The sequence below is a fragment of the Sodalis ligni genome (genome assembly GCF_016865525.2).
GTDB lineage: Bacteria > Pseudomonadota > Gammaproteobacteria > Enterobacterales > Enterobacteriaceae > Acerihabitans > Acerihabitans ligni.
Genome location: NZ_CP075169.1, coordinates 4,611,261 through 4,841,946 on the forward strand (window position 1 = coordinate 4,611,261; position 230,686 = coordinate 4,841,946).

Sequence of the window (230,686 nt, forward strand, 5' to 3'; positions counted from 1 at the left end):
GTTTATTACCGGCTCGCTGGATTCCCCCACCGGCCTGCAGCGCCTGGCCGGTTATAAAGCGGCCCTCGAGGGGCGCCGGATCCCGTTAAACAACGATCGCATCTACCAGGGCAAATGGACTCCCGCCAGCGGCGCCGCGGCGGTGCACAGCCTGCTCGACAAACGGGTGTCCTTCAGCGCAATGGTGGCCAGCAACGATGATATGGCCATCGGTGCGCTAAAAGCGCTGAGCGATGCCGGTATCGACGTACCCCACCAGGTCTCCTTGCTGGGCTTTGACGATATCCCTATGGCGCCCTACTGCCGGCCGTCGCTTTCAAGCGTACGGATTCCGGTATCCGAAATGATCGCGGCCATCGTTGATAAACTTGTCGACATACTGGATGGCGGGGAGATCAACAAACGCCAAACCTTCATCGCGGAGTTGATGATTCGTGATTCCGTGGCGAAAGGGCCCTGGGCGGACAGATAGGGAGTGGGATACTCGATAGGGTCAGTGCGTGGTGGCGGCACAAACATGATCCGGCAGGGTTCAGGGCAAGCGGGCAATGGACATCCCCCCTTCATGTGACGGCTAAATCAACAGGCACGGCCCTCCGTGGCGCTGCGCCTGCTTAATTTCCATTATTTGCGCCGTCCGTCAACACAATCGCTTATCATATCTTCAATTTGACTGCAGGCGATGCCGCTCCTCATCAGTCAGTTGCACCGTGGGGTCGGAGACGACGTCTTGCCCCACCCCCACCAATTGCACCGGACTCGCCGGATCGTAATTGACCGCATTGGCTGCCCGGTCCCCGGACGACCGCGGCGAAGCGCTTGCGCTCACGCCGGCAGTGCTTGTCGCAAGCCCCTCATCACCGTAACCGAGAATTTCCACGCTGATAATCGATGGCTGGTTGCGCTGTGCTTGCCGTGATATCTGTTCCGCCGCCTGCACCGCGCCGCTGGCCGCCTGGCTGGCGGCGGTCAGCGCGCCGATATTCACCGTGGCCGGCGCCGGCAGGCCCACCGCCTTACCGGCCACATCCACGTTGGCGGCGTTGAGCACCTGCAGCGCGGTAATATTGAGATTGCCGGACACCCGGATGCCCGCAGCCCCGGCGTCCCCCGTACCGCGCGGCGCTATCAGGTTGGCATCGCCCGCCGGCACCCCCGGCAGCGATTGCAGAGTGGCGATGCCGGCGCCGGAGACCACGCCCTTGATATCAACGGTACAATAGAAGGTGATATCGCAGGCATAAAGCGGCGGCGGCGCCGATACCGAGGTTTTGGCTCCCTTGCCGGCGTCCAGATTGCCGTTGGAGCTCCACATCAGGATACCGCCTCCCTGTTCGGTCATCACGCGGCTTTGCGCCACCAGCACGTCGGTGTCGGTAAATGTGGCGATGTTGCCGCTCTCCAGCGTCAGTATCCCTTCGCTGGACGGATTGGTGGCCGGGCTGGCCACCGAGCTGCCCACCAGGATACGTCCGCCCGGCCCGAACACATCAATATTACCGCCCTGCTGCGTCTGCAACGTCGAACCGCGCATATCGAAATCGCCGGTGGAGACCAGTTGGTTGGCGCCGTTGCTGCCCCCGGTCAGGTTGTTGGCGGTGTAACCTGAAGCGGCCGGGAACAGCGTATTGATGGCCTGATAGCCGGCGGCATAGGAGTGGTAGGCCGGGCTGTCGGGGTCGTTGTAGTCGATGCCGGTCTGGTTGAGGATATCAATGAACACCTGCTCCACCAGCTGCTGTTGCCGGTTGGCCGGCAACGTCTGGAACGCGGCCCAGGCCTGCCCGGCCGTTTGCGGGGCGTTTTGCGGTTCGCCGGCGGCAGCGTCATATTGCGCCATGAAGGCGAGCAGCGCCTCCTGGCCGGAGGGCGTGGCTTGCGCGCCGGCGGGATCGATATAATCATGGATAAACGCCCCTTGGTCGATACCCGGTCCGACGCCGAACAGCACGCTTACCGATGCGCCGCCATCGGGCAAATTGGGATTACCGTAGTCGTAGGCTGCCGGGTTGGCCTTCTGGACCGACAGGCCTAACGGCAATCCGAGCGGATCGGCGTTGGCGTCAACGGCGTTGCCGAGGGTGCGGATACCGCTCTGGGGCGATCCGGCGATCCGCTGGGTTTGCAGGTCAAAATCGCGGCCGGCCTCCACCTGCAACGTGCCCGGACCCGCCAGTTCAATGGCAGCCGGCTGGCCGTTGCCCAGAATGTTATAACGGATATCCCGGCCGGCGATGATGCTGCTAATGTCGTTGGCGTTAAAGTTTTCACCGTAGAACGGCAGGTCCAGGATATCCTGGGCGGCATAGATCTGCGCCGGGGCATTGGGGATAAGGCTAATCTGTCCCGTCGTGGCGCCCGCGCCTCCCCCTGCCGGGTAGCCGGAGACCTCACCGTCCGCCACGCTGCCGGTGAGGGAGTAGATAAGCACCGAGGCGGTGGCATCGTCCTGCGCCAGGGCCGGGTCGCGCACCTGCGCCGGCGCCAGTTGGGAGATATCCCCCTGTTCCGGATCGGTCGCGGTGGGCAGAATGCCGTCCCCCACCGTCTCGTCCAGTTTGCCCAGCGACGTGCCGGAGATATCCCCGGTGAACGCCGGCAATTGATAGGTCGTTCCGCCGTAAGGTCCCTGTTCGCTAAGCATCGGAATGGCCAGGTCGACGGACTGGTCGGCGACGATAGTCAGCGAGCCGCTGGCTGAAGGGTAGAGTCCGCCGCCGTGCTGGATATCGATGCCGCCGTCCAGCGCCGCCAGGTTGAGGGAGGCCGGCAGCAGCAGGCTGATGACGGTCGCGGCGCCCGAGCCGCTCGGCCGTCCCAGATTGAAAATCCCTTGTTCCGCCAGCAGGGAGTTGAACGTCAGTTCCCCGGCGGTGGACTGAATGGACACGCCGCTGTCCGGGCCCATCGTGGTAAAATAAGGGCCGTACCTGACCGGAGCAGTGTCATAGAACGATTGGTACGAACTGACGGGCGAACTGCCGATATAGGTGGGGTCGAATACGCCGCCGATATCCGCCGACTGCCGCGCCTCGACGTCGATAGCGCCGTATTGCAGCGCCAGCAGGGTCGGCACCGGGTAAGAACCGGTGCTGTCGGTGAAGCTGAAGTCCGGGGCGATGGCCCCGCCGGCCCGGATTGAGCCGGCGCCCCGGCCGACATAAAAATCGCCGCTGTAGATACTGCCCTCCGCGGTGACGGACAGGTCGCCGCCGCCGGTGACATGCAGGGCGTTCGCGCTGTCAATATAGCCGGTGGTGGGGGTGGATACCGCCAGGTCGTGAATATCGCCGCCGGCGCTGATGCTGACGTTGCCGCCGATGCTCATTACCCCCTGATCGAAGCTGCCGAAATTCACGTACCACGCCACGCCCGGGTTTTTCGGGTCGCTCAGCAGCCAGGGGCCCCAGAACTGGCCGAGGAAGCTGCCCGGACTGTTGCTTACGCCGGAGGGCAGTCCGGCGCTGTCCGCGCCGCCGAGGGCCAGGGTATCGGTGACGCCCTCGATGCCGATAATATTACCGCCCGCCTGGATGCGGATATCGCCGCCTTCGGTCGGGTTCACCTCCGAGGTCATAACCGTGCTGACCCCGGACTGGGGGGATTGCCGCCCTGAGGAGTGAAGGCACCCTGGCCAAGGGCTAGGGAACTGCCGTTGTCGGCGACCGCTTGCGCCGGCGCGCCGGCGGTATAGACCACGCCGGGGGCCAGCGGGTCCAGCAGTTCGAAATCATCCGCCGCGGCGATATCAATGGAGCCGGTGCCGGTACGCAGAGTGGTGGGCGCCACGATCACGGCATCGGTGGCGTTAATATGATTCAGCACGGTATGGCCGTCCATCAACACGCTGCCGGCCCCTGGCGCCGTTACAGCCAGCGGATTGGCGCTGCCGCCGGCGGCGCCGGCGACAATGCGGTAGGACGCGCTCTGTCCGCTCATCAATGCGGCGAACTGCACCGGCAACGGATCGGCGGAGGTGCCCATATTCGACGGCGCATTGGCGTTTGGCGCCACGCTCGCCCCGGACCCGCCCCCCATAATAAAGGTCGGCGCCGTGGGGGCGAACATATAGGGCGTGTACACCGTATTCCAATCGATCAGGTAATTGATGTCGTTAAGCAAATAAGCGTAATCCGCGGCGACATAATTTTCATATTGCGAGGTTTGTAGCGCCGGCGCCGGCGGCGGCGGCGTTCCGGCGGTCTGGATATTATCCAGGTTGAACTGACCGGTCAGCCAACCGGTATAGGCCGACAGGTAATTCTGATAATCCGCCGCATAGCTCGGATCCGACGCGGCCGGCGGCGTGGGTTCCGGCACCGGAACGGAGGGTGCAGCAAGGGGAATGAAGGTGCCGTAACCCTGGAACTCGCCGATCAGGGCGCCCCAGAACGAATAGAGCTGGTTCACGTAGTCATTGTAATCCTGGTAGTACTCGCTGCTGCCATTAGGTTGTGGCGCCGCCAGGGCGATGTTGGGATCCACCGGTCCGATCAATTCCGATGTCCCGTTATAAAATGTTATTTCAGTCAGAGAACTGAGATCCCCCTGCCCGCCGGCAATCGCGGCATAATTGGTCTCTGCGCCCTGATAGGTCGGCGGTCCGCCCGTTGCCCCGGTGGGCAGGCTAACGTCCGCGGTTTGGAAGAAGCCATCGCTGATGGAGGCGTCCAACTTGACATTCCCCGCCGCCCGCAGGGTGATAATCGGGGCAACCACACCCTGGTAGCGGTAGGCCAGGGTCTGGCTGCCGTCCGGGTTCAACACGCCGGCCCCCAGATCCCAGTTGGTGAGCACGCTGATGTCGCCGCCGTTGACGCCGCGTTGGGCCGTGCCGGGATTCACCAGGTCGATCTCGGGGCGGGCGGTAACGTTGGCGATACCGTTAAAAATGCCCGCCAGCTGGAAGCCCGGCTGCTGGACAAAGGCCGGCAGGCTGCCGGCGTCGGGACGCGCCGGGTCCGCCGTTCGGATCAAAACCGCCATAGAATATGCCATGGGCGGCGTTGGCCTCGGTGGGGGCGAAGTAGTCGTTGGCCAGGTAATAGGCCAGGCTGTTGCCGGTGCCGTCCTGGTTCACCAGCGTGGCGCCGTCCCAGGTGGCGACCGGATTGCCCTTGATATCGGTGAAGGCGCCCGCCGTCAGCGTACCGTGGGCGCCATACCAGCCCGCCGGGTCGACGATGCCGTCAAAGTGCTGGTTGGGATTGGCGCTTTGATCGGCGGTGCTCCACACCCCATAGGCGTCCAACTGTACCGCGCCCCCCGAGACACTGGCGCCGGAGGCGATGTTGATATTGACGTTGGCGCCCTGGGCATTCTCGCGGTCCAGGATCGGTGCCCGGAAGGTAACAGTCCCGCCGGCGGCGTCGATAACCGCCGCCGGGCCCACGGTAATGACGCCGGACGCCGACGGATCCACGTTCTCGTAGCCGTAGACCGCGTTCAGCGAGGTGGTGCTGCCGGTGCCGGTGGTGCCGATGTTGATAAGTCCCCCGGCCTTCGGACTGTTGGGGGAGCCGGCGGCGGTCAGGACGCCTTCAATGTCCACGCCTTTTGCGCCATAGAGTTCAATCTCGCCGGCGGCGCTGGCGGTGCCGTGGGCATTGATGGCGCCGGTGACATCGACGTTGCCGCCGTCGGCGGTCAAGCTGATATGGGAAGCGGCCAATGTCCGGCTCAGGGACAGATCGCCCTGGGCCGCGTCAACGGTAATCACCCCGCTGACGCCGGCATCGGTCAGGACCTGGACCAGGCTGTCAAGGTCCACTGCCGCCGCGCTGTTGAGCGCGAAGGTACCGCCGGCGCCGGTAGGCGCGCTGGCCCCCAGCAGGGTGCCGCCGAAGCTCACCGACGTGCCGCCGCCGGTGGAGATGGCCAGCGTGCCGCCGTCGCCGCCGCCCGCCGCGCCGGCGAAATCCGTCACCGATCCGGCCTGCAAATCCACCGTACCCTTCGCCGCCGTCAAATCAATGATGCCGGCGGCGGCATATTCCGTGGTGGCGCCGAATTGTTTGGCGACGCCATGGGCAATCAGTTGGCCGGTGCCGGTGAGAGTGACATCGCCGGCGCCGGCGTCCAGGGCAATATTGCCGCCCTGGGCCTGAACCGGCACCGCCACCGTCACCGCGCCCCCTTGCAGGGTGATGGCGCCCCCCAGCGCATCCGACGCCGTCACCGCGCCGCCGGTGGGCAATACGTTCAAGGCCCCGGTGGTGGTCAGGGTTTGATTTGATTCGCTGTCCGCTATCAACGTCGGCGTTTGCAGCGTGACCGGCAGCGCGCCGAAGTCCATGCTGCCGGCGCCCCGGCCGAAAATGGCTTGCTGCGCCGTCAAGACGGCGTTGCCGAAGCCGCTGATGGACTTGGCCCCGTCGGCGAAGATCAACTCGTTGGTATCGAGCGCCAAGGAACCCGAACCGGCGGACAGCGTCGGCGCCGCGCCCCCCAGTTCGTTATCCAGGGTCAGCGTCGGCGCGCTGATGCTCACCGTACCGCCGTTACCGGACAGGCTGCCGCCCCCCAGGGTCAGCGTGCTGTCGGTTCCCGACATATCAAAGGTCACATCCCCCAGGAACGCGATGGCGCCGTAGCTTTGCAAATCGAGGGCCTGCGCTTGTTCGAGCTCCGCCAGGATGCCGGCGTCAATCACCATCCCGGAGGCCGGGACGGCGGCGCCGGCACCGAGCACGCTGATACCGCTGCTGCGGGCGGTGATGTTGTTGCCGGATAATTCCGCTCCCGATTGGACTGTGACATCGCCGGTGGACACCAGGGTCAGCCCATTGCCGCCCCGGACCTGCGCACCGGACTGGATGACCGCGCCGGTGACGCCGCCGGTCCCCGACATGGACGGCAAATCGATGTGATAAACCGGATTGGCGGTATTGAGATTGTCGGTAACGTCGATGCCGCCGGGACTGACCTGGGCCGTATTGGGCAATTGCACCCGGACCGGGCTGCCGTCGGACACCCGGATCATACTGCCCAGATCGGCGTCCAGGGCGGTATAATAGCTTGCCAGTAGCGTAGCCAGGCTGCTGATATTTTGCACCAGCGACGTGGCAGGCAGGATAGGCAGCGACGATTGGGTACCGCCCAACAGCAGCGTCGCCGGCTCGGCGCCGTCGACATCTCCTTGCGCCTCCACCACGCTGCCGCTTTGCATCACCACCTGTCCGGTGTCGGCGATGGGCGTCATGATTGAGGCGGTATTCCCTTCATCATCAAGCTGAACCGTGGTGGACTGGAACTGCGGCGCCGCCACCAGCATGATCTCCGGCGCGGCCAGGGGATCGGTGGCATCGTTGGCGACGATCACCCCGTTGGCGGTGGGGGTTATCACCGTGCCCGCCGAGGTGATCGCCCGGGTGCCGCCGATAAGCAGGCTGGGGGCCTCCAACGCATCCAGCTGTGCGGCGCCTATCTCAAGATAGGTCTTGCTGGTGGGCAAGGCCACCGGGTTGCCGCCGCTGGAATAGGTAATGCTGTCCATCGCCGATGAGGTAAAGGTGACCGGGGCCGGATTCCCCGCCAGGTCGCCGAACATCTGCCCGGAGGTGACCTGGTAGGCGCCGGGTCCCATGGCGATGGCCAGGGTGGTGCTGCCCTGCAGGGACAATGGACCGGAGAGCAGGTCCGACGCCGCCAGGGCGGTAATGGTGGTGCCGATGGCGAGCTGATAGGTTGCGCTGCCGCCGGCCGTGGCGGCCCCCAGCGTGACGGCGGCGGCATCATAGCCGCCCAGATAAAGCGAGCCTCCCGCGCCGATGGCCGACGCGCTGCTGCCTACCGCACCGGTGGTCCAGACGAACTTCTGGTTGTCCGCCGTTCCCTGGACGGTTTGCCCCGCGCCGTAGGCGGTAGTGGTATACATCCCGCCGGATAACGGCGCCGGCTTGCCGTTGACGGTGAACGGCGCGGCGGAAGACACCGTAATGGCGGCGCCGCCGCTGCCGCTGGCGTGCTGTAGGCCATCGAATCGGTGGCGCTCGGCAGGGTCACCGCCGTCGACGACGATGGCGGCAGGGTCAGGTTTTGATAATAATACAGGCTGATGGAATCCACCCCCGTGCTCTTGACCACGATGCTGGTGGGACCGGTGTAGTACGTCGAGAGAGAATCGCCGGCAGGAAGGGTAATGGATTGATTGTTGAGGGTGAAAACGCCGCCGGCCGGGATCATCTGCGCCGCTGTGGCCCCGTTGGGCACCACCAGGGTGCCGGCGCCGGCGATGGTGAAAATATCGTCGCCGGCCACGCCGTCGGAGAAGCTGACCGTCACGCCGCTGGCCACCATATTGGACACGCTCGGCCCGCTGAAATCCAAGGCGCCGGTGGACAGCGAACTGGTGCCCGAGCCGCTGTCGATAATCTTCAGGTATTGCGAGCTGATATCCACCTGGCCGCCGAAGCCGCCCGGCCCGGGCCTGCCCCTGAGCTGTCCGTCGATGATCAAGCCGCTGGTGGCCGCCAGCACCAGCCGGCCGGCGTCATCGGGCACATAAGGCATCGCCAGGTTGTTCAATGCCGCATAACGGGGAAAGAAACCGTTGGCGCTGGTGGCGGTATATTGCGAATAACGCTGCCACACCGGGGCCGATTGCACCAAAAATTGCGACACCGTGGCGCTGTGGGCGCCCGTGAAGCCATTGCTCAGATAGCCGTTCATCGCCAGCGTGCCGTCGGGCATGGCCAGGGGCTGACTCGACAGCGGATTGGTTACGCCGGAGTTCATCACCACGCGGAAGGCGCCGGGCAAGGTGGCGTATTTGGCCGGCAGAAGGGTGTAATAGCCGGCCGCCAGGCCCGGTCCGCCGGCCAGGTAAATCTGCTGGCCCGGCGTCATGCCCGCTTGCGACAGCGTAGCGTCATAGGGCGCTATCCTGCTGCCGTAACCCGGCAGGATGGCATAAATCTGCCGCGCATCCGGGTAGAGCGGCACCTGCGCGCCGGCGGTGGAGTTGGCGTAGCTGGTGTTGTATTGCGACAGCACGTCGCGGGAACCGCCGGTGCCCGGCGTCCACTCCTGCGCCTGCAAATCGCCGCCGCCGCTGATATCCACCACCGCGCCGGCATTAAACGCAATGGAGGCCCCGTCGATATTGACCACTCCCTGGGGCGCTTGAGTCAGGGGGTCGGTGGTGGTGGTCTGAACCGGGGTAGTGTTGGGCACCGTCGCCCCCTGCCAGGTGGGGTTATTGACCGCCGGATTGTAGACCCAGGTAGTCTGATCGAGGGTCTCGCCATAAGGAATCGTCCCGCCGCCGGCCGATACCGAGGTAATGCTGCCCGCCCCCAGGGTCACCGACTGGGTGCCACGCAGCGGCTGGTTGAACGAAAGGCCGGAGATGCCAAGTGTGGCGTTGGCGGGCATCCCCAGCAGGATGGTGCCGAACGGCGCCTGCAGGTTGCCGTTCTGGACGACGTTGGTGGCCGAAATCGCCAGTTCCCCTCCCGCCGACAGCGGCGCGTCGGCGGGAGGGGTAACGCCGGCGGGATAACCGAAGGTGATGGTGGTGGGCGCGCTGGTGGCGGTGACGGGGTTGGCGTCCAGCACAAAGGCGGTGTCGGTGGCCGGATAGATCTCGGCCGCGTTCAGGCTCAGGTTGCCCTCGGTCAACAGCGCCCCGGTCAGAGGATCGCCGGTAATAAAGATCTGGGACGGCAGCAGGCGGATATCGCCGCGGCTGTTGAACGTGGCCTGGCTGACCTGCTCGAACTGGAAGAAGGCCGACAGGTCAATCTGGTCGGCGTTCAGCGTCAGGGCGGCATCCTTGAAATTGACGGCGAAGGGAAAGAGCTGTGGGAACCCGCCGCTGTTGGCGCTGGTGCCGTTGATGGCGATATAGGGCGCGTTCACCGTCAGCGCGGTGCCGGCGTCCGGGGCGCTGGTATTGCCGCCCGACGAGAAGGCGGTGGAACTGATGGCCATGATCGCCGGCGTATTGAAGGCCACCGAATCCCCCAGCGTCAGCGCCACCTGGCCCGCATAGGCCACGGCGCCGCCTGATTCGTTGAGATTCAGGCTAGCGAAGCCCGACCCGTCCAGGCTGTCGGCGCCGAACAACAGGAAACCGGCGGTAAGTTTGGGATCAACCGGTTGATCGGCGGAACCCTGCTTGACGGCGGGTATATAGGTAGACAGGTCGATGGCCGCCCCCAACTGCCGCAAGGCCTGTGCCGTGTCCTCCACCAGCTCCAGGTAGGAATTCACATAGCCGCCGGGCATGGTTCCCGTCAGGCTCAACGTGCCGCCTTCGGCCTGCGGCCCGCCGCCCTGGCCTGTCAGGGTGCCTTCCACCAGCAGCGCCGTCGCGGCCTGGATAGTGATCTGTCCGGCGTCGCTCCATACCGGCTGGCGCTCCAGCGCCATCTGCCCGGCGTTCAGCGCGCCGCCCGGCACCTGACGCGCCACATCGAAGGCGCCGGACGCGCCCGACACATTGATGACGGCGCCCGGCGCCATCAGAATGGCGCTATTCAGATCGCTCAGGCTGACAGTGCCGCCCGGAAAAAGGGTGCCGGTTACCGGAATAATCAGGCCGTCGGAGGTGTGCACCGGCGTCGCCAGCGGGTTAATCACCTCAGTGCCGGACACGTCCAGCAGGCTATGGGGACCGAGATAGAGCGGCCCCATCTCGGTGGTGGAGCCGTTTGGCGCGTTCATCGACAGCGAAATCGATCCGCCGGGGGCCCGGAGGGTACCCAGGACCGTAGTGGCCATGTCCGAACTGATGGAAATGGCGGCGCCCGGATCCCCCAGGATCTGCGCCCCGTCCCCGACGATGGCCGAGCCGTCGGCCGACGTGGTCGGCAGCGGATCGCTCTTGGCTTCCAGGCCCGCGATGACCGTCAGGTTGGTGGGACTGCGCTGGGCCATGGCCAGCAGACCCGCCGTGGCGAAATCGGCGGGATGGGCGCCTGAGGGCGCGCCCTGCAGCGCCGGCGCCGGCAGCAGGTTCTCATGTTGCAGCACCACGGTGGCGCCGGCCGGAGTGATGGCCGAATCGGCGGTATTGAGCACAAAGCCGCCAAAGCCCAGGTCGCCCCAGCGGCCGGCGTCAAAATAATAGGCGCCCGAAGCCGCGGCCTGGGCGGGGTCGCCGCCGATTTGCATCGCGGCCTGCTGCAGCGTCAGCACGCCGCCCCCGCCAAGGCCCAGGGCATCGATTGTCCCGTCCAGCGTCAGCATACCGGGCTCCAACGGCGGCAGGCCGCTGTTGGGGGGCGCCATTAGGCCCGCATAACCCTCCAGGGTCAGATTACCGCCCGCCCCCAGCGGCGCGCCGTTGCCGCCGGTTTCCAACAGGCCTTTTGCCGACACGTGACCGCCGCCGGCCAGATTCAGCAGGCTGCCGGCGGCCAGGGTAATGTTGCCGCTGAGATCGGCGCCATCCGCGCCCGCCATGCCGCCGTAGGGGTTGGGATTGCTGATGCCGACGTTTGCCAGCAGGGAGATGGAGCCGCCGTTAATGGGCAGCGCCGGCGACATCTCCCCCGCCGTCAGGTACAGGTCATTGATAAAATAGCCGCTGACGTCCAGCACCGCGCCGGAGCCGAGGGTGATATCCCCCGGCACGGGGCTGGAGGACAGATCGGTGCCGACAGTCGGCGTCGGCGAGCTGGTAACGGTGATGGACCCGCCGCGGGCGGTCAGGACGCCGTTAATGGCGGCCGTACTGCCTTTTAGGGCGATGGCGCCCAGCGGCTGCACCGTCAGCGAGGCGCCGGCATCCTCGGTAATAGGCTGGAATGACGTGCCCAAGCCGCCGCCGGCGGTCAGCGAGATATTTTTGAAATCCGCGCCATCCAGGGTCCGGCTGTTGAAGACATTGGTGGTATAGGGGCTGTCGTCGGCGGCCAGCAGCGGTGCATCCGGCGTGAAATCCGCAGGCAGGGCCAAGGCGGCCAGCGCCGCAGCGGACAGTCTGTCGGCATCGCCAATCTCGATGGGCAGAATACCTGAAAAGTTAAAGGTCCCGTTGGCGGGCAGCACATCGCCGGCGGTTTGCCGCTGTCCGGCGACGGCGTCGGCCAGCAGGGTGGATTGCAATACCGCCCCACCGCTGTCGGCCACTGCCGTTCCGCCCACGCCGTCATCGGCGCTGTACACGTCGATGTTAAGCACGCCGGCGTTGCCGCCCTGCAGATAGCCGTTCACGTACATGCCGCGATCGATCAAGGGATTGTCGTACAGGCTCGACACCCCCCAGCGCGCGTGATCCTGGGTGTACTGGCCGGCGATGCCGACAAAGACATCGTTCGGGTCGGCGCTGCCGATGGACTCCAGCTCGCCGTACTGATTCACCAGCCGGGTGGTCTTGACCATGCCGCCCTGGAAATTCAGGTAGCCGCCGTCGAGATTGAGGGTGGAGCCGGGGGCGCCAATCACTTCATTACCGCCCAGGTAGATGGCGCCGCCGTTCACCAGCAGTTGGCCGATGGAGCGCTGCACCAGATTGGCATAGCCGGCCAGATTGGCCAGGGGCGATCCCACCCAGGACTCGCCGGTCTCAGCGTTGACGCCGGTGTCGCCCATATCCACGGTGACCAGCATATTGTACAGCACACCGTCCTGCTGCAACGGGTCGTCCGCCAGTTCGTTACCGGACAGCCGCACCGTCAACAGATTATCCTGCACCGTCAGCGGCACATCGGGCAAGCCGGACACATCCAACGTGGCGCCGCTTTCCAGCAGCAGGCGTCCGGCCCCCGGCAACGCCGGCACGGCGGCGCGCGGGTCCGTCAGCACCAGGGTGCTTGCCGACAGCGCCTGTCCCGGGGCATACACCAGCGAACCCCCTTTAAAGTCCACCGTCTGGCCGATGACCTCAATCACCCCAAACCCTTGGGTCGGCAGCGGCGCGGTGAAGCCTGTCCCGTTGGGCAGCGTCTGGAACGGCGCCAGCGAAGTGCTGTCGCTGGACAGCGTTACGCCGTTGCCGTCCGGCAGAATCGACGTCACCGCCTGGGGGCCGAAGCTGACCGCGCCGGTATAGAAGTTTTGCATCGATTCATCCGCCGGGTTTCGGCTGCCGGCATTGACCCCCACTTCATACTGGCTGCCGATCTCGATGGAACCGGGCTGCGCCACGCTAGTGGTGGCCTCCACCACGCCGTTTTGCGCGATGGCGCCCCCCAGCAGGGTGATATTGCCGCGCGGCGTGTAAATCAGGCCGTTGTTGGTGAGCGCGCCCACCGGGGTAATGTCGTTACCGTCCGTATCCTCCAGCTTGCCGTAGTTGGCAAAGCGCAGATTGGTGGTGGAGTTGTCATTGGTGCCCTGAGGTTTTGAGCCATTCAACGCATAAAGGCTGCTGTAGTTGTAATCGTAAGAGACGCCGATGCCCGCCACCAGCGCCACCTGCCCCCCCGGCGCGGTAATGGCGGCGTTATTGGTGATATTCGGGGCCGCTATCAGCGCCAGGCCCTGGGACCCGACCGTGATGGCCGCGCCGGGAGCGAGGGTAATATCGCCTGAGCCGGGAGCGTTGGTGGTCAGCAGAATGGAATCGGTGGCGACGTTGGCGGGATTCAAATCGCCGATGCCGCCGTTCAGGAAACGGGTATTGCTGGCGCTTAAATCGTTGCTGTACAGGTTCATGGCGGAAGCAATGAGCGAATGCACATTCACCTGGCTGGCCCCGCCGAAGATAATGCCGTTACGGTTGAGCACGTACACCGAGCCTTGGGCATTGATGCTGCCCAGTATCTGGCTCGGCCTGCCGCTGGGGTCATTGATACGGTTCAATACCACCCAATCGTTGCTGCCGTTGCTTTGGGTGCCGCCGGACTGGTCAAAGTCCAGGGTGGTATGCTTGCCGATATTAAAGCTCTGCCAGGAGAGGATGGATTTGGCGGCGGTCTGCTTCACCACCACGGTGACCTGGCCGCTGCCGTCCACCGACTGGGTGGGGTTCCGCGCATTCAGCCAGCTTTGGGTCAGGGGCTGGCTATCCTTCACCAGGCCGCCGGCGGCCAATCCGTCGGGCACCGTGTCCGGCGCATTCGGTGCCGCCCTGCGCGCAGCGGCCTGGGCTGCCTGCTGCGCAGCGATGGCGGAAGCGGCCTGATTAAAAGACGCCAGGGAACGCTGTAATTGAGGATTAAGCTGTTGCTGCTGGGCCAGGGTCGGCATGCCCGACAGATTTCCGCTCCGAGATGCTTCGGCGGTGGCGGCACGGGTGGCGCCTTTGACGGCGAACCAGTCGCCGCTGAACGGACGCGGGGCGGCCTGGGCGGCATTCGCCACTGTTCCGGCAACCAGAATCAAGGCGATAGCTTGTACGATTGGCGACAGCCTGAAATGCTGCTGCGGCGATACTGTCATCTGGCGCTTCAGGCCTGTGTGCCCGCGTAAACTCATGCGAATTTCCCCAAGTTGAGTCGATGCCGAATCAGCCGCCACCTCAGTGGCTAACTCTGTCTATCAAGTTCCGTTTGCTCCTTGACGGCTTAGAGCAAATCAAAAATTCGATGACCTAAGACGGATGTCGACGTCCGTTTACCTCAACTTTATTGTGTTAAATTTTTATGTCAGGGCCATGAGGGGAGACGCCGCAGGGGAAAGTCCTGCGGGTAGTAATTGCGGGGAACGGGAACGAAACACGGCAAGGACCCGGCACCGCGGGCAGGCCGGGACACCCGCCGTCAGCTTAAAAACAATAGCCCCCCCGGCAGCTCACGGGCATGGAGGTTGAAGGTAAGCTGAAGCTGGGACAGCGCAAGATCCAAAGACGTCACGGAAAAACGCCCGCTCACCAGGCGGTTGCCCGCGGCGCCGTTAAGCAACACCACCCGCCCGGAACGGTAACGGTTGATCTCCGTAATGGCGTCCGTCAGGCGGATTTCATGAAACAGCAGCTCACCTTTGCGCCAAGCGTTAACACTCTCGACATCCACACCGTTCACGTCGCTGATGGCGGTGGCGCTATATACAGCCTGCTGCCGGGCCTGCAGCGTTCGCAACCCGGCGGGATGCGCCACCTGCACAACGCCTTCAATACAGGCTACCCGGACCTTGCCATCCAGATACCTCATCTCGAACTGTCCGGCATTCACCGTACAGCGTCCGGTTCCGGCGCTTACGGCAAAAGCGCCCCCCTTCCCGGCGACGTTGATCGCCGCCTCGCCGGACACCAGCTCCAGGCCGACGATATTTTCGTTCAGGGTTTGTTTACGCAGCCGCGTCTGGGTATTGAGGATAACCTGAACGCTCTGGGTCACATCAACGGTTTTCTGCTCACCGGTAGCGGTCTGGTAATCCGCATTCCATCCCTCCAGCACCGACCCGAGGTCAAAAGGCGAGCGGACTACCGCAATGCCCGCCAGCGCGGCCATACCCACCGCGGCGCCGATAAATACCCGCCGTCCCTTATCAGGCCCCGCCATCTTTTTGTGATGATAAGCGGCAACCTCAGGCCGGGTATGCAACAGCTCCCCAACCGCCGATTTCAGCACATCCCAACGCTGCTTAGCCTCGTCGAAAGCAGCCTGGTGGGACTCGCTCATGGCCAGCCAACGCCGGAACGCCTGGTAATCCCAAGACTTTATCTCATCTGAAGAGAGCAAGCGTACCCAGTGGCGAGCCTGTTTTTGCAGCTCGTCGGCAGAATCAGCGTTATCGTTGTCGGTTAATTTCATGATATTAATTTAGGCGGCCTTTGAAGACGAAAACGTACGTTTCACTTATTTGGAATCAAGAGTCCTGAAACTACTCAACCTGAAGAAAAAGTGCCTATTGGCCTAGACGAATGACGACGCCTTAATCCCGCACCTTTTTGTTTTTTCAGCATATGGTTATCACAATAGTCATGCGCCCGTTTCAGTTCATATTCGACCATCCGCAACGAGATGCCAAAACGCTCCGCGACTTCTTTTCTTGGCAGGTCCTCCCAGCGCACCATGATCAATATCTCACGACAGCGCCGGGGCAAGCCATCAAGTGCCTCCAACAGCGATGTCAACTCCACCTCATCTTCAAACTGTTTAGCGGGTCCCGGCGCATGATCGGACAGATCCATCACGGACGAAACATCATCATACGACAATGTCCTGCCCTGACGCCGCTGTATATCCACCGCGATATTTACCGCCATGCGTACCAGGTACGCGCGGGGACTCTTAATCGGACTCAATCCTTCCCGGCTTTGCAGGCGCAGCCAGGTATCCTGCAACGCTTCGCCGGCCAAATCATCATTACCCAGCACACGGACCAGACTGTGCTTGATATGGTCATAACGTTTGGTTAGATAATCCAGCAAGATGGGCAATACATCATCAGACATGGCTAATCTCTTATCTCAGTGTGGCAGCGCAGCCCGCGGTTCGGTAAAATAGCCACGGTCAGGGGTTGTTGTAACATCTGCCGCGGGGGTGTCTGATTAAGCTTTATGTGGTTCAGGGTAGCCGGCAGAAGGCGATCGCGCTGGTCGTCACCGGTAGATCCCAAGAGCTGCACATTCCATATCTCCCCCTCCACATCCACTCGAAAACGCAATAAAGCGCGATAGTTGCCCGGAACCGTACGATTATCGCCGCACAACGCCGCCAGCACCCGCGCCTGCAGCAGCGCCGGAAATCCGCTGGTGCGCCATGAATCTATTTTGTGTTTTTGACCGCGGACGACATCATCGGGAGCGCGTTTGAGCACAAATACCGCTTTACTGCCTTGCCCTACGGTTTGAGCCATCAAACCTGTGCGGGTCAACAACACATCCAATGCCGCCTGCGGCGTATAGCGCCCCCGGACTTCGGTTGAAAATCGTCCCGCGACGATTTCACTGCTGAAGAGCGTTGGAACTAGGGAAATCGCGGCATACCGATCCAGGGCCGTCTCCAGCGGCAGGGCGGGATGAGGAAATCAAGGGTTTGTCTTCCTGGCGAGACAGGCCCTGCGGCCCCATCGCCTATCGGCGAGATATGGCGATCGGTTGCGGCAAAACCCGGCGCTGCCAGGCCGATCAACATCCAGTACAGCAGCCCGCAATGATTCATTCCTATGCTGCACCAGAACACATCATGAAAAGTCCTCACGCCTATAACGAATACAAACGATGCCGCAGTCAGGACAACTTGATATAGACAAGGAAATAGTTGTTAAAACAATTCGCTAGTACAGCAGTCGTTTTATTCTTTCGCAACATAGCATGGCTTTATGACGCTCGTGTTACGAATAACGGCCTTGAAAGGGTGCGAGCTGAACGGGGAATGGAGATGAATTAACGTTTTCATATTGCTATTGATGGTTTTAAAAATAGATTTATTACTTACCGATGCATAAAGCAATCTTGCAGCGCTTATAAAAAGTGCGGAGATAAAGCGTTGCAGCGCCAGCGCCTTACCACCGCTCGCCATCAGCAACGCCGGGGAGCCGTTACCATGGCTTAATCGGCCTTGCCGCCGAAATGCTACACATCCTATGCCTCGGGATTCCAATAATATCGATCTCTATATGCCGCGTCGTTGCTTTATTTTTAACGCTGTCTTCACGGCGGCATTTTCTGTTAAAAACCAGACAGTTTATAAAAGGGCGTTTTTGACAGGTGCCATTCATTATCCAGTGAAAGGGGGCCGCCGGTTTTGGGCAGCATAAAGGGCAGCGTTACCATAAAGAAGTAAAAAGGCACTTCCCAGCCGCCGCCCGGAATCATCCAGGTATAACCCACGCCGAAATGTTCGCCCATCAGTTCGGCCATCACCAGGTAAACCGCTGCGGCAAAGGCGCCAAACCGGGATAGAATACCCAGGCCCAGGGTAATGGCGGCAGTGAACTCAACCAGACCGCCGAGGATAATCATATTGACGGCAAACTGATCGCTGAGAACCGAGCCGAATGTGTGCGGGCCCACCACGGTTTTGAAAAAGCCCACCAGGCCGGCGTCATGCCGCGACACAAACAATTTTTCAGTGCAATGGGTAAGCCAGTTAAAACCGATAAACATCCGGATAAAAGAAAGGGCAATCCCTTGCGGACCATATTTCTTTATCCCGTCGATCACAATAACAATCAGCTGCAATAAAAGTGGAATAAAGGTAATGGCGGTCACCCAGCCAACCCGCAGCCAATCATGCTGGCCGGCATTTCTGACCACAATGACGGTAAAAAACGTGGTAAAAAGAAAGCTGACGACGGTGTTTTTACGCGACACCAGCGCAGACAAAGGGATTAATAATGAAAAGCACAGCATGTTAGTGGTAGACCAAATACCGTCAAATCTGGACAGGTAGCTCAGTACCGAAATAAACGCTGCACAACCGGTCAAAAAAGTTAATATATAAATTTTATTTTTCATCATTGTGGCTCTATTTTAATTACCATGGCTGCTGAATATTCCGCAGGACAGCTTTCCTATTGACTTATGCTGTTTATTTACTGAGTACGTGACACGCGCAGATTAATAGCGGCCTTGGCGGTAGCATGCTTATTGATGAAATAACCTGTCAACGGTGCGGTTGAATCCCCCGGCGCCTCCAGCTTGGCGGTATCCAGCGCATAAAGGGTATAGGTATAGGTATGAACTTCCCCGACGGGAGGACAAGGTCCGAGATAACTTTTTTTGCCGGTATCATTGGCTTTGGTGATAGCGCCCCCCGGCAGCGTATTTCCCTTCAAATCTGTGGTTTTTGCAGGGATATCAGCGACGACCCAATGCCAGAAACCACTGCCGGTATGAGCATCCTGATCGTAAAGCGTCACAGCAAAACTTTTTGTTCCCGCCGGTACATTATTCCAGCTCAGCGTCGGCCTGATGTTGCCACCGGTACAGCCAAAATCATTAGCCAGAAATTTGGACTGTATGTTTTCATTATCATGAACGTCGGTACTGGTCAGGGTAAATTCAGCGGCATAGCTGGCACTGGTAGAAAACAAAAATAAGAAAAACGCCCAACCTTGGCTTTTGATAAATTTAAAATGTCGCATATTCATCTCTCGTTAATTAAGAGCTAAAATTTTTAAATGACAATAAAAACTTCCGATACTGTCGTTGATATGCTTATGTTCGGAAAAAAGTGTAAGGCGTTTTTTCTGCGATGATAATTCATGATTAACGAAATGACTCTTCATCTTCTTCGAATAATAAGACCATGGCCAGCCCGGCTAAATAGGTGTGCCTATTAACGCTCCACTTTTGTTTGTCCATGTCCGTTTCCAGGAAATGGGGATGCTGCTTTCATAAACTGGGCCACATTTCTTAATAATTGCCACATGTATCGGCATTGATGATTGCGTGTCACCGTTTCATGAAGCGCCAGCCATAATAACTCTATCCGGTTTACCCAAGGTGAGTAAATAGGTTGATAAATAATGATAAATTTTGGATTTTCAGCCAGCCAATCCAGCGTTTTTTGGCTCTTATGAATGACGTAATTATCAACGATTAGCGTGATAGTTTTCGCGCTGCGGTAGGTACTTTTCAGGTGGCCCAGCATCTGGATAAATAAATCCGAGTTTTTGCCTATGGCACTGACATAATCTACTCGCCCGGTTCCCGCGTGTAACGCCCCAGCCAGGTAATGTTTTTCGTTTTTACCCGGTGTCGGGATCCGCTTTTGGTGTCCTTTACATTGCCAGTCAGCGCCGATTTTTGGATTAAGATCAATGTCCACTTCACCCTCATAAAGACCAGGTGGTCCGCGCAGTTCTTGGTCAACGCCTCTTCAATTGCAGCCATTTTTCTTCTTTATGCGGATCCCTGATGTGCAGTGTCGGGGCAGACCTACGCCAGACCAGGCCGGCTTTCGGCAACCATTTACGCAGCGTTGCAGGATGGAGCGTAGAGTTGAATAGCTTATTGATTTCAATAGATAACAGTTCAGTACTCCAGCGTGAACGAAGATAACCAAAGTCTTGCGGGGAACGTTGAACCAGCAGGTTTAGCATGCGCATTATAGCTTCAACAGGCCAGCACTTTTGGCGTCCAGGCGGGAGACTTTTAACCCTCGACACCAAATAAAGTAAACCAGTTGATCCATCGACCTACCGATGAGCGCGCGGCACAAAGGCGACGGGCGACATCGGTAACTGAGTCGCCCTGATGCAGCATAAGCATGGCCATCAGCCGCCGGGCGTGATTTTTATCGCGCGTTTTATGTATCTCTTTTTGCATCTGGCGTCGTTCATTTCGGGGTATAAATGCTATGATCGGCATAACTCGTCCGGTTGGGTGAAAAGTTCTTTCTGGCGATTGATCAGATCGCTCAAACCGGATTGAGTTCCCTTCGGTGATCTACAATTTGGCACACCTATTTAGACACCATTACGCATTTTCCAGCCAGTCGATAAAAAATGTACTGAACGTGGAAACCTGCAGCGGCTGAAAACGGCGCTGCGGGTAGACAAATTGCAAACCGACCTGCTTTTTATCATTGCGGTTAAAGCCGATAAACGTATCGGCAAACAACACCTGCAAACGCCCTTGTTCAACGTCGCGTTTCACGTCCCACCAGGATTTACTGGCAATACCCGCTCCCGCCAGCACCCACTGGCGCAGCAGCGCGCCGTCATTAAATACCGTGACAGGCTGAACGCGCAGCGTTTTGATTTCCCCTTGTGTCTCGAAACGCCATTCGTTGAATAACGTGCCGCGACATTCCATCACCAGGCAGCGCTGCTGATGCAAATCTTCGGGCCTCTGCGGCATACCGCGTTTTTCCAGATAGCCAGGGGAAGCAACCAGTACCCGATGGTTGGGCTTGATAAGCCGCATGACCAGATTACTGTCAGGCAGATTGCCGAAACGGATGCTCATGTCCAGCCGATGCGTGATTAAATCCACCACATCTTCACATAAATACACCGAGCTTTTCACCTGCGGATACTGCACTGAGAAGGCCAGCAGGGCGGGTGAAAGATATTGGCGGCCAAAGTCAGACGGCGCGGAAATGCGCAGCGTACCGCTCAGCACACCCTCTTTCTGCGTCAGCGTCTCCTCCGCCCGATTCATCTCTTCCAATACGCGAAGGGCGGAATGATAAAACTCCTCACCCGCGCGGGTCAACGCAATGGATCGGGTTGATCGATTGAACAGCCTGGTCTGATAACGCTCTTCCAGCGCTTTCAGCCGTGCGGTCATCGTGGCCGGAGAAAGGTTCATCCGTCTGCCGGCCGCGGCGAGCCCACCGGCATCCACCACCTCAACCAGTAACGCCATGTCTTCAATTTTGCCCATATTCTTCCGTATTATTGAATATAAAATCCTGTTTACCGGGCATTATGAAACCGTGGATGAGGGGATGAAGTCAATTCGAGACGTATCACTTGCGGAAAAAAAGGAGCGGTAGATGCAACATAACCAAGAGGGTGTGAGGCGAAAGGGGACGTTGCCGGCTGATTGGCATAAACCGGGGAGGTATCACTATCTCCCCGGTTTATGTTTGGCTCGGGAATTTACAGCGGACGCTGCTGAGCCACTACCGGGCGGGGCTGGGTACGACGGCCCACCATTCCCATCACGCCGGCCAGAACGGCTTCCACCAGCAGCATGAAGAAGGTGAACCAGCTGGCCTTGGCCGTCGCGGCAGCCGCTTTATCACTGGCTTCCCGCGCTTTTTGTTCCGCCTGCTGTTTTAGCTGTTCATATTGCGCACGGGCCTGCTGATAGCTTTTTTCAATTTGATCGACGGTCTGATCGGCTTCCTGATCGCTCTTGCCGGTGCGCGCCTTGATGATATTTTTCAACGCATCGCGATCGGCGGCCTGGAAAGTATCCTGATTACGCTGGATCAGGCCTTGAATAAAATTAGCCACATCGGTATCCGCGGTCTGGGGGTGATTGGCAGTATCAGATGCCTGATTTTGAGCATTGTTGGCTTCACCCTGCGCTTTATTTTGCAGATTCTCCGGTTGCAGTTCCGATTTACCCGTCTGACGTAATGTGGTTTCAATTTCATTCTGTAAACTGTCGAGATTAATATTATTTTCTCCCAGTTTATCTTTAACCATTTGAGTGACCGGCGGCGCGGCGGCGGAAATACCTTTGCCGACGATTTGCAGCCCCGATCCCACCACACTCATTGCGCCGCTCATGGCGCTGTTGACCACCACAATCAGGAACCAAGCGCAAATCAAGGTATTCACGCCGAACATTAACAGCCCGTGGAGCGCCCCTTCGCGCTGAGCCAGGCGTCCGCTGAAGTAAGCACCCGCGGCTATGGCGATCAGCATACTGGCGCCGGTCCAAATGGCGGCGCCGGTTCCTAAGCCCTCAAGGGGATTCTGTTCTTTCAACGGATCAATGGTGCTGGCACCGACGGCGGTACCCAATATAGCCAACAGTAAATAGACCACCATTGAAATAATGACACCAGCGAAAACAGCGCTCCACGAAATACGTTTGAGCGGAACGCCATTTACCGGCTCAACCAATGTATCGTTGTAATGTCCAGGTGCAGTGGTTGAATTTTCGATCATGTTGAAATCTCCATTTATCGCCAGACTTGTTATTGTCGGATCGCAGTTGCGTGAAGGTAAATTACTGCGACTCATGGCTAACGACAGCATTTAATCAATCCATAACATTAGCCATATTAATATTAGTCATAGAACGGAAAATGTACCAAAAAATCTTTACCGGGCATCATTGCGATAAAAAAGAGGATAAAAAGTAATATTAATCATTGTCATTGATGAGAAAGTGAATCCGCCGCGGCTCTCGCCAACACCTTGGCATTCAGGTAATAACTCTATTCATATTAGCCCTGCTGATAATCCTGGCATGTTGGCACACCGGTCATAGAAAAACGGCGGTCCGGGTTGATTTTTCCCCTGCCGCGAATGTATTCAATAATTATATATTTAGTTTTTATACGATTAAGCTAGCCTTTTCATCTAGCCTTAAAAGTACCGCCAGGAGCAAATATCCTGATACGGTGACCCTTTGTATCATCTCGTTAACGTGACGAACCGCTGCGGCGGTTTTATATTGCCGGATAACTTGTTACATTCGAAATTATATCTATACTAATTATATAGCGCTTGAGGTTGGCTCTGAGAGCGCTATTTCTACAAACTCCGTCCGAGCTCCTACCTTGGGCGGTTTTTTCTGCCTGACTCGGCGCAATCGTCTTTACATTAAAGAATAGTTGGAAAACGACCGATAAATCAGTATGACCTACTGACTTGCCGGGTGATTTAATGGACAACAAAACCGACCATGAGCTCAAGCGCAAAGCCTGGCTTGCCGTGTTCTTGATTTCTGCCGCATTCTGGCTTGCCGTCGGGCTTATCCTCTTTCGCTTCCTGGCTAAGCATAACGCATAAGAAATAGTGACGTTCGGTTGGGCAATGTTATTGTTTGGATCAGGACGCGGGGCGAACGAAGGTCTCAACCTGGTCAGTGCGATCGGTATATAATATGCCGTCCAGATGATCAATTTCATGCTGAATAATTCGCGCATGAAAGTCGCTTGCCCGCCCTTGCACTGCCTGCCCATTGATATCCTGCGCCGTATAGGCGATGTGGCGCCAGCGCTCAACGTAGCCGCGTTGTCCTGGAATGCTCAGGCAACCCTCCCAGCCTTCGGCTTTATCATTGCCTACCGGAGTGATCTGCGGATTAATCAGCGCCGTCAAGGGGACCGGCTCAATGAGCTCACCGTCGCGTTCCAGAGCCTGCGCCACTTCCAACACAATCACGCGCTGCGATATACCCAGCTGCGGCGCCGCCAATCCGACGCCTTTTTCCTCTCGCATGACCCGCGCCATATTATCCACAAGCTCCCGCAGCTCCGCCCCGAAGGCAGAGATAGGCTGTGACTTAGCCCGCAGCGCGGGGTCCGGCACATAAATCAAAGTATATTCAGTCACTTATTTTTCCTTCTACAATAGGCCGCCCCGTTTTTTTATCCTTCCATGGCCTGGATTTATTGTCAATTAGTACAATTGGCAAATATTAACTATCCTTATTCTTGTGAATAATAAAAAGAGGAATAGTTATGTCAGATATTACAAAACCAAATGATGAAGCATTCGATGATTTGGCTAACTCTGCGAAGTACAAAGCTGAAGGTCTCGCCGGCGCCGCCCAGAAAAAATTCGGCGAGGCGGTGGATTCTCCTGACCAACAAGCAAAAGGTGCGGCACGGCAGGCTACGGCAAAGGTCTCCGAAGTCTTTAACGATGCGGTCACAGGGGCCCGTGACCAGGTCCGTGAATATCCGCTCGTAGGGCTTGCCGCAATCGGTACCATCGGTCTCCTGCTGGGTTTTATACTGGGCCGGAAATAACTTCCCGGGGCGTTTGCCCGCCCCTTTCCCCCTCTTTACCTCCTTATCGCATCGATTGTCGGATGGCGCCATTCACCCCAATGTGGTACACACTGTTGAAAGCTCAAGCCTGCCGCCGGCTCCGATGGCGATAGGGAGACGACAATGCGGGATCCCATCGTTTTTGGCGAGTGCTGCATCAAAAACGCATATACAACGAATTCACTTTTGGCCGTCTCAGAATGAAACAAGAAGTATTGGCGGGGATATCAGTGGCCGGCCTCTTGCTGCCCTCGGCCATCGCTTATGCGGCTATTGCCGGCCTGTCGCCGGACCACGCGATCGTCGCCACCATTGTCGGTCTTGGCATCTATGCCCTGCTGGGACGAAGCCGATTCGCCATGGTCGCGCCCACCTCATCATCGGCGGCCATTCTGGCAGCGCTGATCATTTCAATGCAACGGCAGGTGCCCCAGGGCGCTCTGGTGGCCGATGCGGCAATCCTCGGGGCCGGATTATGCTTTCTGGTTGCCGGCGCCTTGCGTGCCGGCGCCTTGGCGAGTTTTATCTCGCGCCCGGTGCTGAGCGGCTTTTCTTTTGGGATTGCATTGACCATTACCATCAAGCAGATCCCCGCTATCGCCGGCGTTACGCTGCCACCAAACGGAGACAGCGGCATCCTGCCGTTGATCTGGCATTTAACCGAAGCCTTGCCGCAATTCCATATCGCGTCGGTGGCGCTGGGGGTTTCGGCGTTGCTCAGTCTGGCGGTTTTGCGCCGATGGCGTGGCTTCCCGGCCTCGGCGCTGGTGCTTGCCGCCGGCGTGCTGCTATCGGCGCTGGTGGACCTGCCGGCATACCGTGTGGGTTTGGTGGGAGCCATCGCCATCGCGATGCCCGGACTCTCCTGGCCCGCGCTTTCCCTTGATGACTGGTCACGAATTATTGAACTCTCGGTGCCGCTGTTTCTGATTCTTTTCGCCGAGTCCTGGGGGTCAATTCGCGGCCTTGCGCTGCTGCACGGCGACAAGGTCGTCGCCAACCGCGAGCTGGTTGCACTGGGCTTCGCCAACGCTGTCGCCGGGCTGCTGCACGGCATGCCGGTAGGGGCGGGTTTTTCCGCATCTTCCGCGGCGGAATCCGCCGGGGCGCGGACCCGCTATGCCGGCCTCGCAGCCATGATAGTATTGATCATTCTCAGCCTGTGGGGCCGCTCCCTGGTGGCGCTGGTGCCGGCGCCTGTGCTGGCATCCGTCGTTATCGCATCCTTGTTTCACGCGCTCAATCCGGGGCCTGTGCTGCGGCTTTGGCACATTCGGCGCGACGAAATCGTGGCGACGGCCGCCGCCCTGGCCGTGATTGGGTTTGGCGTGCTCGACGGCATGATGATTGCGGTTGGCTTATCCTTACTGGCCCTGCTGCAACGGTTCTCCGCCGCACGGATTGCCCGCCTTGGGAGAATTCCCGGCACCCATGATTTTGTCGATTTGGCCAGAAACCAGAAAACCGAGACAGACCCGAGGATTTTGATGGTGCGGCCCATGGAGCCGCTGTTCTTTGCCAACGCGGAACGGGTGCTGGCGGTGGTGGCCGATTGGGCCGAGGCGGATTCGGCCATCCGGGTGGTCATTCTTTCACTTGAAGAAAGTCCGGATTTTGACAGCACGGCAATGGATGCCTTGCTTGAATGCCAGGTGCGTTTGGCGAAAACCAGGCGCACGCTTCTACTGGCGCGGGTAAAGGATGATCTTCGCGACCTGTTTCGCGTAGCCGGTCCCCATTGGCTGGCAAGCGACGATTGCTGTTTCTGGAGCGTGTCGGATGCGTTTAAAGCGGCGTTAAAGAGACCGTAGTACAGAAAGTGTTGACTAATCTGGGGTGGTCCAAAAACGGCAAGTCATGTAACAATTCAGCAATATCTTGATTATACTCTCTCTTTATGTGAACCGTCGTTGAGGAAGTGATGCATCGTATCGTATTGTTATTGTCATCTTTGTTTCTAGCCGGCGCGGTTTTTGCCGGCCCGGTCTTGGCTAATCCAATTTCACCTCTATCGTCGGCCTTGAATGAGCGCATGCTCATAATGAAAGATGTAGCAGGTTACAAGGCAGAACACCATTTACCGGTTGAAGATTTAGTCAGGGAACAAAAAGTTGTCGCTTTGGCACAGGAAGAAGCGAGGGACACAGGTCTGGATCCACAGTCTGTGGTGCCGTTTATACAGGCACAGATGGATGTTGCAAAGGCTATTCAATACCGTTACCTTGCTGATTGGTTATCCAGCCCTGAGCAGAACTGGCGACCTAAAAACCTTGATGATGTCAGGAAGGCGATTTCTGACCATGACAAGGTGATACTGAATTCGATCGGCCAGCGATTACTTGTCGGTCGTTTTAGCGAACAGGATAAGTCGGAAATTTTTGGCTTATTGAATGCGCCTAATTTAAGCGATGCAGACAAGTCTCACCTGGTTAACGCATTGTCCCTGATCAAGCGTGGAACATAGAAAACACTGCCTTTCCATCCGGCAATGTGCCCATCGGTGCGCGGCCACAACAAGGGAGTGTCCACGATTCCAGGGGCAGTCAGGGCACATAAACTCTTACCAGGATATCTTTTAAGGTTAAATCACCTATGCTTCGCTCCGCATTTTTCATTCGCCTTATCAGCATCATTACTCTTTTGCATGTGTATATCGGCGTGCGGCTCATTTCTGATCTGCCGGTGGGCGCCCCGTTCAAATGGCTGGGAGGACTGCTGCTGGTTGTGTCCGTTTTTCTGATCCCGCTGGGCATGGCCGCGCGCACTATCAAAAAACAGCCGCTGTCGGACCTGCTGGCTTGGATAGGCTATCTCGCCATAGGCTTGTTCTCGTCGCTGCTGGTGCTGACCGTATTGCGCGATATCCTGCTGCTGTTGCTTTACGTCGTGAACCGCCTGCGGGGCATAGCTTCAACCCCTTACGATTTCATCTCCGTGAGCGCGCTCTGCGTGCCGGCGCTGGCCGTACTGCTCACGTTGCTGGGCGTCTATTACGCGCGCCGAAATGCGCCGGTGAAGATTATCGATGTCCCTATCCCGGGACTGGCGGCGGCGCTGCATGGCTTCAAGATTGTGCAAATCACCGACATCCATATCGGCCCCACCATCAAACGCGGCTATGTGGAGAAAATCGTCGCCACGGTGAACGGGCTCAAGGCGGATCTGATTGCCGTCACCGGCGATGTGGTCGACGGCACGGTGCCCCGGCTGGCGGCGGATGCGCAGCCCCTCGGCGCGCTATCGGCCAGGCACGGCACCTTCTTCGTTACCGGAAATCATGAATATTATTCCGGCGCGGATGAATGGATCGTTGAGTTTCGCCGCCTAGGCTTCCGGGTGTTGATGAACGAGCATGTGGTGGTGAACCACGACGGCGCGCATGCTGTCATTGCCGGCGTAACGGATTACAACGCGGGCAACGTAGACCCAGCGCACATGAGCTCCCCGGCGAAAGCCATACAAGGCGCCCCGAGGGACATCCCGTTCCGGCTGCTGCTGGCCCATCAGCCGCGCAGCGCGGCCGCCGCATCGGAGGCAGGCTTTACGCTGCAATTATCCGGCCACACCCACGGCGGCCAGTTCCTGCCGTGGATGTTCTTCATTCGGTTTCAGCAGCCGTTTGTGCACGGGCTGGGCAAACTCAACGATCTTTGGGTATACACCAGCCGCGGCACGGGCTACTGGGGGCCGCCGGTACGGCTGGCCGCGCCGTCTGAAGTCACGCTTTTGCGTCTGGTGGCGGATCAACCCGCGGTTTAACCGCAATGGCCGCAACGCCGGACGTTGCGCTTCTTGACAAAGTGCCCTGCCGGGGCAAGCTGCCAGATCGACTCCGGGTACGTTTGTCAGCAGTCTGAACGGCCGGCGACGCCGGACGTTCGCCATACCCCACGGCCGCGTCGTCTCACAAGCAGCCTGTCGATATATTCATGCCTTTACAGGGTCGGGCTTTTGCGCGCCCGCGCCACGATCTGCGTCGGGTTGACGAAGCGCAGCGCCACAATCAGCCAGATAAGCGAACTCACGGTGTAGATAACGGCCATGGCGTCAATGGATTGTCCGGCCCTCACCCCGGCGGCGAAAACGGAATAATAAAGTGATACCACCAGCGTCTGGCTGCTGGGGCCGGCGGTGAGGAAGGTCAGTTCAAACATGGAGATAGTCCTCACCAGGGACAGCAGGGTTGCCGCCAGGATCCCTGGCAACAGCATGGGAATCAGCACATGAATGAACAGCTTGCCCGTATTGGCGCCGAAGACATGGGCCGCCGCCTCGATGCGCGGATCGATCTGCTCGATAAACGGTATCATCAGCACCACGACAAAAGGAACGGTGGGCACGAGATTGGCCAGGATAACGCCATTCATGGTGCCCGCCAGACCCAGGCGATAGAGTAAGGTGGCGAGGGGAATGCCGAAGGTGATGGGCGGCACCAGCAGCGGCAACAGGAACAGCGCCATCACCAGCGATTTGCCGGGGAAGTTCCGCCGTGCCAGCCCGTAGGCGGCGGGCACGCCGATCAGCGCCGACAGCACAACCACCGTGCCGACGATCTGGAACGTCGTCACCAGCACGTCCCCCAGCTGAAACTCCCGCCAGGCGGAAAAGTACCAGCGGAACGTGAAGCCGGCCGGGAGCCAGGTGCCGAACCAACGGGTGCCGAATGAGTTCACCACCACGGTGGCGATAAGCGCCAGCAGATTAAGGATGAAAAAGGCCACAAAGGCCCAGATGGCAATCTTCCACAGCCTGTCCAGGGTAGTTTCCAGGTTCATAGCAGCTTTTCCAGGTTCATGGTTTATCCCTTGCCCCCACCCGCGGGCCCTTTATAAAACAGGCTGCGCGCCGTGAGAATGATGCCGACGATAACAAATTGGACGACAGCCATGATCATGGCGATAGCCGATGCGAAGGAGTAGTCGTACTGCTCGAACGCCGCCTGCGCGGCCGCAATGGAGATCACCCGCGTCTCCCCCGCCGGCGCCCCCAGGATAACGGCGGAGGGGAAGACCGAAAATGCATCCACAAAAGACAGGCAGAAGATAACCGCCAGGCCGGGCAGGATAAGCGGCAGGATCACATGCCGGAAACGCTGGCGCGCCCGGGCGCCGAGGGTGGCGGCGGCCTGCTCCAGGGCCGGGTCGATACCGGAAATCATCGACAGGGCCAGCAGGAAGGTGAAGGGGAAGCCGGTGATGATCAGGGACAGGAAGACACCGGTATAGTTGTGGACCAGGCGCACCGGATGATCGATAAGTCCCACGGTGACCAGCACCCGGTTAAACCAGCCCTGCGGCCCAAGGTAGTTCAGCAGGCCGTCGGCCACCAGCACGGTGCCGAGGGTGATGGGAATCACCAGAATGGTGGTCAGCACCCGCTGATGGCGCATCAGCCGCACCCGCATGGCGATGGGCACCGACAGCGCCACGTTCACCAGCGTGACGGGGAATGCGAGCTGCAGGGTCAGCCAGATCGTCTGATAAATATAGGGATCGGAAAAAAATTTGGCGTAGTTGGCATACCATTGCCCGCTCTTGGGCATAAAGGAATGCACCAGTCCATAGAGAAACGGATAGATAAAAAGCAGCAGCAGGAACAGCGCCGCCGGCAAAATCAGCAGCGTCACGCCGTCAAAACCATAGTCCGCCAGCCTGCGGCTTCGCTGGGTGTACAGGGTTTCAGCGCCGGCCGGCTTCATTGCACGTTCTCCCGCGGGTAAACCAGCACACGATCGGCGGGCGCCCCCAAGCGCACCGTCGCACCCGGGGCCATAGCGTCACGCGCCCGGAAAAAGACCTCGTATCCGTCAGCGGTCCGGCCGGATCCGAGAAAATTCTCGCCGGAATACTCCATTCCGGTCACGGTCGCGCCGATAGCACCCTCCGGCATCGGAACCAGGTCGGAAGGACGAATGGCGGCCACCACCTCTCCCGCGTTCGTGGCGTCCATCCCCCGGCCCCATAGGGTTGCGCCCGAAAGTGACATTTCTACGTCATCCCCCAGCTTGCGCAGGATCCGCGCGGGCAGCGCGTTGCGAAATCCCATGAACTCCGCCACATCAAGATGGGCCGGCCGATTGTAGAGATCGTGCGGCGTACCGATCTGGCGCACGCCGCCATCGCGCAACACGACGATCCGGTCGGCGAGGGACAGGGCCTCGTCCTGATCGTGCGTCACGTAAATGGTGGCGGAACCCAGCAAACGGTGTATACGGCGGATTTCGCCGCGCATTTCGAGCCGCAGCTTGGCATCCAGGTTTGAAAGGGGCTCGTCCATAAGCACCAGCGGCGGCTCCACCGCGATGGCGCGCGCAATGGCCACGCGCTGCTGCTGCCCGCCGGAGAGCTGGGCCGGCAATTTATCGGCCTGCTGCGCCAGCCTGACCACGTTCAGGGATTCCTCCACCTTAAGATCCATTTTGGCTTTCGCCACTCCCTGCATTTGCAGGCCGAAGCCCACGTTGCGCCGGACAGTCATGTGCGGGAACAGCGCATAGTTCTGAAACACCATGCCAAAGCCGCGGTCCTCCGGCTTGAGCATGTCGATACGGCGATCATCGAGCCAAATGCCGCCCCCGCTCAGGGACAACAGGCCCGCCAGACAATTCAGGGCGGTGGATTTACCGCAGCCCGACGGACCGAGCAGCGCAATGAACTCCCCGCGTTTTACCGTCAGCGTCACGTCCCGCAGCGCATTATGGCTGCCGAAGGCGCGGCTGATATGCTCCAGGCGCAGTTCGCGAAAATCCCGTGATGTTATTGCCATTGTTCACTGCCTCAGCCTGAGTTCGGTATCAAAAGAGCGGGCCGCAGCCAGGCCCGCCATCTTCCGCCTATTCCCTATTTCTGCATCTTTGCCGCGCCAATGTCGCGATCCCACTTATCGAACATGGCCACCAGTTGCTTGGCGTCCAGGGGCGGCTCGGTGGGGTTGTTGGCGATAAGCCCGGCGTATTCAGGCCGCCCGAAGGTCTTGATCGTCTCCTGGCTGTCGGCCGGAGCCATATCCAGGGTGACGCCCTTGATGGACGGACCGGGATACATATAGCCGTGATCGTACATAAAGGCCTGTTGTTCGGGTTTCAGGATAAAGGCCATTAATTGCAGCACTACATCCAGTTTTTCTTTCGCGATCCCCTTGGGTATGGCCATGTAATTGGCATCCCCCACCCAATGGAATCCCTTCAGGGTGCCGACCTTATACTCCGCCGGCACGATGCCCAAATAGCGGGGATTGATGTCCCAACCTCCCGTGGAGGCGATGATATCGCGGGTGCCCTCGGCCAGCTCCTTCATGGTTGCCGTGGTGCCGCCGGGGTAGTATTCAATGCAGCCGTCAAGCTGCTTGAGATAGGCCCAGGTCTTGTCCCAGCCGTGGACCGGATCCAGGGGGTCCTTGTCTTTGAGCAAATAGGGCAGACCCATCACAAAGGTCCTGCCCGGGCCGGAATTGGACGGCCGGGCATACATGAATTTACCGGGATTGGCCTTGCACCAGGACAGCAGTTTTTCCGCCGTGTCCGGCATATTCTTCACCCGATCCGGCGCGTATTCCAGTAGCGGGCCGGACGGCGTCCAATCCACCACAAACGCTTGTCCACGCGCCATTTTCTGCATCAGGTAGGCACCAGGGAGATAGAGCTGCTCCATGTTCGGAAACATGCTCTGGTATTGTGGCAGAATTTGCATCCACAACCCTTGCCCCATCCCGGCGGCAAGGGCATCGTTGCCGGTAAGGACAAAGTCGATGTCCACCCGTCCGGCATCCTGCTGCGCCTTCAGCTTGCCGGCCAGTTCGGGAGCCGTGGCCTGCGTGAAGACAAAGTTCTTCACCAGTTCGGGATGCTCGGCCTTGAATTTATCGAACGCGGGCTGGCTTATCTGCAGGTCGCCGGCCACATCGATAACGTTAATGGTAACGGGTTCCGCGAAAGCCTGAAACGAACCGGCGAGAGACGAGAGAACCACGGTAGCCGCCAGTGCGGCCAGACGGCAAAGGGCAATGCTGCTTTTTTTCACGACTCCACTCCTTTAATCAGTGTTAACTCAGGTTCTTCGTTTCCCAGGGTTAGCGGGTCAGCCGGCTTGCCGCGGGACCATCAAGGAACAGTTGACAATTATCATGCTGCTGCAAAATGGATGCGGGACATGCATTGGTCACCGGCCCCTCCACAACGCCGCGCACCGCCTCGGCCTTGCGTTCGTCCGGCACCGTGAGGATCACCACCTTGCTGGCCATAATGCGTTGCACCGTCATTGAGATGGCCCGCAGGGGAACCTCCTCAAGGGTGGCGAACCAGCCCTCGCCAAACTGCTGCCGGCGACAGCGTTCATCCAGATCCACCACCTTATAAGCCACCGTGGAGGTGAAATCAGCCGGCGGGTCGTTGAAGGCGAGATGGCCGTTCTCGCCGATGCCGGCGAACATGACATCGATGGGATGTTTATCCAGCAGGTCGCCGATGCGCTGCAGTTCTTCCTCCACATCCGCCGCATCGCCCCGGATAAAGTGAAAAGCCCCAAGCGTCGGCAGCCTGGAGACAAAACGCTCCTGGAGATAGCGGAGAAAGCTGGCGGGATGCGTTTGTGGCATACCGATATATTCATCAAGATGGAAGGCAGTGACCCGGGACCAGTCAATCTCCTCGTGCCCGATAAGCGCCTCGATCATTTCAAACTGACTGGCGCCGGTGGCCAAGACAATGTTCGCCCTGCCGCTTTTCCCGATGGCCGCGACGATTGCCGCCGCTCCGGCCGATGCAGCCGCGCCGGCGGTTTGTACCTTGGCGGCAAATTTATGAATTTTAATCATTCGCTCCTCTTCGGGCAGGACTGGCTGTATGAATTTTAAACCAAGGTACAATCGAGGAGAAAAAGCGTCAATGGTAAAATTACTCGTTATAGATACGTTTTTCTTATCATAGCCAGTAAATTTACATGCAGTTGTGTATAGCCTTCTTATGCTATAGCGATCTTAAATTTCATTAACGGTCTGAGGGTTAACGGGAGAATACCGGCGTATCAATGGGATGACGGATTATAACACTCACTGTGCAGTACAGCTTTACTGCAATGGAGGGAATAACTTTAGCTTAAGTTTGCGTTTGCAATTTACTTTCACGCTAAGTAATCTTTCTCAAAACGCAATCTTCCCGCATATCATTACCTATCGGGAAAAACGGCAATACAGGACCCAGAGCCATGACAAAAACGCGTAAGTCTAAACACGGCGGTCCCGGCCTTCGTGAAATCGCTGCCGAGGCAAACGTCAGTATCGCCACGGTGTCACGGGTGTTGAACGGCAATGCCCGCGTCGACCCGGCTATGCGCAAACAGGTTTTGGACGCGGCTGACAGGCTCAATATCGACACCCAGCAGTCGCCCAAGTCCGGCGCCCTGGTCTTTCTTCTCAGCAACCGGACAATGTTGCCGCCTTTCCACGCCTGTATCCTGGCGGGCGCCGAATCCTATTGCGCCGCCCATGGCTGGGATCTGTTTTTCGTATCCCTGGCTTATCCCCCTAATGCCACCCCACGAGAGCTGCACCTGCCCAAGCTGTTGCAACGCCGCGAGATGGTGCGCGGCGTCATACTGGCGGGCAATCCCTCGCCGAATCTCATCGAATTGCTGGAGCAAAAGAACATCAGTTATGTGGTGCTCGGCAGCAACATTCTCGGTGAATTTCCCACCCTGAAGAATGACGTGGTCTTCTCCGATGAGATGCGCGGCGGCGAAGACGTGACCCGTTATCTCATCGGTCTGGGCCATAGGGATATCTGGTTTGTCGGCAATACCCGCCTGCCCTGGTTTGCCCGCTATCACGAAGGATATTGCCGGGTTATGGAAGAGGCATCGCTCAACCCCAGGCTGAGCAGTATCGATTCGGAAGATGACACCGAAATCGGCTATCTGGGCACCAAATACCTGCTCTCCACCGGCGAACCCGTATCTGCCATTTTCGCCGGCAACGACTCCACCGCCTGTGGCGTCTATAAGGGGCTGCGGGAACAGGGCCTGCGCATCCCGGAAAACATCAGCGTGGTGGGCTGCAACGATACGGTGGGCGATTTGCTCTACCCGAGCCTGACCACCATCCGTGAGTTCCCCGAGCAGATGGGACGCCACATGACGGAGCTGCTGTTAGAGCGCATCGCCAATCCCGAACTGGAATCCCGCCGGCTGATGATGCCGACCCAGTTCGTCAGGCGTGACTCCTGCGCTCCGGTGGCGGGGGGAGAGACACACAGCGCAGATGACAGTGATTCGGCTTTCAGCGCCATATCACAGCAGTGACCCACGGCAAAAATGAGTACGTCCGGTTTGCCGGACGCTTATATCGAATAGATTAAGCGCACTGCTGATTTGACTCACTGAATAAGACTCCATGGAATAAATCATCAAAATCATCCATTTAGTTTATCAATAAGACTTTCATTCATCATGGATATACTTCCCGTGATCGAAAAGCGAAGTTGGTATACTCTCTATTTAATCAAATCCCATTATATTTAACGGGTTACTTAACTTAGAGAAAGGACATTATGGATATCAATAATTGCACAAATAGCAACACTGCATCAGGCCAAGAAAGCGCCATCATCAGCCACAACAGTAATTTACCCAAAAGATTTGAATTGCTTATTAACAATTTAGAATCCGTCAACAATCGCACCGACAAGGCCGGCATCAAAGATTTTATTCATTTTTCAAAATATAATCTTGAAAAATAAATTCTTCCCTCATGAGCGTCAGTAATCCGCAAGAGGTCCTAGAGTTAATACAACAGGCCTCTCGTCCGTGCCTGATTATTAAGGATGAAATTGAATTAGGTGGTGGCAGTATGTCCTATATCCTTCAAGAAGAAGGTAAATTAGAGGATTCATTGAAATCGCTGAAGGATCGATTACAGATTGATATCGGCATCCAGACCCTGAAGAAGCGCCTTTATCCACTGAAGAAAAAGTGATAAGAGAGGCTCTGCGTATTGGCAAGCAAATTGAAGAAAAATCCCGGAGACTACAAAGCGCATTGAAGAAGAGACTAAGCGTTCATTGAATAAAGTAGAAAAAGAAACCAATCGGTTAGGTAAACGTATTGGTAAACATTTTCGTTAAAAATGAAATTGCATTGAAAATATAAAAGCCAAATCGTTACATCCATTTATTGTTCATTTTTAGCTAGGAGTTTTAATATGCCAAGCTTTTGAATTGATAGTGATATTGGTTTATGTAAGTTGGGCTGTCCTATGCGGTAGTCCAAAAGACTCCATGTGTGTCCGGTTAAGTGAATGAACACGCTTATGGATGACATTAATCTTTTGCCAGACAATATGAATATCACATCAAAAATTTAAAATCATGTGTGAAAAATTTAAACCCGCGAATGGGGACTTATCATTTTTAAAAATGAATTACCGGGAATTGCAAAGAATTTTGATAGATCGAGCAATCTTCATGAAAAATCATAAACAAAGCGCAAAACAACCTTGCTTTCAGAATGAACCAGTGAATACACTCTTCTTGCCGTTACCCGTATGAAAGCCATGTCGGAATGCCGTTTTAACTTTTCATAAAATTTTTAGGAGTTGCACCATGCTTAAGAAATTTATATTGTCCATTACTTTCCTAGGCTTCATAATTATTACCTATCTTCCTAAAAGTCAAATTACTTCTTTATTGGGATGGACTCTCCCGCTTCTATGGGCTCTGGTAGTTTGTTTGAATACTTTTTCCCCAATCTTCATAAAAGTTATCTCGGGTGCCTTCATACCATAAAGGCTGGAAAGAATTGTCAAAGGGTTGTTTTCTGTAAGCACGGGATTGATCGCGCTGGGTGCTGGTATCTTCTTTTATACTCGCCATTTTATGGACTTCAGCGCGGGTTGGATAAGTTTGTCATTCATTGGCATAGCGCTTTACAACGCGGCGTTGGTCCAAATAAATACGGCATGTAAAAGCATGATAAATTGGTGAATCCTCTGGCTGTTGTATTGTACGGTAACGGTCAACTAGCCTGTTAGAGGGTTATCAATATACGATGCCTCCCGTTGATTGTCTTCCAGCCAGAGAACTCCATTGAATGCGAAATCTTCAATTTTCGCCATGTACGCTTTCTTTTGCGCACTAGCGCGCAGTTTTACATTTCACGGAAGCTTACTGTAGCGACGCACAGTGGCATTGTAGATGCGTTGGAACACACGCCAATGCTTAAGGAAATGTTCGATTTGGCACGATCGGCGAGGAATTTCTATTGAGACTTCCCTGAATCCGGTTTTGCCCTGTTTTATTCCTCAGTATGAAAATAAAGACTGATAGTTGAATTTTACCAACAGGAGAGTTGATATGTTGCCAGACGTTAAAAAGGTTAATAACATTAACAAACGACAATATCAGGGAAGTAAAATTGCCGCCATTCAGGCTTTAGCCGAATCGGCTGACCCCGAGCCTGAGATTTTAGAACGCCTTTGCTTCTTTCCAATGACGTTGTAAAGAAGTGAAAGTTGCTGCCACCTTAGCGTTAGGCAGAATCAACCGATTGCTGTAACCCCGCCTCTTTCTCTTTGCGGTACGATTCGGCAAGAATAGAAATATAATGCCTGACTTTTGCCGGCGACCGAAGCGATGTACGTTATCGGATAATTGCATCATACAGGCCGGGCAGCCGGTGGTAATAGTATCCGCGTCAGTGTGGTTGACATCGTTGATTTTTCTTTCAGCGATGGCCACCGAGGTTTTAAAATGCGTTAGCACGTAGGAACCGCCGCTGCCGCAGCAAGCGTCAGCCCTGGCCATTTCCTTGAATATCACCCCCGGTATATTTTTCAGTATCTGCCTGGGTTCACGGGAAACCTTCATCACTTTTTTCAGGTGGCAGGGATCATGATAGGTCAGGACGGCATTCACCTGGCCTCGGGGGATGCGATAGCCGGTGACATCAGTCAGCAGCGTTGATATATCATAGGTACGGCTGCGCCAAAATTCCGCCCTTGGCCCATACACCGGATCTTGCCTGAATATTTCCGGATAATCGTGTTGCCAGGCCCCCCCGCAGGAACCGCAGCCGGTAACGATATAATCAACGCCGCTGTTGTCCATCGCGTCAATATTTTTTCTGCCAAGCCGGCGAATGGATTCTATATCGCCATGGACCAACACGGGCACGCCGCAACATCCCTGATCCCGGGGAATCACCACTGCTATGTTATTTTCCTGCAAAACCGACACCAGATCTTCACCCACCTCGGGGTACAAATAATTAAACGAACACCCGGTAAAAAAAGCCACCCTGGCAACAGGATTTTCCACCGGGAGGACATCAGGCAGGCGATCCCGCAGGGGCTTTTTGGCTAACGCCGGCAGCCGCCGGTTTTGGTCAAAGCCCGCCGATTTTCCCAGCAACGCCAGCGAAGCGCGGGGGGCGATGGCCTGTTGCCCGGCCTGGCGAAATAACAAGCCGCTGAGCCGCGCGCCGGTTTTCATGCCCAGATCAAATACCCCCTGATGTTCCAGGGTGCTGAATATCGCCTTTTTGACCCAGGGCAGTCCCTTCTCCCGCACCACGGCACACCGCAGCGCCAGAATGATTCGGCCAAAATCAACCTTGGTGGGACAATTTTGCATACAGGACTTACACACCAGGCAGTTGAACAGCATATCGACGACGTCTTGATCATCAATCTGCAAATTGCCGGCCATGACGGCTTCAGCAACGCCTATCTTGCCCCGCGCCACGCCGGATTCGGTTTTAGTGGTTTTATAAACCGGGCAAACGGCCATGCAGAAACCACAGTGCATACACTTATCCAGTTCACTCTGGATTGCCGTCAGGTCGTCGTATACGGTCCGGACCGGGATTGACTTTTCAACGGGAAACATGAGTCTTCTCTTCCCTGGGAATGAGCTTGCCGGGATTTAACATATGGGTGGGATCCAGGGCATTTTTAATGGCTTGCATGAGTTCGAGACCAGAGTCACCAATCTCATTGCCTAAGAAACGCATCTTGGCGATGCCTATGCCGTGTTCCCCCGATAAGGTGCCGCCTAATTTCAGGGCGGTGGCAAAGATCTCCTCGACGGCCTGATGCACCCGGGACATCTCGTCAGCATTATATTTATCGGCGAGGATGGTGGGATGCAGATTCCCGTCGCCGGCATGGCCAAAGGTGCCGAGCACCAGCCGGTACTTGCGCCCGATCTCCGCCAGCGCAAGCAGCATGTCGGTGACACGACTGCGCGGCACGGTGGCGTCTTCCAATACCACCGTATTGTTAAGTGACGCCAGCGCCGGCAATGCCGCCCGTCGGGCGGACCAGAGGTTGTCGCGCTCTTCATCTGAATTGGCGATATGCAAGCTACCGTGGTTTTCTTCGACAATCCGTATCACCGCGTCGGCTTCTTGCGCCACCACCAGTTCGGCCATGCCATCAACCTCAATCAATAGCAGCGCCGCGGCGTCCGTGGGCAGTCCGACATGGGCAAAATCCTCCACCGTTCGGATGGTCATGTTATCCATAATTTCCAGGGTGGCGGGAATAACCTGCGCCTTGATAATATCGGAAACCGTTTTACCGGCGTCTTCCATGATATTGAAGGCGGCCAGCATCGCTTTATGAAATTTCGGCTCGGGGAGTAATTTGCAGGTTATTTCCACAATGATGCCCAACGTGCCTTCAGAACCAACAAAGAGGCTGGAAAAATCATAAGCAGTGACGTTTTTCACCGTTTTACCGCCAAAACGCACGCTGTTGCCATTGGCCAGGACGACTTCCATGCCCATGACATAATGTTTGGTGACGCCATATTTCAAGCCGCGCAGTCCCCCCGAGTTTTCCGCCACCGAGCCCCCCATGGTGGCGGTGGTGACGGTGCCCGGATCGGGGGGATACATCAGCCCAAAGGGCGCAATGGCATTGTTAAGATCCTGGATGACAACGCCGGGCTGTACGGTGGCGGTAAGATTCTCCGCATCGATTTCCAGAATTTGATCCATTTTTTGCAACGACAGGACTATCCCATGGTCAAGAGGAATGGTTCCGCCGCTCAAATTGGTTCCTGCGCCGCGCGGGTAGATGGCAATACTTTTCCAGGCGGCCAATTGCACCACCTTTCGCACTTGCGCCGTGCTGGTAGGCATGACAATCACTTCAGGCATGGCATGGGGCACATCGGCAGTGGCATCATAGCTATACGTCGTCAAATTAACGCTGCCAATCAATACATTATCTTTCCCTACAATAGCTTGGAGTTGGTTAATGATAATTTCGTCCAACATACATCAATCCATTAGCGCTTCGAATTTCAGGGTTGAAAGATTGTTGGCCGATTCACTGTTTGCGAATGTGATCGGTAACGCTAAATACAATGAAAAGAAAAAAGAGGGGGCCGATGGAACTGAAATACCTAATTGTGCCTTAAGCGTTTTTAACGAAAAGTGGTTAAATCACAATAAATCAGTCTTAATAACAACATAAACCCGTCAACTTACTGCCGCGAGATTTTAATGCCCAATCAGCGTTATGCTGCCATCGACCAGGGAACCACAGGTACGCGAGTCATTGTTTTTTCAGAAGACGGCACGCACCATTCCCCTGCCGCAATCGCCCATAAACAAATTACCCCCGATTCCGGCTGGGTCGAACATGATCCAATGGAGATCCTGGGCAATATCCGTCTGTGCCTCAGCGATTGTAACGTGGTGGATGCCATCGGCCTCGCGCACCAGGGCGAGAGCATCGTGGCATGGGATGCCCAAAGTGGTTTACCGTTATACAATGCCATTGTCTGGCAGGATCAGCGTACTGAATCGGTCATCCGACAGTTGAAAGAGGATGGCGCGGAAGCGATGGTTCGTGAGAAAACAGGGCTGCCTTTAGATACCTACTTTTCTGCCAGTAAGATGGGCTGGATTATGCGTAATGTGCCGGACGCGAAAAAACTCGCCCGTAATGGGCGGTTGCGTCTTGGGACAATGGATGCTTTTTTCCTGTTTCATCTTTGCGGCACGCACGCAACGGATTACAACTCCGCTTCCCGGACCTCGCTGTTTAATATCAGAACCCTGCAGTGGGATGACGCGCTTTGCCGGCTGTTTGGCGTTCCCATCGAAGCCCTGCCCGCCGTTAAAGATAATATCGGGTATTTTGGTGATGTGACGCTGGCGGGAAAGACCGTCCCTCTCACGGCTTGTATTGTTGATCAATTTGCCGGTACCTATGGACATGGCTGCCGCTCTCCCGGACAGATGAAAATCACCTTCGGTACCGGCGCCTTTTTGCAGTCGATCACCGGTAATGCAGTGCCCGATGCGGCAAATTCAGGGCTATTACCTACGTTATGCTGGAAGCTGCCGGGAGAAGAGCCGGTGTATGGTTTGGATGGCGGCGTATATAACGCAGCCTCGGCAATTAACTGGGCGCGGAAAATCGGCCTGTTCACCGATATTGAAGATTTTTCTGACTTTCCAAATCAGCCTGCCATCGCTCGCGGTTTAGCGTTTGTACCTGCTTTGTCCGGCCTTGGCTGCCCATACTGGGATCGTTCTGCCGCAGGGCTGTGGGCCGGGCTCTCCCTGGAAACCGAGCGCAAAGACATGCTTCAATCGATTCTTGAAGGGATTGCCATCCGCTCAGCGGAAGTGATTAATGCCATGGACAAGGTGCAGCCGATAGGGGATAGCATCACGGTTGACGGCGGGCTCTCATCGAACCGGTATTTTAAGCAATTCCTTTCTGACCTGATTCAAAAACACATTGTTTCACCCGTTAACCGCGAAATGACGGCGCAAGGCGTGGCATTGCTCGCGCAAAAAGGCTTGGGAAATCATGACGCGTTCAAGATAAACGGTAATCATGAGGTCATCACACCGCAACGTAATGATTTACAACCTTTTTATACTCGCTATTTGGACATCATTTCCCGCTCCCGCAATTTACGCGCTTAACATGAAGGACAAGGGATATACCCGTAAAACTTCCCGCTGCGGGTTTTATGGTCACAAGGTTGGCTTTCCCGCAGCTCGCCGTTTTTAGGGTATATATCTGCTCATTTTTCCGGCACAGGTTCACTCAATTGAAATGGACAGCGTGCTGTCTGAGGTCAAGTGAGTAATATTGATATTTTTCAGCAGGATCCGGCGCTCCGGCATGCAGCGATGACGCCGGCGGTACAGCTCCCGTTGCCCGTCGCGTACCACAACCTCACCGCTGACGGGCCGCGAAACCCTGATGTTCAGCGTCGCCGTTTTATCTTCGCCGCCCAGACGGATGACGGCCGGGGCCGACATTCGGATAATATCCTGATGTTCAATGGGCAACACCGGATTATCCGTGTGTGTCGGCTGCTCTTCCTGCAGAGCCAGGGCCACGGCTTTGCCTACTTGCAAGCCTTCCTGATAGCATTGGTCGCCCATATCTGCCGGATGCGTCATATTCCCTACCGCATAAAAGTCGCGATCAGAACAGCAACCATGCTGATCAAAAAGAGGACGGCCGGTTTTTTTATCATGCTGCAAATGACTTTTAAGAATCAGGGTATATTCCCCAACGAATTTGCCGGTGAAAATGACGCTGTCGCAGTCCAGCCTTAATGTTTTGCCGTGCTTATCGGTAATGTCCATACCCTCAACACGTTCACTGCCACAGATATGACTGACCCGAGTGTTAAAATGAACGGGCACTCTCAGTAAATGGGCCAATAACGTACTGAGGCGAAAGGCAACAGGACGGGGATGCTCATCCACTAACGCCACAGGCTTGATACCTGCGCGGTATAAGGTCCAAAGCGCAGAAAAACTGACCAGTTCGCTGCCAACGATGACCGAGCGGTTTCCTGGTTTGAGCTTACGCAAATAGATAAACTGCTGTAATGCACCGGCCGTCAGCACCCCTTGCGGACGAAGACCGCTTATCAGTCGCGCATGTCGCGGCGTTTCACGTACGCCCGTCGCGATAATCACTCTCTTTGCCTGAAGCGTTTCTAAACCGTTATCCGACGAAATATCAACGAAACCCCCGGGCCGGATACTGATAACCGTGGTGTCGGTTCGCAGGGGAATCTCCTTGACCGGCTGCAGAATCTTCTTTATCCAGGTATTCCCTTTCATTGGCCGAAAATAGGTCAGGAGTCCGAACGTGGGATGTTGGCAATGCCGCGGCACCCCGCCCGCCTGGCTCTCACGCTCAATCAACAGCAAATCTTGGACACCCGCGTCCTTTAATGCTCTGGCAGCGGCCAACCCCGCCGGGCCGGCACCGATAATAATCACCTTGTAGTTTTTTTTCATTCTATATGTCCAACGACCAGCGAGTTATACAAACGGTTCCCAGCTATCTCGGCCACATGATTACTACAGAAAAACCCATTACATCGTCCCATCATGACGCGCGTTCGGCGACGAAGTCCCCCGATACATTCAGGAGGAATATCAGAGTCAAATGCCGCCTCTATCTCCCTGCGGGTAACCAGTTCGCAGTGGCAGACAATCCCACCGTTGCCCGGGCAGGCGTAATCCCTTGGCTGGTATTCGGACAGCATAGGCATGGTGGGCCAGAAAAGTTGCCCTGGGGATCCAACGCAAACAAAGGCGCAAAATTCTGCCTATAGAGGGATTCAATATGGGCGGCAATCCCCAGTGCGGAAGTCAGCCCGGTAGAACGAATCCCACCCGCGGTAATCCACTGTTTTTCAGGATAATCGAGTATGCGATATTCTTTCTTTTCGGTAGCGGGACGTAAACCGGCGTAGGTCGCCGTTACGCTATAATCCGCCAGGCTGGGCAGCAGCCGGCAACCTTTCTCCATCAGCTCTTTTAGCTTTTCTTCATCGACTTCAGCTTTATCGCGATCGGTTTGTTCTTCCGCCGTCGGCCCCAGAATAAGATTGCCAAAGATGGTCTTTGACAATAAAACCCCTTTCGTGATTGCGGTGGGGACCGGCAAAATGATCGCTGTGATTTTTTCCGCGGCGGGCTTGTCGTAAACCAAAAACTGACCTTTACGCGGACGGATTTCAAATTCAGGTTCGCGCCACATTGCATCAACATGGTCGCCATGATTGCCCGCGCAGTTGATTACCAGCCGCGCGTTGAATGTGCCCTTCTCCGTTTCCAAAGTCCACTGGCCGTCGTTAAAACCGGCATGTCTGACCCCACAGTTGAAATGATACCGGCCACCGTGTTTGACGCCTTGTACCAGGTAAGCCAATGGCGTGCTCCAGGGATCAATAACACTTTCGCCGGGAACAATGACCCCGCCCATTGCGCCGGGTGAAAGGTGGGGTTCACGTTGATATATTTCTTGGCTATCAATCTGCCTAACATCCATTACCCCGTTCTGATGCGCCACCTTCACAATTCCGGCTAAAGCCGCAAACTGTTCGTCATTCCAGGCAATCACTATCGCTCCCGTTTCCAGCAGCGGCAGGTTCATTTTCTGATGGATAGCAAGGTATTCCCGGTAGCCGGCCTGCATGCAGGCTAGCTCCAGGCTGTCCGGCGGAGCATCAAATCCGGTATGCAGCAAAGCGCTGTTGGCCTTGCTGGCGCCGGAGAGAATATCCCCGCCTTTTTCCAGCAGCACCGCTCTGGCCCCCATTAGACAAAAGCGCCGGAATACAGCACATCCCACCACGCCTCCACCGATAACAATCACGTCTGCGGAACTGTTTGATTGTGTCATGACTTTATTTCCACCTTCACTTAACACGCTAAAACAAACTTCGACAATCCATGGCATTTTGTAAACAAAACGATCAGAAAATGCGTCACACCCCTGACCGTTTGAATGGCCGGGAAGATAAGTGAGTGCTAAAAACCTACGCCAGCAATTGACCAAAATCAATATGAAAAATGACCGTTCGGTCATAAGGCGTGAATAAATCCACACAAACAGCATATTCATCTACTCGCCAGTCTCAACCCGGATTAAAAGCACTTTCCGAATGTTTAATGAACAAATTATTGCATTTATTTGTCACATTACTGCAAAAGAAATTGACCGTTCGGTAACTAATATATTACTGTTCGGTCGTATTAATTGATTCCCGGGCGTGCCAATTGCCATGTAAAATCAGGCTTTTGACTGCAAACTTAGGTGTTAGGAGTGAAAAGGAATAGTTGAAAATGTTAAAACAAAGACATTGGTAGTGAGTGCTTTGCTTGTTGCCTTAGCCTCTGCGATAGCACCTGCGAGCTTTGCAGCAGATAAAAAAACACCGGTGGTCGGCATTGTGGCCATAGACCTGCAAAACTCGTTTTTTGTCCGTATGCGTCAAGCAGGCGATGAAGCGGCAAAAGACTACGGCGTTAAAACTATTTGGCAAGGTTCCGAAGGCAGCCTGGAAAAAGAGATTTCCAACATTGAGAACTTCGTGAACCAAGGCGTTGACGTGATTCTCGTCGATCCGTTGGATCGCGCTGCGATTGCGGCGGCGGTACAAAAAGCAAAAGCAAAAAATATTCCCGTCATTGCCATGGGCAATAAAGTGGACGGGAATTGGAATTACAATACGCTTTATCCCGATTACTCCAATATGAGCACCGTTGCCCGTGCATTGGGCAATAAACTTGAAGGCAAGGGAGAGGTCGCGTTGTTAATCGGCGGAAAAGGCAACTATGTTTCCGATACCCGCGAGAAAGCCTTCCGCGATGTCATGAGCAAAGAGTTCCCCGGTATTAAACTGGTGGGCGTCGAAGCGACGAACTGGGACAGTTCCCGCTCCTCTGATGCCGTACAAACCTGGCTCTCTACCTATCCTGACCTTAAGGGAATCGGCTGCTTCGCTGATTCCATTTGCGTAGCGGCAAAAGCGGTTGTTGATGCCAACGGACGCAAAATCGCGTTTGCCAGTTATGAGGGGGATCCTGAGATGTTCCCTTATGTGGCGGACGGTTCCAATGTCATTGATGTGCTGAACGGAGCTTACCGTGTAGGGTACTGGAATATCGCGGTTGCAGCGCGCATTGCCAAAGGCGCCAAATATGATACTGATCTTCATATGCCGACCTATTTTGTGACATCCGATAAAACGGCGGCTGAGCTTAAAGCGAAGGGGATGAATTTCCCTTATATCACTCCAGCCAAAGCAGAAGTCGTCGCTAAGGATTACCGGAACGAGATGTCGCCGTCCAAGCCGGACTCGGCGATGACCGTAGCCGCTCAGTAAGCACTGCCTGTTAGCCCGGCGCTGCGGCCCGGGCTTTGGGAGTAAAATCATGTCGGAAAACAGCGTGAACGTGGCAATGAAGTCGAAAGAAAAACGTAAAACCATTAAGCAGGAAATGGTGCTGTTCGCCATTATTCTTTTTTCCGTCGCTGTATTCGGCGTTGCGACGCCTGACTACCTCTCCCCGGCCAATTTGCTGAATATCGGGCAACAGACCGCCGTTATCGCTACGGTGGCATATGCCATGACTGCCGTGATCATCTGCAAGGGTATCGATATTTCTGTCGGCAGCGTCCTTGCCGCCAGCGGAATTTTGGCGGCATTGGTTATGCAATCCACGGGAATGCCGGGTTGGATGGCAATCATTGCCGTGGTTCTGATTGGGGCGGTATTCGGCCTTTTGAACGGTGTGTTGATTAGCTATATCAATATCAGTCCTTTCGTGACGACGTTGGCCGTGTATGCCTTTGCGCGCGGGGTCGCACTCAGCTTTTCCGGCTCTCAATCCATCTCTATTGATTCCCCCCTCTATCTTTGGTTTGGCAGTACAGATATAGCGGGGGTGCCCGTTAGCCTGGTCGTTGCCGTGGTGCTGGCATTATTGTGGCTATTCCTGCTTAACCGCACAATATTCGGCCGCTGGCTATATGCAACCGGCGGCAACGAAGACGCGGCCAAGGCCTCATTGATTCCGGTACGCAAGGTACGTACATTAATTTATGTTCTGGCCGGGGCGAGTGCCGGTTTGGGGGCATTGCTGACAACCGGACGCGTCGGATCAGCGCAACCACTGGCGGGTATCGGACTGGAATTCTCCGCAATTACCGCGGCTATTATCGGTGGCGCCCGTCTGGCCGGCGGGAAAGGGTCGATCCTCGGCACTGCGCTGGGCGCCTTGCTGCTAGGCGTTGTGAATACCGGACTCTCTTTTCTCCAGGTGTCCCAGCAAGTTAACTATTTTTTCACCGGCGGCTTCGTGCTGATCGCCGTTTTGTTGAGCCAGCGAGAGACTTTCCATGGCTGGAAAGTGAGCAAACTGTTGGACCGCGGTACCCGTAGCCACTTTCCGCGCGTCGAGCCGGAAACCGGCCAGCGCGTACTGGAGCTCAAAGGGATCTCAAAAATTTTCCCCGGGGTAAAGGCGCTCTCTGAGGTATCCATGAACCTTCGCAGCGGCGAGGTGGTTGCCCTGGTAGGCGAAAACGGCGCCGGTAAATCCACATTGGTTAAAGTGCTCTCGGGCATTCATCAACCCGAAGAGGGGAGCCTGTGGCTGGATGGGCAGCACGTCATACTGGCTTCGCCCGCCGACAGCCGGCGGGCAGGAATCTCGATTATTCATCAACATTTCAGTCTTATTCCGGAGCTCAGCGTAGCGGAAAATCTCGCATTGGCTCAAGCTCATCTTCCTAAGCGTTTTGGCGTGGCGCTTAACCGCAAGTTAATGCGCAACCGTGCAAAAATGCTGATTGATGAGCTACAGCTGGGCATCAGCCCGGACGCTAAAGTGGCCAACCTCACCATCGGCCAGTGTCAAATGGTTGAAGTGGCAAAAGCCATGATGGCTGATGCGTGGTTGATTGTGATGGATGAACCCACCAGTGCCCTGACCAACCCGGAGCGTGACCAGCTTTACCTGCTTATTGAGCGTTTAATCAAGCGCAACTGCAGCGTGCTTTATATCTCCCACAAGATGCAGGAAATTTACACGCTGGCCAGCCGGGCGGTGGTATTACGCGATGGTAAACATGCAGGAGAAGCCGCAATCCCTGCCACCAGCGAATCAGCCCTGATCAATATGATGGTAGGACGGGATATCGGCAACGTCTTTCCCTGGAGCAAGGCCGAGCTTGGTGAATCACTGCTCCAGGTCACTAATCTCTCAGCCGGCGGCTTATTGCTGGATATCAATCTGGAAGTAAAACAAGGGGAGTTGGTTGCCTTGACCGGTTTGATGGGGAGCGGGCGGACCGAATTACTGCGATGCATCTCCGGGCAGGAGATGTTTAATCACGGAACAGTCTCTCTTCAGGGAAAAGAATTGTTGTCAGGCAATGCGTGGATGGCCAGCCGGCTGGGCGTTGCGTATGTACCTGAAGATCGCCATAAAGAAGGGTTTATCAGCACCATGTCTCTGGAGGATAACATTGCCCTGCGCTGGATCTGGCATAACAGCCGTGCGGGGATCCTGGCGAGAAGCAATATCGCGGAACTGGCAAAAAGCATGATCGCCAAGTTGGGCGTTCGTCCGGCCAACCCCGAGACCCTGGCGGGTAGCCTCTCGGGGGGCAACCAGCAAAAAATCGTGATTGGTAAATGGCTGGCGACCGCACCTCATCTGCTGCTGCTTGATGAGCCGACAAATGGCGTCGATGTCGGAGCAAAATTCGAAATTCACAGCCTTATTGCCGGGTTAAAACAGCAGGGAATGGGAATATTGATGGTTTCAAGTGAATTGCCTGAAGCGCTTGGCGTCGCGGACAGAATTGTGGTTTTAAGCGCAGGACGCATTGCCGGACAGCTGCCACGCGGCGCGACGGAAGAACAAGTCATGAAATTGGCGTTTAAATATGTCTAATCCCGGGGGTCAAACCATGATCAACCAACGTTCACTGCTCAGATGGGGATTGGATTTCGCCCCCCTGCTTTTGCTGGCGTTGCTGTTAGTGATATTTGGCGGCGTCGACAGCCGGATAGTTTCTGTTAACAACCTGAATATTATCGTGTTACAGGCTACCTCGGTTGCTTTATTGGGGCTGGCAATGTTCTGGATCCTGTTAGTGGGTGAAATTGATTTGTCCGCGGGTAACCTGGTGTCATTCAGCGCCGTCACCATGGGTACGTTATTGTCCTCGGGATATGGATTAGTGCCGTCTTTGGCCGTCGGACTGTTTTCTTGTCTCTTTTTCGGGCTTATAAACGGATTGATGGTAGCTATCCTTAAACTGCCCTCATTTATCGCTACGCTGGTGACTACGCTTATCCTGCAAGGCGCAACGCTGATGGTGGCAAAGACCGGCACTATCCTGGTATTGAATCCTTTGCTTCGCCGTTTTGGTGCCTTTACGTCCGCTTATATTCTCCCGCCCACCGTGCTGTTTGTTATCATCATCGCAGCACTGTGCTGGTGGCTGGCGAAACGAACGGCCTTTGGCTTGAAAACCTATGCCATAGGCTCGTCAGCCGAGCGCGCAGTACTGGCGGGAATTTCGGTGCGGGGGCAAAAAGTGTGTGTTTTCCTGGTCTCATCGATACTTGTTTTCTTCACGGCGACAGTGGTTATCGCGCGAATTCCGGTTGTGAACCCAAATGTCGGCGGCATCAGTCTCTTACTGGACGCCATAGCCGCGGCGGTAATAGGCGGGACAAGCCTTTTCGGCGGCCGGGGCATGGTGGCCGGGGTAATATGCGGCGCATTGATAATCAGCCTTTAACCGCCGCACTACGTATTCTGGGAATAGATCCGTCAAGCCTCGACTTATACAAGGGGCTGATAATCATCTGTATTCTTCTCCTCGATCAAGGCCTGAGCCTGATTCGCCAAAAAAGGAAACAGGCAGTGTGACGCAAGACCAGAGCGCCGGCATGATATAACATTCATTAATGAGCCAATCGCCCCATTGATCATCCATTTTATCAATCAAGGCCCGCTGGCCTGATTGACATTTTTTATACCATGCGTACTCTCTTTGCCGTTCAGTCAGAGTGAATAACGCTATGTAACCATGCGGGTTTCTCTTTCAACGTGGAGATGAAGGGTGATGCGACCAGAGCAAAGGCGCTTGGCGATAATAGAACTACTTAGTGAACATCATAAACTCACCGTGGACTTTTTGGCTGAGCATTTGAGTGCTTCAAAGGAAACCATCCGGCGCGATCTGACCGATCTGGCAAACATAGGGCAACTTCGCAAATTCCATGGCGGGGCGGCAATACTGGATAATACGCTCCAGGAAGGCGAGTTCAGCGCGCGCCTGAGTGAAAACGCACAGGAAAAACGCGCAATTGCCCTCGCGGCAACCTCGTTATTTCACAAAAATGATTCAATATTCATTGATACCGGGACAACGACCCTTGCGTTCGCCCGTGAATTGGCGGTCAATGCCAAGGAATTGACGATTATCACCAACTCGGTTTCTATTACGCAAGTACTGGCGCGAAGCAGCGGAAACCATAAAGTGTACTTGATTGGCGGCCAATACCGTGAGGATGCGGCGGAAAATCTTGGCCCGCTTGCCGTGGCGCAAATTTCCATGTTTCATGTGTCGGATGCCGTGATTACCGTGGGGGCTATGGATGAAAATGGCGTCATGGACTATGACCTGGAAGAAGCCGAGATCGCGCGTGCGATGATCGCTCAGGCAAAACAGGTTACGGTACTGGCCGATCACAGCAAAATAGGCCGCTCGGCCCTGTTCACACTCTGTTCATTGAAAGATATCCATCGGTTGGTCACGGACCGTTTGCCGGGTAAAGCGTTCTATAATGCGCTGCAAGATGCCGGCATCGAATGTATTGTTTCTGCAGAAGGGATGAGACTCAGCAATGCAATCGATTAAAGGTAATCCGCGGATTGACCGCGGCGGCCTGCCGGAAATTGCCAAATTCAAGCGGGGAAGATGACGCAGATGGCAGACCGCCGGTAAGGGGCAGTCTGTCGGGGGCAGAAGGCTATTAAAGTGGGGCAGTGAAGGCGACTTCCCATTGCGGATTGGTGATATCCGCCCAGGGGTACATGCTGTCTTTTGGCAGCCTGGTGAAGGGCAGACTTTTCAAATCAGAACTGGCAGCGCCGGGCGTCTGTGCTTCGCAAATGGTACCGGCCAGTTTTTCGTAAGCTCCTCTGAAGGACGTTGAAGCCTTTACAACCACCAAATCATACAGCGTTGGTTCAATACCATGCGCGCGGTAGAGTTGAGGATCGCCGTTACCCGCCATCCATTCACACACCAGAACATCAAGGTTGCCGATTCTTAGCACCGCTGAGCGGCCTATGCGTTGGACCACCCCTCTTCCAGCCGGACCTTCCTGTCGGAATACGCCATCGTGCAGCGATTTAACACGAGCCTGACGGGTAACAGACATTGAACGGGGATCGCGGGATGCGCCGATAATGAATTCAGCCTCCCCGCCCACACCGACCTGATGAGCTTTCAACGCTGCGTCAGGTGCGTTCACGACGACAGCTGAGCGCAAACCGGCTCCATATTGGAGTATTTCAGTGGCAACTGCCATGTTGTCCCCGGTTGCACCGGCGTTGCAGGAGTCAGCCGAATCAACAAGGATGACCGGTTTTGCTGTATCTGCTTTGAGCGCTCGTTCAATGACTTCTTTTACAGAGGTCAGCTTAATACGGAAATCATGGCGTTTTGAGTAGAGCAAGCTTGCAAGTTCCTTGGCGTATTTCTCAGCTTGCTCTCGGTTGTCAGCAACCACAACGACAGAGGAATTGGCTTTAGGAATATCAAGCCAGGGTTGCATTTGATAGAAAGAAAAATCAATGAGCCGGCCCTCAGCCACCAGCTTCCTGCCGTAGTCAATAATCTCCTTGAATGCTCCTTTTAGGGTGTTATAGGCCGCGGCAGGAGCTATCATCGGAACAGGCACCCAGGCCGTAACCGGCTTTCTTTTGCCGGAGATGGCATCCAGCGCCAGCGCGGCTGTGCGGTACCCCGTCTCGACATAATCAACGTGAGGATATGTCAGATATGCCAGTATGATGTTGGTATTGCTGATTAACGTGTCAGAAATATAAGCATGGAGATCGGACGAAACGGCAATGACCGTTTTATCTCCCACAATCACCCTGATTCGCCGGGTGATTTCTCCTTCCGGGTCATCATATTCCGTTGTCATTAACGCACCATGATACGATATGAGACCGCCGTCTAGAGGTAATCTTTCTTTAATCTGGGGGATATTTTTTGACAGGTAATGACCCATGACGGACTTTTCAGCTACCCCGCCGCTCTGGCAGGCCATCACCGTTCCGCATACCACTTCAGCAAGCGGGGCTTTCTCATTCAACGCTTTGAAGAAGCCGCCGATTGCACATTGTTGGCCTTCAAACTCCTTTCGCACCCGCTCTCCTTCGTATTCTCCCGTCTGTCTCCAGAATTCGAGGGAAGAAAGGACAGGATTGAAAGAGTTACTCTCCTGACGAAATTCGGTAATAAGGATCTTCATTAATACTCTCCGTTTAAGTCACGGTGGATGTCTTTAAGCGCTGAATGAATTTTCATATATACCCGGTAGTTGTTGTCGTAGACGTCCTTGTTGCCAGGATTGGGAATGAACTCTTTTTGGATGGCCACCTTGTCTGCCATTGTATTCAGATCATTGAGCCAGCCCAGCCCCATTGCCGCGCAGTAGTAGGCACCAATCGTTCCTGTATAGCGGGGAGCTTCCGGGATTTGCACCTTAATTTGAAGAATGTCAGCAAGCATCTGCATCCAGACATCATTTACCGCACCGCCACCCACAACGCGGATATGATTCTGCAGGCGACCGGACAGTCCATGAAGCCGCTCAAGGTTGTGGCGATGCGTAAAGCAGATGCTCTCCATCATGGCTCTGGCCATATGACGCCGGTCATGATTGATGGAAAGGTTCAGGAAAAAACCTTTGGCGTTTTGGGAGAACGGAGCAAGCTCACCGTTCAGCCAGTGCGCGGCGATGACACCTTCGCTACCAGGCGCTATTTGACCGGCTTCTTTGCTAATGAGGTTATAGATGTCCGATTCAAGTATGGTACGTTCGACCCTGTAAACCTGATTGGCCAGCCAGTCCAGCGCCAGGCAACCGGTCTGCAGTGCATAAACAGCCCCTTGCGTTTCACGATCGATTGAGAAATATAATGGCGCGTCCAGATCAGAACGTTTACCGATGATGCTGACCAGCCAGGATGATGTCCCAAAATAGAGATGGACATCATCCAGCTGAGAGCGCCCTACCCCCCACGTAATCGCCACAAGGTCACCAAAACCGCCGAAGACAGGCACATCACCGCGCAGGCCCAGTTCGTCGGCAGCGGCTGCCGTCAGCACTCCTATCGTCTCCTGTGCTTTGCGGGAGAGTGGAAATTTATCCAGATCATCCATGAGATCGGCAGCCCTGAGGACCTGCTGATAATAGTCGTTCAGCTCAGGATTATCTGAACGGATAAAATCATCTGAAGGCTCGGTGAAAAGGTTGCCGGTAGCTTTGTATTTGAAATAGGTATTCAACCCGACAATATGGTTCGACTGTTGCCAGATCTCCGGCTGGTTTTCTTTTAACCACATGAGCCGCGGCCAGTATTCCTGACCTGTCCCGACGAATGTCCCCGCTGATTTATTCAGGCGTTCTGCCTGGACAACTGCCCGACTGTCCATCCAGATGATACTGTCGCGCAGAACTTCTCCCTGATTATTCAGACAGATAATGTTTTTCCATGGCGCGACGAATACCACGCCATGAACATCATCCCTTGCTACTGAGCTTTTGCGCATCACCACCCGACTGGTTTCACAAATATGCTTCCAAATAACCTCAGGATCCTGTTCTGCCCAGCCGTTTTCAGGTTGTTTTATCGGATAGCTTGCCCCGCCTTCGGCAACCACTTTTCCCCACTCATCAATCAACGCAGTTTTAAGTGACGAGGTACCGATATCAAAAGTCATGATGTGCTTAGGCATTATGGCCTCCTGTCGTTACCGCGATTTCCTGATGCTGGGTAATGCGGACTCGCCATTGTTACCTCCTGCCAGTAAGAGATGTATTGTTTTTGTTGTTTACATGTGTTTATTGATATAAAAAACACAATATCAACATAAATATCACAATAACTGACAGATACGCGTTGGCACTCATAGGTTTTTGTGATGACACAGCACATATCTTTCACAAAAGGAAAGATTTTGGCCAAAGCCACATAATAGCCACACTTCCCCTATTCTTCCGTGTCAGGAATCTGCTATTTTCAAGCCATTCAATAGTTCAACTATCGGTGCGTTCAGGCACCGGTGTCATGTATTTCTCACAGGTTATAGCTATGCAGGCGGGACACTGATGGATTATTCAAACGGCGCGGAAAGAAGGAATATCATACTCGATAAGCTCGCAGAGCATGGACAGGTATTCGTTAACGATCTCGCCGAGTTTTTGATGTTTCCCAGGAGACCATCAGGCGCGATTTCAACAAACTCGAAGAGCTGCGCTACATCAAGAAAGTACATGGAGGCGCTGTCAGCGCCCAGTTTGGCTTCGAGCTGGAATTTAAAGAACGCTCAAAACTCGCTGAGGATGAAAAGAAAGCCATCGCTATCAAAGCGGCTCGGATGATCAAGCCTGGAGACTCATTACTTATCGACTTTGGTACGACAACGCTTGAATTTGCCCGCCAGATAGTTTCCATCAATGGCCTGACCGTGATTACCAATTCACCCATCATCGCGAATCTTTTCATGAGAACAGCACCACTAATCTGATCCTTATCGGTGGACAATTCGGCACATCCAAAATGGAATGTATAGGTTCCATTGCGCTGCAGTCTATAAGCAGTTTTTATGCTGATTATGCAGTAATTGGAGCCGGCGCTGTCAGTCCGGACGCGGGAATTATGGACCAGAATCTGGATGAAGCGGCCATTGCCCGCCAGATGATTAAGCAAAGCAATCAAACCATCGTTCTGGCTGATGGGCATAAATTGAACAATCGGGCCACATCGCTAGTGGCCGGTTGGAAAGAAGTATCTTGGCTGTTTACTTCCGATCCTGATCAGAAAATAAAAAATCTCGTTTTTCCTAAAGATCTAAAAGTAGTCATTGCCTGACCGTCATCATTTCAGCTTTAAAGCCCGATTCATCGGGCTGAATGGGTAAACATACGGTCCAGGAGCCACGCTTTTGACCGGTCGCCAGCAACGCGAACATAAAGATCATGCTGCCAAAAGCGCCTTCGCGACATTTTCATCGCAGATCAGCACATGACAAAGCCCGGCACGGATGGCGGCCAGAATAATAGCGTATTTATGGGTCCCGCCCGCGGCCAGCACCAGCTGTCCGGTTTTTTTCAAATCCTCAATCGAGGGATTGATCACTTTTTGCGCTAAAGGGTGCTTTACTTTTTTTCCCTGGACATCCAGATAGTGACCGCAAATATCTCCCACAGCGCCCGCTTCAATCAGCGAAAGGCGTGATGGCTCGTCAATGACGCCATATTCCAGAGCTTTGGATTGTTCAGAGAGATCGATAGCGCTCAGGAGCGCCATGTCCAGTTGGCCTGCCATGGAAAGCACCGACCTCACCGGCTCACTGGCCACCAGGGCGTCACGTAGCGTTTCAGAGGAAGCGAACATCGGTGCGGTAACATAAAAACATTTTGCATTGAGCGCCCGCGCGACAGACGCGGCGTTGTCATAAGGGTTGATTCTGGTGCTTTCAGCCAGGCCTCCGCAAAGCAGCACAACGCGATCGCCCCCTTCCGGTCGTGGCAAAAAGTTCTGGGCAGCCGTATGAATGGTGCCTCCCCAGCTTATGCCGAGCGTGCCTGATGGCGGCAGATTTTCAGAGATATATTGCCCTGCCGCCGAGCCGACCATCGCCCTGACATCATCACCTTCGATTGGCGTCGGGACGACGATAACCCGGCCGAGACCAAATTTTGCGGTAAGGGCGTTTTCCAGATCGATGCGCACAGCAACGGCCTGGGGCAAAATGATCTGCACAAACCCTGACGTTCTCGCTTCACCCAGGATTCGGTTGACCTTTTTACGGGTGATATTCAGGTGGCGCGCAATCACATCCTGAGTCTGACCCTCTTTGAAGTAGTGCCAGCAGATCCGCGCAATCAACGCGTTTTCATCCTGAGCGCTTTTACTTTCTTCCAAAATTTTTTCCCTGATAATCATAGTATTGTCTCTAATATGGAAAGTATAGCACATTTGTTCCCGTTAATTCACAAATGTGTCATTCATGAATGGTAGATTCACCACCATCAAGATTTTCATAAGAGAGAATACCCATGCCAGAATGCAATAATATTTACAGCGATAAAAAAACCGTCACTGTTAATGGCCGTGAATATCAGTGGCCCGTTCAATCGACTGTGGTGGTTTGTTTCGATGGATGCGATCCCCAATACATCGACGCCGCGAGCCAGGCCGGTCTGATACCGAATCTGGACAAAATGCGTGGCAGCGGCTTTGCCGGTAAGGCATTGGCCAGCATGCCGACCTTCACCAATCCCAATAACGTCTCCATCGTGTGCGGCGTATCGCCGAATGTGCATGGCGTCTCCGGCAACTTCTATTTTGACCGCGAAACGGGCAAAGACGTCATGATGGTTGACTCCTCCCCGGTGCGGGCGCCAACGCTGCTTTCGGCATTCTCCCGTGCGGGCGCAAAGGTTGTTGCGATCACGGCGAAAGATAAACTGCGCAAGGCGCTGGGCAAGGACCTGGATGGCATTGCTTTCTCTGCTGAAAAAGCCAACGACGCCACCGAAGCAGAGAACGGCATAGGCAATGTCGAAGCGCTTGTTGGCCGAAGCGCGCCAGACCAGTACTCAGCCGATCTTTCACTCTTCGTGCTGGATGCGGGCATCACATTGCTGGAAACCACCCGGCCGGACATCTGCTACCTGTCGCTATCCGATTATGTACAGCACAAACATGCGCCCAACGATCCTCAAGCACTCGAATTTATGGTGGCCGTCGACCAGCGTCTGGGAAAAATGCTGTCGCTTGGCGCGCGGTTAGGCATCGTTGCCGATCATGGCATGAGTGATATGGCTGATGCCGGGGGCAATCCGCGTATTGTTTACCTTTCAGATCTGCTGGACGAAGCATTCGGGGCAGGAAAATGCCGGGTGATCTGCCCGATTACCGACCCGTTCGTTCGCCACCACGGTGCGCTGGGCGGGTTTATCCGCATTCATCTCATGGCCCCGGATATCGCCATCCATGACGTGCTGAATTTTGTCCGCAATATCCCCGGTGTCGCACTGGCGCTGCCACGGGATGAAGCCTGCCTGATGTTCGAAGTGGCCGACGATCGTGAAGGCGACATCGCGGTTGTTGCGATTAAAGGAGTGGCTCTGGGAGCCGGCAAAGCCGACCACGATCTGTCGCAACTTTCCGGTGCTCGTCTGCGCTCCCATGGCAGCCTCACCGAACAGGTCGTTCCTTTTATTACCTCAATCCCGGTGAAAGCCGATCCGACGCACCGGCTGCGCAACTTTGACATCTTCTTCGCACTACTGAACGAGGCTATCTGATGCGCCGCGCCATAGTTGTCATTCTTGACGGTTTACGTCGGGATTTGATCGGTGAGGAAAATACGCCTCATCTGTATGCATTTGCCCGCCGTGCCGAGCAGTTCTCCGCTCACCGTACCGTGTTCCCGAGCTGCACCCGAGTGGTATCGGCCAGCATCGCTACCGGCTGCCGGCCGGCCCGTCATGGGATGGCGGGAAATACCATGGTGCTGACAGAAAATGGCCGTCTGGTCCGCCATGATGCGGGTAAACCGGATTTTCTCCAGCACAAGCGCAACGTCACCGGCCGCTCTTTGCATGTTCCGACGATGGCGGAACACCTCGCGGACGAGGGCGGCGTGGTGATTTTCAGTAATGTCTCGCCGGGGGCGGCCTATGCCCACGATCCGGATGGATTTGGCCATGTCTACCATCGCGCGGGGTCATTTGGCCCCGGTCGCCAGCCCGTTCCTCCGCTTGACGAGCTCAACATTGCGCTGGACACCGAGGGCGAAAGCGTGATGACCGACAGGTTTATTACACGGGTGGTTAGCGCCCATGATTGTCCGTCCGTGGGCGTTCTCTGGATGGGCGAACCCGACGCGTCCCAGCACAATCTGCCATTAGGATCACCCGAACATCTGGCCATCCTTCGCAGCGCGGACAGTCACGCGGGGCGGGTGATTGCCGCCGTTGAGGCCATGGCCGATCGACAAGACATTTTGCTGCTGGTCGGCTCGGATCACGGTCACCAAATCGTGGATGGGGTCATTAATGTTGAAGCTGAGCTGGTCAGCGCGGGTCTGAAAAACAGCATGGAATCGGATGATGTGGTTGTGGCGTCGAACGGAACCTCGGTACTGATTTACCTGCATCCCGACGTGTCCGGCAGGAAGTCAGAGATTGAGATCTTCCTGCGCGATCGCGCCTGGGCAGGCCAGGTGTTCTCGCGCTGTGAGTTTGCGTCGGCGGGTATCCCCCTTGAGGCAGGCCCGGAATTCGCCGTTTCCATGCTCAGCACCGACGAAACAAATGACTACGGCGTGGCCGGAAAAGGGTTCACGGCCCGACGCGCGGGGGATAAAGCAGATATCCTCGGTGCCGGGCAGCATGGCGGTATGGGCACTTATGAACAGATGCCGTTCCTGATGGCTGCGGGACAGGGTTTTACCCCGGATAGCGTGCGCACATCACCCAGTTGCGTGATTGATATTGCTCCCACCATTTTCACCCACCTGGGTAAACCGCTGCCGTCATTTGATGGCCAGGCCCTGCAACACGAAAGTCGTGAGGAGTAAAAATGGCGAGCGTCAACATTCGTCAGATCGGTAAAGCCTATGGAGAAACCACCGTGCTCAAAGGCGTCTCGCTGGATATCCGCGACGGTGAGTTTCTGACATTAATCGGTCCTTCCGGCTGCGGAAAATCGACACTGTTGCGCATCCTGGCGGGTCTGGAAGCGCAGGACAGCGGCAGTATTGAACTGGATGGAGAGAACATTGATGCGCGCCGCCCAAGCGGACGTGATGTCGCGATGGTTTTCCAGTCTTATGCGCTTTATCCCCATTTCACGGTGTTTGACAATATAGCCCTGCCGCTGAGGATGCAGCGACTGAGTCGTATTCAGCGCCTGCCGGTGCTGGGTTACCTGCTGCCGGCACGAAAAAGCATAGAGCGTGCTATCGCCGGTGAAGTGAACCAGGTCGCGAAGATGCTGAATATCGACCCTCTTTTGCAGCGTAAACCGGGGCAGTTATCGGGTGGACAGCGCCAGCGCGTGGCACTGGGCCGCGCTATGGTTCGTCGTCCCAAAATATTCCTGATGGATGAACCGCTTTCCAACCTTGATGCGAAACTGCGCGTGCAAATGCGCGCTGAGATTGTGGCGTTGCATCGCCGCCTTGGCGTGACGTTTGTCTATGTAACGCACGATCAGGCTGAAGCGATGACCATGTCCGACCGCGTTGCCGTCATGGTCGGCGGCGATGTCCTGCAAATAGCGCCGCCGGAAGAGCTGTATCGTAATCCGGCTGAAATCCGGGTTGCTGAACTGATTGGCAGCCCGAAGATTAATATTCTGGCCGTTGACGCTATGCCGGGAGCCGCAAGGTACGGCTTTGCCTGCGCACACCGCATTGGCTTTCGACCTGAATCAGCGTCCATTGTAACCAGCGGAACCGGCGTGCTGGAAGGCGTGGTCAGCAATGTTGAGAACTTCGGTGCGGATATTTTCATTCATGTCGATATCAACGGCGCGGGCAGGATTATCGTGCGACGTGACCCGCATTCGCCTCGCCTCTCGCCGGGTAACGCCGTGGGCATCATGCTCGATCCGCGCCAGATCCTGGTTTTTGATACCGATGGCAAGCGGCTGACGGAAAAGGAGCGGATCGCGGTATGAGCGAATTACACGTTGTGACAGCCAGGGCAAACCGGCAGGCACCGAAAAAGTCGCTGGTGCAGGCTCAGCGGCACTTCGCTTATCTGTCGGTATTTCCCGCCGCCTTGTTACTGATTGTGCTGCTGTTCGTTCCGGCGCTGGTGGTGATAGTCGTCTCACTGACCGACTGGCAGTTTGGTACATCGGCGCTCCGGTTTATTGGCCTGGAAAATTTCAACACACTATTCTCCGACCCGGTGTTCTGGACGGCGCTGAAAAATACGTTGCTGTATGTGGCCATCGTAGTACCGGGAACCTTGATTCTGGGCCTGACCGTCGCGCTGTTAATCGAGTCCAGCCCCAGCCTGCGCGGCTTTTATCGTGCGATTCACTTTCTTCCGGTGATGTCGACGATGTCGGCAATGGCCATCGTCTGGGGGTCAATGCTTCATCCCACCATTGGCCTGGTGAATCGCGTGTTGTCGGTATTCGGTATTACCGGCCCTAACTGGTTACGAGATGAAGATACGGCTCTGCTGGTGATTGCCGTTATTGGCATCTGGCAAAACTTTGGCTTCGCCATGGTGCTGTTTGTTTCCGGACTGAAGTCTATTCCAGAGGATCTCTATCACGCCGCCGCCATTGATGGGGCCGACGGCATTGTCGATAGGCTTCGTACCGTCACCCTTCCTATGCTCGGACCCGTGATGATCTTCGTCAGCATAATGACCGCATGCCGGGCTTTTGAAGTGTTCGACAGCGTCAGTGTTCTCACTCAGGGCGGACCGAATTATGCCTCGGAAGTCCTGCTGCACCGGCTCTATACCGAAAGTTTTGACTACCTGAGAACCGGCTACGGCGCGGCGCTTACCGTGGTTTATCTGCTGATTGTTGTCTGTCTCACTCTCGGCCAGTCGAAAATCCTTGAGCGGCGGGTACATTACTTCATGATTAAATTTTCCTCATTGTCTCTTTCGCCGAAGCTGGTGTTGCGGCATGTGATTCTGCTGTGTACCGCCTTGTTTACCCTGCTCCCCTTTATCTGGATGGTGAGCCTGTCCCTGAAGCCTCAGCAGGAGATTTTCGCGGACGATTTCCATTTGTGGCCAACGCACTTTTTCGGACTTGAGAACTACCGTGCGGCGTTGACTTCTGTACCGATGTTGCGGTTTCTCGCCAATGGCGTCTTTGTCTGCGCGGTGATTTTCCTGATCCAGCTTATCGTGTGCGTGCCCTGCGCTTATGCGCTGGCAAAACTGCGATTTCGCGGCCGGGATACCCTGTTTTCCGCCGTGCTGGTTGGTTTACTGGTGCCGCCGCAGGCCCTGGCGATCCCTCACTTTTTAATGCTGTATGTGTTTGGCATCCTCAATACCTATGCATCGCTGATTCTGCCGTGGATGATTTCGGCCTTCGGCATCTTTTTGCTGCGTCAGTTCTTTCGCAAAATCCCCGAAGAGATTCTTCAGGCTGCGCGACTGGATGGCCTGAGCGAGTTCTCCATTATCTGGCGCATTATCATGCCAATGAGCACGCCGGCAATCGCCTCATTCGGCATTTTTTCGTTAGTTGCGCACTGGAACGATCTGTTCTGGCCCATGATCGCGGTTCGCGACCAGGCAATCTCGACACCGGCATTGGGCATCTTATTATTCCGGGATGATGAATCCGGTCAGTCACTGGGACCACTGATGGCGGGGGCGGTAATTATTGTTATTCCGTTGATTTTCGTTTTCCTTGCAGCACAGCGTCGTTTTATTGATGGCATGACAACATCGGCAAATAAATAAGCTTTTATTTTAATGACTCCAGGAGAATACCATGTCTTTACAGGCTTCAGTGTGCAGCCGCATTTTATCCGGCGCGATTATTTTGTCTGGCATTACGGCAGCCCATGCAGACGATAAAATAACGCTTGATGTGCTGTATACCACCCCGGGGACGTTCAATTCCCTACAGAAGGAATTAGCAAAACGCTTTACCGAGACGCATCCTGATATTGAAATAAAGTTTCGTAATCCGGTAAAAGGATATGAAGAAGCTGCGCAGGAAATTTTGCGCGGGCAAATCACCCATAGCATGCCGGATGTTGCTTTCAACGGAATCAACCAAATCGGATTGTTTGTTGACCGTGGTATTGGGGCGCCTCTGGATACATACATCAAGAAAGAGGGTGGCCTGGATAAATTAGGTTATTACCCGACGCTGGCTAAGCTTGGGACCTGGAAAGGCAAGCAATACGGTTTGCCTTTTGCGGTTTCCACACCGGTTCTTTACGTCAATACCGATCTGGTAAAAGCGGCGGGCGGCAATCCAGATCGGTTACCGGGCACCTGGCCTGACTTGATCAAACTCGGTAAAGCGATTGAGAGCCACTCGAAATCGCCGGTAACAGGCCTTTATTACCAGTGGGAGCAGACCGGCAACTGGCTGTTTCAGACGCTGATAACCAGTAAAGGCGGACACATGCTGCAACCTGATAGCTGCAAAATCGGCTTTAACGGTGATGCGGGTAAATGGGCGCTGCAAACGCTTGAGTCGTTTGGAAAGTCAGGCATGCCTAACCTGGCGCTCGGACAGGCTCGCCAGTCATTTGTTTCGGGTACGATAGGCATCATGGCGGATTCAACGTCCTATGTCGCCGCCGCTGAAAAGCAGATCAACGGAACGTTCGGCTTTAAAACGATGCCCTTCCCGCTGGCCGCTGCGCAAGGTCGGTTACCGGCGGGCGGAAACGTTGCCATGGTGCTTTCTACCGATACCAAACGTCAGGCCGCGGCATGGGAGTATGTTAAATTCGTCACCGGTCCTGAAGGCCAGACCGCAATGGCCAACCTGACAGGTTATATGCCCGGAAACAAAATAGCCGTTGAGAAAGCAGACCTGCTCGGCAACTTTTACGCGTCCCATCCGAACCATACCACCAGCCTGAAGCAGGTGCCGGTATTAGGCGAATGGGCATCGTTCCCGGGTGAAAACTCGCTAAAAATAATTGAAGTGATTAAAGACCACACCGAAGCGTTAGTGACGGCTCGAGACAATGCGGCTGATACCATGCCAAAACTGGTTCAGGATGTTAATGCCCTGATGCCTGCTGAGTGTAGGTAACAGCGATATTCCGCCAGAAATGCCCCTGGCGGAATTCATTAAGCTCAAGCGCGCCCTATACCGTAGCCTTTGCAACCTGCCAAACACATCAGCAGCGGCAGCCAGAGAATCGACTGTTTACTCGATATAAGGACCAAGGATGACGTCATTGCCCCTTATTGCCTCCTCAAGGGAGTCGACCTTGAAGGCGACATGGGTATAGTCTTCAAAAGTGGCTGCAACGGAGAATCCGGTGTGAATCGGTGCCACTGTATTTTGAAGTTACCCGGATCATCAGCGGTAAACATTCCGGCTATTTCACTAAAATGGCCTTCGTGTTTTCATTCAAGATGATGACAGGCCGAACATTTGTCTGAAAGCGCGGCTATCCTCACCATCAAGACAGTGATAACGCGGCGGACGGTAGCTAACCTCAAAAAAATAGCCTTCAAGGCTCGACGTTGATATCGGCAATGCGCCCCGCGGCACGCCGCATGATCGCGGGCGACTGGCCAAAGGCCCTGATAAAGGCGCGGCGCATTCTGTCTGAATCGCCAAATCCCGTTTGCTGAGCAATAGCGCTAATGGAATGGGTACTGTCTTCCATTAGATTCCGTGCGGCCTCCAACCGGATATTTTCCACCGCCTTCGCCGGCGATTGGCCGGTTTCAGTCTGAAATGTACGGCTGAATTGCCGGGGGCTGAGATTGGCCACTGCCGCCAGCTCCTCCACACCCAGGCGATTGCCCAAATTACGGCGAACGTAGGTGATCACTTTCTGCAATCGATCCGACTTGGGTTCCAGCTCAAGCAGGGTGGAATATTGCGCTTGCCCTCCGCTCCGGCGATGGTACATAACAAAGTGACGGGCGATGGCACGGGCCGTCTCGATACCGAAGTCGTCCTCAATCAACGCAAGCGCAAGATCAAGACCCGCCGTGCTTCCCGCACATGTCCAGATAGAACCGTCCACGATAAAAATTCGATTTTCCTCGACATGGACCAATGGGAAGCGCTCCTGGAGCTTTCTGGCGATTTTCCAATGCGTGGTCACCCTGAGACCATCCAGCAGACCGGCGGCGGCCAGCGCGAAGGTACCGGTGCACACGCCGGCGATTCTTCTGCTTCTCTGGCGTGCGGTACGCAGGAACTCAATCACCGCAGAGTCCGGCTGCACCGCGCCGCCACCCACCACCAGCAGGTCGAAATAGTCGTCGGAAAAGGGTTCCGTCTCCACCCACACGCCGACCGGGCCTCGCAACAGACCGCCTCGTTCGGACATCATCCGGGTCTCATACAGCTTCTCGCCCGCCAGTTGATTGGCGATATCGAAGGCACCCGCCACTGCGAGCTGTAATGGTGTGAACCCCGGATACAAAACAAAACCGACTTTCTGAACAGCCATCTCACGCTCCCGTTGTCTTAAAACGACGGAATTATGACATTTATGCCGCCTGTTATTAAAGCCATACTTTTTGAAAATATCAAAAGGTTTACGTCATGAATCCAACCAAGGCTTTTCCTCCCCCGCTGCATGGCGGCCAGCTGATCCTCGCCTCTATCGCGGTAGCGCTCGCAACGTTCATGACCGTGCTCGACTCGTCCATTGCCAATGTGGCCATTCCGAACATTTCGGGCAACCTTGGCGTATCGGTGGACGAAGGCACCTGGGTCATCACGGTGTTCGCCGCGGCGAATGCGGTATCCATCCCGCTCACCGGATGGCTCACGCAGCGTATCGGTCAGGTCAAGCTGTTCGTTGGCGCGATCTTATTGTTTATCGTGGCGTCGTGGCTGTGCGGTATTTCTCCCACCATGCCGGTGCTCCTCACCGCGCGCATCCTGCAGGGCGTTATGGCCGGCCCGCTGATTCCGCTGTCGCAGGCGATTTTGCTGGGTTCGTATCCCAAACACAAGTCCGCGATGGCGATTTCCCTCTGGGGGATGACGGCCACCGTGGGCCCCATCGCCGGCCCCTTGCTGGGGGGCTGGATCACGGACAGCTACAGCTGGTCGTGGATTTTCTTCATCAACATTCCCATCGGACTCTTCGCGGCGGGCGTCACCTGGATAATCTACCGAGACCGCGAAACGGCCACCAGAAAGCTGCCAATCGATGTGGTGGGTCTCAGCCTGCTGATAACCTGGGTCGCCTCGTTGCAGGTTGTGCTTGATAAAGGCAAAGATCTGGATTGGTTTTCATCGCCCCTTATCGTTGCCCTTGGCATTACCGCCCTGGTGAGCTTCGCATTCTTCATGGTATGGGAGTTGACCGAGGAGCATCCGATTATCGATCTCAGGCTGTTCGGACAGCGCAACTTCCTTGGCGGCACTATCGCTATCTCGGTGGGTTATGGGGTGTTCTTCGGCAATCTTGTGTTGCTGCCGCAGTGGATGCAGGAATACCTCAACTACCGTTCCGTTGATGCGGGATTGGTGACCGCGCCGCTCGGCTTTTTCGCCGTCATCATGGCGCCGATCATGGGCCGCGTGTTGCCGCGCACCGACGCCCGCACCATTGCCACGCTCGGCTTTATCGGCTTTGCGTTCGTATTCCTGATGCGCTCGCAATATATTACCGAAATCGACACCTGGCATCTGGTCTTGCCCACGCTTTTGCAAGGCATCCCGATGCCGATGTTTTTCCTGGCGCTGACGTCAGTCATTCTGTCCGGCCAACCGGCCGATCGATTACCCGCCGCGGCGGGACTCTCCAACTTCGCGCGGGTGTTTTGCGGCGCGGTCGGCACGTCGCTGGCCGGCAACGAGTGGAACAACCGCACTGTCCTGCATCACGCCCGCCTCACCGAGCAGGCGAGCATTTACAATCCGGTATTCAATCAGCAGATCGATGCGCTCAAAGCGCTGCTGCATTCAGATACCCAGTCAGCCCAAACGCTGTTCGATTCCACGCTCAGCGCCCAAGCCGCCATGTTAGGGCTAAACGATATCTTTTATCTCTCGGCCGGTATCTTCATCCTGATCATTCCCCTGGTCTGGATCACGCGACCGACCAAGAGAAACCAAGCAGTTTCGATCAACGACGCGCATGCCTGAAATCTGTTGCGGCGTTTTCGTCTGGAAATGAGAACCAACGCGGTTTGGGGAGTTAAACCGACACCGGATTCACCAGCGGCAGCAAGTAGTGATGTAAGTTGATACTTGATTTTTATACACTGGTTCTCCCGCCTTGGGCGTTATTCGCTGGCAGTCAATGCAGGACTTTAAGCCGCTCTCCGCAACGGCTTCTTAGTCTGTCTTATTGACGAGAAATATCACCGTCACGGGGACCGTCCGGTGGCGTTATGGCATCGCCGACGGTATTAATGCGCTTTTTTTCGAGATCGTGATGAATATTTTGCCTTTTTCCTATCTGGTCATCTGCAATAACCGCGGCAAAATAAGCAATAAGCATCGTGTCGGTCAGGGTGCCTCTATACGCTTCCCAACCCAACACCGCGGTGACGGCGATGAAGCCAAGGCCTTTCATCCATTTGCTTAAAGAGGGCTGTCCGTCGCCCGTGCTATTGAATACGTCGAGGATTGGCATTATAGCAGCACCTTGCAGGCGGTTTGATACCGGGCCTGCCTATCGTTGAGACCGTTAGTTCCACCGTTGATACGTTTCGTTAATCCCAGCATGTCCTTGAGATCGGCGAATGCATTGCAGTCATTGGCATCCCAGAACCACCCAGCGGATTGAGCAGCGTTCACGTCTTCGAGGAGTAAGTCAGGGTCGGCAACCAGGTCCAGGTGGAGTTTTTGACCGCAGGCAAGGTAATTATCATGAAAGGTGACCTGTTTGAGCCCCCGGCCACGATAGCGCCAGCCATCGCCGGCCAACTGGTTACCGTAGCGGCCACCGTAAACGATATTTGCGATTGCCATCTGCCGCTCGGGAGATAAAGCCGGCTCCCCTTCCTTACGACCGAGCTGTTCACGCTGCGCGGCGGTTAATCTGTTGCCAAATATCGATAATCCGACGACAGAATAATTAAAAGATTCGGATAGCCTGGTAAATCCGGCTGACTCCGTTCCAATTTGAGCAATGAATGCCGCTTGGCGTAAGCCCGTATCGATACCGAACTTATTCATGGTGTCAGTTAAGGGTATAAACCAACGGGCGGCAAGGGAAGGGGTAATGTTAGCCGCAAAACGAAAATCATCTTGATTCATTGTTATCCCCCTCCACATCGTGCTTAGCCATTTCGGCGGTTCCGGGCGGCTTTTATTTTTGTGCGAAACTCTTTACCTGAATAAATATCAGTGCCGGCAAGCCAAAGGCAATCGCAATAAATAGCATCAGTGCAGCAATTAGCAGCGGGTCGATGAATAGTGCGGGGAATATAGTCGTGAAACCCGTGACGGTGAAGGGGACTTGTGCCGGCAATCCGGCCCGATTGATTTAAATGTTTAAATAAAGCGCGCCCCGGTCTGCGGTCTGCAGCCAGGGTTTATACCGGCGGCAAAAGGAAAATGCCGCTTTCATTTCCCGCGCTTCTTCTCCCGGACTGCGGTCAAAGAAACGCCGAAACTCGCGATTAAATTGCGAAGGGCTTTCATAACCCACCCTGAACGCCGCCGAAGCAGCCGTCATATTATCGCGAATCATCAATAAACGCGCCTGATTCAGGCGTACGGACTTGATGTATTGCAAAGGCGACGTGCCGGTCACCACTTTAAAATGTTTATGGAAAGCGGGCACGCTCAGGCCGGCGTCGCTTGCCAGGATATCAATAGGCAAAGGCTGCGGGTAATCCAGATGAATGCGCTGCAACACTCTGGCGATGTTGGCAAAATGCCCCTGATTGACCAGCGCCGCCCTTATCGCGCCGCCGCGCTCCCCCACCAACGCTCGATAATACAGCTCACGCACCAGCTGCGGACCGATGACCTTTGCCTCTTGCGGCGAGGACAGCGCCCGCAGCAGGCGTAATGTCGTATCCGCCAGCGGGGCATCAAGGGGCGTTGAGATGATTCCTTCGGGTGCGGCGTTAGGCGGAGAATCCGGGGTGTCCAGCAACATCACCAGTTCCGATAACACCGTTCTGTCCAGCGAAACCGTCACCGCAAGCAAAGGTTCCTGCGGGCTGGCTTCCGTTTCGGTGGAAAACGGCAGCGGCACCGAAAGCACCAGATAATGCTGCTTGTCGTAAAAATATACCTTGTCCGCCAGGTAGCCGCGCTTATGGCCCTGGCAGACAATCACAATGCTCGGTTCATAGATCACCGGCGTGCGGCCCAGGGGGCGGTTGGAGCGCATGAAACGCACATCCTCCAGCAATGAGCGGGTATAGCCCTCGTTCGGGGCGAGGTCGCCAATCAGTGACACCATCTCATCGAACATCCGGCATCTCCTCTCTTTATTGCCAGTTACAATCAAGCAATCGCATTGCCGTTTATCCCCTGGAAAGTGAATCCTTTGAATAGAAACAGGCAATCATAGGATAAGAATACGCCTATTTTACCTGCCCCGCTCTGTTTAGCATGGTGGCGTTAACGAGATTTTCATTTTTCAGCCTGTTTCAGAGGAGATAAGACATGAGCAATAAAACCTGGCTGATTACCGGCGCGGCTCGCGGCATTGGTTTATCGCTGGCGCGTCAGGTACTGGCGCGTGGTGATGCGGTTGCCGCCACCTCGCGCACCATGGAGAGTTTGCGCCAGGCGCTGGGGGCGGATAGCGACCGCTTCCTCGCCCTTGAGGTTGATCTGGTGTCCGAGCCTGGCGTGCAGGCCGCTATCGAAAAAGTCATCGGAGTATTCGGCAGCATAGACGTGGTGGTGAATAATGCGGGTTACGGTCAGCAAGGTACGATTGAAGCCCTGACGGATGCGGAACTACGCCGTAATTTCGACGTCAATGTGTTCGCGCCGCTGCATGTGCTTCGCCACGCATTGCCGCAGTTACGCAAGCAGCGCAGCGGACACATCTTCAACGTGGCGTCTATCGTGGGGTTTCAGGGCGGCTATGCGGGCTGGGGCAGTTATGTCGCCACCAAGTTCGCGCTGGCCGGGCTGACCGAAACCCTGGCGGCGGAAGTGGCTGAACTGGGTATCAAAGCGACAGTTGTGTATCCCGGCCCGGTGCGCACCGGATTCCTGTCACGGGAAAGCCTGGTGGTGGCTCAGCACGCCATTGCCGACTACGCCGCCGCCCAGGCATCGCTGGAATTGCACCTGAACGGGCTGGATGGCAAGCAGGCGGGCGACCCGGAAAAACTGGCGTTGCTCATCATACAAGCGGCCGGTGCGGCGCAACCGCCTGTTCACCTGTTCGCGGGTCAGATAGCCAATGAGCTGGCCGAGGAGAAACTAAAGGCCGTCAGCGGGGATCTGGCGGCCTGGAAGAGCGCTTCGCAAGCCACGGATTTCACCGAATGATGGCCGGAATCATTATCGGAGGCTCAGACTGCCGACACACATACCCTGAGTCAATAAGGTGAGGCAGGCACTTTATCCGCTAACTCAGCCGGCGCCGTAAGGCGCCGGCTCATTACTTCCATGGAAGAGATGTATATTGGCGCAATGTGCGCTGATGCAGCAGCAACGATTGCCGCTAAATCATCATAAATGTCGTAATGGGTTCTCGTCATTATTTATCTGACTATCAAATTCCATCATTGTTAATTGATACCAGCATATCTTGATTGGAGGGTTGAATGATTTTTCCTGTTGCTATTGACATGGAACAATACTCACTGAGCGTTCGAAATTAAACGAATGAGATGTCATTAAAGAAGGAATAGGTAAAGCATGAATAAATATATAACCAACAATAACCAAACAATTAAATCCAAAAATAACTCCGTTAATGCTAGTTGTGTTTAGTGTTTCTCCTTTGCGAATATCCCTATAGTCACTCAAGAAGGCCAAAACGCATCAGCAAGGCACAAAAAAAAGGCCGCTGCGATGGTTGCCATCCAGAAATAAATACTGTAAATCAAAATAATATCCACAACGGCAGCAAGTCAATAATTAAATGTATCGAAAATTAATTATTATAGAATCGATTATTATCCCATTATCTAGCGTTAAATATCCGTTTATTACCCTCCCTCTTCAGACTATTTGTTTAAGCATTTTGAACGTCCCTATGATTAATTACTTATAGCGGTTTATTTTTGATTAGACATGCTTCTGGAAATGGTTAGGTCATTCCGTCAAATAAAATAAATAGCACATAAAATTTTCACTTTCATCAATTAATCTAGGGAAAGAATATGCCTATCAAGCCGATACACTCAACCGGGAAGACCACATACCAAGGAAATGGTAGATCAATCACTCAGACTCCTTATGGGCCAATCAGTCATTTAACGGGGCATCCAATGCTGGATTGGGAGGCCCAAGTCCGCGAGCCGTAGGAAAATTAAATACATCATTAAGGAATCTCAATAACAATCTTCAGCAATCTAATCAAAAATTCGTGACCAAATAGCTGACCTACAAAAAAAACAGGCCGAGCAACAAAAAAAACAAAACGAAGAAACCAACCGAAGAATGGAACAGGCCAGGGCGGAACAGCAAAAAAAATTTGCTGACATGAAAGCTAAAACGCAAGCCGACGTTCAAGAAGCCAACGCCAGAATGAGGGCGGAAGAAGCAGCAAGACAGCAGGAAAACATGCAACGTCAGGCCCAGGAAGAGGCAAGACTTCGAGAACAAGAAGAAGCAAAAAATCGGGAAGTGGAGCAACAAAAATTAGCGCAAGAAGCGGCAGCGGCAAGAGAGCGGGAGGAAGCCCAAAGGAAAGCGGATGAGGCCGCCGAAGCCAAGCGACGGGCAAATGAGGCCATTGAAGCGCAGAGAAAAGCCGATGATGCGGCCAAAGTGGCCAAAGAGCTCATTGCTGCGGGGCAATTGAATCAAGAAAACATTCAGACCTATGAGGCTCTTCCCAGCCCGAGCCAAGCAGCAGCTATGGCTGCCGCAGCAGGTCTGGCCTCTACGGCGCCCGCTGCTGAAGGTTTATTGGCGAGAATTACGGCTGCCCTGGCTGAACTGGGCGGGATTGCCTCATCTTCAAAAGCGGGCCCGCACGCCGCCATCATTATTGCTGGGCTTTATCCCAAGGAGGCGGGAGTGGGAAGCGATAATGTGTCCGGCGAAAAACATTTCGTCAAGGCGCTACCGGCCGCAATGCTCAACATGCCATCAGAAGAGCGTTTACGCCAAGCTGCTTTGGAACAGAACACCATCGATGTCCCCATCAGAGGCCGTCTGGTTTTAACAAACAGCCAGATAGCCATTGAACTGATTAGGACTGAACAACCCACGCCCGTTCGCGTCGTTACAGGCATACCTGACGGTAAAGGTAATTATCAATGCACTCTGCCTGGTAAGGAAGATTCACCGGCCAGAACCATTTTAGTGACGCCTGCGAACGCGCCTGGCAGCGAAGGCCTGGGGGCCATAATCACGCCTGAGATTGGCCCAAAGCCTGTTACCCATACCGGTAATAATGCACAGCCTGTTACTTTACCTAAAGTGACGACTTTGCCAGGTTTTGATGGCGATCTGATTGTGGTTCCGCCGCTTGAAACCGCTGATAAGCCGATCTATGTTATGCTAAGCGGCAGGAAAGAAAGCTACCGACCTAATCAAGGCGCTGTGAGCAATATGGGTGAGTTTTTAAACAAACCGGGTTTGGCGAGCACGCGAAGAATAATTCACAAAACCAGCAAAATCTATCAGGGGCAAACTGTTTATGTAGTAACTAATGATGTTAATGATTATCTCACCAAAGGAAGGCAGTTCTACTTGGATGCTAAACATAACAACCATATCGAAGTATTCGATAAAATAATAAAATTAACTGCGTTCTAGATTTGGATGGTAGCATTAATAAGACTAAGACAGATAAAGCAATTGCTGAAGGAAGGATATTACCAAAATGAAAGAGAGCAATATTTTTTCAAGACTGAAGATGAGATTCATTGGAATTTTACAAGATGCATATTCAAACAATGAAAAAGATTTGTCTTTTGATTATAATGCTGATCTCGATAAAAGATTTGAAAACAACATGGCTAAGCTTCAAGATGCAGTTATTTTGTTAGATAAAGCCGAAGATGCTGACGATAAAGTTGCTGCAAAAGTTGCTTTGGTTTACATTAGGGTATACGCAATGAATTTATCTAACTTTTTTGAGGATTTTAAAGATGATGCTGATTTGTTACGCAGCTCATCAATTTGGCCCGATATACCCGAAAATTACGAGCTTCCAGAACACTACAATTTCCCACATAAATGATGTTTGTATCCCGGCTTCGGCCGGGTATTTCTCAAATTTGCGGCACGTTTCGCATTGAAGCGTACGTGATTGGGCGCGTAAGTTGAGATTTATAATTGACCATTGCGTGCATTAGTCGCGGTCAAATTTAACACAAATCCATGGAAGGTTCTGTGTTAAAGTTTCCGATATGGGCTTCGAAACCAACCATACAACAGAGTGAGTTTTTAAGCAAACCGGGTTTGGTGATCACGCGAAGAATAATTCACAAAAAACCAGCAAAATCTATCAGGGGCAAATTGTTTATAAAGCTAACGATGATATTAGCCAAGACCTCCGAAAGGGCGACCAGTTTTATCTGGATGCAAAGCATAAAAATCATTTAGAAGTTTTCAATATGAATGGTAAATTTAAACATGTGCTGAATTTGGATGGCAGCATCAATTCAGACAATACAACTAAAGCTAACGGCGAAGGTAGGACGTTAAAATGATAGAAAATACATTATTTGGTGAGATGGTAATTGATTATAAAGCTATATATGTGTCATTCTTTTTTTGGGATATATTAATAGGATGACACAGAATTATTATGGTTTAATATCCACTGTCACGCTTTTAAAGCGCTCGTAAGTTTCATTATCCGGTGCGGGCGGTATATCAGCACTTCGGAAAGCCTTTAAAGCAGCGTCACACAGCGGTTTATAACCTTCCGCCTGCATTTCATCTCCAATCACACCCTCTTTAGACATTGTGAGATGTATGTTACATTCTTTACCCTTAAAATCTCTTTCAATAAAAAACTTTTTTTCAAAGGCCGATTGCATATCGCGCACATAATCATATGCTTTGTCATCCACAGGCGCAGAAACGACACGAGGTAATGGGCTTGGTAAATTTGTCGTGGTAGTACTGCATGCAGAGGTAAATAATACGCTCAGTAAGCAATGGGTAAAATTTCTTTTCATCCATTTTAATTCCATTCAGGATCATCATGATGATTGCATTCATCAATGCAACGGCGCGCTTTACCAAAACAGTAAAATATTATATTTTTCTGATAAAATCAAGCTTTACTAACAACTCATTTGAACGTTGTTTTAATTCCGTTAAACCACTACAAATATTTTATCACCACCAAAAATCAATTTACACAGACGAAGAACCTGTGTGTATTATTAAAATGTGAAAATGTTGTTCTGTTGGGTTATTTATTTTCTCTTTGCAGATGGATTTCCTTCATTACACTGATAAAGTATCCAGTATAAAACCGGTCACTTTAGTTCTTTTCCGGTTTATATGTGAAGTTAGTATCGTATTAAACAGTATTAGCGCGACGTTAAGGCGTTGAAGCGCCCTACCGCCGCTCACCATCAGCAACTATCAGGAGTAGTCACCATGGCTAAAAAGCATATTAAGTCAGAACCCCGCTCATCCCAAGCAAAAGTTGAAACCCGTTATTATACTGTTAGCTACGTCCCAAATGGCGGTATGCCCAATGCTGCGCCGGCATTGATGCTAAAAGGCCGCTGGCTGCATCAGTGTGGTTTTACCACCGGCAAGAAGGTGACCGTGACGGTGAAAAACGGGCAATTGATCATTGATACTGAATTGCTGGTGTAAACAAATAAGCGATTAAGCAATTCACGGGATTGATTATTAGCTGGCATATGCGTGAAGTGTACACAGGCATTACCGATAATTAATCCCTGCATATTTTGATTGGAAGTTTATAATTTCGCCTGTAGCAATTGGCAGGAGTGATACTCATTTAGTGTTGGAAATTAACGAATCAGATGTCATACAAGAAGGGAATAGGTAAAGCATGGATAAATGTCTCACCAACCATAATCAAACAATTGAGCTTACAACTAATTCAGTCAATGCTGGCTGTGTTTATAGCTTCTCCTTGAGAATATTCCCATAGTCACTCAAGAAGGTCAGAAGCGTATCAGAGAAGCCGCTAAAAAGGCCGCTGCCATGGTTACTATCCTGAAATAAAGTTCTGTAAATAAAAATTATCCACAGGTTGATCATGATCGACAAACGGTTGTCGCCAAATTAAACGCTTTAGGAATGAGCCGATAATTGCGCATAAAAGAGCAGGTTTTCCTTGATGATTATGGAATGAGGCGGAAAAATTCGTCTACGATCATCGTGTCCATCACAGCTATATTTTGTTGCAGGTAATGAAGTGTACGCCGTCATCGTTGGGAGCATAGTTGATGAGCAAACGTTTAGCGGCATCGGCTACGAAATGCCGGAAGGCATTCCTTTTCCAGTAAGCGGCATGGCTGAAGTCTATTTTGATGTCTATGATGGCATGGACTTCCTGGCCGACTTTCGTCATGTGCGATTTGAAGGCCTCGGAAGCGCTGTCGTTCTGCAGACCGTTTCGCTGGCACTCATCGCCCATTTTGAAACATTTAACATCGGTGGATGTGTCTTTCAGGCTGCGGCCGGTGGTGATGTTGATATCGGTAGACGGGTCACTCTGGAAGAGATCTATGACTATATGCTTGGGTTAAAAAGTGAACCACGTTATAATGTACGAACGGGATTGCCAAAGAAAGCACCGCGACCGCTGATACCAGATGAACTATGCGCGTACAAAACTATTACTAAGGGGAGAGCCTGCTATGTCGTCCTACAATAAGCACAATCGTTCCACGCTCCTCACCCACGCCAATGACGAGAAAAAAGTTATGCAGGCATTGATTACCGCTGAGTTGAACGCTCACGCGATCAATCCAGAGGCACATCTAAACGAACTCAAAGCAGGTTTGGCTACCAGCAAAAAGCATTCTTCTGCCACTTTACTGCGTAGAAAGCTAAAAGGTGGCCTTGTTCGTGAGCTTCACGAAATTAAAGCAGATTGATTAAGTGAAGGCTGCAAATGCGGCCTATTACATTCCATCGACAGCCCTTTTTGCTAAAGTTCACACCTAACGCGGCTTTTAACATTAATTATAAATTGAGGTCAATACATGAAATGACTTTGATATTTTTACGAGCGGCATAAAATCGATGTCGTAGTCATCTAACGGAAAACCGATAATTCCAATGTGTGCTTTAAAAGGGAATTTCTTTTTAAAAGATTTACCTTCTTTCTCAGTTCATCAGCAGCAGTATCATTTAAAGCATCTAATGCAGATTGCATCTCCTGCCCGGCTTTGAGAAAACATCTTATCGTCGGTAAATAGCCCAAGGCAACATCTAACAACAGAAAATTGTTTATTTCAGTAAGCAAGAAATAATTGCTCTCGATTTTAATTTTTATAGCATGCATTTAAAACTTCCCTATCGCCGTAAAATGTAAACAACTTGTTTACAGCACCATGTTATAAAATGCTAAATATGCGCCAACATAATTTTTTTGGCGTTGATAATGATTGGGAATCGATTGAAGCGGGCGCGGCTGGCTGCCGGGCTTTCGCAAACTAAGCTGGGATTAGCAGCGGGCATTGAGCCTGATAGCGCTCAACAGCGTGTATCACAGTATGAAAGCGGGCGTTCAATCCCCCAATTCCAGCTTGCTTGCCGGTTTGCGGACGTGCTGAATGTACCCGACTGCTATTTTTATATCCGGAGCGAAGATTTTGCTGAAAAAGTGCTAGACCTTTACCTTAGCGAAAAGTGAAATCAATGATTTCAATGATATGAATGTATGCAGTAGCACCCCTTACGTAGACAAAGGTTCATTCTGCAAACACACCATCCCGATCCTGACGGCATGCACATGCTGCGGGCTTTCTTATGCCTGGCGATACCTATGGGCGTTCAAATTTTATGCACTCAGGCACGCCATACTGCACGCGTATCAGGACTATGCCAAAGCGGGATGGCTGTGGAGGCTTGTTTATGATTTACTTTTGGAACTGCTGGTAAATGCTTTCCGTAGCATATCAGGGAGACCAAAATTGACACCGGAATTACAACGCCGATTAAAAGAGGCCACTGAAGAACAGTTAAGAAAGCTGGTTGAGGCCGCGTACGGTATTAATACTGACGTCGATCAGCGGATAGAGAGCATTTTGCTCGGCAGCGATCTACACGCGCTTGCGCATCAGCTGAAAGACCGTATTAATTCCATTGCCCGCAGCGATCGCTATATCGATTATCAGCAGGCCGCTGAATTCAGCCGGACGTTGAATATCTTGGTTGAGGATATTGCCCGATTGATTGAGGCTGCGCCCAGACAGGCATTTGAGTTGATCGACAGCTTTATGTCTATCCACGAACGCATTTACGAACGGGTCGATGATTCCGGCGGCGATATCGGCGGCAGCTATAGCCAGGCATTAGAGGTCTGGCTGAAGGCGGCACGTTGCTGGCGGGGAAGCGGCGATTGTCCGCTGGATTTGACAGCTGTATTGACGGCACGCCATAACGACAACGGTTACGCCGTGTGGGATGATGTCATCGCCAAAAGCGGTGACCTGTTAACAAAAGATGAGTTGATGCAATTATCCGGACGTTTTGAAAATGTATATCACCAGGCACAGGCGGCTCCATCTGATCGAGATTATAATTCTGGGACTGCCAAGGCCGCGCTGGGTATTGCGGCGGTGGCTAAAGCCTTGGGTGATGTCAACATGTTCGAGCGTTATATACTCATGCGTTCGCCAAAGCCAAATGAATTACAAAAACAAAGCATCATCAACTTTTGTCTGAGCGTAAATGATGGCGAATCCGCGTTGAAATGGCTGCAGGGAACATGGGATAAGCGTTTTGCATCTGAAAGGTTAAGCTTACTGGACGCGACTTATACACTGCTGGGCCGTCATCACGAACTGCTGGCACTGCGGCGCGAAGCCTATCAACGATCCCCCGATCACTGGCGCCTCAAGGCATTGTTGGAAATATTGCCGGAAAATGAAAAACCGGGAGTGGAAGCACAGGCAATTATAAACGCCTTGAAAATCTCTCATCTTCAAGTACGTATCGATACGCTGATCGCCTGTCATGGGATAACAGAAGCAAAAGAGCAGCTTCTCAAGCATATTGCGCAACTGAACGTTTTTTACGGCACGCTGCTTGATTGGGCAGAGGTATTCCATCAGGCACAAGAACACCTGGCCGAGGCGGCGTGCTATCGGTTGCTTATCGAGGACATTCTTGCGTCCGGGCGCAGCAAAGCCTATCACCACGCGGAAGATTACTATCGACAGCTGGCCCGGCTGGATGCAGAGATAGAACGGTATGATCCCCTGCCCTCTTGGCAGGAGTATCAGGTTAAGCTTCGGCAACAGCACGGACGGAAAAAGTCTTTTTGGCAGCGAGCAGTATAAAAAAGCAGGCAGGGCCTTAAGCTCTTACTTTTGGAGATTTGAATGTTATATCCAGTTGCTATTGATAAAGGCAAATCATCTATTGGCGTTCGTGTGCCTGATATTCCTGGATGTTTTTCGGGTGGTAATGATTTTAATGATGCTATTGAAAGCGTTCGCGAAGCCATCGAGGCACATATTGAACTGTTACTCGAGGATGGAGAGCCTGTGCCGCAAGCAACCAGTATTGATAACTACCTGGCTGACTTGGAGTATGAAGGGGTTATCTGGGCGGTAGTCGATGTGGATTTGACCCGTTTAATGGGCAAATCCGAGAAAATAAATGTCACACTGCCATCATTACTGATTCGTCGCATCGATCAGTTTGTTGCCAACCATCCGGAATACGGAAGCCGTTCAGGTTTTCTTTCACAGATCGCAGTGGATAAGATTGTGTCCATGCCGAAGCTGTAACTTATATCAGCAATGCCGACAACTTTGGCTGTGAGGGCTTATTTATGTTTTACTTGTAAAACTGCTGGTAAAAGCTTTCCGGATTATATCAGGGGGAACAAAATTGACACCGGAATTAAAACGCCGCTTAAAAGAGGCTACTGAAGAACAGTTAAAAATGCTGGTGGAGGCCACGTACGGTATTAATACTGACGTCGATCAGCGGATAAAGAGCTTTTTACTCGGCAGCGATCCACAAGCGCTAGCGCATCAGCTGCAAGACCGTATCCATTCCATTGCCCGCAGTAAGCGCTATATCGATTATCATGAGGCCGCTGAATTCAGCCGGACGCTGGATATCCTGGTTGAGGATATTGCCCGGTTGATTGAGGCTGCGCCCAAACAGGCATTTGAGTTGATCAACAGTTTTATGTCTATCCACGAACGTATTTACCAACGGGTGGATGATTCCGGCGGCGATATCGGCGGCAGCTATACCCAGGCATTAGAGGTCTGGCTGAAGGCGGCACATTATTGGCGGGAAAGCGGTGACTGTCCGTTGGACTGGACAGCTGAATTGATGGCACGCCATAGCGGCGATAGTTACATCGTTTGGGATGGGTTAATCGCCAAAAGCGGAGCACTGTTAACTAAAGATGAATTGCTGCAATTATCCGGGCGTTTTGAAAATGCATTCAAGCAGGCGCAGGCCGCGCCCTCGAAACGAGGTTTCAACTTTGGGGCGATCAAGGCCGCGCTAGGTATCAAAGCAGTGGCGCAAGCCCTGAGGGATGCCAATATGCTCGCGCGTTCTGTATTAATCAGTTCGCCAAGACCAGATGAATTGCAAAAACAAAGCATTGTCGAGTTTTGTCTGAAAGTAAATGATGGCGAATCCGCGTTGAAGTGGCTACAGGAAACATGGGACACGTGTTTTGAGCCTGAAAGGCTGAGATTACTGGACGCTACCTATACGCTGCTTGGCCGTCATCAGGAACTGCTGGAACTGCGGCGTGAAGCCTACCGACTGTCCCCCGATCATTTGCGCCTTAAGGCATTGCTGAAAATATTGCCGGAAAATGAAAAACCGGCAATTGAAGCACAGGCTATGATAAACGCCTTGAAAATACCTCATCTTCAATTACGTATCGATACGCTGATCGCCTGTCATGGGATAACAGAAGCAAAAGAGCAGCTTCTCACGCATTTTGCGCAATTGAACGTTTTTTACGGCACGTTGCTTGATTGGGCAGAGGTATTCCATCAGGCACAAGAACCTCTGGCCGAGGCGGCGTGTTATCGGTTGCTTATCGAGGACATTCTTGCGTCCGGGCGCAGCAAAACCTATCACCACGCGGAAGATTACTATCGACAGCTGGCCCGGCTGGATACAGATATAGAACAGTATGATCCCCTGCCCTCTTGGCAGGAGTATCAGGTTACACTGCGGCAGCAGCACGGGCGGAAAAGTCTTTTGGCAGCGGCTAAATTAAACAGCCTTACCATTTGATGATTTCGTTAATTGTGATTGTTGATTTCAAAGAACAGAATGGGGAGCTGCAGAAATATGCCGTTATATTCGTTTCAATATCATCGCTTATAAATTTACCTTAACAAGGATCACCACGTCATGGTGAAAGATATATCATTGTTATTATGCTGAGTTATTTATTTTATTTTTTTGGTGGATTTTTCCTCACCTCACTGATAAAGTATCCAGTATAATCCTAGTTATTTAATTCAAACAAATCAGCGCTTACGTATTGATATTAACAACATCCGCAAAGCATCTGATTCTTAATAGGGTTATAAACGAAGTCAGTACTACATTAACGCGACGATAAGGCGTTGAAGCGCCCTACCGCCGCTCACCATCAGCAACTAAGAGAGTAGTTACCATGGCTAAAAAGCATATTAAGTCAGAACCGCGTACATCCCAAGCAAAAGTTGATACCCGTTATTATACTGTTAGCTACGTTCCAAATGGCGGTATGCCCAATGCTGCGCCGGCATTGATGCTAAAAGGCCGTTGGCTGCATCAGTGCGGTTTTACCACCGGCAAGAAGGTGACCGTGACGGTAAAAAACGGGCAGCTGATCATTGATACGGAATTGCTGGTGTAAATAAATAAGCAATGAGGTAATGAGCAGGGTTAATAATTAATGAGCAATGGTGGAATGTGAGTGCCAGAGCATCATCGATAATTAACCCTGCAATGTTCATTCCAACAAAAACAGCGAGATTAAAGCCGCCCGTTTAACGACCGTAGCGTTACCGGCTGTAAAATTCCTTCCCGCAACAGTACCGCTGAAAAAGAATGCGTTTGCTCATATATACCCTAAATAATTCGAGTTGCAGGAAGGCGACGACGCAGCGAATCCCCAGGAGCTTACTCAAGTAAGTGACTGGGGTGAGCGAGGAAAGTCAACGCACCTGCAACTTGAAGTATGACGGGTATAGCACCAGATCATTCATTAACAACCTTATACACGGTACGTCAAAAAATAATTAAGACACACTGATAGCAGGGAATCTCGCGATGGGCATGAATACCTCTTTACCGGGAAGGCTTCGTAACACAACACTACCTCTGAGCCAAAGCCTAATGCCGCTGTTTGAAGCGGTGGTCAATTCCATCCATGCTATCGCTGAAGTCAGCGACGCCCCGGCTTACGGAAAAATTGTTATCGACATCCTCCGTGTGCCGCAAACTTCATTGGCGTTCAGTGGCAGCCAATCCAAACGCGGATCGACGCCTCAAGAGCCGATATTCGGTTTCAAAATTTATGATAACGGCGCCGGGTTTCACGCGCGCAATATGTTGTCCTTCGAAACATTAGACAGTGACTATAAGGTGGGGCGAGGTTGCCGAGGTGTCGGGCGTTTGCTGTGGCTGAAAGCCTTTGAAGCCGTCGAGGTGAACAGTCATTATCGGGACGATACCGGTGTAATGAAGCAGGAACCTTTTCATTTACCGCAGCACAGGGTGTTTTGGGTTTGACGATAACGGATGCGCCACAGGATGCTACCTTGCAAACCTGCGTCCATCTTTCAGGCTTTGAAAAAATACCGTGAAACCTCGCCAAAACGGCCCAAACGATTGCAAACAGCCTTTTGAACATTGTCTCTGGTATTTTGTTCGTGCTGGGGCGCCCCGCTATTACTGTTCGGGATGACGGTGAAAGTATCTTTTGGATGATGTCTATCAGGAATATATACTTTCAGCGTCTAACAAAGAAACGATCTCTATAAAACGACAAAATTTGAGCTGACACATCTCAAGCTAAAAGCCAGCCTAGCCAAACCGCCATTTATCGCCTGGTGTGCCGCAAGCAGAGTTGTAAAGAAGAAAATATAGCAGGTAAATTACCGGGCTTGCATGGCAAAATTAAGGACAAATACGGTGATTTCGTTTACGCATGCTACGTTACCTCTTCTTTCCTTGACATTCATGCCAGACCGGAGCGTGTCGAATTTGACATTCAGGAATTCACAGATGACCTATTCTCTGAAACGGAAATCACTATGTCCGATATTCGCAATGCTGTTATCACTTCTGCTATGCGATACCTGAATGAGTATCTTAAGGTGTCGCAGGCGGCAGGACGGGCCAGAATTGAACGGTTTGTCTCTCAGCGAGCACCACGTTATCGCCCCATACTAAAGCGTATGGATGAAACAAAATTGACCATTCCTCCCGAGATTTCCGACAAGGATCTGGATTTACTGCTCCATAAGCAGCTTGCTGAATTGGAAAACGACATATTATCTGAAGGACAGGAGGTGATGAATTTCGGTAAAAGCGAATCGCCCGATCGGTACAAAGCTCGCCTATCCAGCTATCTAGAAAAGGTGGATGATATCAAAAAATCCCAATCTGGCCGATTATGTTTTCCATCGAAAAGTGGTTCTCAATATTTTGGAAAAAGCGATTCAACGTGGACCCGATGGGAAATACATCAAAGAAGAGCTGGTCCATGAATTAATCATGCCGTTGCGTAAAACGTCGGAAGAGGTTCATCTTGATAGCTGCAACCTCTGGCTCATCGATGAGCGACTGGCTTTTCATGATTTCCTGGCCTCTGACAAAACACTTTGCTCTATGCCGATTACCCAGTGCCTGGAGAACAAAAAACCCGATATTTGTGCGCTGAATGTTTACGATGAGCCCATCCTTTTCTCCGAGGGCCAGCAGGTGCCACTGGCCTCCATCGTGATTATTGAGATCAAACGACCCATGCGCAACGATGCCGCAGCCGGCGACGATAAAGATCCTGTCGAGCAAGCACTCGGTTACCTCGAACGCATACGTGCAGGTGGCGCCCGAACAGCCAAGGGCCGCCCTATTCCTAACTCTGAAGACATTCCCGGTTTTTGTTACTCCATCTGCGACCTGACCCCGTCAGTGATAAGGCGATGCAAGACATTAGGGCTAACCGCAACCAGTGACCACCTGGGTTATTTTGGCTACAACCCCAATTTTAAAGCCTATATAGAGGTGATTTCTTTCGATAGGCTGCTCAATGCTGCGCGGGAACGTAACCGGGCGTTTTTCGATAAGTTAGGACTACCTACAGCTTGATAAAAAAAATTAATTTACTTTTATCTGATGCGCCAACGTAATAATACCATGTCACATATCCATTAGATCGCGCACAAACCAAATATACAGTGGATATAATAAAATGATAATGCCTACACCACGCTCGTCAGTTGAGCGGGAAAGAACTCCTGGTGACACCGGATCAGGTATGAATGCTTGGTATTTTAGTGTTAACAAAGGGGGTGTTCACTCGCTTACACTATTCCAGTTTTTCCCTTTCTTACCCGATTCAGGACAATACAAAAACACTAGGGAATTTTTTCAATATCCCTACCCCATCATCGTCCATGCGATTATAAGAGGAAGCTTAAGTATTATTGATATAAGCTTATTTTATCTCTTGGCCTGTCTATCAGCGTGTTACGATTCATTACCCCTAAAATTTCAAGGCACACTCCCGGATTAGTTCGCCATCGGTTTTGATAATTCCGAACAACCCAGGATATACTTTAACTGCTTGATTTAAGTAATCAACACCATCAGATAACCCCTCTAGCACAGAGAATTTTTGCCGCATTAATAGCTATTATTTTATTCAACCTATCATTTTTGATCCGATTTTTATAGCAATAGAAATACTATTCATTGCACCGTCAAGATTTTTGACTTGTATTGAGCATAAGCTCTTTGATTCCATAAATTAGCGTCTTTTGGGGCGTTTTTGGTAGCTGAAATATAATCATTAGCAGCTTTACGAAATCTTTCTTTTCAATATTTTGAGCGCCATTATTGCTGTAATCAGTTGCCTGATTTCTTGGATTATCGTTGATGTCTTTTGTGGAGGTAGCCCAATGCAATAATTTCTAACTTTTTCATAACCTCAGTTTCGTTTTCAGGGTAGGGAATTGAACCTCTGCATATTGTTCTATTACTTTTAATGACTTAGGGCCCTCTTTTGACATTGTTCAAAAGCGTCCTTATAAAATCCAGCTCAATTTTTTCATAGATGCATCATGTTCTAACTTTTTCAAGAATAGCTCATTATTCTGAAGAGATAAATTTTTTCGGAAACCCGTTGGTCAAAAGTTATTCTTTCATTAGTCTGAGAGAAATTTAGGATAAGAGTAACAATGCTAACAGCCAATACTGCCAAGGGCATTAAAATCTTAGAAAAGAATTCAACAACTCCTGTTTTTCCTTATTATCGGTACTTTCAGGCATTATATTCCCCAGTAGTAGTAATTTTCAGTAATAATCCGGCAAAGTAAAACCCTAACTCAAAATTCGTGAACAATCCCTCATTTTCGAGTTCAGAAGCTTTCAAAGACACAGATCGTTTTATGGTTAATATACTCTTGAGGGAAAAAATTCACCACAAAATATATAGGTCAACAGAACCATCAGAGCGGCACCCAACATCAATGACCTAAAATATTAATTTCGAAAAACAACCTATCCAAGAAAGTCTAAAATGACAGCGGTTAACTCTTTAACTTTACGTTAAGGATTTATAATAAAAATTATTAACTACTCTAGCTTTGTTGACCTTACCCAATAATATTTGCTCTAATCAAAGCAAAAAATGCGGCATTATGAAGACCTCATGTTGCAGGTGACGATACTGGTTAAAAAGTCCCGCTATAAGTTTACTGGCTGAGCAATATACGGCATCTTAGTCGGGTAGGAAGGCCCAGACAACACCACTGAGCACAGAGACTAACGATAACAATGCAAGACTATACCGCTATCGCCTGAGCGCCGCCTCTGACTGAGAGGAAAACGCGAGTCAATAACTCATTGAAGAATCAAAATATCCCTGTTTCCGTTATGGCCTGGAGGGCTAACAATACCCATCGTTTCCATTTGTTCAATAAGTTGGGCTGCGCGGTTATATCCGATACGAAATTGGCGCTGCACGCCAGAAACAGAGGCTGATCGTTTTCAGCAACGAAAAGAACGGCCTGGTCAAACAATGGGTCCAGCTCATTTTCTGGCTCAGATGTGCTATGGCTGGTGCTCGGAATAATCCCTCAATGTAACAGGGTTTTGCTGTGTTTCTCCAGGCATCAGCGGTTTTATTAATTTCCCGAGCATCCGCGTAAGCACCCTGAATACGTGCTGGCGTCGCCGAATCTGCAGAAAGGAACAAAAGATCGCCTGCACCAAAGAGTGACTCAGCACCCTCGTGATCCAAAATTAACCGGGAATCAGATTTAGTTGAAACCTTGAGCGCAATACGGGCCGGGATGTTTGATTTGATCCGACTGGTAATGACATTGGGTAAAGGTGTTCTGGTTGTCAGAATCAGGTGAATACCGACAGCATGTCCTTGCCTGGTGAGTGTGACGATCATCTCTTCGTTTGGCTCATCGCATGCCAAGATATCAGCGTAATCTTCCACCAGAAATACAAGATGCGGTAAAGAGCAGAGAAAAGGTTGTTCCCTACCCGGCTCAGGTATCCAGTAGGGATCTGGAATCGGTCGACCGGAGGACTCTGAATCAGTTATTTGCCGGTTATAGGCGTCCAGGTTTCGCGAACCCAGCGCCTGAAATAACTTGTAACGCCGTTCCATTTCGGCGATAAGCCAGCGAAGTCCTCTCCCGGCATCTTCGGGCGCGGTAATCACCGGTGTGAGCAAATGTGGGATATCATGGTATGGGGCCAACTCAAGCTGATTGGTATCGACCAGGATTAATCGAACATCGTCTGGTGATGATTTGAGCAACAAACTGATAATTATGGCATGCATCAGCAGTGATTTACCCGAATTTGCGGTTCCCACGACCAACAAATGAGGCATGCGATTTAAATCGATCGCAACAGGCTGGCCTGAGCTATCGACTCCAATCATCAGAGTCAACGGTGATGGTGACTCAGCGAAGGCGCTGGAGTTCAAAATGCTTTCAAGAGAGACAATTTGTCTTACGTTATTTGTTATCAGTAACCCAGCAAACGATGTACCTGGAATACTATCCAGCACCTGGATGCCCCTTACCGCGAGAGCGCGAATGAGCTCAGGGATCAGTGCTGTAATTTTCGATATTCGAACCCCAGGTTCCAGTGTCAGACGAAAAAGCGTGAATACGGGACCAGGGGAATAGGTTGATACATTTGCAGCGATGAAATACGCAGCAAGGCAGGACTCAATTGCCTGAGCCATTTGTTCCAACTCCATATCGTTCCAAGATGGCTCAGTATTTGCCCTGAAGTAACGCACCGAAGTCATGTTCAGTTTTCGTCCTTAGAATATTGATGCGGGTACTGTATCACTCGCTTCAATTTTTGCATTTGTTTAGTTTCACAAAGTGTCGTTCCAGAGTACATATCTATTAAGAAAAATTAATAAGTTACGCCATTTTCACACCGTTTGCGGGAGTGCACCGATTTTCGCCACCCTCGCTCCTTCTCCCATTATAACCAACGGAGAAAAAACGATGACAACCAAATACAGTATCCTCGACGATAGATTTGTGGACATGGCTTTTATCACTCAGCTTACCGGTTTGACGAACAAATGATTTTACAAGCTGATTCAGGACGGTGCATTCCCGAAGCCTATCAAGCTGGGTCGAAGCTCACCCTGGTTGTAAAACGAAGTGAAAGCCTGGTTACAGCAGCGTATAACGCATTCCCGACGTTAATACTCTACATAACCCCCGCTAGCCACATTCTTCCCCTTGATCTGAATACACCCCGCTATACCTATCGCGCCAAATTGCCCTTGCCAGGACGTACTCCCCTGCGCGCTATATAGCGTTGAGGACTACCCCACTATGTACGCAAAATCTTTCATTGCTCATGGCACTCAGAAACTGGGGAAGCATATGTTGGTGGAAAAGAATTTTTGGCGACAACTCATCTTATATTAAAGTTATTCCTTCAGACGAAGTACCCACGAAAAATAATCCGCTAAGTGAACCTCCCGTTTCTTTGCTTGATGCTCTAAAATATTCATGGTCGGGGTAACTGTAGGTATCATCGAGTCAGCCAATGCAGGTAATAGGTCCATGTTGGTCCATCCTTCCCATTTGACTTCTCAACATCAAGAATTTTATGGCTGGGTAAGGAATATTTTTGACGAATGGAAACGCTGTCTAAATTTACCCGACGATGATTTTGACAAATTAGAATTATTAGAAGAGTTTCAAATATCATATGAAGATTTAAAAAACCATCGACACCGAAATACCTAGATTTAGCGAGCTAGCAAAATCCTTTAGCATAGCGTTTATAAATACGCAGGTACTTGAAGTTAATGCACGCCGTGGCGGGAAAACACCTGAAATTGATTGGCAACAAAATTATGGATGGATTATTGTTGGTGGGGTCGCTGTTGATCGTGGCTTTACTGTTGAAGGATTAACGGTAACTTATATGCCTAGAGATGTGGGTGTTGGTAATGCGGATACAATCCAACAAAGAGCAAGATTCTTCGGTTATAAAAAACTATTTAGGTTATTGTAGAGTTTATCTCGAACAAGGAACTTTAAACGCATTTCAAAGCTATGTAACTCATGAAGAAGATATAAGAGGACAATTGATACATATCCAAAAGAGAAGCTTCCGCTGAACTATTGGAAGCGGGCATTTTAATGGATAATAACCTTAAGCCATGTCGAAATAGCGTTCTCGAATTTGATTATATGCATGAAACTTTCTCCGATAAATGGATTTCTCAGCGTGTTGTATTGGCTTCCAATGAAGTTATTGAATATAATAGAAATATCATAAACGAATTTGTTAAAAATTTAGATTTTTCAGAAAATATAGGCCACGTTCAGAGAACTGAAATACAAAAGCATGAAGTTTGTAATAATGTATCTCTTCGCGATATAATGGAAAAAGTTTTAATTAATATTAGAATAACAGGTAATACAGATTCTCAAAGGAATACCGCTCTATTGCTTAATATTAAAAATGTTTAGAATCTAACAATGATGAAGTATGTAATATTTATAAAATGAGCCCTAAAGAGAAAAGAGAACGTAGTGTCAATAATAACGGCGAAATTGCCAATCTGTTTCAAGGTGAATATCCTGTAAATGGTATTCGCGGTGAGATATATCCAGGAGACAGAAATATTGGAAAGGGCGAAAATATCACAATTCAAATACGTTCGATAAATATTCTGCTTGAAGGCAGTGTTATAGCCAAAGATGTAACTATTCTTGCTATATGGATGCCAAGTAGATTAGCAAAACAATTATAGTGCAGGAAGAGCAGTTTTAATTATTGATAGGGGAAGATTCCCCTTTTCATCTAATTGAACTAAATCTCTAAATAGCCTTGCAAAATAGTAGATCACTCGAAGGGAACTCAGTCCGATTTATGCGATCTGATCAATCGCCAAAATCACAAATCACCCACCGGACTGAGCGATGCCGATCATAGCATTTATACCTGATGAAGAACGATATCTGATGAGAAAAGAGGCCCAGCACACTCGTGATAAAAATCGCGCTCGCCGATTGATGGCGATGCTCATGTTGCACCAGGGAATGACCGTTACCGAGGTCGCCAAAATACTGTGTGCGGCTCGTTCTTCCGTAGGACGTTGGATTAATTTATTTACTTTATATGGAGTGAGTGGGTTAAAAAGTCTCAAGCCCGGTCGTGAGCCGCAGTGGCCTGTTGCTGATATATTGCCCATTCTGCCGCTTCTTGTACAACTTTCACCGCAAGATTTTGGTTGGCTGCGTTCTCGCTGGAGTACCGAACTTTTGGCCCGGGTTGTTAATCGGCTTTTCAACATCACGCTTCATCCCGCCACGTTATACCGCTACCTCAGACAGGCGGACCTTGTCTGGCGCAGAGCCGCGCCGACGCTGAAAATAAATGACCCCACTATGAGGAAAAACAAGCGGCTATCGAACAAGCCCTCGCACAAAACTCCATTGATAATCCGGTGTTTTATCAAGATGAAGTGGATATCGATTTAAACCCGAAAATCGGCTCGGACTGGTGTTTGAAAGGAAGGCAAAAGCGCATCGTCACGCCGGGGATGAACCAGAAGCATTACCTGGAGGGCGCGCTGCATGCCGGGACGGGACAAGTCCATTATGCCAGCGGCAGCAGTAAGAATTCAGACTTGTTTATCAATCTATTAAAGGTATTGAAAAGGACCTACCGGCGGGCCAAGACGATAACGTTAATCGTTGATAACTATGTCATTCATAAAAGCCGGAAGGTAAAAAGGGCTGGCAAACAACAAAAATTCAGGTTGATTTTTGCCTACCTATTCTCCGTGGTTGAACCTGATAGAGCGGCTCTGGTTATCATTGCATGAAACGGTAACGCGTAATAATCAATGCCGATATATGTGGCAATTGCTGAACCGGGTTGCTCAGTTTATGGAAGCCGCATCACCGTTTCCGGGTAACCAGCACGGACTGGCGAAAGTGGAGCGATAATATGCAAAGCTATTTAGTACTTTCCGATGGGGTAACATTTATTCTGACACTAGGGGATATCGCGGCGGGTTACTGGCAGCTGAGCCAGCTGTTGGTGGACTTCAGTACCGGGCATGCGGATGGCAGTAACCAGAAACAACTGTTCTAGCTGTCAAAACGACCTTACTGATCTTGGATGACAGGGGACTGGACAAGTTATCGGCGTGCCAATCATCGGATCTGCTGGAAGTGATGGAAGATCGCTATGGCAATGGCAGCACGGCGATCGTCAGCCAATTGCCAGTGAGCGAATGGTACAAAATGATCAGCAATTCTACGGTAGCCGACGCCCTGATGGACTGGCTAATGTACAGTGGGCATCTGATAGAACTTAAGGGGAATTGATGCAAAAGTGACGCAAACCAATCATATAGAGTAAACAAAGAAGAGAAAAAGCGCGGTCGAAATTACCGTAATACGCAATCAGATTAGTCATTCATATCACATTGCGCGATTTTTGGGTACACATGAGTAGTTTTATATGATTTAATAAATACACTAAAATTGAACGAAGTGTATATAAAATAACCAATTTTTCACTTGGCTTGATTATACCCTAGGTGTACTGTGTATGCATACAGTACTACTTATGAGGTTTTATCATGAATAAATTTGCTAGGATCCTTTTAACAGCAAGTTCAATTGCTCCGGTATGTGTGACTTTAATGTTTATCGGTTATGTTAAACATGCTCACTGGCTCATTTACTCATCTTTAATTGTCTGTTTGTTTAGTTGGTTCTCATGCGTGTTTTTCATTCATTTTGCCAAAAAACATAATAGTATTAAATAAAAATATTGACTCAATTTCACCTGCAAATAAAGAAGTTACTAATTACTTTCTTAGCTATTTATTCCCTCTTTTAGGTACTGATGCCATTTCCTCAGACTGGAAATATGCTCTTTTCTTTTATGCCTCACTTCTATTTTACATTAGTTTTTCGGAAAATTATAGTTTCAACCCTCTCTTGTCAATCTTAGGATTTAAATTTTATGAAGCAGAAGATAATACAGGCGTTGGATTTGTTCTTATCTCAAAAGAGATAATTTTGATGTCAAAGGTAAAGATTTCGCTGTAATTCAGTTAACCGACTACACGTATTTGCATGTTAAAGGTGATAATATGCCGCTTTTCGCCATTATGGATAATACAGCATCCAATCGGATTTTAAGAATTGATACAGATAAACAAACAGATGTAAAAATTATAAAAATTTTTCAAGATCAATATTCTCTTTTGAATCTCATCATAATACAATTTTACCGTTTTATGCTGGATACACCCTACATATAGTGAGTGTTTTTGATTGATCCTTTTCCTGATGCCGCCCTTTTAGAAGATGCCTTAAAACGGAGCACTGCAATTCCCGTTTGGGTACCAAATAAGGATCCGATCGATAAAATCAAAGGATTATTTGTTGGAGTTCAATATCCAAGTAACACATCTAATATAGCCATACAGGTATTCACTAAAGCTCAAATTCTAGATTTTTCTAAATCTTTATGGATGAGCAACAATGTTTTACAATGGCGTCATCAATTGGATTTAATATAAGTGATAAGCTTGTTGCTACAATTCAATCAAAAAATAAAATTCAAAAGTTTCTTAAGGTTAAGAGGGATATTTGATATGGACCCTTATTTCAAAGAAGCGACAGATCAAGATTTAGATATTTTTATCAACAGTAAAAGCTTTGATGTACCCTCAGGATTTGAGCTCATTCCAATAGCAGATACTGTAATACGCACTAAAATTGCTCTAATTAGCAAGTCAGGAATACTTGACAACCATACCATAAAAGAATTAAAATTGCTGCTAAAAAGTAAATTTCAATTTAAAACCATCATTGATGGTGGAATTGAAAAATAGCTCTACCTGATACTAAGAAAGAAATTAAAACACTTTTGACCTTTCTAGATGAAGATATTTTCGTAGCGGAAATTAGTAAGAAAAGATTTCGGTCCAACTCCAAAGACCAATTTAAAATTGTCTCACCTTACTAAATTAGCAAGGTGAGCTATTTTATACATCCATTTCAATTTCTGCGTTTAGAGCGGATAAATAGCCGAAAATAAATCCTTCTGAAGATTGTAATTTCTTACGTATAGTTCCTTCATAACACCACCATTTTCTTGCTATAGATATCAATAGTATAGCATAGACGCAGTGCATAATAAGGAATTCATAATCACTAGGACTATAAGTTGTAATACATCCAACACAACCTTCTACAATAAGACCATCTTCGTCACAGCACTGATTTTGGCTTCGATGAAAGGGAATAAGACCTTTGAATCCAGCAGCAATATGCGGCCAGGCTGTCTAAATATTATTGCTCCCGGCGCATGATCCTCATCGTTCTACGATAGTTCGATTATCCCGCATCGCTTTCACAGGCTGGCACGCCGGCCTAAAGCGAGCAGGGATCGAAAATTTCCGATTCAATGACTTGCGACACACTTATGCCAGTTGGCTGATTCAATCCGGGATCCCCTTATCATTGTTGCAGGAAATGGCGGATGTGAGTCAATTGAATCGGTGCGCCGTTAAACGCACCTTGCCCCTAACCATCTGACTGAGCACGCAAAACAGATAGATTTGATTATGGGGAATTACGGCACGAATTCGACACGCGAGCTTAAGAAGGTTGTGGGTGCTGGTGATAAGTGATTGATTTCACTGGTGCCGATAATAGGAGTCGAACCTACGACCTTCGCATTACGAATGCGCTGCTCTACCAACTGAGCTATATCGGCATGATAAGGCTGTCATGCGGGGGCAAATCACGGGGGGACACGTTATGCAAAAGCGCTTGAAGAGTCAATAGGCGCGCGTCCGTATGCTGATAAAAAGAGCAGATTGCTAATAAAAATCAACCAATCAACATCCGCTATCATTAACCAGACAACTTTTTGTTCTTCTTTTTACAGCCAAGAGGTGGTTAATGAAGTTACAAGGCGTACACCATACCGCGCTGGCGGTGGCTGATATGGCAACGATGACGGCGTTTTACCGCGATACCCTCGGTATGCAGGGTCATCCCACCAAACACAACTGGCTGGGCACCGGCCACGGCTTTTCCCTGCATCTGATGCCCACCGCCAAGCCGCTGGCACCCAGAGATTCCTCCCGTCATATCGCCTTTCAGGTGGAGAATCTCAACGATTGTTGCCGCCATCTGCTGGAGAAAGGCCTGCGACCTTATCAAATGTCCCTTTCCATGGAGGTGTTCTGGCTGACGGATAGCGAAGGTCCGCTGGACCAGGGCATCGGTACGATTTTCCTGGAAGATCCGGAAGGCAATACATTAGAGTTTGTGGAACGGCATCGAGGACTTTTTGCTGAGTATGATGACGGGCTGGATTGATCTGGCAAATCACGTTTCAGACTTGAATACTGCTAGGGAAAAATAAGCATGGCCGCCAAAATGCGGCGGCCATGAAGTAAATTAAGATTATGCAGAGCAAAGAGTCCATCAAAACAAGGGGTCCTAGTAGTCACAGAAGCCCAGACCATCACCCCCGCACCAGATTATCCCCGTACCCAATCCACTTATAGGTAGTGAGCGCTTCCAAACCCATGGGCCCTCGGGCATGCAACTTCTGGGTGCTGACCGCCACTTCTGCCCCCAGGCCGAACTGGCCGCCGTCGGTGAAGCGGGTGCTGGCGTTGACATACACCGCCGAGGAGTCCACTTCCCGCACAAAGCGTTCCGCCGCGCTGAGGGATTGGGTGAGGATGGCGTCGGAGTGCTGGGTGCCGTAAATGCGGATATGTTCCACCGCCTGGTCGAAGCCGGTGACCACCCGGACGTTCAGGTCAAGGGAAAGCCATTCGTCGTGGTAATTCGCTTCTTCCACCGCCACGCAGGTGGCGGGGCCGTCCGCCAGATAGGGCATGGCCCGTTCATCGGCGTGCAGCCGTACGCCCACAGAATGCATATGGCGGCTCAGGGCGGCCAGGAACTCCGGAGCAATGCCTTGGTGTACCAAGAGGGTTTCAAGGGAATTACAGGCGCTGGGACGCTGTATTTTGGCGTTCTCGATGACCTTCAGCGCCTGGGTGAAGTCGATGGTCTCGTCGGCATAGATATGGCAGACGCCGATGCCGCCGGTAATCACCGGGATGGTGGACTGTTCGCGGCAGAGTTTATGCAGCGCCGCGCCGCCGCGGGGGATCAGCATGTCCACATACTGGTCCAGGCGCAGCAGTTCGGCCACCAGGGCGCGATCGGGGTTGTCGATGGCCTGTACCGCTTCTTTCGGCAGGTTGCAGGCGGCAAGGGCATCCTGGATGACGCTGACGGTGGCGGTATTGGTGCGGTGAGTCTCTTTGCCGCCGCGCAGGATAACCGCGTTGCCGGTTTTCAGGCACAGGGACGCTACGTCCACCGTGACGTTGGGGCGCGCTTCGTAGATAACCCCCACTACCCCCAGCGGCACCCGGCGGCGTTCGAGCTTCAGGCCGTTATCCAGCAAACGCCCGTCAATCACCTGCCCCACCGGATCGGTAAGCAGAGCGACCTGGCGTACGTCTTGGGCAATGGCCGACAGCCGGGCGGGGGTGAGCAGCAAACGATCCAGCAGCGCTTCGCTCAGGCCGTTTTGCCGAGCATCGGCCATGTCCAGGGCATTGGCACGGAGGATAGTCTCGCTTTGCGCGTCCAGCCGGTCGGCGATGGCCAGCAATGCCCGGTTCTTTTCAGCGCTGCTGAGCACTGAAATTTGCCAGGAGGCCTGTTTGGCGGCCCTACCCATTTGCTCGAGCATGAAAACTCCTTAATAAATAATCATATCGTCGCGATGGATCACCACCGGGCCGTATTCGTAGCCGAGGATGTCGCTTATCTGCTGGGAGTGATGGCCGGCAATCATGCGCAGGGCGTCGCTGTTGTAGCGGCTGACGCCGTGGGCGATGTCCTTGCCGTTCAGCCCGCGGATGCGCACCACCACGCCACGGGAGAAATCCCCCGCCACCGCTTTGATGCCTTTGGGCAGCAGCGAGCTGCCCCGCTCCAGTATGGCGGTGAGCGCGCCGTCGTCGACGGTAATGTCCCCCGCCGGCGGCGGCCCGAACAGCCAGCGTTTGCGGGACTCCAGCGGCATCTCCTGGGCATGGAAGCGGGTGCCCACCGGCAGGTCCGCCATCATGTCGCCGATAACGCCGGGCCGGTTGCCGGCGGCGATCACTACGTCCACTCCGGCCCGGCTGGCCACTTCGGCCGCCTGTATTTTGGTGGCCATGCCGCCGGTGCCAAGGCCGGATACGCTGTCGCCGGCCACGCCGCGCAGGGCGTCGTTGATGACTTTGACTTCGGCAATCAGCTCCGCGTCTGGATGGTTGCGGGGATCGGCGGTATACAGGCCTGCGATGTCGGTGAGCAGCAGCAGCTTGTTGGCATCCGCCAATATCGCCACCAGGGCCGAAAGGTTGTCGTTGTCCCCCACCTTGATTTCAGCGGTGGCCACCGCGTCGTTTTCATTGATAACCGGGACGATGCGGTTGTCCAGCAGCGCGCGCAGGGTGTCGCGGGCGTTGAGGAAACGTTCGCGGTCTTCCATATCGGCGCGGGTGAGCAGCATCTGTCCGATATGGATGCCGTAAATGGAAAATAATTGTTCCCATAGCTGAATCAGGCTGCTTTGGCCGACGGCGGCCAGTAATTGCTTGGAGGCGATGGTGGCCGGCAGTTCCGGGTAGCCCAGATGTTCACGACCGGCGGCGATGGCCCCCGAGGTGACAATCACGATGCGGTGCCCGGCGCCGTGCAGCTGGGCGCACTGGCGCACCAGCTCGACGATATGGGCGCGGTTGAGCCGGCGCGATCCGCCGGTGAGTACGCTGGTGCCCAGTTTCACAACCAAGGTCTGGCTGCCATCCATAATTTTTATACCGTTATAAATTTTGAAATGCCTTGCCTGTCTTTTTTAAAAAAAAGAAAAAGCGCTATGCCGGTCAGCATAACGCGATTTGCGATAAAAAGCAGGCCCGGCGTGCTGTCAGGAAGACAGGCTGAAGGGATGGTCTTTAAAGGAATCCGCCGGTTCCAGCGTCATGTCCAATGAGACGATGTAGGCGCGCAGGCGGGTGTGAAACTGCCGCAGCGAGCTTTCCAATTTCTCCAACACTTCCTGCTCTTTGATTTTTTTCTCGCTCCAGTGGCCCTCTTTGTCGAACAGGCCCAAATGGTAGGTGTAGGTGTAGCGTTTTTCTTTGGCGTTCAGATCTATCCACCAGCCATAGAACTCCCGCTTTTCAGGCGACGGCTGCATGTTGATGCATACCGCCAGGCAATCAAAGAAAAAATGATCGTCGCTGCATTGCCCTTCCCGAATGTAGGGACCGAGCGCGGTGAATCCTTTCATTAATCTGCTTTTGGGATGTCCACTGACTAAAGCCATGCTTTCTAACCTCTAATACCGCGAAAAAAATAACCGTCTTCTCTATTTAGCAAACTAATAGAATTAATCAACTTAGAATTTTCAGTTTTTTTTCAGCCAATCGCGAATATTCAGCAAAGCATGATGAAAATTTTGATAGACCGGCGCCGATTTCACCGTTAAAAGCGTGCCGGATGACGAGGAGGAAACAATTAATGTCGCCTCTTCCTTCGGGCTGAAGGGATCGTTTTCCCAATAGCCCGCCAGCATGGGAGTCGGGCATCTGCGGCCCAGCAATCCCTGGGTTTTCAGGGAATAGCGGCTGAGCTCGACTTTCAGCGCCGAGTCCGAGACGTTGGCCATGCCGATGCGGCTGGCCAGGACATCCATATACATGCCCGGCACGCGGTCTTGCCGGGCGGGGTCGGTGAGCAGCGCGTGCACCACCGGGCCAAGACAGGCCACTCCGCTCAGGCGCTGGGATTCCAGGTAGGCCAGGCGCACGGCAATATTGGCGCCGAACCGGAAGCCGAAGGCGGTAACGCGCCGCGAGTCTATCCAGGGGATGTTCGCCATGGATTTCAGCACCTGTTGATGGAGAAAGCTGGAATCCTGGCTCAGTTTCCACTTGGAGGAAAAACCGATGGAGGGCATGTCGATGGTGAGCATCGCCATGCCCGCCGGGGCGAAGTAGTCGTGAAACAGGCGATAGGTGTCGTTTTGCAGCATATCCAGCCCGCCGCACACCAGCACTGTGGGAAAAGGGCCTTTGCCTTCGGACGGCAGGTGTAAGAAGCCGGTCAGGGTGCCGCCGCCGATGGGGAAGGTCAGGGCCTTGAGCTGATAGCTGAGCCGGCTCGCCGCTTCTTCCCAGGCGCGGTTGGCGAGGGTTTCCGCCTGCTCCGCCAGTTGATCCCCAGGCAGATGGGGATAGGCGGCGATGCTGTAGAAATTGGCCGCCTTGAGCCATTGCTCGCCGGACACCTCCGGCTGCGGTTCATCCATGGCCTTCTGCTGCCATGTCATGCCTTGGTGTGACCACTCATAAATCCAGTTGCCGGGGCGATAGCCGATGACGGTATCCAGCAGGCGGTCATCGGTGCGTTCGGCCTTGCTGGCGGCGATACGGGCCAGCGTCTCCTCGATTTCCCAGGCATCCAGGCCGCGCCAAATCCACAACAGGCGGTTGATCATGCGATACCAGTTGCCGGGATTGGCTCCGTCCAGAGGGGCGAGCATCGGCTTTTGGCCGGAGGGGTGGCGGGCGCGCGTCACCAGCGTGGAGGTTTCGGGAAGTTTAAAGGAAGGTTTAAACAGTATCTCGCTCAGATTCCTACTGCTCATTGAGCTGTATTCTCCATTACGCCAAGCCGTTAAGCCATAACAATAAGCCCTGACGCTAAGCCATGCCCATCATGCAGCTAAGCCATGCCGATACGCCAGGTTATTGAATTCTGTCCCGCGCTGACGGGAGGATGCCTGCCAGATTACTCATTTAGCGTCCAAAAAACAAACGCCCGTCATGAGCGGGCGTGAGGATACGGCATATTGGCGGTTTGCCGCACCGGGGGGTGGCGGACAAGCCGGCAGCGGCCCGAGGAAAGGAAAAGCGATAAATCGCCATGGGACGCATTAAGCCGCAATAAGCATCGGGCGGCGCGAAATACGTAAAGAACCCTTATTTTTCGCTCAGCGGCGGAACAAAGGCCACTGCCATGTCCCAGGGCTGTTCGATCCAGGTATCCTGGGGAATATCCACCACATAGTCATCCACCAGCGGCCGGCCGGCGGGTTTGGCGAAGATGGTGACGAAATGGGCTTTGGGATACATGTCGCGGATGGCTTTGGCGGTGCCGCCGGTATCCACCAGATCGTCGATGACGATAAAGCCTTCGCCATCGCCCTCGGCGCGTTTGAGCACGGTCATCGCGCGCTGGTGCTGGTGGTCATAGCTGGAGATGCACACCGTATCCACGTGGCGGATATTTAATTCACGCGCCAGGATGGAAGCGGGAACCAGACCGCCGCGGCTTACCGCGATAATGCCTTTCCACTGCGATGACGGAAGCAGGCGCTGGGCCAGTTTCCGAGCCTGAAGTTGCAACATGTCCCAGGTTACGACGTATTTTTCGCTCATAAATGCTGTCCCAGCCGGATCGGTTCGGCTTAAAAGTACCAGGGGAAAAAAGGTTGCGCGAGATTATAGAGACGCAACCGACGAAATACCAGTGCTACCACCCTTTTTAACCGCAGTTTCACCGCCCGTTACGGTAAAGTGGTATTCTTGAGCCATCTTTGGTGACCCTGCGGCCGGCTGCGCGCCACACTGACTCCCCGGCCCGGGTCTTTTGTCGTTACAGGAGTTTTTATCGTGTCTGAACTGACTCAACTTTCGCCACAGCCCCTATGGCAAATTTTTGACAAAATCTGTTCCATTCCGCATCCCTCATATCATGAAGATGCCCTGGCAGGCCATATAATCCGCTGGGCCCAGGAAAAAGGATTGTTTGCGGAACGGGATCAGGCCGGCAATGTGCTGCTGCGCAAGCCGGCGACCCCCGGTTATGAAAAGCGCCGTCCGGTGGTGTTGCAGGCACATCTGGACATGGTACCGCAAAAAAACAGCGATACCGTGCACGACTTCACTCGCGACCCGATCCAGCCCTATATCGACGGCGATTGGGTAAAAGCCCGCGGCACCACCCTTGGCGCGGACAACGGCATCGGCATGGCCTCGGCATTGGCGGTTCTGGCGGATGACAGCGTGCAGCACGGCCCGCTGGAAGTGCTGCTCACCATGACCGAAGAAACCGGCATGGAGGGCGCCTTCGGTCTGCAGCCGAACTGGCTGCAGGCTGAAATCCTCATTAACACCGATTCCGAGGAAGAGGGCGAAGTCTACATGGGCTGCGCCGGCGGGGTGGATTTCAAAACCGTGCTGCCGCTGGAACGTGAAGCGGTGCCCGCCGGCTACCAGGTTGTCAAGCTCACCCTCAAAGGGCTGAAGGGCGGCCACTCTGGCGTCGATATTCATCTGGGACAGGGCAATGCCAACAAACTGCTGGCCCGCTTTCTGTTCCAGCACGCCAAAAAACTGGATCTCCGCGTACTTGATGTTACCGGCGGCACCCTGCGCAACGCCATACCCCGTGAAGCCTTCGCCACCCTGGCCCTGCCGCAGGAGAATACCGAAAGCCTCAATTCGCTGGCGCAACAGTACCTGGCGGTTATCCAAACGGAGCTGGCGGCCAAGGAAAAGAAACTGGCGATTTCAGTGGAACCGGTGCAATCCGAACTGCAGGCTTTGACCAAAGCCTGCGGCGACAAATTTATCGCCCTGCTGAACGCCACCCCCAACGGCGTGATCCGCATGAGCGACGACGTAAAAGGCGTGGTAGAAACCTCCCTGAACGTCGGCGTGGTGTCCCTGGACGAAAAGACCGCCACCATCCGCTGCCTTATTCGCTCCCTCATCGACAGCGGCAAAGAGAACGTAGTGGAATCCCTGACCGCATTGGGCCAGCTGGCGGGCGCGGAATGCATTGCCAAAGGCAGCTACCCGGGCTGGAAGCCGGACGCCACCTCACCGGTGATGCATCTGGTACGCGAAACCTACCAGAAGCTGTTCAACAAAACGCCGAACATCCAGGTGATCCACGCCGGTCTGGAATGCGGGCTGTTCAAAAAGCCCTACCCTAACATGGACATGGTCTCCATCGGGCCAACCATCACCGGACCGCACTCCCCGGACGAGCAGGTGCATATCAAAAGCGTCGGCCAGTACTGGACCTTATTGACCGCACTGCTTAGGGCCATCCCGGAAAAAGCCTAAACATCAGGGCCCATGGCTCGTTAAGCTCGCTTACACGAATCGTGCAACGGACGTGTTAAAGGGAGACCGTGCCAATGGGGTCGAATCGGGCGTGGTTTTCCCGCCCGACCGAGCGCCCCATGGCACGGTAAGCCCGCTTACACGAATCGCGCAACGGACGTGTTAAAGGGAGACCGTGCCAATGGGGTCGAATCGGGCGTGGTTTTCCCGCCCGACCGAGCGCCCCATGGCACGGTAAGCCCGCTTACACCGAATCGCGCAACGGACGTGTTAAAGGGAGACCGTGCCAATGGGGTCGAATCGGGCGTGGTTTTCCCGCCCGACCGAGCGCCCCATGGCACGGTAAGCCCGCTTACACGAATCGCGCAACGGGCGTGTTAAAGGGAGACCGTGCCAATGGGGTCGAATCGGGCGTGGTTTTCCCGCCCGACCGAGCGCCCCATGGCACGGTAAGCCCGCTTACACCAATCGCGCAACGGACGTGTTAAAGGGAGACCGTGCCAATGGGGTCGAATCGGGCGTGGTTTTCCCGCCCGACCGAGCACCCCATGGCATGGTAGGCCCGCTTACACCAATCGTGCAACGAGCCGCCCAGCAGGGGTTGGGGGAGCGCAGCTCCCCCCTCACAAAAACAAATCATCTTCCCAGTTAAATATCAGCTGCCGCTCAATCTGCGGGTCCAGCAGCGTCACATGCAGCCCCACCAGCCGCACCCCCCGTTCGCCGCGCCGCTGATCCCACGCCTGGCGGGCGATCTCCATCAAATCCACTTTGTTCAGTACCGGCCACACGTGCTCCTGGGTGGTTTGCTGGAAATCGGCGAATTTGAGCTTGATGCCCTGCCGGGCGATGTGCAGATCCGGTCGCACCCGCTCCAACCGGCGCTCAAGCTCCGGGTACAGCGCCTCGATAATCTGTGCGCACGCCGCCCAATCATCAATATCAACCTCAAGGGTGCGCTCCACCCCCACCGATTTACGCATCCGATCGGAGGTCACCTCCCGCTCATCGATACCCAAAGAACGCTCCCAGATCACCCGGCCGAATTTGCCAAACTGCCTGAGCAGCGCCGCCAGATCATAACGCTGTATATCGCCGCAGGTATTAAGGCCCATATCAGCCAGTTTTTTCGCCGTGACTTTGCCCACGCCGGGTATTTTCCCCAAGGGCAACGACTGCAAAAAGGAGGCGACCTGTTCAGGCCTGATAACGTACAGCCCGTCGGGCTTGTTCAAATCGGAGGCGATTTTGGCCAGAAACTTAACCGGCGCCACGCCGGCGGAGGCGGTGAGCCGCAACTCGCGGGCGATGTCGGCGCGGACGGCCTGGGCCATCAGGGTGGCCGAACCGTTGTGATACGCGCTGTCGGTCACATCCAGATAGGCTTCGTCCAGCGACAGCGGCTCGATTAACGGCGTATAACGGCTAAAGATTTCACGGATATGCGCCGATGCTTCTTTATAGGCATTGATGCGCCCCGGCAGCAGTTTAAGATGGGGGCAAAGCTTCATGGCCATGGCGGTGGACATCGCGCTGTGCACGCCGAATACCCGGGCCGGATAGTTGGCGGTGCTGATGACCCCCCGCTTGTCCGCCCTGCCGCCGATGGCGATGGGGATATCGCGCAGGCTCGGATCGTCGCGCATTTCCACTGCCGCGAAGAAGCAATCCATGTCGACATGTATGATTTTGCGCATTTGCCCCCCTTTTAACTGTATGAGTATACAGTAAGTACGCGAATATATACAAAACGTATCTTGATAAAAGTTCGGGCAGTGATATCGTGTCGCTGATTATCTTAAATGTATTATCGTTTTACAGGGTTTGCCGGCAATGATTATTGCAGGTTTGTTATTTATTTTGACTACGCAGGAATGATAATGAGCAAAATCGCACTGCTGTTTGCGATGTTGTTTTGTATACCGGCATTTACATCTGTCAGTTATGCCAGTGAGCAGGCGCAAGTTATTTCAAATGAATTGAAAGCCCAATTACTCGGCTCACCGGTATTTATTCAAATCTTCAAAGAAGAACGAACCCTTGAGCTCTACGCCAAGATAGGCCCGGAGTACCGCTTGATAGGCAGCTACGGCATTTGCAACTTCTCCGGCGGGCTGGGCCCGAAACGGGTGGAAGGCGATTTTAAAAGTCCGGAAGGTTTTTATACTATCGACAGCCGCAATCTGCAGCCCAACAGCCATTATTACCGGGCCATCAATATCGGTTTCCCCAATGCCTACGATCAATCCCGCGGCTATTCCGGCGCCATGCTGATGATTCATGGCGATTGTCGTTCCATCGGCTGTTACGCCATGACCGACAGTTATATTGCTGAAATATACCGCTATGTGGATGCGGCATTACGAAATGGCCAGGATGCGATAAAGATTCATATTTATCCGTTCCGTATGACGCCGGCAAATATGCAGCGTCACCGTTATTCCACCTATTATTCTTTCTGGCAACAGCTGCAGCCCGGCTACGCTTTCTTTGCCGAACATCATCAGCCGGCGGCGGTGGCGGTGGTCAACGGCCAGTATGTGATAGGCACACCGATGCAAATGACCCGCGCGCCCGTGGCGTCACAGCTCGCGCTCACCCAGCCGAAATAATACGCTCTCCCCTGGCGCAACCTTGTGCCAGGTTTCATTCCCCGTCAGCGGTTGGGTGGCGATGACCGTCACCACATCGTCTGGCGTGGTCTGCTGCTGGAAATCAATCTCCACATCCTGATCGATAAGGGTGGCTTTGCCGAACGGCGCCCGCCGGGTGATCCAGTAAAGTTCGCTGGAACAATATCCCATAACGAAACGGCCGTCGGACAGCAGCATATTGAAGATGCCTTTTTGCCGCAGCTCGCCCGCCAGGCTATCGATATAACGGAACACCGACGGCCAATGGCCGGGGGTGTGGGGATAGCGTTCCGCCAGCCGGGCCAGCAGCCAGCAAAACGCATACTCGCTGTCGGTCTGCCCTACCGGCCGATAGGGGCTGGTGTCCAGTTGACGGTATCCCCGCAGCTGGCCGTTGTGGGCAAAAGTCCAATTCCGTCCCCAGAGTTCTCGGGTAAAAGGGTGAGTGTTTTCCAGCGCCACCCGGCCGCGATTGGCCTGGCGGATATGAGAAACCACCGCGCAGGATTTGATGGGATACTCCTGCACCAGCCGGGCGATGGGCGAGCTGATGCTCGGCAACGGATCCTTGAAGGTCCGGCAGCCCAGCCCCTCGTAGAACGTGATGCCCCATCCGTCCTTATGCGGTCCGGTGCGGCCGCCCCGCTGCATTAACCCGGTAAAGCTGAAGCAAATGTCCGTCGGCACATTGGCACTCATCCCGAGCAGTTCACACATGACCCTCTCCTGTTCCGCGCCATCCCGATGGCGGCACGACCTTACCCGGCCGCCATCCCGATTCCGTTACCGCAATACGCTGCTGCCCTCATCCCGATGCCGGAGCGAGGTCACGCCGCCGCATCCATGCCGATGTCGGCGCTGCATTACACCGCCGCAGCCATCTCTTTTTCAATAAGCTGGATCAGAATATGAATCGACTTGATATGGATCTCCTGGATACGATCGGCGTAGCCAAAATGGGGCACGCGAATTTCCACATCGGCGGTGCCGGCCATTTTGCCGCCGTCTTTGCCGGTAAGGGTAATCACTTTCATGCCTTTGGCCCGGGCGGCGTCGACGGCGCGGATGATATTGGCCGAATTGCCGGAGGTGGAGATGCCCAGCAGCACATCGCCCTTATTGCCCAGCGCTTCGATATAACGGGAAAAGACAAAATCATACCCGTAATCGTTGCTGACGCAGGATAAATGGCTGACGTCCGAAATGGCGATGGCCGGATAAGCCGGGCGGTTATCGCGATAGCGGCCGGTAAGCTCCTCGGCGAAATGCATGGCGTCGCAATGGGAACCGCCGTTGCCGCAGGACAGCACTTTGCCGCCGGCTTTAAAGGAATCGGCGATAAGCCTGGCCGCATCCTCAATAGATTGAATATTTTTTTCGTCTTTCAGAAAGTTAGCCAGCGTCAGCGCGGCTTCGTTCAGTTCGCTACGAATCAAATCCTGATACATAAGTCCCTCGGTATAGGCTCGCAAATTCAGAAAATCTTCGGTAAACAGTTTACCGGATTGGCGAAACCGCGAGAAGCGAAGATGGTCCGGGACAATCGAGTAATAGCAGGAAAATCATTATTTGTGAGCCAGATTATCATCACGGGGAAACAGCGTGGAACAATCAGTGCGGGATCGGTGCGGGTAACATGGGATGGATTGCGGTCGAGGTAAGGGGTGCCATGGGACATTCCGCGGCCGGTAAAGCGCGTACCAGGCGAATAGCCCGCTGTCGATAAAGCGCATACCAAGGAGGGGGTCCGCGGTCGATACAGGACATACCAAGCGGATGACGCGCTGCCGGGCTAAGCGGTTGCCAAGAAACAACCACGCGCCGGCAGCGGAACGGGGGTTATTTTACCAGGGCTTCGGTGGAGATAGTTATCACCACGGCATCGCTCACCATGGGGACATATTTATCCAAACCGAATTCCGAGCGTTTGATAGTAGTGGTGGCGTTAAAGCCCACCGCCTGTTTTTTCTCCATCGGATGCTGGCCTATCTTGTTCAGCACCGCATTCAAAATCACCGGCTTGGTAATGTCCTTGATTTTCAGGTCGCCATACACTTTATATTTGTGGGCGCCTTCGCTGATGATTTTTGTGCTGTGGAAGGTGGCCTGGGGATAGGTGGCCTGATCGAAATAATCCTTGCCCTTAAACTCTTCCGTCAGCTTTTGCACATGGGTATCGACGCTGTCGATAGGGATAGTCACGTCCACTTTTGTCTGGGTGATGTGCTTGTCGTCCAGCACGATATTGCCGGTAACATTAGAAAAATCAGCGGTGGGATTGGAAAAGCCGAAATGGTTCCAGGAAAACACCACCGACGTATGAGCGGGATCCATGACAAAGTCTGCGTTTCAGCCCGGGCAAAACCGGACAGCGCGCCAAAGGCGATAACCACCGGGACGGCGATTTTTTACATTAATCTTCGGGATCATAGAGTTCTCATGGGGAAAAAGTTAACAGAATGTCGTGCGTGTTATGATGGCGTTAAAGGAAAAGGAATAATAGACCATATATTTGTATGAGTATTTCAAATGTTTTGATTAACTTATTGAATGATTCCCTTAAGAATTAATCCCACTGGCATTGGAAACAAACTCGGTTAAGTCTTAGCCTAATCAGGCTGACTGAACGAGCTACATTCACTCTAACCGCCTCTCTCTTTGGCTGAAATAACCTTTATTCCCTCCGCTATTCCTTTTCGCCGCCATAAAAATTCTTCGCCGGGCTTATGTTTCGATGTTTGGCGTTTAGCCGTTTACCCATCTAAACGTCCCGATTGTCAATTGTACCCAGCGTGTTATATTGGACTCAAAACCGGCTTCTAAGAGTGGTCGTTAGCCATGAGCAGCACATCCTTCACACCTGAAAGCAAACTTCCGTCGTTGGGCACCACTATTTTTACCCAAATGAGCGCCCTGGCCCAGCAGCATCAAGCCATTAACCTGTCACAGGGTTTCCCGGATTTCTCCGGTCCCGGCTATTTGAAAAAAAGGCTGGCGTACCACGTCGAACAAGGCGCCAACCAATATGCGCCGATGACCGGCGCCGTGGCGCTGCGGGCCGCCATCGCCGATAAAACCGAACAGATTTACGGCTGGCGTCCCGATGCGGACACCGAGATTACCGTCACCGCCGGCGCCACCGAAGCGCTGTTCGCCGCCGTCAGCGCGCTGGTTCGCGCCGGCGATGAGGTCATCTGTTTCGACCCGAGCTACGACAGCTATGCCCCGGCGGTAACCCTGGCGGGCGGCGTCACACGCCACATCGCCCTGCAGCCGCCGTCGTTTCGCGTCGACTGGGAGGTCTTTCGCAATCAATTAACCGATAAAACCCGCCTGGTTATCCTGAACACCCCGCATAATCCTTCCGCCACCGTCTGGCAGCCGGAAGATTTCGTACAGCTGTGGCAGGCCATCGCCGAGCGTGAAATTTACGTGCTCAGCGATGAAGTCTATGAACATATCTGCTTCGCCCCCGGCGGCCATGCCGGCGTGCTGGCCCATCCGCAGCTGCGCCAGCGGGCCATTGCCGTCTCGTCGTTCGGCAAGACCTATCATATGACCGGCTGGAAAATCGGCTACTGCATCGCGCCGCCGGTGCTCAGCGCCGAAGTGCGCAAAATCCACCAATACCTCACCTTTGCGGTGAACACGCCGGCCCAGCTGGCCATCGCCGATATGCTGAACGCCGAACCGCAGCACTGGCAGCAGTTGCCCGACTTCTATCGCGAACGGCGCGATCATCTTACCAACGCATTGGCGCCGAGCCGGTTCAAGGTGCTGCCGTGCCAGGGCACTTACTTCCTGCTGGCGGACTACAGCGCCATATCAGACATGGACGACGTGGCGTTCAGCAAATGGCTGACGGTGGAAGTGGGCGTCGCCGCCATTCCCCTGTCGGTCTTTTGCGCCGATCCTTTCCCGCACAAGCTCATCCGGCTGTGCTTTGCCAAACAGGATGCCACTCTTGACGCCGCCGCGGAGCGCTTATGTCAACTCTGAAAATCACGGTACTGCAACAGCCATTAGCCTGGATGGACGGCGAGGCCAATCTGGCCCATTTCGACGGCCTGCTGGCCACTACCGCCGGACGCGATCTGATAATCCTGCCGGAAATGTTCACCACCGGCTTCGCCATGGAAGCGGCCAATAACGCCCTGCCCCAGGGGCGGGTAGTGGAATGGCTGCATAAGTGGGCGGCATACGCCAAGGCAATGGTGGCCGGCAGCGCCGCCATCAGCACTCCGGACGGCGCGGTAAACCGCTTTTTGCTGGTGGAACCCTCGGGCCAGGTCCATGTCTATGACAAACGGCATCTGTTCCGCATGGCCGAAGAACATCAATATTATCAGGCCGGGCAAAAACGGCTGGTGGTAGAGTGGCGCGGCTGGCGGATCCTGCCCCAGGTATGCTATGACCTGCGCTTCCCGGTATGGTCCCGCAACCGGCAGGACTACGACTTGGCGCTCTATGTCGCCAACTGGCCCGCCCCCCGCGCCGGCCACTGGCAAACCCTGCTGGCGGCCCGCGCCATTGAAAACCAGGCCTACGTGGCCGGCTGCAACCGGGTCGGCACCGACGGCAACGGCCATCACTACAGCGGCGACAGCATGATTATCGACCCGTCCGGCAACATACTGGCGCAGGGTAAACCGCATCAGCCGGCGTGCCTGGAAGCCGAACTATCGCTGGATATCCTGCAACAATACCGCAAGGCGTTCCCCGCCTGGCTGGACGCCGATAATTTTCAATTGGATGCCTAGCCGGCGTCATGCGGCACGGTAAGTCCGCGTTCACCGACGCTGAACCAGGCGTGTTAAAGGGAAACCGCGCCAATGGGGTCGAAGCGGGCGTGGTTTTACCGCCCGCCCGAGCGCTCCATGGCACGGTAAGCCCACTATCACCAAACGTGCAACGAGCCTGTTAAAGGGAGACCGCGCCAATCAGATGTCAGCTCCCCCGATACGTCGACCACCCATACGGGCTCACCAGCAGCGGCAAATGCAGATGCTCATCCCCCTCGGCCAGATAAAAATCAATCACGGCACAGCCATACAGCGTAGAACGGCCGCCGGCGGCAAAATACGCCCCCACCCCGGCGCTCAAGCGATAATGCCCCGGCGGCACGCCCTCAGGCGTCAACCCGTTCAAACGCCCATCGGCGCCGGTGGTGCCGCCGGACAGCCTGACCCAATCGCCATCCCGCTGCAACTCCAGCGCCATCTCCATTCCCGTCGCCGGTTTACCCAGCGAGGTATCCAGCACATGCGAAGTAATGATGCCCATCATAAAACTCCCTGCCGTAAGCGTAAGAGCGCAATCTCCCGCAGTTGATTCGCCGTCTCCCGCTGTTCTTGTTCGACGCTGTTATGCAGCCGCTGCCGCAAACAGGCCAGGATCTCCTCGCCGCTGCGCCCGGCGGCGCGAATCAGGAATATCCGGCCGAATTTAGCCTCGTAGAACCGATTGCCTTCCCTTAACGCCCGTTTCAGTTGCTCATCGCCATCGGTAAACACCGGTTGCTCGCGGCGGGAATATTCGGCGGCGGCGTCGTTATGCTCCCGTGACTCCCCGATGCGCGGATGCTGCATCAACGCCTCATCCACCTGTTCCGCTCCCCACCGCCGGGCGGTTTCATCGGCAAAGGCCAGCAGCTCATCCAGGCCCCTAAAAGGCCGGGCGGCGATGATGGCATCACCCCAGGAGCGCACGGCGGCGCATGCAAGCAACATAGATTTCAAAAGCGCCGCGTCCGCACCATTAAATTCATCAAGCGTCATAAAACAGTCACCCAGGATTTAGCCGCCTTTAAGTGTAAACCGATATCGCCCGTGGCGTCTCTCAGGCTGAGAAGCGCCTCAAAGATCAGCCCGCCTTCAGGCTCGCGCCGATATCCCCCACGGTGCTCGCCAGGGCGCTGACGGCATCAAAATAGGCCCGCAGCGCGACGGCCACGTCCGCTTCCGCCACCAGCTCATCGGGATGATGGCTGACACCCCGGCGGCAGCGGATAAATAGCATCCCCACCGGCCAGCACTCCGCCAACGCAATGGCGTCATGGCCGGCGCCGCTGGGCAAACGCGGGCTGCTGCCCTGTATGCGGCACAGGCTCTCCGCCAGTTTAGCCTGCAGTATGGCATCACAAGGGGTGGCGCCGATATGATAAAACTCTTCCGCGCTAAAGCCGATACCGCGCCGGGAAGCGATGGTGCCGGCCAGGCCGAGCAGCGCGGTAACCAGCCCCTGCAGTTCCTCGCTGTCCGGGCCGCGCACATCCAGCGTCAGTTTCACCTCGCCGGGAATCACGTTCACCGCTCCCGGCAGGCATTGCAAGGTGCCGACGGTGGCCACCATTTGCGGTCCGCGGGCAACGGTGAGATCGTCGATTTGCGCAATCCAGCGCGCGGCGGCGCTCAGCGCGTCTTTACGCAGCGGCATCGGTACCGTGCCGGCATGGCCCGCCACGCCGGCGAACCGGCAATTAAGACGCCGGGCGCCATTGATGGCGGTCACCACTCCCAGCGCCGTTCCCGCCTGCTCCAGGCAGGGACCTTGCTCGATATGCAATTCCAGATAGGCGGCGAAGGCCTTTGCATCCCGCTTGGCCCGGAGGATAAGGGCAGGATCCAGACCGGCCCGGGTCATGGCCTGCGCCACGTCGATACCTTCCTCGTCTTTACGCCCCAGCCAGTCCGGCGGCCAGGTGCCCGTGATCCCCCGGCTGCCCAGCAGGGCTATGCCGAAGCGCGTGCCCTCTTCATCGGCAAACCCGATCACCTCGATGGCCCGGGGCAGGCGCAGTTGCCGCTGATGAAGAAAGTGCACCAGCTCAATGGCGGTCAGCACCCCCAGCATACCGTCATAGCGCCCGGCATTACGCACCGTGTCCAGATGCGATCCCAGCAGGATGGCGGGCAAATCCTCTTGCTGCCCTTCGTAGCGCCCGCAGATATTGCCCACGCTGTCCTGCCAGACCCGCATGCCCGCCGAGCGCATCCATTCACCTACCTGCTTGTTTGCCAACAGATGCTCCCGCGACAGGTAGGTTCGGGTCAGCTGGCCCGGCGTTTCGCTGATGGCGGCCAAAATATCGCAGCGCGCCATGACCCGCCGGGCGGCGTCGGCGGCGAAGGGCTCGGGCATACCATAATCGGTCATGATGGCTGCCCCCTCCGGTAATGATCCCAGGCCGCCAGCAGGCCGGCCCCCCGTGGACCGGCAAAGCCCAGACGATGCAGCACTCCTACCAGGGCGCTAAGGGTTTGCATCACGCAATCCTTGCGCGCGTTATAGCCCATGGTGCCGATACGCCAGATTTTCCCTTTCAGCGGCCCGAACGAGGTGCCGATTTCAATGGCGAAATCATTCAGCATCATCTGCCGCACCTGTTCGCCGTCAAGGCCGGTGGGGATAACCACCCCCAGCACATTATTCATTTTATGGCGCCTGTCGCCGAAGACCTCGAGCCCCATGGCGTCGATACCCGCCAGCATCGCCCCGCCGTGCAGTTTGTGGCGTTCTATGGCCGCATCAAGGCCTTCCTCCAGCAACAGCCGGGCGCATTCGCGGGCGGCGAACAGCATGCTGGTGGCTTCGGTATGGTGATTTAAGCGTTCCGGTCCCCAGTAATCCATGATCATGCCGAGGTCGAAATAGTTGGAATAAATCATCTCATCGTCGCCATCCCGATGCTCGGCGGTGCGAATCCCCTCCTCTACGCATTTACGGCTGCGGATGACTGCTTCGCAGCGGGCGCTGAGGGTGACCGGGGCGCTGCCGGAGGGACCGCCCAGGCATTTCTGCAAACCGGCGGAAACCGCATCCAGGCCCCAGGCATCGCTTTCCAGGGCATTCCCCCCGAGGGATGCGGTGGCGTCGGTGTAAAACAGCGCATCGTAACGGCGGCAGATTTCCCCCAGCTGTTCCAGGGGTTGCAGCATGGTGGTTGAAGTATCCCCCTGCACGGTAAGCAGCACCCGCGGACGTACTCGTTTCACCGCGTCTTCAATCTGGTCGGGGCTGAACACCTCGCCCCAGGGAGCCTCGATGATATGGACCTCGGCGCGGCAGCGCCGGGCAATTTCGCACAGCAGATGGCCGAACCGGCCGAATACCGGCACCAGGACTTTGTCACCGGGGCGGATTACCGACAGCAGCACCGCTTCGATACCGGCGCGTGACGTGCCGTCCACCAGCAGCGTCCAGGGGTTTTCGGTCTTGAACACCCCACGGTACAGCGCCATCACTTCATTCATATAACCGGTCATGGCGGGATCGTATTGTTCCACCAGTTGGCTGGCCATCGCCCGCAGCACCCGCGGATCGGCGTTAATCGGACCCGGCCCCATCAGCAGACGGGAGGGAGGATTGATTTGATCGTACTTTGCGTTATCCAACATGAGTTATCCTTTGATACCACCATTCGTTTTCGTTAGATGACCGATAATCTTCGGATTGCCGCAGGTCGGGCCACGCATCGCCGGGGACCAACATAGAGGAGATGGTCAGGCATTCCCGGTGCCGCGCATCGGGACAATGATCAGGCATCTCCTAAACCGCGCACCGAGGCGATAAACTGTTTCAGCTCCGCCGTTTGCGGCCTGGCGAACAATTGACGGCTTTGCCCCTGCTCCCACACTTTGCCCTGGTGCATAAACACCACCCGATCCCCCACTTCCCGGGCGAAATTCATTTCATGGGTCACAAGTATCAGGGTCATGCCTTCGGCGGCCAATTTCTCCAGCACCTTCAGCACTTCTCCCACCAGCTCGGGATCCAGCGCCGAGGTAATCTCATCGCACAGCAGCACCTTGGGGTCCATCGCCAGCGCGCGGGCAATGGCTACCCTCTGCTGCTGGCCGCCGGACAGGCTCGAGGGATAATAATCCAAACGGTCTCCCAACCCGACCTTATTCAGCATCAGCTCGGCCAGTTCGCGGCATTCCGCCGCTTTTTTCCCCAGCACCCGGCGCGGCGCCAGCATGACATTTTGCAGCGCGGTCATGTGCGGGAACAGATTAAAACTCTGGAAAACCATGCCCACCGAGCGGCTTATTTCCCGTGCTTGTGAATCGCGGTTGGTGACCGTCATGCCCCCCAGCTTGATGCTGCCTTCCTGGTAGCCTTCCAGGCCGTTGATGCAGCGCAGCAGGGTGCTTTTGCCGGAGCCGCTGCGGCCGATGATGGAGACCACCTCCCCCTGGTCGATATCCAGATCGATGCCTTTTAGCACGTGGTTTTGGCCGTAATATTTCTGCACCTGATTAATGGTTATCAGCGGCATGAAGCTTTCTCTCCAGATAGTGGCTGAAGCGGGACAGGGGGTAACACATAATGAAATACCCCAGCGCCACCAGCCCGAAGACTTTAAAGGGCTGGAAGGTGACATTGGACAGCATGGTTCCCGCTTTGGTGAGCTCGACAAAACCGATGATGGAGGCCAGGGCGGTGCCTTTAATGACCTGCACCGAAAAACCCACCGTCGGCGCGATGGCGATGCGCACGGCCTGGGGCGCCATCACCCGCAGCAGGGTCTGGCCGAAGCTCAGGCCCAGACAGCGTGACGCCTCCCATTGTCCTTTAGGCAGGGCGTCGATACTGCCGCCCCAGATATCCACCAGGAACGCGCTGGTGAACAGCGTCAGGGCCAGCGCCGCCGCCAGCCAGGGGCTGACGTCAATGCCGAACAGCGCCAGGCCGAAGAAGGCCAGGAACAGCTGCATCAGCAGCGGCGTGCCCTGAAACAGGTTTGAGTAGGCGCGGATAGCCTGTTTCAGCCAGCGCCGGCGCGACAGGCGCATCAGCATCAGCGGCAACGTTACCAGTCCGCCGCCGACAAAGGCCACCAGGGACAGTAATAAGGTCCAGCGCGCGGCCAGCAGCAGGTTGCGCACGATATCCCAGTCGGTGAACGAGGTCATGACATCCCTCCGCCGAATATCAGGCGGCCGGCCCGCAGCAGAACCTGCCGCATCAGCAGCGACAGCGCCAGATAGATAAGCGTCACCACCAGGTAAACCTCAAAACTCAGGAAGGTGCGCGACTGGATAAGGCTGCCGGCAAAGGTCAGCTCTTCATATGAAACCTGGGAAACCACCGAGGAACCGAGCATCACAATCACACATTGGCTCACCAGGGAGGGATAGATGCGTCCCAACGACGGCGGCAGAACCACCCGCAGAAAAACCTGCCCGCGGGACAGGCCCAGCACCCGGCCTGCTTCCCACTGGCCTTTCGGCGTCACCTGGATGCCGGCGCGGATGATTTCGGTACTGTAGGCGCCAAGGTTCACCAGCATCGCCAGCAGCGCCGCCTCGCCGGCGGTCAGCTTCAATCCCAGCGCCGGCAGGCCGAAGACGATAAAAAACAGTTGCACCACAAAAGGCGTATTGCGGATAAGTTCCACATAAAGGCCCCATACCCGGCCCGGCAGAGCATACCGGCTGCTGCGTACGGCCGCTCCGCAGATGCCGATGGCGATGCCGCCCACGGTGGCGACGGCAGCCAGCATGATGGTCACCCACAGACCGGACAGCAGTTGTGGCAGGTAGGGCCAAAGCGCCGGGAAATTGAGCTGATAGGTCATGGGAGTGGCATCCTCAGGCGCCCAAATCCGCCGGCAGCGGCGCTTTCATCCATTTTTCGGACAGGCTGTTCAGGGTATTGTCCTTTAGCGCTTCGGTGATAAGCGCGTTAACCTTCTCCTTCAGCGCCGGTTCATCCTTGCGCAGGCCGATAAAGCAGGGGGAATCCTTCAGCATGAATTTCGGCACCGGCGCTTTGGCGGGGTTCTGGCGGGCAATGGCGCTCACCACCAGATTGCCGGTGGCCACATACTGCACCTGGCCGGACATATAGGCCGACAGCGTGGTGTTATTATCTTCGTAACGTTTGATCTGCGCATCTTTCGGCGCCAGGTCGGTCAGCACCATATCCTCCACCGCGCCGCGGGTCACCGCTATGGTTTTGCCGCTAAGCTCGGCCGGCGCTTTGAGCCCATCGTCCTTCGGCCCGAATACGCCGAGGAAAAACGGGGCGTAGGCCCGGCTGAAATCGATGGTTTTTTCACGTTCGGCGTTTTTGCCCAAACTGGATATCACCAGATCCACCTTATCCGTTTGCAGGTAAGGCACCCGATTGGCGCTGGTCACCGGCACCAGTTGCAGTTTGAGCTTCATCTTGTCGGCCAGATAATGCGCCATATCGATATCGTAGCCCTCGGCCTGCATGTCTGTGCCGATGGAACCAAAAGGCGGGAAATCCTGCGGGATGGCAACGCGCAATACCCCGCGCTGCTGGATTTGCTGCCACTGATCGGCCATGGCCGCGCCGGCTTGGGTCAGCAACAGGACCGCGCCCGCCAGGGCAATAAGCTGTTTTCTGATGGTCATTCTCGGTTTCCCAGGTGAAATGATGAAACTAATGATTCTACAATCAGTCAGTCTGCAACTAATGTGCCAAATGAAGCCGGAAATTTTCCCCGCGCACGGGCACGGCGTAACTTATTGTTAAACGCGGTCAGTCGGGGTATTCGGGGGTTTTCGCGGGCTGAGGATGTGCTTTTTCAGCGAAGGCCGTATGCACCGCCAGTGGGCAAACGCACCACTCCAGCGCGCCGTTTTATTACGTGCGGCGCTGCTCAAGCTCTTCCAGGGAGCCGTACCAGTCCGCAATGTTATGGATGCGCTGCCGCCCCTGGGCCAGGGTGTCGTGCAACAGCGCATTGCTGATTAAATTCACCAGGCTCATGGCCGACGAATAGGAATCAAACGCCGATACGCTGTCCAGCGGCGTGGCCAAATGCCAACGCGCCAGCGGGATCAGGGCCTGCGCCTGGGGCTCGCTTATCAGCAGCACCGGCACATTATTGTGTTGAAGTTTTGCCAAGAACGGGCGGATTTGCGGGGTACGCCGGCGAAACGCCACCACCACCACCATATCATCGCCGGTGAGATCAATGACCTCTTCCGCCAGGGTTTGTCCCGGCTGGGGCAGCAGGTTAACCTGACTGCGCACTTGCAACAGCTGCTGACGCAGGTGCATCGCCACCGGATAACTGTTGCGCAACCCCACCAGGCACAGTCGCCGGGCGTGGCTCATGGCCTGGATCACCGCGGAAAACTGCGGGCCGTCCATTTGGTTGACCCAGTGGGTCAGATTAGCCATTTCCTGTTTGTAATGCCGCTCCAGCAGCGTATTGCCCAGCACCGCGTCGCGGCGATCCGCCAAGGGCATGCCGCTTTGGCGCAGCGTGCGCAGCTCATCGCGGACCTGGCGGTAACTCTCATATCCCAAACGCCGGAACAGTCTGCTTACCGTCGCCTTGGACACCCCGCTCAGCCTCGCCAGTTCGGCGCTGTTATAGCTGGTCATATCGTCAAAATGATCGGCAATGAACCCGGCTATGCGCTGTTCCTGCGGCGACAAACGGGCATAAGCGTCACGCAGCCGCTCATCAAAAGGCGTCATGTTCCCTGGTTCCCTGTTACTTTCGTTTCAACCTACCCTAGCATATACCCTCCATCTTTCAAGTTGCAGCTGTGCTGGCTGTGACTCGAAAGCTATTGGGTATCGCGTGCCTTATGTCACCTATGTCAATAGCGGTCCGCACGTTGGAACGCCTCTTGCTTAACTCACCTTATCCATCCTTGGCGACAGGACCATGCCCCCGATGAACCACAGTAATATCGCGCCGATGGGAATGGCGGTGACGCCCCATCATCTGGCCAGTGAAAGCGCCCTTTCCATTCTGCGCGCCGGCGGTAACGCCATCGACGCCATGGTTGCCGCAGCCGCCACCATCTCGGTGGTCTACCCGCATATGACCGGGCTTGGCGGCGATGGTTTTTGGCTGATCGTGCCACCGCAGGGGGATCCCGTTGCTATCGACGCCGGCGGACCGGCGGGTTCCCTTGCCGCCATGTCACTGTATGACGGGCTGGAGGCTATCCCCCATCGCGGCCCGAAATCGGCCCTGACCGTTGCCGGGACGGTGGCGGGATGGGCGGAGGCGCTGACGCTGTCCCGGGAAATGGGCAATCCGTCGCTGCCGCTTTCGCAACTGCTGGGGGATGCCATTCGTTATGCCGCCGACGGTATGCCGGTGTCATTATCCCAAGCACGGGCATCCGCGGAAAAATTCGATGAGCTGGCGAAGCAGGCAAGCTTTGCCCGGCAGTTTCTGCCTCAAGGCAAGCCCCCCGACGCCGGCAGCCGGCTTATTCAGCCGCAATTGGCGGATACCCTCACCCGCCTGACGGTGGAAGGACTGAACAGCTTTTATCGCGGACCGCTGGCGGCTGATATGGCCCAAGAGATGGCCCTGCTGGGCATGCCCGTCACCGCCGACGATTTAGCGGCGTTTCATGCCCGGCTAAGCATCCCGCTGCGTTTGTCGCACAGCATGGGAGAACTGTTTAATCTGGCGCCCCCCACCCAGGGTTTGGTATCCCTGATGATCCTGGGGCTGACGGATCGTCTCCCCTGGGCCAATGAGTCGGAAAGCCACTGCATTCACGCCATTGTCGAGGCCACCAAACTGGCTTTTGCCACGCGGGACAACTGTATAACCGATCCGGGCCATATGACGCTGGATGCCCAAAGCCTGCTGGCGGCGCCGGTGCTGGACAGGCTGTCGGAACGGATAAACAGCGGGCAGGCGGCCCCCTGGGGCAGTGTCCTGTCGCCGGGGGATACGGTTTGGATGGGCATCATTGACAGCAGCGGGCTGGCGGTATCCTTTATCCAAAGCCTTTACCATGAGTTCGGCAGCGGCGTGCTGCTGCCGAAAAGCGGCGTACTGTGGCAAAACCGCGGCGCGTCCTTCAGCCTGGACCCGGCGCATTTGCGGGCCCTGGCCCCTGGCAAATATCCTTTTCATACCCTGAATCCCGCCGCGGCGAAGCTTCATGACGGACGAACGATGATTTACGGTTCCATGGGCGGCGACGGCCAGCCGCAAACCCAGGCGGCGCTGTTTACCCGCCATGTAATGCAAGGAATGCCGCTGCAGCGGGCCATCAGCGCGCCGCGCTGGCTGCTGGGGCGCACCTGGGGACAGGCCACGGATACGCTGAAACTGGAGGGGCGTTTCTCCGCCGCGACGGTGGCGTCCTTGCGCGCCCTTGGCCACCAGGTGGAGATGCTGCCGGAATTCAGCGAAGCGGTAGGCCACGCGGGAGCGGTTATCCGCCATAACAACGGCATGCTGGAAGGGGCGTTTGATCCCCGCAGCAACGGCAGCGCCGCCGGTTTTTGAACGCGCTATGCAAAACAGTCAGAAATCTATCGAAATTGACGTTCAGTGCTTGCCGGAAAACGCCAATACGGGCATTCTGGCGCAGCCCTTTTTACATAGGCGGTCAGATATTATTTTAAACGGATAGTATTTAAACGACCCAGCAAGAGTGCACGCCGCATGAAAAGTGAATTTATCGATCGCCCCGCGATACTGGCGGAAGTCAACGCCGCCTTTTACCGCTACGAACAGGCGCTTATCACCAACGATGTCGCCGTACTGGATGAATTGTTCTGGCACGACCCGCGCACTATCCGCTACGGCGCCGGCGAAAATCTTTACGGTATCGAGGCTATCCAGGCCTTTCGGGCAACGCGGCCGGCCAACGGGCTGGACCGGGTATTGCAAAATACCGTCATCACCACGTTTGGCGACGATATGGCGGTGGCAAATACCGAATTTACCCGCCCAAGCACCGACCGTATCGGCCGACAAACCCAGACCTGGGTAAAACTGGCCTGCGGCTGGCGCATTGTCGCCGCTCATATCAGCCTGATGGGATAACCCGGCGCGCGGGTTTATTCATGCTCCGGCCGCGGCGGCTTAAAAGGGTGATGGGAAATCCAATGCTCGGCGATATCCTGCCGGCGGCAAACCCATACCCGCTCATGCTGCTGGATGTAATCCAGAAACCGCTGCAGCGCCCGAAAGCGTCCTGGCCGCCCGAGGATGCGGCAGTGCATGCCCACCGACATCATTTTCGGCGAGGTCTCCCCTTCGTCGTACAAAACGTCAAAGCTGTCCTTGAGATAGGAATAGAACTGATCGCCGCTGTTGAACCCCTGGGGCGTAGCAAAACGCATATCATTCGTTTCCAGGGTGTAGGGAATGATAAGATGCGGCTTAACGGATCCGTCCGTGCAGGCTACCTGAGTCCAGAAAGGCAGGTCGTCGCCGAAATAATCACTGTCATAGAGAAACCCGCCGTGCTCCACCACCAGCCGCCGGGTATTGGGGCTATCGCGACCGGTGTACCATCCCAGGGGGATCTTGCCAAATAGATCGGTCAGCGCGTCCACCGCCTGATGCATATGCTGGCGTTCGGTTTTGGCGTCCATACCCTGATAGTGCAGCCAGCGCCAGCCGTGGCTCACCACATCGTATTTCGCCTGTTTGACGGCCTCCACCACCGGCGGATTGCGAGCCAGGGCCATCGCCACGCCAAAGAGGGTCAGCGGCAGGCCGCGGCGCTGAAATTCCTGATGAATACGCCAAAAGCCGGCACGGGAACCATACTCATACAATGATTCCATAGACATATGGCGCTCCGAATAGCTGGCTGCGCCGATGATGTCGGAGAGAAACTGCTCGGAGCCGGTATCGCCGTGCAGTACGCTGTTTTCCGAACCCTCTTCATAATTCAGGACAAACTGGACGGCAATGCGGGCGTTGCCGGGCCAAGCGGCATCAGGCGGTTTCCCGGCATAACCGATAAGATCGCGAGGATAGTTCTTATTGAAGGAAAAGCTCTTCTTTTCGGTGGTTTCAGTCATGGGCTGTTCCTTTTTGAGCGCTGATATTTCAGTTTAGTCCCTTAAAATACCCGGAAAGTTCTTTTTGAACGGGAAAATCAAGATCCCCCTGTTTACTGGTGGACAATTTCATACCGTGCAGCGACTCTATCAATTTCACCGCCGCGCTCACGCCGTCAATCACCGGCATCTCAAGTTCAGCGGACAGTTCCAGGGCTAAATCCGCCATGCCGGCGCAGCCCAGCACGATGGCCCCCACGCCGTCTTCCCGTTTGGCGTTCAGGCATTGTTCACGCACTTTACGCCGGGCCAGGCCGGAACCGTCCTCCAGGGACAGCACCGGCAAATCGATGGCGCGCAGCCTGGCGCAGTGCCGCTCAAATCCATATTGCTGCAGCAAATGGCGCGCGATGATCAGGGTGCGCGGCAGGGTAGTCACCACCGTAAAGCGGGTGGCCACCAGCATCGCCATATGCATCGCCGCTTCGGCGATGCCGATAACCGGCGCCGATGCCAGTTCACGCGCCGCCAGCAGCCCCGGGTCGCCGAAACAGGCGATAACATGGCCGTCTACCCCTTGCTCACGCCCTTCCTTAATCCGCTGCAGCACGCCAATGGCGGCGATGGCTTCGTCAAAGTGACCCTCGATGGAGGGGGCCCCCTCCTCGGGACACACCGCAAAGATGTCCGTGCCCGGCGCGGCCACGTCACGGGCCGCCGTAAGTATCCGTTCGGTCATGGAAAGGCTGGTGTTGGGATTGATTAATTGTATACAGCACGACGTCATACCGATTCTCCCTTGGCGGCGATACCGAACAGGCGGGCGAAGTCCGGCGCGGTTTCACCGCTGCGTTCAAACCGCAAATTTGCCAGAATTTCGTCGAAATGGCGCTTCATCCGCTCCGCCAATGCCCCGGAGCGGCCGCTTTTCAACAGGTCAAGCAGCTCCTGATGATCGTGGCAACGGCAACCCTGCTGCCAGGGAGCGCCATAAGCGGAAATCACCAGCGACGAGCGCAGCGTAAGCTGCGATACCATCTGGGTCAGGACATCATTGCCGGAGATGGCCTGCAGCTGCACGTGGAACAGGGCCGACAGGCGTATTGCCGTCGCGCCGTCCCGGGCCTCATGAGCCTGTTGCTCCTCATCCATGATGGTCTTGAGGGCAGTGATATGCGCCGCTTCGCATCGTTCCACCACCGCCGGCAGATTCGCGCACTCCAGCATGCAGCGGGTGGCGAGCACATTGCGGGCTTCATCCACGCCGGGCGTCGCCACCTGCGCACCGCGTTTGGGCGTAAGCGTAATCAATTGCACCGCCCCGAGGCGCTGCAGCACTTTTCTGATGCCGGTGCGGCTCACGCCGAACACCGCAGCCAGCGACTCTTCCGGCAATTTGCTGCCCGGCGGCAGTTGGTGCTCAACAATGGCTTTAACGATTGCATGGTAGATTTCATCGTCTTTATCTTGCGAAAAAATGACGGTTTTTAGCCCGTACCAACTGGACATGCCACACTCCTGTATACGTACCGATAGATTATCGTATACGTAAAATAATTATTTTGTATACAAGCTTTTCAACACTTGGCCTGAATCCTGCAAAACCTTCCCCTGTCGATAGCTATCATCTTCCATTCACGGGTGAGTATTCAGAGGAGCAGTTTCCATGCCAAACAGTAACAGTATGACCCCGAAAACCGGATCCATCGATCACAGCCATTACAGTCCCAGGCTCACAAATGATGATCTCGCTCCTACCCGTCAACAAAACTGGAGCTGGTACAATATATTTTCTTTCTGGATGTCCGATGTGCATAGCATGGGCGGTTACGTGGTGGCGGCCAGCTTCTTCACTCTGGGTCTGGCCAGCTGGCAAGTGTTAATCTGTCTGCTCTGCGGGATTTGCATTGTGCAGATCTGCGCCAATCTGGTGGCGAAACCGAGCCAGATGGCGGGTGTGCCCTATGCGGTTATTTGCCGCCAGGCGTTCGGCGTCTTCGGCGCCAATATCCCGGCGGTCATCCGTGGGCTCATCGCCTTTGCCTGGTACGGCATCCAAACCTTCCTGGCGGCCAACGCCCTGATGCTGGTGCTGTTGAAATTCTTCCCCGCCCTGACGCCGTTGACGCAAAGCCGCTGGCTGGGCCTCTCCTCCCTGGGCTGGATGTGCTTCGGCCTGATGTGGTTTTTACAGGCGATGGTGTTCTGGCACGGCATGTCGGCCATCAAGCGTTTTATCGATTTTGCCGGTCCGGCGGTGTATGTGGTCATGCTGGCCCTGGCCGGTTGGATCCTCTATCAAACCGGTCTGAGCAATATTTCCTTTACTCTCAGCAGCAAGTCGCTGTCCAACGGCCAGCAGGCCTGGCAAATGGTGACCGCCATTGCGTTGGTTGTTTCCTATTTTTCAGGGCCGCTGCTGAATTTCGGCGACTTCTCCCGCTACGGTAAAAGCATGGACGAAATCCGCCGGGGCAACCGCTGGGGGCTGCCGTTCAACTTTTTACTGTTTTCCATCGTGACCGTGGTCATTGTGTCCGGAACCCAGAGCCTGTTCGGGCAAATGATCACCGACCCCATTGAAACCGTCAGCCGGGTCGGCAGCAGCGTGGCGGTGGCCCTGGGCCTGCTCACCATGATCATCGCCACCATCGGTATCAATATCGTGGCCAATTTTGTCTCGCCGGCCTTCGACTTTTCCAACTGCGCCCCGCAAAAAATCAGCTTTCGCACCGGCGGCATGATAGCGGCCATAGGTTCGGTGCTGTTGACGCCCTGGAATCTGTTCCAGTCCCCGGAATTGATTCACTACACCCTGGATGTGCTGGGGGCTTTTATCGGTCCGCTGTTCGGTATCCTGGTGGCGGATTTTTATCTTATCAAGCGAGGTAAAATCTCGGTGGACGACCTGTTTAACGCCACGCCCGGCGGGCGCTACTGGTATCGGAACGGATTTAATCCGAAAGCGATAATGGCATTGGTGCCGGCGGTGGTTATCGGCCTGGCCATCAGCTTCACGCCGAGCCTGCATCAGGTGGCGAATTTCAGCTGGTTTATCGGCGTATTCCTGGGGGGCGGCTGCTACCGCTACCTGGCCCGCCGCGAACGGGTCGCCGACACCGCCGTGCATTACGCAGGCATGGTTTCAGCGCCGAAGGAGTAGGCGTTCAGGACCTGCCCAGCCATTTGCCGCATAGCCGGCAGGCGCATACCGAGCCCGCCACGCCCAGAATAATCGGCACCAGAAAATCATGGTCGATGCGGGTGAATTCGGTGATAAGCACAATGGCCGTCAGCGGCATGCTCATGGAGGCGCCAAGGAACGCGGCGGCGCCGATAACGGCATAGGCGCCGACCGGCACGCCGGGCCATATCAAGCTCCACAGGCCACCCAGCACCACCGCCAGCAGAGCCCCATTGGAGAGTCCGGGGGTTAACAATCCGCCCTCGGCACCGACCCGGATGCTGCTGGCGGTAATAGCTACCTTAATGACCAAAAGCACCGCCGCCGCGCTCATGGTCACCTCGCTGGCAAATCCCAGCTGTGCCGCGCTTTTGCCGTTTCCCAGCAGCGCCGGCAACCAGACGGCCAATACGCCAATGATGGCAAAATTCACAAACGACAGCACCGGCAGCTGGTTATTGCGGACCACGCGTTTGCGGGCCGCCGCGGTCAAGCGGACAAAACCGTAGGCCGCCAGCCCGAACAGCGGCCCAGTGACCACCGCCCAGGGGATAAGGGGCAGGGTCAGCGGGAAATGGTCTACTATATACGACGGTTCGGCGCCCAGTCCCAGCCAGGCAACGGACGCGGCGATAGCGGAAGAAGCCAGAGCAGCAATGGCGGTCTGCCAGTTGAACGTTTGCAATAAAACTTCCAATACAAACACCCCGCCCCCCAGCGGCACGTTGTACACCGCCGCCAGACCGGCCCCCGCGCCGCAGGCCACCACCAGGCGCCGCTGTTCATGGCTCAGGCGGGCGTAATGGGATAGCCAGCCGCCCAGCAAGGCTCCTGCCTCCCGTGGCGCCACCTCCCGTCCCAGGGGCGAGCCCAATGCAACGGTAACGATCTGCAGGAGAATATGCGACAGCGTGGCGGCCGGCGGCATCAGCGGCGCCCCGGCGCTGATGGCCTGCTTGATGCTCACCAGCTTGCGGCCATAGCGATACACCAGCCACCAGCCGATGCCGGCCACCAGGCCGCACAGGCATAGAACAGCGACCCGGCGCTGTGGGGAAGACGCGCTGACGCCGGTCAGAAAACTCTCCGGACTGATAATGCTGTCTAGGCTATAGCCATAAGCCATATGCTGGACGGTATGCAGCAGCAGCGCAAGGAACATGCCCGCTACACCGGCGCCGACGCCGGTCAGTATGATGATAAAGGCCAACATACCCGCCGACGCGTTGCCGGGATGAGGTGTTAGGGACATCTGATCTCCTGATATACCCGTCATACTTCAAGTTGCAGGTTCGTTGGCAATACTCGACCCACCCTGGGCCTCGCCCCTGACGGGGCCGCGACAAGTCGCGTTCAAATCTGTTCCAGACAGATTTGTCGCTGTGTTGCCGCCTTCCTGCAACTCGAATTATTTAGTGTATATAACGTTACCGGCAGAATGATGGCACAACGGCTTATATTCGGAAATAGCTTTTAAAGCAGTATGTTGTGAGATTGGTTTCAGCACGTTTCAACGGGGAGCTGAACAAATTCCAGCCGCCGCGCTCAACGGGTCCCGTAGGTATGGACAGATCGAGTAGGAGGCGGGATTACTCCCGCCGTCCTCTCACACCACCGTACGTACGGTTCCGTATACGGCGGTTCATTTACAACACTGGAACTGCCTGTGCAACTCCAGCAGCGATAACTGACCTGCACGATCGAAGAGTTTCTTCGGCAGCGCTTGGTTCATATGACTTGCCCCCGCGTTCCACCAGGGTCCGCGCTGGTTCGTCGCCGATATCCACGCCCTTTCTTCGCTCAGGCCGCCTTTCATCAGCATCCTTGCCCGTTTGTATGGCCTTTTCCAATGCCGCCACAGCAGACAACGCAGCTTACGGCGGACCCAGCCGTCCAGTTCTTCCAGTATCCCTTTGACTTCGGTCAGCCGGAAGTAACTTATCCAACCTCGCAGCACCGGAGCAAGCCCGTCGATAACCGCTTTCAGCGCTTTTGAACTGTTTCCCGTCGTCAGGCTGCGGATTTTCTCCTTCAGCCTGGACACGCTGCTCGCCGCTATCTTCAGTTTTGCCTGCTTGTGCCACGTCAGGCTATATCCCAGGAACTTGCGCTCCCAGGGCCTGGCCACCGCGCTTTTATCTCGGTTCACCGTCAACCGCAGGTGCTTTTCCAGATACCGGCTTATCGAGTTCATCGCCTGTTCTCCCGCCTTGCGGCTGCTCACGTAGATATTACAGTCATCCGCATAACGGCAGAACCGGTGGCCCCTGCGCTCCAGTTCACGGTCAAGGTCGGTCAGCAGCAGGTTGGAGAGCAACGGCGATAACGGGCTGCCTTGCGGCATCCCTTCCCGCCGTTTTGTCACCACTTTGCCGCTGACCATGTCCGCTTCCAGATAACGCCTGATGAGCCTGAGCAGTCTGACGTCTTTGATTTTGCGGCTTAGCCTCGACATCATGATGTCGTGGTTAACCCGGTCAAAGAACTTCTCCAGATCCATGTCCACCACCCAGCGCCGGCCGCCTTGCACGTAGGCTTGTGCTTGTCGCACCGCCTGCCACGCATTGCGGCCCGGTCTGAAGCCGTAGCTGGATTCGGAGAACTCAGGTTCATAATAGGGGGTAAGGTGTTGCTGGATGGCCTGCTGGATAAGCCGGTCCACCACCGTGGGGATACCCAGGACCCTGACTCCGCCGTTAGGCTTGGGCAGTTCGACCCGGCGTATCGCCTGCGGCAGGTAGCTTCCGTCCAGCAGGGCCGCTTTCACCGTCGGCCAGTGCCATTTCAGCCAGTCTTTAAGTTCGCCGACGCCCAGATTATCGACCCTGCTGCGCCTTTATTCTCAAGAACCCGCTGATAGGCCAGCATCAGGTTGCCGCGTGTTATCACCGCCTCGATTGACAACGGTTGTTCCGCTTTCGTTTGCTCAGCTTTCGCCGTGGGTATTTCAGCACCCGTGTCAGGCCCTTGCGAATACTGTTCGCTTCCTCCTGTCCGGGCCGCAGTGTCCTGCGCTTGTGCCTCATCAATACCCATCGAGATAACCTGTCCTAATCACGGTTGTAAATGTTCGGCCCTTCACGATACCGGTTTTGCACCGCTACTATGGCCTCGGCTGACTTCTGTACATTCATCCCGTCGCCTCTCGACGCCCGGTAGCACCAAGGCAGACGTACAGACCTCCCGGGGTAATTCGCGCGACCTTCATGCTTATACCTGTCGACTCTACGTAACAGCGTTCCGTGCAAGTATCGGGCTTTGACGATATGTGCCGCCTTACCCCGCTGTCACGCCTAAGTCGCTTCCTGTTCGTCAGGCCAGCATTTTGCCTTCGGCTTCCTTCAGATCCCGCCTCGCGGTGGGCACCCTTGCCGTTCGGCTAGCACTTCCCCTTGCCGGGTGTGCAAAGGACTTTCACCTCCAAGTCGCCCCTTGACCACCACGGTCCAGGGACAGCGCCCGTCAAGGCGCTACGCGCCATGCCCGGCGCACACAAAAAAAACGGGCCACGGCATAACCGTGGCCCATCTTGAATCTTGTTGGCGGTGCGGACGGGACTCGAACCCGCGACCCCCGGCGTGACAGGCCGGTATTCTAACCGACTGAACTACCGCACCGCACTTGTGCTTTGTCGGGAAAGCGAGGCGAATAGTACGGTCAGCGCCGGATGCCGTCAATGCTTTTTACGCCGGCCGACATCGTTTGGCGATAATTTCAACATAACGCTGTTTTTCCAGCCGTATGAAAAAAATCTAATGGGTTTGGGACTCTTCCTCCGGGCGCCACAGGCAGCTGCCGCCTTTCTTTTTCACCAGATCCAGGCGATGCTCATGGGCGGCCAATTCCTCCTCGCTGGCATATATCACCCGCAGCGCCGACTGGGAGCGCTGCACGCGCTGGATATGCTCGCCGCCGTCCGCATTGGTCCGCCCGCTCTCCCCTTCCATGGAAAAACGCATCGCGGTTTGGCCGCCGGTCATGGCCAGATAGACATCCGCCAAAATTTCGGAGTCCAGCAGCGCGCCGTGCAGCGTGCGCTTGGAGTTGTCTATGAGATAGCGATCGCACAGCGCATCGAGGCTGTTCCGTTTGCCGGGGAAAAGCTTTCGGGCCAGCACCAGGCTGTCGGTGACCGTACAAAAGGTTTCAGTCTTGCCGATACCGCGATTGAGCTTGCCGAACTCGTAATCCATAAAGCCGATATCGAACGGCGCATTATGGATAACCAGCTCACCGCCCCGGATGAACTCCATAAACTCATCGGCGACGTCGGCGAACGTGGGTTTATCCGCCAGAAACTCATCGCTGATACCGTGGATGTTATAGGCCTCGGGGTCAACCAGCCGATCCGGTTTCAGATAAACGTGAAAATGCCGGCCGGTCAGGCGGCGGTTAATCACTTCAACCGCGCCGATTTCAATAATGCGATGGCCTTCGTAATGTACCCCCAGCTTGTTCATACCGGTGGTTTCGGTATCAAGAACAATCTGCCGCGTAATTCCAGTGCCCGTAGCGCTCATTTATGTCAGACTTGGTTTTTTTAACAGACAGGTAGTCTACCAGATATGCAGAAGCAGGTAGAAATTTTCACCGATGGTTCTTGCCTCGGTAATCCCGGCCCGGGGGGCTACGGGGCGATTTTACGCTATAAAGACTATGAAAAGACCTTCAGCGCCGGCTACCGGCTTACCACCAATAACCGCATGGAGCTTATGGCGGCGATTGTGGCGCTGGAAGCGCTGAAGGGCCCCTGCGAAGTGGTCATCAGCACCGACAGCCAGTACGTGCGCCAAGGCATTACCCAATGGATTCATAACTGGAAAAAACGCGGCTGGCAAACGGCGGAGAAAAAACCGGTGAAAAACGTCGACCTGTGGCAGCGGCTGGATTTAGCCATACAGACTCACGTGCTGCGCTGGGATTGGGTCAAGGGCCATGCCGGCCATCCCGAAAACGAGCGTTGCGATGAGCTGGCCCGCAGCGCCGCGCTAAATCCCGCCTTCGAGGATATCGGCTACCGGGCGCAAGCCTAGAGCCGGCGGCAACTAACTGCTGCGGCTGGCGGCCCCTACCGTACGGCGCAGGGAGGCCGCCAGCGATTTGCTTTTCAACGGGTTAAGCGTTAACGGAAAGGTGCGTTTTCGAGCGACTATCACGCTCAGGCAGCCGATGGCGGGCAGATGTTCGCTCAGCAGACGTCCGCCGCGCCGGCGCCAGGGGAGCACCTGAAAACGTGAACGGTGCAGAACCTCAAAATTAAGCACGCTCAGCCAGTCCATCAGCCGCATCTGGGTATACATCCGGCTCCGGTACGGCTGGCGACTTTGCAGAATCGGGCAGATTTTGCCCAGACCCAGCAGACTCACCGGATTAAATGTGGTAATAATCAACCAGCCGTCATCGATTAATACCCGATCCACCTCCCTGAGCAGACGATGCGGATCCGAGGTATAAGACAGCGTATGCGCCAACAGGCAGGCATCGGTGGATTTATTCGCAAAGGGCAGCTGATAGGGATCCGCCACCACGTGCAGCGTTCCCCCTTCAACGCCCACATTCACCTGGTGCGATACCGCGCAGCTTTCAGTGTCCAGCTCGGCGCTTAACGCACCGATCTTCAATAAATGAAACCCAAACAATTTCGGCCACCAGGGCTGCAGACTGGCCTCTAAAGCCCGGCGATAGTTATCTCCATATGGGAGGTCATCCCATGAGGTTGGCGCGACAATAGGCTGCGTAATTTGCGCTGGTTTCATGTTTGACTATCTTCTAGATACCTTAAGAAAAATAAACAGAGGTTAACGATGAATCTTATCAGTATTCCCGCGTTCCAGGATAATTACATTTGGCTTTTGTATAATAACCAGCAGGAAAGCATCATTGTCGACCCCGGCGAAGCCGCACCGGCGGTGGCTGCCCTCACTGAACGCCGGCTTACCCTTAAAGGAATATTATTAACCCATCATCATCAGGATCACGTAGGCGGCGTGGCCGATCTGGTCGCCCGCTATCACGTCCCGGTATACGGCCCGCAGGAAACAGCCAGTAAGGGTGCCGACCATATCGTCGGCGAGGGAGACCGGGTAAATCTGCTGGATCTGGACTTTCAGATACTGGCTTTCCCGGGCCACACGCTAGGACATATCGGATTTTACAGCGCCCCGTACCTGTTTTGCGGCGACACGGTCTTTTCCGCCGGTTGCGGCCGTCTTTTTGAAGGCACTCCCCGGCAAATGTATGAGTCATTTCAGAAAGTTAAGCGACTTCCGCCGGATACGCTCATCTGCGCCGCCCATGAGTATACCCTGGCTAATCTTGCCTTTGCCCGTTCGATTCTTCCCGAAGATGAGCCGATCGCCGCTTATGAACGTGAAATTAGGCAGTTACGGTCAAAAAACCAAGCAAGCTTGCCCTCCACACTGCAAATTGAGGAAAAAATTAACCTTTTCTTACGTTGTCATGACATTGATTTACAAAGGAAGTTAGACCCACATCACACCCTGGATGAAGAATGGCGTATTTTTGCGTTATTACGTGAGAAGAAGGATCATTTCTAAAGGTTTTAGTTGTATTGTCGGGATGTTCAAAGTATTATTGCTTGTCTTTTAAGCAACTATTGACATACACGATGAAGACTCATGCGATATTAATCGCCTCGGTCTTGCTAGTGGGTTGCCAGACGTCCAGGCAGGACGATAACGCACCCGAACAGCATGCACAGAGTGTTTCTTCGGCAGGTCAAGGTGAAGCAGGAAAGTACACAGATGAGCGAGCGGCCTCGGCGCGATGGCTGGATAATTCAAGTCTCGCGCAACCCGATCTGTGGAACTTCATTAGCGACGAGCTGAAGATGCAGGTACCGGAAAACGCCCGGATCCGCGAACAAAAAAAGCGTTATTTACATAACAAGAGCTATCTCCACGATGTAACATTACGGGCAGAGCCGTACATGTACTGGATAGTCGAGCAGATAAAGCAACGCAAAATGCCGATGGAACTAGTACTGCTACCCATAGTGGAGAGCGCTTTTGACCCCAAGGCAACATCCGCCTCTAAAGCGGCTGGCCTTTGGCAGATTGTGCCTACTACAGGAAGGAATTATGGTTTAAAGCAAAACCAGTGGTATGACGGACGTCGCGATGTTGTCGCGTCTACAACCGCCGCGTTGGATATGATGCAACGCCTGAACCGCATGTTTGACGGCGATTGGTTATTAACCATTGCTGCTTATAACAGTGGTGAAGGGCGTATCATGCAAGCGATCAAATCCAATAAAGCCAGGGGCAAACCCACTGACTTTTGGTCTTTATCCTTGCCGCGCGAGACAACAATCTACGTTCCTAAAATGCTTGCCCTGAGCGCTATTATTAAGAATAGCAAACAATATGGCGTTGTGTTGCCGAAAGGTGATGACGATCGTGCGCTGGCTCGGGTTGAAGTGGGCCAGCAAATAGAATTGACGCAAGCGGCAGAAATGTCCGGGTTATCTTTAACCAAGTTAAAAAGCTATAACACCGGCTATAAACTTAACGTTACCGCGCCGAACGGTCCGCATTACCTGATGCTGCCCAAAGCCCACGCTTCGCAGTTCAGGGACTCGTTGGCGGTAGGCGATATTGCCGCGGTGCAATCCACCCAGCTTGCGGATAACAAAGCCGTAGGCGGTGCGAAAGCTCAATACAGGGTCCGCTCCGGCGATACCTTGTCGAGCATAGCCAAGCGTCTGGATGTTAAAACCGCTGATTTGCTTAAATGGAATAATTTACGCAGCAGCAGCAATCTCAAGATCGGCCAGACGCTACAGGTGGCCAGCAATACCGGTATCGGCGGCAATGGCGGCAGCATCACCTATCAGGTGCGTAAAGGTGATTCATTGGCCAGTATTGCCAGGCGGCATGGGGTGGATATAAAAGATGTGATGCGTTGGAACAATGCGCTGGACAGTGCCAGCACGTTACAACCCGGTCTTAAATTGACCCTGTTCGTAAACGGTAAAGCCACGGATTCCTGAAGGGTGTCCATATCAGGTGCCGAACTGGTTCAGATATAAAGCGCCGATATAAAAAAACAAGCAATTCGTTGCTTGTTTTTTTTGTCTTCAGAAAAGGCAGCCTGCCGCCATCTCGCCGTTAGCGCGGTTTTATTCCGACAATCTGCTGTTGGGGTACCGAGGAATCCTTTCGCTTATGGGGCTCAAATTCAACCAGCAGCGGATTATGATCAGAAGCCTGCGTCACCAGCACCGATGCTTCGGTTACTTTTAGCTCCCGATAGAAGACAAAATCCAACGGCCGACCGAACGCGCGTCGCCGCTGGTCGTCTAGAAATCTCACCTCCTGGGAGCATCATGCGATCGGCAAAGCGATAAAACGCCAGAAAGCGCTGCCGGCCCCCCGCGTTAAAATCGCCCGCCATAATCACCGGTCCCTGGTGATTAAGTATCTGCTCGCCGATGGGTCCGAGCTGTTTACTGTAAACATCCACCCCAGACTGAAATTCACCGCATGGATATTCACCACCATCATCAACTGCCCATCGAACAAGGGGTAGACCGTCACCAGGGCGGATTTCGCCAAACGCAGCAGCGGTTCGCGCTCACGCAATGGGCAACAATACACCGGATGGGCTGCCGACAGCGTCATTACGCCCGATGGATGCTGCGGAAACACCAGCGCCGGCACCTGATCGGCAGCCATGTAGTTTGACGTGGCAAATCTGATGAGTTCCGGGGTGGTTTGCGCTTCTTGCAGCAACATCAGCTGGGCATCCTTGCCGAAACCCTTGAGCACTGAAAGCCAATCCGCACGCTGCTGCTTGAAGATATTCCATACCATCACCCGTAACAGCTTGGAACCCGGCAGCGGTTCCCCCGGGGGAAGCGCTTGGCCAAGACGACTAAAGGCAAGTGGAGGGAAAATACGCTCAACTGGCTGGCCCGCAACATACCTGACTGAATATGTTTTTTTTGGCACGGTTACCGCCTATCAACTGTTTCTTTCGCGCCTGTGAAGAATAATTGGGTCATCTGCATAGCTGTTTTTTTACCCACAGACTATTATCCAGCTACTGAACTTTATAAGGCGTTTACCGGCTAATTTCAACGTTAACCTGAAAACTTAAGAATAACTTTATAGAGTGTACCATAGAATGGGTTGCGGCGGGCCCGAAGCGTTAAATAGTTGTTGTATCATCGCCATAAGCCAGGTGATGCACACCTATAGCAATTTTGTCCCTAACCGGTCATTGAGTGGGTCCCATCCCATTGGGCCGGCTATTTTCCCGCGATGACCGGTGGTGAATGAGACACATTTTCTTAAGAAAATAAGTCTCAGGTTTAACGGCTCTTCTTCCTGTTTTCCGCTTACTGGCTATACTTTGGTTCAGTATATTTTAAAAAATCCTACTTATATTGTCACTTAAACCATAAGTAAATATATATTTTCCTATTTCGTTCTCACCCGAAAATTGTATTAAATGAATATTTATAACTTTCGTATAATCTATCATAGCGTGTTGAATAGCGACTTTATGACAAAAGAAAACGTATCATCAGCCCATTAAACCGGCTGTTTCTGACCAAGGAAAATGACTATGATTCTAGAAGAAAATATAGGTTCAGTCCGTTTGATTACTTTAAATAATTTTTCTAAATATAATATTATCAATGAGGATCTCGAGATTGCCATTATCAAGGCGCTCATGGCCGCCGAGCATGACGAGGCTGTCAAATCATTGGTGGTATACGGTGGCGAAAACCGCTCTTTTTCAGCTGGGGGCAACTATAACGAGATTAAAAAACTAAGAGGAGAAGCCGCTGAACGCTGGGTTGACAGGCTGGTTGAGCTTTACCGCACGGTATTGGAGGTGAACAAGCCCACAGTGGCCGCAGTGGATGGCTATGCCATCGGTATAGGCTTCCAGTTCGCCATGATGTTTGACCGGCGTATCATGTCGGCAGACGCCTGTTTCGTCATGCCGGAACTTAAGCAAGGCATCTACTGTTCGTTAGGCGCGGCTATTTTGCATTTCACACATGGCTACGCCACTATGCAAGAGATCATTTATCGCTGTGGCGAAATGAATGCGCGACGCTGTCTGGACTATCGCCTTATCAATCAAATCACCGAGCGTGAATTGCTGGTGAGTGCCGCTATCGGCCATGCAAATTTATTAGCGGCATACCCAAGAGCTGTATTCAGCCATACCAAGCGCGCCATGAACAAACCCTTTATCCAGACGCTTGAGCGATCGGGGCAGGAATCAAAATTATTGCAAAAAATTTTTCGCTTCCCATGCCAATAAGCATGGCACACAGAAATCCAGCCTGAATTTAACGTAAATATTAAACTAAAGATCCATAGCCTTTGCTATGTATGGCAATGCGATCTCGCTTTATCAAACAAGACTATTGCTGTCTTGTATCGATATCATCAGATTACCGATGAGATAGGCCCATCAAGAAAATCTACCCTATACCACAGCAACACTTTTTATGATAAAACTGAACCGCAGATCCCGATAAACAAAGTCTCAGATCCTGTATAATATCGCCTACACATTATCTAAATTCATAACAAAACAGCGGTTTTATCTTCTACTCAAAGCGTTAAACAATTATTTATATTATATGAAACCACTATCTTCTTTCTACAAATCTAAGCACTGATTATCACACTATAATTTGAAAATACACCATATCAATAATTATTATAGCGCACAGCCAGAATATTTTAATATTTTGTTGTGAGTCGGGTTAGTTTTATCTTGATAAACTTGAACCGAATGCCGGTCAGGTAAAATTATAGGTTTGCCGCGAAGGCCATTGATAGTAAAGGATAAACGCCTCACCCAAACCAATCGTCTTCACTTTTAACTGGATGGATAATGCTGAAAGGATATATACAGGCACTATTAATTTATACAATTTTCATTGCAGTCAGGGTTGATTATTTATTATCCGCGTCTCTAATCGGTAATTATTTAGTAGAGGAATGCCGATGAAAAATAGCTTTCTGGCGGGATTACTGCTTTTCCCCTTCCCTATTTACGCCGCTCCCTTGATCCCGGTGGACTTAACCCCGGGCGCCAATATCATTGACATCAATAACGATGGTTGTGATGATTATATTATGCTGGGGCAATTCGACAATAATACCGCATATCCCAATCGCGGCATGAGTTTTTTTATCCGCAAGCCTGACGGAGGGTTTAGTATCGTCCCGGTGGCAAATAATGATTATTTTATCTGGTTTGACTACTGGTTATCCGCATCGGCCATCGCCATTGCCGATACGCGGCTTTATCGCGCCGGTTCACACTACTATCTGGTGAGCGCCCATAAGACCGGCGACGACCTGTCGGATACGCAACCGGTTTCATTCAGTGTCTACCAGCTTAGCGAAACGCACAACGATCCCGGCATGCCGCTGTACAGCTGGCAGGTGATGAAAACATTTTCCAGCTCGCAGCCCTATTTATCCGTGGAACAGGCATTTTCGGAAATCGATCGAATCAGCCTACCCCCCTGAGGCGCAATTTGATTATCCTGCAGGAGGCGGTCTTTTGATCGCTGTCCTCTCACAGCAATGTACGCACCGTTTAGCATCAGGGAGTGCGCCACAGTGAGACCGTGTCCATCAAGACGCTCTCGCCATGCTTGGCATAATTGAGTAGGAGGCGGTTTCACAACCGCCGTCCTCTCACACCACCGTACATACGGTTCCGTATACGGCGGTTCATTTACAACACTGGAACTGCCTGTGCAACTCCAGCAGTGATATCAGACCTGCGCGTTCGAAGACTTTCTTCGTCAACGTTTGATTCATATGACTTGCCCCCGCGTTCCACCAGGGTCCGCGCTGGTTCGTCGCCGATATCCACGCCCTTTCTTCGCTCAGGCCGCCTCTCATCAGCATCCTTGCTCTTGCGTACGGCCTTTTCCAATGCCGCCACATCAGGCAACGCAGTTTACGGCGTATCCAGCTATCCAACTCTTCCAGTATCCCTTTGACTTCGGTCAGCCGGAAGTAACTTATCCATCCCCGCAGCACCGGCGCAAGACCGCTGATCACCGCTTTCAGCGCTTTTGAACAGTTTCCCGTCGTCAGGCTGCGGATTTTATCCTTCAGTCTGACCACGCTGCTCGCGGCTATTTTCAGTCTGGCCTGCCTGTGCCATGTCAGGCTATATCCCAGGAACTTGCGTTCCCAGGGCCTGGCCACCGCGCTTTTTCCTCGATTCACCGTCAACCGGAGATGCTTTTCCAGATACCGGCTTATCGAGTTCATCGCCTGTTCCCCCGCTCGTCGGCTGCTCACGTATATATTACAGTCATCTGCATAACGGCAGAACCGGTGCCCCCTGCGCTCCAGTTCACGGTCCAGGTCGGTCAACAGCAGGTTGGAGAGCAACGGCGATAACGGGCTGCCTTGCGGCATCCCTTCCCGCCGTTTTATTACCGCCTTGCCGCTGACCATGTCCGCTTCCAAATAGCGCCTGATGAGCTTGAGCAATCTTACGTCCTTGATCTTACGGCTCAACCTCGACACCATGATGTCGTGATTTACCCGATCAAAGAACTTCTCCAGGTCCATATCCACCACCCAGCGCCGGCCGCCTTGCACGTAGGCTTGTGCTTGGCGCACCGCCTGCCAGGCATTGCGGCCCGGTCTGAAGCCGTAGCTGGATTCGGAGAACTCAGGTTCATAAATAGGGGGTAAGGTGTTGCTGAATAGCCTGCTGGATAAGCCGGTCCACCACCGTGGGAATACCCAGGACCCTGACTCCGCCGTTAAGCTTGGGCAGTTCGACCCGGCGTATCGCCTGCGGCAGGTAGCTTCCGTCCAGCAGGGCCGCTTTCACCGTCGGCCAGTGCCGTTTCAGCCAGTCTTTAAGTTCGCCGACGCCCAGGTTATCTACCCCTGCCGCGCCTTTGTTCTCCAGGACCCGCTGATAGGCCAGCATCAGGTTGCTACGTGTTATCACCGCTTCGATTGACAAGGGTTGTTCCGCTTTCGTTTGCCCAGATTTCGCCGTGCGTGTTTCAGCACCCATGGCAGGCTCCGGCGAATACTGTTCGCTCCTTCCTGTCCGGGCCGCAGTACTCTGCGCTTGTGCCTCATCAATACCCATCGAGATAACCTGTCCTAATTGTCGCTACCGATGTAATTATGACCCACCTACCAATGTAAATCTGACCCACCTGGGGTAACAATGGCAGCTTTAAGAAGCTGCCCATGCTGACATTGGAGTTACGAGTGGAGATCGCAGTTCTTTTACGTCAGGGCATGTCTATACGCGGCATTGCTCGCCAGCTTTCCTGTTCCCGGCAGACCGTCCGCCGCTATATCCGTATGCAGGAGTCCCCGGCCAAGGCCAGCTACAAGGCCAGGGCGCCGAGGCCCGGCAAGCTTGACCCGTATAAGCCTTATATTCTTGAACGTGTGTACGCCGCCAGACCGCATTGGATACCTGGCAGCGTCATGCTCAGTGAGATACAACTTCGGGGATATTCCGGTGGCTACAGCATGCTTACCGCCTTTTTGCTCAACCTCAAGCAACAACCGGCTGACCCGGTGGTCCGTTTTGAGACCCAGCCCGGCGAACAGATGCAGGTTGATTTCACCGTGATAAGACAAGGCCGTCACCCGTTGTTGGCTTTTGTCGCCACCCTTGGCTGGAGCAGGGCAACCTTTGTACGTTTCTACGCCTGCCAGGATACCGCCGCTTGGTGTGATGGCATCGAGCAGGCGCTGTGCGCCTTTGGCGGTACACCGCAGCACCTTCTTTTTGATAACGCGAAGACCATTATCCTTGAACGCGATGTCTATGGCGTTGGCCGCCATCGGTGGAACCCGCCGCTACTGGCGCTCGCGGAGAAGTACGGTTTTACGCCCCGCGTGTGCCGGCCTTATCGCGCGAAGACCAAGGGTAAAGTTGAGCGATTCAACCACTATTTGAAGACCAGTTTTGTCGTTCCCCTGGCGACCACGTTTAAGCAGGCCGGTTTAGTCCTTGACGTGGATTCTGCCAACAGCCGTATCGGGCCATGGCTTACCACCGTCGCCAACGCCCGCAAGCATGGCACCACCGGCATTCCCCCCGAGCAGCGGCTACAGCAGGAGATTGACGTGCTGCTCCGTTGCCGCGCGAAGGCACAGAGGTACCGTTATCGGTTGATAACCGCCGGGTTTTGCCCCGTGAGAGTTTTCAACATCCGCTGTCGGTCTATCAGTCGCTGCTGGAGGTGAGGTCATGAGCCTTCAGCATCAGCGGATCAGCGAACTGTGCGAGTACTTTAAGCTTGACCGCATCGCCGCCGAGTGGCCTGGATTGGCACAGAAGACGCTGGATGATACCGGAACGTTCGGCGATTTTCTGGAGCAGTTGCTTCGCCTGGAGAATGACAGCCGCAACGAGCGGCGGCGCCAGACGCTGCTGCGCCTGTCGGGTTTGCCTGCGGTCAAGACGCTGGAGCAGTTTGACTTCAAGTTTGCCAGCGGCGCACCACGGGCACAGCTGCAGGAACTGGCTGGATTGGCGTTTATCGAAAGACAGGAGAACATCGTATTACTCGGGCCTTCCGGCGTTGGCAAGAGCCATTTGGCCTGCGCGTTGGCACATAAAGTCGCGATGGCCGGACTCAGCGTACGCTTCATTACGGCGGCGGATATGATGTTGCAACTGGTCGCCGCTCACCGTCAGGGCGATTTAAAAGGCTATTTAGGCCGGTGTGTCACCAAGCCCCGATTATTGGTGATCGACGAAGTGGGTTATCTGCCGTTCGGTAAAGAAGAAGCCAATTTATTCTTCCAGGTCGTGGCCCGCCGTTATGAAACAGGCAGCGTGATATTGACGAGTAACCTGCCGTTTACGCAGTGGTCTGGGACGTTTGGCGATGATGAGACGCTGACAGCGGCGATGTTGGATCGACTGCTGCACCATGCGCATATCGTCCAAATAACCGGCCAAAGCTATCGATTAAAAGACAAGCTCAAAAGTGGTCAGCTAAGGAAACCAACGCTGGCTGAACCACAACGATAATTCGTGGGGGGGTGGGTAACTTTTACTTTGGCATGGTGGGTCACAATTCAATCGGTATTGACACCTAATCACGGTTGTACATGTTCAGCCCTTCGCGATGCCGGTTTTGCACTGCTACTACGGCCTCGGCTGACTTCTGCACGTTCATCCCGTCGCCTCTCGGCGCGCGGTAGCACCAAGGCAAACGTGCAGATCTCCCGGGGTAATTCGCGCGACCTTCCTGCTTATACCTGTCGACTTTACGTTACAGCGTTCTGTGCAAGTATCGGGCTTTGACGATATAGGCGTAAGCGTAAAGCCAGCGCCGTCTGTTATATGGGCCCCAGGATGGGTAGGTTAGAGCTCCGTCTCATTTAGAAAGAGCTCTATTCATGGATAATCTCGCGAACTGGCGTAACGATCCCCGTAACGTCTATTCCAATGAATTTAAACTGCGCATGGTTGAATTGGCATCCCAGCCTGGTGCCAATGTTTCCCAAATCGCCCGCGAGAATAGCGTTGGCAGTAACCTTATCTTTAAATGGTTACGACTTTGGCAGCAGGAAGGTCGTATATCCCGGCGCCTGCCGGCCACGGTGACGTCGCCATCAAAACCGGCGTTATTGCCGGTTGAAGTGATACCCGAGTTGCCGACATCGGACACCGCTGTTGATAAAACCCGGCATTCCCGAGCAACATTACCCGCAGCAGTCAGCGCTCCATCCTGTTGTATCGAGTTCCGGTCCGGCAAAATGACGCTGGAAAATCTCTCCCCGGAACTGTTGACGGTTGTGCTTCGGGAACTGACCGGGAGTGCCCGAGGATGATCCCACTCCCCTCTGGAACCCAAATCTGGCTGGTTGCCGGCGTGACCGACATGCGAAAGTCCTTTAATGGTCTCGGTGAACAGATACAGCAGGCTCTCAATGAGAACCCTTTTTGCGGCCACCTGTTCATCTTCCGTGGCCGCCGTGGCGACATGGTGAAAATCCTTTGGGCGGATGCGGACGGTCTGTGTCTGTTCATTAAACGTCTGGAGCAGGGTCAGTTCGTCTGGCCGACGGTTCGCGACGGCAAAATCACGCTCACCCGGTCTCAACTGGCTATGCTACTGGACAAGCTGGACTGGCGCCAGCCTAAAACGACACGCCTTAACTCACTGACAATGTTGTAAAAAAATCACTGCTGCATTATAAAGGGGGGCATGAGTCAGGACTATCTCGCCCGTATCGCTGAACTGGAACGGCAGCTTCACCAAAAAGACCAGCAACTCAGTCTCGTTGAGGAGACTGAGGCCTTCCTGCGCCAGGCGCTGACGCGGGCGGAGGAAAAGGTAGAAGAGGAAGAACGTAAAAACGAACGCCTGCGCGCGCAGTTGGATAAGTTGCGTCGGATGCTGTTCGGTGCCTCCTCGGAAAAGCTGCTGCGTGAGGTTGACAACGCACAAACGGCACTCGAGCAGAGTGAACAGGACAGCGACCGGCGCACCGGCCGGGTGGATGACCCGCAGGTTCCCCGCCAGTTGCGTCACTCCCGGCACCGTCGCCCGCTTCCTGAATCTCTTCCCCGTGAGATAAACCGTCTGGAGCCCACAGAAATCTGTTGCCCGGAATGTGGCGGTCGGCTGGACTACCTGGGTGAAACGAGCGCGGAGCAGCTTGAGCTGATACGCAGCGCCCTGAAAGTTATCCGTACCGTCCGGGTGAAAAAAGCCTGTGTGAAGTGCGACTGTATCGTTGAAGCTCCAGCGCCAACGCGCCCCATCGATCGGGGCATCGCCGGTGCCGGTCTGCTGGCCCGCGTGCTGACCTCGAAGTATGCCGAGCATGTGCCGCTGTATCGCCAGACGGAAATCCTGGCGCGTCACGGTGTGGACCTGAGCCGGGCGCTGCTCGCGAACTGGGTGGATGCGTGCTGCCGTCTGATGGCGCCGCTGGAAGAAGCCCTTTACCACTACGTCATGGCCACCGGCAAACTTCATACCGATGACACGCCGGTGCCGGTACTGGCGCCAGGCAAGAAAAAGACCAAAACCGGTCGTCTATGGACCTACGTCCGGGATGATCGTAATGCCGGTTCATCAGATCCGCCGGCGGTCTGGTTCGCCTACTCGCCGGACCGGCAGGAAAACATCCCAAGCATCATCTTCGTGACTTCTATGGCGTGCTGCAGGCGGATGCGTATACCGGCTATGACCCGTTGTTCAGCGATGAACGCGAAGGCGGCCCACTCAAGGAAGCGGCCTGCTGGGCTCATGCCCGGAGAAAAATCCACGACGTGTATATCCGAACGAAAAGTGCGGGCACGGCGGAGGAAGCGCTGGTGCGTATCCGTGAACTGTATATCATCGAAGCCGAAATCCGGGGACTTGCGGCAGAGGAGCGACTGAAGGCACGGCAGGCGCGCAGCAAGCCGTTGCTGGTCTCACTGCATGACTGGATACAAGAAAAGATGCTGACGCTGTCGAAAAAATCGCGGCTGGGCGAGGCCTTCGGTTACGCGTTGAATCAATGGGATGCCTTGTGTTATTACTGCGAAGACGGTCTGGTGGAAATAGACAACAATGCGGCAGAGCGCACCCTGAGAGCCGTCACCCTGGGCAGAAAGAACTACCTCTTCTTCGGTTCAGATCATGGTGGCGACAGGGGTGCGATGCTGTATAGCCTGATCGGCACGTGCAAACTCAACGGCATCGATCCTGAAGCGTATCTGCGTCATGTCCTCAGCGTTCTGGCAGACTGGCCGATAAACCGGGTGGCAGAACTCCTACCCTGGAATGTGGATCTTACTGCGGAATAACAGTCAATACGGCGCTGGATATACGCTTACATATAGGCCGCCTTACCCCGCTGTAACGCCTGAGCCGCTTCCCGTTCGTCAGGCCAGCATTTTGCCTTCAGCTTCCTTCAGATCCCGCCTCGCGGTGGGCACCCTTGCCGTTCGGCTAGCACTTCCCCTTGCCGGGTGTGCAGAGGACTTACACCTCCAAGTCGCCCCTTGACCACCACGGTCAAGAGACAGCGCCCGTCAAGGCGCTACGCGCCATGCCCGGCGCACCCAAAAAAAACCCCGAACAGATGTTCGGGGCTTCTTATTGCAGTGGCGGTGCGGACGGGACTCGAACCCGCGACCCCCGGCGTGACAGGCCGGTATTCTAACCGACTGAACTACCGCACCACGATTCGGTACTACACCCAAACTTAACATTTGCGGGGTCAACGCATGTCATAAAACCGTTTGTGGTGCTTCACCAACGCCTCTCGTTACACTCGAGGTATCGGCCTTAATGGATGCCTGGCAGTTCCCTACTCTCGCATGGGGAGACCCCACACTACCATCGGCGCTACGGCGTTTCACTGCTGAGTTCGGCATGGGGTCAGGTGGGACCACCGCGCTAGTGCCGCCAGGCAAATTCGTTATCCAACCGTCATCTTTCAACGATGACCATTGGCCTTTATCCGGAACTTCGCTGAAAATTCTCTCATCGCCCTTGCGGACAACGCTCTCATCGCCCAAACACCTTAGGTGTTGTAAGGTTAAGTCTCACGGGTCATTAGTATCGGTTAGCTCAACGCATCGCTGCGCTTACACACCCGACCTATCAACGTCATCGTCTTTAACGTCCCTTCAGGTGGCCTAAAGCCACAGGGAAGACTCATCTCGAGGCAAGTTTCCCGCTTAGATGCTTTCAGCGGTTATCTCTTCCGCACGTAGCTACCGGGCAATGCCATTGGCATGACAACCCGAACACCAGTGGTGCGTCCACTCCGGTCCTCTCGTACTAGGAGCAGCCCCTCTCAATCTTCCAACGCCCACGGCAGATAGGGACCGAACTGTCTCACGACGTTCTAAACCCAGCTCGCGTACCACTTTAAATGGCGAACAGCCATACCCTTGGGACCTACTTCAGCCCCAGGATGTGATGAGCCGACATCGAGGTGCCAAACACCGCCGTCGATATGAACTCTTGGGCGGTATCAGCCTGTTATCCCCGGAGTACCTTTTATCCGTTGAGCGATGGCCCTTCCATTCAGAACCACCGGATCACTAAGACCTGCTGCACCTGCTCGAGCCGTCACTCTCGCAGTCAAGCTAGCTTATGCCTTTGCACTAACCTCACGATGTCCGACCGTGATTAGCTAACCTTCGTGCTCCTCCGTTACTCTTTAGGAGGAGACCGCCCCAGTCAAACTACCCACCAGACACTGTCCTCGACCCCGATTAGGGGCCGGAGTTAGAACATCAAACATTAAAGGGTGGTATTTCAAGGTTGGCTCCATAAGGACTGGCGTCCCTACTTCACTGCCTCCCACCTATCCTACACATCAAGGCTCAATGTTCAGTGTCAAGCTATAGTAAAGGTTCACGGGGTCTTTCCGTCTTGCCGCGGGTACACTGCATCTTCACAGCGAGTTCAATTTCACTGAGTCTCGGGTGGAGACAGCCTGGCCATCATTACGCCATTCGTGCAGGTCGGAACTTACCCGACAAGGAATTTCGCTACCTTAGGACCGTTATAGTTACGGCCGCCGTTTACCGGGGCTTCGATCAAGAGCTTCTCCTTGCGGATAACCCCATCAATTAACCTTCCGGCACCGGGCAGGCGTCACACCGTATACGTCCACTTTCGTGTTTGCACAGTGCTGTGTTTTAATAAACAGTTGCAGCCAGCTGGTATCTGCGACTGGCTTCAGCTCGGGGAGCAAGTCCTCCACCTAATGCCAGCGTGCCTTCTCCCGAAGTTACGGCACCATTTTGCCTAGTTCCTTCACCCGAGTTCTCTCAAGCGCCTCGGTATTCTCTACCTGACCACCTGTGTCGGTTTGGGGTACGATTCGATGTGACCTGGTGCTTAGAGGCTTTTCCTGGAAGCGTAGCATCAACCCCTTCACCACCGTAGTGGCTCGTCATCACGCCTCAGTGTTGATAAGAGAACGGATTTTCCTGTCCTCTCCACCTGCACGCTTGAACCGGGACAACCGTCGCCCGGCCGGTCTAGCTTTCTCCGTCCCCCCTTCGCAGTCACACCCAGTACAGGAATATTAACCTGTTTCCCATCGACTACGCCTTTCGGCCTCGCCTTAGGGTCGACTCACCCTGCTCCGATTAACGTTGAACAGGAACCCTTGGTCTTCCGGCGAGCGGGCTTTTCACCCGCTTTATCGTTACTTATGTCAGCATTCGCACTTCTGATACCTCCAGCAACCCTCACAGGCCACCTTCTCAGGCTTACAGAACGCTCCCTACCCAACAATACCCGAAGGTATCGCTGCCGCGGCTTCGGTGCATGGTTTAGCCCGTTACATCTTCCGCGCAGGCCGACTCGACCAGTGAGCTATTACGCTTTCTTTAAATGATGGCTGCTTCTAAGCCAACATCCTGGCTGTCTATGCCTTCCCACATCGTTTCCCACTTAACCATGACTTTGGGACCTTAGCCGGCGGTCTGGGTTGTTTTCTTCACGACGGACGTTAGCACCCGCCGTGTGTCTCCCGTGATAACATTCTTCGGTATTCGCAGTTTGCATCGGGTTGGTAATCCGGGGTGGACCCTAGCCGAAACAGTGCTCTACCCCGAAGATGAATTCACGAGGCGCTACCTAAATAGCTTTCGGGAGAACCAGCTATCTCCCGGTTTGATTGGCCTTTCACCCCAGCCACAAGTCATCCGCTAATTTTTCAACATTAGTCGGTTCGGTCCTCCAGTTAGTGTTACCCAACCTTCAACCTGCCCATGGCTAGATCACCGGGTTTCGGGTCTATACCCTGCAACTGTGCGCCCAGTTAAGACTCGGTTTCCCTACGGCTCCCCTATGCGGTTAACCTTGCTACAGAATATAAGTCGCTGACCCATTATACAAAAGGTACGCAGTCACCCCGATTTCTCAAGGCTCCCACTGCTTGTACGTACACGGTTTCAGGTTCTGTTTCACTCCCCTCGCCGGGGTTCTTTTCGCCTTTCCCTCACGGTACTGGTTCACTATCGGTCAGTCAGGAGTATTTAGCCTTGGAGGATGGTCCCCCCATCTTCAGACAGGATATCACGTGTCCCGCCCTACTCATCGAACCCACAACCTCTGCACCTTCGGATACGGGGCTATCACCCTCTGTCGCCGGACTTTCCAGACCGTTCTCCTGATGCAAAAGCTGATGGTGGTTCTGGGCTGTTCCCCGTTCGCTCGCCGCTACTGGGGGAATCTCGGTTGATTTCTTTTCCTCGGGGTACTGAGATGTTTCAGTTCCCCCGGTTCGCCTCATTGCGCTATGGATTCACGCAATGATAGTGCAACGAATTGCACTGGGTTTCCCCATTCGGACATCGCCGGCTAATAACGCTTCATATCAGCTTACCGACGCTTTTCGCAGATTAGCACGTCCTTCATCGCCTCTGACTGCCTAGGCATCCACCGTGTACGCTTAGTCACTTAACCTCACAACCCTAAAGTGTTTGTTCTGTCCGACCGGCTGCACGACTACATGGCCGCGTTGCTTCGGTACTCGAAATCCTCATGGACATACAGTCCACTCCGGTTTCTCCGTGCCGGGCGCCTTGCCCTGCAGTCGTTCGCTCAGTCTTGCTTCGGCGCGGCCTGTTACGAACATCGCCAGCGTTGGACAGAGGCTGTTATCGACATAACAGCATTCTAGGTTTGCTTGCTTTGAGAGACTCGCATACTGATTTTGCTCAGCATGTTTTTTCAAATTTTCAGCTTGTTCCGGATTGTTAAAGAGCAGTATTTCGCAGCATACTTAACACGCGTTCACCCGCAGGCGTCGCCATATCAGTGTGCTCTGAAATAATTAAAGAAAAACCAGACAATCTCTCATTTCGCGGCGCGAAATGGTGGAGCTAAGGGATCGAACCGCTGACCCCTGCGTGCAAAGCAGGTGCTCTCCCAGCTGAGCTATAGCCCCAAGTCGTTTCTCACCTTTTAGTAACGAATTGCTTTTTTCAACGCCGAAAGCCGCGCATCAATAATGAATACGAAGCCTTTTCTTTTGAGAGAATTCAACTCGATAGCCCATTCGTTTCCAGGCAAGGCGTGGGGTCACGAAGTTTATAATAATAAACGAGTGGCGCCGCAACGCAGCATGGGAAGGAATGGTAGGCCTGAGTGGACTCGAACCACCGACCTCACCCTTATCAGGGGTGCGCTCTAACCACCTGAGCTACAAGCCTATAGAAGGTTTTTCTTGCTCAATACTGTTATCAGACAATCTGTGTGGACACGTCACTCGACGCGTATCTTTCGGTAAGGAGGTGATCCAACCGCAGGTTCCCCTACGGTTACCTTGTTACGACTTCACCCCAGTCATGAATCACAAAGTGGTAAGCGCCCTCCCGAAGGTTAAGCTACCTACTTCTTTTGCAACCCACTCCCATGGTGTGACGGGCGGTGTGTACAAGGCCCGGGAACGTATTCACCGTGGCATTCTGATCCACGATTACTAGCGATTCCGACTTCATGGAGTCGAGTTGCAGACTCCAATCCGGACTACGACGCACTTTGTGAGGTCCGCTGGCTCTCGCGAGTTCGCTTCTCTTTGTATGCGCCATTGTAGCACGTGTGTAGCCCTACTCGTAAGGGCCATGATGACTTGACGTCATCCCCACCTTCCTCCGGTTTGTCACCGGCAGTCTCCTTTGAGTTCCCACCATTACGTGCTGGCAACAAAGGATAAGGGTTGCGCTCGTTGCGGGACTTAACCCAACATTTCACAACACGAGCTGACGACAGCCATGCAGCACCTGTCTCACAGTTCCCGAAGGCACATTCGCATCTCTGCAAATTCCTGTGGATGTCAAGAGTAGGTAAGGTTCTTCGCGTTGCATCGAATTAAACCACATGCTCCACCGCTTGTGCGGGCCCCCGTCAATTCATTTGAGTTTTAACCTTGCGGCCGTACTCCCCAGGCGGTCGATTTAACGCGTTAGCTCCGAAAGCCACGGCTCAAGGCCACAACCTTCAAATCGACATCGTTTACAGCGTGGACTACTGGGGTTTCTAATCCTGTTTGCTCCCCACGCTTTCGCACCTCAGTGTCAGTATCAGTCCAGGTGGTCGCCTTCGCCACTGGTGTTCCTTCCTATATCTACGCATTTCACCGCTACACAGGAAATTCCACCACCCTCTACCATACTCTAGCTTGCCAGTTTTGGATGCAGTTCCCAGGTTGAGCCCGGGGATTTCACATCCAACTTAACAAACCACCTACGCGCGCTTTACGCCCAGTAATTCCGATTAACGCTTGCACCCTCTGTATTACCGCGGCTGCTGGCACGGAGTTAGCCGGTGCTTCTTCTGCGGGTAACGTCAATGATTGAATCTATTCAACCCAACCCCTTCCTCCCCGCTGAAAGTGCTTTACAACCCGAAGGCCTTCTTCACACACGCGGCATGGCTGCATCAGGCTTGCGCCCATTGTGCAATATTCCCCACTGCTGCCTCCCGTAGGAGTCTGGACCGTGTCTCAGTTCCAGTGTGGCTGGTCATCCTCTCAGACCAGCTAGGATCGTCGCCTAGGTGGGCCGTTACCCCACCTACTAGCTAATCCCATCTGGGTTCATCCGATGGTGTGAGGCCCTAAGGTCCCCACTTTGGTCTTGCGACGTTATGCGGTATTAGCTACCGTTTCCAGTAGTTATCCCCTCCATCGGGCAGATCCCCAGACATTACTCACCCGTCCGCCGCTCGCCGGCAAAGTAGCAGCTACTTTCCGCTGCCGCTCGACTTGCATGTGTTAGGCCTGCCGCCAGCGTTCAATCTGAGCCATGATCAAACTCTTCAATTAAAAGCTTGATGCTCAAAGAATCTACTGTTTCATTCATTACTGAATTAACTGGTAAACACTCTAAGACTTGTATTGTTGTGTTTCGATACGGTCTTGTGAGTGCCCACACAGATTGTCTGATAAATTGTTAAAGAGCATGGCCGGGGAGGTCTAAATCTCACCTGGCGCGGGTTGCGTATATTACGTTTTCCCGCTGAAGAGTCAAGCTTTTATTTGTTTTAACAAAGCGCTTTTCCCTTCCCGACCCGGTCCGTCGCAGCGGTTAATCCCGGTCAGTGGAGGCGCATTATAGGGACTTCCCGAGGCGAGACAAGCACTATTTTCAAAATAAAGTTTAGTTGCTCATTATTAAACCGGATAGTTTCTCGGTAACGCTCTAAAGCAGCCGGGGATGCTTTCACGGCAGCGCTTATTGGCGTTTATCCTTATCCCGATAAAAAAGCCTCGGGGTTAAACCCCCGGGGCTTTTGAAGGCATCAAGCCGGCGCAATGATAAAAGCCGGCGGACGTTTTATTGCACGGCGACGATATGGCCGTCTTTTACATCCATGGTGATAGGCTTGCCGGGTATCAGCTTGCCGGACAGCATCTGCTGCGCCAGCGGGTTTTCAATTTCCTGTTGGATAGCCCGCTTCAGCGGCCGTGCGCCGTAAACCGGATCGAACCCGGTCTGGCCCAGCAATTCCAAGGCCGCGGGCGTCAGCGTCATGCTATAGCCGCGATCGTCCAGGCGTTTGTACAGCCGCTGCAGCTGAATCTGCGCAATGAGGGTGATATGTTCCCGCGCCAGCGGATGGAATACCACCACCTCATCAACCCGGTTGATAAACTCCGGCCGGAAATGATGACTGACCACGCCCAGCACCATTTCTTTCATTTCCTGGTAATTCATTTGGCCGAAGCGTTCCTGGATAACATCCGAGCCCAGGTTGGAGGTCATGATGACCACGGTATTACGGAAATCCACCGTTCGGCCTTGTCCGTCGGTAAGGCGTCCGTCATCCAATACCTGCAGCAGGATATTGAAGACATCCGGGTGCGCCTTTTCAATTTCGTCCAGCAGGATCACCGAATAGGGACGCCGGCGAACGGCTTCCGTCAGATAGCCGCCCTCTTCGTAGCCGACATATCCCGGAGGCGCGCCCACTAAACGGGACACCGAATGTTTTTCCATAAACTCGGACATGTCGATACGCACCATGGCGTCATCGCTGTTGAAAAGGAACGTGGCCAGCGCCTTGCATAACTCCGTCTTGCCGACGCCGGTGGGGCCGAGGAACATGAACGACCCGATGGGCCGATTGGGATCCGCCAGGCCGGCGCGGCTGCGCCTGATGGCATTGGCAACGGCTTCCACCGCTTCGTTCTGGCCGATGACCCGCTGATGGAGTTCTTCTTCCATCCGCACCAGTTTATCCCGCTCGCTTTCCAGCATGCGCGATACCGGTATGCCGGTCCAGCGCGCCAGCACTTCGGCTATTTCAGCGTCGGTGACGCGGTTACGCAGCAGGCGCATGGTTTTACCCTCGGCCTGGGATGCCGCCGCCAGCTGCTTTTCCAGTTCCGGAATTTTGCCGTACTGCAATTCGGACATGCGCGCCAAATCCCCGACCCGCCGGGCCTGTTCAATGGATATCTTCGCCTGTTCAAGTTCGGCCTTCAGATTTTGCGTGCCGGATAGCGAGGCTTTTTCCGCTTTCCACTCTTCTTCAAGTTCGGAATACTCCCGCTCTTTTTGCGACAGCTCCTCGTTGAGCATTTCCAGCCGTTTAATACTGGCATCGTCTGATTCTTTCTTCAGCGCCTGCTGCTCCAGCTTTAACTGGATGATGCGCCGTTCCAGCCTGTCCAGCGGCTCCGGCTTGGAATCTATCTGGATACGGATGCTGGAAGCCGCCTCGTCAATCAGGTCGATGGCTTTATCTGGCAACTGCCGATCCGAAATATACCGGTGCGACAGCGTCGCCGCGGCGACGATGGCCGGGTCGGTTATTTGCACATGGTGATGCAGTTCATAACGCTCTTTCAGGCCGCGCAGAATGGCGATGGTATCTTCCACGCTGGGCTCGGCGACAAATACCTTCTGGAACCGCCGTTCCAGCGCGGCATCCTTTTCGATGTACTGACGGTATTCGTTCAGGGTGGTAGCGCCGACGCAATGCAGCTCACCGCGCGCCAGGGCGGGTTTGAGCATATTGCCGGCATCCATCGCGCCGTCGGCTTTGCCGGCGCCCACCATGGTATGCAGTTCGTCGATAAACAGGATGATATGCCCTTCCTGCTTGGACAGATCGTTAAGCACGCCTTTCAGCCGCTCTTCGAATTCGCCGCGATATTTGGCGCCGGCCACCAGCGAACCCATATCCAGCGACAAAACCCGGCTGTGCTTCATCCCTTCCGGGACCTCGCCGTTCACGATACGCTGCGCCAGGCCCTCGACGATGGCGGTTTTACCTACGCCGGGTTCGCCTATCAATACCGGATTGTTTTTGGTGCGCCGCTGCAATACCTGGATGGTGCGGCGGATTTCCTCGTCACGGCCGATGACCGGGTCGAGTTTGCCCTGCTCCGCCCGCTCGGTGAGATCGATGGTGTATTTCTTCAATGCCTGCCGCTGATCCTCGGCGCCCTGATCGTTCACGTTGTCTCCGCTGCGCATTTGTTCGATGGCCTGGGTGATTTTTTCCGGCGTGGCGCCGGCTGATTTCAGCAAATCCGCCAGCGTGCCGCGGGACTCGAGGGCCGCCGGCACGAACAGTTCGGAGGCGATGAAAGTGTCTGAGCGTTTTTGCGCCAGCTTGTCGCACAGATTCAACACCCTGACCAGATCGGCGGAGGGCTGGACGTCGCCGCCGGTGCCCTCAACCTGGGGCAGCCGTTCAATCGCCTGCTCAATGGCGGTGCGCAGCGGCACGGGATTGACGCCGGCGGATTGCAGCAGCGGACGTACCGTGCCGCCTTCCTGGTTGAGCAGCGCCTGCATGACGTGTAAAGGTTCGATGAATTGATTGTCGCGCCCAAGCGCAAGGGACTGGGCATCGGCGAGGGCAAGCTGGAATTTATTGGTAAGACGATCCAGACGCATAACTCCTCCCATATTGGTCAAAATTGCTACTGGAGATTAAATAAGGTCGTTTATTTAAAATTCAAGGATATTTCGCCAAACATTGGGAAAATCTTTGTTATCCACCATGGATCGTCTTGGTAAGAGAGATTATATCAGCCAGACCAAACTTGCCATACGTCCGGTGATTCCATCGCGCCGATAGGAGAAAAATGTTGATGCTTCGAACACAGTGCAGTGGTCGCCGCCGGAAATCTGGCCGATACCGGCGCCCGATAACCGCAAACGGGCCAGGTGGTAGATATCGGCAAGGTATTTTTCGCCATGGGGAACAAATGCCTCGCCGGCTTGCGGATCTTGTGAAACGAACGCTTCGCGGACTTCAGGACCGACTTCAAATGACCGCGGACCGATGGCCGGTCCCAGCCAGGCCATGATATCGGCGGGATCCGACTGAAAACGGGCCAGCGTTTGCTCGAGAATACCGGCGCATAATCCGCGCCAGCCGGCATGGGCCGCCGCCACCTCGATGCCTGCGCGATCGCAAAACAGTACCGGCAGGCAATCGGCGGTCATGACGGCGCAAACCTGACCGACGGCGCGCGTGTAGGCGGCATCGGCCCGCGGCGGCGCGGCGGCGTTGCCGCAGCTTTCGTTGATGACCGCCACATCGGTGCCATGTACCTGCTCCAGCCAGTTCGGCGAGGCGGGCAACTGTGCCATTACCTCCAGGCGCCGGCGGTTTTGCGCTACCGCCGCCGGGCTGTCCCCCACATGCAGACCGAGGTTCAGCGAGGCATAGGGCGCCGGGCTGATACCCCCCGGACGCGTAGTGGAATAAGCCCGTACGTTGGCCGGAGCGGGCCAGTGGGGAATCAGCAGGGAATCCATGGTTAATCCATCTGATCCGCGAAGGTTTCGCTATCCGCCTTCATGACGGCGATTAATTCCACCATATCCTGCGGCAGCGGGGCGAACCATTCCATTTCAATGCCGGTGACGGGATGGTACAGCCGCAGCCTGGTGGCATGCAGCGCTTGGCGATCAAAGCCGCGCAGCATATTCACAAACTCTTCCGAGGCGCCTTTAGGGGGACGGGGGCGGCCGCCATAGAGCGGATCCCCAACCAGCGGATGGTTGATAAAGGCCATATGAACGCGTATCTGGTGGGTACGTCCGGTTTCCAGCCGCAGCCGCAGCCGGGTATGGGCGCGGAAATGCTCCATGATGCGGTAATGGGGTCACCGCCGGTTTGCCCATGGGATGCACCGCCATATGGGTACGCTTGGTGGGATGGCGGGAAATGGGCTGCTCCACCGTGCCGCCGGCGGTCATGGTCCCCATGGCCACCGCTTCGTATTCACGGGTGATTTCCCGCGCCTGCAATGATTCCACCAGCCGGGTTTGCGCCGGTACGGTTTTTGCCACCACCATCAGACCGGTGGTATCTTTATCCAGCCGATGTACGATACCGGCCCTGGGCACTTCGGCAATGGCGGGATAATAATGCAGCAGCGCATTCAGAATGGTACCGTCGGCATTGCCCGCTCCCGGATGCACCACCAGATCCCGGGGTTTATTTATCACCAGGATATCGTCGTCTTCATACACGATATTCAGCGCGATATCCTGCGCCGCCCAGCGGGTCTCTTCCTCGATAATCGCGTCGATTTCAATGGCTTCGCCGCCAAGAACCTTTTCTTTGGGCGTAGCGGTCACGTTTCCGTTCACCCGGACCCGGCTGTCGAGGATCCAGATTTTTATACGGGAGCGAGAATAATCAGGGAACAATTCGGCCAAAGCCTGATCTAACCGTTGCCCAAGTTGTGATTCATTCACCATCGCGGTGAGGAGTTGTTGTTGTGCCATATGCAGCTTCTTCGTTATCGTTGGGTTTTCACGGCAATGCCGTTTAGAATTATGCTATTGTAGCTGGTCTCATTCGGGAGCTTAACGGACAGTCTCCCGGAATAACACTCTGAGGATAAGCAAAACGTCATGATGCGTATGAAATATCTGGTGGCAGCAGCCACATTGAGCCTGATGCTGGTCGGTTGCTCCAGTTCCAAGGATGCCGTTCCTGATAATCCGCCCTCCGAGCTGTACAGCACCGCACAACAGAGATTACAGGACGGCGACTATAAAGGAGCCATCAAAGAACTGGAAGCACTGGATAACCGTTATCCCTTCGGTCCTTACGCGCAGCAGGTTCAGCTTGATTTGATTTATGCCTATTACAAATCGGCGGATCTCACGTTGGCCCAGGCCTCCATCGATCGCTTCCTGCGTCTGAACCCGACACATCCGAACGTCGATTACGTCCTGTATATGCGTGGTCTGACGGATATGGCGCTGGATGACAGCATGATTCAAGGGTTCTTCGGCATCGATCGTTCCGACCGCGATCCGGAACATGCCCGTGCGGCTTTCCGGGACTTCACCCAATTGATTCGCGGCTATCCTAGCAGCCAGTATGCCACGGATGCCAATAAACGTCTGGTTTATCTTAAAGACCGGCTCGCCAACTACGAGCTGGCGGTGGTGCGTTTTTACACCCGTCGCGGCGCCTATGTGGCGGTTGTCAACCGGGTCGAGCAGATGATGGTTGATTTCCCTGATACCCAGGCAACCCATCAAGCATTGCCGTTAATGCAAAACGCCTATGAAGAGCTGCGACTGCCCGGCCAGGCTGACAAGGTAGCGAAGATTATCCAGGCCAATCCCGCCTGAACCTCGCCTATATGAAGGTAAAACGGCAGCCAAGGCTGCCGTTTTCGTTTGTCGCCATGCGCCGGCCACAAGAATCCATCTGAATCATCTTATCGATAATGACCGATCCGCCGGCAACTCTCAAGCCCCATTGTCCTTTTCTGAGACCGGTTCACAAAACCCTTAGCCTCTGTTGAACCGCCGATAAAAAGTGATCTTTATCACACTTTTTGCCCTTCGAGAGGGTATGCTGGCATTACGTAGACGGGAAAACACAGAGAGGCAGTGATATGATTATCAATATTACCAGCAAACAAATGGAAATCACCCCGGCCATTCGTCAACATGTGGAAGAACGTCTGGCAAAGCTCGCCAAGTGGCAGACGCAATTGATAAACCCTCATATAATCCTCTCAAAACAACCGCAGGGATTTGTGGCTGACGCCACATTGAACACGCCAAACGGTCCGCTTGTAGCCAGCGCCGGTAACTTGGATATGTATGCCGCCATTAATGAGCTGATAACCAAGCTGGAACGGCAGCTCAATAAAGTGCAGCATAAAGGCGAAGCCCGCCGCGCCACCGAATGCGTCAAGATCAACAACAACCTGGCGGTTTTCTAACCGATAGGGGCGGCCCGGGAGGATTTCTCCCGCCGCATAACGGTTCATACCCCACAACGCGCCGTAACGGCGCGTTTTATATTGACAGAATGAAAAGCCAGCGGTTACTGTAAACACTCCAAAAGATCACTAAGCCGATACTATGCACATGACCCCGTTTTTCTTCGCCTTCTTTTTTACCTTCCCCTGAACGGGAGGCAGCTCGTCATGTGAGAAAGAATGCGAAGACGAACAAAAAGCCTCCTGACAACAGGGGGCTTTTTTTATTACGGCGTGAAAGGTAACCAAACATATGAGTGACAACCCATTATTAGCGCTACGGGAGCGCATCAGCGCGCTGGATTTGAAACTATTGTCGCTGCTGGCGGAAAGACGCGAGCTGGCGCTGGAGGTCGCGCGCAACAAATTGACCACTCACCGGCCCATTCGCGATAAAAGCCGTGAGAGCGATATGCTCGGACATTTGGTGGAAGAAGGCAAAAAACGCAATCTCGACGGGTTTTATGTCACGCGCCTGTTCCAGCTGATTATCGAGGATTCGGTGCTGACGCAGCAGGCATTGTTGCAATCGAATTTGAATCAGACCATTGAACGCTCGGCGCGCATTGCCTTTCTCGGACCGAAGGGCTCCTACTCCCATTTGGCCGCGCGGCAATACGGAGCGCGTTATTTCGATCAGGTGGTAGAGTGCGGCTGCCTGAAATTCACCGACATTGTGCAGATGGTGGAAACCGGTCAGGCCGACTACGGGGTGCTGCCCATTGAAAACAGCAGTTCCGGTTCAATCAACGATGTTTACGATCTGTTGCAGCACACCAATTTGTCATTGGTGGGGGAACTGACCAATCCTATCGATCACTGCATGCTGGTGGCCGGCGAGAGCACCCTGGAGCAAATCGAGGTGGTGTACAGCCATCCGCAGCCCTTCCAGCAGTGCAGTCAATTTATCGCCCGCCATCCGCAGTGGAAAATTGAATATTGCGAAAGCACCGCCGCTGCCATGGAAAAAGTGGCGGCGCTGAATTCACCCAAAGCGGCCGCCCTTGGCAGCGGTCCCGGCGGAGCGTTGTACGGTTTGCAGGTGCTGGAGCAGAATCTGGCCAATCAGCAGCAGAACTTCACGCGTTTTATTATTCTCGCCCGTAAAGCCATCGAGGTTTCGGAGCAGGTGCCGGCTAAAACCACCTTGATTATGGCCACCGGCCAGCAATCCGGCGCGCTGGTGGAAGCGTTGCTGGTGCTGCGTGATCACGGCATCGTGATGACCCGCCTTGAATCACGCCCCATTAACGGCAACCCTCGGGAAGAGATGTTTTATATCGATGTGCAGGCTAACCTGCGCGATGGGGCGATGCAAAAAGCCCTGACGGAATTACTGGCCATTACCCGTTCCCTTAAAGTTCTGGGCTGCTATCCCAGTGAGAATGTGGTACCGGTGGATCCCAGTTAGCCGCATAGCCAAGGGCATTGAGGTTGCCTGCGGCATTAAGTCCGGAAATAGCCGGGCAATCGATAATCGGGAGAACCGCTTACGCGGTGCTCCCTAACCCGGCATCGGGGCACTGGCAACCGTTGCAGTAGATATGACGATGGGCGGCATTTGACACTGCCGCCCACCAAGACCTACCGGCGCTACCGGCGGCTGTCGTTGGCCTGGCGCAGCAGCAGGCGGCTCTCCTCCAGGAAACGTTGCGCATAGCTGCCGAACCAGCGTTCGATTTTTTTGAAACGGGCAATAAAAGCGTCTTTATCACCTTGTTCCAACAGCGTAATGGCTTCGCCAAAACGCTGATAATAGCGTTTGATTAGCGCCAGGTTGCTTTCGGAAGACATGATGATATCGGCGTAGAGCTGCGGATCCTGGGCGAATAAGCGGCCAATCATGGCCAATTCCAGCCGGTAGATGGGGGATGAGAGCGCCAGCAGCTGCTCCAGCTGGACATTCTCTTCCGCCAGATGCATACCGTAGGCAAAGGTGGCGAAATGACGCAGCGCCTGGATAAAGGCCATATTCTGGTCATGTTCCACCGCGCTGCTGCGGTGCAGGCGCGCGCCCCAGACCTGTATTTGCTCCAGCAGCCATTGATAGGCCTCCGGCTGCCGGCCGTCGCAATAGACCACCACCTGCTTTGCCAGGCTGCCGCTGTCGGGACCGAACATCGGGTGCAGCCCCACGACCGGGCCGGGATGAGCCGCCAGCATCGCTTGCAGGGGCGCATTTTTTATCGATGCGACATCAAGCAAAATGCAGTCTTCCGGCAGCGGCGGCAGGCGTTCGATAACCTCCACGGTGAGATGGATGGGCACGCTGACAATAACCATGCCCGCATCCGCCAGCAGAGACTCCGCCCGGGGCCAATCCTCCTGCTCCAATATTCTGACCTGATAGCCTGACAGCCCAAGCATCTTTTCAAACAGCCGCCCCATCTGCCCCCGGCCGCCGACGATCACCACCGGACGCAAATGGGGGCAAAGGGTCTTGAACCCTTTGTCGTTTTCGTGGCTGTAAGACTCGCGCATGACCCGTCTTAACACATCTTCAATCAAATCGGGGGGAACCCCCTGCGCTACGGCTTCATCGCGGCGTGACGCCAGCATGGCCGCTTCGCGGTCCGGTGCATAGATAGGCAAGCCGTAGCGGCTTTTAACCTCGCCCACCTCTGCCACCAGTTGCAGGCGCTTGGCCAGCAATGCCAGCAGCGATTTGTCCACTTCATCAATTTGATCGCGTAATGCGTTCAGCTCGGCAACCATACGTCTTATTCTCCCGACAATCGTCCTGTCAAAACGTCGCGCAACTCATCGTGCATCTGTCGTAACAGTGTATCGGTACTTTGCCAGTTGATACAGGCATCCGTGACCGAAACGCCGTATTGCATCTCGCTGCGCGGTTGATCGGATGATTGATTGCCTTCATTGATATGGCTTTCCAGCATCAGGCCGATGATGGAACGGTTTCCTTCCTTGATTTGCGACAGTACCGACTGTGCCACTTCCGTCTGGCGGCGGTAGTCTTTATTAGAATTGCCGTGGCTGCAATCAATCATCAGGGCCGCGTTCAAACCGGCTTTGGCCATTTGCAGCTCGCAGTCGAGAATATCTTCGCGATGGTAGTTAGGCTGTTTGCCGCCGCGCAGGATAACGTGGCCGTCCGGATTGCCCCGGGTTTGCAACAGGCTCACCTGCCCCGCCTGATTGATGCCTAAAAAACGGTGCGACATGGCGGCGGCGCGCATGGCATTGATGGCGGTGGCCAGACTGCCGTCGGTGCCGTTTTTAAACCCCACCGGCATCGAAAGCCCCGACGCCATTTCCCGATGGGTCTGCGATTCGGTGGTCCGCGCCCCGATGGCCGACCAGCTGAACAGATCGCCGACATATTGCGGACTATTGGGATCCAATGCTTCGGTGGCCAAAGGCAGGCCCAGGCGCACCAGTTCCAGCAACAGGCCGCGGGCCATTTTCAGCCCGGCTTCAACTTCAAACGACCCGTCCATGTACGGGTCGTTGATAAGCCCCTTCCAGCCCACGGTGGTGCGCGGCTTTTCAAAATAGACCCGCATGACGATAAAGAGCTGGTCGCTTAATTCTTCTGACAGCGCTTTAAGACGACGGGCGTAATCCAGGGCGGAATCGGGGTCGTGTATGGAACAGGGACCGCAGACTACCAGCAGGCGCGGATCCCGGCCGTGTATGATATCGGCAATGGTTTGACGGGACGCGGCGATGGACTGCTGTTCCTGCCGGGTCAAAGGTAGCTGCCGTTTCAGTTCTTCCGGGGTAATCATCACCTGCTCGTCGATGATATGCACATTATTGAGCGCGTCTTTTGCATGATACTGTCCTGACCCATATTGCCTTGCCAAAGTTTCTGACGGTAAAGGTTATCTGGCTGAAGATTGCCGATGAAAGAGAGTTAACGCAAAATAACCCTTCAGCAATGAACCATGCCGTATATCGTAAAGTCATCACCCGCCGTCAGCGTATGGCACATACGATACCACAGCACGTAAAGTTTTCAATCCATAAGTGTAAATATAATAGTACTACCTGTACCCATTTTTGACACGCGGCAAATCAAGGATTGGATCACGTGGGCAATAACCAATATCGCCCCATACAATATAAATAAATCAATATATTACACAGCGATAAAATCGAACTGCGCTGCGGAAAACAAGGATTTCACGGCATTTGTCGGCGCTACAATAGAAGCAAGTGTAAATATTAATTTACAGTAAAAAGTACACGCAATTTACGCTTATGGGATAGAGGGGAAATAGTTAATGCAAGGGTACGACGGCCGCCCTACCGGTTGTCAAACACACCCCGGACAGCCTCTGCGTCCGCGAAAACCTGTCGCATAATACCGGGTTACCTCCTATCATAAACCATAACCATCCCGCATTAAGGTCCGGTGCCAATGAAAAAACCCGCCCTATGCACCCTGCTGTTTCTCCTGACAGGTTGTGGCCTGACAGGTTGTGGATCGACGTCTCCACCGCCGTCCACGGGATCGGGTGGTTCACAATGGTATCAAGCGGGTTATCACGATGCATTGGCGGGGAAAATCGTGCGCGACAATAATACGCTGGCTGAATGGTACGGCAACCCGCAAATCGACCGCGATGATTATTTGAAGGGTTATAGCTCGGGACAGGCTGAGATCTGCCAGCCGGACAAGATGTTGGCCTTAGGGAAGCAAGGGCGAAAATTTCCCGCGGCTTGCGACGGCGCCAGCGATGCGGATCAACTTAGAGAGCAATGGCAAAAAGGCCGGGATAAAATGTCACCCTAGGCTGCCAATAGCCCTTGTGTACAACAAAGGGCCTTTACCGCCGTTTCACGCCAGTGAATTGACGTAAAAAAAGTCGGCCCTTAGGCCGACCTTGATAACTTTTTGCTTTCGGATGTTGCGAAAGCGTACGCTTAGCCAAGGCGCTCTTTGATACGAGCGGACTTACCGGTACGTTCACGCAGGTAATACAGTTTGGCCTGACGAACGGCACCACGGCGTTTAACTGTTATGCTGTCGATAACCGGTGAGTGCGTCTGGAAAACACGCTCTACACCTTCGCCGTTGGAAATTTTGCGAACAGTGAATGCAGAATGCAGACCGCGGTTACGAATAGCGATAACCACGCCCTCGAATGCCTGCAGACGTTTTTTAGTACCTTCAACAACCCATACCTTGACTTCCACGGAATCGCCCGGACGGAATGCAGGTACGTCCTGCTTCATCTGCTCTTCTTCAATCTGTTTAATTATGTTGCTCATAATAGGTCTCTTACCCTAGATAAACTGAGTGTTCGGGTTGTCAGCGACAAAGCTGCCATACCCCTATTAGTGTTGTCGCTCAAACTGATATTCCCGTTGGAATTCAGTCAGCAACTTTGCTTGCTCGTCAGTCAGAGCTAGGCTTTCCAGAAGTTCAGGTCTTCTAAGCCATGTGCGGCCCAGCGACTGTTTCAGGCGCCAGCGACGAATTTCAGCATGGTTGCCCGACAGCAATACCGGCGGAACTTCCATGCCTGCCAACACCTCGGGACGGGTATAGTGAGGACAATCCAGCAACCCCTCGGCGAATGAATCCTCCGCCGCCGATGCCTCGTGTCCCAGCACCCCGGGAATAAACCGGGAAACGGCGTCAATCAACGCCATGGCGGCCAGTTCGCCGCCGCTGAGCACATAGTCGCCAATTGACCATTCTTCATCAATTTCGGTGGCTATCAGGCGCTCGTCTATACCTTCATAACGGCCGCACACCAGGATTAACTTCCGGTTAGCGGCCAGCTCGCTCACACCTTGCTGATCGAGCTTGCGTCCCTGGGGGGAGAGATAAATCACCTTCGCCCCTTCGCCTGCCTTGTTTTTCGCCTCGTGAATCGCATCCCGTAAAGGCTGCACCATCATCAGCATGCCCGGTCCGCCGCCGTAAGGGCGTTCGTCCACGGTACGATGCCGGTCATGGGTGAAATCACGCGGACTCCAGCACTGCATATCCAGCAGGCCGTTTTTTACTGCCCGGCCGGTTACCCCGTAATCAGTAATCGCGCGGAACATTTCGGGAAACAGGCTGATTACCCCAATCCACATAACACATTCCACCCAGTATCACTGCTTGACATTCGGGGTCAAAAATTCGGATCCCATTCAACCTCGATGATATGAGCGTTGAGATCGACATTCTTGATAACCTGCCCGTCGAGGAACGGAATCAATCGCTCCTGCATGCCGAAGGCATCTTTCAGGTTGGCCTTCACCACCATCACATCATTGGAGCCGGTTTCCATCATATCGATGACATTGCCGAGCTGATAACCCGAGGTGTTCACTACCTGGCAACCCATAAGGTCTTTCCAGTAATAATCACCCGCTTCCAGCGGCGGCAATTGCGTTGAATCGACGACGATTTCACAATTCGTCAGCAGACTCGCGGCTTCCCGGTCTTCCATGCCTTTGATCTTTATGATCAAATCCTGATTGTGGTGTTTCCAGCCTTGCAGCTCAAGCTGCTGCCACTCGCCGCCCCGTTTGATAAACCAGGGCTGGTAGTCAAAAATACTTTCGGATTCTTCAGTGGAAGAAAACACTCTGAGCCAACCGTGAATACCATACGTCGACCCCAATTTACCCAGAACAACGGGCTTGGTGGGAATAGCGGTAAGGAGTTGTTTGCTCATAACGACCACCGCGACAGATTAAGCCGCTTGCTTAGCATCTTTGATCAGCGCGCTAACGCGATCGGAAACAGTTGCGCCCAGGCCGACCCAATGTTGGATGCGATCCAGATCCAAACGTAGGGTTTCTGCCTGACCGGTTGCGATCGGGTTGAAGAAACCAATACGTTCAATAAAGCGACCATCACGCGCATTGCGGCTATCGGTCACGACGATTTGATAGAACGGGCGTTTTTTTGCGCCGCCACGTGCCAAACGAATTGTTACCATAACATCCTCTTTAGTGAATAAAACAACCGGGCCCCATCGAGGAACGGGGTCCGGTTGCCGTATAAAAAGCCCCAAAATATTACTCGTTTTGGAGCAAAAAGCAATCTCTATACCCAATAGATTTCGAGTCGCGACAAGGCGGCAACGCGAAAGATGAAGGGTATACAGCTAGCGACCGGGGAATCCGGGCGGCATCATACCCTTCATGCCGCGCAGCATTTTCGCCATTCCCCCCTTCTTCATCTTCTTCATCATACGCTGCATATCGTCGAACTGTTTGAGCATACGGTTGACATCCTGAACCTGCAGCCCGCAGCCGCTGGCGATACGGCGTTTACGCGAGCCTTTGATAATCTCCGGCTGCGCGCGCTCCTTAAGCGTCATGGAATGGATGATGGCCTCCATGCGGGTCAAGACGCTGTCGTCCATTTGCGATTTCACATTGGCCGGCAGCTGGCCTACCCCCGGCAGCTTGCTCATCATGCTGGCCATGCCGCCCATGCTGCGCATTTGTTTAAGCTGATCGAGAAAATCGGTTAAATCGAAGCCATCGCCTTTTTTCAGCTTATTGGCCAATTTTTCAGCCTGGGCGCGGTCTACCTTGCTTTCGATATCCTCAATCAGCGAGAGAACATCCCCCATGCCGAGGATGCGGCCGGCGATGCGGTCAGGATAGAACGCTTCAAGGGCCTCGGTTTTTTCGCCGACCCCCATGAATTTAATCGGTTTGCCGGTGATTTGACGAATGGACAGTGCGGCGCCGCCGCGGGCGTCTCCGTCAACCTTGGTCAGTATCACGCCGGTGAGCGGCAGCGCCTCGTTAAAGGCCTTGGCGGTGTTGGCGGCATCCTGGCCGGTCATGGCGTCCACCACAAACAGCGTTTCCACCGGCTTGATGGCTGAGTGGATCTGTTTGATTTCGTCCATCATGGCTTCATCGACGTGCAAGCGACCGGCGGTATCCACCAGCAGAACATCGTAGAATTTCAGCTTCGCGTGCTGCAACGCCTGGTTAACGATATCCAGGGGACGCTGTCCCGCGTCTGACGGGAAAAAATCCACCGCGACGGCCTGGGCCAAGGTTTCCAGCTGTTTAATCGCCGCCGGACGATAAACGTCCGCCGAGACCACCAGGACTTTCTTTTTGTGCTTCTCGCGCAGGTATTTCCCGAGCTTCGCCACGCTGGTGGTTTTACCGGCACCCTGCAGGCCCGCCATCAGCACCACGGCCGGCGGTTGGGCGGCCAGATTGAGCTCGTTGTTCTCGGCCCCCATGGCGGTGACCAGTTCGGTGCGGACGATTTTGACGAATTCCTGACCCGGCGTCAGGCTTTTGTTCACTTCCTGCCCGAGCGCGCTTTCCTTCACCCGGTTGATGAAATCACGCACCACGGGCAAAGCCACATCGGCTTCCAGCAGCGCCATGCGCACTTCACGCAGCGTTTCTTTGATATTGTCTTCTGTCAGGCGGCCCCGGCCGCTGATATTGCGCAATGAACGGGATAACCGATCGGATAAATTTTCAAACATCGTTCTCTACTCAACCTGAGGTCCGGCCGCGGCTGCGACATTATTACGGCCATTATAACACGAAGCAGCGACATATCGCTGCATTGACGACGAGAACGGTTGGTGCGGGGCGCCGCTAACGTTATACTGTGCGTTTCACTCTCTTTAGGTTAAGTCCCAAGCCGATATGTCCTGGATAGCCCTTCTGGCTTTTATTGCCTATGCATTAAGTCTTGGCCTGATTCTGCCGGGCATTTTGCGCAGGAACAGTGCTTACCGCCGTCTGGCGCTGCTGTCGGCCTTCGTGGCGCTGGTTAGCCACGCCTGTGCGCTCTATCTGCGGATTTTTTCGGTTCAGGCGGGGCAAAACCTGAGTCTGCTGAATATCAGCTCATTAGTCAGCCTGATGATTTGCATCGTGATGACCGTGGTGGCCACCCGCAACCGGGGCTGGTTCCTGCTGCCGGTGGTTTATATCCTGGCGATGATCCATGTGGCGGCCGCCACCATTATGCCGGGAGAATTCATTACCCATCTGGAGTCAACGCCGGGACTGCTGGTGCACATCGGACTGGCGCTGTTTTCCTATGCCGTGCTGATTATCGCCGCGCTGTATGCCGGCCAGCTGGCCTGGCTGGATCATTTGCTGAAGACCAAAAAATTGAGCTTCAGCGCTGATATGCCGCCGTTGATGACCATTGAGCGAAAGATGTTCCACATCACCCAGGTTGGCGTGATTCTGTTAACGTTGACCCTGGGCAGCGGCCTGCTGTATATGCAAAACATGTTCAGCGGCGAAAATCAGCATAAAGCGGTGCTCTCGATTGCGGCCTGGTTTGTTTATATTGCATTATTATGGGGTCATTACCATGAGGGTTGGCGAGGCCGCCGCGTGGTGTGGCTCAGCCTGCTGGGGATACTGTTGTTGACACTGGCCTACTTCGGTAGCCGCGTTTGGCAAAATGTCATGGCGGGCTGAACCACTGTCCGCAATCAGCCGTCACGTTTAACGCCTATAAGGAATTTCCACGTTGGAACATGTTTCAACCAGTACACTGATAATAATATTAGTCATTATGGTACTGGTGTCCGCCTATTTTTCCGGTTCGGAAACCGGGATGATGACCCTCAATCGTTATCGTCTGCGCCACCTGGCCAAACAGGGCAACCGCGGCGCCCGTCGGGTGGAAAAATTACTGCGCCGCACCGATCGTCTGCTGAGCCTGGTGCTGATCGGCAATAACCTGGTGAATATTCTCGCATCGGCGTTGGCGACCATTATCGGTATGCGGCTCTATGGCGATATCGGCGTGGCGATTTCCACCGGTGTCCTGACGTTTGTGATCCTGCTGTTCGCCGAAGTGCTGCCGAAAACGGTGGCGGCGCTCTATCCCGAACAAATCGCGCTGCCCAGCAGCCTACTGCTGGTGCCGCTGCAAAAAATCATGCTGCCGCTGGTGTGGCTGCTCAACATTATCACCCGCATCCTGATGCGCATCATGGGCATAAAAGTCCCTTCCAATCTGAATGATGCCTTAAGCAAAGACGAGCTGCGTTCCATCGTGAACGAATCCCGCTCGCTTATCTCCCGCCGCAATCAGGACATGCTGATTTCAGTGCTGGATCTGGAAAAGGTCAGCGTCGGCGACATTATGGTCCCGCGCAATGAAATAGTCGGCATCAATGTTAACGATGAATGGCGCTCCATCATTCGCCAGCTTACCCATTCACCCCATGGACGCATCGTGCTCTACCGGGATAATCTTGATGACGCCATCGGTATGCTGAGGGTGCGCGAAGCCTACCGCCTGATGACGGAAAAGCAGGAGTTCACCAAGGAAAACCTGCTGCGCGCCGCCGATGAAATATACTACATCCCCGAAGGCACGCCGCTGAATATTCAATTGGTCAAATTCCAGCGCAATAAGGAAAAGGTCGGGCTGATTGTCGATGAATACGGAGATATACAGGGTCTGGTGACGGTGGAAGATATTCTTGAAGAAATCGTCGGCGATTTCACCACCTCCATGTCGCCGACCCTGGCGGAAGAAGTTATCCCGCAAAGCGACGGCTCGGTATTGATTGAAGGCGGCGCCAATATCCGCGAATTGAACAAGGCCTTTAACTGGACGCTGCCCGAGGAAGAGGCGCGCACGGTGAACGGTATGCTGCTGGAGGCGTTGCAGGATATTCCGGAAGTGGGCACACACACCCAGATAGGCAATTACCAGATAGAGATTCTGGCGGTACAGGACAATATGATCAAGCAGGTGCGCATCACCCCCCTCAAAGCGTTTAAAGCGGGCGTGGAAGAAGCCGTTTAGCCCCCTGCATAAACACCATTCTATAAAAAAGCCCTTCGCTAGAAGGGCTTTAGCTAACTTAGATATGCAGTTCCGCCAGTTTTTCTTTCGGCAGAGCCAGTTCTTCGTTGTGATTTACCCGAACGTCGCTATCGAGAATATGCCGGGCTATTTCCTGCGCTTCCGGCAGGGAGTGCATATGATAGGTTCCGCATTGATATTCGTTCAGTTCAGGGATTTTTCTCTGATCGGTTACCTTCAGCACATCTTCCATCGCGGCTTTCCATGCTTTGGCAACCCGGAGTTCATCCGGTGCGCCGATCAGGCTCATATAAAACCCGGTACGACATCCCATGGGGGAAATATCGACAATTTCCACGCCGTCGCCGTTGAGATGATTACGCATAAAACCGGCAAATAAATGTTCCAGAGTGTGAATGCCGCGTTCAGGCATAACCTCCAGATTTGGTCGGCAAAAGCGCAAATCAAAGACAGTGATGGTATCGCCATGGGGGGTTTTCATGGTCTTAGCAACACGAACCGCTGGCGCCGCCATGCGGGTGTGGTCTACGGTAAAGCTATCCAACAGTGGCATATCGTCACCTCCTCTAAAAAATAATTAATTTTTTTACTGATCGTGGAAACTTTTTTACTGTCCGCGAGTCTGAATATATGAAAGACGCGCATTTGTTATCATCATCCCTGTCTTCAGAGATGTTTATTTGGCCACATATTCTGTGGCCTTTTCTTTATCATCTACTCGCCGTTCTGTTTGGCCAGATATTCATCAAAACTCAATGTATCCGCCGCCTCAAGTTCCCGCTGACGCTGCCATGAACGCGCCTGTTCCGCCGCCAACGCCTCTTCGGTCAAGATTTCCAGCGGCTCGTCGCACAGCATCCGGCGGTAATCATTGGCAAGCTTCATACCCAGCCCTCCGATACCATGCTCTCGCATGCCCTTTAATATCCGGGCGGAAAACGTCAGTTCAGGATCGTCGAAAGCCGCCACCAGATTATCGCTGGCCTGGCGGTAGAGCCGGTTATGATTATTGCTGTCGAGAATTTCCGCCACGCGCCGTAAATCCCTGAACAATTCTTTGCCCACGTCCGCCAGCGGCATCTGCGCCGCGCCGCAATCAACGCTTAGCATCAAGCCGGGTTTACGCCCTTCCAGAATGACGCTATTCCAATTGGTCCGGGTGCACAACAGCTCTTGCGCACTCATTTCCGGCGCCTCGGCCAACGTACACCATATCAGGAAAAGATCCAGGAAGCGCGACTGTTGTTCATCGATACCGATAGGGGAAAAGGGGTTGATGTCCAGGGAGCGAACTTCGATATACTCGATGCCGCCGCGCTGCAAGGCGTTTGAAGGCGTTTCCCCCGGCCGGGTAATGCGTTTGGGACGGATTGGCGCGTAAAGTTCATTCTCAATTTGCAGGACGTTGGTGTTCAGCTGCAAATATTGCCCGTTTTTCCTCAGGCCGATGCGCTGATAATCCGCGGACGGAGTCTTGATGGCTTGTTTCAGGGCGGTAATATATTCAGGCAAACGGTTAAAGGTGATGCCCAATTGACTTTGCGACTTGCTGGTATACCCCAGGTCGCTTAACCGCAGCGAGGTGGCGTATGGCAGGTAGATCATGCCGGATTCGGCTTTTTCAAACGGCAAATTGGTCTTGCGCCCGTCAATAAATGACGAGCAGATTGCCGGCGACGCGCCGAACAAGTACGGGATGATCCAGCCAAAGCGATAATAATTACGGATCAAGCGCAGATAGCAGGCGGAAATTTCATCTTTTCCATCGATCTCGTCTTTGACGCCCGCGCGCGCCTGCCAGAATGCCAAGGGCAGCGAAAAATTGTAATGTACGCCGGAAATGGCCTGCATTAACGCGCCGTAGCGATTTTTCAGTCCTTCGCGATACAGGGTCTTGAAGCGGCCCTGGTTGGAGGAGCCATACTGCGCCAGCTCGATGGGCTGTGAGCTATCGATAAAACAGGGCATGCTCAACGGCCACATGCGTTCGTCACCCAGATGGCGCGACACATGGCGGTGAATATCCCGCAAAAATGTTAATAGATGATCAACATCATCATCTACCGGCGTAATAAATTCAAGCAGCGCCTCGGCAAAATCCGTGGTAATCCATTTATGTGTCAACGCCGCACCAAGGGATTCGGGATGCGGGGTCTGCGCCAAACTTCCATCGGCGGAAATACGCAACGTTTCACGTTCGACCCCCCGACGAATACCTTTTAATGCGTGGGGGTTGGCTTCCAGCCATGAAAGCGCTTCTGATACGTCCGGGATCAAATTGACCTCCCGCGGAAAAATTTAAATTGGGTTAGCATAATTGAATCTGCCCGTTTATGGCTATCTATCGTTATCATTAACGCATTTAACATCCGGCCCATATGTGTGCGAATGTGCTACCGGGTCGCCGCGAGTGAAATACCCTCGGCTGGGCAGGCCCGTTTCGCCAAGAATAATACTGGCGGTTAACGATTAACGGCACCTTACATCAACATAGGCCATTGCTGCGGATTTTGCGGCCAAAATTCCAAAATCAGCATCTTCAAAAACGACGCATTTTTCCGGAACGACACCCATCAGTTCGGCGCAGCGCAAAAAGGTCTCAGGATGCGGTTTATGATGGCTCACGTCATCCGCACCCACCACCGCAACAAAATAACTCAGCAACCCCAGATGTTCGAGCAATGCCACAGCCATGCTATGCTCGCTGCCGGTGCCAACCGCCATCGGACGTTTGCCATAGTACTCTTTTACCACCGAGACCAGCGGCAGCGGCCTGACATATTCCAATAACATAGCCTTGACTGCCGCGGTTTTCTCACTGGCTAAGATATAGGGATCCATAGCGGCATGATGAGAGTCAATAATCGTTTTAGCAACAAGCCATGTTGGCGATCCATTTAACGATACCATCGCAGACTCATCGTACTGCATACCGTATTGCTTAAGGACATGATGCCAGGCTTTGCGGTGGGTGGGCTCTGTATCGAGCAGCGTTCCGTCCATATCAAAGATCAGCCCATCGTATTGGTCGTACATCATCGCTTCCTGATACCCATAATAGGGCTTTACTGTAACGCAAAGTCATAACATTGTCTTTTTTCCGTGAGGGAGACCCGTGAGTGAAAGCTGTCGGCGGCATTGGAGAAATTGCGGAGAAACGAGCGCGTTACGGCCACAGGGAACCATAGGAAAAGGTTGAGTCACACGGCTGAAAGGGTTTGCAGATAAGAGCGAAATGGTGCATCCAGGAGGATTCGAACCTCCGACCGCTCGGTTCGTAGCCGAGTACTCTATCCAGCTGAGCTATGGATGCAATACGATGAAGTGGTTTATACCACCCGGAGCCCGCTTTACTGAGCAACCGTATCTCTGCTTGAATCATGTATTTTCGCTGATAAATAACAATATTCAGCTATTAGCGTTAATTGTTATTAACAAGCGTTTTCATACTGATATTAATCAAGGCGGAAATGGTGCATCCAGGAGGATTCGAACCTCCGACCGCTCGGTTCGTAGCCGAGTACTCTATCCAGCTGAGCTATGGATGCATTGTGTTTGATGGATAATAACCCAAGCGTTCGCTTTTGTTACTTGCCGCAAGATGCCGGCATAATCCAATGTATCTCCTAATAAACAATGATATTGTAACAACTAACATCGATTATTTTATTCACTACTTACCACTGATGGCGCTATTCCAACAGTGAATGGTGCATCCAGGAGGATTCGAACCTCCGACCGCTCGGTTCGTAGCCGAGTACTCTATCCAGCTGAGCTATGGATGCATTAATAAATGGCGGTGAGGGAGGGATTCGAACCCTCGATACAGCTTTTGACCGTATACTCCCTTAGCAGGGGAGCGCCTTCAGCCTCTCGGCCACCTCACCTACGCGCCGGTGTTAAAGCTCATCGGCACTGCGTGGCGCACATATTACTTTCCCGGCCTGATAAGTCAAACAATTTTTCCCGTCTGTGAAGCGTTTGCCTAAATCCCATGCAACTTGAACACATTGACAGCGCAATAGCGGACAACCGCCCTTAATCCGCTGAAAGCAGCTTAAGGGCGATTGAATTGAGGAATATTTAGAAATGAATTAGAAAACTTCGAAACATAATTTGCTACGCCTCGCTAATGCAAGGCGCATGAAAATCAGAATGGGTTCTGTTGCGACTTTTCAGCCTGAATACGCTGGTATATTTCTTCACGGTGAACTGAAACTTCTTTAGGCGCATTGACACCGATACGTACCTGGTTGCCCTTGACTCCTAAAACCGTAACCGTTACCTCATCGCCAATCATGAGGGTTTCACCAACTCGACGAGTCAGAATAAGCATTCTTTGCTCCTTGAAAGATTAAAAGAGTCGGGTCTCTCAGTTTCCCGCCATTATCCATCATATACCGTGAAAACGTAAGTCATGTTAGTGACATAAAATGCCAGCAGGCTGACAACTTTCAACATCAGGTATAAGTTTAGTCGATATGACCAGCTTCGCGCCTAACTTTTGACCCCGGGAATAATACGAATCCAAACGCCATAACTTAACAGAAAGCTATGGCGTTGATAATAACGTATTCTTATCGCGCTCAGAATTTGGCTGCCAAGAAAGTTTCAACGCCTGCCAATGCCGCGGGCAAAGCCTGGACATCGCTGCCGCCGGCCTGGGCCATATCGGGCCGTCCGCCGCCTTTACCACCGACCTGACCCGCCAGATGACTGATAAGATCACCGGCTTTGATACGATCGGTTAAATCTTTCGTTACACCGGCAATCAAGCTGACCTTATCATCCGCCACGGTCGCCAGGACAATCACCGCGGAACCCAGCTGGTTTTTCAAATCGTCGACCATGTTACGCAGCATTTTGGGATCCACTCCGTCCAGTTTACTCACCAGCACCTTGACGCCGTTAATCAATTTTACGTTACCGCGCAGCGCGGAGCTCTCCTGGGCAGCCTGTTGGCTTTTGAGCTGCTGCAGCTCTTTTTCCAAATGGCGGGTACGCTCCAGCAAGGCTTTTACCTTATCGGACAGGTTCTGGCTGTCGCCCTTCACCAACTGGGCGAGATCGCGGACAATATCGCTCTGCTGATGCACGGTTGCCAGCGCGCCTTCCCCGGTCACCGCCTCGATACGGCGGATGCCGGCGGCGGTGCCGGATTCGGACAAAATCCGGAACAGCCCGATGTCACCGGTGCGGGAAGCATGAATGCCGCCGCACAGCTCGGTGGAGAAGTCCCCATGGTCAACACCCGTACCTTGGCATCATATTTCTCGCCGAACAGCGCCATGGCGCCTGTGGCGCGTGCTGATTCCAGATCCATGATATCGGTATGGATGGGAAGATTGCGGCGAACCTGCTCATTCACAATATCCTCCACCCTGCGAATCTGCTCGGGTTTCATGGCTTCCGGGTGGGAGAAGTCAAAGCGCAGGTACTGATCGTTAACCAACGACCCTTTTTGCGCCACATGATCCCCCAAAACCTGGCGCAGCGCGGCGTGCAGCAAATGCGTGGCCGAGTGGTTCAAACGGATGCGGTTACGACGCTCTTCATCGACGCTGGCCTCGACCCGATCGCCGACCTTCAATTCCCCGAAGGCGAGCTGCCCCAGGTGGCCTACGGCCTGGCCGTATTTTTGCGTGTCGCTCACCTTGAACAGCCCCAGCGACGTTTTCAGCTCGCCCTTATCGCCCACCTGACCGCCGGACTCGCCGTAAAAGGGGGTTTCATCCAGCACCACCACGGCATCCTCGCCGGATTGTACCGCGGGCACGGACTGGCCGTTACGAAACAGCGCGGTAACCTTACCCTGATGCCGCACCTCTTCGTAACCGAAGAATCGTGTGGCGTCATCCACCCGCAGCATGCTGTTGTAATCGGCGCCAAACCCGCTGGATTCGCGGGCGCGGCGACGCTGCTCATCCATGGCGCGTTCAAAACCTTCCTCATCCACTTTTAACTGCCGCTCGCGGCAAACATCGGCGGTGAGATCCAGGGGGAACCCGTAGGTATCATACAAGCGGAAAGCGGTTTCCCCATCCAGCGTATCGCCTTTAAGCTTGGCCAGCTCTTCGTCCAGCAGCGCCAGGCCGCGTTCCAGGGTGCGGGCAAACTGCTCTTCTTCCGTGCGAAGCACCTGTTCAACCATGGCGCGTTGCCGCTTCATGCTTTCAGCGGCGGGTCCCATCACGTCGATCAACGGCCCCACCAGCTTATAAAAAAACGTCTCCCGCGCGCCCAGCATATTGCCGTGGCGCACGGCCCGGCGGATGATGCGCCGCAGGACATAACCGCGACCTTCGTTGGAAGGCACCACGCCGTCCGCCACCAGGAAGGCGCAAGACCGGATATGGTCGGCAATCACCCGCAGGGATTTACTGGAAAGATCCGTGCAGCCGGTCACGCTCGCCACTTCGCCGATCAGGGTGCGGAACAGGTCGATGTCATAATTGGAATTCACATGCTGCAATACCGCGGTGATGCGCTCCAATCCCATGCCGGTATCCACGGAGGGTTTCGGCAGGGGCAGCATGGTTCCGTCCGACTGCCGGTTGAACTGCATGAAAACGAGATTCCAGATTTCAATATAACGATCGCCGTCTTCTTCCGGGCTCCCCGGAGGGCCGCCCCAGATATGTTCGCCATGATCGTAGAAGATTTCCGAGCAGGGACCGCATGGGCCGGTATCCCCCATCTGCCAGAAATTATCCGAGGCATAGGCGCTACCTTTGTTATCGCCGATCCTGATGATGCGTTCACGGGGCACGCCCACTTCCTGCGCCCAGATGTTGTAGGCTTCATCATCGGTTTCATACACGGTCACCCACAGTTTTTCTTTCGGCAGGTTAAACCACTGCTCGCCGGTCAATAACTCCCAGGCAAAACTGATGGCGTCCTGTTTGAAATAGTCGCCGAAGCTGAAATTGCCCAGCATTTCAAAGAAGGTATGATGACGGGCGGTATAACCGACATTTTCCAGGTCGTTATGCTTACCGCCGGCGCGAACGCAGCGCTGCGACGTGGTGGCGCGCTGGTACTGGCGTTTATCCAGACCGAGGAAAACGTCTTTGAACTGGTTCATGCCGGCATTGGTGAACAATAATGTCGGATCGTTATCAGGCACCAGGGAGCTACTTGCGACTACCTGGTGTCCTTTGCTATGGAAAAAATCGAGAAACGCTTGACGGATCTCAGCGGTGCTCTTGCTCATAGTTGTCCCGGAATCAAGCTAAACAAACGGATCGAAAACAGAATAGCGCAGTATTAGGGCGCTACAGTAGCGTTCACGAACTCAAAAGTGGGAATAAGATAAATTTTCTTTGATGCGAAGTAAAATCCCATCGCAACCAATTTATAAATTTATTATACCCATCATCTTTAGGGTTGCAGCAATGTTGGCTGCAACCTGAAATCTACTGGGTATAGATTGATTGTATTTCTTCAAAAGAAAAACCGCGGGAAAGAAGATAACGCTGCACTTTGATTTTTACCAGGCGATCGGTGGAAAGAGGTTGCCCGAATTTTTTCCATGCCACTGCCTGGGCCTGCGCAGATCGATCAATACCCGCCTCGCTAAAGGCGGTATCAATGGTGTCCCGGTCTATTCCCTTTTGGATAAGCTCCATGCGAATTTTTTGTTCGCCATACCCTTTTTTACTGCGGCTGTTAACATACCTTAAGGCAAAGCGGCTATCGTTCAGCCAATCATTTTGGCGACAGTAGTCGATGGCGGCCTCAAGCTCGGCTTCAGAGATTTCAGCCATACGTTCTTTTGCATCGACTTCCTTTTCAATGTCTTCTTTTACCGTGGGATCTACCGCCGCTGCGGACGAACGACGACTCCATCGCCGCCCTTGCGCAGGCGGCTGCATCGCCAGCTTGCGCCGCAGCTCGGCTTCGCTGTGATCCCGCATTGAAAGTATATGTAGTGCACGATCGAGCAACGCGGCCATGGCGTTAACCTTCACTCGCCGAAAAAGAGCGCTTTCCCGGCATGCAAAGCTTACATTTCCTCACTGCTTTCATTGACGGTGCTTTCATCAAAACTTTCGCTCTCACCGGCAAAACCGGCGTCAGTGGTATTGTGCAATAACATATCCCGCAATTTTTTATCCAGCTCGGCGGCAATCTCGGGGCGTTCTTTGAGGAAGACGCAGGCGTTGGACTTGCCTTGGCCGATTTTTTCGCCGTTGTAACTGTACCAGGCGCCGGCTTTTTCAATCAGCTTATGCTTGACGCCCAGATCGACCAATTCGCCGTGGACGTTGATGCCTTCCCCATAAAGAATCTGGAATTCAGCCTGTTTAAAGGGCGCGGCTACCTTGTTTTTCACCACTTTCACGCGCGTCTCGCTACCCACCACCACTTCGCCCTCTTTGATGGAGCCGATGCGGCGGATATCAAGGCGTACTGACGCGTAAAACTTCAGGGCGTTACCGCCGGTAGTGGTTTCGGGATTCCCGAACATAACGCCGATTTTCATACGGATCTGGTTGATAAAGATCAGCAGGGTATTGGCGTTTTTGAGATTGCCCGCCAGTTTACGCATGGCCTGGCTCATCATGCGCGCCGCCAGTCCCATATGGGAATCGCCGATTTCACCCTCGATTTCCGCTTTCGGCGTCAGCGCCGCGACGGAGTCGACGATAATGACATCCACCGCGCCGGAGCGGGTTAATGCATCACAAATTTCCAGAGCCTGTTCACCGGTGTCCGGCTGTGAACACAGCAGGTTATCGATATCCACACCCAATTTTTTGGCATAGATGGGATCCAGGGCATGCTCGGCATCGATAAATGCGCATGTTTTACCTTCGCGCTGCGCGGAGGCGATGACCATCAGGGTCAGCGTTGTTTTACCCGAGGATTCCGGCCCATAGATTTCAACTATGCGCCCCATGGGCAAACCGCCTGCGCCCAGCGCAATATCAAGGGAAAGAGAACCTGTGGAGATCGTCTCGACATCCATTGACCGATCTTCACCGAGACGCATGATCGAGCCTTTGCCAAATTGTTTTTCAATCTGGCTTAATGCCGCCGCCAACGCCTTTTGTTTATTCTCATCAATAGCCATTTCAACTCCTATCAAGCGGGGAGCGACATCGCCACCCTCTTTCGCCAAACATCTATGCCCGTCATCTTTCAAGTTGCAGCGGCGTTGGTCGCGCCCACCCACCCCAGCCACTTAGTTACTAAGCTCCCGGGGGTTCTCAGCCTTGCCGCCTTGCTGCAACTTGAAAGCCATTGGGCACATACCGCTAGTGTTGCCAATTATACTGTACAATCATACAGTATCAAGTGTTTTTCAGAAAAATGTGTCCAACAGGGTTTTCAGGGCAAAGTGAACCGCCTGCCTGCGGACGTCATCCCGGCCGCCGTCAAAATGCATCAGTTGGGAAAACGGCGCGCGATGCCGCGCGGCAAACCCGAACCACACCGTGCCCACCGGTTTTTCAATCGTCCCACCGTCCGGCCCGGCAATGCCGCTGACCGCCACGGCGTAATCAGCCCCCGCCGCCGCCAGCGCTCCCTGCGCCATCTCCAGCACCACCGGGTCGCTCACCGCCCCATGGTGCTCCAGCGTACTGACCTTGACGCCCAGCATATCCGATTTTGCCTGATTCCCGTAAGTCACAAAACCGCGATCGAACCAGCCGGCGCTGCCTGACGTATCGGTAATGGTCTTGGCTATCCAACCGCCGGTACAGGATTCGGCACAGGTAATAAACTTGCCCTTCTCTTTCAGGGCCTCCCCGAGGCGGGCGCTCAGTTGAAAAAGTTCGTCGTCTTTCATAATACCCCATCCTGATGTGAAATAGGCCAACGGGAATGCACTCGCAGGCTCCCGTGACGTTTTTATTGAATTAGTGCAAGGCGCATTCCAATTTTTACCTCGGGCTCCGGTATCCGACGAACAGCATAGCGGCTTCGGCGACAACCGGCCGCAACGGCAATGGGCGAATGGATAAACGGGGCTCGCAGGTCTATTATAGCCGGGCCGGACCACGGATTGGCAAAATCGATTTTTCGCTTGTCTCTCCACGGCTGATGCACTATCGTTCTTTCCAAAATATCCGTTATAATTTAATGTGCTTTCTAATGACTTAATGGAATTTATTGCAAAATACAAAGTGGATTAGCATTCTCCGACATATAAGGCGCCTCTTGCGTCTTTTCCACTGTCACTCTCAGGAATAACGATGAAAAAAATCACATTAGCTCTGGTAACCGGGTCCCTGTTTTTTACCGCGCTGCAGGCTCAGGCGGAAGACGGACTGGCGGCAATCAAGGCCGCGGGCACCATTAGTTTCGGTACCGAAGGAACTTACGCCCCTTATACCTTTCACGACAGCAATAATAATCTGGTGGGGTTCGACGTTGATTTGGGACGTGCCGTTGCCGCCAAGCTCGGGGTTAAGGCCAAGTTTATCGAGGGCCGCTGGGACGGGCTTATCGCCGGACTGAGCGCAAAGCGGTATGACGCGGTTATCAACGAAGTGGGAATAACACCGGAGCGCCAGGCTAAATTTGATTTCTCCAAACCCTATATCGATTCAAAAGTGGTTCTGATTACCCGTGACGATAATACCACCATCAAAGATTTTGCCGATTTAAAGGGGCAAAAGGCGGCACAAAGTCTAACCAGTAATTTTTCACAGCTGGCGACCAAATACGGCGCCGACCTGGTACCCACTGACGGATTCAATCAATCTTTGGATTTGGTCTTAAGCAAACGCGCCGCGGCGACCCTTAACGACAACCTATCCTATCTCGATTTCAAAAAGCACAAACCTGACGCGCCGCTGAAAGTGGTGGCATCCCAGGATGCAAACGCGCCTTCAGGCATCCTGATCCGCAAAGATCAGCCGGAGTTGGTGAAAGCATTGAATACCGCATTGGATGAAGTGAAAGCGGACGGCACCTATAAAACTATTTCTATCCGTTATTTCGGACAGGATATCTCCAAGTAATTTTTTATCATTCAGGAGTTCTTGCCGATGCCATCCTGGCTTCAACTGATGTTGGACTCCTTTTGGCGGTTATTTACAGCCGGAGTGATGTTTACCCTGCCGCTGGCGGTTCTTTCCTTTATCGGAGGATTGGCGCTGGCTTTTGTGGTGGCGCTGATCCGGCTGTATGGCCCACAACCGTTTAAAGGAATAGCGGACTTTTATGTCTGGGTGATTCGCGGCACTCCCTTGCTGGTACAGCTGTTCGTTATCTTTTACGGTTTGCCCAGCGCAGGCATCACGCTGGACGCCTTCCCGGCCGCATTGATAGGTTTTATCCTCAACGTGGGCGCCTACAGCTCGGAGATTATCCGCGGCGCCATCATTTCGGTGCCGAAGGTGCAATGGGAGGCGGCATATTCCATCGGCATGAGCAGTCCGCAGGCCATGCGGCGGGTTATCTTGCCCCAGTCGGTATTTGTCTCGTTGCCGCCGCTGGCCAATTCGTTTATCTCGCTTATCAAGGATACCTCCCTGGCTGCGGTGATTACGGTACAGGAAATGTTTCTGGCGGCCCAGCGCATCGTATCCGTCACCTATGAACCGCTCATTTTGTATATTGAAGCGGCGTTTATCTACCTAATGTTCTGTACGGTACTGGGCAAGTTGCAAACCAAGCTGGAAATCTATTTCCGCCGTTACGAATGACGCACGCTTCCCGTCCCCTTTCACTAAACGCACGCCTAGCGGCATGCTTAATGGCGCTGAAGGGGGCGTCATCATGAATAACGGGTAGTCATGGAAATTTAGAGTAAATACTCTCAAGAAATAGAGCTAAGAATTTGATGGAAAGATGATAACGCACTCAGTTGTCATCCATTATAAAATTGTAAAACCAATGTTCTGGAGATTTGGCCTCATCGATTTGGCCGATGCGAATGGGAAGTTCGCTGTTTGAGTCGCACAGGATTTAACATATTGCCAATAGGCCTGTTCTGACTCCATATGATCAATCATCGGGTCGAATGCCCTTCGGCAATTTCAACTTTTATCTTATTGACTGCCTCCAGCTTCTCCTCTTCATCAATTCCGGAATACAGGGCCGCCTCTCTGCTTTCATCCTCATTTTTTCAATTATTTCAGCCATTTCTTTAATCTTCGCCATATCATGGCTGGCGATTTGCGGCGAAAAATAAAACAAGCCGTCATTGAACAGCGCCTCCATAACTTCATTCAACGAAAAGGCTATCCCACCCTGTATATAGGTTGTCTTATTATTAACCACGACACCCGCATGCCGATGATTCAATAGATTATTTTTATCCTGTCCATAGCTGACCAAAACTTGGCGGTCACTTATCACCACCGGTACGTTTTGATGGTATGTATATCACCGCTGATACTGTAATGCTCCTTATCGCCATTTTATAGCCATTGGCCGTACAGGCGGCTTCAATATCAAAATGCTTGGTGGGTATGCGTTCACGGTTGAAATAGCTGGTGAGGTCCTCACCATCATGAATGTCATGATGCTGATAAGCGCGATGCACCGACGTCACTTTCTGAATGCCAATCCAGTCGAATACCGCCTCCACCTGCGAGGGTTTTCTGATTTCATCGATATAGGCCCTCACATCTATGTCAAGGTACGCCGCCAGTACGCCGGCCCAGGGCTCTATGGCCAAAAACATATCAGATAGCGTCGTGCCCTCTTCAATGATCACGCGATGGCGAAAATATTGCAGGAGGAAAAGCGCATTTTCTTCCTCAAGACAATCCTGGATAGATAAGAGGGGGACCGCCGTCAGATCGTCATAATCTGAACGAAACCTCAATATTGAGTCTTTACAGAAAATCAAAACTCCATCCATGCCGTCCCCCGATAAATCAGATTGTGATAACGCTGGTCGAGTTTACCATTTTGATGGTAAACGCTTCATTTCATAGCTTAAACGGCCAAGGCGGATAAAAGAGCCGGCCGGCCTTTGACCCATAGACACCTCCGGTAGCGCGACATTCAGGGTTTTATCCGCTTTATTTAGAAACATGGAATCAAGGCTGCAAGCTTTAAGCAAGATTAATTATTAGCACGCGGCCATAAACCGGGCCGGACCATGGCATGGTTTTGTCGCCGCTATCCGCTTATCCCTGTTTTTCTATCGCTGCGGGATCAGGACTGGTACCGGGGTCGGCAGCGGGCGCTAATGAGTCCGGGGACGAAGAGCCGGTCAAATGAGCACAGACAAAGGCGGGATATCCCACCATGACCAACCCGCCAATCAGGGCGCTCACAATATGGCATTGTTCCGTTTGCTCCAGCCGGGTTTTTTGCAGGGCGGTTGACACCGTCAGCGCAATAGCCACTACCGCTTCAAATACCGAGGTGCGCATGGCGCAGGTGGTGAGCATACTGTCGGCCAACTGACCCGAGGTGGGCCAGGAACCGGCACCGATGCGCGGCCGATCAAGGCCTATCCGTACTCCTTCCCGGCCCTGGTCCGGTCCGTTGAACGAGGAGGACCGGCGGCGCTTGTCCCCGGCAGACGACGGTTCGGCCGATATACTGCGGCTGCTGTTTTTATCCGACGCTGACCTAAGGGTTGTAACCGCGCCCGAGGCAAAAGCAGCCGTGCCCGCGGTCAACGGCTCTTTCTCAGGGGCTGCCTCGGCCTCCCCCTGCGCCGCGCCGGTTCCCTGTTGAGTTGAAAAATAGCGCATCAACGCCGGCCTTTGCAGCTCATCAAACATTTCCACGGCGGTATTCATGGCGCTGCGCAGCAGATCGTGCAGATGGTTTGGTTCAATCAGGGCCATGGCCGCGCTTGCCGCCGCCCAGTCCGCCATGGGCTCTGCCAGCCGGCCCGCTTCCGAGATCAGATATTCCGCGCCGGATTGCGGGGCGAAATTCACCATGCCCTCGCCGAGTAATAGTTGAGCAATGCCATACATAAAGCCGGAGCACAACATCCCGGTGGCATTGGTCCCGCCATTCTCATGAAGCGGAAAAAACATCTGCAGCAGATCGCGGGCCAAGGTATATGCCGCCATTTGCGGTCCGATGGCGGCCAGCTTATGTCCGATTACGGCGACGGGATCATAGGCCGAGGCAATCAGCAAACCGCCGAGGCTCAAAAGCCCCATCCAGGTGCGCGAAATCCGTGATGCCGGGGTGGCTAAACCGTTTCTTTCATCGCGTACCGCACCGGCCAGATTGAGTCCCGGTCCAATCAGGAGCGAAGCGATTCCCGCCACCATACGCGGCGTAAGCGAAGCGTCTTTTCCCAAAGAATGGAAGTTCTGCTCCAGGGCAAAACCCAGCAGCTGGCGCAACATGGTGGTCAGGGCAACGATGGTGCCGGTTCGCGCCGCCACCGCAATCACGTTCCCCGTACGGCGCGCCGCGTTGCCGGATAACAGGGTAAAATCATTGGCCAGCACGCTGCCGATGCAATCCAGCAGCGTCCTGCCGCGTTCCATAAATTCAGCGGAGGGCTGGCGCTGTAACTGAACGCGCAAATGCTTCGCGATGGTATCTTCGTCTGTACCGACTAAGGTAGAGAGCGGCGCATCTTCTCCGTTCTTCAATAAATCTTCGGCGCTCGCCAGGAGACGTTCCGCGCCATTGAGTTCATGGGGACGCAACGTAGCCAACAACTCGCAGTTGAGAGCATCTAGCTGACGGTCGAGATTTATCGCGCAGGTTTTTAACGCTTCGGTCGCTAATTCTGTTTGTCCCAGCGCGTTATTTTCATTGAACTGCCATTCCAATTGTCTCGACGCACTCTCAGCGTTGGAAGACACATCGGCCTTATCCCCAAGATTAGCGCTATCATTCCTCAAGGGCTCGACGGGGATTTTCGTCTGAAGGAGTGTAAAGGTATCATGCATAAACTTCCTCTTTTACCGCAACCTATATTTCATGTTCCGGTATATAATCAACGGAATATATCTAGGCCAGAATAATTATCAAAAACGCAGACGAAAATATATATCATAACGATCGAATCTCTATATTCTAGAAAATCCATATTGCCCAATCTGCAAAAACAAAATCTATCATGTCGTGGCGGTCATCATTTGTCATCCCTTAGAAGGACGACACCTAGAAATAACTTATTATCATTGGCATGATATTATAAAAATCATATGAAAATTAATGAATTAGAAACGTAATAGACCTTATAAAAATCAAGTAGTTATAATTAATCGTTTATTTTTAAAAAATTGCAATAAAATATAGAAAATATTGCATATTATTATCTGAAAATTGACACACTAACATTCAAATAGAGTTAGCGGCAGCATAAGGAAGGGAAATTGAAGACTGGGGAACATTATATATTTTAGAAAGATTTTGAAGGTCCGGCGACTTGCTTGTCACCGGATCCGCGGGCCAGCTATTCTCATGCGGGGGCGTCAGGCCGTCGCCATCGCTTTCCGAAACCGGTTCATAAAGCCTATTAACCTCCCCGGCTGTTTTTCACATATTCTACGATGGAATCGTACTGGCCGCCTTCCATGAAATTGGTGATGGACATAAAAACCACCTTGCCGTTGTCATGCAATTTCTTCGCCCGATCAAAAAGCTGGGCATGGGTGACTATAAGGTCGACGTCCTTGGGGACTTCTTCGATTTTGGCATTCTTGACGTCGATATCAAGCATGGCTTTTTTAAGCTTCGTTCGCAGAATTGAAGCCCCCATGGCGCTGGATCCCATACCGGCATCGCATGCTACGATGATTTTACGGATAGTGACGCCGTGTACACGCGCCAACGCCTCTTGATTGAGCGCAGCAGCGGCGTGGGGATCGGCATCCGCCAGTTCCGGCGCGTCCGCTTCTTCCGGGCTCTTATCCATCTTCAGCAGTACCGTCGCCACGGCGAAAGCCACCGCCATTCCGGCAAAGAAACCCACCAGATTGCCTAACATCGCCCCTTTAGGCGTCAATACCAACATGGCGAAAAAGCTGCCCGGCGACGGCGTGGCGACGGTCCCCCCGCCCAGCATCAGGAAACAGGTCAAGGAGGTGGTAATCCCCGCCATGGTGGCGAATACCAGCACGGGTTTCATTAGCACGAAGGGAAAGTACACTTCGCCGATGCCGCCGACACCCGCTATCAGCGCGGCGGTGGGCGCGGTTTTCTTCGCCATGCCTTTACCGAAGAAGGAGATGGCCAGCAATGTACCCACCGACGGGCCGCAGTTGGCGTCAACCAGGAACAGCACTGATTTGCCGTGCTCGGCCACCTGTTGCAGGCCCAGCGGGCCCATAATGCCGTGGTTAATGGCATTATTCAAAAACAGCACCTGGGCCGGCGCGACAAATATGGAAATCAGCGGCAGCACTTCATGGGCGATACTCCAATTGACGCCGGCCGAGAGGATATGAATCAATACCGAGATAATCGGACCGATGATCAAATACCCGAGCAGGGTGATGACAAGACCGACAATCCCCATGCTGAAGTTACTGATCAACATTTCAAATCCGGCCCTGAAGCGCCCCTCAAGGTAGTGATCGACCTTTTTCATCAGCCATGCGGCGAAGGGGCCGATAATCATGGCGCCGCCGAGCATGGTAACATTGGAGCCGATAATGATACCCATCGTAGCCAGCGCTCCCAATGCCCCGCCGCGCTGCCCATGGACGATATAGCCGCCGGTAAAGCCCACCAGCAACGGCAGCAGATAGGTTAATATCGGGCTGACCAGAGCGGCCAGATGCGCATTGGGTATCCATCCTGTGGGGATAAACAGCGCCGTAATCAGCCCCCAGGCGACGAACACGCCGAGATTGGGCATTACCATTCCGCTCAAGAAGTTTCCAAATCGCTGAACCTTCACGAGGAATGATTTCTTTTCACCTATTTGTTCAGTATTATCAATCAGCATTGCTTTCGCCCCGTTTGTAGGATAATAAGAGCTTCTATCGTTTTATTTGATAAAAAATTTATCTCGACTTTCCGCCGGATATATTAACAATCGTACCTGTTATATAGCTTGAATGATCCGAGACCAGATAACTGACCAAATCTGCTAATGCATAGTGTTCCCCCGGTCTGCCCAGAGGTATGGAACCGGTATAATCATCGTCTATCTTGTTGGGATCCCAGCCGCGCGTATAGGCCAATGCACGATAATTTTCGTCATTGTTCATATTGGTCCGCTTGTTGATGCCCGGCGCGATACCCACCACCCGGATACCAAATTTTCCCAATTCTTTCGCCCAGGAACGGGTAAAACTATTCAGCGCTCCTTTGGTCGCGGAATAAATACTCTGTCCCGCAGATCCTTCCGTACCGGCCTCAGAAGAAATATTCACAATCGTTCCTTTGCCGTTATCAATCATTTGCCTTACCGCGGCCTGGGTGCAAAGGAACGGCCCTTTTGATTGACGTTGACAATAAAATCAAAATCCGCCTCGGTGGCCTCGTATTGATTGTCCTTTTATAATAATCCACTAATAACCGAGGTCGGTTAACACCGGCATTATTAACCAGCGCATCGATTTGATGATATTCATCAATGACGGTGCGTATCATGGCATCGACATCCGCTTTGTTGGCGATATTGCATTTAATCAACAAAGAAGCATAGCTCTTGGCCTCTTCATTGATATCCAGATCGCATACCACTACCGTGGCATTGTTGGCGTGTAGGGTTTTCGCAATTTGCGCACCGATACCCGACATGCCGCCGGTGACAATAACAACCTTCTTACCTAAATCCAGCCAGCCTGAAGTACTCATAACGTTGGTCCTATTCGAGATTTGCATGGAATTGCCACAAATTATGCATGTCGATATTTTTTTCACGAACAATCATCAAAGCGATGGTGTCGCCCAGCAGTAATAACGCCTGTTCAAACAGGCTGGTCATCGGCTGTATGGAATGGACTTCATCCGGCCGATCCAGCTTTGTTTGTACCGGGATCCTGACAAAGATATCGGTATGTTCCCGCATCGAGCTGCCGGGGTTGGAGCCAATATGCGCCACGGCGGCGCCAAAAGAACGAGCCTTTTTGGCGATGCCCAGCGGAAACATGCTCTCGCCGCTGCCGGAACCCACAATGAGCAAATCATTTTTCGTAATGGCCGGTTCGGTGATTTGCCCGACGATATAGGTTTTTATCCCTAAATGGGCGAGCCGCTTGGCGATGGCTTCCAGGGACAGCAGGACCCTTCCCACGCCGACAAAAAAAACCTTTTCGGCACGTTGTATATGCTCCACTAACGCCAGAACATCATCGGCAGCGATGCTGCCCATGGTGTTTTCCAATTCTTTGATAATTGCTGATTCAGTCTGATGATAATCCATCGCTGCTCGCCCTCTGACATCGGTTAAATACTTAGCGGTTTTTCCAGCTTGCCGTGTTGTATTGCTGCATCCAGCAACTTTTTATTCTCCTGCAAAGAGCGGCCGGGAATATAAAGACTGGTACTGCCCAGCACCAGGTTGGTAGCCCCGGCACGAATGAGGTGCGGAATGCTTTCCAGCGAAACCCGACCGTCAACCTGAATTTCCGTGGTAAGTTTTCGCTGTTTGATCAACGCAGCGAGATCGGAGATTTTCTGTTCTGAATACGCCGCCTGTTTCTCCCCCGCATCGCCCGCAAAACCGGGATTGATGAGCATCAATAACACCTGGTCGAGCTGAGGCAGCAGATAATCCAGACAGGAAAGCGAGGTGGCCGGGTTCAGCGCCAAACCTGCCCTTACCCCCTTTCTTTTGATTAAATTCACTAACCGGTCCGCATGCAGGCTGGTTTCATAATGAAACGAGATTTGCTGAACGCCGATGGCAAGAATCTGTTCTATAAACCAATCGTTATTGGTGGACATGATGTGAACATCAAAATCCAGTGAGGTTTTTGCCCGCAGCCTTTTAATCGTGTCCAGGCCTAACGGCATACTGGGGCTAAAAGAAGCGTCGATTACGTCAATGTGCAATGCATCGATCCCGATATCTTCCAGCGCTTTAACCGATGTTTCCAGGTTTAGCAAGTCCGCGCACATAATTGATGGCGAGGTAATGATTTTCTTATCCATCTTTCATTCCTTCTAAAATATTATCAGTCTGTTTATTTTTTATTAAACAGATTTTCTTTTAAAACGTTATTCACCCAAACCTGACGCAATGGCGTTTCGCAACGCTTCCAACGCTTGGGGCGCATCGTCTCCCTGAATAAAACGCGCACGTTATGTCCTTGCTTTATACCCAAGACCATAAGACTTAGCAGACTGCGCGCATTCACCTGTTTTTCACCGCGGTGGGTATTACAAATTTTCACCTCACTCTTGAAAGGCTTGAGGGTATCAACAAAAAAAGCACCGGGCCTGGCATGTAATCCATTAGGATTATTAATAATAAAATCTTCAATTAAACAGTTCATGCTCATTCTCTTCTCACGGCAAATACGATTACTCCGTAGGCATGCGATGCAAATGTGCTTTATTACGGCAATACCTATTCGTTGCCGATGTAATACACCGGCATCTTTTCTTCGCTGTTAAAAAACCGCGACCTTTATGTTGTTATGCGCCAATATATCCAATCAGATTAAGTCAACGCTGCCTAAATTTGCCAAAAAACAGCCTTATAATGCGAGCTCAGTCGGATAGAACGCGCAGTAATAATTATCTTTCCTCTCAGCAGAACATCACAGGCCGAGCAAATTCAAAATGTCGGCTTTATTCGTGGCATGCCGCATTTGCTGGACGTTCTCCTCTTCCATACAGGCGATGGCAATCTGATTAAGAATATCCATGTGGCTACCGTCTTTACCGGCGATGCCAATAACAATATGGGCAATATCATCTTGATTGTCTTTGCCGAAGCTGACTCCGTTTGGAACCTGGATCACGGCAATACCCGACCGTATGATTTCATTTTCCGAACCGTCGATGCCGTGGGGCAATGCCAGATTGTTTCCCAGGTAGGTGGAAACCACCTCCTCACGCTTCAACATATAATCAATATATTTTTCAGTTACGTAACCGCCATCAAGCAGCAATTTTCCTGCGGCTCGGATCGCATCCTCCTTTCGGCTGAAAGAGGCATTTAATACGATGTTATTTTCATTGAGAATAGTGGTCATTTTAAGCTCCTTTGATCCCGAGTCAGATAGGTCTAAGTCAATGCTTTGATGTTAAAGACTTATCACAACCTTGCAACAAAAAAGACATTTTCGCCCTCTCTTAGTCGATCCAACCCAATCAGAGTTGGATTTCGCCCTTGCTATCCAAAGGCTTTGAAGCGTAATATCTGACAATACCCAACCAAACACTCACAATCGCAACCATAATCGCAATATCCACGGGAAAAACGAGTCAGGCAAGATTTTTGTCTAATAAATTAGATGTGCTTCACAAAAAATCCCAGAAAGAGCGATTCGGCCAAAAAAGCCCCACCGTAAGCGGGGGTGCAAATCCGCATTGCCCGGCTAACGCCTGAGGGATCAAAGCCAGGAACATTCTCGCTCACAAAGGGAGAGGACCGGTATTGACTTCCTTAATCGGTCTTTATACTCTATCTTATTGATGTTATTAATTATCTTGAGCGTGGTAATTCGGATGAGCAATTCCCTGACCATAGAACGCAGAAATAAGCTCGCTCAAATACTGATTGCGGAAGGCAGCGTTAAAGTCGGCAAGCTGGCGGAGATTTTTGGCGTATCCACCGAAACCATACGTAAAGACCTTATTTATCTGGATCGTAAAGGGATTGCCACCAAAGGACACGGCGGCGCCATTGCCTCGGGCAGCATCTTGACCATAGAGCAGCCGCTGGCGCGCAAAAACACGGAAAATCTGGATATTAAAAATAAAATCGCCCAGGTTGCTTCGCAGCTTATTCCTGAAAAAGGCGTTGTTATTCTAGATACCGGCAGTACTATCCAGTGCGTTGCCAATACGCTGGTCATGAAAAGTAAACTTACCATCATTTCAAATGCTATTAATATCGTGCAACCACTGGCGGGTACCGATAATGATATTTACCTGGTGGGCGGTAAAATCCATTCCAACAGTTTAGCCATGGTGGGCCTGTGGGGGGTTAACGTTTTCGAATCGCTGAATGCCGACATTGTTTTTCTCGGCACCGACGGACTGCGAGGCAGGCATGGTCCTTGTACCGCCTCCTATGAAGAAGCGGAAATCAAAAGAGCCATGGTAAAATGCGCCACCATCAAAGTGGTGGTCAGCGACAGTACGAAATTCAGCAGTTCCGGGCTATTCCAGTTCTGCAATTGGTCCGATATCGACTATTTTATTACCGACTCCGCCATTCCCGAAAATGAATTCAAGGATCTGGAGAGCCTGACGGAAGTGATTGTCGTCGATTGACCGTACGTAGCGGACCCCCGCTATGAAGCGGTTATGGTGAAGCCAACGCCCCCAAGCAAAAAAGCGGGGAGTCAGGCCGCATCATTTCCGAAAGAAGATGCGGTCAATGTTAATGCCGTTATTTTGTCTGATAACGCTGGGCGGCATGGGACTGGGCAAAATGCGGCAGCATCGCCCGGCGGGCCGTATCATAGGCTTGCCACAGGCTTTCGTCATGCAGCGGGGGAATAGTCACCGTCTCCCGGCGATCGAACCCCACCAGCGCGGCGTCAACCATTTCTTCCACCTCCATAACCCCCTGCAGCGCGTTCACATCGCGTCCGGCCCGTTCCCAAATTTCCGTACGGGTCGCAGCGGGCAGCACCGCCTGGACATAAATTCCTTTTTCACCCAGCTCAGCGTTGAGCGCCTGCGACATGGCGATGACAAAGGACTTGGTGGCGCCGTAGATGCCCAAGGGAAACTCGGGGGCCAGGCCCACAACCGAGGCGATATTGATAATGGCGCCTTGCCCGCGGGCCAGCATGCCGGCAAGCGCGGCGGCGGTAAGGCGGGTTACCGCCAGCACATTAAGATCAATCAAGGTTTCCATTTTGTCCGGGTCGGCATCGATAAACGAACCGTGATTGGCCGCGCCGGCGTTATTGACCAATAATCCGATGGCGGGATCTTCCCGCAAACGCTTTTCCACCTGATGAAGGTCTTGCGGACTTGTCAGGTCTGCCCGCAGAACATCAACCTGAACGCCAAAATCGGATCTCAGCTCTGCCGCGAGCGATTCGAGGCGACTGAGATCTCGGGCCACCAAAACCAGATGATAACCGCGTCCAGCCAGTTTTTTTGCGTACGTGGCGCCGATTCCGGTGGATGCGCCGGTGACCAGGGCCGTGGAGTGAAGTGAAGTCATAAAGGAGTCCTTTAGATAGATGCTGTTAACATTCATGCATAGGCTTGCTAATAGTGACGACCATCATCATAGGAGAGGCGTTTGAATTATGCAATAGTGTTGACTATCATCATTGCGAAAAAAGACTTTTTGTCCGATAATGATTATCATCATTTGCCCTCAACCCTGACGGATGTAAAGAGATGAAAATCAGCCGCGATCATCTTGCCGATAATCGACGCCGGATCCTGGATGCCGCTGCTCAACTGATGCGTGAACAGGGATTTGAAAATGTCAGCATTGCCGATGTCACCAAAGCCGCGGGGTTGACCCACGGGGCGTTTTACAACCACTTCAAATCAAAAGACGACCTTATCGCCAAGGTGTTCGAGCATGTACTGTTTCTTGAAAACGGACAGTCCCCGTACGCGGACCTGGATTTGAAAACCTTCGGGCAAAACTATCTGACCACACTGCAGCGTGACAATCTCGGTAACGGCTGCATGTTTTCGGCCCTGGGCTGCGAGATTCCCCGCACATCGCCGGAAACGGTTGCCATCACCACCCGGGCCATAAAAGCCCAAATCGAACGCTTTAGCCAAACCGCTCCCGGCAACAACGCGGAAGAACGCCGGCGCGTGGCGATTTCGCGCTGGTCGGCCATGGTTGGGGCGATGATTTTGGCACGGGCGGTGGATGATGAAGCGCTGTCCGAAGAGCTGCTGAGTCAGACGCTGGCGTCTTTTGAACCCTAGAAGTTTACCGCCACTGATAGAGCAAACCTCAGCAGGGATTAAATCCGCATTGCCTGCGCGTCTGTTCCTGCGATAAATCGGTGAGCAAGGCGGCGTAGTCCCATGCCGCGGGCGAGTCGTCAACAACCCCCAGCACATATTCGGTGGCGAGGTAATATTCAGCGGGAAGCGGCCCCACCAATACGGCTGAAGGATGCAGCCGTATTTCCGTCAATTGCGCAATGGCGAGAACGGATTTATCCGCGGCCGCCATCGCCGCCACCGCCTGCGCACCGCCGGGGAACTCGACGATATCCGGCGTGGATCGGGAATCGAAGCCAAGGCTTTTCAATAGATAAACCGTGTGGCGGCCTATGGTGGACTGGCGCAAATCGCCGGTGAAAATCGCGTCCACAGCGCTTATCGCCCGGCGCAGCGCGGCAACGGTGGAGATATCAGCCGGCTCCACGCCTTGGCGGCAAGCGAGACAGGTGGGGGTAAAACCGAGGGTCCCGGCGGGGGCGATACGCTCTGGAAATTCCCCGGCCAGGCGGCGCAGCAGGTCCGGCGTCAGGGCCACCAGATCGCAGTGCTCACCCGCCGAGAGGGCCTGGCGCGCCCGATCAAAGGTCGTGCCCACCGCCGCGAACTCTTTTGACAGCCTGAGCTGCCGGTGCGCGGAAAATTCCTCGCAGGTGGACTCTATCAAGCCACGCGCGGCACCCGCGCTTTTGATATAGAGATCTTTCACAGACGACTCTTCTTCGCCAAAGGCGTATGCCCGCTGCTAAACGTTATAATTTGGCTGGGGACCTGGTTTTTGCCAGCCATCATATGATAACTCGCCATGAGCCGTTTTTGGTAGGTCCTTCCCTCACCAGTAACCCTTTGTCCTGCAATATCTTGATATTGCGCTCAACAGTGCGACGATTCACTGCCAGATCCTCTGCCAGTCTGGCCATGGTAATGGAAGGATATTTAGCGATGATCGTTAGAATTTGTTGTGCGGTGGCATTCAAAGATAATCGCATTTCTACCGGCATTTCTACCGGTATTTCTACCGGTATTTCTACCGGCATTTCTACCGGCATTTCTACCGGCATTTCTACCGGCATGATGATAGCTTCATTTCGCTGAGCAGCAATACCTTCGGCCAAAGCTGAGATAATGATATCCAGCATAAAAGTCACAAAAGCCGTGCAGTCGCTGGTACCATCGCATTCACCCAGCACATCATAATATTCCTGCTGCCGGTGATGGATTAACGTTTCTACCGACAACCAGGCCAGCTCCGGTCGCCATTCACCTAAAATCAAGGTTTGCCATATGCGCCCCATGCGACCATTGCCATCGGCAAAGGGATGAATGAATTCAAATTCATAATGAAAGACAGAGCTGGCAATCAATGGATGAGCATCGGTGTAATGTAACCACTTCAGTAAATCGCCCATTAAACGCGGCAACTGATGAACCGGCGGCGCCATATGGATAAGCCGCTTTTCACGGTAAACCCCAACATTACCTTTACGCAATTGACCCGGAGTGTCCACTAACCCTGTCATCAGTAGCCGATGGGCGGCCAATAAATCTGGCATTTGATCGCTACGCCAGTAAGGCATTTTTTCATAGGCCTGAATGGCATTACGTACTTCCTGGATATCTTTTACCGGCGCCAGCACCCGTTTGCCGTCCATAATGGCGGTAACTTGCTCAGTGGTAAGACTGTTATGTTCAATGGCCAATGATGCTTGAATAGTACGGATGCGGTTTTCTTTGCGTAATAACGGGGAAGATCGTCCGGCTTGCTCGGACCAATGTCCCAATAACTCGCCGACCTCCGCCACCCGGGTAAGGATCGTGGGTGTGATACTGTAAGGCGGTTGATAATCTGCCATTCGGCTCCCCTTGTTGATTCCGACTTTATAATAAATTAATCTGTAAAATCAGTCCAATAAGCGGTCATCTCATTTTTATCCGACCACCCAGGTCCGATTGAACGCGGCCCGGACAGGGCAGACTAAAAAAAATCCCCCCTCTGCCACTCGAATTCATATGTGGCACGCCGAGGAGCCAAATACATTTTTAGCACCGCCAGCGAACGTAATTCTTGGCGTTGCTGAACCTGCTCTTCAAGCAATTGATGTAATTTTTCGTTGTGTTTCCTGAATTTATTATCGATGGCTCTAGCCGTTTTGGCACCGAATTTTTCCCAAATCATGCCCGACAACGATGAAGGATTTTCCGTCTCGGCCAGTTCGGCACTAAGCGTCTTAATCCGCTGCTGCATCAGCGCGTTGATAGCGGGTATCTCAGCCTGGCTAAAATGGAAATCCGGGTCCGAATATCGGTGGTACATTTCCAGTATCGTCCAAACATCATGGTTTTTTTTAGCCTTGGATAATTGCACCATCAAAAGATGTTTTTCATTTTTTTTCGCCGGGTCCGCTTCCCGATCGGGGTGCAGGATGTTAGCGAGCTTTTTGTACATCTTCTTAACTTCTGGCGATTTTAACAGACCATCCAAGGTGTGCTGTGCGTTGTCAATTTTCTGATCGGTGCGGCCGTCACCCGCTTCATTGTCATCGCCATAGTCGCCATCATCACCTGCGTCATCATCATGCAAGCCGTCGTCATCCACCTCTTCATCTTCATCGAAGATACTTTCAGCATCAGTGAACAGACGGTCCAATGTGTTGAACATCTTTTCAGGATTCATCATCAGCTCAATCAATTCCGCGTCGCTCAGTTGCCCGTCTGAGCCGTACTCATCCTTGACGTACTGGCGAAATTCATCAATCTCATATTGAGTTGGCTCGTCGTCCGGTATCGTGTTCAAGGCGAGAAACTGCTGACGTAGCGCTTCCAGATCGAGATGTTCATTAAATGGATGATGAAACAGCTCTTCCAATTCTTCCCCTATCCAAGAAAAGAGCGCTTCGCGATTATACTTTCCCAGCGTTTTTTTATCGGCAAATGAGATTAGCCGGAGGGTTTTGTCGTAGAGCGCCTGGACGTATTGGTGCTCAATGGGCAACACTTCCTGGCGGAATCGGGCCATTACAGCATCTTGCTGCTGAAGTTTTATTGCCATCTCACGCTGCAACCGGTCAATGGTTTCCCAGTGAGTCTGAAATTGCCGCTGCGGATCGCCTGCAGAAGATTTAGTCACGGGCCTGGATTTTGCCAATTTGCGTTGTGCCAACGAATTATCCTTTCCGGGAAGATCACCTGTTGCCGGAATTTTACCATTTTTTCCGCTTTTGATGAATGAGGCGTCCCTCTTGTTTCCCTGACATAAAGACTCCGTTATCAGGGGCACTGTGACCTGCCCCCAGGAATTAATCCAATGCTTAACTAGTCACATCGTTTTGTGTCATATCAGCTTTACCGCTGCGGTAGTTTGCAGCAAATTCCGACGGCGTCTGGTAATTAAGTGTAGAATGCGGTCTTCGCTCGTTATAATCCTGTCGCCAGTCGCTGATGATCTCCCTTGCCTGATCAAGATCCTTAAACCAATGTTCATTCAGGAATGCGTCCCTGAACCGCCCGTTAAAACTTTCAATAAAACCATTTTGCGTAGGCTTCCCCGGCTGAATAAGTTTTAACTCAATGCCATGAGAATGAGCCCATTGATCCAGTGCATGACCGGTAAACTCCGGCCCTTGATTGGTACGTATCGCTTTGGGATAGCCCCTGAATAACGCCACATTGTCGAGTATCCGCGTCACCTGTTCGCCAGAAATCCCATGCGCGACAGCAATATCCAAGATCTCTTTGGTAAAATCATCCACACAGGTCAGACATTTAATCCGTCGGCCACCAGCGAGGGCGTCCATGACAAAATCCATCGACCAGGTCATGTTTGGCTTACAGGGCCGGTCAAGAGGCTGACGCTCCACGGACAGCCCCTTACGACGTCGGCGCCGGTGTACCGCCAGTCCATTTTCGCGATATATGCGTTAAACCTTTTTATGGTTCACTTCGATGCCATCACGCCGCAGTAGTTGCCAGATACGACGGTAACCGAAGCGTCGGCGCTCGTGCGCCAGCGCTTTTATCTGTTCCGACAGCGCTTCATCTCGTTGTGCCCGAAGCCCCTTCTGGCAGGGTAGTTGACACCCCATACTGAAAATCTCAATGGGGGCAACGGAGCCTGATATGAAACGTTATTCACCGGAACGTAAAGCCGCTGTGTTGGCCAAATTACTTCCGCCTTACAACATGACCGTCACCGCACTTGCACTCCAGGAAGGGATATCGGAAGCTACCCTTTATCATTGGCGAAACCAAGCCAAACTGGAGGGGAAACCGGTGCCCGGAGCCAACAAAACCACAGACCTTTGGTCGACAGAAGCCCGCTTTGCCGTCATCGTTGAAACCGCCACACTCAGTGAAGCCGAACTGAGTGAATACTGCCGTCGCAAAGGGGTTTATCCTGAACAAATAGCCCAGTGGAAACAGGACTTTCTCCAGACACCACAAACCGATACACGCCAATCACAAAAACAGGCTCAAAAAGAAATCAAAGGGCTAAAACGGGAACTGGCCCGTAAGGAAAAAGCCCTGGCGGAGGCGGCAGCCTTGCTGGTCCTGAGAAAAAAGCTGAATCAGTATTACGGCGAGGCGGACGAGGACGACTGACCCCCGCTCACGAACGCGTGCAACTGATCCAGTTGATACGTGAAGCCATGAGCGCAGGCGCACGTCTGATCCCCGCTTGTCGGGAAGTGGGGTTAAGCCTGAGCACCTGGCGGCGCTGGAATGACCAGGCTGAAGACCGTCGACCTACAGCAGTACGTCCTGTACCGGCCAATAAACTGACCGCCGAAGAAGAGCATCAGATAGTCACGGTATGTAACGAGCTGGAATATGCCAGCCTGCCGCCGGCGCAGATCGTGCCACGGTTGGCGGACAAGGGCCGCTATCTGGCCAGTGAATCGACGTTTTACCGGGTTCTGCGCCGGCACGGTCAAGTGCATCACCGGGGCCGTAGCCGCGCACCGCTGAAGGTGAATAAACCGACCGGCTATCAGGCTGTTGGGCCATGCCAGGTGTGGACGTGGGACGTCACATGGCTGGCCTCCCGGGTTCGTGGCCGTTATTTTTATTTGTATCTGATAGAAGATATTTTTAGCCGAAAAATCGTCGGTTACGAGGTTCATGAAGAGGAAAATGGCGAGCAGGCCGCCGCGCTGCTGCACCGCACCGTATTACGTGAACGGTGTTACCGCCATCCGTTAGTGTTACATGCCGACAATGGTGCGCCGATGAAATCCCAGACGCTGAAAGAGAAACTGGAAGAACTGAGCATCACGGGTTCGCACAGCCGACCACGGGTCAGTAACGATAATCCGTATGTGGAGTCGCTGTTCAGAACGTTAAAATATGTTCCGTCGTGGCCGTCATCAGGCTTCCTGGATCTGGCTGACGCCCGGCGTTGGGCCGAGGGCTTCGGCCGGTGGTATAACGAAGAGCATCGGCATAGCGGCATCGGTTATGTCACCCCGGAACAGCGACACCAAGGAGAAGATATAAACCTGCTGGCAAAACGGAAAGCGTTATATGAATCGGCCAGAAAAACCCGACCGGAACGGTGGTCATCTTCATGCCGTCAATGGCAACGGGTCGAGGTAGTGATGCTGAATCCGGATAAGCCAGAAACCGGGTTAAAATCTGCAGCGTAAAACGAACAAGGGTGTCAACTTCGTTGACAGCTACCGCCATCATGGTATTGTTGGCACTCCATTATCCATTAATAGTTCCGTCTGACAAAAACATACGGTGGCTTACGCCGCCAAAATTTTCCTGCAATAATCATAAGTAATAAACTAATTATATTAGGATAGTGGTTTATGCCAAATGTCTATAGATATTTATTAAATTGTATGACAAAATTAACCATACCAAATAGGAAAATCGGCTCAACCAAAGAAAAAATAACGAGCACTAAATGTATTGAAAGACATTAACTCTTTTAATGCTTCTTTACCATCCCCTTACTGATATCTCTCTTTGAAAAATACCGACAATGCAAAAAGAAAGATCACACCAATAATCCCAAAGCCATAACCCATAACAGAGTCAACCCCTTTGTCGGGATCCATTTTAATAACCATAATTCCTAAAGCGCATAAAATGCCATTAATATTAATAAAGCCGAGAAATTTAATAATAATTTTTCTTTACCGCCAAAAAAATAGAATCAAAAAACAAAAGTTGCCCTATGAGATCTTACAGCAAGTTTATTTTTATGACAATAAAATAAAAATATCATTAAGCACAATACTATGGAAAAAGCATGCTGCATGCAAAAAAATAATCATAATTATTTCCCTCTTTATCAAAAGTATAACTCCAAATCTCATTGCTAATGGTACCATTAGGTTCAACAGAAGATTCTGTATCATGATCTTTTATTGTACCACTAAACCCAAATCCTGAACCTACTCGCAAAGACCCCCAATACCTTCCGTACCTATAGATGCTTCTAAAGTAAATAACCCCAGACCAAGACTAGCACCATAGTCTTTATCAGTATTAATGCTTGTTAGAGAATAAGGTCCAAAATCAAATCCGGCACTGACATCACCACGCAAACCAAAAACGCTGGTCGCGCCAAAATCAAGACTAGCTTTATCTCCAGTAATTCCCCCCTCCAAATATGCTCCGATGAGATATCCAACGGAAACGCCCGCCTTGGCTGACCCGTGTATTTTATACTCGTCTCCAATTGAGGGTTGCAAATGTGACTGTGCAATATCTTCATCTATTTTATCTGATGATTCTCCTTTAGCGGCTTCATCAAAAGCTAATGTTGCATCAGACTTTACTGCCTCTGTCATCTGCCCCCAAAAAGATCCCTCCCCAAAACCATCACTCAACTCATTATTATCAACCGCATTCTTGCCCGCATCCGACCCGACCGCCGCACCCGCCCCGCCATTCCCGGCCACCGTGCCCGCCAGTCCCGCCGCCAGGGTGCTTAATGTCGAGATAGTCTGCTTTTGTTCTTCCGTCAGGTCCGCGGTCTTGATGCCGGGATAAAGCTCGCCCGTTATTGCTTCAGCGGCCAGTTCGCCACCGGCGCCCCCGGCCGCTCCCGCCGCCGCCGAATTCCCCTGCAAATGTAGTCCCTCCGGTTTTTAGTACCACTGCCAATGAGGATCTCCGACCAGTTTTTGCCTTGCGTAGATAACTGGCGGCATATTGCCGAGTGAGCTGTGTGGACGCTCCTCGTTATATTCTGTACGCCAGCTCTCTATTAAAAACCGCACTTCAGATAGCGTCCGGAACAGATACATATCAAGTATTTCTGTTCGCAGGGTTTTGTTGAACCGCTCGATAAATCCGTTTTGCATTGGCCTACCAGGCTGAATAAAATCCAGCATGACACCGTTATCCTCTGCCCATTCAGCCAAGGCAACAGCGGTAAGTTCGGGTCCGTCGTCACTTCGAATATAAGCCGGATAACCTCTCTCGCTGCTGAGTCGGTCCAGGATACGGACGACACGATGAGCCGGTATATTTAAATCAACTTCGATTGCCAGTGCTTCCCGGTTAAAATCATCGACCACATTGAACAGGCGGAACCTTCGCCCATCTATCAAGGCATCACTCATAAAATCTACTGACCAGCAGTGGTTCATGTTATGCGGAATAACCAAAGGCTGGGGATGACGGTTGGGCAATCGTTTTTCCCTTACGCCTGAGGTTTAACTTCAACAATCGATATATTCGGTAAACCCGTTTTGCATTCCAGCGCTGTCCGAACTGACGTAACTTATTGAACATCAGACCAAAGCCATAGGCCGGATACTGTTGCGCCAGTTTTGTAATGCCTCTATCACCGGCAGATCCCGCGCGGTGTTATGGCGATAATGCAAAAGACTTCGACTGATGCCAATAATCCGACACCCGCGACGCTCGCTGGCGTGATGTTCCTTCATGACATAACGCACCAACTCGCGTTTCTCAGGTGCCGTTAAAGTTTTTGCTACGACATCCTTAAGGATTTCATGATCCAAGCTCAGGAGGCATACATCTGCTTTAGTCGGCGATTTTCTTCTTCAAGCTCTTTCATCCGCTTGATATCCGAGGATTCCATCCCGCCGTATTTGGATTTCCAGTTATAGTAGCTGGCTTCTGAAACACCGTTTTCGCGACAGACATCCTTCACATGCCGGCCACCTTCAACTTCTTTTAGGACTCGCAAGATCTGAGTTTCAGTGAAACGCGCTTTCTTCATGATGAGCCTCCCGTTGGTTGCATTTTAACCAGAGAACTCCATTAAGCGGTAAGACTAAATTCAGGGGGGACTACACAAATACGCCACCAGCCCGCCCACCAGGGCATGGCCCAGGGCATTTTCGGCGACATTGACCTGTTTTGTGTCGGGATCGGTGGTGACACCTTTTACCACCTGCGACAGATAGGGCGCCAGACCGCCCGCCGCCGCTTGCGTCAGGTCACCGCCCGCCAGACCCGCCAGCGCCCCGCTGATGGCATCCCCCAGGATGGCGTAGGTGCCGCCGATGCCGTATTGCGACTGTACCTCATTAGAGACTGCGTCAAGCATGTCCTTCTGCTGTGCCGCCGACGCCTGCTGATAGGCCGGTGTTCCCTTCAGCTTTTCCTGTTGGCTATCGGTCGTGGTCGTGGCTTCGTATTGCAGCACATCCTGCACCACGTCCTTGCTGACCTGGCCCACTTCCTGGGTGAACGCCAGGTTTTGCTCTACCTGCTGCTTATCGAAGATTTCATCAATATGGCCGTTGGCGTCCGCCGTGTCATGGCTGAGGGTCGAGATATCCTGTTGTTGGCCGGCGGCGTCGCGGATAGTCAGCGTGCCGTCGGCGATGGCCGACGAACTGGTGCCGCTGGCGCTGCCGCTTTGGCTGTCGCTCAGCGAAGGCAGCGCGAACGGCGACGCGCCGCCGCCCGCGCCGGCGGAAAAGCCGTAGCCCGTGGCGCTGTAGTCGGCGGCATTCTGGATAGCGTCCCAGCCCAGGGTGCCGGTGGACAGCTGGTTGTCCGCCGCCGCCGCGGTGGAGGCAATCACCGCGCCGTTAAGCTGGGTATGGTCCCCCACCTGGATGTCATAACCCTGGTCGCCGGCGAACAGGCCGCTTTGCGCGCCGACGCTGGCGTATTGGCTGTTGATGCTGGAACCGCTGATACTGAGCGACCCGGAAACCGGCATGGTGCCGAAGGAAATGCCCAATCCGCCGGATACCGATTTTTGCGACTCCTGATATTCATCAGTGTCCTGCAGGCTGGTGATGGTCAGGTCGCCGCCCACATTGGCAACTATCTTATCCCCCAGCGCCTGCGCGCCCTCCAGCACCGTATCGCCCCCGCTGCTCAGGCTGAGCTGGTCCTGGGCGTTGACGCGGATATTGAGAAGATCAGTGGTGCTGCCGTCGGCGTTATCGCTGGCCATATAGCCGTTGGCGAATACCCCGATACCGGTGGAGGCCCCTACGGAGATTTACAAAAGTTGCCTAACCTATGATGGGTACCCCCCCTGCAAGGCCGGTGGGTGATTTGTTCAATTCGGCGCTTGATCAGATCACTCAATTCGGGCAGAGTTCCATCAAAGTGATCTACTATTTTGCAAAGCTATGTAGTTGCATAAAACATCAATACATATGCTTTGTGACAATTATTTTTGCGATGAAGAGAAAAATAGCCTCATCAGTATATCCCATAACTCGCACTTTATTAGATAATGCCACCAGATACGAAAGTACATTTGATTAGCATGAATTACCTCATTTGAAGTTGTTCACCCTCGCCATTTCTGCCTGAACTATAGAACTTCAATCTACAAACCTACGTTATAGCCAAAATCATTTTATTACTATCTAGATGGCGGATTTTTAATATATCTAGTAACTTGAATATTAATATTCCAAACCAAACAGCAATGCCTGTTATCAGGCCAAATATTATTGCTCTTTCTAATTGAGGCTCAGGAAAATTAAATGTTCCATTTATAAAATAAAATATTAATGAAATTATAAATCCAAAATCATTGGCATTGCTATAAAAAAGACAGCAATATAAGAGTAGTGTAAAATATCTATATAAAATTTTCATCATTTACCATCTTTACTTTCAAGTTGAGGCTTAGCAATCTCATTTATGTAGCCGTTTGTAAACTCAGATAACTCATCAGCTCCTAATTCATAAATAAATTCCGGAATTGAATTATCATTTAAGATTTTTGTACAACCACTGGCGCATATCCTCCAAATAATCCACCTGCAAGTGATCCAGCGGCTGCGCGGTAATCTCCCCGTTTTCAACAGGATCTTTAAAGAATTATGCCACCAATGCGAGCTTCTGCATGGGTGTTATGCCGCCTAGCCCCATATGGGGACGTTCATGGTTATAGGTCCAAAGCCACCGCGTTGCGAAATCTTGTACTTCGGCTATATAACTAAACACATATTGATTCAGCCAGTCATAACGTACCGCGCGGTTAAATCGCTCTATATAGGCATTTTGCTGGGGCTTGCCCGGCTGGATATAAAGCAAGGTTATTTGATGTTTAATCGTCCATTTTTGCAGTTGGATACTCAGGTATTCCGGGCCGTTGTCGCACCGTATACAGGCCGGCTTTCCGCGCCATTCGATGAGCTGTTCAAGTGAACGAATAACGCGTTCTGACGTCAGGGAAAAATCAACATCCAGGACCAGGCCTTCCCGATTAAAATCGTCTATCACATTGAATGTGCGGAAACTTCTGCCATCACTTAATTGATCATGCATAAAATCCATTGACCAGGTATGGTTGGTCTTGTCAGGCACAACTAACGGGGCCGGATGAGGCCGGATAATCCTTTGTTTTGGCTTGATCCGCAAATTCAATTTGAGTTCGCAATAAATCCGATAAATGCGTTTATGATTCCAATGAAAGCCTTTGACGTTACGCAGAAATAAATAACACAGACCAAATCCCCAACTACGGTGTCGTGCCGTTAAATCGGTAAGCCAATTGGCTATTTGCACATTTTCATCACGCAATTTAGTGCAATAACGGTAGCCACTTTCGCTGAGGGCAAAAATGGAACAGGCCAGGCGGATAGAGATACCTTTAACGCTGACTGCGTGCCGCGCCATCTCGCGTCGCCGGGATGGCGTTACCACTTTTTTTGCATGGCCTCCTGGATGATCTCGGATTTTAAACGCTCTTCGGCACACATCTTTTTGAGCCGTCGATTTTCATCTTCCAGTTCTTTCAGGCGGGCCATCATTGAGGCATCCATACCGCCAAAGCGTGAGCGCCACTTATAAAAACTGGCATTACTCATACCATACTCGCGGCAAAGCTCAGAAACCGGTGTACCTGCCTCAGCTTGCTTCAAAATGGCCATGATCTGGCTGTCGCTAAAACGTGATTTTTTCATCCGAATCTCCTCGATTCATGTTACGAGAAAATTCTACTTATGAGTACCCCAGTTTTTCGGGGGGATTACCGCGCCACCTATGGAATCTGAATTTGTCCCGTCAGTAAATATCGCCCCGCCCACCGCAATTCCCGTATTTGCTATGATACCACGCCCTGGAGCCAATCCTCCTGTTACCGCTGCTGCGGTGGTACTCCAATAATCATATGTTTTGTTTTCATTGCCAGGTTGGCTCATGTCATACCACTGATAAGCAGCGTTTGCACCTGCCCCCAGAATTAAACTAACCACCACATTATCAATTGCCGCAGCGGGTCCGATGTAAACTCCACCAGCTATTAGTACCCCATTCTCATAGCCATCAACTATGGCATTGGTGATATTGGCACCTTCCGGTAAATCTCCCTGCGCATTCTTAGTCAGCTCTGCGTTGATTTGGTCTTGTGTCGCCCCTTGCTGTACCATCGACGTTCCTAATGTTGTTATCGATAGTCCATAGTCCGCAAATCCCGTGCCGAAATCTCCAGGACTTAAATCATTATTATCAACCGCATTCTTGCCCGCATCCGCCCCGGTCACACCCCCTGTCGCGCCATTGGCGGCCACCGTGCCCGCCAGCGCCGCCGCCAGGGTGCTTAATGTCGAGATAGTCTGCTTTTGTTCTTCCGTCAGGTCAGCGGTAGCAATGTCGGGATAAAGCTCGTACGCGATAGCGTCGGCGGCCAGTTCACCGCCGGCGCCTCCCGCCGCTCCCGCCGCCGTGGAATTCCCCTGCAAATACGCCACCAGCCCGCCTACCAGGGCGTGGCCGAGGGCATTTTCGGCGACATTGACCTGATTTGTATCCGGATCGGTGGTGATACTTTTCACCACCCGCGATCGAGTAGGAGGCGGGATTACTCCCGCCGTCCTCTCACACCACCGTACGTACGGTTCCGTATACGGCGGTTCATTTACAACACTGGAACTGCCTGTGCAACTCCAGCAGCGATAACTGACCTGCACGATCGAAGAGTTTCTTCGGCAGCGCTTGGTTCATATGACTTGCCCCCGCGTTCCACCAGGGTCCGCGCTGGTTCGTCGCCGATATCCACGCCCTTTCTTCGCTCAGGCCGCCTTTCATCAGCATCCTTGCCCGTTTGTATGGCCTTTTCCAATGCCGCCACAGCAGACAACGCAGCTTACGGCGGACCCAGCCGTCCAGTTCTTCCAGTATCCCTTTGACTTCGGTCAGCCGGAAGTAACTTATCCAACCTCGCAGCACCGGAGCAAGCCCGTCGATAACCGCTTTCAGCGCTTTTGAACTGTTTCCGTCGTCAGGCTGCGGATTTTCTCCTTCAGCCTGGACACGCTGCTCGCCGCTATCTTCAGTTTTGCCTGCTTGTGCCACGTCAGGCTATATCCCAGGAACTTGCGCTCCCAGGGCCTGGCCACCGCGCTTTTATCTCGGTTCACCGTCAACCGCAGGTGCTTTTCCAGATACCGGCTTATCGAGTTCATCGCCTGTTCTCCCGCCTTGCGGCTGCTCACGTAGATATTACAGTCATCCGCATAACGGCAGAACCGGTGGCCCCTGCGCTCCAGTTCACGGTCAAGGTCGGTCAGCAGCAGGTTGGAGAGCAACGGCGATAACGGGCTGCCTTGCGGCATCCCTTCCCGCCGTTTTGTCACCACTTTGCCGCTGACCATGTCCGCTTCCAGATAACGCCTGATGAGCCTGAGCAGTCTGACGTCTTTGATTTTGCGGCTTAGCCTCGACATCATGATGTCGTGGTTAACCCGGTCAAAGAACTTCTCCAGATCCATGTCCACCACCCAGCGCCGGCCGCCTTGCACGTAGGCTTGTGCTTGTCGCACCGCCTGCCACGCATTGCGGCCCGGTCTGAAGCCGTAGCTGGATTCGGAGAACTCAGGTTCATAATAGGGGGTAAGGTGTTGCTGGATGGCCTGCTGGATAAGCCGGTCCACCACCGTGGGGATACCCAGGACCCTGACTCCGCCGTTAGGCTTGGGCAGTTCGACCCGGCGTATCGCCTGCGGCAGGTAGCTTCCGTCCAGCAGGGCCCTGTACATGATTCTGTGTAAATGCCTTTCCTCAGAAGTGACCGTCCAGGCGGTCACCGAACTCGATAATAAAGCGGCTCATCGCCATACGCCAGTCCTTCAGCGGCATCGTCCATTTCTGTGATGCTGCCTGGATCGCCAGCCACACCACCTTTTTCACTGAGTCGTCTGTCGGGAACACCTTACGCTTTTTGATCGCGTGGCGGATTACGCTGTTCAGCGACTCGATGGCGTTGGTCGTGTAGATCACCTTGCGGATGTCCGGTGGGTAGCCAAAGAACGTGGCAAGATTCGCCCAGTTTACCTGCCAGCTGCGGCTTATCTGCGGATAGCGGTTATCCCAGGCACTGGCGAACGCTTCCAGCGCTTGCAAGCCAGCCTCTTCCGTAGGCGCCTGATAGATGGCCTTCAGGTCCCGGGTGACGGCTTTGTAGTCCTTCCAGGAGACGAACCGCAGACTGTTGCGCACCATATGCACGATACACAGCTGGATACGCGCCTGCGGGTAGACCGCATTGATGGCGTCCGGGAAGCCTTTCAGACCGTCAACGCAGGCGATGAGAATATCGTTCAGACCGCGGTTTTTCAGCTCCGTCAGCACGTTCAGCCAGAACTTTGCCCCTTCATTTTCGGCCAGCCACATCCCCAGCAACTCTTTCTGCCCTTCGATATTGATGCCCAGGGCCAGGAACACGGTTTTGTTGATGACGCGGCTATCTTGCCGAACTTTAAGTACGATACAGTCAAGGTAAACAATGGGATAGACAGTATCCAGTGGCCGATTTTGCCATTCTACAACCTGCTCCATCACGGCATCAGTCACCTTCGATACCAGCGCCGGCGAAACATCAGCGTCATACAATTCTTTAAACGCGGCGGCGATCTCGCGGGTGGTCATGCCTTTGGCGTACAACGACAGGATCTGGTTGTCCATGCCGGTGATCCGGGTCTGGTTTTTCTTCACCAATTGCGGTTCGAAGGACCCCTCTCGATCGCGCGGAGTACGCAGTTCCAGTGGCCCATCGCCGGTGGTTACTGTCTTAGCCGAGTAGCCGTTGCGGGCATTGGAGCCGGTCCTGGGCTGATTTTTATCGTAACCGAGGTGATGTGTCATTTCAGCGTTTAGAGCCGCCTCGACACTGATTTTTTTCAGTAAGCGATCAAACTGGTTGAGATCTTCCGGGGTTTTAAGATTTTTGGCCAATTCGTTAGCCAGAGCCTGCAACTGTTTTTCGTCCATAAATTAACCTGTTTTTGATGTTGGATAGAAGATATCAAAATCAGGCAATTACACAAATCTATGTACAGGCTCGGCCTGTAAGATAAAATCCCGGCTTGGGGCCGGGATTTAAAGGAAAATCGCAAATTTCTAGGATTCATCAATAATATTATTTAGCCCAATGCCTATAGTAAGAAGTAGCAGAACAAATTAATAAACTAACAGAGTCAAAAACCCCTAACATTGAAAATCTTCGCAATAATTATCCCACCACCCGCCACGGAACCGCCATAGACACCAACTTTAACGGCTAACATTATATAATCCCCATCCAATTCATAAATACCTGTAATTATCCCATTAAAAAATACAAAACCCAGTAGACTAATAACGCTTATTATAATCATCCCAATAACAAATGCACAAAATATAAATATACATTGTGGTAATAAGACATTGTACTGAGAATATTTATTCATCGTTTTGAGTCTTCAGCTTCTCAACGCGCTTTTCTAGTATCTTAGTACCAATTTCCGTAGCTGCTGATGATCCAACGTTGCCTGCTACTCCAGGAATTTTGCTCGGGGACATCTCCTTAGAGATTCCCATTAATCCCTTAACTTCTCTGTACTTGAGATGGTTAGGATCAAATTTCGGGTTCCAACCCTTGGTTGCATATTTACCGATAGCGTTAGATCCCAATATTGCGCCTTTACCGATACCGTATCCTCCTACGGCACCCAACCCACTAGTTATAGCCCCAGTTAACGGGTCATCCCCTTTAATAGCATTTGACGCCGCACCGCCAACCGCATTCACCCCCACCGTTACCCCAAAACCAGATGTAGCCGTTAAACCACCGACCCAACCTGCAATTAGCGCATCGGTGTAACTAACTTCACCATCCACAGCATATTGTATTGCGGCATTCGCACCACTGCCGATGCCGGCAGCAACCTGCGCTCCACCGGGCAACATGGCCAGACCGATTGTCCCCGCCAGATGAGCCGACACCTTGGCATTTCCTTGCGCGATATCCCCGGCCAGTTGGGCCTTACATTCCGTATCGCAGTCCGGTATCTCACCCAGCCACAGTCCAAGCCCGGAACCCGCTGCCGCCCCGCCCAGTGAGTTATTCTCCACCGCATTCTTGCCCGCATCGGCTCCGGTCACCTCACCCTCCTCTTTATTGCCTCCCACCTTGCCCTCCAGCGCCTCCGCCAGGGTGCTTAATGTCGAGATAGTCTGCTTTTGTTCTTCCGTCAGGTCAGCGGTAGCAATGTCGGGATAAAGCTCGTACGCGATAGCTTCAGCGGCCAGTTCACCGCCGGCGCCTCCCGCCGCTCCCGCCGCCGCCGAATTCCCCTGCAAATACGCCACCAGCCCGCCCACCAGGGCATGGCCCAGGGCATTTTCGGCGACATTGACCTGTTTTGTGTCGGGATCGGTGGTGACACCTTTTACCACCTGCGACAGATAGGGCGCCAGACCGCCCGCCGCCGCTTGCGTCAGGTCACCTCCCGCCAGACCCGCCAGCGCCCCGCTGATGGCATCCCCCAGGATGGCGTAGGTGCCGCCGATGCCATAATCCGACTCGACCTCTTTAGAGACTTCGGCACTCATAGTCTGCTGCTGTTCCGCCGATGCCTGCTGATAGGCCGGTGTTGCCTGCAACTCTTGCTGTTTGTTATCGTTCACGGTCGTGGCTTCGTATTGCAGCACATCCTGCACCACGTCCTTGCTGACTTGGCCCACTGCCTGGGTGAACGCCAGGTTTTGCTCTACCTGCTCCTTATCGAAGATTTCATCAATATGGCCGTTGGCGTCCGCCGTGTCATGGCTGAGGGTCGAGACATCCTGTTGTTGGCCGGCGGCGTCGCGGATAGTCAGCGTGCCGTCGGCGATGGCCGACGAACTGGTGCCGCTGGCGCTGCCGCTTTGGCTGTCGCTCAGCGAAGGCAGCGCGAACGGCGACGCGCCGCCGCCCGCGCCGGCGGAAAAGCCGTAGCCCGTGGCGCTGTAGTCGGCGGCATTCTGGATAGCGTCCCAGCCCAGGGTGCCGGTGGACAGCTGGTTGTCCGACGCCGCCGCGGTGGAGGCAATCACCGCGCCGTTAAGCTGGGTATGGTCCCCCACCTGGATGTCATAGCCCTGGTCGCCGGCGAACAGGCCGCTTTGCGCGCCGACGCTGGCGTATTGGCTGTTGATGCTGGAACCGCTGATACTGAACGAGCCGGAAACCGGCATCGTGCCGAAGGATATGCTCAATCCGCCGGACACCGATTTTTGCGACTCCTGATATTCATCAGTGTCCTGCAGGCTGGTGATGGTCAGGTCGCCGCCCACATTGGCAACTATCTTATCCCCCAGCGCCTGCGCGCCCTCCAGCACCGTATCGCCCCCGCTGCTCAGGCTGAGCTGGTCCTGGGCGTTGACGCGGGTATTGAGAAAATCAGTGGTGCTGCCGTCGGCGTTATCGCTGGCCATGTAGCCGTTGGCGAATACCCCGATACCGGTGGAGGTCCCAAGGGAAACGCTGACCCCGACATTCCAGCCGCTGCTGTCGCTGGAGTTGTGCTGGTCGCTGGTGCTGGCGGCGGCGTCAAGTATCAGGTCGTGATTAGCCGCCAAGGTGACATTGTCGCCGGTAATGCCGCTGCCGGTGATATGCAAATCACCGCTTTGATTATTGCCGCCGGTCGCCACCAGATTAACATCGCCGCCGGCGCTGAGGGTACTGCCCGCCGCCTGCTGTTCCGCCAGGGTGCTCAGCGAGCTGCTCTGGCTGGCGCCGACGCTGATTTGCAGTTTGACGCTGGCGTCATAATTGCCATTGGCCAGTTGGGATGCCTGGGTGGCGACGCCTTTGCTCTGGGATGCCGCCCAGCCGTCATGCAGCGCTTCCACCCCATACAGTGCTTTCATGCGGTTGTCGCTGGTTTCACTGGCGTTATCCACCAGATTGTCCATGGTCAACAGCGCATCGGTAATCGGGCTGGAGAGGGAAAGGGTCAGGCCGCTTTGTTTTTGTTCATAGCTTTCCCGGCGATTGAGCGAGTCGTCGCCCTGATCGATGGTGATCGCCCCGGCCACCACGTTGAGGTTATTCCCGGCGATGACCTGCGCCTCGCTGAGATGGGCGGTGCCGCCGGCAATGATATTGACGTTGCCGTCGGTGGCGCCGATGGTGCTGACGCTCTGGCTTTGCGTGGTGCCGTTCTGGTCGATTTCATCACGCATGGAGGTGGAACCGAAGGTCACGCCGAACCCGCCGCCGCTGAACATGCCGCTGGTTTTGGTCTCCTTCAGCTGATAGCTGGATTGTTCTTCGGTGGCGGCGGCGATGGTGATGTCATTGCCCGCCTGCAGGGTGACATGGTCGTCGCCGATCACCGACGAACCGGTAATGCCGATATCGTTGCCCGCCGACAGATTGACGCTGTCGCCGCTCAGCAGGCTGCCCAGTTGATGGGTGTCGTAGTCCTCGTCCACTGTATGGGTGCTGGTTGAGGAGAACAGGCCGCTGCTGGTATGGGTAGCTTCATCATAGTGATAATCGCTTTCCAGTGCGGTATTGAGGGTGATGTCGCCGCCGGCGCTGAGGCTGATGGCGCCCCTCGCCTGCGCCTGGGCGGCGGTCAGGGCGATATCCTGGCCGGCGGAGAGCTGGATGCCGCCGCCGGCGGTGATGGCGGTGCCCTGCTGGCCGATGGTTTCGTCGATGTTTTCGCTGTTGTCGCCGTGATTTTCGCTGTAGATGTCGCTTTGCAGGGCATTCAGGGTGATATCGCCGCCGGCATTGAGGGCGACGCTATCGGCGGCGTTCAGGGAGGCTCCCTGACTGGTGACATCCTGTCCGGCCGTCAGGCTGAGGTTGCCGCCGCTGTCCAGGCTGCTGACCACGCCGCCAAGGGTATGATCCTGGCTTTCCTGGCCGGATCGGCCCGATTGGCTGGCGTTTTGCGCGCCGGTAGCGGTGGCCAGCAGATTGAGGTCGTTGCCCGCCGCCAGTTGCATGCCGGCGCCGGAGGTCAGGCCGCTGCCGTTCAGGGTGAGATCATTGCCGGCCAGGATGCTCAATGCGCCGCCGGCGGTGATATTGCTGGACTGTGCCGTGGTTTGCCGGCTGTCGGTGGTTTGCCGGCCGGTCAGGGTGCTGTCGGTAGCGGTTTGGCTCAGGGCGGCGATGGTGACGTCGTTGCCCGCCGCCAGAACGGTATCGCCGCCGGATGCCACGCTGGCGCCGATCACGGAAATATCCTTGGCGGCGGCCAATACCAGATCGCCGGTGGCGCTGATGCTTGCCATATCGCCGGTTTCGGTGGCGGTGAGCGCGGCCTGGTTTGGGCCGCCCTGGGCGGGCGACGTCAGGCTGCCCGCCGACCAGGTATCGCTTGCGGTCTGGTTGACGATACTGCCGTTAAGGCTGGTAAGGCTTATGTTGCCGCCCGAAATGGTGGAACTGAGATTGCTGATATTGTTCAGCGCGGTGAGATCCAGACTGCCGTCGGATTTCAGCAGCCCGCCGTTTTGATTGGTTATCTGGTCCTGACTGGTTATATCAAGCAATGACACCGCGGTGACCGCGCCGCTGTTGGTGATGGAACCGGCGCTGGCCAGCCCGACCTGCTGAGCGGTGATCACGCTGCCCTGCAGGTTGGTTTCGTCCGCCTGGGACAGATACAGCTGCGGCGCCAGCACCGTTTGGCCGTCGACGGTGATCGGCACATACCAGACAATACTTTGCGTCAGGGCGGCCACCTGAGCCGGCGTCAGGCTGACGCCGAACTGCAGGTTTAACGATTGTTGTTCCGACGCCGCGTTGTCCAGCAGGGTTTGCATCTGCTGTAAATCGGAACCGACGCCGTCGATATATCGCTGGCCGGTCTGGCTTATCACCGCGTTGTCGACATATTGGGTGTCAAACTCCGCGTCGCCAAGGAACTGGTAATCGGTATCGGCATTCAGGTTGAGTTTATCCAACAGATAGGCCGAACCTTCAAATTGCTGTTCATTGGTCAACTGGCTACTAGTTTCCACCGTGGGGCTGGTGGCGGGGGGCTGTCCCAGCAGGCTGTTTAAATCATTGAATACCGAGCCATTCACCTGACCCAGCTGCGTCAGTTTGGGATTGGCGGTAATCAGGTAGTGACTGCCGGGTTGGCTGTTGATAACAAACAGGCCGTCATTACCGGCGGGCAACGGGTAATCCGCCAGCGGATTCTCGGTCAAAGGTTGCAGGCCGGCGGCAATGGCAGCGCTCAATTGCGCCGGGGTCAGGGTGGCGAGCGGCGCGTCCGGTCCGGCGGCGGCGACGAGGGATTTGGTTCCGCCATTGGCGGCGCTGAGGCCCTGAGCGCTACCGGCGGCGCTGCCCTGGTTAAGGGCCAGACTGCCGTTCTGCCCGCCATTCACCGTCTGGGGATCCAGCACGCTGCCCGGCAGGGTAAAGCCGGCGTCGGTGGCGGCCAGTTGGCGGCTGCTTTGCTGTGACTGGCCGGCCAGCGCATTAATGGCGGTCAGCGAAGGCGCGGTCAGTTGATGGGTAATGCCGCCGATATCCGGCGCCACCTGGGTGTTGCTGATGTCCTGCGAGAAACTGGCGCTGATATAACCGCCGGCCTGGATCAGCGCGTTATAGTTTTGGCCGCCGGCGGTGTAGGCATAGGTCGGCGCGCCGACGGCGGTGTACGCGATACTGTCCGAGGTGTAGCGATCCGCGAAGCGGTCATCGCTGGTGAAATAGGCCGGGGCTTCATCCAGGGTCAGCATGGGGGGATCGATCTCATCGCCGGGGGTGGTATCCAGCGGCGCGTAGTGGTACTGCTGATATTCGGTGGTGGTCCCTTCCTGATAGGAAAGGTTGTTGAGGCTAGTGCCGGACAGGGCGATGTTGCCCCCGGCCAGGATGTCGGAGGCGATGTTGTTCAAACTGCCGGCATAGCCGGCGATATTTCCGCCGGCCACCAGCCGTCCGGCATTGCCGCCGGAGGTTACGCTGAAGGTGGTTTCGGCGACGGCGATGTCCTGAACATAAGCGCTGGCATAAGGAACATACCAATAGGTGGTGACATAGGAGCCGCCGCCGCCGTGGCCGGGGCTGCCGCCGCCGATGGTGTCGCCGTAATCGCTGACGCCGAGGTCTCCCGGCTGGAACCAACTGGCGGGGATTAGGATCGACGCGCCGTTGACCCAGGCGGGCACCGCCAGCGTGGCGTCGGTTTGGGTGACGCTGAATCCTTGCCGCTGATTAAGCAACATTTCGGTGTTAAGGGTGATATCGCCATTTTGGGTTTCGATATCGCCGGAGCTATTGACTATCTGGCTATTGGCGTCGCCGGCGGCGTCCCGTTGCATCCACAGGCTGTTGCCCGCCAGGATATCGCCGCTGATGTTTTGGATGCTGTCCGCCAGCAGTTGCATATTGCCGCCGGAATACAGCAGCCCGGTGTTGGTCAAGGTGCCTGCGGCCTGCAACAGCAAACTTCCGAGGGTACCGATAAAACCCTGGTTGGTGATACTGTTGTTACTGGTCAGTGTGACGGCGCCGCCGGATTGCAGGCTGCCGCCCGATGGCTGATTGAACGTCGCGGCGGCCACCGACAGGCCGCCGTTGCCGGTCACCACCTGCCCGCTGTTGGTGAAGGTGCCGCCGGCGGTTAACTGCACGGCGTTGCCCTGTAAGGTTCCTTGCTGATGGAAATCGCCGTCGGCATTCAGGGTCAGGGTTTGGCCCGCCGCCAGCAGGCTGGTGAAATCCAGCGCGCCGGTGATATGGCCGTTGAGGTTGCCCAACGCCAGGAATTGGCCGTTTTGTTGCAGGCTGTCGCTGGTGAAGCTCAAATCCTTGGCGCTGTAGATGCGTCCGCCGCTCTGATTATTGATGGCGGTGGCCTGCAACGCCAGGGTGGTTAATCCCAGCAGCGTGCCGTTATTGGTAAGAGTCGTGCTGTTGATGACGGCCCGACTGCCCTGCACCGTGCCTTGGTTGCTAAAGGCCGGTGCCGTCAGTTGCAGCAGATCCCCCGCCAACACGGTGCCGCTATTGCTGAACTGGCTGCCGCTATAGGTAAGCTGCTGCGACTGGAGCCAGCCATCGTTGGTCAGTTGATTCGCCGCCAGGGTGGTTTGACCGCCCGACAATATCTGTCCGCTTGCCAGATTGTTTAATTGCCCGGTCAGAGTCAGGCCCAACGTCTGATTACCCTGCATTGTGCCGCTGTTGTCGAGAGCGGTGCCGTTAACGCTGACATCCCCGCCTTGCACAATGCCCTGGTTGGTGATGTGCGCCGCCCGCAGTTGCAACTGGTCCGCCCCCAGCAGGCTGGCGCCGGCGGTATTGACGAAATTCCCCGTCAACTGCAGATCCAGCAGTCCGCTGCCTTGCAAAGTGCCGCTGTTGGTCAGGCTGCCGGCGGATAACCGCAGTTGTTGGGCTTGCAAGGTGCCGGCGTTGCTGAAAGTGGCGGCGCTGAGCACGGCCTGTTCGCCGGCGGCCAGCACGCTGCCCAGTGCGCCGGAATAGCCATTAAGCAGGGTGAGCATCACCTGCCCGGTGCCTTGCATTATTCCCTGGTTGGCGGCGCTATTGGCGTTGAGCGCCAAGGAAGCGGCTTGCCAGAGACCGCTATTGGTAAAATCGGCGGCCTGGATTTGACTGGCGCCGTTACTCAGCAACTGGCCTTGCGACTGATTTTGCGCCGAGCCGGTCAGGGACAGCCATAAGCCGCCGAGGCCCGCCAGCACGCCGCTGTTATCCAGGCTGGCGGCGGAAATATTCCATTGTTGCGCCTGGGCAAATCCGCTATGGGTGAACTGACCGGCGGTCAGCGTTCCGGTGCCGTTGGTCAGCAGCTTGCCGCTGCTTGACAGGGTGCCGTCCAGGGTAAGCGCGAGTCTTCCCAGCCCGGTCAGGCTGCCGTCATTGTCCAGCGCGCCTCCGGTCAGGGTCAGGGTTTCGCCCTGCACCTGACCGTTATTGACGATCTGCTCTCCTTGCAGGGTGATATCGCCGTTGGACAACAGCTGTCCCGTTAGCAGATTGTTTAGTTGGCCGCTACTGTGAACAGTCAGGCTGGTCAGCCCGGCCATGGCGCCGCTGTTATCCAGACGATCGGCGATGATGTTCAGCACTCCCGCCTGCCACAGGCCGGCCGTGCTGATGTCCTGCGCGCTCAGCGCGGCGGTGCCGTTGCTTAACAACCGGCTGTCCGCGCCGTAGCTCTGCGCGCCGTCGGTAATGACGGTCAATCCCTGAGTGCCTTGCAACTGTCCCTGATCATCCAGGGTTCCCGCCGTGGCAGTCAGCGTACCGCCCTGCATTAAGCCCTGATTGCTCACCGAACCGGCGGCGATATTCAATAGAGAGTCGGTCAGCACTTGTCCGGACGCCAGGTTGTTCAACGCGCCGGTCAGAAAGACATCCAAACCACCGGGACTGATCAGGGTACCGCTGTTTTGCAGTTGATCCCCCTGTACAACCAGGCTTTGCCCTTGCAGACTGCCCTGGTTGTTCAATTGCGCCAACTGCAGCGCTGTGGCGCCGCTTGAGATGATCCCGCCCTGGTTGTTCAATACGCCGACAGCGACGGGAGTGGTGGCCGATGCCCATGCTGCGCTGTCTTCCGGTTGTCCCAGCCGCAGACTGAGCTGGTTATCGCCCTGGATATGACCGCTATTGTCAAGCTCGCCGGCGGTAAGCTGCAGCGAGCCGGCCTGCAAGACGCCGGCATTGGTTATCGCCGCCGCCGTCAGCGTGGCCGGACCGGCGCCAAGGATCCGGCCATCACTTTGGTTTTGCAGAGTGTCAAGCAGCGCCAGCGTCAGGCCGTCTTGTCCAAGCAGGGTACCGCTGTTATCCAGCGTACCGGCCGTCAGCTGTAATTGGTCGGCCTGCAACTGTCCGCTATTGACCACCGAGGCGGCGACGATATTTCCTGCGCCGCCGGCAAGGATATCCCCCTGATTTTGCAGAGACCCCAGGCTCAGGGTCAGACCGGTTGCCCCCGACAGGGTGCCCGAATTATTCAGGGCGTCGGCGGTCAGGGACAACAGACCGTTGGTGGCCAGCATGCCGCTATTGTTTACTCCTACGTCAAAGCCCAAGACCAGTTGGTCGCTGCCGGTTAATTCTCCGCTGTTGGACAGGCTCTGCCCGGTGGCGAAAACCTGGCCGGCCCGAAAAGTGCCGCTGTTTTGCCACTGAGACGCTTGGATATTCGCGCCTTGGGCGATATCCATCGTCCCGCCGTTGGTGAGGGCCTGGCCGGAGAATGACAAGCTGTCCGCCGTAAACGCGCCGCCGTTGGCCAGTTGATCGACGTTTATAGCCAGATTGCCGCTGGAAGCGATATTGCCGGTGTTGTTCAGGGCTTGACCGCCGAACATGGCTTGATCCGCGCTGATATCGCCGCTGTTGGCCATAGCGCCGCCGTTGAATGCCAGCGCGCCGGCGACGTTTAGGGTACCGCTGTTACTAAGGTTGGCGCCGGTGGCCTGTAAGGCTGCGGCGGTGATGGTGCCGTCGTTGGTCAACCGGGCGGCGGAGAACCGGCTTAACCCGCCGCTCAACAGCGTTCCAATGTTGGACAGCGAGTCCAGACCGTCGAGGATCAAGCTGTCAACAGCGCGCAATGTGCCGCTATTGGCGAAGGTACCGCCCCCTTGGTATGTGGTTTGGCCGCCGCCGGCGAGGCTGTCGCCGCCGGAAAATATCTGAGCGGCGGCGGATATACCGCTAACAGCGATTTGTTGACCTTGCAGCAGGCCCAGGTTGGTGAACTGCGGCGCCGTCAGCGCCAATTGGCCTGCCGCCAGCAGATTACCGCTGTTTTGCCCGGAACCGCTCAGGGTAATGTTCATGTCGGCCAGGGAGTTGATGCTGCCGGCGTTGTGCCAATCGCCGCCCCGGTAATCAAGTGACTGGCTCTGCCAGGTGCCGTCGGTGGCGGCATTATCCGCCTGCACGCTAAGTCGACCGCCGGCTATCACACTCGCCGTCGCCTGCTGGGTCAGCACTCCCGCGGCGAGCGTGGCGCTGTTTTGCGCCTGCAGCCGGCCGGCATTGTTCAGCGAGCCGCCGGTAAAAGAGAGATCGGCGGCCTGAATCAGACCGTTATTATTCAGCGTCGCGGCGTTAATGCTCAGGTCGTTCACCGCCAGCAATTGTCCGCCGTTGGTCAGGGCACCGCCCTGGAAATGCAGCCCGGTTCCCGCCAGCATTTGGCCGTTCCACAGGCTGTCGCCGCCGAGATTCAGATTGATATTCTGCTGACTGCTGATGGCGGCACCGGTGCCCCCGGTGAGACTGGCGCCGGTTATCTTCAGATCCTGGTTGGATGCCAACTGGCCGTCCAGTTGCAATTGTTGGCCGCTAAGAGACAGCTGGCGCGCCTGCAACCGGCTGGCGGCATCCACCATCATGGCGCCGCCGGCGGTGACATTGGCAAGGGCGGCCGCCCCATGGCTACCGGTGAGCCTGACCGTCCCTCCGGTGAGAACCAGACTGCCCTGTTCGCCAATATTCCCGGCGCTGTCGGTACCGGCGTCGAGGCTGGAGTTAGTGATGCCGAGAGCACCGGCGGCATTCAACTGCAGGTTGCCGCCAGCGGCCAGGGTAGCATTATCGGTTTCAAGATCCCCTTGGCTGCCAAGGGTCATGGCGCCCTGCGCCGCCACGTTGCCCCCCAGTTGCACACCGTCGCCGGAAGCGCTGAAATCACCTTGCGCCGAGGCATTATTCACCACCAGCTTGCCGGACGCCGACAGGTTGATATCGCCGGCGGCGGCGCCGTTGTTCGCCACCGCATTGGTCACGGTCAATGCCCCGGACGCCGACAGCGCAATGCCGCCGGCGTCGGCGCTGAGATTGCCCAGGTTAACGCCCACGCCTTTGTCGCTGGAAACCAGCCGGATGCTATTGGCGTACATGCCCCCCAGGGCGCCGGTATCCACCGCGATGGTCGGCACAGCGCCCGGAGCACCCAGCGAGGTGGCCTTGCCGGCGGCATCGATATGATTGGCCCCCACGGTGACGGTCAGATCTTTGGCATACAGGCCGGCATTGATCTGCGCCGCGCGGGCCAACAATGAGAAAGCATCGCTCTGACTGGCATCCAGCCCTTTGCCTTCAACGGTGATGGCGCCTTGGGTGACCTCCAGGGACTGCAGGTTGCCGTCGGTGCCGATAATGGGGCTACCGGTGGTCAGGGTGGCGTTCGGCGTATTGATGAAACCGCAGCCGTCGCAGGTAATGCCGTAGGGATTGGCCACCATGACGCTGGCGGCCTTGCCCGCCACTTCCATATAGCCCTGCAACCGGGAAGGATTGGCCCCCACCACTTCGTTGATGATGACTTTGGCTTCCTGGCCGGCCTGGAGGTTGGGATTGTTAAGGATTAATCCGCCCAATTGGGTTTGGGTCAGTTTGCCGGTGGCGTTGTTGAGGATCAGCCCCTCCCCGCCAACATCGAACTGCTGGTATTTGTTATGGGAAAGACCGGCCTGGTTGGGAGTGGCGATATTCACCACCGGCACGCCGTTGCCGGCCGCCAGGGTCTGGGTGGAACCGTTGGCCGGGATAATGGCTACCGCCAGTGCCGGTAATAGCGGTTGCCAGGCCAGCAGGGCGACCAGCAAATAACTCAGCATAAGACGCCACGGTGAGGCCATGCCGGTAACCGGATTTTTCATCCCTGCCATCCTCATTTTCACAGCACCACGCCAAGGCGGTAATAAACGGAAACCCGATCGGGCGCCAGCGAGCGGGGATACCCCAGCGGCCAGCCCACCGTGAATTGACTGACGAAATAGCGATTGCTGCTGCTCAACCCCACGGCGGCGCCCCACAGGGTGCCGGCTGAATTGATATCCTGGCGATCGTGGCGAAGATACCCGGCGTCCAGCGCCGCCAGTGCGCCGATATCCCCCAGCACCGGTAATACCCTCAAGGGCCGATCGATTTCATTGCGCCAATAGCCGCCGTTATCACCGGACAGGTACTGCTCTTTGAAACCACGCACCGAACTTTCGCCGCCGAGGGTCATGCGCTCGGCGCCGTATAACCGATCGGCGGTCCATTGCCCGGACAGGCTGGTGAGGTAAGTGAAATTGCCGGCCAGCGGCAGATAATAACTGGCGGTGGCGCCCCACTTGGTAAAGTCAATGGCGGGCTGTCCGTCGGCCTGGTAATCATTCCCCGCGCCCAGCCAAGGCATGCCTCGGCTGACGAAGGGCGATAGCGTCGCATATCCGCCCCACAGTTTCTGGCTGTGATTGACTCCCGCCGTCAGGCTGGTGAGTTCGTAGCTGCTGCTGTCGAGCCGGGTATCGTTGAGATTGTTGCGGCTGATGCGATGCGTCAATGCAAGCATGAGACCGGTTTTCATGTTGCCGTTGCGAAACACCACACGGGACAGCGACAGCCGGTGTGCCTGGCTGTCGCCGGCGGATCGCCAGTCATAACCTTGCTGATAAAGGGTATTAAGATAATCGCTGTAGCTATAGCTGTAATCCAACAGCCAGTAGCCGTACGGCAGACTAAAACCGGCCTGCACGCTGCGGGCATTGCGATCGCTGACAAACCCGCTGCTGCGGGAAGCGTTCAGAAACCATTGATCCGCCAGCCCCAGCGGGTTATTCAACGTTAGCGCCGTGTTCAACTGACCGACGCCGGTGCTTTTCTGGCCGCTGTTATCGAACCCAACGTTGAGACGTAAAGACTGCTCGCGGGCGGCTGTCAGATTTACCACCGAGTATCCCGGTCGGCTGCCCGGCTGAATGTCGATTTGTACCGGATCGCGGCGCAGCCGGTTAATCTGCTCCATGCCCTGCTCGATATCCCGCAGGTTAAGAATCTTGCCCTTTAGACCGGGAAACGCCATATGCAATAAGCGGGCATCATGGTTTTCCAGGCGGATATCCTGCAATCGGCCTTCCATTACCGTCAGCCGCAGCGTGCCGCCGGACAAATCCTGCCCGGTGAGGAACGCCCGGCTGGTGATATAACCCTGGGCGATATACCAGTCCGAAACCTGTTTCACCAGTAAATTGATTTGGCTTAACCCCGCGCATTGACGCAAATAGGGCGAGGTTAGCCGCTGACGGACGGGCTCGGGCATCGTATCCGCCCCCAGCAGGAGAATCGTGTTGAGATGAAAACAGGGACCGCCTGGCGCGGCGCGGCGCGCCGGCGGCGCCGTTAACGGTATCGCCCACTGCAAGGCTTGCAGTTGCCGTCTGTCCTGATTCAATTGTTCCGTTTGCTGTTGTTGAATAACATCCCGATCGGCAGGGCTGATGGCTACCGCCCGTCCGCAGACACAGAGCAGACCAACCAGTACAAAGCCGATATTTACCGGCAAACGATGTTTCATGGGCCATCCCTGAATCTCGCCAACGTCAGCCGGCGGCAAAAATACGTTGTTATCTCTATAGATTTATAGGAGTTTCTATCGGCAGGGTTAAAGTGAACTTTATGATGTCGAGCAAAATATTCCCGAACTTTAACCACATTTATGAATGGCTGACCGGAGGGACGGTTCAAGCTTATGAAAGGAGGTTCAAAAACGAAATAACGCTTAGACTCACCTAACGGAAGTCCGGGTCAATCGTAACCGACCCGCTTCAGCACATACCGGTAGGGCCGGCAGACACTCAGTCTGACTTGCGGCGAAACGAATCCAGAATCCTGTCGGTGACGGCACTGGTTTGCGCCGCGGCTTGAGTATCTCCCGGGCAAACGCCTAAGCCATTAAGATCGTCGACAATACTCTGGATAAACGGCTGCTGCACATGGATCGGATTGGAGATATTGACCTCCTTCACCCCTGCCGACGTAACCAGGCGTATGGGTGAATCAGCAAAAAATTCGAATTCGATGCGGCCGCGCGTGCCGGTAATCTCCACGCGATCGGCATTATCGTGGCCCACATAACACCAGCTACCCACGCCAGTGACGCCATTGGCATGGCGCCAGGTCGCGGTGACGGTGTCTTCAACAGCGTAAACACCGCCACGGTTGCCGGCCTGACCATGTACTTCGCTGACCGGGCCGAACCAGAACGCGAGCATATCGAGCACATGCACGCCCATATCCAAAAATTTTCCGCCCCCGGCCACATCGGCCCGCAAACGCCAGGGCAACGTCTCCGGCGACAGTTCTTCGGGCGCCGGTTTCTGACGCTGCAGAATGCTCACTGTACACACAGTGCCGATGGCGCCCTGGTCAAGCCAGTCTTTCACCTGCAGGAAACGCGGCATGGCGCGACGGTAGAACGCCACATAGAGCCGAACACCGGCAGCTTGGCAGGCCGCCATCATTTCCTTGCATTCGTCGTAGTTCATTGCCATCGGCTTTTCCACGTACACGTGTTTGCCGGCAGCGGCAGCCTGCAAGGTCAGCGCCTTGTGTTCGGAAGGCGGCGTAGCGATATACACCGCATCAATCTCGGGATCGGCCAGCATTCAGTTGGTCACGCCCAACAGGGTGGAATGCGCAGCCTTGTAAAGCCCGGGTCCGCTTTTTACCTCGGTAACATCACCGCAGCCGATCATGCCCCAGCGAATCGTTTTCATGTGTTACCTAAGACTGTTGACTTATGCAATATAAGGTTGGCAGGACGTTCATAAGGATGATTGCCGCGACAATGCCTTAAGCACTCAATCGCGATGAACGATGGATTCTAGCAAAGACCGCCGACGAGTCCAACTGGCATAAGATACCGCCTCATTTTTTGACTTCATCCGTCGGTTTCATCATTTCAATCGCTTTTGAAGCCGGGAGCTTCCCTACTTGTTTCCCTGCCATACAGACTCCGTTATCATGGGCGCTGCACTATACCCATCATCTTTAAGCAGCAGGTGCCTTGGCTGCGCTCGTTGCGCCGAATCAGTTACATACGTAAGCTTATCGTGGGTGATGAACCTCATTCCTGAGTTTCCCCGCAGGCCAGCCGCGACGAGAACGACTGATACTTTGACCTGCGCCAGAAATTAAGATGCATCGATATTTCTTGAGACACAGTGATAATTCATGAGAACAATCATCATCACTAACTTCATAAAAAACATAGAAATGGATATCATAACTCCATGAGTACAACCGAAGATTTAGACAGCCATACACCCATGATGCATTGGTGTGTTTTGATTGATATTTAATGATTATTTTTAGAAAACAAGGAAAGACTACACTTTAACCTACATTTTTATAACCGATTGATTTATAAATCATTAATTTCAACCAGTCGAGTATAGCACTATAATTAAAGGCTGACGCTCTGGCAGTAACATCCGCAAAGTGGAATTCCCCAATGAACCGATATGATGTTTCCAACAGCGAAGGAAAGTTTGCCGAAGGCTCTGGCGAACAGGTCTTGGCAAACAAGCTGGGGATTTCCAACCCCGATGAGATTGACGGCGCGGAATTGGTTCTGTTGGAAAAATTTTATCAGACTATTTTTGAAGAGCAATTCCCCCTTGGGCGCATAACGGTTGCCATGATAAAAAACTGGCATCGCCGCTGGTTAGAGAGCGTCTATGAGTGGGCAGGACAAGAAAGAACGGTGAATATCAGTAAAGGCGGCTTTATGTTTGCGCCTTCAGCCCAAGTACCGAAATTATTGAGTGAGTTCGAAACAAAATACCTCGCCAGATATACACCTTGCTCGGGGATGGACAAAGAGCAAGTCACTGAAGCGATCGCCATTATCCACGTCGAGCTGGTACTCATCCATCCGTTTAGGGAAGGCAACGGGCGATTATCGCGGCTACTGGCTGACATTATGGCGGTACAAGGAGGGTTTAACCCTTTGAATTATCAAAGTTGGGAGCAAAATAAGAGCCAATACATATCAGCCATTCATGCAGGCATGTCCATGAATTATGAGACGATAAAATATTGGGTGAGAGAGGCGTTGGAAAACGCTTAATCTCCCAGACGAAGATGGGCGAATTTTTGCGCTGGGCGTTGAGGACGCCTCAACTTGCTCCGAAGACCGGCCTGTTTCGATTGCCGTCGAGGTCACAACCGAACGGACAATCTGTTCACGCGAAGGTTTGGTATAAGATACCACCACTTTTTACTACTACTCATCACAACTCCCGTGCTGACAGCTTACCACAAGCACATATTATAAGCTAAAACGATGCTGATGTGTCGGCATTTTGTCAGTGGAAACGAATGATTGGGATAAGGTCGAACCGCAACCAACACGCAGGCCACGGTTTTCACCGGTATCAGCCTTATCTTTATCTGTAGGTTTCATCATTTCTATCGCTTTTGACGAAAGAGGCGTCCCCGCTTGTTTCCCTGCCATAAAGACTCCGTTATCATGGGCGCTACGCTATAAGTGATAATTCATGAGAACAATCATCATCACTAACTTCATGAAAAACAGAGAAATGGATATCATAACTCCATGAGTACCACAGAAGATTTAGACAGCCATACACCCATGATGCAGCAGTACCTGCGCCTGAAGGCGCAGCATCCGGATATCCTGTTGTTCTATCGGATGGGGATTTCTACGAGATGTTTTTGACGACGCCAAACGGGCGTCGCAGCTGATGGATATTTCCCTGACCCGGCGGGGACAATCCGCCGGCGAGCCGATTCCCATGGCCGGCGTACCTTATCATGCGGTGGAGACCTATCTGGCCAAGCTGGTTCAGCTCGGCGAATCGGTGGCCATCTGCGAGCAAATCGGCGATCCTGCCCTTACCAAAGGCCCGGTGGAGCGCCGGGTGGTGCGGATCGTGACGCCGGGCACCTTGAGCGATGAAGCCCTGCTGAGCGAGCGCCAGGACAACCTGCTGGCGGCGGTATGGCATGACCAGCAAAGCTACGGTTATGCCACCCTGGATATCAGCTCCGGGCGTTTTCTGGTTTGCGAGCCGGCGGATAGCGAGGCCATGGCCGCCGAGCTGCAGCGCACCAACCCGGCGGAGCTGCTTTATCCGGAGACCTTTTCGGAAATGGGTTTGATTGAGCATCGGCGGGGATTGCGCCGGCGGCCGATTTGGGAATTCGAGCTGGAAACCGCCCGCCAGCAGCTCAATCTGCAGTTCGGCACCCGTGATTTGAACGGTTTCGGCATCGAGCGCGCCGTGCGGGCCCTGCGGGCAGCCGGCTGCCTGCTGCAGTACGCTAAGGATACCCAGCGTACCAGTCTGCCGCATATCCGCGCCGTCACCCTGGAGCGCCAGCAGGACGGTATCGTGATGGATGCCGCTACCCGCCGCAATCTGGAGTTGACCCAGAATCTCGGCGGCGGAACCGATAATACGCTGGCGGATATTCTGGATCATACCGTGACGCCTATGGGCAGCCGCATGCTGAAACGCTGGCTGCATATGCCCACCAGGGATATCGCCGTGTTGACCCATCGCCAGCAAACCATACAGGCCCTGCAGGAGTGTTATGCCGAGCTGCAGCCCCTGCTGCGGCAGGTGGGGGATTTGGAACGGGTGCTGGCGCGCCTGGCGCTCCGCTCCGCCCGTCCCCGCGATCTGGGACGCATGCGCCATGCTTTTCAGCAACTGCCGGAAATCCATGCCGTGCTCGCCGGGTATGACAACGAACATATCCGGCTGCTGCTAGGGCAAACCGGGCTGTTTACCGACCTGAAAGAACTGCTGGAACGGGCGGTGGTGGAAACTCCGCCGATACTGGTGCGGGACGGCGGCGTCATCGCGCCGGGCTATAATGCGGAACTGGATGAGTGGCGGGCGCTGGCGGACGGCGCCACGGATTATCTGGACCGGCTTGAGCTGCGGGAGCGGGAACGTACCGGCCTGGACACGCTGAAGGTGGGCTTCAACGCCGTGCACGGTTATTATATTCAGCTCAGCCGAGGCCAGAGCCGCCAGGCGCCGATCCATTATGTCCGCCGGCAAACGCTCAAAAACGCCGAGCGGTATATTATTCCGGAGCTGAAAGAGTACGAAGACAAGGTGCTGACGTCCAAAGGCAAAGCCCTGGCGCTGGAAAAGGCGCTTTACGATCAGCTGTTCGATATGCTGTTGCCCCATTTGGCGGCATTGCAGCAAAGCGCGGCGGCGCTGTCGGAGCTGGACGTGCTGAGCAATCTGGCGGAACGGGCGGAAGCCCTGGATTATGTCTGCCCGACCCTCACCAGCGTGCCCGGCGTCAAAATCACCGCCGGCCGCCATCCGGTGGTGGAGCAGGTGCTAAGCGAACCCTTTATCGCCAATCCGCTGGCGCTGTCGGCCCAGCGGCGAATGCTGATTATTACCGGTCCGAACATGGGCGGTAAAAGCACCTATATGCGGCAGAACGCGCTGATTGTGCTGATGGCCTATATCGGCAGCTTTGTGCCGGCCGCACAGGCGGTCATCGGTCCGGTGGATCGCATCTTCACCCGGGTGGGAGCGGCGGACGATTTAGCCTCGGGCCGTTCCACCTTTATGGTGGAGATGACCGAAACGGCGAATATTTTACATAACGCGACGCCGCAAAGCCTGGTGCTGATGGATGAAATCGGCCGGGGCACCTCTACCTATGACGGGCTCTCCCTGGCCTGGGCCTGCGCCGAGAGCCTCGCCGGCCGCATCAAGGCCATGACCCTGTTCGCCACCCATTATTTTGAGCTCACCCAGCTACCGGAAAAAATGGAAGGGGTGGTGAATGTGCATCTGGACGCGCTGGAACAGGGAGAGACCATTGCGTTTATGCATACCGTACAGGACGGCGCCGCCAGCAAGAGCTACGGCCTGTCGGTGGCGGCATTGGCGGGGGTGCCGCGGGAAGTGATTAAACGCGCCCGGCAAAAGCTGAAGGAGCTGGAAAACCTGTCTGTCCACGCCGCCACCGGTACAGTGGATGGTTCACAGCTCTCGTTGCTGCAGCCGGAGCCGGAAGAGATATCGCCGGTAGTGACGGCATTGACCGAACTGGATCCCGACGCGCTGTCTCCGCGCCAGGCCCTGGAGTGGCTCTACCGGCTGAAGGGAATGCTGTAATCATATTGCTGTGTTTTTGGCGGTGGCATGACTCCCGCCACCGCTTCCCGACGTCACAGGTTCAGCCTTAACATTCAAAAGCCCGCTCGGGGCGGGCTAAAATTAAACCTTCTGTTCTTTACCAAAAAATCCACACCCTGCCTGAGGATTTTTGGGGACATAGCTGCTTAACCCGGAATTTTGGCAGTATTCAATGAGTCCTTGTGAGGAATTGACGCCGATTTTACTATAGATCACACCCAATCTGTTCTCGACGGTTCTGGCTGAAAGACACAATCTGCCGGCAATCTCTTTAGATGTAAGTTTTTGAGTTGCATAAAAAATTACATCGAGTTCCTTTTCAGTAAAAATATTGTCTGGAGGAGTCAATGTGATAATGGATGGCTTTAGATTATTGAAAAAATCGCACACAGAAAGAAAGTTAAATTTTTTACCATAAAAAATACTGCCGATAACCTCTCCATCGGGATTGTATATAGGAAATTTTGGACAGTACCACGGCTCTAGTATGGAATCGCGACCAAAATAGGATGTCGTGATGATTTCCGCACCCTCTTTAGTGGACTCGGCCTTTCTATCATTGGACTGCCCCTAGGATCGTGGACACTTCTGGCCTATATTTTGAGCATAGGAGGATCCCATGGGAACACAGCGTTTCACCCCTGAGTTTAAAGAAGAAGCCGTCCGCCAAATTGTTGAACGCGGCTACTCTGTTACCGACGTTTCCGCCCGCCTGGGCGTATCCCCCCACAGCCTGTATAAATGGGTTAAAGCCATCAAGCCGGATAAAACCGAACAGCATGCCTCCGATTTACTGGAAGCCAAAAGCGAGATCCTCAAGCTGCGGGCGCAGTTACGTCGCACTGAAGAAGAGCGCGATATCTTAAAAAAAGCCGCGCGGTACTTTGCAAAGGACCCCGATTAAAGTATCGCTTCATCAACGATCATCGACATGAGTATCGCGTAAAAACGATGTGCCGGGTATTGGGTGTGGCACGGGCAGGATTTTACGAGTGGCTGCACCGGCCGCTCTCAGCCCGGGCGATAGACAACCAGCGTTTGCTCGGCCTCATCCGTGATTCTTATGCAGTCAGCGGTGGGGTCTATGGCGCCCGACGGGTATTTGGCGACATGCGTGAAATTGGCGAAACCTGCGGCCGGCATCGCGTGGCCCGGTTGATGAGCGCCAATAAAATCAAAGCGGTGCGTGGTTATAAAGCGCCGCGGCACATCGCTGGCAGACCCTCGGTGGTCGCGCCGAACCGACTGGAGAGGGCTTTTACCGTGACGGCACCTAACCAATTTTGGGTGACGGATATCACCTATATTCGCACCTGCCAGGGCTGGCTTTATCTGGCTGTGGTTCTGGATCTGTTTGCGCGCAATGTGGTGGGCTGGTCGATGAAACCCAGCCTGTCGCGCGAACTGGCGCTGGATGCGCTGCTGATGGCGCTCTGGCGGCGTAAACCCGCCGGGCGCGTCCTGGTGCATTCGGATCAGGGCAGTCAATACGGCAGCGACGACTGGCGGCGCTTCTGCCTAGCCAATAATCTGGAGCCCAGCATGAGCCGGCGTGGAAATTGCTGGGATAATGCTGTGGCGGAGTCGTTTTTTAGCAGCCTGAAAAAGGAGCGGATACGCAAGCGACTCTACAAGACTCGCGATTTGGCCCGCGCCGATATCTTCGATTATATTGAAGTATTCTACAACCGCACCCGCCGGCACAGCCATCTGGGCGGCGTCAGTCCCGAGGCCTTTGAACGGGCCTCATCGTGAGGACAGAATATGTCCACGGTTTTGGGGGCAGTCCACATGCGCCTTATATTCAGGGGCCTGTTCGGACCATTTGGTTGGAAATTCCTCATCAAGCCGACCCCCAAAGTCAAACCCAGCCGGGATATTAAAAAAATCCATGCACGATTCATTGATGTAAACAAAACGAGAATCATTAGTTTTTATTGCCCAGGGGATTGTCGAATGTTCCATCATCGAGATGATGGGAATTTTACTCAATGAATCAATCGTTAAACATCCATTCCCCGGTGTGTTTTGCTGCTCCATATAGGCCTCCTGCAGATTGTTAAACGACTCAAAGAAATTACTTTTCCATTGGGTAGAGCTAACAATACTCACATTGATGGCATTCAACAGAGTAGGACCTGCTCAAACTTTAGCGTCGTGTAAACAACGTATAAAAATTGTGCAGGAGACGGGAGGAGTCACGCTGACCAAACATGCCACCGTTGAAGGTTCCATGTGCGGCGGCACAATAAAAAACGGTGGGATTTACATCCCACCGTTTTTATGTGGCGCGCCGGGCAAATTCACGGATATTATTCGCGAAACAGCGCCTCGAGGTTCAACCCCTGCCCTTGCAGGATCTCACGCAGTCGACGCAGCCCTTCAACCTGGATTTGACGAACGCGCTCGCGGGTCAAACCGATTTCACGACCGACATCTTCAAGCGTAGCGGCTTCATAGCCTAACAAACCGAAACGTCTGGCCAGCACTTCGCGCTGTTTGGCATTCAGTTCGAATAACCATTTCACGATGCTTTGTTTCATGTCATCGTCTTGAGTGGTATCTTCCGGCCCGCTGTCTTTCTCGTCAGACAAGATATCCAGCAGCGCTTTTTCGGAATCCCCACCCAGCGGGGTATCAACTGATGTTATCCGCTCGTTAAGCCGCAGCATGCGACTGACATCATCAACGGGTTTATCAAGCTGCTCGGCGATTTCTTCCGCGCTTGGCTCGTGATCCAGTTTATGTGACAGTTCCCTGGCGGTACGCAGATAAACGTTCAGTTCTTTTACGATATGGATTGGTAAACGAATGGTACGGGTTTGATTCATGATCGCCCGTTCAATAGTCTGCCGAATCCACCAGGTTGCGTAAGTAGAAAAACGGAATCCCCTTTCAGGATCGAATTTCTCTACCGCACGAATCAGGCCGAGGTTGCCTTCCTCAATCAAATCCAGTAAGGCAAGTCCGCGATTACCGTAACGACGGGCAATCTTCACCACCAGCCGCAGGTTACTTTCAATCATCCGACGCCGTGAGGCAACATCACCCCGAAGTGCACGTCTGGCAAAATAAACTTCTTCCTCAGCGGTAAGCAGCGGCGAATATCCGATCTCACCCAAATAAAGCTGAGTAGCATCCAGCACTCGCTGGCTTGCTGCCTGAGAAAGCAGCTCTTCTTCCGCTAAATCATTATCAGCGGGCTCATCTACCAGCGCCTTCTCGTCAAATGTTTCAGCACCATTCTCATCGAATTCAGCATCTTCATGTAACTCGTTAAGCTTCAACGTGTTTTGGCTCATAAGTGGCTCCTACCCGTGATCCCAGGACAGAATACCGAAATATTCCGACCAATTTATCGCTGCGGAAGATAACGCAGCGGGTTTACGGATTTCCCCTTGTAACGAATTTCAAAATGCAATCTTACTGAGCTGGTTCCTGTACTACCCATGGTAGCGATAGACTGTCCCGCCTTCACTTCCTGTTGTTCCCGGACCAGCATCGTATCATTATGGGCGTAAGCACTCAGATAGTCATCATTATGTTTGATGATTATCAGATTACCATACCCTCGCAGCGCGTTGCCGGCATAAACAACCCGGCCATCTGCCGTAGCCTTCACAGGCTGTCCGCGTGAACCGGAAATATCGATGCCCTTGTTTCCGCCTTCTGCCGCGGAGAAGCTGTCGATAATTTTCCCGTCCGTCGGCCAGCGCCAGCCGGCTATCGCAGTGCTGCCAGACGAAACAGCGCCTGACGTCGTGCTTGGGGCGGTAACTGGCGCGGTTGTCGTGACGGTGGTGGTCACAACAGCACCAGATGTGGGTAACATTTTGCTGCCGTTTGAAGGCAACATTTTCCCTACATTCTGTTTACCTGAATCGTCAGAATACGCATTGTTTGCTTGGGAATCAATACCCGTGCTCACCATTTTCGTATTTGACGGCGGGTTTGGTACGACATTGGCGCCTGCGCTGACCGGCTGATTGTGGTTGCCTGCCAGCATGCCGCCGCCACCCGTTACGGCTCCGCTACCGGTTTGAGGTGATGTCGTTCCGTTACTTACTACAGCTGTGCTACCGGTAAGGGGTGCCGTTCCGTTACTTACCTGTAATGTTTGACCAACATTTAATCCATAAGGTTCCGGAATATTATTTCTTTTTGCCAAATCGCGGTAATCGTTACCGGTGATCCAGGCGATATAGAACAGCGTATCGCCCCGCTTTACCTGGTATGTGGAGCCGCCGGCATAGGAACCTTTGGGAATGGTATTGTAACTGCGGTTATAAACATAATTCCCTTGCTGGGGGGTGTTGATTCCACTGACGGGTGCGGCCCGATTTTGCTGAACCGGCATCGGCATCGACATTTGCGACGGGGGTGGCGGAGTCGTCATTTCGCCGTTATTATCGCCGCCCACGCTGCTGATGGGTGCTGAAGATTCATTACTGGCGCAACCGGCCAACCCGATACTGCCCGCCATTGCACAAACCGCAACGCGGCGCCAATAGCATTTTGGGCTTCCCATGCTCATCTCTCCCCTATGGCAGCAACGCCAATTATCATTCCAAACATGCTAGACACTAACGTTATACATCCAATTACCTCTCATGACCCCATGAATGAGAGTATTTTCAGCGCTTTCCGAAAACAAACATTCTGTTGTCAATGCTAGCAATATAAGGCGGAGGGTGCCATACACCAGTTGTATAGAAGTTTAAAAAAAGGCGATAGTGACAAAGGGGGGGACAGGTCCGCTCCGTTAGCATCGGGGAAGGTCAAGGTCTGATACATGAAATTCGCTAATCTATCGCCAGGGCGGCGTTACGCCAGTTCCCCTTTAATCAGCGGCACGAAACGAACCGCTTCCACGGTTTCCACCAGATATTCGCCGCCCTGGCGGCGAACGGTGGTCAGGTCCTGGGTATCTTCCCCACCGGCAACACCATAATGCCGCCCTCATCCAACTGCGCCATCAGGGCGGAAGGTATTTCCGGCGGCGCGGCGGTAACGATAATGGCGTCGAAGGGTCCGCGGGATGGCCAGCCCAGCCATCCGTCGCCGTGACGGGTGGAGACATTATGCAGATCCAGCTGTTTCAGGCGGCGCTTGGCCTGCCATTGCAGCTTTTTTATCCGCTCCACCGAGCAGACATGCTGCACCAGGTGGGCCAGAATCGCGGTCTGATAGCCTGAGCCGGTGCCGATTTCCAAGACCCTGGAGGTGGGCTGCAGGCGCAGCAGCTCGGTCATGCGGGCGACGATATAAGGCTGGGAGATGGTCTGGCCGGAGCCTATGGGCAAGGCCGTATTATCGTAAGCCTTGTGCTCGAAGGCTTCATCGATAAAGCGTTCCCGGGGGACAGTTTCTATCGCCTGCAGCAGCCGCTCATCCTGGATGCCTTGCTGCCTGAGTTGAGCTATCAGTGTCTGCGTGCGCCGGTTTACCATTTCCCGCTGACCTCCGCTTTAGCCAGCCATGACGTGAGTACCGATTGGGCGGAATAGGCGGTCAAATCCACCTGCAGCGGCGTGATGGAGACAAAGCCTTGCTCAATGGCGGCGAAATCGGTATCGGGCCCGTTATCAAAGGTTTCCCCCGGCGGCCCGATCCAGAACATTTCGTGCCCGCGTGGGTCCCGCTGCGCGATGGCCTGATTGGCGGGATGTCGGCTGCCGCAGCGGGTCACCTTGATGCCCTTCAGTGAAGACAACGGCAGATCCGGTACGTTGACGTTAAGGATTTTACCGGTGCGCAGCGGCTCCTGCGCCAACGCCCGGATCAGGCGGCAGGCCACCATGGCGGCGGTATCGTAATGTCGTTCGCCGTTGAGGGAGATAGCCAGCGCCGGGAACCCCAGATGCCGTCCCTCCATAGCCGCGGCAACGGTACCGGAATAGATGACGTCGTCCCCCAGATTCGCGCCGGCATTGATACCCGATACCACGATCTCCGGCACCGGCCGCATCAGGACGTTCACGCCGAGGTAAACACAATCCGTAGGCGTGCCGGACTGTACCGCGATATCGCCGTTGGCGTGCTTAACCGTTCTTAACGGCATATCCAGCGTCAACGAGTTGGACGACCCGCTCCGGTTGCGATCGGGCGCGACAATCTGCACGTCGGCAAATTCACGCAGGGCAACCGCCAGCGTTTGAATGCCGGGGGCATGGACTCCATCATCATTACTTAGCAATATGCGCATATCATGATTGGCTTTATTAATTATTAATAGTGAATAACGCGCCGTCCACCCATAGGACGCAAAAACCAGCCTGTTCCTCGAGGTTATCAATGAACGGCAGCAGGCTGGGAATAAAAGCAATAATGGCATGAAACGCCACGGTGGTGAAGCCTGGAGTTCAGGCCGTTACGTAAAATTCGCCGTTGCCGGGATCACCAGGCGCCCTCAAGCGGCGCGTCCAGCAATTCACGCACCACACTGGTGGCGAAACTTCCCGCGGGCAGCGCAAACGACAGCTGCAAGGTGGCGTCGTCATGCCAGCGCCACTGCATGTCCGCCGGATGGAGCAGCATGGCGCGGCGGGCCGGCTCTACCCGCTCGCGGACAAGCAACGCCAGCAGGTCGGGCTGGCGCTCCAGACAGGCTTGCTCAAACAGCAAGGCTTCACGCACCGTGCCCGGCTCGCCGTTTCCCGGCAAGGGCGCGGTGATGTTCAGCTCGCCTTGCCGCACGCGCCCATCCAGGGAGGGCAGTTCGTCGTCAGTGGCGACAAACCAGCTGCCCCGGCCTGCCAGCTGCAGCGCGTCGCCGCTCATAAGATGCCAGCGCCCCAAGCGGGACAGCCGTTCGCTCACCACGGCGTTGAACAGGGCGCTGCGGGCGGCGGAGAGATAAAAACTGCGTTTGGCGCGATCTTTGACGTGAATTTCCCCACGGGCCCAATGCAGCGCCTGGGCGATATTGTTGCCCTGATGGCCGAAACGCTGGCTGCCGAAGTAATTCGGCACGCCGTCCCTGCGGATAGCCGTTAACCGTTGCTCAACCGCCGGGAGATTGCTGACGTCGCGCAGCACCAGGGTGAAGCAGTTGCCCTTCAGGGTGCCGATGCGCAGTTTTCGGCGATGGCGGTGGGTTTGCAGGACAGTGCATCCCGCCAGATGGAAGGCGTTGAAATCCGGCGTTTCCTTGCCGGGCAAGTGCAGGCAGAACCATTGTTCGGTCACCGCATGGCGATCTTTCAAGCCGGCATAACTCACCGCCCGGTCGGGCAGGCCGGCGAATTTCGCCAGAGCCTGCGCCACGAAAGGGGTATTGCAATCCTGTTTGCGCACGCGCACCAGAACGTGTTCCCCTTCACCGTCCGGCTCGAAGCCCAGGTCTTCCTGCACCAGGAAATCCTCCGGGCGGGCCTTGATAAGGCCGCTAGCCGCCGGTTCGCCATGCAGGCGGTACAATATCTGGAAATCCATCATAGGGTTTTATGCAGCAAGACCACCGCCTCGCAGGCAATGCCCTCGCCCCGGCCGGTAAACCCCAATTGTTCGGTGGTGGTGGCCTTTACGCTGACCTCGTCCATATGACAGCCGAGATCTTCGGCGATATTGATGCGCATCTGCGGAATATGCGGCGCCATTTTCGGCGCCTGGACGATAAGGGTAATATCGATGTTGCCCAGACGGTAGCCTTTGGCCCGGATGCGTTGCCAGGCCTCCCGCAGCAGCACCCGACTGTCGGCGCCTTTAAACGCCGGATCGGTATCCGGAAACAGCTTGCCGATATCCCCCAGCGCCGCGGCGCCGAGCAGGGCATCAGTGGCGGCATGCAGCGCCACATCGCCATCGGAATGCGCCAACAGGCCCTGGCTGTAGGGTATGCGGACGCCGCCGATAACCAGCGGGCCGGGCCCGCCGAATTTATGCACATCAAAACCATGACCGATTCGCATTAACGGTTCTCCTTTTTATGCGGGCGCGTTAAAAATGCGCATTTTGCAAAGAGGGGGATAACAATCGGGAAAAATAGAATGCCGCCAACGCCAGATCTTCCGGGCGGGTAATTTTGATATTGTCCGAACGGCCGGGCACCAGCAGCGGCTGGTAACCGCAATGCTCCAGCGCCGACGCTTCATCGGTGATCACGGCGCCGTCGTTCAGCGCACGGGAAAGGCAGGACTTGAGCAGCGGCAGCGGGAATAATTGCGGCGTCAGTGCGTGCCAGAGATCCCGGCGCTCCACGGTATGATCGATGGTGGCGCCGCCGGGACCGGCGCGTTTCATGGTGTCCCTTACCGGCGTCGCCAGAATGCCGCCGACGACGGAGGACGCGGTAATCGCCAGCAAACGCGCCAGATCGTCCTGGTGCAGACAGGGGCGGGCGGCGTCGTGTACCAGCACCCAGTCAGCGCCATGGGCCTGGTCCAGGGCGGCCATCACCGAATCGGCCCGCTCCTTGCCGCCGATGACCCGGCTCACCCGCGGATTATCCGCCAGGGGCAGACGGGCGAAGCGCCGATCGTCCGCGCTCACCGCCACGATCACCTGGCGGATGCAAGGCTGGCGCAGCAGCGCCTCAACGGCATGCTCCAGCAAGGTTTTATCAGCGATGGTGAGATACTGCTTCGGACAGTCATTCTGCATGCGGCTGCCGATACCGGCGGCCGGCAAGATGGCGATAACATCGGGGAAAACTTCAGAGGCCATTATTGATTATCTTGTGAAATCGGGGCGGCCGGCTGGCGTTTGGATTGATCCGGCACCAGGCGATAAAAACTTTCCCCCGGCTTTATCATGCCGAGTTCATTGCGCGATCGTTCTTCAATGGCCTCTTGGCCATCGTTGAGATCGTCGATTTCAGCAAACAGCTGATCATTGCGCGCTTTAAGCTTGGCATTACTGCCCTGCTGGACCGAAACGTCGTCCTGAACCCGGACTAAATCATGAACACCGTTCTTTCCAAGCCACAAGGAATATTGCAGCCAGCCAAGCAGTACCAGTAATAGCAGCGTCACTTTCCCCATCCCCCCCCCTAATAGACTGCGCAATAATCCCATACCTGTTGACCGGACTCCCCCCCAGCCGATAAAATGACGTGCAAAACCGGCAAAAAGACGTTTTTCCGCCCTGATTGATGATGGCTATTTACCATTTGTTACCGGAACTCACCCAAAACGGCCATTACCAGCCGGTGAGCAAGGAGAAAACCAGCCAGAAAAGGCTGAATACCGACAGGCCGCTTAGCAGTATCATCAGCAAGACCCGTGCCGCCAGCAGGGTGCCGATAATAATACCGATCAGGACCGATAGGGGCAGCAACGCCAGGAAGAACGGCCACGTGTAGAGCAGGAAAAACAGGGCGTTGGCGCCATAAACCATAATCGGCACGGCGAAGGCCACCCAATAAAAGAGAAAACCCGCCATGGCGCCCCAGAAACCATAGGCCGGCTCCTCGGTTCCGCGTTCACCGCCACGGGCGCTGATAGGCTTCACCGTGACGGGTATGACGTGCTTGGACTGGGTAACATTCAGCATACATCTTAATCCCTGGGCTCTAAATACACCGGCATGCTCCGAGACGCAGAGCCGACAAGATATCTCAGGGTTTGATAATAACGCGGCCGCGCAGCAGGTCTAATAAATGGTCGGTCAAATATGTTACCAATTGTTGGCCGTCCAGATGAATTTCAGGCTGTTCCGGCGCTTCATAAACCGAGTCGATACCGGTGAAATCAGGCAGCTTGCCGGCGCGGGCTTTTTTATACAGCCCCTTCGGATCCCGTGCTTCGCACACCGCCAGCGGCGTATCCACGAACACTTCGATGAAACGTCCCGCCGGCAGCATATCGCGCACCATGCGCCGCTCGGCGCGATGGGGCGAAATAAACGCCGTCAGCACCACCAGACCCGCATCCACCATCAAGCGGGCGACTTCCCCCACCCGGCGGATATTTTCCCGCCGGTCGGCGTCGTTAAAACCCAGATCCCGGCATAAACCGTGGCGGACATTGTCACCATCCAATAAATAAGTACTTACACCCGTCCGGTGCAATGCCTGCTCGAGAGCGCCGGCGAGGGTGGATTTACCAGATCCCGACAGGCCGGTGAACCAGATGACCACGCCCTGGTGCCGGTGCAGTTTCTCGCGATCTTCCCGCGCCACGGGATGATCGTGCCAGACGATATTCTCTTCCGCCGGGTCCGCCATGGCTATTTTCCCCCCATTAAATCACGGGCTCCCCAGTGGGGAAAATGTCGGCGGACCAAAGCGTTCAGTTCCAGTTCAAACTCGCTGTAAGGGGCCGGCTCCCGGTAAACGTCCGCCAGCGGTTCGCGGACCATGCCGGCGCCGACGGTGACATTGCTCAGCCTGTCGATAAAAATCATGCCGCCGGTTACGGCGTTATGCGGATATTTGTCCAATACCATCGGCTCGTCGAAGGCCAGTTCCACCAAACCGATGCCGTTAAGGGGCAGGCTGTCCGCCACCCGCTGCGTCAGGCTGTTGATCTCCACCTGGTACTGGATGTTCTCCACCCGGGCCCGGGTCTTTTTACCGGCGATTTTAATATCGAAACTTTGCCCCGCCACCAGCGGCTGCTCGGTCATCCATACCACGTCCACGCTGGCGTTACGCACCGGCTGCAGTGTCTCTTTGGCATCCACGATGATATCGCCGCGGCTGATGTCCACCTCATCCGCCAGAACCAGGGTCACCGCCTCGCCCCACCAGGCCTCGGTCAAATCGCCGTCAAAGGTGACAATGCGGGCAATGGTGGAAGCGACGCCGGAGGGCAGTACTTTGATTGCCTGGCCGACCCGCAATACGCCTGAAGCGACGGTGCCGGCATAGCCGCGGAAATCCAGGTTGGGGCGGTTGACATACTGCACCGGAAAACGCATCGGCTGCTGTTCGTCCAGATGAATCACTTCCACCGTTTCCAGGACATCCAGCAGCGTCGGGCCTTTATACCAGGGCATGGTGCGGCTCGGCTGTGCCACGTTATCGCCGTCCAGGGCTGAAATGGGCACAAAGGTAATGCTCAAGTCCACCGGCAGCTCTTCGGCGAACAGCAGATAATCCTGTTTGAACCGTTCGAAAACCGCCTGATCGTAGTTCACCAGATCCATCTTGTTTACCGCCACCACCAGATGGCGGATCCCCAGCAGCGTGCTGATAAAGCTGTGCCGCCGGGTTTGATCCAAGACACCCTTGCGCGCATCAATCAGCAGGACCGCCAAATCGCAGGTGGAGGCGCCGGTGGCCATATTGCGGGTATATTGTTCATGTCCCGGGGTGTCGGCAATGATGAATTTGCGTTTTTCGGTGGAGAAGTACCGGTACGCCACATCAATGGTAATACCCTGCTCGCGCTCGGCCTGCAGGCCGTCCACCAGCAGGGCCAGATCCAGCTTTTCCCCCTGGGTGCCCAGGCGTTTGCTGTCGGAGTGCAGGGTGGAAAGCTGGTCTTCATAAATTTGCCGGGTGTCATGCAACAGGCGGCCGATGAGGGTGCTTTTGCCGTCGTCCACGCTGCCGCAGGTGAGAAAACGCAGCAGGGTCTTATGCTGCTGTGCGTGAAGGTAGGCCTCCACACCGCCCTGCTCGGCGATTTGTTTAGCGATTACATCATTCATGGCGATGGCTCCTTAAAAATAACCCTGACGCTTTTTCAGTTCCATCGATCCGGATTGATCGCGGTCGATTACTCGGCCCTGCCGTTCGCTGGTGGTGGCCACCAGCATCTCCTCAATGATTTCCGGCAGGGTGCGGGCGTTGGATTCCACCGCGCCGGTGAGCGGCCAGCAGCCCAGGGTGCGAAAACGCACCATCCGCTGGGCAATCACTTCACCGGGTTGTAAATTGATGCGGTCGTCGTCCACCATCATCAGCATGCCGTCGCGTTCCAGGATTGGACGAGGCTTAGCCAGATAAAGCGGCACGATTTCGATATTTTCCAAAAAGATGTACTGCCAGATATCCAGCTCGGTCCAGTTGGAGAGCGGGAATACCCGGATGCTTTCCCCTTTGTTGATTTGGCCGTTGTAGTTGCGCCACAGCTCGGGACGCTGGTTTTTCGGGTCCCAGCGGTGCAGGCGATCGCGAAAGGAGTAAATGCGTTCCTTGGCGCGGGACTTTTCCTCATCGCGCCGCGCGCCGCCAAAGGCGGCATCGAAACCGTATTTATTCAGCGCCTGCTTCAGCCCTTCGGTTTTCATGATGTCGGTGTGTTTGGCGCTGCCGTGAATAAAGGGATTGATCCCCATGGCGACCCCATCCGGATTGCGATGGACCAGTAATTCAAGGCCATAGGCTTTGGCGGTATAGTCCCGGAACTCATACATTTCGCGAAATTTCCAGCCGGTATCCACGTGCAGCAGCGGGAACGGCAGCGTGCCGGGAAAGAACGCCTTGCGCGCCAGATGCAGCATGACCGACGAGTCTTTGCCGATGGAGTACATCATCACGGGATTAGCGAATTCAGCGGCGACTTCACGGATGATATGGATACTTTCCGCCTCCAGTTGCCGCAAATGAGTGAGTCGTTGTTGATCCATATTTACATCCTCAAGCCAGATTGACCAACGACGCGCGTTTCTGCGCCGCTAAAGCTGTTTGTCCGAACCAGGCGATTTCGTCATGCAGGGAGACGACTTCGCCGATAATCAGCAAGGCCGGTGTCGGCGCCTGTTGCGCCAGGTCAGCGAGTTTTTCCAGCGTGCCGGTGAAAACCTGCTGATCCGGCCGGGTGCCGCGGCCGATAACCGCCACCGGCGTGAGCGGCGATCGGCCGTGTTTGATGAGCTGCCGGCTGATTTCGGCCGCTTTCATCACTCCCATATAAATCGCCAGCGTTTGCCGGCCGCGGGCCAGGGCCGGCCAATCCAGCTGTTCGCCCCCGGGGCGCAGATGGCCGGTGATAAAAGTCACGCTTTGGGCATGATCCCGGTGGGTCAGCGCGATGCCGGCGTAGGCGGCGGCACCGGCGGCGGCGGTCACGCCGGGCACCACCTGGAATGGAATGCCGGCGGCGGCCACCGCCTGCAGCTCTTCGCCGCCGCGGCCGAATATAAAGGGGTCGCCGCCTTTGAGGCGCACCACCCGTTTGCCCTGCCGCGCATGAAGAATAAGCAGCCGATTGATCTCTTCCTGGGCCATGGAGTGGGCGCCGCACCGTTTTCCCACGGCAATCCGCTCGGCATCGCGCCGCACCAGTTCCAGGATGTCCTCGCTCACCAGGTTATCGAAC

At 54.1% G+C, this 230,686-nt stretch carries 186 protein-coding genes, 9 tRNA genes, 3 rRNA genes, 17 pseudogenes and 1 other annotated feature (2 of these 216 only partly in view); of the genes and pseudogenes, 78 read left to right on the plus strand and 137 right to left on the minus strand.

Annotated features, from left to right (window positions below):
- Window positions 1–472 carry the final stretch of a LacI family DNA-binding transcriptional regulator gene (locus tag GTU79_RS21640; RefSeq protein WP_132926403.1) on the plus strand. 548 nt of this gene lie to the left of the window's left edge, so the window shows 472 of its 1,020 coding nt (coding positions 549–1,020); its start codon lies off the left edge, out of view; it ends in the stop codon at window positions 470–472.
- A gap of 192 nt (window positions 473–664) precedes the next feature.
- Here GTU79_RS21640 and GTU79_RS21645 read toward each other — a convergent pair whose 3' ends face one another.
- From GTU79_RS21645 to GTU79_RS21700, 12 genes and pseudogenes are all read right to left on the minus strand, one after another.
- Window positions 665–3,577, minus strand: a complete 2,913-nt coding sequence (locus GTU79_RS21645; RefSeq protein WP_214513348.1) for a filamentous haemagglutinin family protein — start codon at window positions 3,575–3,577, stop codon at window positions 665–667.
- Window positions 3,574–4,986, minus strand: coding sequence for a hypothetical protein (locus GTU79_RS21650; protein WP_214513349.1), 1,413 nt, complete (start codon window positions 4,984–4,986; stop codon window positions 3,574–3,576). The genes GTU79_RS21645 and GTU79_RS21650 overlap by 4 nt, the downstream gene beginning before the upstream one ends.
- 2,802 nt (window positions 4,987–7,788) lie before the next feature.
- Entirely contained in the window at window positions 7,789–14,367 is a 6,579-nt protein-coding gene (locus GTU79_RS21655) for a filamentous hemagglutinin N-terminal domain-containing protein (protein ID WP_214513350.1), read from the minus strand.
- A gap of 284 nt (window positions 14,368–14,651) precedes the next feature.
- Entirely contained in the window at window positions 14,652–15,644 is a 993-nt protein-coding gene (locus tag GTU79_RS21660) for a FecR family protein (protein WP_203524717.1), read from the minus strand.
- Window positions 15,645–15,718: 74 nt separating this feature from the next.
- Window positions 15,719–16,288 carry an RNA polymerase sigma factor gene (locus tag GTU79_RS21665; RefSeq protein WP_214513351.1) on the minus strand — a complete coding sequence of 190 codons (570 nt, stop codon included), beginning with the start codon at window positions 16,286–16,288 and terminating at the stop codon, window positions 15,719–15,721.
- Between the two features lie 2 nt (window positions 16,289–16,290).
- Window positions 16,291–16,692 (minus strand): hypothetical protein, encoded by a 402-nt coding sequence (locus GTU79_RS21670; protein ID WP_203524718.1) that lies wholly within the window; start codon window positions 16,690–16,692, stop codon window positions 16,291–16,293.
- Window positions 16,693–17,129: 437 nt separating this feature from the next.
- Entirely contained in the window at window positions 17,130–17,357 is a 228-nt protein-coding gene (locus tag GTU79_RS21675) for a hypothetical protein (RefSeq protein ID WP_214513352.1), read from the minus strand.
- 149 nt (window positions 17,358–17,506) lie between these two features.
- Window positions 17,507–18,298, minus strand: coding sequence for a DoxX family protein (locus GTU79_RS21680; protein WP_203524719.1), 792 nt, complete (start codon window positions 18,296–18,298; stop codon window positions 17,507–17,509).
- Between the two features lie 74 nt (window positions 18,299–18,372).
- Window positions 18,373–18,873 (minus strand): YbhB/YbcL family Raf kinase inhibitor-like protein, encoded by a 501-nt coding sequence (locus tag GTU79_RS21685; RefSeq protein ID WP_253073393.1) that lies wholly within the window; start codon window positions 18,871–18,873, stop codon window positions 18,373–18,375.
- A gap of 245 nt (window positions 18,874–19,118) precedes the next feature.
- Window positions 19,119–20,152 (minus strand): annotated as a pseudogene (locus GTU79_RS21690) (IS630 family transposase).
- Window positions 20,153–20,260: 108 nt separating this feature from the next.
- Entirely contained in the window at window positions 20,261–21,172 is a 912-nt protein-coding gene (locus tag GTU79_RS21695; RefSeq protein WP_203524721.1) for a LysR family transcriptional regulator, read from the minus strand.
- A 218-nt stretch (window positions 21,173–21,390) separates the two neighbouring features.
- On the minus strand, window positions 21,391–22,413 hold the full coding sequence (locus GTU79_RS21700; RefSeq protein ID WP_243701526.1) for a hypothetical protein: 1,023 nt from the start codon (window positions 22,411–22,413) through the stop codon (window positions 21,391–21,393).
- A gap of 723 nt (window positions 22,414–23,136) precedes the next feature.
- Here GTU79_RS21700 and GTU79_RS21705 point away from each other — a divergent pair.
- Window positions 23,137–23,262 (plus strand): YmiA family putative membrane protein, encoded by a 126-nt coding sequence (locus GTU79_RS21705; protein ID WP_203524722.1) that lies wholly within the window; start codon window positions 23,137–23,139, stop codon window positions 23,260–23,262.
- 39 nt (window positions 23,263–23,301) lie between these two features.
- On the opposite strand, the gene def is transcribed toward GTU79_RS21705, so the two are convergent.
- Window positions 23,302–23,808, minus strand: coding sequence for a peptide deformylase (gene def / locus GTU79_RS21710; protein WP_203524723.1), 507 nt, complete (start codon window positions 23,806–23,808; stop codon window positions 23,302–23,304).
- 128 nt (window positions 23,809–23,936) lie between these two features.
- Here def and GTU79_RS21715 point away from each other — a divergent pair, with 128 nt between their 5' ends.
- From GTU79_RS21715 to GTU79_RS21730, 4 genes are all read left to right on the plus strand, one after another.
- Complete coding sequence (locus GTU79_RS21715) at window positions 23,937–24,227, plus strand: CsbD family protein (protein WP_203524724.1); 291 nt, start codon at window positions 23,937–23,939, stop codon at window positions 24,225–24,227.
- Between the two features lie 221 nt (window positions 24,228–24,448).
- Window positions 24,449–26,059: a SulP family inorganic anion transporter gene (locus GTU79_RS21720; protein WP_203524725.1), complete on the plus strand. Its 1,611-nt coding sequence runs from the start codon at window positions 24,449–24,451 to the stop codon at window positions 26,057–26,059.
- A gap of 110 nt (window positions 26,060–26,169) precedes the next feature.
- A complete protein-coding gene (locus tag GTU79_RS21725; RefSeq protein WP_203524726.1) occupies window positions 26,170–26,712 on the plus strand; it encodes a chorismate mutase in 543 nt (180 codons plus the stop codon).
- Between the two features lie 128 nt (window positions 26,713–26,840).
- The gene (locus GTU79_RS21730) at window positions 26,841–28,007 is read left to right on the plus strand and encodes a metallophosphoesterase (RefSeq protein ID WP_203524727.1); all 1,167 of its coding nucleotides are present in this window, start codon (window positions 26,841–26,843) and stop codon (window positions 28,005–28,007) included.
- A gap of 176 nt (window positions 28,008–28,183) precedes the next feature.
- Here GTU79_RS21730 and GTU79_RS21735 read toward each other — a convergent pair whose 3' ends face one another.
- The 5 genes from GTU79_RS21735 to GTU79_RS21755 all read right to left on the minus strand — a co-directional run bounded on the left by GTU79_RS21735 (window position 28,184) and on the right by GTU79_RS21755 (window position 33,059).
- Entirely contained in the window at window positions 28,184–29,023 is an 840-nt protein-coding gene (locus tag GTU79_RS21735) for an ABC transporter permease (RefSeq protein WP_132926378.1), read from the minus strand.
- A gap of 23 nt (window positions 29,024–29,046) precedes the next feature.
- Entirely contained in the window at window positions 29,047–29,946 is a 900-nt protein-coding gene (locus GTU79_RS21740) for an ABC transporter permease (protein ID WP_132926376.1), read from the minus strand.
- Window positions 29,943–31,013, minus strand: a complete 1,071-nt coding sequence (locus GTU79_RS21745) for an ABC transporter ATP-binding protein (RefSeq protein ID WP_203524728.1) — start codon at window positions 31,011–31,013, stop codon at window positions 29,943–29,945. The genes GTU79_RS21740 and GTU79_RS21745 overlap by 4 nt, the downstream gene beginning before the upstream one ends.
- Window positions 31,014–31,087: 74 nt before the next feature.
- Window positions 31,088–32,266 carry an extracellular solute-binding protein gene (locus GTU79_RS21750; RefSeq protein ID WP_132926372.1) on the minus strand — a complete coding sequence of 393 codons (1,179 nt, stop codon included), beginning with the start codon at window positions 32,264–32,266 and terminating at the stop codon, window positions 31,088–31,090.
- A gap of 49 nt (window positions 32,267–32,315) precedes the next feature.
- Window positions 32,316–33,059, minus strand: a complete 744-nt coding sequence (locus GTU79_RS21755; protein ID WP_203524729.1) for a glucosamine-6-phosphate deaminase — start codon at window positions 33,057–33,059, stop codon at window positions 32,316–32,318.
- A 389-nt stretch (window positions 33,060–33,448) separates the two neighbouring features.
- On the opposite strand from GTU79_RS21755, the gene GTU79_RS21760 reads away from it, so the two are divergent.
- The 3 genes from GTU79_RS21760 to GTU79_RS21770 all read left to right on the plus strand — a co-directional run bounded on the left by GTU79_RS21760 (window position 33,449) and on the right by GTU79_RS21770 (window position 35,213).
- Entirely contained in the window at window positions 33,449–34,540 is a 1,092-nt protein-coding gene (locus tag GTU79_RS21760; RefSeq protein WP_203524730.1) for a LacI family DNA-binding transcriptional regulator, read from the plus strand.
- A 248-nt stretch (window positions 34,541–34,788) separates the two neighbouring features.
- On the plus strand, window positions 34,789–34,977 hold the full coding sequence (locus tag GTU79_RS21765; RefSeq protein WP_214513353.1) for a hypothetical protein: 189 nt from the start codon (window positions 34,789–34,791) through the stop codon (window positions 34,975–34,977).
- Between the two features lie 11 nt (window positions 34,978–34,988).
- Window positions 34,989–35,213 carry a hypothetical protein gene (locus tag GTU79_RS21770; RefSeq protein ID WP_214513354.1) on the plus strand — a complete coding sequence of 75 codons (225 nt, stop codon included), beginning with the start codon at window positions 34,989–34,991 and terminating at the stop codon, window positions 35,211–35,213.
- Between the two features lie 1,486 nt (window positions 35,214–36,699).
- Here the strand turns inward: GTU79_RS21770 and GTU79_RS21775 are convergent.
- Window positions 36,700–38,121, minus strand: a complete 1,422-nt coding sequence (locus tag GTU79_RS21775; RefSeq protein ID WP_214513355.1) for a (Fe-S)-binding protein — start codon at window positions 38,119–38,121, stop codon at window positions 36,700–36,702.
- On the minus strand, window positions 38,108–39,517 hold the full coding sequence (locus GTU79_RS21780) for an FAD-binding oxidoreductase (RefSeq protein ID WP_203524734.1): 1,410 nt from the start codon (window positions 39,515–39,517) through the stop codon (window positions 38,108–38,110). The genes GTU79_RS21775 and GTU79_RS21780 overlap by 14 nt, the downstream gene beginning before the upstream one ends.
- 228 nt (window positions 39,518–39,745) lie before the next feature.
- On the opposite strand from GTU79_RS21780, the gene GTU79_RS21785 reads away from it, so the two are divergent.
- The gene (locus GTU79_RS21785; protein WP_203524735.1) at window positions 39,746–41,185 is read left to right on the plus strand and encodes an FGGY-family carbohydrate kinase; all 1,440 of its coding nucleotides are present in this window, start codon (window positions 39,746–39,748) and stop codon (window positions 41,183–41,185) included.
- A gap of 120 nt (window positions 41,186–41,305) precedes the next feature.
- On the opposite strand, the gene GTU79_RS21790 is transcribed toward GTU79_RS21785, so the two are convergent.
- From GTU79_RS21790 to GTU79_RS21795, 3 genes are read right to left on the minus strand one after another with little or no spacing between them, the layout of a single operon-like run.
- Window positions 41,306–42,526 (minus strand): FAD-dependent oxidoreductase, encoded by a 1,221-nt coding sequence (locus GTU79_RS21790; protein WP_203524736.1) that lies wholly within the window; start codon window positions 42,524–42,526, stop codon window positions 41,306–41,308.
- Window positions 42,523–42,783 carry a (2Fe-2S)-binding protein gene (locus GTU79_RS31205; RefSeq protein ID WP_338091429.1) on the minus strand — a complete coding sequence of 87 codons (261 nt, stop codon included), beginning with the start codon at window positions 42,781–42,783 and terminating at the stop codon, window positions 42,523–42,525. The genes GTU79_RS21790 and GTU79_RS31205 overlap by 4 nt, the downstream gene beginning before the upstream one ends.
- Window positions 42,687–44,141: an NAD(P)/FAD-dependent oxidoreductase gene (locus GTU79_RS21795; protein WP_338091430.1), complete on the minus strand. Its 1,455-nt coding sequence runs from the start codon at window positions 44,139–44,141 to the stop codon at window positions 42,687–42,689. The genes GTU79_RS31205 and GTU79_RS21795 overlap by 97 nt, the downstream gene beginning before the upstream one ends.
- A gap of 244 nt (window positions 44,142–44,385) precedes the next feature.
- On the opposite strand from GTU79_RS21795, the gene GTU79_RS21800 reads away from it, so the two are divergent.
- The 4 genes from GTU79_RS21800 (at window position 44,386) to GTU79_RS21815 (ending at window position 49,964) form a co-directional block, all read left to right on the plus strand.
- Window positions 44,386–45,405, plus strand: a complete 1,020-nt coding sequence (locus GTU79_RS21800) for a sugar ABC transporter substrate-binding protein (RefSeq protein ID WP_214513356.1) — start codon at window positions 44,386–44,388, stop codon at window positions 45,403–45,405.
- 49 nt (window positions 45,406–45,454) lie between these two features.
- Window positions 45,455–47,983 carry an ATP-binding cassette domain-containing protein gene (locus tag GTU79_RS21805; RefSeq protein ID WP_203524737.1) on the plus strand — a complete coding sequence of 843 codons (2,529 nt, stop codon included), beginning with the start codon at window positions 45,455–45,457 and terminating at the stop codon, window positions 47,981–47,983.
- A 16-nt stretch (window positions 47,984–47,999) separates the two neighbouring features.
- Window positions 48,000–48,839: an ABC transporter permease gene (locus tag GTU79_RS21810; protein ID WP_214513357.1), complete on the plus strand. Its 840-nt coding sequence runs from the start codon at window positions 48,000–48,002 to the stop codon at window positions 48,837–48,839.
- 327 nt (window positions 48,840–49,166) lie between these two features.
- Window positions 49,167–49,964 (plus strand): DeoR/GlpR family DNA-binding transcription regulator, encoded by a 798-nt coding sequence (locus tag GTU79_RS21815; protein WP_132926348.1) that lies wholly within the window; start codon window positions 49,167–49,169, stop codon window positions 49,962–49,964.
- A 115-nt stretch (window positions 49,965–50,079) separates the two neighbouring features.
- Here GTU79_RS21815 and GTU79_RS21820 read toward each other — a convergent pair whose 3' ends face one another.
- Together GTU79_RS21820 and GTU79_RS21825 are read right to left on the minus strand one after the other, a co-directional pair.
- Window positions 50,080–51,591, minus strand: a complete 1,512-nt coding sequence (locus GTU79_RS21820) for a M81 family metallopeptidase (protein WP_214513358.1) — start codon at window positions 51,589–51,591, stop codon at window positions 50,080–50,082.
- Window positions 51,591–53,081 (minus strand): xylulokinase, encoded by a 1,491-nt coding sequence (locus tag GTU79_RS21825; RefSeq protein WP_203524740.1) that lies wholly within the window; start codon window positions 53,079–53,081, stop codon window positions 51,591–51,593. The genes GTU79_RS21820 and GTU79_RS21825 overlap by 1 nt, the downstream gene beginning before the upstream one ends.
- A 486-nt stretch (window positions 53,082–53,567) precedes the next feature.
- Here GTU79_RS21825 and GTU79_RS21830 point away from each other — a divergent pair.
- Window positions 53,568–54,217 (plus strand): annotated as a pseudogene (locus tag GTU79_RS21830) (DeoR/GlpR family DNA-binding transcription regulator).
- Between the two features lie 105 nt (window positions 54,218–54,322).
- On the opposite strand, the gene GTU79_RS21835 reads toward GTU79_RS21830, so the two are convergent.
- Window positions 54,323–55,273: a sugar-binding transcriptional regulator gene (locus tag GTU79_RS21835; RefSeq protein WP_203524742.1), complete on the minus strand. Its 951-nt coding sequence runs from the start codon at window positions 55,271–55,273 to the stop codon at window positions 54,323–54,325.
- A gap of 134 nt (window positions 55,274–55,407) precedes the next feature.
- On the opposite strand from GTU79_RS21835, the gene phnA reads away from it, so the two are divergent.
- From phnA to GTU79_RS21860, 5 genes are read left to right on the plus strand one after another with little or no spacing between them, the layout of a single operon-like run.
- The gene (gene phnA / locus GTU79_RS21840) at window positions 55,408–56,661 is read left to right on the plus strand and encodes a phosphonoacetate hydrolase (protein ID WP_132926338.1); all 1,254 of its coding nucleotides are present in this window, start codon (window positions 55,408–55,410) and stop codon (window positions 56,659–56,661) included.
- On the plus strand, window positions 56,661–57,938 hold the full coding sequence (locus GTU79_RS21845) for an alkaline phosphatase family protein (protein ID WP_203524743.1): 1,278 nt from the start codon (window positions 56,661–56,663) through the stop codon (window positions 57,936–57,938). Before phnA ends, GTU79_RS21845 begins: the two co-directional genes overlap by 1 nt.
- 2 nt (window positions 57,939–57,940) lie before the next feature.
- On the plus strand, window positions 57,941–59,041 hold the full coding sequence (locus GTU79_RS21850) for an ABC transporter ATP-binding protein (protein ID WP_203524744.1): 1,101 nt from the start codon (window positions 57,941–57,943) through the stop codon (window positions 59,039–59,041).
- The gene (locus GTU79_RS21855; protein WP_214513359.1) at window positions 59,038–60,810 is read left to right on the plus strand and encodes an ABC transporter permease; all 1,773 of its coding nucleotides are present in this window, start codon (window positions 59,038–59,040) and stop codon (window positions 60,808–60,810) included. Before GTU79_RS21850 ends, GTU79_RS21855 begins: the two co-directional genes overlap by 4 nt.
- A gap of 31 nt (window positions 60,811–60,841) precedes the next feature.
- The gene (locus GTU79_RS21860; RefSeq protein WP_203524746.1) at window positions 60,842–62,128 is read left to right on the plus strand and encodes an ABC transporter substrate-binding protein; all 1,287 of its coding nucleotides are present in this window, start codon (window positions 60,842–60,844) and stop codon (window positions 62,126–62,128) included.
- A 427-nt stretch (window positions 62,129–62,555) separates the two neighbouring features.
- On the opposite strand, the gene GTU79_RS21865 is transcribed toward GTU79_RS21860, so the two are convergent.
- The gene (locus tag GTU79_RS21865) at window positions 62,556–63,512 is read right to left on the minus strand and encodes a GlxA family transcriptional regulator (protein ID WP_203524747.1); all 957 of its coding nucleotides are present in this window, start codon (window positions 63,510–63,512) and stop codon (window positions 62,556–62,558) included.
- 95 nt (window positions 63,513–63,607) lie between these two features.
- On the opposite strand from GTU79_RS21865, the gene GTU79_RS21870 reads away from it, so the two are divergent.
- Entirely contained in the window at window positions 63,608–65,164 is a 1,557-nt protein-coding gene (locus tag GTU79_RS21870; RefSeq protein ID WP_203524748.1) for a DHA2 family efflux MFS transporter permease subunit, read from the plus strand.
- 202 nt (window positions 65,165–65,366) lie between these two features.
- Here the strand turns inward: GTU79_RS21870 and GTU79_RS21875 are convergent, their stop codons facing one another.
- From GTU79_RS21875 to GTU79_RS21885, 3 genes are all read right to left on the minus strand, one after another.
- Entirely contained in the window at window positions 65,367–65,657 is a 291-nt protein-coding gene (locus GTU79_RS21875; RefSeq protein ID WP_132926319.1) for a hypothetical protein, read from the minus strand.
- Window positions 65,657–66,283: a glycoside hydrolase family 19 protein gene (locus GTU79_RS21880; protein ID WP_132926317.1), complete on the minus strand. Its 627-nt coding sequence runs from the start codon at window positions 66,281–66,283 to the stop codon at window positions 65,657–65,659. The genes GTU79_RS21875 and GTU79_RS21880 overlap by 1 nt, the downstream gene beginning before the upstream one ends.
- 229 nt (window positions 66,284–66,512) lie before the next feature.
- Window positions 66,513–67,454, minus strand: coding sequence for an AraC family transcriptional regulator (locus GTU79_RS21885; protein ID WP_214513360.1), 942 nt, complete (start codon window positions 67,452–67,454; stop codon window positions 66,513–66,515).
- 194 nt (window positions 67,455–67,648) lie between these two features.
- On the opposite strand from GTU79_RS21885, the gene GTU79_RS21890 reads away from it, so the two are divergent.
- The 3 genes from GTU79_RS21890 (at window position 67,649) to GTU79_RS21900 (ending at window position 71,363) form a co-directional block, all read left to right on the plus strand.
- The gene (locus tag GTU79_RS21890) at window positions 67,649–68,491 is read left to right on the plus strand and encodes an SDR family oxidoreductase (protein ID WP_203524750.1); all 843 of its coding nucleotides are present in this window, start codon (window positions 67,649–67,651) and stop codon (window positions 68,489–68,491) included.
- 1,119 nt (window positions 68,492–69,610) lie between these two features.
- Complete coding sequence (locus GTU79_RS21895; protein WP_214513361.1) at window positions 69,611–70,936, plus strand: S-type pyocin domain-containing protein; 1,326 nt, start codon at window positions 69,611–69,613, stop codon at window positions 70,934–70,936.
- Window positions 70,937–71,003: 67 nt separating this feature from the next.
- Window positions 71,004–71,363, plus strand: a complete 360-nt coding sequence (locus GTU79_RS21900; RefSeq protein WP_214513362.1) for a hypothetical protein — start codon at window positions 71,004–71,006, stop codon at window positions 71,361–71,363.
- Between the two features lie 568 nt (window positions 71,364–71,931).
- Here the strand turns inward: GTU79_RS21900 and GTU79_RS21905 are convergent.
- Window positions 71,932–72,324, minus strand: a complete 393-nt coding sequence (locus tag GTU79_RS21905; RefSeq protein ID WP_203524752.1) for a cell envelope integrity TolA C-terminal domain-containing protein — start codon at window positions 72,322–72,324, stop codon at window positions 71,932–71,934.
- 415 nt (window positions 72,325–72,739) lie between these two features.
- Here GTU79_RS21905 and GTU79_RS21910 point away from each other — a divergent pair, with 415 nt between their 5' ends.
- The 3 genes from GTU79_RS21910 (at window position 72,740) to GTU79_RS21920 (ending at window position 74,220) form a co-directional block, all read left to right on the plus strand.
- Complete coding sequence (locus GTU79_RS21910) at window positions 72,740–72,964, plus strand: SymE family type I addiction module toxin (protein WP_203524753.1); 225 nt, start codon at window positions 72,740–72,742, stop codon at window positions 72,962–72,964.
- A gap of 571 nt (window positions 72,965–73,535) precedes the next feature.
- The gene (locus tag GTU79_RS21915; protein WP_253073394.1) at window positions 73,536–73,997 is read left to right on the plus strand and encodes a hypothetical protein; all 462 of its coding nucleotides are present in this window, start codon (window positions 73,536–73,538) and stop codon (window positions 73,995–73,997) included.
- Window positions 73,981–74,220: a hypothetical protein gene (locus GTU79_RS21920; RefSeq protein WP_214513363.1), complete on the plus strand. Its 240-nt coding sequence runs from the start codon at window positions 73,981–73,983 to the stop codon at window positions 74,218–74,220. The genes GTU79_RS21915 and GTU79_RS21920 overlap by 17 nt, the downstream gene beginning before the upstream one ends.
- A 161-nt stretch (window positions 74,221–74,381) precedes the next feature.
- Here the strand turns inward: GTU79_RS21920 and GTU79_RS21925 are convergent, their stop codons facing one another.
- Window positions 74,382–74,630: a hypothetical protein gene (locus tag GTU79_RS21925; RefSeq protein WP_214513364.1), complete on the minus strand. Its 249-nt coding sequence runs from the start codon at window positions 74,628–74,630 to the stop codon at window positions 74,382–74,384.
- Between the two features lie 99 nt (window positions 74,631–74,729).
- On the opposite strand from GTU79_RS21925, the gene GTU79_RS21930 reads away from it, so the two are divergent.
- From GTU79_RS21930 to GTU79_RS21965, 8 genes are all read left to right on the plus strand, one after another.
- Window positions 74,730–74,981 (plus strand): helix-turn-helix domain-containing protein, encoded by a 252-nt coding sequence (locus GTU79_RS21930; protein ID WP_203524778.1) that lies wholly within the window; start codon window positions 74,730–74,732, stop codon window positions 74,979–74,981.
- 280 nt (window positions 74,982–75,261) lie between these two features.
- Window positions 75,262–76,632: a DUF6880 family protein gene (locus GTU79_RS21935; RefSeq protein WP_214513365.1), complete on the plus strand. Its 1,371-nt coding sequence runs from the start codon at window positions 75,262–75,264 to the stop codon at window positions 76,630–76,632.
- Between the two features lie 42 nt (window positions 76,633–76,674).
- A complete protein-coding gene (locus GTU79_RS21940) occupies window positions 76,675–77,085 on the plus strand; it encodes a type II toxin-antitoxin system HicB family antitoxin (protein WP_203524757.1) in 411 nt (136 codons plus the stop codon).
- Between the two features lie 103 nt (window positions 77,086–77,188).
- Window positions 77,189–78,574, plus strand: a complete 1,386-nt coding sequence (locus GTU79_RS21945; protein WP_214513366.1) for a DUF6880 family protein — start codon at window positions 77,189–77,191, stop codon at window positions 78,572–78,574.
- Window positions 78,575–78,962: 388 nt separating this feature from the next.
- Window positions 78,963–79,187, plus strand: a complete 225-nt coding sequence (locus tag GTU79_RS21950) for a SymE family type I addiction module toxin (RefSeq protein WP_203524759.1) — start codon at window positions 78,963–78,965, stop codon at window positions 79,185–79,187.
- A gap of 416 nt (window positions 79,188–79,603) precedes the next feature.
- The gene (locus GTU79_RS21955) at window positions 79,604–80,065 is read left to right on the plus strand and encodes a hypothetical protein (protein ID WP_214513367.1); all 462 of its coding nucleotides are present in this window, start codon (window positions 79,604–79,606) and stop codon (window positions 80,063–80,065) included.
- Window positions 80,066–80,589: 524 nt separating this feature from the next.
- Window positions 80,590–81,045 carry a hypothetical protein gene (locus GTU79_RS21960; protein ID WP_214513368.1) on the plus strand — a complete coding sequence of 152 codons (456 nt, stop codon included), beginning with the start codon at window positions 80,590–80,592 and terminating at the stop codon, window positions 81,043–81,045.
- Window positions 80,984–81,646, plus strand: coding sequence for a hypothetical protein (locus GTU79_RS21965; RefSeq protein ID WP_214513369.1), 663 nt, complete (start codon window positions 80,984–80,986; stop codon window positions 81,644–81,646). Before GTU79_RS21960 ends, GTU79_RS21965 begins: the two co-directional genes overlap by 62 nt.
- Before the next feature lie 1,755 nt (window positions 81,647–83,401).
- On the opposite strand, the gene GTU79_RS31570 is transcribed toward GTU79_RS21965, so the two are convergent.
- Both GTU79_RS31570 and GTU79_RS21975 read right to left on the minus strand, forming a co-directional pair.
- Window positions 83,402–83,524, minus strand: a complete 123-nt coding sequence (locus GTU79_RS31570; protein WP_214513370.1) for a DNA translocase FtsK — start codon at window positions 83,522–83,524, stop codon at window positions 83,402–83,404.
- The gene (locus GTU79_RS21975; protein ID WP_214513371.1) at window positions 83,496–84,836 is read right to left on the minus strand and encodes a DNA translocase FtsK; all 1,341 of its coding nucleotides are present in this window, start codon (window positions 84,834–84,836) and stop codon (window positions 83,496–83,498) included. The genes GTU79_RS31570 and GTU79_RS21975 overlap by 29 nt, the downstream gene beginning before the upstream one ends.
- 208 nt (window positions 84,837–85,044) lie before the next feature.
- Between GTU79_RS21975 and GTU79_RS21980 the strand changes: the two are divergent.
- From GTU79_RS21980 to GTU79_RS30735, 9 genes and pseudogenes are all read left to right on the plus strand, one after another.
- Window positions 85,045–85,200 (plus strand): annotated as a pseudogene (locus GTU79_RS21980) (helix-turn-helix transcriptional regulator).
- Window positions 85,201–85,795: 595 nt separating this feature from the next.
- Entirely contained in the window at window positions 85,796–86,074 is a 279-nt protein-coding gene (locus GTU79_RS31575) for a Z1 domain-containing protein (protein ID WP_420854200.1), read from the plus strand.
- A gap of 128 nt (window positions 86,075–86,202) precedes the next feature.
- Complete coding sequence (locus tag GTU79_RS21995) at window positions 86,203–86,535, plus strand: hypothetical protein (RefSeq protein ID WP_214513373.1); 333 nt, start codon at window positions 86,203–86,205, stop codon at window positions 86,533–86,535.
- A 35-nt stretch (window positions 86,536–86,570) separates the two neighbouring features.
- Window positions 86,571–86,819, plus strand: a complete 249-nt coding sequence (locus tag GTU79_RS22000; protein WP_214513374.1) for a hypothetical protein — start codon at window positions 86,571–86,573, stop codon at window positions 86,817–86,819.
- 169 nt (window positions 86,820–86,988) lie between these two features.
- Window positions 86,989–88,020, plus strand: a pseudogene (locus tag GTU79_RS22005) (IS630 family transposase).
- Window position 88,021: 1 nt separating this feature from the next.
- A complete protein-coding gene (locus GTU79_RS22010) occupies window positions 88,022–88,168 on the plus strand; it encodes a hypothetical protein (protein ID WP_214513375.1) in 147 nt (48 codons plus the stop codon).
- Between the two features lie 23 nt (window positions 88,169–88,191).
- Entirely contained in the window at window positions 88,192–88,404 is a 213-nt protein-coding gene (locus tag GTU79_RS22015; RefSeq protein WP_214513376.1) for an ATP-binding protein, read from the plus strand.
- Between the two features lie 956 nt (window positions 88,405–89,360).
- Window positions 89,361–89,612 carry a hypothetical protein gene (locus tag GTU79_RS30730; protein ID WP_253073395.1) on the plus strand — a complete coding sequence of 84 codons (252 nt, stop codon included), beginning with the start codon at window positions 89,361–89,363 and terminating at the stop codon, window positions 89,610–89,612.
- A 75-nt stretch (window positions 89,613–89,687) separates the two neighbouring features.
- The gene (locus GTU79_RS30735) at window positions 89,688–89,927 is read left to right on the plus strand and encodes a hypothetical protein (protein ID WP_253073396.1); all 240 of its coding nucleotides are present in this window, start codon (window positions 89,688–89,690) and stop codon (window positions 89,925–89,927) included.
- A gap of 153 nt (window positions 89,928–90,080) precedes the next feature.
- Here the strand turns inward: GTU79_RS30735 and GTU79_RS31580 are convergent, their stop codons facing one another.
- Entirely contained in the window at window positions 90,081–90,365 is a 285-nt protein-coding gene (locus GTU79_RS31580) for an antiterminator Q family protein (RefSeq protein ID WP_214514179.1), read from the minus strand.
- 91 nt (window positions 90,366–90,456) lie between these two features.
- On the opposite strand from GTU79_RS31580, the pseudogene GTU79_RS31585 reads away from it, so the two are divergent.
- Window positions 90,457–90,728, plus strand: a pseudogene (locus GTU79_RS31585) (tyrosine-type recombinase/integrase); the annotation flags it as partial.
- A gap of 10 nt (window positions 90,729–90,738) precedes the next feature.
- Here GTU79_RS31585 and GTU79_RS22035 read toward each other — a convergent pair.
- A tRNA-Thr gene (locus GTU79_RS22035) sits at window positions 90,739–90,814 on the minus strand.
- Between the two features lie 188 nt (window positions 90,815–91,002).
- On the opposite strand from GTU79_RS22035, the gene GTU79_RS22040 reads away from it, so the two are divergent.
- The gene (locus GTU79_RS22040) at window positions 91,003–91,425 is read left to right on the plus strand and encodes a VOC family protein (protein WP_203524780.1); all 423 of its coding nucleotides are present in this window, start codon (window positions 91,003–91,005) and stop codon (window positions 91,423–91,425) included.
- 148 nt (window positions 91,426–91,573) lie between these two features.
- Here GTU79_RS22040 and proA read toward each other — a convergent pair whose 3' ends face one another.
- The 5 genes from proA to gpt form a co-directional block, all read right to left on the minus strand.
- Window positions 91,574–92,827 (minus strand): glutamate-5-semialdehyde dehydrogenase, encoded by a 1,254-nt coding sequence (gene proA, locus GTU79_RS22045; protein ID WP_203524781.1) that lies wholly within the window; start codon window positions 92,825–92,827, stop codon window positions 91,574–91,576.
- 9 nt (window positions 92,828–92,836) lie between these two features.
- Window positions 92,837–93,940: a glutamate 5-kinase gene (gene proB / locus GTU79_RS22050; RefSeq protein ID WP_203524782.1), complete on the minus strand. Its 1,104-nt coding sequence runs from the start codon at window positions 93,938–93,940 to the stop codon at window positions 92,837–92,839.
- A gap of 117 nt (window positions 93,941–94,057) precedes the next feature.
- Window positions 94,058–94,459 (minus strand): sigma factor-binding protein Crl, encoded by a 402-nt coding sequence (crl, locus tag GTU79_RS22055; protein WP_214513377.1) that lies wholly within the window; start codon window positions 94,457–94,459, stop codon window positions 94,058–94,060.
- 81 nt (window positions 94,460–94,540) lie between these two features.
- The gene (gene frsA, locus GTU79_RS22060) at window positions 94,541–95,782 is read right to left on the minus strand and encodes an esterase FrsA (protein ID WP_203524784.1); all 1,242 of its coding nucleotides are present in this window, start codon (window positions 95,780–95,782) and stop codon (window positions 94,541–94,543) included.
- A 334-nt stretch (window positions 95,783–96,116) separates the two neighbouring features.
- Window positions 96,117–96,575 carry a xanthine phosphoribosyltransferase gene (gene gpt, locus GTU79_RS22065; protein ID WP_203524785.1) on the minus strand — a complete coding sequence of 153 codons (459 nt, stop codon included), beginning with the start codon at window positions 96,573–96,575 and terminating at the stop codon, window positions 96,117–96,119.
- A 234-nt stretch (window positions 96,576–96,809) separates the two neighbouring features.
- Between gpt and pepD the strand changes: the two genes are divergently transcribed.
- A complete protein-coding gene (pepD, locus tag GTU79_RS22070) occupies window positions 96,810–98,270 on the plus strand; it encodes a beta-Ala-His dipeptidase (protein ID WP_132926296.1) in 1,461 nt (486 codons plus the stop codon).
- Between the two features lie 623 nt (window positions 98,271–98,893).
- Here pepD and dinB read toward each other — a convergent pair.
- Complete coding sequence (gene dinB, locus GTU79_RS22075; RefSeq protein ID WP_203524786.1) at window positions 98,894–99,967, minus strand: DNA polymerase IV; 1,074 nt, start codon at window positions 99,965–99,967, stop codon at window positions 98,894–98,896.
- Between the two features lie 183 nt (window positions 99,968–100,150).
- Between dinB and dpaA the strand changes: the two genes are divergently transcribed.
- The gene (gene dpaA, locus GTU79_RS22080) at window positions 100,151–100,882 is read left to right on the plus strand and encodes a peptidoglycan meso-diaminopimelic acid protein amidase (RefSeq protein ID WP_203524787.1); all 732 of its coding nucleotides are present in this window, start codon (window positions 100,151–100,153) and stop codon (window positions 100,880–100,882) included.
- Here the strand turns inward: dpaA and GTU79_RS22085 are convergent.
- The 3 genes from GTU79_RS22085 to GTU79_RS22095 all read right to left on the minus strand — a co-directional run bounded on the left by GTU79_RS22085 (window position 100,853) and on the right by GTU79_RS22095 (window position 103,237).
- Entirely contained in the window at window positions 100,853–101,620 is a 768-nt protein-coding gene (locus GTU79_RS22085; protein WP_203524788.1) for a class II glutamine amidotransferase, read from the minus strand. The two genes, dpaA and GTU79_RS22085, sit on opposite strands and share 30 nt — an antisense overlap.
- A 146-nt stretch (window positions 101,621–101,766) precedes the next feature.
- On the minus strand, window positions 101,767–102,351 hold the full coding sequence (lpcA, locus tag GTU79_RS22090) for a D-sedoheptulose 7-phosphate isomerase (protein ID WP_132926290.1): 585 nt from the start codon (window positions 102,349–102,351) through the stop codon (window positions 101,767–101,769).
- Window positions 102,352–102,742: 391 nt separating this feature from the next.
- Window positions 102,743–103,237, minus strand: a complete 495-nt coding sequence (locus tag GTU79_RS22095; RefSeq protein WP_214513378.1) for a YceI family protein — start codon at window positions 103,235–103,237, stop codon at window positions 102,743–102,745.
- Between the two features lie 504 nt (window positions 103,238–103,741).
- On the opposite strand from GTU79_RS22095, the gene GTU79_RS22100 reads away from it, so the two are divergent.
- A complete protein-coding gene (locus tag GTU79_RS22100; RefSeq protein ID WP_132926286.1) occupies window positions 103,742–104,902 on the plus strand; it encodes a pyridoxal phosphate-dependent aminotransferase in 1,161 nt (386 codons plus the stop codon).
- Window positions 104,890–105,663 (plus strand): amidohydrolase, encoded by a 774-nt coding sequence (locus GTU79_RS22105; RefSeq protein WP_203524790.1) that lies wholly within the window; start codon window positions 104,890–104,892, stop codon window positions 105,661–105,663. Before GTU79_RS22100 ends, GTU79_RS22105 begins: the two co-directional genes overlap by 13 nt.
- A gap of 187 nt (window positions 105,664–105,850) precedes the next feature.
- Here the strand turns inward: GTU79_RS22105 and uraH are convergent, their stop codons facing one another.
- From uraH to GTU79_RS22150, 9 genes are all read right to left on the minus strand, one after another.
- Entirely contained in the window at window positions 105,851–106,186 is a 336-nt protein-coding gene (uraH, locus tag GTU79_RS22110; RefSeq protein ID WP_203524840.1) for a hydroxyisourate hydrolase, read from the minus strand.
- A complete protein-coding gene (gene uraD, locus GTU79_RS22115) occupies window positions 106,186–106,632 on the minus strand; it encodes a 2-oxo-4-hydroxy-4-carboxy-5-ureidoimidazoline decarboxylase (protein ID WP_253073397.1) in 447 nt (148 codons plus the stop codon). Before uraD ends, uraH begins: the two co-directional genes overlap by 1 nt.
- 133 nt (window positions 106,633–106,765) lie before the next feature.
- Window positions 106,766–108,058 (minus strand): allantoate amidohydrolase, encoded by a 1,293-nt coding sequence (gene hpxK, locus GTU79_RS22120; protein ID WP_338091431.1) that lies wholly within the window; start codon window positions 108,056–108,058, stop codon window positions 106,766–106,768.
- Window positions 108,055–109,299, minus strand: a complete 1,245-nt coding sequence (locus tag GTU79_RS22125; protein ID WP_214513379.1) for a pyridoxal-phosphate-dependent aminotransferase family protein — start codon at window positions 109,297–109,299, stop codon at window positions 108,055–108,057. Before GTU79_RS22125 ends, hpxK begins: the two co-directional genes overlap by 4 nt.
- 140 nt (window positions 109,300–109,439) lie before the next feature.
- Entirely contained in the window at window positions 109,440–110,183 is a 744-nt protein-coding gene (locus GTU79_RS22130; protein ID WP_132926280.1) for an amino acid ABC transporter ATP-binding protein, read from the minus strand.
- Window positions 110,164–110,820 carry an amino acid ABC transporter permease gene (locus GTU79_RS22135; RefSeq protein ID WP_132926278.1) on the minus strand — a complete coding sequence of 219 codons (657 nt, stop codon included), beginning with the start codon at window positions 110,818–110,820 and terminating at the stop codon, window positions 110,164–110,166. The genes GTU79_RS22130 and GTU79_RS22135 overlap by 20 nt, the downstream gene beginning before the upstream one ends.
- Window positions 110,817–111,485 (minus strand): amino acid ABC transporter permease, encoded by a 669-nt coding sequence (locus GTU79_RS22140; protein ID WP_203524793.1) that lies wholly within the window; start codon window positions 111,483–111,485, stop codon window positions 110,817–110,819. The genes GTU79_RS22135 and GTU79_RS22140 overlap by 4 nt, the downstream gene beginning before the upstream one ends.
- Window positions 111,486–111,498: 13 nt before the next feature.
- The gene (locus GTU79_RS22145) at window positions 111,499–112,290 is read right to left on the minus strand and encodes a transporter substrate-binding domain-containing protein (RefSeq protein ID WP_203524794.1); all 792 of its coding nucleotides are present in this window, start codon (window positions 112,288–112,290) and stop codon (window positions 111,499–111,501) included.
- A gap of 232 nt (window positions 112,291–112,522) precedes the next feature.
- Window positions 112,523–113,368 carry a MurR/RpiR family transcriptional regulator gene (locus GTU79_RS22150; protein WP_132926274.1) on the minus strand — a complete coding sequence of 282 codons (846 nt, stop codon included), beginning with the start codon at window positions 113,366–113,368 and terminating at the stop codon, window positions 112,523–112,525.
- 202 nt (window positions 113,369–113,570) lie between these two features.
- On the opposite strand from GTU79_RS22150, the gene GTU79_RS22155 reads away from it, so the two are divergent.
- Together GTU79_RS22155 and hpxZ are read left to right on the plus strand one after the other, a co-directional pair.
- Window positions 113,571–115,157 carry a gamma-glutamyltransferase family protein gene (locus GTU79_RS22155; RefSeq protein WP_203524795.1) on the plus strand — a complete coding sequence of 529 codons (1,587 nt, stop codon included), beginning with the start codon at window positions 113,571–113,573 and terminating at the stop codon, window positions 115,155–115,157.
- A 159-nt stretch (window positions 115,158–115,316) separates the two neighbouring features.
- Window positions 115,317–115,700, plus strand: a complete 384-nt coding sequence (hpxZ, locus tag GTU79_RS22160; RefSeq protein WP_132926270.1) for an oxalurate catabolism protein HpxZ — start codon at window positions 115,317–115,319, stop codon at window positions 115,698–115,700.
- Window positions 115,701–115,714: 14 nt separating this feature from the next.
- Here the strand turns inward: hpxZ and puuE are convergent, their stop codons facing one another.
- Genes puuE through GTU79_RS22175 form a run of 3 tightly spaced genes read right to left on the minus strand, consistent with a single transcriptional unit; the run spans window position 115,715 to window position 118,177 of the window.
- Window positions 115,715–116,689, minus strand: coding sequence for an allantoinase PuuE (puuE, locus tag GTU79_RS22165; protein WP_214513380.1), 975 nt, complete (start codon window positions 116,687–116,689; stop codon window positions 115,715–115,717).
- A gap of 28 nt (window positions 116,690–116,717) precedes the next feature.
- Window positions 116,718–117,455, minus strand: a complete 738-nt coding sequence (locus GTU79_RS22170) for an aspartate/glutamate racemase family protein (RefSeq protein ID WP_203524797.1) — start codon at window positions 117,453–117,455, stop codon at window positions 116,718–116,720.
- Window positions 117,452–118,177, minus strand: coding sequence for a GntR family transcriptional regulator (locus GTU79_RS22175; protein ID WP_203524798.1), 726 nt, complete (start codon window positions 118,175–118,177; stop codon window positions 117,452–117,454). Before GTU79_RS22175 ends, GTU79_RS22170 begins: the two co-directional genes overlap by 4 nt.
- 157 nt (window positions 118,178–118,334) lie before the next feature.
- Between GTU79_RS22175 and GTU79_RS22180 the strand changes: the two genes are divergently transcribed.
- Window positions 118,335–119,831, plus strand: coding sequence for an NCS1 family nucleobase:cation symporter-1 (locus GTU79_RS22180; RefSeq protein WP_203524799.1), 1,497 nt, complete (start codon window positions 118,335–118,337; stop codon window positions 119,829–119,831).
- Between the two features lie 4 nt (window positions 119,832–119,835).
- On the opposite strand, the gene GTU79_RS22185 is transcribed toward GTU79_RS22180, so the two are convergent.
- The 5 genes from GTU79_RS22185 to dnaQ all read right to left on the minus strand — a co-directional run bounded on the left by GTU79_RS22185 (window position 119,836) and on the right by dnaQ (window position 124,372).
- Window positions 119,836–121,104, minus strand: a complete 1,269-nt coding sequence (locus GTU79_RS22185) for a chloride channel protein (RefSeq protein WP_203524800.1) — start codon at window positions 121,102–121,104, stop codon at window positions 119,836–119,838.
- 390 nt (window positions 121,105–121,494) lie between these two features.
- Window positions 121,495–122,619, minus strand: a complete 1,125-nt coding sequence (ltrA, locus tag GTU79_RS22190) for a group II intron reverse transcriptase/maturase (protein WP_253073398.1) — start codon at window positions 122,617–122,619, stop codon at window positions 121,495–121,497.
- A gap of 17 nt (window positions 122,620–122,636) precedes the next feature.
- On the minus strand, window positions 122,637–122,888 hold the full coding sequence (locus GTU79_RS30745; protein WP_253073399.1) for a hypothetical protein: 252 nt from the start codon (window positions 122,886–122,888) through the stop codon (window positions 122,637–122,639).
- Between the two features lie 504 nt (window positions 122,889–123,392).
- Window positions 123,393–123,469 (minus strand) — tRNA-Asp (locus GTU79_RS22195).
- A gap of 135 nt (window positions 123,470–123,604) precedes the next feature.
- Window positions 123,605–124,372 (minus strand): DNA polymerase III subunit epsilon, encoded by a 768-nt coding sequence (dnaQ, locus tag GTU79_RS22200; protein ID WP_203524801.1) that lies wholly within the window; start codon window positions 124,370–124,372, stop codon window positions 123,605–123,607.
- Here dnaQ and rnhA point away from each other — a divergent pair.
- Window positions 124,317–124,885 (plus strand): annotated as a pseudogene (gene rnhA, locus GTU79_RS22205) (ribonuclease HI). The gene dnaQ and the pseudogene rnhA overlap by 56 nt on opposite strands.
- Before the next feature lie 12 nt (window positions 124,886–124,897).
- On the opposite strand, the gene GTU79_RS22210 reads toward rnhA, so the two are convergent.
- A complete protein-coding gene (locus tag GTU79_RS22210; RefSeq protein WP_132926254.1) occupies window positions 124,898–125,608 on the minus strand; it encodes a class I SAM-dependent methyltransferase in 711 nt (236 codons plus the stop codon).
- A 48-nt stretch (window positions 125,609–125,656) separates the two neighbouring features.
- Between GTU79_RS22210 and gloB the strand changes: the two genes are divergently transcribed.
- The gene (gloB, locus tag GTU79_RS22215; protein ID WP_203524802.1) at window positions 125,657–126,409 is read left to right on the plus strand and encodes a hydroxyacylglutathione hydrolase; all 753 of its coding nucleotides are present in this window, start codon (window positions 125,657–125,659) and stop codon (window positions 126,407–126,409) included.
- Window positions 126,410–126,480: 71 nt separating this feature from the next.
- Window positions 126,481–127,863: a murein transglycosylase D gene (gene mltD / locus GTU79_RS22220; protein ID WP_203524803.1), complete on the plus strand. Its 1,383-nt coding sequence runs from the start codon at window positions 126,481–126,483 to the stop codon at window positions 127,861–127,863.
- 118 nt (window positions 127,864–127,981) lie between these two features.
- On the opposite strand, the pseudogene GTU79_RS22225 reads toward mltD, so the two are convergent.
- Window positions 127,982–128,824 (minus strand): annotated as a pseudogene (locus GTU79_RS22225) (endonuclease/exonuclease/phosphatase family protein).
- A 619-nt stretch (window positions 128,825–129,443) separates the two neighbouring features.
- Between GTU79_RS22225 and GTU79_RS22230 the strand changes: the two are divergent.
- The gene (locus GTU79_RS22230; protein WP_214513381.1) at window positions 129,444–130,154 is read left to right on the plus strand and encodes an enoyl-CoA hydratase/isomerase family protein; all 711 of its coding nucleotides are present in this window, start codon (window positions 129,444–129,446) and stop codon (window positions 130,152–130,154) included.
- 695 nt (window positions 130,155–130,849) lie between these two features.
- On the plus strand, window positions 130,850–131,380 hold the full coding sequence (locus tag GTU79_RS22235; RefSeq protein WP_132926246.1) for a carbapenem self-resistance protein CarG family protein: 531 nt from the start codon (window positions 130,850–130,852) through the stop codon (window positions 131,378–131,380).
- Window positions 131,381–131,587: 207 nt separating this feature from the next.
- Here the strand turns inward: GTU79_RS22235 and GTU79_RS22240 are convergent, their stop codons facing one another.
- Together GTU79_RS22240 and GTU79_RS30750 are read right to left on the minus strand one after the other, a co-directional pair.
- Entirely contained in the window at window positions 131,588–132,562 is a 975-nt protein-coding gene (locus GTU79_RS22240) for a reverse transcriptase domain-containing protein (protein WP_253073687.1), read from the minus strand.
- Window positions 132,555–132,905, minus strand: coding sequence for a reverse transcriptase family protein (locus tag GTU79_RS30750; RefSeq protein ID WP_253073400.1), 351 nt, complete (start codon window positions 132,903–132,905; stop codon window positions 132,555–132,557). The genes GTU79_RS22240 and GTU79_RS30750 overlap by 8 nt, the downstream gene beginning before the upstream one ends.
- A gap of 182 nt (window positions 132,906–133,087) precedes the next feature.
- Here GTU79_RS30750 and istA point away from each other — a divergent pair.
- The 5 genes and pseudogenes from istA to tnpC all read left to right on the plus strand — a co-directional run bounded on the left by istA (window position 133,088) and on the right by tnpC (window position 137,672).
- A pseudogene (gene istA, locus GTU79_RS22245) lies at window positions 133,088–134,109 on the plus strand (IS21 family transposase).
- Entirely contained in the window at window positions 134,106–134,894 is a 789-nt protein-coding gene (gene istB, locus GTU79_RS22250) for an IS21-like element helper ATPase IstB (RefSeq protein ID WP_203520367.1), read from the plus strand. The pseudogene istA and the gene istB overlap by 4 nt, the downstream one beginning before the upstream one ends.
- A 371-nt stretch (window positions 134,895–135,265) precedes the next feature.
- Window positions 135,266–135,700: a transposase gene (locus GTU79_RS22255; protein ID WP_203520361.1), complete on the plus strand. Its 435-nt coding sequence runs from the start codon at window positions 135,266–135,268 to the stop codon at window positions 135,698–135,700.
- The gene (tnpB, locus tag GTU79_RS22260) at window positions 135,697–136,047 is read left to right on the plus strand and encodes an IS66 family insertion sequence element accessory protein TnpB (protein WP_203520359.1); all 351 of its coding nucleotides are present in this window, start codon (window positions 135,697–135,699) and stop codon (window positions 136,045–136,047) included. The genes GTU79_RS22255 and tnpB overlap by 4 nt, the downstream gene beginning before the upstream one ends.
- Window positions 136,048–136,077: 30 nt before the next feature.
- Window positions 136,078–137,672: pseudogene (tnpC, locus tag GTU79_RS22265) on the plus strand (IS66 family transposase).
- A gap of 301 nt (window positions 137,673–137,973) precedes the next feature.
- On the opposite strand, the gene GTU79_RS22270 reads toward tnpC, so the two are convergent.
- From GTU79_RS22270 to rluD, 9 genes and pseudogenes are all read right to left on the minus strand, one after another.
- Window positions 137,974–138,050 (minus strand) — tRNA-Asp (locus tag GTU79_RS22270).
- Window positions 138,051–138,165: 115 nt separating this feature from the next.
- Window positions 138,166–138,281 (minus strand): 5S ribosomal RNA (gene rrf / locus GTU79_RS22275).
- 124 nt (window positions 138,282–138,405) lie between these two features.
- Window positions 138,406–141,303: ribosomal RNA gene (locus GTU79_RS22280) — 23S ribosomal RNA — on the minus strand.
- A 411-nt stretch (window positions 141,304–141,714) separates the two neighbouring features.
- Window positions 141,715–141,787: transfer RNA gene (locus tag GTU79_RS22285), tRNA-Ala, on the minus strand.
- A 188-nt stretch (window positions 141,788–141,975) separates the two neighbouring features.
- Window positions 141,976–142,052, minus strand: a tRNA-Ile gene (locus tag GTU79_RS22290).
- Between the two features lie 74 nt (window positions 142,053–142,126).
- Window positions 142,127–143,665: ribosomal RNA gene (locus GTU79_RS22295) — 16S ribosomal RNA — on the minus strand.
- Together the 16S, 23S and 5S rRNA genes with 3 tRNA genes alongside form the textbook arrangement of a ribosomal RNA operon.
- A 511-nt stretch (window positions 143,666–144,176) precedes the next feature.
- A complete protein-coding gene (gene clpB, locus GTU79_RS22300) occupies window positions 144,177–146,750 on the minus strand; it encodes an ATP-dependent chaperone ClpB (protein ID WP_203524807.1) in 2,574 nt (857 codons plus the stop codon).
- Window positions 146,751–146,879: 129 nt separating this feature from the next.
- Window positions 146,880–147,620, minus strand: coding sequence for a purine nucleoside phosphorylase YfiH (yfiH, locus tag GTU79_RS22305; protein ID WP_203524808.1), 741 nt, complete (start codon window positions 147,618–147,620; stop codon window positions 146,880–146,882).
- 2 nt (window positions 147,621–147,622) lie between these two features.
- A pseudogene (gene rluD / locus GTU79_RS22310) lies at window positions 147,623–148,598 on the minus strand (23S rRNA pseudouridine(1911/1915/1917) synthase RluD).
- Window positions 148,599–148,727: 129 nt separating this feature from the next.
- On the opposite strand from rluD, the gene bamD reads away from it, so the two are divergent.
- The 4 genes from bamD to pheA all read left to right on the plus strand — a co-directional run bounded on the left by bamD (window position 148,728) and on the right by pheA (window position 151,511).
- Complete coding sequence (bamD, locus tag GTU79_RS22315; RefSeq protein ID WP_203524809.1) at window positions 148,728–149,459, plus strand: outer membrane protein assembly factor BamD; 732 nt, start codon at window positions 148,728–148,730, stop codon at window positions 149,457–149,459.
- A 269-nt stretch (window positions 149,460–149,728) separates the two neighbouring features.
- Complete coding sequence (gene raiA / locus GTU79_RS22320) at window positions 149,729–150,061, plus strand: ribosome-associated translation inhibitor RaiA (RefSeq protein ID WP_203524810.1); 333 nt, start codon at window positions 149,729–149,731, stop codon at window positions 150,059–150,061.
- Between the two features lie 141 nt (window positions 150,062–150,202).
- Window positions 150,203–150,328, plus strand: a sequence feature (Phe leader region).
- Window positions 150,204–150,251, plus strand: a complete 48-nt coding sequence (pheL, locus tag GTU79_RS22325; protein ID WP_132928019.1) for a pheA operon leader peptide PheL — start codon at window positions 150,204–150,206, stop codon at window positions 150,249–150,251. It overlaps the preceding feature by 48 nt.
- Window positions 150,329–150,353: 25 nt before the next feature.
- A complete protein-coding gene (gene pheA / locus GTU79_RS22330; RefSeq protein ID WP_203524811.1) occupies window positions 150,354–151,511 on the plus strand; it encodes a bifunctional chorismate mutase/prephenate dehydratase in 1,158 nt (385 codons plus the stop codon).
- A gap of 182 nt (window positions 151,512–151,693) precedes the next feature.
- On the opposite strand, the gene tyrA is transcribed toward pheA, so the two are convergent.
- Together tyrA and GTU79_RS22340 are read right to left on the minus strand one after the other, a co-directional pair.
- A complete protein-coding gene (gene tyrA, locus GTU79_RS22335) occupies window positions 151,694–152,815 on the minus strand; it encodes a bifunctional chorismate mutase/prephenate dehydrogenase (protein WP_132926232.1) in 1,122 nt (373 codons plus the stop codon).
- 5 nt (window positions 152,816–152,820) lie between these two features.
- Complete coding sequence (locus GTU79_RS22340; protein WP_214514180.1) at window positions 152,821–153,849, minus strand: 3-deoxy-7-phosphoheptulonate synthase; 1,029 nt, start codon at window positions 153,847–153,849, stop codon at window positions 152,821–152,823.
- Between the two features lie 635 nt (window positions 153,850–154,484).
- Between GTU79_RS22340 and GTU79_RS22345 the strand changes: the two genes are divergently transcribed.
- Window positions 154,485–154,859, plus strand: coding sequence for a DUF2799 domain-containing protein (locus GTU79_RS22345; RefSeq protein WP_214513382.1), 375 nt, complete (start codon window positions 154,485–154,487; stop codon window positions 154,857–154,859).
- 131 nt (window positions 154,860–154,990) lie between these two features.
- Here GTU79_RS22345 and rplS read toward each other — a convergent pair whose 3' ends face one another.
- From rplS to ffh, 5 genes are all read right to left on the minus strand, one after another.
- On the minus strand, window positions 154,991–155,338 hold the full coding sequence (gene rplS, locus GTU79_RS22350) for a 50S ribosomal protein L19 (protein ID WP_132926226.1): 348 nt from the start codon (window positions 155,336–155,338) through the stop codon (window positions 154,991–154,993).
- Between the two features lie 66 nt (window positions 155,339–155,404).
- Window positions 155,405–156,157: a tRNA (guanosine(37)-N1)-methyltransferase TrmD gene (gene trmD / locus GTU79_RS22355; protein WP_132926224.1), complete on the minus strand. Its 753-nt coding sequence runs from the start codon at window positions 156,155–156,157 to the stop codon at window positions 155,405–155,407.
- A 38-nt stretch (window positions 156,158–156,195) separates the two neighbouring features.
- A complete protein-coding gene (rimM, locus tag GTU79_RS22360; RefSeq protein WP_203524814.1) occupies window positions 156,196–156,744 on the minus strand; it encodes a ribosome maturation factor RimM in 549 nt (182 codons plus the stop codon).
- A gap of 18 nt (window positions 156,745–156,762) precedes the next feature.
- A complete protein-coding gene (gene rpsP / locus GTU79_RS22365) occupies window positions 156,763–157,011 on the minus strand; it encodes a 30S ribosomal protein S16 (RefSeq protein ID WP_132926220.1) in 249 nt (82 codons plus the stop codon).
- A 168-nt stretch (window positions 157,012–157,179) separates the two neighbouring features.
- A complete protein-coding gene (gene ffh / locus GTU79_RS22370) occupies window positions 157,180–158,541 on the minus strand; it encodes a signal recognition particle protein (RefSeq protein ID WP_132926218.1) in 1,362 nt (453 codons plus the stop codon).
- A gap of 166 nt (window positions 158,542–158,707) precedes the next feature.
- On the opposite strand from ffh, the gene GTU79_RS22375 reads away from it, so the two are divergent.
- Together GTU79_RS22375 and GTU79_RS22380 are read left to right on the plus strand one after the other, a co-directional pair.
- On the plus strand, window positions 158,708–159,499 hold the full coding sequence (locus GTU79_RS22375; RefSeq protein WP_132926216.1) for a cytochrome C assembly family protein: 792 nt from the start codon (window positions 158,708–158,710) through the stop codon (window positions 159,497–159,499).
- A gap of 52 nt (window positions 159,500–159,551) precedes the next feature.
- Window positions 159,552–160,844 carry an HlyC/CorC family transporter gene (locus tag GTU79_RS22380; protein WP_132926214.1) on the plus strand — a complete coding sequence of 431 codons (1,293 nt, stop codon included), beginning with the start codon at window positions 159,552–159,554 and terminating at the stop codon, window positions 160,842–160,844.
- 58 nt (window positions 160,845–160,902) lie between these two features.
- Here GTU79_RS22380 and luxS read toward each other — a convergent pair whose 3' ends face one another.
- From luxS to pncC, 12 genes and pseudogenes are all read right to left on the minus strand, one after another.
- Window positions 160,903–161,418, minus strand: a complete 516-nt coding sequence (luxS, locus tag GTU79_RS22385; protein WP_203524815.1) for an S-ribosylhomocysteine lyase — start codon at window positions 161,416–161,418, stop codon at window positions 160,903–160,905.
- Between the two features lie 161 nt (window positions 161,419–161,579).
- A complete protein-coding gene (gene gshA, locus GTU79_RS22390; protein WP_203524816.1) occupies window positions 161,580–163,142 on the minus strand; it encodes a glutamate--cysteine ligase in 1,563 nt (520 codons plus the stop codon).
- A gap of 192 nt (window positions 163,143–163,334) precedes the next feature.
- Window positions 163,335–163,901 (minus strand): fructose-1-phosphate/6-phosphogluconate phosphatase, encoded by a 567-nt coding sequence (yqaB, locus tag GTU79_RS22395; protein WP_132928018.1) that lies wholly within the window; start codon window positions 163,899–163,901, stop codon window positions 163,335–163,337.
- Window positions 163,902–164,101: 200 nt separating this feature from the next.
- Window positions 164,102–164,178: transfer RNA gene (locus GTU79_RS22400), tRNA-Arg, on the minus strand.
- A gap of 158 nt (window positions 164,179–164,336) precedes the next feature.
- Window positions 164,337–164,413 (minus strand) — tRNA-Arg (locus GTU79_RS22405).
- Window positions 164,414–164,573: 160 nt separating this feature from the next.
- A tRNA-Arg gene (locus GTU79_RS22410) sits at window positions 164,574–164,650 on the minus strand.
- A gap of 9 nt (window positions 164,651–164,659) precedes the next feature.
- A tRNA-Ser gene (locus tag GTU79_RS22415) sits at window positions 164,660–164,752 on the minus strand.
- A gap of 263 nt (window positions 164,753–165,015) precedes the next feature.
- Window positions 165,016–165,201, minus strand: coding sequence for a carbon storage regulator CsrA (csrA, locus tag GTU79_RS22420; protein ID WP_132926210.1), 186 nt, complete (start codon window positions 165,199–165,201; stop codon window positions 165,016–165,018).
- A 250-nt stretch (window positions 165,202–165,451) separates the two neighbouring features.
- Window positions 165,452–168,078: pseudogene (alaS, locus tag GTU79_RS22425) on the minus strand (alanine--tRNA ligase).
- A 202-nt stretch (window positions 168,079–168,280) separates the two neighbouring features.
- Window positions 168,281–168,820 carry a regulatory protein RecX gene (locus GTU79_RS22430; protein WP_203524818.1) on the minus strand — a complete coding sequence of 180 codons (540 nt, stop codon included), beginning with the start codon at window positions 168,818–168,820 and terminating at the stop codon, window positions 168,281–168,283.
- 50 nt (window positions 168,821–168,870) lie between these two features.
- Window positions 168,871–169,941 (minus strand): recombinase RecA, encoded by a 1,071-nt coding sequence (gene recA, locus GTU79_RS22435; protein ID WP_203524819.1) that lies wholly within the window; start codon window positions 169,939–169,941, stop codon window positions 168,871–168,873.
- Between the two features lie 231 nt (window positions 169,942–170,172).
- Window positions 170,173–170,661 (minus strand): nicotinamide-nucleotide amidase, encoded by a 489-nt coding sequence (gene pncC / locus GTU79_RS22440; protein WP_203524820.1) that lies wholly within the window; start codon window positions 170,659–170,661, stop codon window positions 170,173–170,175.
- Window positions 170,662–171,067: 406 nt separating this feature from the next.
- Between pncC and GTU79_RS22445 the strand changes: the two genes are divergently transcribed.
- Together GTU79_RS22445 and GTU79_RS22450 are read left to right on the plus strand one after the other, a co-directional pair.
- The gene (locus tag GTU79_RS22445) at window positions 171,068–171,838 is read left to right on the plus strand and encodes an amino acid ABC transporter substrate-binding protein (RefSeq protein WP_203524821.1); all 771 of its coding nucleotides are present in this window, start codon (window positions 171,068–171,070) and stop codon (window positions 171,836–171,838) included.
- A gap of 27 nt (window positions 171,839–171,865) precedes the next feature.
- The gene (locus GTU79_RS22450) at window positions 171,866–172,525 is read left to right on the plus strand and encodes an amino acid ABC transporter permease (protein WP_214513383.1); all 660 of its coding nucleotides are present in this window, start codon (window positions 171,866–171,868) and stop codon (window positions 172,523–172,525) included.
- 340 nt (window positions 172,526–172,865) lie between these two features.
- On the opposite strand, the gene GTU79_RS22455 is transcribed toward GTU79_RS22450, so the two are convergent.
- From GTU79_RS22455 to GTU79_RS22495, 9 genes and pseudogenes are all read right to left on the minus strand, one after another.
- Entirely contained in the window at window positions 172,866–173,180 is a 315-nt protein-coding gene (locus GTU79_RS22455; RefSeq protein WP_214513384.1) for a hypothetical protein, read from the minus strand.
- A complete protein-coding gene (locus GTU79_RS22460) occupies window positions 173,170–173,688 on the minus strand; it encodes a hypothetical protein (protein WP_214513385.1) in 519 nt (172 codons plus the stop codon). The genes GTU79_RS22455 and GTU79_RS22460 overlap by 11 nt, the downstream gene beginning before the upstream one ends.
- A 271-nt stretch (window positions 173,689–173,959) precedes the next feature.
- Window positions 173,960–175,618 carry a hypothetical protein gene (locus GTU79_RS22465; protein WP_214513386.1) on the minus strand — a complete coding sequence of 553 codons (1,659 nt, stop codon included), beginning with the start codon at window positions 175,616–175,618 and terminating at the stop codon, window positions 173,960–173,962.
- A gap of 659 nt (window positions 175,619–176,277) precedes the next feature.
- Window positions 176,278–177,621 carry a PTS transporter subunit EIIC gene (locus tag GTU79_RS22470; protein WP_253073401.1) on the minus strand — a complete coding sequence of 448 codons (1,344 nt, stop codon included), beginning with the start codon at window positions 177,619–177,621 and terminating at the stop codon, window positions 176,278–176,280.
- Window positions 177,622–177,769: 148 nt separating this feature from the next.
- Window positions 177,770–178,568: pseudogene (locus GTU79_RS22475) on the minus strand (sorbitol-6-phosphate dehydrogenase subunit).
- Between the two features lie 10 nt (window positions 178,569–178,578).
- Window positions 178,579–179,136, minus strand: a complete 558-nt coding sequence (gene hxlB, locus GTU79_RS22480) for a 6-phospho-3-hexuloisomerase (protein WP_203524825.1) — start codon at window positions 179,134–179,136, stop codon at window positions 178,579–178,581.
- 23 nt (window positions 179,137–179,159) lie between these two features.
- The gene (locus tag GTU79_RS22485; RefSeq protein WP_203524826.1) at window positions 179,160–179,867 is read right to left on the minus strand and encodes a ribulose-phosphate 3-epimerase; all 708 of its coding nucleotides are present in this window, start codon (window positions 179,865–179,867) and stop codon (window positions 179,160–179,162) included.
- A gap of 32 nt (window positions 179,868–179,899) precedes the next feature.
- Window positions 179,900–180,211, minus strand: a complete 312-nt coding sequence (locus GTU79_RS22490; RefSeq protein WP_253073402.1) for an HPr family phosphocarrier protein — start codon at window positions 180,209–180,211, stop codon at window positions 179,900–179,902.
- A gap of 267 nt (window positions 180,212–180,478) precedes the next feature.
- Window positions 180,479–180,916 carry a PTS mannitol transporter subunit IIA gene (locus tag GTU79_RS22495; RefSeq protein WP_203524828.1) on the minus strand — a complete coding sequence of 146 codons (438 nt, stop codon included), beginning with the start codon at window positions 180,914–180,916 and terminating at the stop codon, window positions 180,479–180,481.
- A gap of 475 nt (window positions 180,917–181,391) precedes the next feature.
- Here GTU79_RS22495 and GTU79_RS22500 point away from each other — a divergent pair, with 475 nt between their 5' ends.
- The gene (locus GTU79_RS22500; RefSeq protein WP_203524829.1) at window positions 181,392–182,162 is read left to right on the plus strand and encodes a DeoR/GlpR family DNA-binding transcription regulator; all 771 of its coding nucleotides are present in this window, start codon (window positions 181,392–181,394) and stop codon (window positions 182,160–182,162) included.
- A 118-nt stretch (window positions 182,163–182,280) separates the two neighbouring features.
- On the opposite strand, the gene GTU79_RS22505 is transcribed toward GTU79_RS22500, so the two are convergent.
- Window positions 182,281–183,069: an SDR family NAD(P)-dependent oxidoreductase gene (locus tag GTU79_RS22505; protein WP_203524830.1), complete on the minus strand. Its 789-nt coding sequence runs from the start codon at window positions 183,067–183,069 to the stop codon at window positions 182,281–182,283.
- Window positions 183,070–183,251: 182 nt separating this feature from the next.
- Between GTU79_RS22505 and GTU79_RS22510 the strand changes: the two genes are divergently transcribed.
- Complete coding sequence (locus GTU79_RS22510; protein ID WP_203524831.1) at window positions 183,252–183,803, plus strand: TetR/AcrR family transcriptional regulator; 552 nt, start codon at window positions 183,252–183,254, stop codon at window positions 183,801–183,803.
- A gap of 28 nt (window positions 183,804–183,831) precedes the next feature.
- Here the strand turns inward: GTU79_RS22510 and GTU79_RS22515 are convergent, their stop codons facing one another.
- The 4 genes and pseudogenes from GTU79_RS22515 to GTU79_RS22530 all read right to left on the minus strand — a co-directional run.
- Window positions 183,832–184,533 carry a substrate-binding domain-containing protein gene (locus tag GTU79_RS22515; protein ID WP_203524832.1) on the minus strand — a complete coding sequence of 234 codons (702 nt, stop codon included), beginning with the start codon at window positions 184,531–184,533 and terminating at the stop codon, window positions 183,832–183,834.
- Window positions 184,534–184,612: 79 nt separating this feature from the next.
- Entirely contained in the window at window positions 184,613–185,677 is a 1,065-nt protein-coding gene (locus GTU79_RS22520; protein WP_203524833.1) for a Fic family protein, read from the minus strand.
- 122 nt (window positions 185,678–185,799) lie between these two features.
- On the minus strand, window positions 185,800–186,984 hold the full coding sequence (locus GTU79_RS22525; protein ID WP_203524834.1) for a hypothetical protein: 1,185 nt from the start codon (window positions 186,982–186,984) through the stop codon (window positions 185,800–185,802).
- 148 nt (window positions 186,985–187,132) lie between these two features.
- Window positions 187,133–187,873, minus strand: a pseudogene (locus GTU79_RS22530) (IS3 family transposase); the annotation flags it as partial.
- A gap of 67 nt (window positions 187,874–187,940) precedes the next feature.
- On the opposite strand from GTU79_RS22530, the gene GTU79_RS22535 reads away from it, so the two are divergent.
- Window positions 187,941–189,466, plus strand: a protein-coding gene (locus GTU79_RS22535; RefSeq protein ID WP_203524835.1) for an IS3 family transposase whose coding sequence is annotated in 2 segments (ribosomal slippage) — window positions 187,941–188,385 and window positions 188,385–189,466 — 1,527 coding nt in all. Because the reading frame shifts where the segments join, the coding sequence is not laid out codon by codon here.
- 759 nt (window positions 189,467–190,225) lie between these two features.
- Here the strand turns inward: GTU79_RS22535 and GTU79_RS22540 are convergent.
- The 13 genes and pseudogenes from GTU79_RS22540 to GTU79_RS22595 all read right to left on the minus strand — a co-directional run bounded on the left by GTU79_RS22540 (window position 190,226) and on the right by GTU79_RS22595 (window position 212,939).
- Window positions 190,226–190,906 (minus strand): polymorphic toxin type 25 domain-containing protein, encoded by a 681-nt coding sequence (locus GTU79_RS22540; protein ID WP_214513387.1) that lies wholly within the window; start codon window positions 190,904–190,906, stop codon window positions 190,226–190,228.
- Window positions 190,907–190,924: 18 nt separating this feature from the next.
- A pseudogene (locus GTU79_RS22545) lies at window positions 190,925–192,027 on the minus strand (IS3 family transposase).
- 60 nt (window positions 192,028–192,087) lie between these two features.
- Window positions 192,088–193,221 (minus strand): hemagglutinin repeat-containing protein, encoded by a 1,134-nt coding sequence (locus GTU79_RS22550; protein ID WP_214513388.1) that lies wholly within the window; start codon window positions 193,219–193,221, stop codon window positions 192,088–192,090.
- A gap of 392 nt (window positions 193,222–193,613) precedes the next feature.
- Window positions 193,614–193,883, minus strand: a complete 270-nt coding sequence (locus GTU79_RS22555; protein ID WP_253073403.1) for a hypothetical protein — start codon at window positions 193,881–193,883, stop codon at window positions 193,614–193,616.
- A gap of 222 nt (window positions 193,884–194,105) precedes the next feature.
- Window positions 194,106–195,193 (minus strand): IS3 family transposase gene (locus tag GTU79_RS22560; RefSeq protein ID WP_214513389.1). Its coding sequence is split into 2 segments (ribosomal slippage): window positions 194,106–194,941 and window positions 194,941–195,193, totalling 1,089 coding nucleotides; the frame shifts between segments, so codons are not numbered across the junction.
- Between the two features lie 33 nt (window positions 195,194–195,226).
- Window positions 195,227–196,063, minus strand: coding sequence for a VENN motif pre-toxin domain-containing protein (locus tag GTU79_RS22565; protein ID WP_214513390.1), 837 nt, complete (start codon window positions 196,061–196,063; stop codon window positions 195,227–195,229).
- Window positions 196,064–196,142: 79 nt separating this feature from the next.
- Window positions 196,143–196,583, minus strand: a complete 441-nt coding sequence (locus GTU79_RS30755) for a group II intron maturase-specific domain-containing protein (RefSeq protein WP_253073404.1) — start codon at window positions 196,581–196,583, stop codon at window positions 196,143–196,145.
- Window positions 196,484–197,266, minus strand: coding sequence for a group II intron reverse transcriptase/maturase (ltrA, locus tag GTU79_RS22570; RefSeq protein ID WP_253073405.1), 783 nt, complete (start codon window positions 197,264–197,266; stop codon window positions 196,484–196,486). Before ltrA (GTU79_RS22570) ends, GTU79_RS30755 begins: the two co-directional genes overlap by 100 nt.
- A gap of 22 nt (window positions 197,267–197,288) precedes the next feature.
- Window positions 197,289–198,497, minus strand: coding sequence for an IS256 family transposase (locus tag GTU79_RS22575; RefSeq protein ID WP_203520630.1), 1,209 nt, complete (start codon window positions 198,495–198,497; stop codon window positions 197,289–197,291).
- Between the two features lie 206 nt (window positions 198,498–198,703).
- Window positions 198,704–198,955, minus strand: a complete 252-nt coding sequence (locus GTU79_RS22580; RefSeq protein WP_214513391.1) for a hypothetical protein — start codon at window positions 198,953–198,955, stop codon at window positions 198,704–198,706.
- Window positions 198,948–210,167: a hemagglutinin repeat-containing protein gene (locus GTU79_RS22585; RefSeq protein ID WP_214513392.1), complete on the minus strand. Its 11,220-nt coding sequence runs from the start codon at window positions 210,165–210,167 to the stop codon at window positions 198,948–198,950. The genes GTU79_RS22580 and GTU79_RS22585 overlap by 8 nt, the downstream gene beginning before the upstream one ends.
- Window positions 210,168–210,184: 17 nt before the next feature.
- Entirely contained in the window at window positions 210,185–211,849 is a 1,665-nt protein-coding gene (locus GTU79_RS22590) for a ShlB/FhaC/HecB family hemolysin secretion/activation protein (RefSeq protein WP_203523810.1), read from the minus strand.
- Window positions 211,850–212,129: 280 nt separating this feature from the next.
- The gene (locus GTU79_RS22595) at window positions 212,130–212,939 is read right to left on the minus strand and encodes a Gfo/Idh/MocA family protein (protein ID WP_203523811.1); all 810 of its coding nucleotides are present in this window, start codon (window positions 212,937–212,939) and stop codon (window positions 212,130–212,132) included.
- A gap of 848 nt (window positions 212,940–213,787) precedes the next feature.
- Here GTU79_RS22595 and GTU79_RS22600 point away from each other — a divergent pair.
- Window positions 213,788–214,405: a Fic/DOC family protein gene (locus GTU79_RS22600; RefSeq protein WP_203523812.1), complete on the plus strand. Its 618-nt coding sequence runs from the start codon at window positions 213,788–213,790 to the stop codon at window positions 214,403–214,405.
- Between the two features lie 201 nt (window positions 214,406–214,606).
- Here the strand turns inward: GTU79_RS22600 and GTU79_RS22605 are convergent, their stop codons facing one another.
- Entirely contained in the window at window positions 214,607–214,792 is a 186-nt protein-coding gene (locus GTU79_RS22605; RefSeq protein WP_214513393.1) for an integrase, read from the minus strand.
- A gap of 102 nt (window positions 214,793–214,894) precedes the next feature.
- Between GTU79_RS22605 and mutS the strand changes: the two are divergent.
- Window positions 214,895–217,457 (plus strand): annotated as a pseudogene (mutS, locus tag GTU79_RS22610) (DNA mismatch repair protein MutS).
- Window positions 217,458–217,531: 74 nt separating this feature from the next.
- Here mutS and GTU79_RS22615 read toward each other — a convergent pair.
- Window positions 217,532–218,045 (minus strand): annotated as a pseudogene (locus GTU79_RS22615) (helix-turn-helix transcriptional regulator); the annotation flags it as partial.
- Between the two features lie 52 nt (window positions 218,046–218,097).
- Between GTU79_RS22615 and GTU79_RS22620 the strand changes: the two are divergent.
- Window positions 218,098–219,233, plus strand: a protein-coding gene (locus GTU79_RS22620; RefSeq protein WP_203523815.1) for an IS3 family transposase whose coding sequence is annotated in 2 segments (ribosomal slippage) — window positions 218,098–218,350 and window positions 218,350–219,233 — 1,137 coding nt in all. Because the reading frame shifts where the segments join, the coding sequence is not laid out codon by codon here.
- Here the strand turns inward: GTU79_RS22620 and GTU79_RS22625 are convergent.
- From GTU79_RS22625 to cysG, 14 genes and pseudogenes are all read right to left on the minus strand, one after another.
- A complete protein-coding gene (locus GTU79_RS22625) occupies window positions 219,225–219,518 on the minus strand; it encodes a hypothetical protein (RefSeq protein WP_214513394.1) in 294 nt (97 codons plus the stop codon). The two genes, GTU79_RS22620 and GTU79_RS22625, sit on opposite strands and share 9 nt — an antisense overlap.
- A 272-nt stretch (window positions 219,519–219,790) precedes the next feature.
- On the minus strand, window positions 219,791–220,780 hold the full coding sequence (gene rpoS, locus GTU79_RS22630) for an RNA polymerase sigma factor RpoS (protein ID WP_132926162.1): 990 nt from the start codon (window positions 220,778–220,780) through the stop codon (window positions 219,791–219,793).
- Window positions 220,781–220,833: 53 nt separating this feature from the next.
- Entirely contained in the window at window positions 220,834–222,006 is a 1,173-nt protein-coding gene (gene nlpD, locus GTU79_RS22635; protein ID WP_203523817.1) for a murein hydrolase activator NlpD, read from the minus strand.
- Between the two features lie 296 nt (window positions 222,007–222,302).
- Window positions 222,303–222,928 (minus strand): annotated as a pseudogene (locus GTU79_RS22640) (protein-L-isoaspartate(D-aspartate) O-methyltransferase).
- Window positions 222,922–223,683 (minus strand): 5'/3'-nucleotidase SurE, encoded by a 762-nt coding sequence (surE, locus tag GTU79_RS22645; RefSeq protein WP_132926156.1) that lies wholly within the window; start codon window positions 223,681–223,683, stop codon window positions 222,922–222,924. Before surE ends, GTU79_RS22640 begins: the two are co-directional and overlap by 7 nt.
- Window positions 223,684–223,874: 191 nt before the next feature.
- Complete coding sequence (gene truD, locus GTU79_RS22650; RefSeq protein ID WP_203524049.1) at window positions 223,875–224,912, minus strand: tRNA pseudouridine(13) synthase TruD; 1,038 nt, start codon at window positions 224,910–224,912, stop codon at window positions 223,875–223,877.
- The gene (gene ispF / locus GTU79_RS22655; RefSeq protein ID WP_132926155.1) at window positions 224,912–225,388 is read right to left on the minus strand and encodes a 2-C-methyl-D-erythritol 2,4-cyclodiphosphate synthase; all 477 of its coding nucleotides are present in this window, start codon (window positions 225,386–225,388) and stop codon (window positions 224,912–224,914) included. Before ispF ends, truD begins: the two co-directional genes overlap by 1 nt.
- Before the next feature lie 28 nt (window positions 225,389–225,416).
- A complete protein-coding gene (ispD, locus tag GTU79_RS22660) occupies window positions 225,417–226,142 on the minus strand; it encodes a 2-C-methyl-D-erythritol 4-phosphate cytidylyltransferase (protein WP_203523818.1) in 726 nt (241 codons plus the stop codon).
- Window positions 226,142–226,459, minus strand: a complete 318-nt coding sequence (ftsB, locus tag GTU79_RS22665) for a cell division protein FtsB (protein ID WP_214514183.1) — start codon at window positions 226,457–226,459, stop codon at window positions 226,142–226,144. The genes ispD and ftsB overlap by 1 nt, the downstream gene beginning before the upstream one ends.
- A 157-nt stretch (window positions 226,460–226,616) precedes the next feature.
- The gene (locus tag GTU79_RS22670) at window positions 226,617–226,970 is read right to left on the minus strand and encodes a DUF3561 family protein (protein ID WP_132926150.1); all 354 of its coding nucleotides are present in this window, start codon (window positions 226,968–226,970) and stop codon (window positions 226,617–226,619) included.
- 64 nt (window positions 226,971–227,034) lie between these two features.
- Window positions 227,035–227,643: an adenylyl-sulfate kinase gene (cysC, locus tag GTU79_RS22675; RefSeq protein ID WP_132926148.1), complete on the minus strand. Its 609-nt coding sequence runs from the start codon at window positions 227,641–227,643 to the stop codon at window positions 227,035–227,037.
- A gap of 2 nt (window positions 227,644–227,645) precedes the next feature.
- Window positions 227,646–229,073: a sulfate adenylyltransferase subunit CysN gene (gene cysN / locus GTU79_RS22680; protein WP_203523819.1), complete on the minus strand. Its 1,428-nt coding sequence runs from the start codon at window positions 229,071–229,073 to the stop codon at window positions 227,646–227,648.
- A 12-nt stretch (window positions 229,074–229,085) separates the two neighbouring features.
- Window positions 229,086–229,994, minus strand: a complete 909-nt coding sequence (gene cysD / locus GTU79_RS22685) for a sulfate adenylyltransferase subunit CysD (protein WP_203523820.1) — start codon at window positions 229,992–229,994, stop codon at window positions 229,086–229,088.
- Window positions 229,995–230,004: 10 nt separating this feature from the next.
- A protein-coding gene (cysG, locus tag GTU79_RS22690; protein ID WP_203523821.1) for a siroheme synthase CysG crosses the window boundary here: on the minus strand, window positions 230,005–230,686 show its final stretch. Its footprint extends 770 nt past the window's final position; only the last 682 of its 1,452 coding nucleotides appear in the window; its start codon lies beyond the right edge, outside the window — the gene reads right to left on this strand; the stop codon is at window positions 230,005–230,007.

Excerpts from the sequence above, each read along its gene's own strand:
- GTU79_RS21645 (WP_214513348.1), bottom strand. The coding sequence starts at position 3,577 with ATGACCTCGGAGGTGAACCCGACCGAAGGCGGCGATATCCGCATCCAG.
- GTU79_RS21650 (WP_214513349.1), bottom strand. The coding sequence starts at position 4,986 with ATGGCGGTTTTGATCCGAACGGCGGACCCGGCGCGTCCCGACGCCGGC.
- GTU79_RS21655 (WP_214513350.1), bottom strand. The coding sequence starts at position 14,367 with ATGAGTTTACGCGGGCACACAGGCCTGAAGCGCCAGATGACAGTATCG.
- GTU79_RS21660 (WP_203524717.1), bottom strand. The coding sequence starts at position 15,644 with ATGAAATTAACCGACAACGATAACGCTGATTCTGCCGACGAGCTGCAA.
- GTU79_RS21665 (WP_214513351.1), bottom strand. The coding sequence starts at position 16,288 with ATGTCTGATGATGTATTGCCCATCTTGCTGGATTATCTAACCAAACGT.
- GTU79_RS21670 (WP_203524718.1), bottom strand. The coding sequence starts at position 16,692 with ATGGCTCAAACCGTAGGGCAAGGCAGTAAAGCGGTATTTGTGCTCAAA.
- GTU79_RS21675 (WP_214513352.1), bottom strand. The coding sequence starts at position 17,357 with ATGGCGAGCGGTGGTAAGGCGCTGGCGCTGCAACGCTTTATCTCCGCA.
- GTU79_RS21680 (WP_203524719.1), bottom strand. The coding sequence starts at position 18,298 with ATGATGAAAAATAAAATTTATATATTAACTTTTTTGACCGGTTGTGCA.
- GTU79_RS21695 (WP_203524721.1), bottom strand. The coding sequence starts at position 21,172 with ATGGGCAAAATTGAAGACATGGCGTTACTGGTTGAGGTGGTGGATGCC.
- GTU79_RS21700 (WP_243701526.1), bottom strand. The coding sequence starts at position 22,413 with ATGATCGAAAATTCAACCACTGCACCTGGACATTACAACGATACATTG.
- GTU79_RS21705 (WP_203524722.1), top strand. The coding sequence starts at position 23,137 with ATGGACAACAAAACCGACCATGAGCTCAAGCGCAAAGCCTGGCTTGCC.
- GTU79_RS21715 (WP_203524724.1), top strand. The coding sequence starts at position 23,937 with ATGTCAGATATTACAAAACCAAATGATGAAGCATTCGATGATTTGGCT.
- GTU79_RS21720 (WP_203524725.1), top strand. The coding sequence starts at position 24,449 with ATGAAACAAGAAGTATTGGCGGGGATATCAGTGGCCGGCCTCTTGCTG.
- GTU79_RS21725 (WP_203524726.1), top strand. The coding sequence starts at position 26,170 with ATGCATCGTATCGTATTGTTATTGTCATCTTTGTTTCTAGCCGGCGCG.
- GTU79_RS21730 (WP_203524727.1), top strand. The coding sequence starts at position 26,841 with ATGCTTCGCTCCGCATTTTTCATTCGCCTTATCAGCATCATTACTCTT.
- GTU79_RS21735 (WP_132926378.1), bottom strand. The coding sequence starts at position 29,023 with ATGAACCTGGAAACTACCCTGGACAGGCTGTGGAAGATTGCCATCTGG.
- GTU79_RS21740 (WP_132926376.1), bottom strand. The coding sequence starts at position 29,946 with ATGAAGCCGGCCGGCGCTGAAACCCTGTACACCCAGCGAAGCCGCAGG.
- GTU79_RS21745 (WP_203524728.1), bottom strand. The coding sequence starts at position 31,013 with ATGGCAATAACATCACGGGATTTTCGCGAACTGCGCCTGGAGCATATC.
- GTU79_RS21755 (WP_203524729.1), bottom strand. The coding sequence starts at position 33,059 with ATGATTAAAATTCATAAATTTGCCGCCAAGGTACAAACCGCCGGCGCG.
- GTU79_RS21760 (WP_203524730.1), top strand. The coding sequence starts at position 33,449 with ATGACAAAAACGCGTAAGTCTAAACACGGCGGTCCCGGCCTTCGTGAA.
- GTU79_RS21765 (WP_214513353.1), top strand. The coding sequence starts at position 34,789 with ATGGATATCAATAATTGCACAAATAGCAACACTGCATCAGGCCAAGAA.
- GTU79_RS21770 (WP_214513354.1), top strand. The coding sequence starts at position 34,989 with ATGAGCGTCAGTAATCCGCAAGAGGTCCTAGAGTTAATACAACAGGCC.
- GTU79_RS21775 (WP_214513355.1), bottom strand. The coding sequence starts at position 38,121 with ATGTTTCCCGTTGAAAAGTCAATCCCGGTCCGGACCGTATACGACGAC.
- GTU79_RS21780 (WP_203524734.1), bottom strand. The coding sequence starts at position 39,517 with ATGTTGGACGAAATTATCATTAACCAACTCCAAGCTATTGTAGGGAAA.
- GTU79_RS21785 (WP_203524735.1), top strand. The coding sequence starts at position 39,746 with ATGCCCAATCAGCGTTATGCTGCCATCGACCAGGGAACCACAGGTACG.
- GTU79_RS21790 (WP_203524736.1), bottom strand. The coding sequence starts at position 42,526 with ATGAAAAAAAACTACAAGGTGATTATTATCGGTGCCGGCCCGGCGGGG.
- GTU79_RS31205 (WP_338091429.1), bottom strand. The coding sequence starts at position 42,783 with ATGCCTATGCTGTCCGAATACCAGCCAAGGGATTACGCCTGCCCGGGC.
- GTU79_RS21795 (WP_338091430.1), bottom strand. The coding sequence starts at position 44,141 with ATGAATATGCTGTTTGTGTGGATTTATTCACGCCTTATGACCGAACGG.
- GTU79_RS21805 (WP_203524737.1), top strand. The coding sequence starts at position 45,455 with ATGTCGGAAAACAGCGTGAACGTGGCAATGAAGTCGAAAGAAAAACGT.
- GTU79_RS21810 (WP_214513357.1), top strand. The coding sequence starts at position 48,000 with ATGATCAACCAACGTTCACTGCTCAGATGGGGATTGGATTTCGCCCCC.
- GTU79_RS21815 (WP_132926348.1), top strand. The coding sequence starts at position 49,167 with ATGCGACCAGAGCAAAGGCGCTTGGCGATAATAGAACTACTTAGTGAA.
- GTU79_RS21820 (WP_214513358.1), bottom strand. The coding sequence starts at position 51,591 with ATGAAGATCCTTATTACCGAATTTCGTCAGGAGAGTAACTCTTTCAAT.
- GTU79_RS21825 (WP_203524740.1), bottom strand. The coding sequence starts at position 53,081 with ATGCCTAAGCACATCATGACTTTTGATATCGGTACCTCGTCACTTAAA.
- phnA (WP_132926338.1), top strand. The coding sequence starts at position 55,408 with ATGCCAGAATGCAATAATATTTACAGCGATAAAAAAACCGTCACTGTT.
- GTU79_RS21845 (WP_203524743.1), top strand. The coding sequence starts at position 56,661 with ATGCGCCGCGCCATAGTTGTCATTCTTGACGGTTTACGTCGGGATTTG.
- GTU79_RS21850 (WP_203524744.1), top strand. The coding sequence starts at position 57,941 with ATGGCGAGCGTCAACATTCGTCAGATCGGTAAAGCCTATGGAGAAACC.
- GTU79_RS21855 (WP_214513359.1), top strand. The coding sequence starts at position 59,038 with ATGAGCGAATTACACGTTGTGACAGCCAGGGCAAACCGGCAGGCACCG.
- GTU79_RS21860 (WP_203524746.1), top strand. The coding sequence starts at position 60,842 with ATGTCTTTACAGGCTTCAGTGTGCAGCCGCATTTTATCCGGCGCGATT.
- GTU79_RS21865 (WP_203524747.1), bottom strand. The coding sequence starts at position 63,512 with ATGGCTGTTCAGAAAGTCGGTTTTGTTTTGTATCCGGGGTTCACACCA.
- GTU79_RS21870 (WP_203524748.1), top strand. The coding sequence starts at position 63,608 with ATGAATCCAACCAAGGCTTTTCCTCCCCCGCTGCATGGCGGCCAGCTG.
- GTU79_RS21875 (WP_132926319.1), bottom strand. The coding sequence starts at position 65,657 with ATGCCAATCCTCGACGTATTCAATAGCACGGGCGACGGACAGCCCTCT.
- GTU79_RS21880 (WP_132926317.1), bottom strand. The coding sequence starts at position 66,283 with ATGAATCAAGATGATTTTCGTTTTGCGGCTAACATTACCCCTTCCCTT.
- GTU79_RS21885 (WP_214513360.1), bottom strand. The coding sequence starts at position 67,454 with ATGTTCGATGAGATGGTGTCACTGATTGGCGACCTCGCCCCGAACGAG.
- GTU79_RS21890 (WP_203524750.1), top strand. The coding sequence starts at position 67,649 with ATGAGCAATAAAACCTGGCTGATTACCGGCGCGGCTCGCGGCATTGGT.
- GTU79_RS21895 (WP_214513361.1), top strand. The coding sequence starts at position 69,611 with ATGGAACAGGCCAGGGCGGAACAGCAAAAAAAATTTGCTGACATGAAA.
- GTU79_RS21900 (WP_214513362.1), top strand. The coding sequence starts at position 71,004 with ATGAAAGAGAGCAATATTTTTTCAAGACTGAAGATGAGATTCATTGGA.
- GTU79_RS21905 (WP_203524752.1), bottom strand. The coding sequence starts at position 72,324 with ATGGAATTAAAATGGATGAAAAGAAATTTTACCCATTGCTTACTGAGC.
- GTU79_RS21910 (WP_203524753.1), top strand. The coding sequence starts at position 72,740 with ATGGCTAAAAAGCATATTAAGTCAGAACCCCGCTCATCCCAAGCAAAA.
- GTU79_RS21920 (WP_214513363.1), top strand. The coding sequence starts at position 73,981 with ATGTCGTCCTACAATAAGCACAATCGTTCCACGCTCCTCACCCACGCC.
- GTU79_RS21925 (WP_214513364.1), bottom strand. The coding sequence starts at position 74,630 with ATGCATGCTATAAAAATTAAAATCGAGAGCAATTATTTCTTGCTTACT.
- GTU79_RS21930 (WP_203524778.1), top strand. The coding sequence starts at position 74,730 with ATGATTGGGAATCGATTGAAGCGGGCGCGGCTGGCTGCCGGGCTTTCG.
- GTU79_RS21940 (WP_203524757.1), top strand. The coding sequence starts at position 76,675 with ATGTTATATCCAGTTGCTATTGATAAAGGCAAATCATCTATTGGCGTT.
- GTU79_RS21950 (WP_203524759.1), top strand. The coding sequence starts at position 78,963 with ATGGCTAAAAAGCATATTAAGTCAGAACCGCGTACATCCCAAGCAAAA.
- GTU79_RS21955 (WP_214513367.1), top strand. The coding sequence starts at position 79,604 with ATGGGCATGAATACCTCTTTACCGGGAAGGCTTCGTAACACAACACTA.
- GTU79_RS21960 (WP_214513368.1), top strand. The coding sequence starts at position 80,590 with ATGTCCGATATTCGCAATGCTGTTATCACTTCTGCTATGCGATACCTG.
- GTU79_RS21975 (WP_214513371.1), bottom strand. The coding sequence starts at position 84,836 with ATGACTTCGGTGCGTTACTTCAGGGCAAATACTGAGCCATCTTGGAAC.
- GTU79_RS21995 (WP_214513373.1), top strand. The coding sequence starts at position 86,203 with ATGGATAATAACCTTAAGCCATGTCGAAATAGCGTTCTCGAATTTGAT.
- GTU79_RS22000 (WP_214513374.1), top strand. The coding sequence starts at position 86,571 with ATGAGCCCTAAAGAGAAAAGAGAACGTAGTGTCAATAATAACGGCGAA.
- GTU79_RS22010 (WP_214513375.1), top strand. The coding sequence starts at position 88,022 with ATGCAAAGCTATTTAGTACTTTCCGATGGGGTAACATTTATTCTGACA.
- GTU79_RS30735 (WP_253073396.1), top strand. The coding sequence starts at position 89,688 with ATGGACCCTTATTTCAAAGAAGCGACAGATCAAGATTTAGATATTTTT.
- GTU79_RS22040 (WP_203524780.1), top strand. The coding sequence starts at position 91,003 with ATGAAGTTACAAGGCGTACACCATACCGCGCTGGCGGTGGCTGATATG.
- proA (WP_203524781.1), bottom strand. The coding sequence starts at position 92,827 with ATGCTCGAGCAAATGGGTAGGGCCGCCAAACAGGCCTCCTGGCAAATT.
- proB (WP_203524782.1), bottom strand. The coding sequence starts at position 93,940 with ATGGATGGCAGCCAGACCTTGGTTGTGAAACTGGGCACCAGCGTACTC.
- crl (WP_214513377.1), bottom strand. The coding sequence starts at position 94,459 with ATGGCTTTAGTCAGTGGACATCCCAAAAGCAGATTAATGAAAGGATTC.
- frsA (WP_203524784.1), bottom strand. The coding sequence starts at position 95,782 with ATGAGCAGTAGGAATCTGAGCGAGATACTGTTTAAACCTTCCTTTAAA.
- gpt (WP_203524785.1), bottom strand. The coding sequence starts at position 96,575 with ATGAGCGAAAAATACGTCGTAACCTGGGACATGTTGCAACTTCAGGCT.
- dinB (WP_203524786.1), bottom strand. The coding sequence starts at position 99,967 with ATGCGCAAAATCATACATGTCGACATGGATTGCTTCTTCGCGGCAGTG.
- dpaA (WP_203524787.1), top strand. The coding sequence starts at position 100,151 with ATGAGCAAAATCGCACTGCTGTTTGCGATGTTGTTTTGTATACCGGCA.
- GTU79_RS22085 (WP_203524788.1), bottom strand. The coding sequence starts at position 101,620 with ATGTGTGAACTGCTCGGGATGAGTGCCAATGTGCCGACGGACATTTGC.
- lpcA (WP_132926290.1), bottom strand. The coding sequence starts at position 102,351 with ATGTATCAGGATTTGATTCGTAGCGAACTGAACGAAGCCGCGCTGACG.
- GTU79_RS22095 (WP_214513378.1), bottom strand. The coding sequence starts at position 103,237 with ATGGATCCCGCTCATACGTCGGTGGTGTTTTCCTGGAACCATTTCGGC.
- GTU79_RS22100 (WP_132926286.1), top strand. The coding sequence starts at position 103,742 with ATGAGCAGCACATCCTTCACACCTGAAAGCAAACTTCCGTCGTTGGGC.
- GTU79_RS22105 (WP_203524790.1), top strand. The coding sequence starts at position 104,890 with ATGTCAACTCTGAAAATCACGGTACTGCAACAGCCATTAGCCTGGATG.
- uraH (WP_203524840.1), bottom strand. The coding sequence starts at position 106,186 with ATGGGCATCATTACTTCGCATGTGCTGGATACCTCGCTGGGTAAACCG.
- uraD (WP_253073397.1), bottom strand. The coding sequence starts at position 106,632 with ATGTTGCTTGCATGCGCCGCCGTGCGCTCCTGGGGTGATGCCATCATC.
- hpxK (WP_338091431.1), bottom strand. The coding sequence starts at position 108,058 with ATGACCGATTATGGTATGCCCGAGCCCTTCGCCGCCGACGCCGCCCGG.
- GTU79_RS22125 (WP_214513379.1), bottom strand. The coding sequence starts at position 109,299 with ATGTTGGATAACGCAAAGTACGATCAAATCAATCCTCCCTCCCGTCTG.
- GTU79_RS22130 (WP_132926280.1), bottom strand. The coding sequence starts at position 110,183 with ATGCCGCTGATAACCATTAATCAGGTGCAGAAATATTACGGCCAAAAC.
- GTU79_RS22135 (WP_132926278.1), bottom strand. The coding sequence starts at position 110,820 with ATGACCTCGTTCACCGACTGGGATATCGTGCGCAACCTGCTGCTGGCC.
- GTU79_RS22140 (WP_203524793.1), bottom strand. The coding sequence starts at position 111,485 with ATGACCTATCAGCTCAATTTCCCGGCGCTTTGGCCCTACCTGCCACAA.
- GTU79_RS22145 (WP_203524794.1), bottom strand. The coding sequence starts at position 112,290 with ATGACCATCAGAAAACAGCTTATTGCCCTGGCGGGCGCGGTCCTGTTG.
- GTU79_RS22150 (WP_132926274.1), bottom strand. The coding sequence starts at position 113,368 with ATGACGCCTTTTGATGAGCGGCTGCGTGACGCTTATGCCCGTTTGTCG.
- GTU79_RS22155 (WP_203524795.1), top strand. The coding sequence starts at position 113,571 with ATGAACCACAGTAATATCGCGCCGATGGGAATGGCGGTGACGCCCCAT.
- hpxZ (WP_132926270.1), top strand. The coding sequence starts at position 115,317 with ATGAAAAGTGAATTTATCGATCGCCCCGCGATACTGGCGGAAGTCAAC.
- puuE (WP_214513380.1), bottom strand. The coding sequence starts at position 116,689 with ATGACTGAAACCACCGAAAAGAAGAGCTTTTCCTTCAATAAGAACTAT.
- GTU79_RS22170 (WP_203524797.1), bottom strand. The coding sequence starts at position 117,455 with ATGACGTCGTGCTGTATACAATTAATCAATCCCAACACCAGCCTTTCC.
- GTU79_RS22175 (WP_203524798.1), bottom strand. The coding sequence starts at position 118,177 with ATGTCCAGTTGGTACGGGCTAAAAACCGTCATTTTTTCGCAAGATAAA.
- GTU79_RS22180 (WP_203524799.1), top strand. The coding sequence starts at position 118,335 with ATGCCAAACAGTAACAGTATGACCCCGAAAACCGGATCCATCGATCAC.
- GTU79_RS22185 (WP_203524800.1), bottom strand. The coding sequence starts at position 121,104 with ATGTCCCTAACACCTCATCCCGGCAACGCGTCGGCGGGTATGTTGGCC.
- GTU79_RS30745 (WP_253073399.1), bottom strand. The coding sequence starts at position 122,888 with ATGGGTATTGATGAGGCACAAGCGCAGGACACTGCGGCCCGGACAGGA.
- dnaQ (WP_203524801.1), bottom strand. The coding sequence starts at position 124,372 with ATGAGCGCTACGGGCACTGGAATTACGCGGCAGATTGTTCTTGATACC.
- GTU79_RS22210 (WP_132926254.1), bottom strand. The coding sequence starts at position 125,608 with ATGAAACCAGCGCAAATTACGCAGCCTATTGTCGCGCCAACCTCATGG.
- gloB (WP_203524802.1), top strand. The coding sequence starts at position 125,657 with ATGAATCTTATCAGTATTCCCGCGTTCCAGGATAATTACATTTGGCTT.
- mltD (WP_203524803.1), top strand. The coding sequence starts at position 126,481 with ATGAAGACTCATGCGATATTAATCGCCTCGGTCTTGCTAGTGGGTTGC.
- GTU79_RS22230 (WP_214513381.1), top strand. The coding sequence starts at position 129,444 with ATGATTCTAGAAGAAAATATAGGTTCAGTCCGTTTGATTACTTTAAAT.
- GTU79_RS22235 (WP_132926246.1), top strand. The coding sequence starts at position 130,850 with ATGAAAAATAGCTTTCTGGCGGGATTACTGCTTTTCCCCTTCCCTATT.
- GTU79_RS30750 (WP_253073400.1), bottom strand. The coding sequence starts at position 132,905 with ATGGGTGCTGAAACACGCACGGCGAAATCTGGGCAAACGAAAGCGGAA.
- istB (WP_203520367.1), top strand. The coding sequence starts at position 134,106 with ATGAGCCTTCAGCATCAGCGGATCAGCGAACTGTGCGAGTACTTTAAG.
- GTU79_RS22255 (WP_203520361.1), top strand. The coding sequence starts at position 135,266 with ATGGATAATCTCGCGAACTGGCGTAACGATCCCCGTAACGTCTATTCC.
- tnpB (WP_203520359.1), top strand. The coding sequence starts at position 135,697 with ATGATCCCACTCCCCTCTGGAACCCAAATCTGGCTGGTTGCCGGCGTG.
- clpB (WP_203524807.1), bottom strand. The coding sequence starts at position 146,750 with ATGCGTCTGGATCGTCTTACCAATAAATTCCAGCTTGCCCTCGCCGAT.
- yfiH (WP_203524808.1), bottom strand. The coding sequence starts at position 147,620 with ATGGATTCCCTGCTGATTCCCCACTGGCCCGCTCCGGCCAACGTACGG.
- bamD (WP_203524809.1), top strand. The coding sequence starts at position 148,728 with ATGATGCGTATGAAATATCTGGTGGCAGCAGCCACATTGAGCCTGATG.
- raiA (WP_203524810.1), top strand. The coding sequence starts at position 149,729 with ATGATTATCAATATTACCAGCAAACAAATGGAAATCACCCCGGCCATT.
- pheA (WP_203524811.1), top strand. The coding sequence starts at position 150,354 with ATGAGTGACAACCCATTATTAGCGCTACGGGAGCGCATCAGCGCGCTG.
- tyrA (WP_132926232.1), bottom strand. The coding sequence starts at position 152,815 with ATGGTTGCCGAGCTGAACGCATTACGCGATCAAATTGATGAAGTGGAC.
- GTU79_RS22340 (WP_214514180.1), bottom strand. The coding sequence starts at position 153,849 with ATGATTACCCCGGAAGAACTGAAACGGCAGCTACCTTTGACCCGGCAG.
- GTU79_RS22345 (WP_214513382.1), top strand. The coding sequence starts at position 154,485 with ATGAAAAAACCCGCCCTATGCACCCTGCTGTTTCTCCTGACAGGTTGT.
- rplS (WP_132926226.1), bottom strand. The coding sequence starts at position 155,338 with ATGAGCAACATAATTAAACAGATTGAAGAAGAGCAGATGAAGCAGGAC.
- trmD (WP_132926224.1), bottom strand. The coding sequence starts at position 156,157 with ATGTGGATTGGGGTAATCAGCCTGTTTCCCGAAATGTTCCGCGCGATT.
- rimM (WP_203524814.1), bottom strand. The coding sequence starts at position 156,744 with ATGAGCAAACAACTCCTTACCGCTATTCCCACCAAGCCCGTTGTTCTG.
- rpsP (WP_132926220.1), bottom strand. The coding sequence starts at position 157,011 with ATGGTAACAATTCGTTTGGCACGTGGCGGCGCAAAAAAACGCCCGTTC.
- ffh (WP_132926218.1), bottom strand. The coding sequence starts at position 158,541 with ATGTTTGAAAATTTATCCGATCGGTTATCCCGTTCATTGCGCAATATC.
- GTU79_RS22375 (WP_132926216.1), top strand. The coding sequence starts at position 158,708 with ATGTCCTGGATAGCCCTTCTGGCTTTTATTGCCTATGCATTAAGTCTT.
- luxS (WP_203524815.1), bottom strand. The coding sequence starts at position 161,418 with ATGCCACTGTTGGATAGCTTTACCGTAGACCACACCCGCATGGCGGCG.
- yqaB (WP_132928018.1), bottom strand. The coding sequence starts at position 163,901 with ATGTACGACCAATACGATGGGCTGATCTTTGATATGGACGGAACGCTG.
- csrA (WP_132926210.1), bottom strand. The coding sequence starts at position 165,201 with ATGCTTATTCTGACTCGTCGAGTTGGTGAAACCCTCATGATTGGCGAT.
- GTU79_RS22430 (WP_203524818.1), bottom strand. The coding sequence starts at position 168,820 with ATGGCCGCGTTGCTCGATCGTGCACTACATATACTTTCAATGCGGGAT.
- recA (WP_203524819.1), bottom strand. The coding sequence starts at position 169,941 with ATGGCTATTGATGAGAATAAACAAAAGGCGTTGGCGGCGGCATTAAGC.
- pncC (WP_203524820.1), bottom strand. The coding sequence starts at position 170,661 with ATGAAAGACGACGAACTTTTTCAACTGAGCGCCCGCCTCGGGGAGGCC.
- GTU79_RS22445 (WP_203524821.1), top strand. The coding sequence starts at position 171,068 with ATGAAAAAAATCACATTAGCTCTGGTAACCGGGTCCCTGTTTTTTACC.
- GTU79_RS22450 (WP_214513383.1), top strand. The coding sequence starts at position 171,866 with ATGCCATCCTGGCTTCAACTGATGTTGGACTCCTTTTGGCGGTTATTT.
- GTU79_RS22460 (WP_214513385.1), bottom strand. The coding sequence starts at position 173,688 with ATGGATGGAGTTTTGATTTTCTGTAAAGACTCAATATTGAGGTTTCGT.
- GTU79_RS22470 (WP_253073401.1), bottom strand. The coding sequence starts at position 177,621 with ATGCCCAATCTCGGCGTGTTCGTCGCCTGGGGGCTGATTACGGCGCTG.
- hxlB (WP_203524825.1), bottom strand. The coding sequence starts at position 179,136 with ATGGATTATCATCAGACTGAATCAGCAATTATCAAAGAATTGGAAAAC.
- GTU79_RS22485 (WP_203524826.1), bottom strand. The coding sequence starts at position 179,867 with ATGGATAAGAAAATCATTACCTCGCCATCAATTATGTGCGCGGACTTG.
- GTU79_RS22490 (WP_253073402.1), bottom strand. The coding sequence starts at position 180,211 with ATGAACTGTTTAATTGAAGATTTTATTATTAATAATCCTAATGGATTA.
- GTU79_RS22495 (WP_203524828.1), bottom strand. The coding sequence starts at position 180,916 with ATGACCACTATTCTCAATGAAAATAACATCGTATTAAATGCCTCTTTC.
- GTU79_RS22500 (WP_203524829.1), top strand. The coding sequence starts at position 181,392 with ATGAGCAATTCCCTGACCATAGAACGCAGAAATAAGCTCGCTCAAATA.
- GTU79_RS22505 (WP_203524830.1), bottom strand. The coding sequence starts at position 183,069 with ATGACTTCACTTCACTCCACGGCCCTGGTCACCGGCGCATCCACCGGA.
- GTU79_RS22510 (WP_203524831.1), top strand. The coding sequence starts at position 183,252 with ATGAAAATCAGCCGCGATCATCTTGCCGATAATCGACGCCGGATCCTG.
- GTU79_RS22520 (WP_203524833.1), bottom strand. The coding sequence starts at position 185,677 with ATGGCAGATTATCAACCGCCTTACAGTATCACACCCACGATCCTTACC.
- GTU79_RS22550 (WP_214513388.1), bottom strand. The coding sequence starts at position 193,221 with ATGGCCAGCGATAACGCCGACGGCAGCACCACTGATCTTCTCAATATC.
- GTU79_RS22555 (WP_253073403.1), bottom strand. The coding sequence starts at position 193,883 with ATGATGAAAATTTTATATAGATATTTTACACTACTCTTATATTGCTGT.
- ltrA (WP_253073405.1), bottom strand. The coding sequence starts at position 197,266 with ATGTACAGGGCCCTGCTGGACGGAAGCTACCTGCCGCAGGCGATACGC.
- GTU79_RS22575 (WP_203520630.1), bottom strand. The coding sequence starts at position 198,497 with ATGGACGAAAAACAGTTGCAGGCTCTGGCTAACGAATTGGCCAAAAAT.
- GTU79_RS22580 (WP_214513391.1), bottom strand. The coding sequence starts at position 198,955 with ATGAATAAATATTCTCAGTACAATGTCTTATTACCACAATGTATATTT.
- GTU79_RS22585 (WP_214513392.1), bottom strand. The coding sequence starts at position 210,167 with ATGAAAAATCCGGTTACCGGCATGGCCTCACCGTGGCGTCTTATGCTG.
- GTU79_RS22590 (WP_203523810.1), bottom strand. The coding sequence starts at position 211,849 with ATGAAACATCGTTTGCCGGTAAATATCGGCTTTGTACTGGTTGGTCTG.
- GTU79_RS22595 (WP_203523811.1), bottom strand. The coding sequence starts at position 212,939 with ATGCTGGCCGATCCCGAGATTGATGCGGTGTATATCGCTACGCCGCCT.
- GTU79_RS22600 (WP_203523812.1), top strand. The coding sequence starts at position 213,788 with ATGAACCGATATGATGTTTCCAACAGCGAAGGAAAGTTTGCCGAAGGC.
- GTU79_RS22605 (WP_214513393.1), bottom strand. The coding sequence starts at position 214,792 with ATGGCAGGGAAACAAGCGGGGACGCCTCTTTCGTCAAAAGCGATAGAA.
- GTU79_RS22625 (WP_214513394.1), bottom strand. The coding sequence starts at position 219,518 with ATGGAGCAGCAAAACACACCGGGGAATGGATGTTTAACGATTGATTCA.
- rpoS (WP_132926162.1), bottom strand. The coding sequence starts at position 220,780 with ATGAGCCAAAACACGTTGAAGCTTAACGAGTTACATGAAGATGCTGAA.
- nlpD (WP_203523817.1), bottom strand. The coding sequence starts at position 222,006 with ATGGGAAGCCCAAAATGCTATTGGCGCCGCGTTGCGGTTTGTGCAATG.
- surE (WP_132926156.1), bottom strand. The coding sequence starts at position 223,683 with ATGCGCATATTGCTAAGTAATGATGATGGAGTCCATGCCCCCGGCATT.
- truD (WP_203524049.1), bottom strand. The coding sequence starts at position 224,912 with ATGGATTTCCAGATATTGTACCGCCTGCATGGCGAACCGGCGGCTAGC.
- ispF (WP_132926155.1), bottom strand. The coding sequence starts at position 225,388 with ATGCGAATCGGTCATGGTTTTGATGTGCATAAATTCGGCGGGCCCGGC.
- ispD (WP_203523818.1), bottom strand. The coding sequence starts at position 226,142 with ATGGCCTCTGAAGTTTTCCCCGATGTTATCGCCATCTTGCCGGCCGCC.
- ftsB (WP_214514183.1), bottom strand. The coding sequence starts at position 226,459 with ATGGGGAAAGTGACGCTGCTATTACTGGTACTGCTTGGCTGGCTGCAA.
- GTU79_RS22670 (WP_132926150.1), bottom strand. The coding sequence starts at position 226,970 with ATGCTGAATGTTACCCAGTCCAAGCACGTCATACCCGTCACGGTGAAG.
- cysC (WP_132926148.1), bottom strand. The coding sequence starts at position 227,643 with ATGGCGGACCCGGCGGAAGAGAATATCGTCTGGCACGATCATCCCGTG.
- cysN (WP_203523819.1), bottom strand. The coding sequence starts at position 229,073 with ATGAATGATGTAATCGCTAAACAAATCGCCGAGCAGGGCGGTGTGGAG.
- cysD (WP_203523820.1), bottom strand. The coding sequence starts at position 229,994 with ATGGATCAACAACGACTCACTCATTTGCGGCAACTGGAGGCGGAAAGT.